This is a genomic window from Paenibacillus sp. GL_099_B, from assembly GCF_057835695.1.
The window spans coordinates 346,029-576,714 of sequence record NZ_CM174430.1 but is presented as its reverse complement, the minus strand read 5'-3'; the positions used below and the strand labels follow the sequence as shown (position 1 = coordinate 576,714).

Annotated in this window: 213 protein-coding genes, 2 pseudogenes and 3 riboswitches (1 of these 218 running past the window's edge); of the genes and pseudogenes, 68 read left to right on the top strand and 147 right to left on the bottom strand. The window is 47.8% G+C overall.

The annotated features are described in order from the left end of the window. Nucleotides 1-13: 13 nt before the first annotated feature. The 12 genes and pseudogenes from AC3ITG_RS02775 to AC3ITG_RS02720 all read right to left on the bottom strand — a co-directional run bounded on the left by AC3ITG_RS02775 (nt 14) and on the right by AC3ITG_RS02720 (nt 11,986). Nucleotides 14-1,546 carry a PucR family transcriptional regulator gene (locus AC3ITG_RS02775; RefSeq protein ID WP_489252726.1) on the bottom strand — a complete coding sequence of 511 codons (1,533 nt, stop codon included), beginning with the start codon at nt 1,544-1,546 and terminating at the stop codon, nt 14-16. Between the two features lie 397 nt (nt 1,547-1,943). After that, nucleotides 1,944-2,576, bottom strand: coding sequence for an aspartate/glutamate racemase family protein (locus AC3ITG_RS02770; protein WP_489252725.1), 633 nt, complete (start codon nt 2,574-2,576; stop codon nt 1,944-1,946). Between the two features lie 228 nt (nt 2,577-2,804). Next, a complete protein-coding gene (locus tag AC3ITG_RS02765; RefSeq protein ID WP_489252724.1) occupies nt 2,805-3,755 on the bottom strand; it encodes an aminopeptidase in 951 nt (316 codons plus the stop codon). Nucleotides 3,756-3,774: 19 nt separating this feature from the next. Next, nucleotides 3,775-4,446 carry an AroM family protein gene (locus AC3ITG_RS02760; RefSeq protein ID WP_413374921.1) on the bottom strand — a complete coding sequence of 224 codons (672 nt, stop codon included), beginning with the start codon at nt 4,444-4,446 and terminating at the stop codon, nt 3,775-3,777. A gap of 97 nt (nt 4,447-4,543) precedes the next feature. Further along, complete coding sequence (locus tag AC3ITG_RS02755; RefSeq protein ID WP_413374919.1) at nt 4,544-5,494, bottom strand: DUF1177 domain-containing protein; 951 nt, start codon at nt 5,492-5,494, stop codon at nt 4,544-4,546. Between the two features lie 240 nt (nt 5,495-5,734). Next, complete coding sequence (locus AC3ITG_RS02750; RefSeq protein ID WP_489252723.1) at nt 5,735-7,186, bottom strand: alpha/beta fold hydrolase; 1,452 nt, start codon at nt 7,184-7,186, stop codon at nt 5,735-5,737. Then, nucleotides 7,187-7,432 (bottom strand): annotated as a pseudogene (locus tag AC3ITG_RS02745) (SDR family oxidoreductase); the annotation flags it as partial. Between the two features lie 10 nt (nt 7,433-7,442). Continuing rightward, nucleotides 7,443-7,742 carry an SDR family oxidoreductase gene (locus tag AC3ITG_RS02740; protein ID WP_489252722.1) on the bottom strand — a complete coding sequence of 100 codons (300 nt, stop codon included), beginning with the start codon at nt 7,740-7,742 and terminating at the stop codon, nt 7,443-7,445. 78 nt (nt 7,743-7,820) lie between these two features. Further along, entirely contained in the window at nt 7,821-8,441 is a 621-nt protein-coding gene (locus AC3ITG_RS02735; RefSeq protein ID WP_489252721.1) for a TetR/AcrR family transcriptional regulator, read from the bottom strand. Nucleotides 8,442-8,847: 406 nt separating this feature from the next. Further along, a complete protein-coding gene (locus AC3ITG_RS02730; protein WP_489252720.1) occupies nt 8,848-10,146 on the bottom strand; it encodes an ABC transporter substrate-binding protein in 1,299 nt (432 codons plus the stop codon). 121 nt (nt 10,147-10,267) lie between these two features. Further along, the gene (locus tag AC3ITG_RS02725; RefSeq protein WP_379445105.1) at nt 10,268-11,104 is read right to left on the bottom strand and encodes a carbohydrate ABC transporter permease; all 837 of its coding nucleotides are present in this window, start codon (nt 11,102-11,104) and stop codon (nt 10,268-10,270) included. Next, entirely contained in the window at nt 11,105-11,986 is an 882-nt protein-coding gene (locus AC3ITG_RS02720) for a carbohydrate ABC transporter permease (RefSeq protein WP_489252719.1), read from the bottom strand. Nucleotides 11,987-12,129: 143 nt separating this feature from the next. On the opposite strand from AC3ITG_RS02720, the gene AC3ITG_RS02715 reads away from it, so the two are divergent. Continuing rightward, nucleotides 12,130-13,956, top strand: a complete 1,827-nt coding sequence (locus tag AC3ITG_RS02715) for a histidine kinase (protein ID WP_489252718.1) — start codon at nt 12,130-12,132, stop codon at nt 13,954-13,956. A 5-nt stretch (nt 13,957-13,961) separates the two neighbouring features. Further along, the gene (locus AC3ITG_RS02710) at nt 13,962-15,593 is read left to right on the top strand and encodes a response regulator transcription factor (protein WP_489252717.1); all 1,632 of its coding nucleotides are present in this window, start codon (nt 13,962-13,964) and stop codon (nt 15,591-15,593) included. A gap of 165 nt (nt 15,594-15,758) precedes the next feature. On the opposite strand, the gene AC3ITG_RS02705 is transcribed toward AC3ITG_RS02710, so the two are convergent. Beyond that, complete coding sequence (locus AC3ITG_RS02705) at nt 15,759-16,754, bottom strand: arsenic resistance protein (protein WP_489252716.1); 996 nt, start codon at nt 16,752-16,754, stop codon at nt 15,759-15,761. Nucleotides 16,755-17,420: 666 nt separating this feature from the next. On the opposite strand from AC3ITG_RS02705, the gene AC3ITG_RS02700 reads away from it, so the two are divergent. Continuing rightward, entirely contained in the window at nt 17,421-18,179 is a 759-nt protein-coding gene (locus AC3ITG_RS02700) for a tryptophan-rich sensory protein (RefSeq protein WP_489252715.1), read from the top strand. Nucleotides 18,180-18,279: 100 nt separating this feature from the next. On the opposite strand, the gene AC3ITG_RS02695 is transcribed toward AC3ITG_RS02700, so the two are convergent. From AC3ITG_RS02695 to AC3ITG_RS02680, 4 genes are all read right to left on the bottom strand, one after another. Next, nucleotides 18,280-18,654 carry a RidA family protein gene (locus AC3ITG_RS02695; RefSeq protein ID WP_076290583.1) on the bottom strand — a complete coding sequence of 125 codons (375 nt, stop codon included), beginning with the start codon at nt 18,652-18,654 and terminating at the stop codon, nt 18,280-18,282. 147 nt (nt 18,655-18,801) lie between these two features. Continuing rightward, nucleotides 18,802-19,482: an oxidoreductase gene (locus tag AC3ITG_RS02690; protein ID WP_489252714.1), complete on the bottom strand. Its 681-nt coding sequence runs from the start codon at nt 19,480-19,482 to the stop codon at nt 18,802-18,804. A 20-nt stretch (nt 19,483-19,502) separates the two neighbouring features. Continuing rightward, entirely contained in the window at nt 19,503-20,660 is a 1,158-nt protein-coding gene (locus tag AC3ITG_RS02685) for an MFS transporter (RefSeq protein WP_489254398.1), read from the bottom strand. A gap of 208 nt (nt 20,661-20,868) precedes the next feature. Beyond that, nucleotides 20,869-22,284 carry a sensor histidine kinase gene (locus tag AC3ITG_RS02680; protein ID WP_489252713.1) on the bottom strand — a complete coding sequence of 472 codons (1,416 nt, stop codon included), beginning with the start codon at nt 22,282-22,284 and terminating at the stop codon, nt 20,869-20,871. Nucleotides 22,285-22,516: 232 nt separating this feature from the next. Here AC3ITG_RS02680 and AC3ITG_RS02675 point away from each other — a divergent pair, with 232 nt between their 5' ends. Continuing rightward, nucleotides 22,517-23,170 carry a phosphatase PAP2 family protein gene (locus AC3ITG_RS02675; protein WP_413374899.1) on the top strand — a complete coding sequence of 218 codons (654 nt, stop codon included), beginning with the start codon at nt 22,517-22,519 and terminating at the stop codon, nt 23,168-23,170. On the opposite strand, the gene AC3ITG_RS02670 is transcribed toward AC3ITG_RS02675, so the two are convergent. The 9 genes from AC3ITG_RS02670 to AC3ITG_RS02630 form a co-directional block, all read right to left on the bottom strand. Further along, complete coding sequence (locus AC3ITG_RS02670; RefSeq protein ID WP_489252712.1) at nt 23,163-24,686, bottom strand: HD-GYP domain-containing protein; 1,524 nt, start codon at nt 24,684-24,686, stop codon at nt 23,163-23,165. The genes AC3ITG_RS02675 and AC3ITG_RS02670 overlap by 8 nt on opposite strands. A 243-nt stretch (nt 24,687-24,929) precedes the next feature. Beyond that, nucleotides 24,930-25,910: an anti-sigma factor domain-containing protein gene (locus AC3ITG_RS02665; RefSeq protein ID WP_489252711.1), complete on the bottom strand. Its 981-nt coding sequence runs from the start codon at nt 25,908-25,910 to the stop codon at nt 24,930-24,932. After that, complete coding sequence (locus tag AC3ITG_RS02660; RefSeq protein WP_413374893.1) at nt 25,907-26,503, bottom strand: RNA polymerase sigma factor; 597 nt, start codon at nt 26,501-26,503, stop codon at nt 25,907-25,909. Before AC3ITG_RS02660 ends, AC3ITG_RS02665 begins: the two co-directional genes overlap by 4 nt. A 575-nt stretch (nt 26,504-27,078) precedes the next feature. Continuing rightward, nucleotides 27,079-27,207: a sporulation protein YjcZ gene (locus AC3ITG_RS02655; protein ID WP_113055317.1), complete on the bottom strand. Its 129-nt coding sequence runs from the start codon at nt 27,205-27,207 to the stop codon at nt 27,079-27,081. Between the two features lie 355 nt (nt 27,208-27,562). After that, nucleotides 27,563-27,670 carry a sporulation protein YjcZ gene (locus tag AC3ITG_RS02650; protein ID WP_197521564.1) on the bottom strand — a complete coding sequence of 36 codons (108 nt, stop codon included), beginning with the start codon at nt 27,668-27,670 and terminating at the stop codon, nt 27,563-27,565. Between the two features lie 42 nt (nt 27,671-27,712). Beyond that, nucleotides 27,713-27,817 (bottom strand): hypothetical protein, encoded by a 105-nt coding sequence (locus tag AC3ITG_RS02645; RefSeq protein WP_017690880.1) that lies wholly within the window; start codon nt 27,815-27,817, stop codon nt 27,713-27,715. Between the two features lie 102 nt (nt 27,818-27,919). After that, nucleotides 27,920-29,152 (bottom strand): sialidase family protein, encoded by a 1,233-nt coding sequence (locus AC3ITG_RS02640; protein WP_413374890.1) that lies wholly within the window; start codon nt 29,150-29,152, stop codon nt 27,920-27,922. A 25-nt stretch (nt 29,153-29,177) separates the two neighbouring features. Next, the gene (locus AC3ITG_RS02635) at nt 29,178-29,546 is read right to left on the bottom strand and encodes a hypothetical protein (RefSeq protein ID WP_413374888.1); all 369 of its coding nucleotides are present in this window, start codon (nt 29,544-29,546) and stop codon (nt 29,178-29,180) included. A 210-nt stretch (nt 29,547-29,756) separates the two neighbouring features. After that, nucleotides 29,757-30,089 (bottom strand): MTH1187 family thiamine-binding protein, encoded by a 333-nt coding sequence (locus AC3ITG_RS02630; protein WP_413374886.1) that lies wholly within the window; start codon nt 30,087-30,089, stop codon nt 29,757-29,759. 766 nt (nt 30,090-30,855) lie between these two features. Here AC3ITG_RS02630 and AC3ITG_RS02625 point away from each other — a divergent pair. From AC3ITG_RS02625 to AC3ITG_RS02610, 4 genes are all read left to right on the top strand, one after another. Next, nucleotides 30,856-33,174: a ribonucleoside-diphosphate reductase subunit alpha gene (locus AC3ITG_RS02625; RefSeq protein WP_413374884.1), complete on the top strand. Its 2,319-nt coding sequence runs from the start codon at nt 30,856-30,858 to the stop codon at nt 33,172-33,174. A gap of 406 nt (nt 33,175-33,580) precedes the next feature. Beyond that, complete coding sequence (locus tag AC3ITG_RS02620) at nt 33,581-34,612, top strand: ribonucleotide-diphosphate reductase subunit beta (protein WP_024632189.1); 1,032 nt, start codon at nt 33,581-33,583, stop codon at nt 34,610-34,612. A 191-nt stretch (nt 34,613-34,803) separates the two neighbouring features. Then, nucleotides 34,804-35,778, top strand: coding sequence for an SMI1/KNR4 family protein (locus tag AC3ITG_RS02615; RefSeq protein ID WP_489252710.1), 975 nt, complete (start codon nt 34,804-34,806; stop codon nt 35,776-35,778). A gap of 17 nt (nt 35,779-35,795) precedes the next feature. Next, nucleotides 35,796-36,833 carry a phosphotransferase family protein gene (locus AC3ITG_RS02610; RefSeq protein ID WP_489252709.1) on the top strand — a complete coding sequence of 346 codons (1,038 nt, stop codon included), beginning with the start codon at nt 35,796-35,798 and terminating at the stop codon, nt 36,831-36,833. 94 nt (nt 36,834-36,927) lie between these two features. Here the strand turns inward: AC3ITG_RS02610 and AC3ITG_RS02605 are convergent, their stop codons facing one another. Further along, complete coding sequence (locus tag AC3ITG_RS02605) at nt 36,928-38,739, bottom strand: S9 family peptidase (RefSeq protein ID WP_413374878.1); 1,812 nt, start codon at nt 38,737-38,739, stop codon at nt 36,928-36,930. Nucleotides 38,740-38,870: 131 nt separating this feature from the next. Beyond that, on the bottom strand, nt 38,871-39,290 hold the full coding sequence (gene fosB, locus AC3ITG_RS02600; RefSeq protein WP_413374876.1) for a metallothiol transferase FosB: 420 nt from the start codon (nt 39,288-39,290) through the stop codon (nt 38,871-38,873). A gap of 167 nt (nt 39,291-39,457) precedes the next feature. Here fosB and AC3ITG_RS02595 point away from each other — a divergent pair, with 167 nt between their 5' ends. The 4 genes from AC3ITG_RS02595 to AC3ITG_RS02580 all read left to right on the top strand — a co-directional run bounded on the left by AC3ITG_RS02595 (nt 39,458) and on the right by AC3ITG_RS02580 (nt 45,274). After that, complete coding sequence (locus tag AC3ITG_RS02595; RefSeq protein ID WP_489252708.1) at nt 39,458-40,357, top strand: glucose 1-dehydrogenase; 900 nt, start codon at nt 39,458-39,460, stop codon at nt 40,355-40,357. A gap of 203 nt (nt 40,358-40,560) precedes the next feature. Further along, nucleotides 40,561-42,171 carry a gamma-glutamyltransferase family protein gene (locus AC3ITG_RS02590; RefSeq protein ID WP_489252707.1) on the top strand — a complete coding sequence of 537 codons (1,611 nt, stop codon included), beginning with the start codon at nt 40,561-40,563 and terminating at the stop codon, nt 42,169-42,171. 415 nt (nt 42,172-42,586) lie between these two features. Continuing rightward, the gene (locus AC3ITG_RS02585; protein ID WP_489252706.1) at nt 42,587-43,594 is read left to right on the top strand and encodes a BMP family lipoprotein; all 1,008 of its coding nucleotides are present in this window, start codon (nt 42,587-42,589) and stop codon (nt 43,592-43,594) included. A 27-nt stretch (nt 43,595-43,621) separates the two neighbouring features. After that, nucleotides 43,622-45,274, top strand: coding sequence for a methyl-accepting chemotaxis protein (locus tag AC3ITG_RS02580; RefSeq protein ID WP_489252705.1), 1,653 nt, complete (start codon nt 43,622-43,624; stop codon nt 45,272-45,274). A gap of 366 nt (nt 45,275-45,640) precedes the next feature. Here the strand turns inward: AC3ITG_RS02580 and AC3ITG_RS02575 are convergent. The 4 genes from AC3ITG_RS02575 to AC3ITG_RS02560 all read right to left on the bottom strand — a co-directional run bounded on the left by AC3ITG_RS02575 (nt 45,641) and on the right by AC3ITG_RS02560 (nt 50,375). Then, nucleotides 45,641-46,968, bottom strand: a protein-coding gene (locus AC3ITG_RS02575) for an IS3 family transposase (RefSeq protein WP_489252704.1) whose coding sequence is annotated in 2 segments (ribosomal slippage) — nt 45,641-46,599 and nt 46,599-46,968 — 1,329 coding nt in all. Because the reading frame shifts where the segments join, the coding sequence is not laid out codon by codon here. Nucleotides 46,969-47,248: 280 nt separating this feature from the next. Beyond that, entirely contained in the window at nt 47,249-48,919 is a 1,671-nt protein-coding gene (locus tag AC3ITG_RS02570) for an NAD(P)H-hydrate dehydratase (RefSeq protein WP_489252703.1), read from the bottom strand. Nucleotides 48,920-49,060: 141 nt separating this feature from the next. Then, nucleotides 49,061-49,693 carry an NAD(P)-dependent oxidoreductase gene (locus AC3ITG_RS02565; RefSeq protein WP_489252702.1) on the bottom strand — a complete coding sequence of 211 codons (633 nt, stop codon included), beginning with the start codon at nt 49,691-49,693 and terminating at the stop codon, nt 49,061-49,063. A 268-nt stretch (nt 49,694-49,961) separates the two neighbouring features. Beyond that, a complete protein-coding gene (locus AC3ITG_RS02560; protein ID WP_489252701.1) occupies nt 49,962-50,375 on the bottom strand; it encodes a GNAT family N-acetyltransferase in 414 nt (137 codons plus the stop codon). Nucleotides 50,376-50,591: 216 nt separating this feature from the next. Between AC3ITG_RS02560 and AC3ITG_RS02555 the strand changes: the two genes are divergently transcribed. After that, nucleotides 50,592-51,512, top strand: a complete 921-nt coding sequence (locus AC3ITG_RS02555) for a hypothetical protein (protein WP_489252700.1) — start codon at nt 50,592-50,594, stop codon at nt 51,510-51,512. Between the two features lie 147 nt (nt 51,513-51,659). Here the strand turns inward: AC3ITG_RS02555 and AC3ITG_RS02550 are convergent, their stop codons facing one another. The 6 genes from AC3ITG_RS02550 to AC3ITG_RS02525 all read right to left on the bottom strand — a co-directional run bounded on the left by AC3ITG_RS02550 (nt 51,660) and on the right by AC3ITG_RS02525 (nt 58,696). After that, nucleotides 51,660-51,899: a YezD family protein gene (locus AC3ITG_RS02550; RefSeq protein WP_062322628.1), complete on the bottom strand. Its 240-nt coding sequence runs from the start codon at nt 51,897-51,899 to the stop codon at nt 51,660-51,662. Nucleotides 51,900-52,124: 225 nt separating this feature from the next. Then, nucleotides 52,125-53,000: a sulfate ABC transporter permease subunit CysW gene (gene cysW, locus AC3ITG_RS02545; protein ID WP_489252699.1), complete on the bottom strand. Its 876-nt coding sequence runs from the start codon at nt 52,998-53,000 to the stop codon at nt 52,125-52,127. Between the two features lie 40 nt (nt 53,001-53,040). Continuing rightward, a complete protein-coding gene (cysT, locus tag AC3ITG_RS02540; RefSeq protein WP_090999441.1) occupies nt 53,041-53,877 on the bottom strand; it encodes a sulfate ABC transporter permease subunit CysT in 837 nt (278 codons plus the stop codon). A gap of 82 nt (nt 53,878-53,959) precedes the next feature. After that, nucleotides 53,960-55,039, bottom strand: coding sequence for a sulfate ABC transporter substrate-binding protein (locus AC3ITG_RS02535; RefSeq protein WP_113055121.1), 1,080 nt, complete (start codon nt 55,037-55,039; stop codon nt 53,960-53,962). A gap of 478 nt (nt 55,040-55,517) precedes the next feature. Then, nucleotides 55,518-57,392: a rhamnogalacturonan lyase gene (locus tag AC3ITG_RS02530; protein WP_489252698.1), complete on the bottom strand. Its 1,875-nt coding sequence runs from the start codon at nt 57,390-57,392 to the stop codon at nt 55,518-55,520. Between the two features lie 248 nt (nt 57,393-57,640). After that, complete coding sequence (locus AC3ITG_RS02525) at nt 57,641-58,696, bottom strand: lactonase family protein (protein WP_489252697.1); 1,056 nt, start codon at nt 58,694-58,696, stop codon at nt 57,641-57,643. 325 nt (nt 58,697-59,021) lie between these two features. Between AC3ITG_RS02525 and AC3ITG_RS02520 the strand changes: the two genes are divergently transcribed. Continuing rightward, entirely contained in the window at nt 59,022-59,705 is a 684-nt protein-coding gene (locus AC3ITG_RS02520; RefSeq protein ID WP_413374846.1) for an S-layer homology domain-containing protein, read from the top strand. Between the two features lie 102 nt (nt 59,706-59,807). On the opposite strand, the gene AC3ITG_RS02515 is transcribed toward AC3ITG_RS02520, so the two are convergent. Both AC3ITG_RS02515 and AC3ITG_RS02510 read right to left on the bottom strand, forming a co-directional pair. Continuing rightward, a complete protein-coding gene (locus AC3ITG_RS02515) occupies nt 59,808-60,434 on the bottom strand; it encodes a nitroreductase family protein (RefSeq protein WP_413374844.1) in 627 nt (208 codons plus the stop codon). 248 nt (nt 60,435-60,682) lie between these two features. After that, nucleotides 60,683-61,147, bottom strand: a complete 465-nt coding sequence (locus AC3ITG_RS02510) for an Rrf2 family transcriptional regulator (RefSeq protein WP_413374842.1) — start codon at nt 61,145-61,147, stop codon at nt 60,683-60,685. A 435-nt stretch (nt 61,148-61,582) separates the two neighbouring features. Here AC3ITG_RS02510 and AC3ITG_RS02505 point away from each other — a divergent pair, with 435 nt between their 5' ends. From AC3ITG_RS02505 to AC3ITG_RS02495, 3 genes and pseudogenes are all read left to right on the top strand, one after another. Further along, on the top strand, nt 61,583-62,308 hold the full coding sequence (locus AC3ITG_RS02505) for an MBL fold metallo-hydrolase (RefSeq protein WP_413379412.1): 726 nt from the start codon (nt 61,583-61,585) through the stop codon (nt 62,306-62,308). Beyond that, a pseudogene (locus tag AC3ITG_RS02500) lies at nt 62,305-62,433 on the top strand (TetR family transcriptional regulator); the annotation flags it as partial. The gene AC3ITG_RS02505 and the pseudogene AC3ITG_RS02500, both read left to right, overlap by 4 nt. A 51-nt stretch (nt 62,434-62,484) precedes the next feature. Then, nucleotides 62,485-62,874, top strand: coding sequence for a TetR-like C-terminal domain-containing protein (locus AC3ITG_RS02495; RefSeq protein WP_489254397.1), 390 nt, complete (start codon nt 62,485-62,487; stop codon nt 62,872-62,874). Nucleotides 62,875-62,971: 97 nt separating this feature from the next. Here the strand turns inward: AC3ITG_RS02495 and AC3ITG_RS02490 are convergent, their stop codons facing one another. Further along, nucleotides 62,972-64,102 (bottom strand): hypothetical protein, encoded by a 1,131-nt coding sequence (locus AC3ITG_RS02490; RefSeq protein ID WP_489252696.1) that lies wholly within the window; start codon nt 64,100-64,102, stop codon nt 62,972-62,974. A gap of 65 nt (nt 64,103-64,167) precedes the next feature. After that, entirely contained in the window at nt 64,168-64,401 is a 234-nt protein-coding gene (locus AC3ITG_RS02485; protein WP_489252695.1) for a hypothetical protein, read from the bottom strand. A gap of 217 nt (nt 64,402-64,618) precedes the next feature. Between AC3ITG_RS02485 and AC3ITG_RS02480 the strand changes: the two genes are divergently transcribed. Continuing rightward, complete coding sequence (locus AC3ITG_RS02480) at nt 64,619-65,104, top strand: CcdC family protein (RefSeq protein ID WP_175382111.1); 486 nt, start codon at nt 64,619-64,621, stop codon at nt 65,102-65,104. A 102-nt stretch (nt 65,105-65,206) separates the two neighbouring features. On the opposite strand, the gene AC3ITG_RS02475 is transcribed toward AC3ITG_RS02480, so the two are convergent. Both AC3ITG_RS02475 and map read right to left on the bottom strand, forming a co-directional pair. Then, nucleotides 65,207-66,220: an NADP-dependent oxidoreductase gene (locus AC3ITG_RS02475; RefSeq protein ID WP_413374836.1), complete on the bottom strand. Its 1,014-nt coding sequence runs from the start codon at nt 66,218-66,220 to the stop codon at nt 65,207-65,209. Between the two features lie 174 nt (nt 66,221-66,394). Continuing rightward, nucleotides 66,395-67,141, bottom strand: coding sequence for a type I methionyl aminopeptidase (gene map / locus AC3ITG_RS02470; RefSeq protein WP_489252694.1), 747 nt, complete (start codon nt 67,139-67,141; stop codon nt 66,395-66,397). Between the two features lie 209 nt (nt 67,142-67,350). Here map and AC3ITG_RS02465 point away from each other — a divergent pair, with 209 nt between their 5' ends. After that, a complete protein-coding gene (locus AC3ITG_RS02465) occupies nt 67,351-67,527 on the top strand; it encodes a hypothetical protein (protein ID WP_173405241.1) in 177 nt (58 codons plus the stop codon). Nucleotides 67,528-67,653: 126 nt separating this feature from the next. Here AC3ITG_RS02465 and AC3ITG_RS02460 read toward each other — a convergent pair whose 3' ends face one another. Both AC3ITG_RS02460 and AC3ITG_RS02455 read right to left on the bottom strand, forming a co-directional pair. Next, a complete protein-coding gene (locus AC3ITG_RS02460; protein ID WP_489252693.1) occupies nt 67,654-68,475 on the bottom strand; it encodes a serine/threonine protein kinase in 822 nt (273 codons plus the stop codon). Nucleotides 68,476-68,609: 134 nt separating this feature from the next. Then, on the bottom strand, nt 68,610-69,263 hold the full coding sequence (locus tag AC3ITG_RS02455; protein ID WP_489252692.1) for a MerR family transcriptional regulator: 654 nt from the start codon (nt 69,261-69,263) through the stop codon (nt 68,610-68,612). A 501-nt stretch (nt 69,264-69,764) separates the two neighbouring features. Between AC3ITG_RS02455 and AC3ITG_RS02450 the strand changes: the two genes are divergently transcribed. After that, a complete protein-coding gene (locus AC3ITG_RS02450) occupies nt 69,765-70,718 on the top strand; it encodes an L-lactate dehydrogenase (RefSeq protein WP_413374828.1) in 954 nt (317 codons plus the stop codon). A 137-nt stretch (nt 70,719-70,855) separates the two neighbouring features. Here AC3ITG_RS02450 and AC3ITG_RS02445 read toward each other — a convergent pair whose 3' ends face one another. After that, nucleotides 70,856-73,564, bottom strand: coding sequence for a PAS domain S-box protein (locus AC3ITG_RS02445; RefSeq protein WP_489252691.1), 2,709 nt, complete (start codon nt 73,562-73,564; stop codon nt 70,856-70,858). A gap of 413 nt (nt 73,565-73,977) precedes the next feature. Between AC3ITG_RS02445 and AC3ITG_RS02440 the strand changes: the two genes are divergently transcribed. Beyond that, complete coding sequence (locus AC3ITG_RS02440) at nt 73,978-74,538, top strand: DapH/DapD/GlmU-related protein (protein ID WP_413374824.1); 561 nt, start codon at nt 73,978-73,980, stop codon at nt 74,536-74,538. Between the two features lie 92 nt (nt 74,539-74,630). On the opposite strand, the gene AC3ITG_RS02435 is transcribed toward AC3ITG_RS02440, so the two are convergent. The 5 genes from AC3ITG_RS02435 to AC3ITG_RS02415 all read right to left on the bottom strand — a co-directional run bounded on the left by AC3ITG_RS02435 (nt 74,631) and on the right by AC3ITG_RS02415 (nt 79,301). Further along, entirely contained in the window at nt 74,631-75,365 is a 735-nt protein-coding gene (locus AC3ITG_RS02435) for an ABC transporter permease (protein WP_489252690.1), read from the bottom strand. A 1-nt stretch (nt 75,366) separates the two neighbouring features. Further along, nucleotides 75,367-76,083 carry an ABC transporter permease gene (locus tag AC3ITG_RS02430; protein WP_489252689.1) on the bottom strand — a complete coding sequence of 239 codons (717 nt, stop codon included), beginning with the start codon at nt 76,081-76,083 and terminating at the stop codon, nt 75,367-75,369. After that, nucleotides 76,080-76,994: an ABC transporter ATP-binding protein gene (locus tag AC3ITG_RS02425; protein WP_489252688.1), complete on the bottom strand. Its 915-nt coding sequence runs from the start codon at nt 76,992-76,994 to the stop codon at nt 76,080-76,082. The genes AC3ITG_RS02430 and AC3ITG_RS02425 overlap by 4 nt, the downstream gene beginning before the upstream one ends. Nucleotides 76,995-77,055: 61 nt before the next feature. Then, a complete protein-coding gene (locus AC3ITG_RS02420) occupies nt 77,056-78,621 on the bottom strand; it encodes a HAMP domain-containing sensor histidine kinase (RefSeq protein WP_489252687.1) in 1,566 nt (521 codons plus the stop codon). Then, nucleotides 78,618-79,301 (bottom strand): response regulator transcription factor, encoded by a 684-nt coding sequence (locus tag AC3ITG_RS02415; protein WP_063566209.1) that lies wholly within the window; start codon nt 79,299-79,301, stop codon nt 78,618-78,620. Before AC3ITG_RS02415 ends, AC3ITG_RS02420 begins: the two co-directional genes overlap by 4 nt. 279 nt (nt 79,302-79,580) lie before the next feature. Between AC3ITG_RS02415 and AC3ITG_RS02410 the strand changes: the two genes are divergently transcribed. Next, the gene (locus AC3ITG_RS02410; protein WP_413374812.1) at nt 79,581-81,335 is read left to right on the top strand and encodes an alpha-glycosidase; all 1,755 of its coding nucleotides are present in this window, start codon (nt 79,581-79,583) and stop codon (nt 81,333-81,335) included. 148 nt (nt 81,336-81,483) lie between these two features. Here AC3ITG_RS02410 and AC3ITG_RS02405 read toward each other — a convergent pair whose 3' ends face one another. The 33 genes from AC3ITG_RS02405 to serS form a co-directional block, all read right to left on the bottom strand. After that, on the bottom strand, nt 81,484-81,996 hold the full coding sequence (locus AC3ITG_RS02405) for a PadR family transcriptional regulator (RefSeq protein ID WP_063566211.1): 513 nt from the start codon (nt 81,994-81,996) through the stop codon (nt 81,484-81,486). Between the two features lie 118 nt (nt 81,997-82,114). Further along, complete coding sequence (locus AC3ITG_RS02400) at nt 82,115-83,332, bottom strand: YhgE/Pip domain-containing protein (RefSeq protein WP_489252686.1); 1,218 nt, start codon at nt 83,330-83,332, stop codon at nt 82,115-82,117. A 256-nt stretch (nt 83,333-83,588) separates the two neighbouring features. Further along, nucleotides 83,589-84,533: an L-serine ammonia-lyase, iron-sulfur-dependent, subunit alpha gene (gene sdaAA / locus AC3ITG_RS02395; RefSeq protein ID WP_489252685.1), complete on the bottom strand. Its 945-nt coding sequence runs from the start codon at nt 84,531-84,533 to the stop codon at nt 83,589-83,591. Beyond that, nucleotides 84,523-85,212 carry an L-serine ammonia-lyase, iron-sulfur-dependent subunit beta gene (gene sdaAB, locus AC3ITG_RS02390; protein ID WP_076290630.1) on the bottom strand — a complete coding sequence of 230 codons (690 nt, stop codon included), beginning with the start codon at nt 85,210-85,212 and terminating at the stop codon, nt 84,523-84,525. The genes sdaAA and sdaAB overlap by 11 nt, the downstream gene beginning before the upstream one ends. A 111-nt stretch (nt 85,213-85,323) precedes the next feature. Further along, a riboswitch (glycine riboswitch) is annotated at nt 85,324-85,465 on the bottom strand. A 4-nt stretch (nt 85,466-85,469) separates the two neighbouring features. After that, nucleotides 85,470-85,593, bottom strand: a riboswitch (glycine riboswitch). 337 nt (nt 85,594-85,930) lie between these two features. Then, entirely contained in the window at nt 85,931-87,028 is a 1,098-nt protein-coding gene (locus AC3ITG_RS02385; protein WP_489252684.1) for an MFS transporter, read from the bottom strand. A 29-nt stretch (nt 87,029-87,057) separates the two neighbouring features. Beyond that, nucleotides 87,058-88,149 (bottom strand): phosphotransferase enzyme family protein, encoded by a 1,092-nt coding sequence (locus tag AC3ITG_RS02380; protein WP_489252683.1) that lies wholly within the window; start codon nt 88,147-88,149, stop codon nt 87,058-87,060. 227 nt (nt 88,150-88,376) lie between these two features. Then, complete coding sequence (gene pstB, locus AC3ITG_RS02375) at nt 88,377-89,132, bottom strand: phosphate ABC transporter ATP-binding protein PstB (RefSeq protein ID WP_163759080.1); 756 nt, start codon at nt 89,130-89,132, stop codon at nt 88,377-88,379. A 12-nt stretch (nt 89,133-89,144) separates the two neighbouring features. Further along, nucleotides 89,145-90,032, bottom strand: coding sequence for a phosphate ABC transporter permease PstA (pstA, locus tag AC3ITG_RS02370; protein WP_024632234.1), 888 nt, complete (start codon nt 90,030-90,032; stop codon nt 89,145-89,147). Between the two features lie 2 nt (nt 90,033-90,034). Next, a complete protein-coding gene (gene pstC / locus AC3ITG_RS02365; protein ID WP_099858708.1) occupies nt 90,035-90,943 on the bottom strand; it encodes a phosphate ABC transporter permease subunit PstC in 909 nt (302 codons plus the stop codon). Nucleotides 90,944-91,085: 142 nt separating this feature from the next. After that, complete coding sequence (locus tag AC3ITG_RS02360; protein ID WP_489252682.1) at nt 91,086-92,009, bottom strand: phosphate ABC transporter substrate-binding protein PstS family protein; 924 nt, start codon at nt 92,007-92,009, stop codon at nt 91,086-91,088. A 752-nt stretch (nt 92,010-92,761) separates the two neighbouring features. After that, complete coding sequence (locus AC3ITG_RS02355; RefSeq protein ID WP_489252681.1) at nt 92,762-94,054, bottom strand: arsenic transporter; 1,293 nt, start codon at nt 94,052-94,054, stop codon at nt 92,762-92,764. 189 nt (nt 94,055-94,243) lie between these two features. After that, nucleotides 94,244-96,340, bottom strand: a complete 2,097-nt coding sequence (locus tag AC3ITG_RS02350; protein ID WP_489252680.1) for a methyl-accepting chemotaxis protein — start codon at nt 96,338-96,340, stop codon at nt 94,244-94,246. Nucleotides 96,341-96,575: 235 nt separating this feature from the next. Continuing rightward, the gene (locus tag AC3ITG_RS02345; RefSeq protein WP_489252679.1) at nt 96,576-97,619 is read right to left on the bottom strand and encodes an EAL domain-containing protein; all 1,044 of its coding nucleotides are present in this window, start codon (nt 97,617-97,619) and stop codon (nt 96,576-96,578) included. A gap of 213 nt (nt 97,620-97,832) precedes the next feature. Beyond that, nucleotides 97,833-100,091: a bifunctional 2',3'-cyclic-nucleotide 2'-phosphodiesterase/3'-nucleotidase gene (locus AC3ITG_RS02340; RefSeq protein WP_489252678.1), complete on the bottom strand. Its 2,259-nt coding sequence runs from the start codon at nt 100,089-100,091 to the stop codon at nt 97,833-97,835. Nucleotides 100,092-100,569: 478 nt separating this feature from the next. Beyond that, nucleotides 100,570-100,986 carry a pyridoxamine 5'-phosphate oxidase family protein gene (locus tag AC3ITG_RS02335; RefSeq protein WP_413029185.1) on the bottom strand — a complete coding sequence of 139 codons (417 nt, stop codon included), beginning with the start codon at nt 100,984-100,986 and terminating at the stop codon, nt 100,570-100,572. Nucleotides 100,987-101,532: 546 nt separating this feature from the next. Continuing rightward, the gene (locus AC3ITG_RS02330; RefSeq protein ID WP_063566224.1) at nt 101,533-101,991 is read right to left on the bottom strand and encodes an NUDIX domain-containing protein; all 459 of its coding nucleotides are present in this window, start codon (nt 101,989-101,991) and stop codon (nt 101,533-101,535) included. Nucleotides 101,992-102,054: 63 nt separating this feature from the next. Then, a complete protein-coding gene (locus AC3ITG_RS02325) occupies nt 102,055-102,822 on the bottom strand; it encodes a LamB/YcsF family protein (RefSeq protein ID WP_489252677.1) in 768 nt (255 codons plus the stop codon). Continuing rightward, nucleotides 102,819-103,847 carry a 5-oxoprolinase subunit C family protein gene (locus AC3ITG_RS02320; protein WP_489252676.1) on the bottom strand — a complete coding sequence of 343 codons (1,029 nt, stop codon included), beginning with the start codon at nt 103,845-103,847 and terminating at the stop codon, nt 102,819-102,821. Before AC3ITG_RS02320 ends, AC3ITG_RS02325 begins: the two co-directional genes overlap by 4 nt. Beyond that, nucleotides 103,844-104,554, bottom strand: a complete 711-nt coding sequence (pxpB, locus tag AC3ITG_RS02315) for a 5-oxoprolinase subunit PxpB (protein WP_489252675.1) — start codon at nt 104,552-104,554, stop codon at nt 103,844-103,846. Before pxpB ends, AC3ITG_RS02320 begins: the two co-directional genes overlap by 4 nt. Nucleotides 104,555-104,593: 39 nt before the next feature. After that, complete coding sequence (locus AC3ITG_RS02310; protein ID WP_489252674.1) at nt 104,594-105,415, bottom strand: DUF2785 domain-containing protein; 822 nt, start codon at nt 105,413-105,415, stop codon at nt 104,594-104,596. Beyond that, nucleotides 105,412-106,002, bottom strand: coding sequence for a histidine phosphatase family protein (locus AC3ITG_RS02305; RefSeq protein WP_489252673.1), 591 nt, complete (start codon nt 106,000-106,002; stop codon nt 105,412-105,414). The genes AC3ITG_RS02310 and AC3ITG_RS02305 overlap by 4 nt, the downstream gene beginning before the upstream one ends. After that, nucleotides 105,999-106,589, bottom strand: a complete 591-nt coding sequence (locus AC3ITG_RS02300; protein ID WP_053779860.1) for a DUF1572 family protein — start codon at nt 106,587-106,589, stop codon at nt 105,999-106,001. Before AC3ITG_RS02300 ends, AC3ITG_RS02305 begins: the two co-directional genes overlap by 4 nt. Before the next feature lie 33 nt (nt 106,590-106,622). Beyond that, nucleotides 106,623-106,952 (bottom strand): DUF952 domain-containing protein, encoded by a 330-nt coding sequence (locus AC3ITG_RS02295; protein WP_063566229.1) that lies wholly within the window; start codon nt 106,950-106,952, stop codon nt 106,623-106,625. 51 nt (nt 106,953-107,003) lie between these two features. Further along, on the bottom strand, nt 107,004-107,204 hold the full coding sequence (locus tag AC3ITG_RS02290; protein ID WP_489252672.1) for a GNAT family N-acetyltransferase: 201 nt from the start codon (nt 107,202-107,204) through the stop codon (nt 107,004-107,006). Beyond that, nucleotides 107,188-107,562 carry a GNAT family N-acetyltransferase gene (locus AC3ITG_RS02285; RefSeq protein WP_489252671.1) on the bottom strand — a complete coding sequence of 125 codons (375 nt, stop codon included), beginning with the start codon at nt 107,560-107,562 and terminating at the stop codon, nt 107,188-107,190. Before AC3ITG_RS02285 ends, AC3ITG_RS02290 begins: the two co-directional genes overlap by 17 nt. Nucleotides 107,563-107,578: 16 nt before the next feature. Further along, entirely contained in the window at nt 107,579-107,983 is a 405-nt protein-coding gene (locus AC3ITG_RS02280) for a ribosomal maturation YjgA family protein (RefSeq protein WP_413374778.1), read from the bottom strand. A gap of 3 nt (nt 107,984-107,986) precedes the next feature. Continuing rightward, nucleotides 107,987-108,538, bottom strand: a complete 552-nt coding sequence (locus tag AC3ITG_RS02275) for a GrpB family protein (protein ID WP_489252670.1) — start codon at nt 108,536-108,538, stop codon at nt 107,987-107,989. A gap of 210 nt (nt 108,539-108,748) precedes the next feature. Continuing rightward, nucleotides 108,749-109,855, bottom strand: coding sequence for an Ig-like domain-containing protein (locus AC3ITG_RS02270; protein ID WP_489252669.1), 1,107 nt, complete (start codon nt 109,853-109,855; stop codon nt 108,749-108,751). Nucleotides 109,856-110,185: 330 nt separating this feature from the next. Further along, nucleotides 110,186-111,292 (bottom strand): undecaprenyldiphospho-muramoylpentapeptide beta-N-acetylglucosaminyltransferase, encoded by a 1,107-nt coding sequence (murG, locus tag AC3ITG_RS02265; protein ID WP_489252668.1) that lies wholly within the window; start codon nt 111,290-111,292, stop codon nt 110,186-110,188. After that, nucleotides 111,241-112,266: a polysaccharide biosynthesis protein gene (locus AC3ITG_RS02260; RefSeq protein WP_489252667.1), complete on the bottom strand. Its 1,026-nt coding sequence runs from the start codon at nt 112,264-112,266 to the stop codon at nt 111,241-111,243. Before AC3ITG_RS02260 ends, murG begins: the two co-directional genes overlap by 52 nt. 169 nt (nt 112,267-112,435) lie before the next feature. Then, nucleotides 112,436-113,821, bottom strand: a complete 1,386-nt coding sequence (locus AC3ITG_RS02255; protein WP_489252666.1) for a sensor histidine kinase — start codon at nt 113,819-113,821, stop codon at nt 112,436-112,438. Continuing rightward, nucleotides 113,814-114,461: a response regulator transcription factor gene (locus AC3ITG_RS02250; RefSeq protein WP_489252665.1), complete on the bottom strand. Its 648-nt coding sequence runs from the start codon at nt 114,459-114,461 to the stop codon at nt 113,814-113,816. Before AC3ITG_RS02250 ends, AC3ITG_RS02255 begins: the two co-directional genes overlap by 8 nt. Before the next feature lie 218 nt (nt 114,462-114,679). Beyond that, complete coding sequence (gene serS / locus AC3ITG_RS02245; RefSeq protein ID WP_413029201.1) at nt 114,680-115,978, bottom strand: serine--tRNA ligase; 1,299 nt, start codon at nt 115,976-115,978, stop codon at nt 114,680-114,682. A 381-nt stretch (nt 115,979-116,359) separates the two neighbouring features. On the opposite strand from serS, the gene AC3ITG_RS02240 reads away from it, so the two are divergent. Further along, nucleotides 116,360-117,595, top strand: a complete 1,236-nt coding sequence (locus AC3ITG_RS02240; RefSeq protein WP_489252664.1) for an MFS transporter — start codon at nt 116,360-116,362, stop codon at nt 117,593-117,595. Between the two features lie 181 nt (nt 117,596-117,776). Here the strand turns inward: AC3ITG_RS02240 and AC3ITG_RS02235 are convergent, their stop codons facing one another. Further along, nucleotides 117,777-118,265, bottom strand: coding sequence for a DUF2798 domain-containing protein (locus AC3ITG_RS02235; protein WP_489252663.1), 489 nt, complete (start codon nt 118,263-118,265; stop codon nt 117,777-117,779). 187 nt (nt 118,266-118,452) lie between these two features. On the opposite strand from AC3ITG_RS02235, the gene AC3ITG_RS02230 reads away from it, so the two are divergent. The 7 genes from AC3ITG_RS02230 to AC3ITG_RS02200 all read left to right on the top strand — a co-directional run bounded on the left by AC3ITG_RS02230 (nt 118,453) and on the right by AC3ITG_RS02200 (nt 124,244). Continuing rightward, nucleotides 118,453-118,839, top strand: a complete 387-nt coding sequence (locus AC3ITG_RS02230; protein WP_064642680.1) for a VOC family protein — start codon at nt 118,453-118,455, stop codon at nt 118,837-118,839. Between the two features lie 16 nt (nt 118,840-118,855). Then, the gene (locus AC3ITG_RS02225; RefSeq protein ID WP_489252662.1) at nt 118,856-119,611 is read left to right on the top strand and encodes an NAD-dependent epimerase/dehydratase family protein; all 756 of its coding nucleotides are present in this window, start codon (nt 118,856-118,858) and stop codon (nt 119,609-119,611) included. Between the two features lie 145 nt (nt 119,612-119,756). Next, a riboswitch (TPP riboswitch) is annotated at nt 119,757-119,869 on the top strand. Nucleotides 119,870-120,090: 221 nt separating this feature from the next. Next, nucleotides 120,091-121,131, top strand: coding sequence for an ABC transporter substrate-binding protein (locus AC3ITG_RS02220; RefSeq protein ID WP_408893693.1), 1,041 nt, complete (start codon nt 120,091-120,093; stop codon nt 121,129-121,131). Between the two features lie 219 nt (nt 121,132-121,350). Continuing rightward, the gene (locus AC3ITG_RS02215; protein WP_024632265.1) at nt 121,351-121,641 is read left to right on the top strand and encodes a thiamine-binding protein; all 291 of its coding nucleotides are present in this window, start codon (nt 121,351-121,353) and stop codon (nt 121,639-121,641) included. After that, nucleotides 121,641-122,405, top strand: coding sequence for an ABC transporter permease (locus AC3ITG_RS02210; protein ID WP_489252661.1), 765 nt, complete (start codon nt 121,641-121,643; stop codon nt 122,403-122,405). Before AC3ITG_RS02215 ends, AC3ITG_RS02210 begins: the two co-directional genes overlap by 1 nt. Before the next feature lie 37 nt (nt 122,406-122,442). Then, nucleotides 122,443-123,342: an ABC transporter ATP-binding protein gene (locus AC3ITG_RS02205; protein WP_413374753.1), complete on the top strand. Its 900-nt coding sequence runs from the start codon at nt 122,443-122,445 to the stop codon at nt 123,340-123,342. Nucleotides 123,343-123,437: 95 nt separating this feature from the next. Then, nucleotides 123,438-124,244 carry a TatD family hydrolase gene (locus tag AC3ITG_RS02200; protein WP_489252660.1) on the top strand — a complete coding sequence of 269 codons (807 nt, stop codon included), beginning with the start codon at nt 123,438-123,440 and terminating at the stop codon, nt 124,242-124,244. A gap of 74 nt (nt 124,245-124,318) precedes the next feature. Here the strand turns inward: AC3ITG_RS02200 and nfsA are convergent, their stop codons facing one another. From nfsA to AC3ITG_RS02155, 9 genes are all read right to left on the bottom strand, one after another. Beyond that, nucleotides 124,319-125,062 (bottom strand): oxygen-insensitive NADPH nitroreductase, encoded by a 744-nt coding sequence (nfsA, locus tag AC3ITG_RS02195; RefSeq protein WP_489252659.1) that lies wholly within the window; start codon nt 125,060-125,062, stop codon nt 124,319-124,321. After that, nucleotides 125,046-125,654, bottom strand: coding sequence for a TetR family transcriptional regulator (locus tag AC3ITG_RS02190; RefSeq protein ID WP_053779827.1), 609 nt, complete (start codon nt 125,652-125,654; stop codon nt 125,046-125,048). The genes nfsA and AC3ITG_RS02190 overlap by 17 nt, the downstream gene beginning before the upstream one ends. Before the next feature lie 227 nt (nt 125,655-125,881). Then, the gene (locus tag AC3ITG_RS02185; RefSeq protein ID WP_489252658.1) at nt 125,882-127,042 is read right to left on the bottom strand and encodes a YhgE/Pip domain-containing protein; all 1,161 of its coding nucleotides are present in this window, start codon (nt 127,040-127,042) and stop codon (nt 125,882-125,884) included. A 335-nt stretch (nt 127,043-127,377) separates the two neighbouring features. Further along, nucleotides 127,378-129,906, bottom strand: a complete 2,529-nt coding sequence (locus tag AC3ITG_RS02180; protein WP_489252657.1) for a heavy metal translocating P-type ATPase — start codon at nt 129,904-129,906, stop codon at nt 127,378-127,380. Nucleotides 129,907-130,067: 161 nt separating this feature from the next. Beyond that, nucleotides 130,068-130,268: a copper ion binding protein gene (locus tag AC3ITG_RS02175; RefSeq protein ID WP_053779829.1), complete on the bottom strand. Its 201-nt coding sequence runs from the start codon at nt 130,266-130,268 to the stop codon at nt 130,068-130,070. Nucleotides 130,269-130,316: 48 nt separating this feature from the next. After that, nucleotides 130,317-130,718 carry a metal-sensitive transcriptional regulator gene (locus AC3ITG_RS02170; RefSeq protein ID WP_413374742.1) on the bottom strand — a complete coding sequence of 134 codons (402 nt, stop codon included), beginning with the start codon at nt 130,716-130,718 and terminating at the stop codon, nt 130,317-130,319. Between the two features lie 157 nt (nt 130,719-130,875). Beyond that, nucleotides 130,876-131,358, bottom strand: a complete 483-nt coding sequence (locus AC3ITG_RS02165; protein ID WP_489252656.1) for a GNAT family N-acetyltransferase — start codon at nt 131,356-131,358, stop codon at nt 130,876-130,878. A gap of 148 nt (nt 131,359-131,506) precedes the next feature. Then, the gene (locus AC3ITG_RS02160) at nt 131,507-131,689 is read right to left on the bottom strand and encodes a hypothetical protein (protein WP_063566250.1); all 183 of its coding nucleotides are present in this window, start codon (nt 131,687-131,689) and stop codon (nt 131,507-131,509) included. A gap of 124 nt (nt 131,690-131,813) precedes the next feature. Beyond that, nucleotides 131,814-132,704 (bottom strand): DMT family transporter, encoded by an 891-nt coding sequence (locus tag AC3ITG_RS02155; RefSeq protein WP_413374737.1) that lies wholly within the window; start codon nt 132,702-132,704, stop codon nt 131,814-131,816. A gap of 210 nt (nt 132,705-132,914) precedes the next feature. On the opposite strand from AC3ITG_RS02155, the gene AC3ITG_RS02150 reads away from it, so the two are divergent. Further along, entirely contained in the window at nt 132,915-133,802 is an 888-nt protein-coding gene (locus tag AC3ITG_RS02150; RefSeq protein WP_489252655.1) for a LysR family transcriptional regulator, read from the top strand. A gap of 181 nt (nt 133,803-133,983) precedes the next feature. Here the strand turns inward: AC3ITG_RS02150 and AC3ITG_RS02145 are convergent, their stop codons facing one another. From AC3ITG_RS02145 to AC3ITG_RS02120, 6 genes are all read right to left on the bottom strand, one after another. Further along, on the bottom strand, nt 133,984-134,742 hold the full coding sequence (locus AC3ITG_RS02145) for a nucleoside phosphorylase (protein WP_413374733.1): 759 nt from the start codon (nt 134,740-134,742) through the stop codon (nt 133,984-133,986). A gap of 1 nt (nt 134,743) precedes the next feature. Then, nucleotides 134,744-135,415 carry a sulfite oxidase-like oxidoreductase gene (locus AC3ITG_RS02140; RefSeq protein WP_053779836.1) on the bottom strand — a complete coding sequence of 224 codons (672 nt, stop codon included), beginning with the start codon at nt 135,413-135,415 and terminating at the stop codon, nt 134,744-134,746. A 46-nt stretch (nt 135,416-135,461) separates the two neighbouring features. Beyond that, complete coding sequence (locus AC3ITG_RS02135; protein ID WP_024632282.1) at nt 135,462-136,385, bottom strand: ABC transporter permease; 924 nt, start codon at nt 136,383-136,385, stop codon at nt 135,462-135,464. Continuing rightward, entirely contained in the window at nt 136,369-137,436 is a 1,068-nt protein-coding gene (locus tag AC3ITG_RS02130) for an ABC transporter permease (protein ID WP_063566254.1), read from the bottom strand. The genes AC3ITG_RS02135 and AC3ITG_RS02130 overlap by 17 nt, the downstream gene beginning before the upstream one ends. Beyond that, a complete protein-coding gene (locus AC3ITG_RS02125) occupies nt 137,433-138,932 on the bottom strand; it encodes an ABC transporter ATP-binding protein (protein WP_413374730.1) in 1,500 nt (499 codons plus the stop codon). Before AC3ITG_RS02125 ends, AC3ITG_RS02130 begins: the two co-directional genes overlap by 4 nt. Nucleotides 138,933-139,043: 111 nt before the next feature. Further along, nucleotides 139,044-140,075: a BMP family lipoprotein gene (locus AC3ITG_RS02120; protein ID WP_413374728.1), complete on the bottom strand. Its 1,032-nt coding sequence runs from the start codon at nt 140,073-140,075 to the stop codon at nt 139,044-139,046. Nucleotides 140,076-140,352: 277 nt separating this feature from the next. On the opposite strand from AC3ITG_RS02120, the gene AC3ITG_RS02115 reads away from it, so the two are divergent. From AC3ITG_RS02115 to AC3ITG_RS02105, 3 genes are all read left to right on the top strand, one after another. Beyond that, nucleotides 140,353-141,795 (top strand): hypothetical protein, encoded by a 1,443-nt coding sequence (locus AC3ITG_RS02115; protein ID WP_489252654.1) that lies wholly within the window; start codon nt 140,353-140,355, stop codon nt 141,793-141,795. A gap of 239 nt (nt 141,796-142,034) precedes the next feature. Next, nucleotides 142,035-142,667, top strand: coding sequence for a DUF5317 domain-containing protein (locus AC3ITG_RS02110; protein WP_076290672.1), 633 nt, complete (start codon nt 142,035-142,037; stop codon nt 142,665-142,667). A 254-nt stretch (nt 142,668-142,921) separates the two neighbouring features. Next, entirely contained in the window at nt 142,922-144,754 is a 1,833-nt protein-coding gene (locus AC3ITG_RS02105) for a bifunctional diguanylate cyclase/phosphohydrolase (RefSeq protein ID WP_489252653.1), read from the top strand. A 128-nt stretch (nt 144,755-144,882) separates the two neighbouring features. Here AC3ITG_RS02105 and AC3ITG_RS02100 read toward each other — a convergent pair whose 3' ends face one another. After that, nucleotides 144,883-145,050: a hypothetical protein gene (locus AC3ITG_RS02100; RefSeq protein ID WP_162842449.1), complete on the bottom strand. Its 168-nt coding sequence runs from the start codon at nt 145,048-145,050 to the stop codon at nt 144,883-144,885. 302 nt (nt 145,051-145,352) lie between these two features. Here AC3ITG_RS02100 and AC3ITG_RS02095 point away from each other — a divergent pair, with 302 nt between their 5' ends. From AC3ITG_RS02095 to AC3ITG_RS02080, 4 genes are all read left to right on the top strand, one after another. Continuing rightward, a complete protein-coding gene (locus tag AC3ITG_RS02095) occupies nt 145,353-146,183 on the top strand; it encodes a sensor histidine kinase (RefSeq protein ID WP_076290674.1) in 831 nt (276 codons plus the stop codon). A gap of 1 nt (nt 146,184) precedes the next feature. Then, nucleotides 146,185-146,841: a response regulator gene (locus AC3ITG_RS02090; RefSeq protein WP_090904095.1), complete on the top strand. Its 657-nt coding sequence runs from the start codon at nt 146,185-146,187 to the stop codon at nt 146,839-146,841. Nucleotides 146,842-147,000: 159 nt separating this feature from the next. Continuing rightward, on the top strand, nt 147,001-148,716 hold the full coding sequence (locus tag AC3ITG_RS02085; RefSeq protein WP_489252652.1) for a copper resistance CopC/CopD family protein: 1,716 nt from the start codon (nt 147,001-147,003) through the stop codon (nt 148,714-148,716). Nucleotides 148,717-148,991: 275 nt separating this feature from the next. Beyond that, nucleotides 148,992-149,759 carry a YcnI family copper-binding membrane protein gene (locus AC3ITG_RS02080; RefSeq protein ID WP_489252651.1) on the top strand — a complete coding sequence of 256 codons (768 nt, stop codon included), beginning with the start codon at nt 148,992-148,994 and terminating at the stop codon, nt 149,757-149,759. 179 nt (nt 149,760-149,938) lie between these two features. On the opposite strand, the gene AC3ITG_RS02075 is transcribed toward AC3ITG_RS02080, so the two are convergent. The 5 genes from AC3ITG_RS02075 to AC3ITG_RS02055 form a co-directional block, all read right to left on the bottom strand. Continuing rightward, nucleotides 149,939-150,211, bottom strand: a complete 273-nt coding sequence (locus AC3ITG_RS02075) for a hypothetical protein (RefSeq protein ID WP_489252650.1) — start codon at nt 150,209-150,211, stop codon at nt 149,939-149,941. Nucleotides 150,212-150,264: 53 nt separating this feature from the next. Then, nucleotides 150,265-151,515 (bottom strand): Tle-like phospholipase domain-containing protein, encoded by a 1,251-nt coding sequence (locus tag AC3ITG_RS02070; RefSeq protein WP_489254396.1) that lies wholly within the window; start codon nt 151,513-151,515, stop codon nt 150,265-150,267. An 82-nt stretch (nt 151,516-151,597) separates the two neighbouring features. Beyond that, nucleotides 151,598-151,879, bottom strand: a complete 282-nt coding sequence (locus AC3ITG_RS02065) for a hypothetical protein (protein ID WP_076290678.1) — start codon at nt 151,877-151,879, stop codon at nt 151,598-151,600. After that, nucleotides 151,866-151,988 carry a hypothetical protein gene (locus tag AC3ITG_RS02060; RefSeq protein WP_315794296.1) on the bottom strand — a complete coding sequence of 41 codons (123 nt, stop codon included), beginning with the start codon at nt 151,986-151,988 and terminating at the stop codon, nt 151,866-151,868. The genes AC3ITG_RS02065 and AC3ITG_RS02060 overlap by 14 nt, the downstream gene beginning before the upstream one ends. Nucleotides 151,989-152,229: 241 nt before the next feature. After that, nucleotides 152,230-153,486, bottom strand: a complete 1,257-nt coding sequence (locus tag AC3ITG_RS02055; protein WP_489252649.1) for a DUF445 domain-containing protein — start codon at nt 153,484-153,486, stop codon at nt 152,230-152,232. Nucleotides 153,487-153,822: 336 nt separating this feature from the next. Here AC3ITG_RS02055 and AC3ITG_RS02050 point away from each other — a divergent pair, with 336 nt between their 5' ends. Then, a complete protein-coding gene (locus AC3ITG_RS02050; RefSeq protein WP_489252648.1) occupies nt 153,823-154,650 on the top strand; it encodes an aldo/keto reductase in 828 nt (275 codons plus the stop codon). Between the two features lie 96 nt (nt 154,651-154,746). Here AC3ITG_RS02050 and AC3ITG_RS02045 read toward each other — a convergent pair whose 3' ends face one another. Then, on the bottom strand, nt 154,747-155,205 hold the full coding sequence (locus AC3ITG_RS02045; protein WP_413374686.1) for a cupin domain-containing protein: 459 nt from the start codon (nt 155,203-155,205) through the stop codon (nt 154,747-154,749). A 258-nt stretch (nt 155,206-155,463) separates the two neighbouring features. Here AC3ITG_RS02045 and AC3ITG_RS02040 point away from each other — a divergent pair, with 258 nt between their 5' ends. Then, complete coding sequence (locus AC3ITG_RS02040; RefSeq protein WP_489252647.1) at nt 155,464-156,315, top strand: helix-turn-helix transcriptional regulator; 852 nt, start codon at nt 155,464-155,466, stop codon at nt 156,313-156,315. A gap of 103 nt (nt 156,316-156,418) precedes the next feature. Here AC3ITG_RS02040 and AC3ITG_RS02035 read toward each other — a convergent pair whose 3' ends face one another. After that, the gene (locus tag AC3ITG_RS02035) at nt 156,419-158,032 is read right to left on the bottom strand and encodes a glycoside hydrolase family 28 protein (RefSeq protein ID WP_489252646.1); all 1,614 of its coding nucleotides are present in this window, start codon (nt 158,030-158,032) and stop codon (nt 156,419-156,421) included. Nucleotides 158,033-158,494: 462 nt separating this feature from the next. On the opposite strand from AC3ITG_RS02035, the gene AC3ITG_RS02030 reads away from it, so the two are divergent. The 4 genes from AC3ITG_RS02030 (at nt 158,495) to AC3ITG_RS02015 (ending at nt 161,618) form a co-directional block, all read left to right on the top strand. Beyond that, nucleotides 158,495-159,223, top strand: coding sequence for an amino acid ABC transporter ATP-binding protein (locus AC3ITG_RS02030; RefSeq protein WP_413374680.1), 729 nt, complete (start codon nt 158,495-158,497; stop codon nt 159,221-159,223). Nucleotides 159,224-159,255: 32 nt separating this feature from the next. Continuing rightward, nucleotides 159,256-160,089 (top strand): ABC transporter substrate-binding protein, encoded by an 834-nt coding sequence (locus tag AC3ITG_RS02025; protein ID WP_489252645.1) that lies wholly within the window; start codon nt 159,256-159,258, stop codon nt 160,087-160,089. A 102-nt stretch (nt 160,090-160,191) separates the two neighbouring features. Then, a complete protein-coding gene (locus AC3ITG_RS02020; protein ID WP_413374676.1) occupies nt 160,192-160,914 on the top strand; it encodes an amino acid ABC transporter permease in 723 nt (240 codons plus the stop codon). A gap of 53 nt (nt 160,915-160,967) precedes the next feature. Then, nucleotides 160,968-161,618, top strand: coding sequence for an amino acid ABC transporter permease (locus AC3ITG_RS02015; protein ID WP_489252644.1), 651 nt, complete (start codon nt 160,968-160,970; stop codon nt 161,616-161,618). A 113-nt stretch (nt 161,619-161,731) separates the two neighbouring features. Here AC3ITG_RS02015 and AC3ITG_RS02010 read toward each other — a convergent pair whose 3' ends face one another. The 8 genes from AC3ITG_RS02010 to AC3ITG_RS01975 all read right to left on the bottom strand — a co-directional run bounded on the left by AC3ITG_RS02010 (nt 161,732) and on the right by AC3ITG_RS01975 (nt 170,229). After that, nucleotides 161,732-163,069: an FAD-dependent oxidoreductase gene (locus AC3ITG_RS02010; protein WP_489254395.1), complete on the bottom strand. Its 1,338-nt coding sequence runs from the start codon at nt 163,067-163,069 to the stop codon at nt 161,732-161,734. Between the two features lie 48 nt (nt 163,070-163,117). Then, on the bottom strand, nt 163,118-163,972 hold the full coding sequence (locus AC3ITG_RS02005; RefSeq protein ID WP_076290688.1) for a carbohydrate ABC transporter permease: 855 nt from the start codon (nt 163,970-163,972) through the stop codon (nt 163,118-163,120). Then, on the bottom strand, nt 163,956-164,870 hold the full coding sequence (locus AC3ITG_RS02000) for a carbohydrate ABC transporter permease (protein WP_489252643.1): 915 nt from the start codon (nt 164,868-164,870) through the stop codon (nt 163,956-163,958). Before AC3ITG_RS02000 ends, AC3ITG_RS02005 begins: the two co-directional genes overlap by 17 nt. Nucleotides 164,871-165,074: 204 nt before the next feature. Next, on the bottom strand, nt 165,075-165,788 hold the full coding sequence (locus tag AC3ITG_RS01995) for a hypothetical protein (protein ID WP_489252642.1): 714 nt from the start codon (nt 165,786-165,788) through the stop codon (nt 165,075-165,077). A 27-nt stretch (nt 165,789-165,815) separates the two neighbouring features. Continuing rightward, entirely contained in the window at nt 165,816-167,111 is a 1,296-nt protein-coding gene (locus AC3ITG_RS01990; RefSeq protein ID WP_489252641.1) for an ABC transporter substrate-binding protein, read from the bottom strand. Between the two features lie 103 nt (nt 167,112-167,214). Further along, nucleotides 167,215-167,982 carry a response regulator transcription factor gene (locus tag AC3ITG_RS01985; protein ID WP_489252640.1) on the bottom strand — a complete coding sequence of 256 codons (768 nt, stop codon included), beginning with the start codon at nt 167,980-167,982 and terminating at the stop codon, nt 167,215-167,217. Between the two features lie 4 nt (nt 167,983-167,986). Beyond that, nucleotides 167,987-169,810: a cache domain-containing sensor histidine kinase gene (locus AC3ITG_RS01980; protein WP_489252639.1), complete on the bottom strand. Its 1,824-nt coding sequence runs from the start codon at nt 169,808-169,810 to the stop codon at nt 167,987-167,989. Between the two features lie 230 nt (nt 169,811-170,040). Further along, a complete protein-coding gene (locus tag AC3ITG_RS01975; RefSeq protein WP_064642743.1) occupies nt 170,041-170,229 on the bottom strand; it encodes an aspartyl-phosphate phosphatase Spo0E family protein in 189 nt (62 codons plus the stop codon). A gap of 394 nt (nt 170,230-170,623) precedes the next feature. On the opposite strand from AC3ITG_RS01975, the gene AC3ITG_RS01970 reads away from it, so the two are divergent. The 3 genes from AC3ITG_RS01970 (at nt 170,624) to AC3ITG_RS01960 (ending at nt 172,842) form a co-directional block, all read left to right on the top strand. Next, nucleotides 170,624-171,412 (top strand): nuclear transport factor 2 family protein, encoded by a 789-nt coding sequence (locus AC3ITG_RS01970; protein WP_489252638.1) that lies wholly within the window; start codon nt 170,624-170,626, stop codon nt 171,410-171,412. 223 nt (nt 171,413-171,635) lie between these two features. Beyond that, nucleotides 171,636-171,995 (top strand): PadR family transcriptional regulator, encoded by a 360-nt coding sequence (locus tag AC3ITG_RS01965; RefSeq protein WP_489252637.1) that lies wholly within the window; start codon nt 171,636-171,638, stop codon nt 171,993-171,995. Then, the gene (locus AC3ITG_RS01960) at nt 171,961-172,842 is read left to right on the top strand and encodes a permease prefix domain 1-containing protein (RefSeq protein ID WP_489252636.1); all 882 of its coding nucleotides are present in this window, start codon (nt 171,961-171,963) and stop codon (nt 172,840-172,842) included. Before AC3ITG_RS01965 ends, AC3ITG_RS01960 begins: the two co-directional genes overlap by 35 nt. A gap of 206 nt (nt 172,843-173,048) precedes the next feature. Here AC3ITG_RS01960 and AC3ITG_RS01955 read toward each other — a convergent pair whose 3' ends face one another. The 4 genes from AC3ITG_RS01955 to AC3ITG_RS01940 all read right to left on the bottom strand — a co-directional run bounded on the left by AC3ITG_RS01955 (nt 173,049) and on the right by AC3ITG_RS01940 (nt 178,079). After that, nucleotides 173,049-173,231, bottom strand: coding sequence for an aspartyl-phosphate phosphatase Spo0E family protein (locus AC3ITG_RS01955; protein WP_489252635.1), 183 nt, complete (start codon nt 173,229-173,231; stop codon nt 173,049-173,051). A gap of 404 nt (nt 173,232-173,635) precedes the next feature. Further along, entirely contained in the window at nt 173,636-174,985 is a 1,350-nt protein-coding gene (locus tag AC3ITG_RS01950) for a transcriptional regulator (protein WP_489252634.1), read from the bottom strand. A 54-nt stretch (nt 174,986-175,039) separates the two neighbouring features. After that, nucleotides 175,040-176,419: a helix-turn-helix domain-containing protein gene (locus tag AC3ITG_RS01945; protein WP_489252633.1), complete on the bottom strand. Its 1,380-nt coding sequence runs from the start codon at nt 176,417-176,419 to the stop codon at nt 175,040-175,042. 265 nt (nt 176,420-176,684) lie between these two features. Then, nucleotides 176,685-178,079, bottom strand: coding sequence for a hypothetical protein (locus tag AC3ITG_RS01940; RefSeq protein ID WP_489252632.1), 1,395 nt, complete (start codon nt 178,077-178,079; stop codon nt 176,685-176,687). Nucleotides 178,080-178,348: 269 nt separating this feature from the next. Here AC3ITG_RS01940 and AC3ITG_RS01935 point away from each other — a divergent pair, with 269 nt between their 5' ends. Then, entirely contained in the window at nt 178,349-179,473 is a 1,125-nt protein-coding gene (locus AC3ITG_RS01935; RefSeq protein WP_489252631.1) for an LLM class flavin-dependent oxidoreductase, read from the top strand. A gap of 97 nt (nt 179,474-179,570) precedes the next feature. Here AC3ITG_RS01935 and AC3ITG_RS01930 read toward each other — a convergent pair whose 3' ends face one another. Next, the gene (locus tag AC3ITG_RS01930) at nt 179,571-180,152 is read right to left on the bottom strand and encodes a TetR/AcrR family transcriptional regulator (RefSeq protein ID WP_489254394.1); all 582 of its coding nucleotides are present in this window, start codon (nt 180,150-180,152) and stop codon (nt 179,571-179,573) included. Between the two features lie 259 nt (nt 180,153-180,411). On the opposite strand from AC3ITG_RS01930, the gene AC3ITG_RS01925 reads away from it, so the two are divergent. Next, nucleotides 180,412-181,617, top strand: a complete 1,206-nt coding sequence (locus AC3ITG_RS01925) for an MFS transporter (protein WP_489252630.1) — start codon at nt 180,412-180,414, stop codon at nt 181,615-181,617. A 70-nt stretch (nt 181,618-181,687) separates the two neighbouring features. Here AC3ITG_RS01925 and AC3ITG_RS01920 read toward each other — a convergent pair whose 3' ends face one another. Continuing rightward, the gene (locus AC3ITG_RS01920) at nt 181,688-182,731 is read right to left on the bottom strand and encodes an oxidoreductase (RefSeq protein ID WP_489252629.1); all 1,044 of its coding nucleotides are present in this window, start codon (nt 182,729-182,731) and stop codon (nt 181,688-181,690) included. A 183-nt stretch (nt 182,732-182,914) separates the two neighbouring features. On the opposite strand from AC3ITG_RS01920, the gene AC3ITG_RS01915 reads away from it, so the two are divergent. After that, nucleotides 182,915-183,778, top strand: coding sequence for a LysR family transcriptional regulator (locus tag AC3ITG_RS01915; protein ID WP_489252628.1), 864 nt, complete (start codon nt 182,915-182,917; stop codon nt 183,776-183,778). Nucleotides 183,779-183,987: 209 nt separating this feature from the next. Here the strand turns inward: AC3ITG_RS01915 and AC3ITG_RS01910 are convergent, their stop codons facing one another. The 3 genes from AC3ITG_RS01910 to AC3ITG_RS01900 form a co-directional block, all read right to left on the bottom strand. Further along, complete coding sequence (locus tag AC3ITG_RS01910) at nt 183,988-185,094, bottom strand: Glu/Leu/Phe/Val family dehydrogenase (RefSeq protein WP_489252627.1); 1,107 nt, start codon at nt 185,092-185,094, stop codon at nt 183,988-183,990. A 196-nt stretch (nt 185,095-185,290) separates the two neighbouring features. Beyond that, nucleotides 185,291-185,920, bottom strand: coding sequence for a sporulation-specific diadenylate cyclase CdaS (cdaS, locus tag AC3ITG_RS01905; RefSeq protein ID WP_099858713.1), 630 nt, complete (start codon nt 185,918-185,920; stop codon nt 185,291-185,293). A gap of 145 nt (nt 185,921-186,065) precedes the next feature. Further along, nucleotides 186,066-187,577: a DUF6359 domain-containing protein gene (locus tag AC3ITG_RS01900; protein WP_489254393.1), complete on the bottom strand. Its 1,512-nt coding sequence runs from the start codon at nt 187,575-187,577 to the stop codon at nt 186,066-186,068. 217 nt (nt 187,578-187,794) lie between these two features. Between AC3ITG_RS01900 and AC3ITG_RS01895 the strand changes: the two genes are divergently transcribed. From AC3ITG_RS01895 to AC3ITG_RS01885, 3 genes are all read left to right on the top strand, one after another. Continuing rightward, a complete protein-coding gene (locus AC3ITG_RS01895; protein WP_489252626.1) occupies nt 187,795-188,088 on the top strand; it encodes a hypothetical protein in 294 nt (97 codons plus the stop codon). A gap of 153 nt (nt 188,089-188,241) precedes the next feature. After that, the gene (locus AC3ITG_RS01890; protein ID WP_162842450.1) at nt 188,242-188,397 is read left to right on the top strand and encodes a hypothetical protein; all 156 of its coding nucleotides are present in this window, start codon (nt 188,242-188,244) and stop codon (nt 188,395-188,397) included. A 314-nt stretch (nt 188,398-188,711) separates the two neighbouring features. Next, nucleotides 188,712-189,254 (top strand): GNAT family N-acetyltransferase, encoded by a 543-nt coding sequence (locus tag AC3ITG_RS01885; RefSeq protein WP_413374647.1) that lies wholly within the window; start codon nt 188,712-188,714, stop codon nt 189,252-189,254. 33 nt (nt 189,255-189,287) lie between these two features. Here AC3ITG_RS01885 and AC3ITG_RS01880 read toward each other — a convergent pair whose 3' ends face one another. After that, nucleotides 189,288-190,358 (bottom strand): serine hydrolase domain-containing protein, encoded by a 1,071-nt coding sequence (locus tag AC3ITG_RS01880; RefSeq protein WP_489252625.1) that lies wholly within the window; start codon nt 190,356-190,358, stop codon nt 189,288-189,290. Nucleotides 190,359-190,639: 281 nt separating this feature from the next. Then, a complete protein-coding gene (locus tag AC3ITG_RS01875; protein WP_413374637.1) occupies nt 190,640-191,416 on the bottom strand; it encodes a Crp/Fnr family transcriptional regulator in 777 nt (258 codons plus the stop codon). Between the two features lie 384 nt (nt 191,417-191,800). Between AC3ITG_RS01875 and AC3ITG_RS01870 the strand changes: the two genes are divergently transcribed. The 8 genes from AC3ITG_RS01870 to chrA all read left to right on the top strand — a co-directional run bounded on the left by AC3ITG_RS01870 (nt 191,801) and on the right by chrA (nt 198,970). After that, complete coding sequence (locus AC3ITG_RS01870) at nt 191,801-192,232, top strand: GAF domain-containing protein (protein WP_489252624.1); 432 nt, start codon at nt 191,801-191,803, stop codon at nt 192,230-192,232. Nucleotides 192,233-192,448: 216 nt separating this feature from the next. Further along, nucleotides 192,449-194,059 carry a helix-turn-helix domain-containing protein gene (locus AC3ITG_RS01865; RefSeq protein WP_489252623.1) on the top strand — a complete coding sequence of 537 codons (1,611 nt, stop codon included), beginning with the start codon at nt 192,449-192,451 and terminating at the stop codon, nt 194,057-194,059. Between the two features lie 117 nt (nt 194,060-194,176). After that, complete coding sequence (locus AC3ITG_RS01860; RefSeq protein ID WP_489252622.1) at nt 194,177-195,175, top strand: ABC transporter substrate-binding protein; 999 nt, start codon at nt 194,177-194,179, stop codon at nt 195,173-195,175. Nucleotides 195,176-195,296: 121 nt separating this feature from the next. Continuing rightward, nucleotides 195,297-195,947, top strand: coding sequence for a response regulator (locus AC3ITG_RS01855; protein WP_053780067.1), 651 nt, complete (start codon nt 195,297-195,299; stop codon nt 195,945-195,947). Further along, nucleotides 195,940-197,052, top strand: a complete 1,113-nt coding sequence (locus tag AC3ITG_RS01850) for a PAS domain-containing sensor histidine kinase (protein WP_489252621.1) — start codon at nt 195,940-195,942, stop codon at nt 197,050-197,052. The genes AC3ITG_RS01855 and AC3ITG_RS01850 overlap by 8 nt, the downstream gene beginning before the upstream one ends. 274 nt (nt 197,053-197,326) lie before the next feature. Then, on the top strand, nt 197,327-197,821 hold the full coding sequence (gene chrS / locus AC3ITG_RS01845) for a chromate efflux transcriptional regulator ChrS (protein WP_063566298.1): 495 nt from the start codon (nt 197,327-197,329) through the stop codon (nt 197,819-197,821). Nucleotides 197,822-197,833: 12 nt separating this feature from the next. Continuing rightward, nucleotides 197,834-198,421, top strand: a complete 588-nt coding sequence (gene chrB / locus AC3ITG_RS01840) for a chromate efflux transporter ChrB (protein ID WP_489252620.1) — start codon at nt 197,834-197,836, stop codon at nt 198,419-198,421. A gap of 3 nt (nt 198,422-198,424) precedes the next feature. After that, the gene (chrA, locus tag AC3ITG_RS01835; RefSeq protein WP_053780063.1) at nt 198,425-198,970 is read left to right on the top strand and encodes a chromate efflux transporter ChrA; all 546 of its coding nucleotides are present in this window, start codon (nt 198,425-198,427) and stop codon (nt 198,968-198,970) included. Between the two features lie 202 nt (nt 198,971-199,172). On the opposite strand, the gene AC3ITG_RS01830 is transcribed toward chrA, so the two are convergent. After that, nucleotides 199,173-201,548 carry an Ig-like domain-containing protein gene (locus AC3ITG_RS01830; RefSeq protein WP_489252619.1) on the bottom strand — a complete coding sequence of 792 codons (2,376 nt, stop codon included), beginning with the start codon at nt 201,546-201,548 and terminating at the stop codon, nt 199,173-199,175. Between the two features lie 207 nt (nt 201,549-201,755). Between AC3ITG_RS01830 and AC3ITG_RS01825 the strand changes: the two genes are divergently transcribed. After that, a complete protein-coding gene (locus tag AC3ITG_RS01825; RefSeq protein ID WP_489252618.1) occupies nt 201,756-202,376 on the top strand; it encodes a class I SAM-dependent methyltransferase in 621 nt (206 codons plus the stop codon). A 147-nt stretch (nt 202,377-202,523) separates the two neighbouring features. Here AC3ITG_RS01825 and AC3ITG_RS01820 read toward each other — a convergent pair whose 3' ends face one another. The 3 genes from AC3ITG_RS01820 to AC3ITG_RS01810 all read right to left on the bottom strand — a co-directional run bounded on the left by AC3ITG_RS01820 (nt 202,524) and on the right by AC3ITG_RS01810 (nt 207,685). Continuing rightward, a complete protein-coding gene (locus AC3ITG_RS01820; protein WP_489252617.1) occupies nt 202,524-203,666 on the bottom strand; it encodes a glycoside hydrolase family 88 protein in 1,143 nt (380 codons plus the stop codon). Nucleotides 203,667-203,749: 83 nt separating this feature from the next. Continuing rightward, nucleotides 203,750-205,642 (bottom strand): glycosyl hydrolase, encoded by a 1,893-nt coding sequence (locus AC3ITG_RS01815; protein ID WP_489252616.1) that lies wholly within the window; start codon nt 205,640-205,642, stop codon nt 203,750-203,752. 114 nt (nt 205,643-205,756) lie between these two features. Continuing rightward, nucleotides 205,757-207,685 (bottom strand): heparinase II/III domain-containing protein, encoded by a 1,929-nt coding sequence (locus AC3ITG_RS01810; RefSeq protein ID WP_489252615.1) that lies wholly within the window; start codon nt 207,683-207,685, stop codon nt 205,757-205,759. Nucleotides 207,686-207,923: 238 nt separating this feature from the next. Here AC3ITG_RS01810 and AC3ITG_RS01805 point away from each other — a divergent pair, with 238 nt between their 5' ends. Beyond that, entirely contained in the window at nt 207,924-208,340 is a 417-nt protein-coding gene (locus AC3ITG_RS01805) for a hypothetical protein (RefSeq protein WP_413374615.1), read from the top strand. 109 nt (nt 208,341-208,449) lie between these two features. Here the strand turns inward: AC3ITG_RS01805 and AC3ITG_RS01800 are convergent, their stop codons facing one another. The 6 genes from AC3ITG_RS01800 to AC3ITG_RS01775 form a co-directional block, all read right to left on the bottom strand. Then, a complete protein-coding gene (locus tag AC3ITG_RS01800) occupies nt 208,450-208,737 on the bottom strand; it encodes a KGG domain-containing protein (RefSeq protein ID WP_413374613.1) in 288 nt (95 codons plus the stop codon). 176 nt (nt 208,738-208,913) lie between these two features. Beyond that, entirely contained in the window at nt 208,914-209,570 is a 657-nt protein-coding gene (locus AC3ITG_RS01795) for an SGNH/GDSL hydrolase family protein (RefSeq protein WP_489252614.1), read from the bottom strand. 229 nt (nt 209,571-209,799) lie between these two features. Next, the gene (locus tag AC3ITG_RS01790; RefSeq protein WP_489252613.1) at nt 209,800-210,603 is read right to left on the bottom strand and encodes an NAD-dependent epimerase/dehydratase family protein; all 804 of its coding nucleotides are present in this window, start codon (nt 210,601-210,603) and stop codon (nt 209,800-209,802) included. A 92-nt stretch (nt 210,604-210,695) separates the two neighbouring features. Beyond that, complete coding sequence (locus AC3ITG_RS01785) at nt 210,696-211,025, bottom strand: AzlD domain-containing protein (protein ID WP_489252612.1); 330 nt, start codon at nt 211,023-211,025, stop codon at nt 210,696-210,698. Further along, nucleotides 211,016-211,690: an AzlC family ABC transporter permease gene (locus AC3ITG_RS01780; protein ID WP_063568035.1), complete on the bottom strand. Its 675-nt coding sequence runs from the start codon at nt 211,688-211,690 to the stop codon at nt 211,016-211,018. The genes AC3ITG_RS01785 and AC3ITG_RS01780 overlap by 10 nt, the downstream gene beginning before the upstream one ends. A gap of 284 nt (nt 211,691-211,974) precedes the next feature. Beyond that, nucleotides 211,975-213,948 (bottom strand): methyl-accepting chemotaxis protein, encoded by a 1,974-nt coding sequence (locus tag AC3ITG_RS01775; protein ID WP_489252611.1) that lies wholly within the window; start codon nt 213,946-213,948, stop codon nt 211,975-211,977. Nucleotides 213,949-214,257: 309 nt separating this feature from the next. On the opposite strand from AC3ITG_RS01775, the gene AC3ITG_RS01770 reads away from it, so the two are divergent. Continuing rightward, the gene (locus AC3ITG_RS01770) at nt 214,258-215,613 is read left to right on the top strand and encodes a serine hydrolase domain-containing protein (RefSeq protein WP_489252610.1); all 1,356 of its coding nucleotides are present in this window, start codon (nt 214,258-214,260) and stop codon (nt 215,611-215,613) included. A gap of 119 nt (nt 215,614-215,732) precedes the next feature. Here the strand turns inward: AC3ITG_RS01770 and nagZ are convergent, their stop codons facing one another. The 7 genes from nagZ to AC3ITG_RS01735 all read right to left on the bottom strand — a co-directional run bounded on the left by nagZ (nt 215,733) and on the right by AC3ITG_RS01735 (nt 223,996). Beyond that, nucleotides 215,733-217,418 (bottom strand): beta-N-acetylhexosaminidase, encoded by a 1,686-nt coding sequence (gene nagZ / locus AC3ITG_RS01765; protein ID WP_489252609.1) that lies wholly within the window; start codon nt 217,416-217,418, stop codon nt 215,733-215,735. 69 nt (nt 217,419-217,487) lie between these two features. Further along, nucleotides 217,488-218,654: an exo-beta-N-acetylmuramidase NamZ family protein gene (locus AC3ITG_RS01760; RefSeq protein WP_489252608.1), complete on the bottom strand. Its 1,167-nt coding sequence runs from the start codon at nt 218,652-218,654 to the stop codon at nt 217,488-217,490. Continuing rightward, nucleotides 218,654-219,364, bottom strand: coding sequence for a hypothetical protein (locus AC3ITG_RS01755; protein WP_064642815.1), 711 nt, complete (start codon nt 219,362-219,364; stop codon nt 218,654-218,656). Before AC3ITG_RS01755 ends, AC3ITG_RS01760 begins: the two co-directional genes overlap by 1 nt. Before the next feature lie 46 nt (nt 219,365-219,410). Beyond that, a complete protein-coding gene (locus AC3ITG_RS01750; RefSeq protein ID WP_489252607.1) occupies nt 219,411-220,520 on the bottom strand; it encodes an ABC transporter ATP-binding protein in 1,110 nt (369 codons plus the stop codon). Nucleotides 220,521-220,569: 49 nt separating this feature from the next. Beyond that, nucleotides 220,570-221,403 carry a carbohydrate ABC transporter permease gene (locus tag AC3ITG_RS01745; RefSeq protein WP_062322342.1) on the bottom strand — a complete coding sequence of 278 codons (834 nt, stop codon included), beginning with the start codon at nt 221,401-221,403 and terminating at the stop codon, nt 220,570-220,572. Nucleotides 221,404-221,664: 261 nt separating this feature from the next. Then, the gene (locus AC3ITG_RS01740; RefSeq protein ID WP_489252606.1) at nt 221,665-222,588 is read right to left on the bottom strand and encodes a carbohydrate ABC transporter permease; all 924 of its coding nucleotides are present in this window, start codon (nt 222,586-222,588) and stop codon (nt 221,665-221,667) included. A 55-nt stretch (nt 222,589-222,643) separates the two neighbouring features. After that, nucleotides 222,644-223,996, bottom strand: a complete 1,353-nt coding sequence (locus AC3ITG_RS01735; RefSeq protein ID WP_489252605.1) for an ABC transporter substrate-binding protein — start codon at nt 223,994-223,996, stop codon at nt 222,644-222,646. 361 nt (nt 223,997-224,357) lie between these two features. Here AC3ITG_RS01735 and AC3ITG_RS01730 point away from each other — a divergent pair, with 361 nt between their 5' ends. Both AC3ITG_RS01730 and murQ read left to right on the top strand, forming a co-directional pair. Continuing rightward, nucleotides 224,358-225,320: an N-acetylglucosamine kinase gene (locus tag AC3ITG_RS01730; protein ID WP_489252604.1), complete on the top strand. Its 963-nt coding sequence runs from the start codon at nt 224,358-224,360 to the stop codon at nt 225,318-225,320. Between the two features lie 22 nt (nt 225,321-225,342). After that, a complete protein-coding gene (gene murQ / locus AC3ITG_RS01725; RefSeq protein ID WP_489252603.1) occupies nt 225,343-226,248 on the top strand; it encodes an N-acetylmuramic acid 6-phosphate etherase in 906 nt (301 codons plus the stop codon). A 145-nt stretch (nt 226,249-226,393) separates the two neighbouring features. Here the strand turns inward: murQ and AC3ITG_RS01720 are convergent, their stop codons facing one another. Continuing rightward, nucleotides 226,394-227,233 carry a MurR/RpiR family transcriptional regulator gene (locus AC3ITG_RS01720; protein WP_064642976.1) on the bottom strand — a complete coding sequence of 280 codons (840 nt, stop codon included), beginning with the start codon at nt 227,231-227,233 and terminating at the stop codon, nt 226,394-226,396. Between the two features lie 124 nt (nt 227,234-227,357). Then, complete coding sequence (locus AC3ITG_RS01715) at nt 227,358-228,587, bottom strand: anhydro-N-acetylmuramic acid kinase (RefSeq protein ID WP_489252602.1); 1,230 nt, start codon at nt 228,585-228,587, stop codon at nt 227,358-227,360. 296 nt (nt 228,588-228,883) lie between these two features. Here AC3ITG_RS01715 and AC3ITG_RS01710 point away from each other — a divergent pair, with 296 nt between their 5' ends. Both AC3ITG_RS01710 and AC3ITG_RS01705 read left to right on the top strand, forming a co-directional pair. Beyond that, nucleotides 228,884-229,708 carry a hypothetical protein gene (locus tag AC3ITG_RS01710; protein WP_489252601.1) on the top strand — a complete coding sequence of 275 codons (825 nt, stop codon included), beginning with the start codon at nt 228,884-228,886 and terminating at the stop codon, nt 229,706-229,708. 24 nt (nt 229,709-229,732) lie between these two features. Beyond that, nucleotides 229,733-230,686: the 5' portion of an N-acetylmuramoyl-L-alanine amidase family protein gene (locus tag AC3ITG_RS01705; RefSeq protein ID WP_489252600.1), read on the top strand. Its footprint extends 468 nt past the window's final position; only the first 954 of its 1,422 coding nucleotides appear in the window; its start codon is at nt 229,733-229,735; the stop codon falls past the right edge of the window.

Here is a 230,686-nt window from a genome sequence, read left to right as displayed (position 1 = left end):
CGATTGGCAGGACCTACACCTCTTGTTTATCCTGTTTCATGTAGTAGTACACAAGACACAGATGACAGACAAATTGTTCACGCGGGTGATTCAGGTCGAAGCCTGTAATGTCCCGTATTCGCTCCAGTCGGTATTTCACGGAATTCCGGTGAATATAGAGGCGGTTCGCTGTCTCGATCAGGCTCCCCCGACTCTCCAGATAATAAAAAAACGTTCGCAGCAAATCACCGCTGTGTTCATCATCATAAGCACGCAATTTCCCCAGCTTCCGCTCAAACAATGCCGCAAAACCTGGATCATTCGCCGTTTCGCTCAACAAATGATATACCTCTACATCCTCAAACCGGGTTGTACGCCCACCCGACAAACGGGAGGATACCAGCAGTGCATTTCTGGCCTCGCCATAGCTTTGATGCATATTCCAAAGTGGAACCTGAGTGCCTACGCCTGTCCTGAATTGTCCAAGTTTGTTGGCCGGATCTTCGAGCCATAACCCAATGGTATCAGACCAGGATTGAACGTCATCCATCCATACCGCATCCCGGGACTCCGGTGTTGGCAAAAAGAGCACCGCCCTGTTTGTCCGAAACTCAATATGAGGCGCTACCCTCCGTTTTCTTGCCTCCTGACCAAGCAATTCGGTCAATAGGTCTTCATCTGGAGCAGTCTCCCCTTCCATCACGGCTACTTCCCATAAATGCTCCGGATTCATGCCAAGCTTGCGACCTCTCGATTCGACTTCATGTGGCAAAAGAAGAGGCGGTGTCAGCAGCTCGTCAATGAAATTGCCCCGAAGACGCAATTCGGTATCTTCCGCCACCTTGTTTCTCATCAATTCCAGGGATAATACTAATCTGGCTTGCTCAATGCCGACTTGTTCCATTTCATCCAGGGAGTCCTTGTCCACCAGCAGTCGGGCAACCTTCCGCCGATCCAGATTTATCTCCCATACGAGTGGGTCCACAGCTTCTTTCCAGTCATAATCCGGCGGTGAAGACACAATCATCTGACCAGCATTGTCGATAACACCCACAGGTGCCTGAAGTAGCTCGGCCACATTGTCCCCCACCGCCTGAATTCCACTGTTTTCAAGTACCATTGTCATCAGTGTCCGATATACTTCCTCTGACCTGCGGAGAAGTGCGGCCTGTCGATCCAGCACCAATTCCATAACAGGCTGCGTAATATCCATGTAGGGTATTTCCGGAGGAATTTCAATGATGGGCAGACCACAGTCATTACTGGCTTCAACGGCTTCTTTAGGGATTTCTTTGAGAAAACGCGCAGGCTTGATAGCCAAAGCAGCCGCCCCCGCTTCATTAAGCGTATAGATTAGTTCTCCGAGCAAGCCGGGATTATCGCGAATCGAATAGGCTGTCGTCAGCATAAGCATGCCTTCTCGCAACCATCCTTGCAGATCGGGCACCTCCATAATATCCACGAACCGCACAACCCGATCCAATCCTTGGTGTCCACTAATGACTTTGGCCTTGCTGAGTATAGGAATATTCAACAGTTCTTTCAATGTTATACCTGTCGTTTTCAAGCCTATCGACCACCCTGAGCCAGATTTGAAAATCATTCTTGCATACTGTATCTAATTTTTTTGGATAGTTTACCAGACTATCTGATCAAAAAAAACGGGAATTTCTGTGATATCCGTATATTATATATTGATTTCATAAATTATATTAATATTAATGCGTTGTTAGTTGTAGTTAAAAACACAGAAAATAAATTAATCACTTTATCGCTTCATATTAGAAAACAGGACAATTTATCCCCATACTCCTTGCACTCCTGCGCCATGCTATTCCAAGAGCCCCGATAACACCTTATCCAACACAAATAACGCCGATGCAGTTATACACATTGCATCGGCGTCAAAATCAAATTAACCCAAATATAGAATCATCCAATATCCACATCCGGAGTTCCATAGATCAGACATTCAACGCAGACACAGCTGCCCCTAATGAATAGATCGGGTCAAGCGCCCGGATATGCAGTTCTTTTTCCACTTCCAAGGCGAAACCCATCGTTGCAAAACCAGTACACGCAAGAACGATGGACTCGGCGCCCTCCGCCTTCAGTCTTCTGGCGGCTTTCATAGCCGCGATTCGCCCCTGTGCCGTGTTGAGATCCAACGTGGTTACCACACCTTCGGGACCCTCCATCCCGATATAGGCATCACCTAGTATTCCTCTGATCAGGAGAGGCACTTCCTCTAGGATGGTCAATACACCTACACGCGCCGCTGATGTGAGCGCAAGATGTGCAGCACATGATCCAGCGCCATAGACTGGGATGTGAACAGCGGCACGCATTTCCGCAAGAGCCGGATCGGCTGCACAACTGATACCGATAGAGGTACAGCCTTCCTGTTCCAGTTTTCGTGCCAGATCCACAATTTTGGGAATCGATTCAAGCTCTGTGGCCTGATCATATACCCCCAGCGGTTGATCGGGAATGCAGCGACTCCGAACCTGAATGCCATAACGTCCTTCAATCAATGCCCCGTGTCTGTGGATATCTTCTTCATGATGAAGCGTAATCACTCTGATAAGACCCAACATCGGCATTCCTCCCCAGGCTGTGGATATCTTGTGCATATGTTACCCACAAACTGTTGATAGTTACCCCCAGTTATGTGGATATCTCTTTATATATTGTGAATATGTTGTGTATTTGTCGCTAAAACTACCGCGTAATTTACGCATTGGTCCCCACTGTGGATATGTTGTGCATACGCTCTCATTCACTTTTTTTGATCCACAAGGTTATCCCTTGAATATTCTGCTCTATTATTGATCGAGCAGTTCTCCCTGACGCATAATCAACACATCATCAATGTACACATCCGGCTTCTGCACAACGGCATCAATATGAACACCTGCTGCAACTGTGCCACCAAAGGTATTATTACTTCCAAAAGCAACATGAATCGTACCGTAGACTTTCTCGTCCTCCAGGACAACACCTGTAATTCGAGCCTTGTCATTGGTGCCAATGCCGAATTCGCCAAGAATTCGACCATCACCTTCGCCCAGCATAGATAACAGCTTATCTCCTTCAGCGCCAGTTGCCGTAACAAGGCGGCCCTCTCTAACCGTCAATAGAACAGGCTCACTGATCGCACCTATTCCTGCAATTGAGCCATCCACCAGGATTTCCCCCTCTCCAATACCTTCAACGGGGGCGATGTAAGCTTCACCGGAAGGCAAATTGCCGGACTCACCCGGATTGAGGTAAATCCCTGTGCTTGGCACACCATTGCGCCCCTGAATTGAGAACGACAGCTGGTATCCATCTTTCTCGATGCGGACACTTCTCCCTGCACTCAGCATGGCTGTAACCTTATCTGTCAAAGCCTTCACTTTGGGATATTCTGCGGTAATGGCACCGTTCATGAACATATCATCCGTCATGCCCGGCATCGTGGCTACCCGGGTTCCAGCAGCTGCGGCCTGTTTACGAGCCTGCGTATGGGTTAGTGAATAACGGGTTACGCATACCGCGACATCTGCACGCTTCATCGCTTCGGAAATCGGTGCAGGCGGCTCTTCACCGGATTTGCTCCGTTCCTTCATCACCATAAGCACCGCATCTGCTCCCAATGCCTTGCCTGCCTCATATATGGATTCGGCCAGTTCTCTCTTGGCATCATCCGCTATGACAGCCAGTGTCTCACCACTGCGAAGCCCAAGGCATTCCACCAAAACATTTTTACTGACATCAATTCGTTGCTGATTCATTTGTTCGTCTCCTCCTGTGTCAGACCATTTCCGCTACTAGCTTACCCATTAGAGCATTCGACAAAATGACAGGGATTCCTGCGCTGGCATTGGCAACCCATTGACGGTGGCGCTCATCATACCCCATGCAATCCAGTAAAATGAGTTCAACACGCCCCTTTAATGATTCCGTCGCCTGCCGGAACTCAGCCTCGCCGGATGTATAGGGAGAAGCAGCGGCAAACGCGGGCTGAACCAGGGAGGAAAACTTCAAATCAAGCTGTCCCGCTTGCTCTGGCAATGGTCCGATAAGCCCCAGACGGCGGCCATCGGCCATCGCCTGTACGGCTGGAGGAATAATGCGATCAGGCTCAATGAGGTGCACCTTGGCTGAACGCAGACCCGGAAATGAACCTGTGCACAGCAGCAGAATATTAGGGACACCCATGGCTTCGAGTTCACGAATCTTTTGATTCAGCATCGGTCTGATTTTTTCACGGGATACGATAGCCGCACTGCCATCCTGCAGACGGGAAGTCAACACATATTCACCTGGTTCCGGGGCCAGCGCAGCGATCTGAGTTGCTGAAAGTCCGTCCAGCACCCCGACTTGAATGAGTTCCGCCCGCCCCTCCAGGTACCTTTCTATGACAGGCGCAACATCGGTTCGCGGAGCTTGTCCAATCGTAATCATGCCAAGCTGCTTGATCATCTTATAGCCTCCTACATATCAGATCGACTGTAGATGCCACGTATGTCCACAGCAGTGTTTCCACCTGCCGTTTCAACCGTGACCTTCTCGAATAAAACTATGCAGAAGGAGTTGCCTGCATCCCCGGGGTCTGAAGCACCTTCATTGATCCATACAGACGAGTAATCAGGTTATATTCCTCCACATTGTAGAAAGAACAAGTGCCATTCGTGAATTCCTTGGCTGTCTCCACGACCAAACGAACTGCGCTTGCAATATCAACCTCATGGCTCGCTCCTGTGCCGCATCCCGGAACTGCGGATTGAGCAGTTACAGCTACGCCTACAACAGGTGCATGTGTAGCCACAGCTGGCTGTAGAATGGAATTGATATGGTATAAGTCATTGCCATACGGCGTAATATCCTGCGTCGTAATCGGGAAAGTCACAGGCAGCTGCCCTGTGGTCATCTCCATGATTCGGAGCAAATCATCGCTCACCCGTAAAATATATCCCTCTTTCACCGTTGGCGAAATGGCGATGCCTTTATGGTTAATCACCCGATTTCCTTTGGTTGTATCGATGGACAAGATAGCTTCCATCTCAGGCAGAACCTCATGTTCGTTCATCTGCAAAATGTCGACCGGCGAGTCCATAAAATCAACCGGTTCATGCGGAAGAGTCGGGGCATCCGGACAGATATGCGTAGTCACAATGACATCACCTTTGAGCGAATCACCCTTGGTCTGCATATCGGCGAGTTTCAGTCCTGCTGCGACAGCAGCTACGGCGCCGTCGGCATCCGAGACGAGTCCGATGCGTGTTGGACGGGCACCAATTCCACCCAATCGTCCGACAATCCCCATGGTCGGGGCCTGTCCTCCCGACAACTTGCCGTCCGTACCAGGGATGATGATTTTAACAAAATCCGTACTTCCCTTTTCCCCTTGTACGGTCAGCACTTCAACGGAAACCTGTGGATATTGAACAAATAGTTGCTTTACACTTTCACCATTTACATAAGCGCTGTCCAGCGCGTCCAGTGCCAATAACGTTTTTTGAAGTGGCATCGTACACATCCTCCTCTTAGCTGTTGATCTTGAAATCAAGTCTATCGCAGTTCAGAAGAGGGTCACAATGTATTGCCTTGCCAAAATGAGCATCGTTTTATTGTGCGACAAGTATAAATGGCAGTGAAAATAACGCTTTCATTCAGTTTATCTAACTGCATGTGTAATATAATTTAACATTTTATTATCGAGCGACCTTAGTATTCTGTAATTTTGGGAATGCACACTTCGTTTCTTCGCTTACCTTCTCTTCATTTGCCATTTCACAAGCAGTGAGGCTGTTTCCTCCGCCTGAAATAGGGGGAAATGGTGCCCATAGGGAAGTTCCACATGTTGAACGGATGAATGGATATTTTCGGGGCGCGAGTATCCCTTATCGTTTGTCCCCCAAACCATGAGTGTGCGCTGCGCATCTGCACTTGTCTGCGACACTTTATCGTTTGAATGAGACTGTATCCAGTGGAGCAAATCAGCATTCGCTCCTGCGATGCGGGGAGACTTCAAACCAGAAGAGGCTCTTCTTGTATAGCCTTCAAGCAGGGTTGGATTGATATCCGAAGCATCTGCTCTTTTTAACTGTCCAGCCACTTGCTGTGGAGTCATCCAAGATAACAGTCCTTGCAGCATTCTTCTCGGGAACCTTGATATCAGGCGCTGCATTCCGTCCGTCGAAGCTCTCCATACGGGTTGCAGCATGGCAAGCTGGATATTTTCACGTCCACTCTCCTGTATGACCACCGCGGCTATTGCTGCCCCAACGGAATGTCCTACCAGTTTGACCGGACCTTGTACCTCATCCAGTACACTGCGTACCGCCTCGACCTGCCCTTTGAAGGCCTCCCCTCTTGCCTTGTTCCGATGAACCGGAGAACGCCCAAATCCGGCAAGATCCACAAGCCATATCGGGTTTCCCGTCATACTCCATAACGCATCTCCCAGCGGGATCATATCGTCAGCACTGCTCATCAAACCATGAGCAATCACCCATGGCTCCCCCTGACCCTCATGGACCAGCACCGCAAGAGTGCCCTTACGTGTCCGAGTCCAACCTTGAGGCAAATCCTCCTGTGAAGGATAGCTGAAACGATAATCCAAATCGGCTGTCACGTAAGGCAATAGCTCGCTAACTTCAGGCAACTTTTGTCCCATTCGGTGAAATAACCGCTCCGTTTGCTGCACTTCAAACTCCTGTTTGGTAATAAACGCGATTGATTCGGGCGGTATTCCGCTGATCTTTGTGCCACCAGCCTTCATGGCTGCATGGATCATGGGCAGAGGCACTGACCATCGGGGTGCTGATACATCCAACTCTGCGGCCAGCAACAGAATCAGTTCCTTCATATCCGGACTGTCCGCTTTTCTGGACAACAAGGGATATGTGCCGCCAGACGGATTGCTGTCCTGAGTCAGAAAAACGAGGGTCTTGGCAACCACATCATTGGATACGAGGGGCAGCCAGTGCTGTCGACCACCAGGAATCACCGGCATTCTGCGCCTTCTCATCGCCTGTATCATCATGCCAATTCCGCCCGTTTGTTCGGTCGCACCTGTGGGATATGGACCCACGATTGTACTCGGGTTTACAACAGATAAGACATACGAGTGCTGTTCAGCGTGCTGTCGAATATATCGGTCCGCTTCGAATTTCATATGTTCATAAGCACTTTCCGAATGGAACACTTTGCTAATCAATCACTTTTGCCTGCTCGACTTATCCCCAACATCTTCATTGGTTGAAGATACGGAGGGAGAATCTTCCCTTCCGTACGGACTCATAAAACCAACTACGTGGATAAGATGCCTCAACCCGTGTGTTCGTCGGATTTCTTCGGCCAGTTCGGCAATGCCTCTTGCTCCATTCATAAAGATCTGTTCTGCCACCTTCGGTTGCAATGTGACATCCATCGTTCCACCTGCATGAATTATGATATTGGCCTGAAGAGCACGTTCACGATTTAGCTTTGGTTAGACCGAGGCCAGGAGCTGACAGATCCCCCTGAATACAGGTTATTCGGCTGAAATCCGTTACTCCGTATGCATTCAGAACCATCCTCGCTTTGGATTCAGAGCGTACAAGCAGTAATAACTGCGCCTCACTGTCCCCAAGTTGTTTTACTGCCTCCTTGCCTATAAATCCTGTACTGCCCGTCATCAAAATAGTGGTTGATTCAGTCGCCATGTTGTTCTTAGCTGGATTGGGGTCAATCTTAAGTTCTGCGTTTAATAATGATGAAGTATGTACACTCATTTCTAATCTCTCTCCCTTTTTAGCGCCATTTATTTTAGTACTATATAGTACTAGTTATATTCAAAAAAAGAGCTTCGTTTACCGAAGCATCTGACAAAATGTACGTGCTGATTGTTCAATAATCCCTATATCACGCGCAGTCTCCGCGAGTACAAGTGAACCCTCGAATGCAGCGATAAATAATGCAGCCGCGGGTCCCGGCTCAATCCCTCTACGAAATTCGCCACGATCCACCCCTTGCTGCAACAGCTTTTCCATCATCGGCTGCAGCTCACGGAAGAAACGGGCTATGCTTTCTTTCACTTCGGGTGCGCTGGCTGGTGTCTGCATATACAATGTAATAAACGGACAACTTCCTTTATAATCGCGCCCTTCCATGCCTGCGGACAGTAACGCCATGAACGAATAGATCCGTTCTGTGACCTCTCGTTCACGCTGACTGAGCAGTAGGTAGAGCTCCGATTCATACTGGGCAATCCAGTATTGCACTACGGCCTGGAGCAATTCCTCCTTGTTTTTGAAATGGTAATAGATATTCGATTTGGATACCCCGCTTGCCCGCACGACCTCATCCATGCTGACATAGCTGTAACCCTGACGCAAAAATAACTGAGCAGCCACTTCGACTGCCTTGGTCCGATTAACCGGATTGGAACTTTTGGATTTCACAGAACCCGAGATCGATTTTTGATTTGTCATATATAGAACTATAAAGTACTAATTAAACAAACACAAGTTCTCTTGTTAACAAAAGGTGCTCTTTGCCCAAAATTCCTTGGACTTGTCCACATTTAGAACGTTGTACACACAGGATATCCACATATAGTATTAACTCTGTGTTAAATATGTCATTGGGCATCTAAATATGATGGGGTTATCCACATTTCAAGAGCAGGTTCGCATGCTATTCATCCGATCTGCGATAGCGGAGTCCCAAAACTAAAAAATAGGCCAACCAGAATTGTATTCTGGTTGGCCTATTTGAATTGACTACTCATCCAAATCATGTGCGAATGGCTCCATTAGCCTGTGGATACTAGTATGTGGATAACCATTCAAGGTTGGGACAGCACTATTTTACTTACGGATAGCTAATCCGAGTTGGTTATTTTTTCAGGCTATCCCAGTTTTGCTGCAAGGCGTCAAGCAGGGCTTTTTTGTCCGATTTACCTGCCACATATGCCTGAATCGTGCTACCGAATTCTTGTGGAACACCCTCAGGGAAACGGTTGAAGTTCCAGCTTAATGTTTTGTTCTCTTGGCTGTACTTCATAATATCGGTTGCGAGGTCACCCAGATCCTCTTCGGATGCCTGAATGGAACTGAACGCCGGGATAAACTTGAATTCTTTGGTCATATACTGTTTCCCGATGTCGGATGTCACGAGCCATTCCAGAAACTCTTTCGCTTCCGGTTTCACTTGCGAATTCTTGTTCACAACCCAGTAGTTCGGTACGCCAACAAACAATTTGTCGTTCGGTTCATTCGTAATTGGCATCGGCAGAATGCCGAGATTCAGATTAGGATCGATGCCATCAATTTGTACCTGCGTCCAGTTCCCTTGCTGCATCATCGCTGCTTCTCCAGTGGCAAACAGGGTTACCTGTGTGTTGTAGTCGGTTGTGAGCGGGTTTTTGTTGCTGTATTTCAGCGTCAAGTCGAGCAAGTTCATCCAGTCCGTGAACACCTGATTGCCAGGGATTTTCTCCGTACTTTCGTTAAGACCTTGAATAAATTTCACCGGATCTGCCTGATTCGCAAATGCCACGTTTACGTTATGATTGCCGAGTACCCACCATTCCTGATATCCATTGGAGAACGGGGTAATTCCTGCGGCTTGAAGCTTCTGTGCAGCCTGATCCAATTGTTCCAGTGTGGTTGGAATTTCAGTGATGCCTGCTTTTTGGAAGAGGTCTTTGTTATAAATGAAGCCATAGCCTTCCAGTGCCAGCGGCTGTCCATACAGTTTGCCGTCTTTGGTCATCGGCTCTTTGGCAACATCAAGCACATCTTTTACCCATGCTTCACCTGACAGATCTTCCAGGTATTCGAGCCATGTATCCAGTTCACGATAACCACCAACGTTGAATATATCCGGTTGTTCGCCAGCAGCGAACTTGGCTTTCAATGCAGCGCCGTAGTCACTACCGCCACCAACGGTCTGAATGTCCAACTTGATGCCTGGATGGGAAGACTCATATTCCGCTTTGAGACGGTTAAGCGCTTCCGCAATTTCGACTTTGAATTGAAAGATTTTAATGGTTTTGTCTCCGGCAGCGGCACCCCCGCCCTCTTGGGCGTCTGTTTTGACAGGACTTCCACTCTTATCTCCGTTGCCACAACCCGCAAGCATTACGGAAAAAGCAATTAGCATAAGCAACGTCAACTTGGTCATTCTTTTCATACATACACTCTCCCTATAGTAGTTTCAGTATAACAGCTTCCTTGCATTCATCATTCAGGCCACCGAGGAGCAACAGCGACCGAAAGCGCACATGATCCCGGAACCGCACCACCCCTCGAACTTACCCTTTAACTGATCCAGCGGTAATCCCCTGAATGATGTATTTCTGCATCAGCAGGAAGAAGATGATAATGGGCATGATGCCAAGCACCAGTGCAGGCAGGGCAAGATCCCATTGCTTCGTATATTGTCCGAAGAGCGCAAAGGTCGCAATCGGAATTGTACGCAAATTGGAGCTTTGCAGAATCAGGGATGGCAACAGATAGTCATTCCAGATCCAGAGTGTATTCAGGATGATGACGGTAACATACATCGGCTTCATGAGCGGGAATACAATCCGGAAGAACACGCCGTAGGCGGAGCTTCCATCCACCCGAGCTGCCTCTTCAATTTCGAGCGGAACCGATTTGACGAATCCGTGGAACAGGAAGATGGACATCGGTGCGCCAAAACCAAGATAACAGATGATGAGTCCAAAGAGACTGTCGATCAGTCCAAGATTACTGGTTACGGTAACGAGTGGAATCATGATAGACTGAAACGGAATCACCATAGCGGCAATAAACATGCCGAACAAAATCCGGTTGAAGCGGGTATCGCTGCGTACCATTCGGTAGGCGGCCATGGAGCTGATCAACACGAGCAGCAGATTGCTGACCACGGTGACGATGAGCGAGTTCATCAGCGCTGACGGGAATTTAATTTTATCCCAGGCGTTCGCATAGTTGCCCCATTGGAACACCTCCGGCCATGCGGCCGAATTGGTAAGCAGGTCACCGAATGTTTTGACTGAATTGACAAACAGGAAGTAAAACGGAACCAGGAACAATAATCCAATGAGCACCATAACAATCTCGGTTACAATGGTACTGAAGCGGTAATTTTTTGACGTTTCCATCTATGCCTCCACCTCCTTGCTCTTCGTCACACGCACCTGAATCATGGTGATAATGGCAACGATTACGAAGAACACAAGTGCTTTGGCTGTACCGATGCCGTACCGATTATTCACAAAAGCTTCATTGTAAATATTCAGAGCTACTGATTCTGTTGATCCAAACGGTCCGCCTTTGGTCAGGGACAGATTGAGATCGAACATTTTGAATGACCAGGAGATTGCAAGGAACAGACAGATTGTGACTCCCGGCATAATGAGCGGGAAAATAATGCTGCGCAGTACCTGCCAGCGGCTGGCACCATCAATTTCGGCAGCTTCCAGCAGATCGGGTGATACGTTGGTCAAGGATGAGATGTAGATAACCATCAGATATCCTGCGGTCTGCCAGACAAATACAATGACGATACCCCAGAAGGCGGTCGGCTCGTCTCCCAACCAAGGGAGGTTGAAGAAGGACCATCCGGTTACGTCGCCTACTGCTGAAAACCCTTTCACAAATATGAACTGCCAGATAAAGCCGAGCAACAATCCACCGATCACGTTAGGCATAAAAAAGATCGTGCGCAGAAAATTTCTCGTCTTGAGCGGTTTGGTCAGGAAATACGCCAGGAAAAAACCGATAACATTGGTCAAAATTACACCAACCACGGTGAAGCGCACCGTAAACCAAAACGCAGATAGAAACTTGGGATCATTCGCAAAAATTTGCTTGAAATTGTCGAACCCTACCCAATGAATGTTCGCCGACACCCCGTTCCAGTCGCTAAAGGAATACACCATGCCAAGCAGGAAAGGGACCACGATAATGAGAATAAAAAAGACGATGGAGGGACCCACGAACACAAGCTGCTGTAACAGCTGTGAAGATTTGCGATGCTTCATATCGTTCTCCCCTTCTATAGATGGATGAAATTGGTCTCTTGTTCTATTAAACCCCAATCTCGCACTGGGAAACACCGACCCTGGTGAACAGTTGGGTGTAAAATATTGTCCTTTCTTAACCTGCGACCAGAAGGGGTGTCACGATGTCAAAATACTACAGTATTCGCACCAAGCTAATCGCTTTTATGCTTATTGCCACAACGATTCCGCTACTGGCATCCATCAGCATGACGTTTATCCAGACGAAGACCGCCCTGCGCGAACAGGCCGTCGCAGAGAATAAACGCCTGATCTTTCAGGCGTCTACCAATCTCAACAATTACGTGGATAACGTGGCAAGAGCTTCGCTTGCTGTGTACAATGATCCGAATTTCCTGCGGAATCTGGCGAAAATCCCCGGCGACTATCGCGCAGTTGCTGAGGTATACACCACCCTGCAGACGATACGCTCGGCTGTGCCCGATGTATTCCAGCTGTATCTGCACTCCTTTGCTGCCAATCAATCGACATTAATTGCGAACCCTTTCCCGAAGCGGGAAGAGCGCAAACAGGCCTACTCCGACTCGCTTCATGGAAAATCGAACGCTAAAAGCCCGGATATCTGGGTCGAATCGGCGCACCTTAGCCATTCCTACGGCTTTAAGGCAGCGTCAGCGGATGATCCTCCAAGAACAGTGATTACCCTTCACCGTGTGATCAAGGATGTACCTTCGACAGAACGATTGGGCGTGCTCGCCATTGATTTGAATATGGATACCATTGCCGAAATATGCAGCAGACTGTATGATCCGGCAAAGGAACAGATCTATGTCATCGACAATCACAACCAGATCATTTTCGAAGGAAAGTCGGAAGTCAGCGGAACGGATGCATTAAGACAGGAAGCAGCGACTGAGCTGAATTCAGCACGTTCCGGTGCAGGGACAGTACAGACCGCTTCAGGGCATTTCGAACAAGATCATTCGATGTATGTGTACCAGCAATTAGGCAGCCAATTTGCAGACTGGACCATTGTTAAACAGATTCCGAATGAAACGCTGTACGCGAGTGCCACCTCTTTAACATGGAATAATGCCATGATCGCTATTGCTGCGCTGTTATTAGTCATTGTGGCAACCCTGTTCATCTCGATCCGGATCACCGGACCGCTCAAGCAATTAATGCGTTATATGAACCAGATTCAGGCGGGACGCCTGCATGTGGATATCCGATTAACGAGTCGGGATGAGATCGGTGTGCTGGCCCGTCATTTCCGGGATATGATGGATACGGTGAACAATTTGATTTTGCGGGAATATCGCCTTGAAATTGCGAATAAAACGAATCAGCTTAAAGCGCTGCAAGCCCAGATTCATCCACATTTTCTGTATAATACATTGCAATCTATTGGTACACTGGCGCTTCAACAGCAAGGACAACGGGTGTATGTGCTGCTCTCTTCCCTATCCAAAATGCTGCGCTACAGTATGCGTGACCAGACCCGGGTCACTTTGCACGAAGAAGCCGAGCATGCACGGCTGTATCTGGAACTGCAAAAAGAGCGGTTCGGTGACCGCTTAGAGGTTGATCTGGATTTTGCGGAAGATACCTTGCGCGCCGAAATGCCGAGAATGACCTTGCAGCCTTTAATTGAGAATTACTTCAAGCATGGGGCCGATGTTCAGCCTGGCAAAGGCAGGATACGCATATCCAGTCATCGAACGCCTGACGATTGGATTCAGATTCGGCTGGAAAATAACGGACCGTGCATTCCAGAAGAAAAGTTGTCCGAAATTCAGCGTTGGTTAAGTCCGGCATCCATATCTTCCGATTCCTCTCAGGAACCGGACGAGACCGAGTCGATTGGATTGCGTAACGTGATGCGCAGGCTCCAACTGAACTCACCTCCGGGATACAATGCGACGCTTACGATCGGTAATCTGGAACCGAATGGCGTGCAGATCATAGTCAAAATATACGCGGGAGAGTGAACAACATGAAAGCCTTGATTGTCGATGATGAAAAACACGTCCGCGATGCGATTAAGCTGCTTGGTCAATGGGAAGCCGCAGGAATCGATACTTTGTATGAAGCGGCAGATGGTCACGAAGCGGTCGCTGCCATTACGGCTCATCAACCGCAAATTGTACTCAGCGATATGCGAATGCCTGGCAAGGATGGTATGGCTCTGCTTGAATGGATATCTGTTCATGCCCCGCATAGCAAGGTACTGGTAATCAGCGGATATGATGATTTTGAACTGGTCAGACATGCGATTCGCTATGGAGGTACGGACTACCTGCTCAAACCAGTTGAAGCAGACGAACTGAATTCATCCTTATTTAGAGCAGTCGACGCCTGGAAAGAAGACGATGCTGTTCGTGTGCAGTCCACGAGACAATCCATGGTGGTGAATCAGATGCGTCCGCATTATCATGACAGACTGCTCACAGAGCTTGTCGTTGGACGCGGAAGTAACAATACCCAATTCCAGCGGCTGCGGGATGAATTAAATCTGCCCAAGCAGATCGACAGTTGCAGTGTGGCAGTCACCAGCCTTTCGCATCTGGATGCGCAATGTTTGGCAAAATATCGCAGTCAGCCTGACCTTCTCGTATTCTCCGTGTTGAATATCTGTGCGGAAATGTTATCCCCACCTGCCGAAGGTGTCGTGTTCCGCCAGCTTGATCAACCGGATGAAGTCGTTCTCCTGTACTGGGGTCAGTGCTCGACACTCCAAACCATTCTGGAAAAAGTGAACGATGGTCTGGAGCAGACCATCCAACGCCGTCTTCATTTTGGTATATCCAGCTGTGAGTTTTATCCTACCGGAACCTCGGGAGCATATCAGGAAGCTAGTTTGCGGTTGTGGCGACGTAATGCCTTGCAAACGAAGCAGTGTATTCACGATGCAATGGAGTCCTCCAACGGAAACAAGGGGCTGCGGTTATCTACCTTTGAGGAGTCCTTACGACTCGCGTCTATGAGCGGGCGCGCTTCCAGCGTGTCCAATGCCGTTGCAGAATGGATTGATCCCATTACCCGGCTCGATGTCGTAACAGCGGAGCAGATACAGCAATGGATGGATGAAATGGAATGGATGATTGGTCGTTGGCTCGACGATGCCGCCGGCGCCCCACCGAAGGAGGAAGATGAAGCGATAGAGGAACAATCCATTCCATTCGCCGAATTACCTTTGGATTGTGACGGACTGTTATCGCTGCCCTTGCTCCGCTCCCTGCTGGAACAGCGGCTGCTCGCAGCCGGAAAGGCCCTCACCGCACATCATCATGCAACACCGGACCCAATGAGTGAGATTGCACGTTATATGGATGCTCATTATCAAGAAGACCTGTCTCTACAGCAGATTGCTGCACGGTTCTACCTGAGTCGCGAATATATATCTCGCAAATTCAAACAGCAGTTCGGATTGAACTGGTCGGAGTATTTGGGCAAACTGCGAATCAATAACGCCAAGCTGCTGTTACAGAACCCTTCACTACGAATTGCAAAAATCTCGGAAATGGTCGGCTATCAGGACGAGAAGTATTTCAGTAAAGTGTTCAAAAAAATGGAGGGCATCACACCGGGGGAGTACCGCAAAACGTTATCTGACGGAAATGCTTAATTGAGCCGCCGGATCTGTGGAAATTCGTCTACTAGAACGTGCTCGATTCGTTAAACGATAAAAGGGGCATCCCGTCATGTTCATGACTCTGGGAATTGCCCCTTTCCTTTTTACATATATGGATGCATCTTAATGGATACACCCTGATCTTCTTTTCTAAAGGAATCAGCGATCCCGCAGTATGACGGAAGGAACAATACGAATATAGATTAACTCTCCCGCCAGCTCGACGATCGTCTGGGTTACAATCACTGCGGCAGCAATTGTGGCCCACTCTTGCGGCAATGCAAGTGCCAATGGCAGAACGACAAGTGAATTTCGGGTCCCTGCACTGAAAATAACGGCCCTGCCTGCGCCAGTGTCCAATCGGAATAGAGCCACTAAGATTCGTGATATGAAGGGCATAACAATTAGAAAAATAATATAGATGGGCAGAACATCCACAATCACAGCAAAATCATTGTAGACCTTCCCGATTTGCGATGCGACAACCACAATCAAGGCCAAAGCCATCATGGGTACAGGCAGCCAGGCGGTTGCATTCATCACCCGTTCTCCTCCGGCTTTGCCTTTGGTCACAACTTGCGTAAGAATAGCCAACAGCAACGGAATAACGATCAGGAACAGAAAAGCCTCCACGAAAGGCCCCACCTGCATGACCTGTGCCGCTACCTTCCCTATGAACAGCCACAAATATACCGGTAATAAGACCATTTGTATAACAAACAGGATTGGAGTTGCAGCCAGCATCAGTTTCTCATTGCCCCGACCCAGCTGTGTAAAAACAATGACGTAATCAATGCAGGGGGTTAGCAGTACCAGATAAACGCCGATGAGCACGGCAGGAGGTTGCGGAAACGCCAGGGTTAACAACCATACGACCACAGGTACAACGATAAAATTAGCAACCAGCAAAGCTCCAATAAATCGCAGGTTGGACAAGGATTCTTTTAGCTGTAAAAAAGGAATCTGTGCAAACATGCTATATAACAAAATGGCAAGCACAGGTGAAACCGTATAATGCAGCGCTGACCCCCATTCAGGGGTGCCCAGCCCGATCGCTGCTCCCACGAACAGGGCAACGACATAAAACCACGTTTGTTGCTTCTCCATCGTTTCTCTCGTAAACAACCTTCTTCCTCTCCCTCTGAGAATTAGCATTTTATCACAATATCAAAATGATAATTGTACGTTTGTAGTGAGTTGTAGTGAATTGAAGTATATGTTATTGTCATATTAGAAAGCAGTTCTGGGTAATATGAAAATATCCGCAATGCGCTAACATTGCGGATATCCAGACAAAAGACCGATGGGTGACCACGGCGCGAATTTCAAATGCATGAAAAACCACCGAATTAAGGGGCCAACCTATCGTCGGTGGTTTTTCTTGTTCTTACGTGTCTTCTTAACGCTGAATAAAGTTCTCAGGCCAGTACAAATACTGACGATCTTTAATAAAGCGTCCAGAATCTTCACGATCAAATCAAGGGACACGGCTCCACCTCCTTTCGGAGCAGCTTCGCCGTGTCTTCCCACCGATTACATTTGTCCTAAATTTGAGTATAGCAGAACGTTGTGAACGAATATAGATAAACTTACCACCCGAATTAATAAGAAGTAAGTCCATGGCATTAAACATATTTCTGCTTCAATCAGCGTACATTGAGACGTAGCACAGCGAATAAGAGAGCGGCAAACCGCAGGATAGCAGACAACGATCCTGTGAATTTTTTTGCGGCTTCTTATTAGAATGCGAAAGAACTGGGTATATTCATTGTATACTGACCCGTGGTTCATTCATTTTTGTAAAACCAAGGAGGAAACACAATGTCACGTAACAATCCGTACAAGTGGTTAAACGCGATTGGATTCATCGCTGTTACCGTAGTAAACTACCTTTCCAACGCGCTGCCTATCGGAGGCAGGACCAACAAGGAAGTATCGGATATGTACCCTGTATTGCTCACCCCTTCAGGTTATGCTTTCTCCATATGGGGACTGATCTATCTGCTGCTCGCTGGCTTTGTTATTTATCAATTCGTTCCATCTTCGTGGAAAAGGGACTCCATTACCCGCCTCGGTTACTGGTTTCTAGCAAGCTGTGCCTTTAATGTAGCGTGGATCTTTGCTTTTCAAAATCTCAAAATCGGTCTCGCCTTAGTCGTCATCGTTCTGCTTCTGTTGTCCCTGATCATGTTATATGTAAAAACGCGTGCAATCACCCTTCCCACAACTGCCGAAATCTGGCTTGTGAAGCTGCCGTTCAGCATATATCTTGGATGGGTTAGCGTAGCAACCATAATCAATGCGGCTGTATTATTATATAAAATCGGATGGGATGGCTTTGGACTCAGTGAACCTACCTGGACCATCATCATGTTAATTGTAGGCCTGGTGCTGGCTATACTGGTGAGCTTCCCTTATCGGGATAGTGTATACCCACTTGTCTTTACATGGGCATACATTGCCATCGCACTCAAACAAAAAGACGTTACCTCCGTATATTATACGGCAATTATCATTGCGATCGTGCTAGCCATTTATGCGGTATGGCTGTTCTTCGCCCGTAATCAGGATCGGGATTAACCCGGCACTGTTCATATAAATTCAAAAAGCCGATTTAGGTCATCTGACCAGAAATCGGCTTTTTATGTAACTTTCCTTGCTTGGCAAATATCAGTCTCCCCTATTTGAGGGCAATGACCTCGATCTCCACAAGTGCATCCTTCGGCAGACGAGCGACTTCAACCGCGCTGCGTGCTGGATAAGGCTGTTCGAAGAACGTGCTATACACTTCATTCACCGGAACAAAATCATTCATGTCTTTCAGGAAAACAGTCGTTTTCACGATTTTGTCCATACTCGTGCCTGCTGCTTCAAGAATGGCCTTTACATTGCTCAGGGACAAACGAGTCTGCTCCTGTACATCAGCTCCGAACTCTCCTGTTTGCGGGTTTAGGCCAAGCTGACCGGAAGTATAGATGAAATCGCCTGCTTCAACAGCTTGGCTGTATGGACCAATGGCGCCTGGCGCCTGATCGGTAGAGATTGGTTTTTTCATGATGAGTTCTCCTTCATGTTCGCTGTCCTGCCGCCGCGAGGAGACAAGCCTCGAACTCATTTTTGAAGCTTATTATACCACGATCCCGCCCAGGCAAGAAACGTCTATCCTTAGCTCTCATTCCGATATGGGCAAACCATGGATATCTCAGGACTCATCCAATCCCAACACATGAATAACGTCATTGGAATACACGTGATTTCCCTTGGTTTGAACAAGTGCAATGTTCATCATGGCCCGAGCTATGGTTGAAGCCTGGATTGCCCGGTATTTATCCACTCTGCCTTTCATCCAGCGATCCAGAAACGTCATGACATGAGCTGCCAATTGCTCACCCAACCGTTTTTCTTTGCGATCTCCAAGGATTAACGACGGACGGAATATATGCAGTGAACGGAAACCGATAGCCGATAACGCCTCTTCCATCTCTCCCTTGGTCCGACTATAAAATACACGTGACCCGGCATCGGCTCCCATGGAAGAAATGACGAGCATCTGGGATACACCATGCTCCTTGGCAAGTATGGCGGCTTTTACGGGGTAGTGAAGGTCCACTTGGCGGAAATTTTCCTGACTGCCAGCTTTTTTAATTGTTGTACCCAAACAACAATATAAGTCATCAACATCGCGAAACAGATCTGTTTGCTCTTCAAGTTGTTCCCAGTCCACGACATGCTGCTCCAGCTTTGCATGTTCCAATTCGAGCGGTCGTCTAACCAATATACGAATCCGGCCATAAGCCGGATTCTGAAGCAAGCTCCTTACCAGCAGTTCACCCACAAGCCCGGTGGCTCCAATCACTAGGGCTTGCCGTTCGTGATTCTCCAAGTACATCCCTCCACATATCTCTATTTCAGAAGCACACGACGTCCAAGCGTAAACGTAAGAACCAGCATCGCTGCACCAACACCCACTTGGAAGCCATAGGCGGAAACCCAATTCATCGCGTCCGGCCAGGTTTCCATTCTCTCATACAACCAGCCACCAATCAGCGGTCCAAGAAACGAGGTCACTCCGGTCAGAGCCGAATACACGGCGACAAACATCGGTCTTTCGCTTTTTGGTGTATCTCCGATTGTGAAGTTAAAAGCAAGCTGGTTGAATCCACCCACACCAATACCGAGAAAAATATGGGATAAAAAAAGCGCTATCAAAACAGGCATAAACGACATCAATCCCCATGACAGACAGGAGAGTGCGATGATCGGTAATGTCCAAAATAATAAGGTTTTGTTGCTGAATCTCGCGTTCAGATTGCCCCAGATATAGAATCCGGCCATCATAACGAGCGTCTGCACCACGGTAATTATGGATACCGTCTGATAATTAATGTTAAGCAGGTCAAGCATCACGTAGGAAAATAGCGGAACGATCAACGTCTGGATCAGTAACCAGGCCGCGAGGAACAGTGCAGCCCTCAGAAAGGAAGGATCCTGAAACGGCTTCTTGAACATCCCCCAAAAAACCTTTTCAGTTGAACGTTCAAACGGCACATCTGGATAAAAGCAATAAATTACCGTATTAGCTATGGCGCAGATCCACACAGGAATAAACAGAATTAAGAAACCCATCTCCCCGGGGAAACGATCCAAAACGATGCCTCCAGCAAATAAGCATACGCTTCCAAGTGCGTTCAGAATCGTATTACGAATTCCGAAATAACGCCCTCTCACCTTGGCAGGCACGATATCTCCAATTAAAGATGTCCAGATCATACCACCAATCGTATTGGCTATGAATGCAACCGTATACACACCAATATAAATGCCTACCCACCACTCCTTGGGAAACAGGAACGGTATCAGTCCCGTCGAACTCCACAGGATGCGATGTATCCCCACAAACAATACAAGCATGCGTTTGCGGCTGCGAATGCGCTGCATCCAGTAAGCCGCTCCAATCTGGGCGATATTGACAAACGTCGTAATGGCGAGCACAAAGCCAATATGTCTTGACCCGGCCCCGAGGTACAGCAGAAATCCGGTTAAAAATGGGCCTCCCAGCAACGTCTGCAAAATAATTGCCGGTACACCCTCCCATGTTGCAATGGATAAATTCGTGCGTTGTGTCGAACCCTTGCGCCGTGTTTTGCCTGCAAACGGAGGAGGGTTAACGTTGACCGTCTTCTGTATGGGGATACACTCCTTAGACCGGGTTTCAAGTGCCGGTCGATGCTAGTTGTCACCCCAAATTCTACTCACAGCGTGATGGTTGTCAACTCATTTTTTCACGGTTCAACGGGAGATAGAGATAGAAGGTACTTCCCTTGCCCTCAGCGCTTTTAAGTTCGATCGATCCGTCCAGTAATCTTGCCAAATCCCGACTGATTGACAGGCCGAGTCCTGTTCCCCCAAATTTGCGGCTAATAGACCCGTCAGCCTGTTGAAATGCTTCAAAAATGGATTGATGTTTATCTTCAGCAATGCCAATTCCCGTATCTTGTACCGAGAAAACAATCCATTGACTTAGAATGCCTGACTTCTTCATTTGTTTGGTGCTCACGGTCAGTGTAACCTTCCCCTGATGCGTAAACTTGATGGCATTGGACATGAGATTCCGCAAAATCTGTTGGACTCGTTGGGGATCAGACCATAGGGTCTCTGGTAGCCCTGGCTTCTTGTCCAGCTTCAGTTCTACTCCCTTTTTCTCGGCAACCAGCTGGAAATGAGTCATGGCATCTTCCGTGAGTTGTGCAACACTGATATCCTCCAAGACGATATCCAGTCTGCCCGCTTCCACTTTGGACAGATCGAGAATGTCATTGATTAACGTTAGCAACTCCTGACCAGAATGCTCAATCATTGTGGCAAAATGTACGATATCCTCCTGCTCCATCGTATCTCCGTTCTCGCTGATCATCTGGGCAAAGTTAATGACACTGTTCAGCGGTGTTCGCAGTTCATGCGACATATTCGCTAGAAATTCCGATTTGTACTGTGAAGCAATCATCAGCTGCTTGGCACGATCCTCCAGCACAATCTGAGCCTTCTGCAATTCTTCTTTTTGCACAGACAATAAACGATTGGTACTCTGGATGAGCAAAATCCGATTTTGTTCATTCTGGAAATCTCGTAAAATAAAAGCAAAAATAAGACTAAGTACAATACCAACAGGAAGGGTATACGGCATAATATGCGAGAAAAAATATGTAGCCGGGATAACACCAAAAATAGCAATGTTTAAACTATTGACCACATTTACAATCAATATGACGATGATACCTTTAACAATTAGCCTGTAGTCACTGCGTCTCATCCATATATTCAACCCTGCACACACCACGCCCAGGATCGACATATTAATTAGTGCAGCCACCGTAGCCTCATGGATACCGAAAGTTAACCTGGTCAGTCCAATTCCAACCCCCACGATAATAACGCTATAAGGTTGTCTATACGTCAAAACGGCAACAATTAAAGGAACAAAACGAAGATCGAAGACAACTTCATCATTAAGCTGGAATCCAAATACCGTGCTGAACCAGCCTGCAAAAATAAGTACAAACAATGAACAGATCTGTTTTACTCGTGATGAAGCTCGTATTACGATGTATTTATAGAACACACTAGCAAGGTAAGCAATGGTAATGAGCATCCCCATATTTAATACGAACATTTTTGAAAATTGCATTCACTCACTCCTGTTGTCGTGTATTCATTGACAGAAAACCTTTAGTCCGTATGCATCTCTATCATATCATGCCCGTTCAATCTTCGACATTTCTTCGTCGTCAAAAAAATGCACAAAAATACACAAATCAGGATTCAATTTGTGCGCTGAACGTAGTAGAATATATTGTTGTTCGATTTTAATTGCTGTGATCCAGTTCCTTGCGAACTTGGATGAAAGGAGAAACGGTGTTGTGCACGTGTTAAAAAGCAAATCCTACTGGCTGTCGTTAAGCTTGATGCTTTCCTTGGCTGTCATGGGGATGTTCTATGATATTCTGAATAGTCCGGAACGCGGTTTCTCTGTGCTTGATTCCCCGTTGGACCGGATCATCCCTTATGTACCATCCATGTCCATACCCTATCTGGGTTGGTATCCGTTTGTCTTCGGTGTGTTGGCTTATTTATGCGCCAAGGATCGGCTCACTTATTATCGCGTCCTGTTATCCATGAACATCTGTGTCTGGATCTGTTACCTGATCTATTTTAATTTTCAGACCATGGTGCCGCGTCCCGAGTTAACAGGTACAGGTCTCGGTGCTTCTCTTCTTGGATGGCTCTACGGCCAGGACCGCCCATATAATTGTTTTCCAAGTATTCATGCCCTTCATTCTTATCTGGTTATGCGTGCTGTTCTCTCCGTTCAGAGCATTCGCAAACAGGTTAAGGTGTTTGTTGCTGCCGGGGCAGCACTGATTATATTATCCACCTTAATGATCAAACAACATGTAATCTATGACGCCCTGGGTGCGGTCGTACTCGGTGAATGCGTTTTCACAATTATCACTGGGCTCTCACTGCACCGTCGTCGCAGAAAAGAATCGAAGTGGACAGAGGGAATCAGCTGACCCCTCGCTCCGACGATTTCTGGAGATGCTGTTGCCGTCTCCACTCATCAATAAACAAGCTTGCAAAATAGGGATCCCACTGGGTCCCTTTTCCTTCTTCCAAAATAGATAGCGCTTTCTCATGGCTCATCCCATTCCGGTATGGACGATCAGACGTCATGGCATCAAAGGCATCAGCCACGGCAATGATACGGCCAAACAGCGGAATCTCTTGGCCTGCTATGCCATCAGGATATCCTTTGCCATCATATCTTTCATGATGAGACCTTACACCTGGCAGGAAGTCTGCCATGGCATCAATCGGTTCAATCTGTAGCAAAATGCTCTCTCCAAGAACGGGATGTGTGCGAATGATGTCGAATTCCTCATCGGTGAGTTTTCCATCTTTCAATAACACTTCGTCGGGTATGCCGATTTTCCCAATATCATGTAGCAGCGCTGATTTGTATAACAGATCTGCTTGTTCTTCATTCATGCCACTCAGCTTGCCGATCATAATTGAATACTCTGCCACCCGCATGGAATGACCGGCCGTATATTTGTCCCGTGCGTCCAATGCAGCCGCCAGGGTGGAAAAATAACTTTGCAGCAACTGCCGATTGCGTTCCTGTCTCATCTCAAGCCGGTTGATCATCATATTGAATCCGGAGATGAGCGCAGAAAATTCATCCGCGTACAGATCAGGGGTTCTTCTGCCAAGGTCTCCCTCTTGAATTCGGTTCATCTCCTCAGTCAGCTCCGCAACCGGACCGCGAACATCCCGAATCAGCAGCCAGCTTCCCACAAGGGCGAAGCCCCCGCCCAGCACAACGATAAGAACTGCCCACAGAATATACTCTTTCGCAAACTCGCTATCCATATACTGAAGACGGATCGATGTAGCCAGGAAGAACAGAAATAATGGAAATAAACCGATCAGCGCCGTACTCAACTGAAATTTACGCTGAATGGACACCAGGACACGTCCTCCGAGAGATGGTTCCATACCATGCTGTTCTTTGCCTCTGCGGCGAACTTCCAGCAGCAACGGTCTCACGGTCCGAACCGTCAAAAAATATTCAATCAGGGCATGCATCACGGCGATCAATAAGGCACACGCCGCTGCAACTGCGACATATCCATACGGAAATTCCAGCCATCCTGTAGAAATCATCCATATCGTCAATCCGGCAGCAGGCAGGGAAAATCCAAGCATATGCGGACCCAAAATACGATAGATCGTTTGTCCCGGAAAACGGTGAATGCTCTCATACATCTTTGTCAATTCGGCCTTTTCATGATGCTCGGCGGCAAAGAACTGCCGGATGGGGCCAAGTTGTGCCCATAACGTAATCAGTTCAGCAACAAGCATGAACAATAGTGAAATCAACACAATGATAATGAGTCGTACAAATTGAATATTCGGTATTTGTAAGGTAGACACCATAACTACTGTACCTACCACAAAAACAGCTCCCATTGAACCGATAAGATAATTTCGCATCAGACGAAAGATAAATGAACGGTATACTTCCACCCTAACCCCTCACTCTCTAGCTGTAAACCAGTTCTCCCCATTGATGATGACAGAGGGAGATTAAGGGTACAGCCTCCTATTTGTTATCGGTTACTCGGACTGAAAAAATTAATTCATTTCACGGATGGGAAACCTCCATCCTGGAATTAACTATGAATCGTTCATCTAACTTATATGTACGCGTACAACCATACAAAAAAGACTGCTCCCCGTAGGAAACAGCCTGATATAGCAAGACATTTCTTATCCTTTAATTTTGGCAGCCAGAATCATTGTACCACGCGGCTCATCACCCATCGCATCCGGTTCAAGTGTGATCGCGACCGTGTCGTAGTCGTTGGCAGAGTCTAACGTATAGTATACCGCTCCCGTTCCATTATGACTTAGGAAGGTCCCCGCATTCTGAGGTGTATCGCCCTTGATCAGCCAAACCTGGAACGCCTCATTCCCTTCCAGCGTAGGCAAGTTCTCCGCCTGTACAACTAGGTGAGTTCCTTTGCTGTCAATGACGATGGTAGCTAGGCCTTGGGCCACAATGTCCTGTGTCGCAGGACTAAGCTTGACGGCTTCGCCTGTCTGCATTCCCTGTGCAGGCTGCAGGGATGAAGCAAGCTGCTCTTGCAGCTGAGCATTCTGTGCCTGCGTCTGAGCAAGCTGCTCTTGCACCGTCGATGAGCCCTCAGCTTGCTGCTTCAGCGAATCGACCTGGCCTTGCAGCTGCCCGGCATAGATGCCAAGCACGAGCGCCGCTGCCGCGAGGGCTGCGCTCGCTATGCGCCAGGCGCGGCTGCTGCGCGCACGCGCGCGTCCTTGAGGCTGCCACGGCTGTGCCTGCGCAGCCTCCTCCACCCGGGCTGCAGGCACCGCCGTCTCCGGCGGCAAGCCTTGCCCGGGCTGCGCCGCTTGATGCTGCGGCGCAAGATCCTCCTGAAGCACCACGGGTGCTTCAGGCTCCGCAGGAGCAGCCGCCGGCTTCGTTCCGGCGCTCTCCTGCGCGTGTCCGAGCACGTTGCCCAGCACACGTGCTCGCATGCCAGGCGGCGGTGCAACAGGTTCCGCCGCGAGTGGCAGGAAGCCTGTTACTTCCTGCAATTCCCTCACCTCCTGGCGACAAGACTCGCAATTGGCTAAATGCGCTTCAAATGCTGCCACTTCCGCCGCTTCAAGTCCTCCCAGCACATACACCGGTGCCAGATCAGACCATTCCTCATGTCGTTCTATCATGGATGTATGCCCTCCCTTCCCGCATCCGGATGCATTTCAGCATCGGCGAGCAGCTTCTGAAGCTGTCGCATCGCAAGCCTGACACGGCTCTTTACCGTACCCAGCGGAATCCCGAATCTGCTGGATACCTCCTGTTGCGTTAAGCCTGCATAATAGATCGATTCAATGACCTGTTGCTGGTCACCATTCAACTGGGACAAGGCCTCCTTAATTCGGACACCTTCCCATTTGCGCTCTATTTCTTCTTCTGTATTTGTATGTTCATCGGCATATGCCGCCAGTGTTTCGTTTTCCATTGAGGTCGTAGCTGCGCTTTTGGATTTTCGCCTCAGCATGTCCACTGCAATGTTGCGCGTAATGGCGAACATCCACGTGGTCAGCTTCCCCTGTGAGGCCTCATATCGTTCAGCATTGTTCCAGACCCGCAGGAATAATTCCTGGACAGTCTCTTCTGCTGTCATTGGATCACCAACGATCCGATAAGCAAAAGAATACACCGCCCGCTCGTAGCGGTCATATAAAAGCTCCAGTGCGGAAGCATCTCGCTCTGCAATCTGCCGCATTAACCTGCTGTCCTCTATTGATTCAGTCATGCGAGGGCCCCTTTCCGTGTCATCCCTCTTATTATAACCTACGCATAATCATTTGAAGAGGATTACCTTATTGAAGAAAAAATCTGAAATGTTTTCAAAATTGTTTTCAAAAAAAGCTTCAACCTTCCTTTTTATTGCAAAAAATTACAGCCTGTGGTATACTATAAGAGTTGGTATTTAAACAACCTCATATGATTTTCTGTCTTCTTTAAACCCCGGAATATTTTCTTCATGCTGCGACCGCAGCTAATATGCACACTAACCTATGAAGATTGAAGAACCTGAATCACAATAACCCGGTAGTACAGAGTTTCACAAGATGTTCCCATTCACACTGGCGCGGTCATCGGAGCCGCAAGGACAAAAGAGAGGTAGGGCTTTTGTTGTTTTGGATGTCACTTATTCTTGAGAAGATTGAAAACATACACAAAGCACCCGGAATTGGGTTCCGGGTGCTTTTCCATGTCCACTTTTAATAAAAAATGTCCAGACAGCTAAAAGGCGCCGATACAATCTCGGCGCCTTTCATCGGAGTTGTATGGATCAACTCCTTTATACAGTTGCTGTTGCACGATTTAGATAAACATCGTTTTGGAGATAATAACCAGCAGGATGAACAGTACGAGAATCGTACCCATGGATCCCCAGCTTCCCCCGCCGTGTCCATAAGATGTTCCACAACCTTGATGATAACCATGCAGCATTGGAGCATGATTGGCATGATTGGCATGATGTGCGTATCCGTAGCCATACCCCGTTGGCATTGTACAACCATATCCGTACCCATGCATTTCATGACCTGTGTACTGGTATCCTTGCATATGCTCATACCCTCCCATATGTCCGTATACGTGTCCCTGTCCGTTCGGTGAATTCGGTTTTACTTCGCTCATTGTTCATTCCTCCTTAACATTTGCCTACACCCCTAAGCTATGTATTTTGCCTACCTCTGGACCGGGCTATGGCCCTACTTTGACAAAATAGGCGTTTTCACTATTCATATGGGCTTGTCCTCAACCTAAAAAAAACCCCACCGGTTAACCGGCGGAGTCCAACATATTATACCCAGAAAGATTTAGTGATGATAACGAGAAGAATGAACAGAACCAAGATGGCACCAGTTGATGTCCAGCCGCCGTATCCTGCGCCTCCAAGTACTTCGCTCATGGAGATTCCTCCTTTACCAATGGTTTAGGTGTTAAGGGTCTGTTAGATGAGGAATGCTTTAGAAATGATAACCAACAAAATGAAGAGAACCAAAATGGCACCAGTCGATGTCCATGCGCCGCCGTATCCACCTACAACTCCACTCATGCAAAACCCTCCTTTTATTTGAGGTACAGTTCACTATATGCAAAAATCACTCGCGAGACCGGGCTTCCGTTAAAAATGGGCAAGGTTACAGTTGAGGTATGACTATGAACCAAAATATACATCCAGTTTCCCTGTTGGCTGTGTTGTCGCCATCCATACGGCGGCCAGGTTATCAGGCGACTGCGTATAGGCTGTGATGTAGTCACCAATGAGTACTGTCGGTACAGGGGAATTACCATTCGGATTGAAAGATGTCGTTGTGAGCCGCCGATTTGTAAATGTTGCACCACCATCAAAAGACTCGGCTACATATACATCCAGTAAAAATCCATTAATCTGATTTGAATAATAGATGACTCGAATTGCACCCGTAAATGGTGATACGGTGATCGAAGGAAAGAAATTCTGTGAACCTGCTGGGGCTCCCGTGATGCTTACCGGTTCGCTCCAAAGCAACCCATCTGGAGACTGGCACATGAACACGTCTGTATATCCATTCCGGGCATCATTCCAGACTGCATAGACTGTACCACTGTAGATACTGTTGGAAATATCTGCAGCCAAGTTCAGATTTGTTTGAACACGAAACGCATAATCGATTACAGGTAAGGGCGAAGGTGCCGGGACTACCGAAGCAATCAGGGTAGACTGATTACTCACTGGAGGCTGAAATGTCGCACCACCGTCGTAGGATATCCTTAGTAATGCATAAGGGCTGTCCGGACCTGTGGTAATATACCCGGCATAGACCTCACCCGTAAATCCAATAGCGATTGTCGCACGATCATGAAACCCTCTAGGACTGGAAATTCGGCTTGGCGTTTGCCAGGTCGCAGCCTGATCCAGGGATCTTTGAAAAAAGATCGATGATGCCGCCGTTGCCAGTGGTGTGTATCCAACATAGGCATTGCCGCGATACGGGCTACCCGGTGTACGATCACACGCTATATAAGGTTCATCATTGTGAACAATGAGACCATATCCCTTGTTTACAAACACCGGGGGAGCCCATGTGAGACCGTCATCCATTGAAGTATAGCTAATAATTGTCCCGTCATTATCCCCATTAAAAATATGAACCGTTACAATAAACGTACTGGGGAATGTGTAATCAATGGTAGGGGCTTCCGCTCCGGCGTATCCCGCAGGTTGTAGTAATGTAGTCGTTGACCAAGTTTGTCCCCCATCAATGGAGCGGTAGAACCCAATCAGTGTCGGCCCAGTACTTGTATCGACTGCTACAACACACATAATGTTAGGCAATAATTCATTGACCGCAATTGACGGTTCGAATTGGTTGCCCCCCAATGCCCCTGTAATATTTACAACTGGCATTTCTCTCACCTCCGTCATATTTGGGTTATGGAATATTCGTAAAGCGGTCCACCCACACCATTTCCGATTGCAGCACACGCTGCATGACATTACCCACGGAATCTAGACTGTAAGCCTGAATAACCGCGCTTGTAGCACTAAAATAATCGCTCTGGACCTCAAAATAATCTGCTGTGTTCAGCGTATACAACAATGTTTTGGACGCCTGGGGAGGTAGCTGGAACAGATCGTGACCAATCGGAATTCTGGCAGTCTGGGAAGTATCCCAGCGAAATACCTGAAGCTCAATATTGGCTGGAATATTGAGAGAATCATTTAAACAGGTAACAATTAATTGTGTGGCACGATCACTCCCCGTTGGAGAGTTAAAGAGGAGACCTGTAGTATAGGGCATTGTAATCCCTCCCTTCCTCATACAACTGCCGACAAAGGTTGTCAGTTTAATATAAAATATGTGATTTCAAGTTAAAAGGCACGGCAAAACTCAGGAATGCTCTGAAGAATCCGCCCTTATTGAACCTAAGGAAATGCAAAAAAATGTAAGCCCCAGATACAGGGCTTACAGTAATATGTAGAACTATTTTCTATTCTCTGCTGACTGCCGTTAATTTGGCCGTGCCTGACGGGAACGGGATGCCAGTTTGTCCTGAACAGATTGCAGCTTCTGCACACTGGAGGCATCCGGTTTGTCACGACGATCGTCGATCTTGACGGAGGTGGAGACACGCTGAGCTCCTGATAGAAACGGTGCTTCATGTAGAGCCGCAATTGCTGTAAATACTTCATTGAGCGGACCTTCGATAATGGTACTCATGGAGGTCAACTGATATGTAATGCCCCGCTGGTTTTCCAATACCTTCTGCATGTCCGCCACATAACTGCTCAAGCTGGTCGTCCCGGTGCCAATTGGAATTACGGTCACCTCTGCTATTGCCATTTTGCTCCGCCTCCCTTGGGCCCCGCAAGTTACCGGTGCCGCTCATTTTTAGTCGATTTTTACCTGTTTTTATTCTACCAGTTGAAGGAGCCACAATTCAAACTGACGTGATGACGTCATCTGATTTGACCAAAAATTTTTTTTGATAAATCTTCAAATCTTCCAGCCCTTTTCCTTTGCGGATTTCTAGCTTAAATGGTATACTCGGAATTACGTTTTACTGTATTGGCCCACTTTACAAACACAATATGTTGGGTTAGAGTATGTTGACAGCTACAAAATGTAGTAACACTAGATTTCTCCGCTTCTATTAGTCACCTTCTGCATTCTCGCGAAAAACAGGATGAAATCACCTCCAAAGGCACGTCCCTGTAGGTGTAAATCGCTTTCTCGAAACAGAGTTGACACGGAGGTTAACGGGGCTGTTTGGACTGCACCCGGTATCCTCAAACTACAGGCGCGTCTGCAATAGACAAAAGCTTACATAAGCACCCTTTTCTGTCGTTATTCCAAACCTTTAAGACAGGAAGGAAGCCAGAGCATCCATGGGCATTTTCAGCCGCGAGGCGGGGAGAATGCTTTTTATATGAGCATGTTCTGTGTTGTGCTGCTTTGTGCTCCTCCGTTGAGCGATTTAAGACGTGACCTGTACCGCCATTTCAGTCCGCAACCTATATCTTTTTTCTCACCGTTAGAAGACACTCAATTCTTTATATAAAGAATTTCTCCAATTTATCTCTTAAACATGCGAAAGCGAGGAATATTCATGCCACAAGTTGTGACCAAGCCGAACAACCGCCAGCTTGCCTTTGATGATATGCGCATCTCGGTATATGCCGACCGTACTCTGGCAGGACTGGACATGCTGGATAAGGAACGTCTGGTACGTGGAGTAAACAGCAAGCTCCGTCGTGATGAAGTTACCGGGGACGAAATCAGCAGTGCTTTTATGATGAGCGCACTGGAACTGGTAACCAAAGAGGAGCCTAACTGGAAATTTGCAGCGGCGCGCTCCCTGCTCACTTCCCTGTACAAAAAAGCGGCTACCAACCGCAGATACAAGTCTTACCCGGACGAACCTTATGGTGCATTCCATCCTCTTCTTGTAGACCTCATAAAAAAAGGCATCTATCGGGAAGAATTGCTGGAATGTTACACCAAAGAACAGATCGACGAACTTGCTGAGTGCATTGACTACCGCAACGATCTGCTCTTCGATTACATCGGCTTGCTTACACTGGCAGAACGTTACCTCGCTCACGATTTTGATGGAAAAGTAATGGAATTGCCACAAGAGCGTTATATGGTTATCGCAATGTTCTTAATGCATCAGGAGCCTGCTGAGAATCGTATGAATCTCGTCAAAGAAGCTTACTGGGCGATGAGCAACATGTACATGACGGCAGCTACACCTACGATGTCCAATGCAGGTAAAAAAGTAGCCGGACAACTCTCCAGCTGCTTCATTGATACCGTGGACGACTCACTCGAAGGCATCTTCGATTCCAACACGGATGTAGCGCGTCTGAGCAAAATGGGCGGTGGCATCGGCGTTTACCTGGGCAAAGTCAGAGCACGAGGTTCGGATATCCGTGGTCACCAAAATACAAGTTCCGGTGTAATCCCTTGGATTCGCCAGCTGAATAACACAGCGGTCAGCGTAGACCAGCTCGGTACACGTAAGGGTGCCATTGCGGTATACCTGGACGTCTTCCACAAAGACATTCTGGCCTTCCTCGACCTGAAGCTGAACAACGGCGACGAGCGGATGCGTGCGCATGACGTATTCCACGGCATCTGTCTGCCTGACCTGTTCATGGAACGGGTATCCAGCCGCGGCGAATGGAGTCTGTTCTGCCCACATGAAACAAAGAAAGTGATGGGCTGGAAAGACGAGAACGGTCGTGCACTCGGACTGGAAGATTTCTACGATGAGTCCTTTGGTGAAGGTGCATTTCGTGATAAATACGAAGAAGCAGTCAACCATCCGCTGTTGTCCCGCATCACGGTTCAGGCGATTGATATCATGAAGCGTGTACTGAAATCCCAACTGGAGACAGGTACGCCATACATGTTCTACCGGGATACGGTTAACCGCTCGAATCCGAATCGTGCACACGGTATGGTATACTCCTCCAACCTGTGTACCGAAATTATGCAGAACCAGTCTGCCACGGTTATCGAAAAGGAAGAACTTGTAACCAAGGATGGACAAACTCGCATCGTGATCTCCAAAGTGCCTGGCGACTTTGTTGTCTGCAACCTGAACTCCATTCACTTGGCACGTGCCGTGCCTCACAATGTACTGGAGCGTCTGGTACCGATTCAGGTGCGCATGCTGGACAACGTTATCGATATTAACAACATTGAAGTGCTGCAAGCCCAATATACCAACAGCCAATATCGCGCAGTCGGTCTGGGAACGTTTGGACTTCACCACCTGCTTGCCCTCGAAGGCATTCATTGGGAGTCCGATGAAGCGGTAACGTATAACGATAATCTGTACGAAAAAATTAACTACCTGCTCGTGAAAGCCAGCATGGAGCTGTCCAAGGAAAAAGGACATTATCCGAAATTCAAAGGTTCCGATTGGGAAAGTGGTCACTACTTCGACCAACGCGAGTACACGTCAGGTGAGCGCGCAGGCGAGTTCGTAACGACAGAACAGTGGAAAGAACTGCAAGCCGAAGTACAGCAAAACGGTGTACGTAATGCCTGGTTGTTCGCCATTGCGCCTAACGGTTCCACGTCGATCATTGCTGGCTCAACAGCTAGTATTGATCCGCTCTATGAGCTGTTATCTTATGAAGAGAAAACAACTTACAAAATTGCCAACCCGGCTCCGGATCTGTCCGAAAAAACAAGCCCTTATTACCAAACGGCGTTCATGGTAGATCAACATGCTTCCATTAATATGGCGGCTGCCCGTCAGCGCCACGTCGATCAGGGACAAAGCTTCAACTTTTACGTTCGACCGGATATCAAAGCAACAGAATTCCTGGAATTGCATCTGCACGCCTGGAGAGCCGGCATGAAATCAACCTATTATGTTCGTAGCCGGGCATTAACGATTGAAGAATCTTGATTTTTTTGCACAAGCTACGTTTTTATCATTGATCAAGATGATTAACTAGATCCACGATGACCACCAGGGCATCCTGTTTTGATTGCAAAATGGCGTTGCTCTGGTTCTTTTTTGCCTAAAATACGATCACAACATCATCAGATGTTGATATAGATGCCACATTACAGCCCCTAATATATATTTTGAAATAATATTACACGATAACGGAGAGGACAGAAAAAAGCTGGAGAAGCGGAGCTAAAAGCTTTCTGAAAGAAAGCTGCATCGGAAGCATACGCTTCGCCTTTATCACCGGATTTCTCCCATTTAGAAAAGGAGTTAAAGAAATCTGGGGATAACAGCGATCGGAAGCTTGTTCTGTCATCGTAGTTATATAGTGTAAATTCATTCAAGGAGTGAACGGATTATGCAATTGCAGAAAATTTTCAATACCGAAGCACCCAACCAGTCTACCCGTATCATTGAAGGTGAATGCTCAGGCATTCTGAACTGGAACGATATTCGTATGCCTCATATGTACAAACTGTACAAAGTACTGCTGCTCAACCACTGGATCGCGGATGAAATCCCAATGTCCAAGGATGCTTCCCAATTTGCCCAATTGGACCCGGAAGAACAACGTACATTCAAAGTCAACATCTCCCTGCTCGCTGTATTGGACTCCATGCAAACGATGTTTGTAGGTGACGTGAAACGTTATTTCACGGATTCCTCACTGGAAGCGATCTCGGCAATCATCGGACAACAGGAAGTTGTACACAACCAATCGTACTCTTACGTCCTGTCCTCCATCGTATCCGATCGGGAGCAAAAGGAAATTTTTGAATACTGGAAACATGATCCGGTGCTGCTTGACCGTAACCGGTTCATCGCCGACATCTACCAAACTTTCCGGGATAACCCGTCTCCACAGACGTTCTTCCAGGCGATGGTAGCCGATCTGGTACTTGAAGGTATCTTCTTCTATAGTACATTTGCCTTCTTCTACAATCTGGCCCGTGACCAGAAGATGATGGCAACTAGCCAAATGATCTCTTATATTCAGCGCGACGAGAACCAACACTGCTACTTCTTCGCTGAAGTGTACAAACAGTTGCTGGTAGACTTCCCTGAACTGAACACACCAGAGAACATGGACTATGTGTACAAAACGATCAACCGTGCCGTTGAACTCGAAACCAACTGGGCACACTACACTCTTAGCAACGTACGCGGGATTGACCTGAACGAGTTGGAAGATTATATCAAGTACATCGCTAACAAACGTTTGCGCCTGATGGGTATGGAAAAAGCATACGAAGGCGTGGATGTGAACTGCATGCCTTGGATCAAACCTTTCTCCGACGAAGCACTGAATGCTACGAAAACAGACTTCTTCGAAGCCAAATCGCGTAACTACGGCAAAGTCGGCGACGATAACGGATTTGACGATCTGTAATTTGATTGATCCAGTGACCGCAATCTAATCAAATACACAACACTCCCCTTGTTGGAATGTCTTGATGGCTTTCTGCTTGTGGGAGTGTTTTTTCTATACGACTGGATAGGATACAATACCCATCCATCCTGAGAGCTTGTAAGATATAATGGAAAAAGGTTCACATTCCCCTATTGAAATGAGGCATAGTGATGGAAAGAGAACTGCTGGAACAACTAAATAAATGGCATGAACAGGACCAGTTCGATCTCATTATTGAACGTATTCAACATATCCCTGAATCGGAGCGGGATTATGAGTTAATTGGACAACTTTCCAGAGCGTATAACAATGAAGGACATTACCGTGAGGCTGTCCAACAGTTACTATCCGTCAATGGGCAGGGAGTAAGTGACCCTCTCTGGCAGTACCGGTTGGGTTACGCTTATTATCATATGGCAATGTATGAGCAGGCACTCAAAGCTTTTGAGATGGCAAACGAGCTCTTGCCCCATGACGAATCGACCATCGAATTTCTCGAATGGACACGGCCCAAAGCTGAAAAAATGCAACAGGATCGACATCGTCATCAAGAGATATTGTTGGAATTGGAGCACAGCGGCAGGCTAAACCACCTCAGAGCCGCCTCCGGGTCCTACGATCCGGTTTCATTCTGGGAACAGAGTGAATATGCATTAGAAAGTTATGTATCTACACCTTTTGACGAAGAGTTGATCCAAACCATTGAACAGGAGCTAGGCTACAAATTACCGGCCTCCTATATCCAGTTAATGAACACACAGAACGGCGGAATCCCTGCACACACCGTTTTCCCAACCAAAGAAGCCACTTCATGGGCCGAAGACCATATCGCCATTACGGGGATTATGGGCATTGCGCGGGACAAGTCCAATACACTGGGTGGAGAATTTGGAAGTCGTTTCATGATCGAAGATTGGGGATACCCTGATCTCGGTGTTGTGATCTGTGATTGTCCATCTGCCGGACACGATGTGGTGATGCTGGATTATCGATTCTGTGGCCCTGAAGGCGAACCTGCTGTGGTTCATGTGGATCAGGAAAACGATTATGAGATTACATATCTGGCGCCTAATTTTGAAGCTTTTATTCGCGGATTGGTTGATGCCGATACGTTTGATCTGTCTGACGAAGAGGATGAAGACTGAGATCGCAGGAGGGGCTTATGACAACCCGTATATATTTTGGCTCCAATAAACTTGGTGATATTGAGCAAGCATCCTTGCAAAAGGCGCTTCATGATTTCAATCTGGGAACACTTATGGATTATAAGCGAACCGATGAAGGTGTGATGGGTCAGACACTTCTTATTCGCTCTTCAGAGGGAGAATATATTCTGAAAGGCAACCCATTATATGCGGGACAACTTCAGGAAGAGCAGTTTTTCGTAGAACAGCTGAGAACTCACACCAACATTCCTGTACCTGATCCATATTTATTATATGAAGATACCGACATATTGGGCTGGAGCTATGCCATCATGCCCCGATTACCTGGAATGCACCTGCATGATCCGTCATTACAGGCTTCACTTTCACAGGAGGATCAGGAGAAGATCGCTACAATGCTTGCCCACTCCTTAGCAGAACTGCACCGTTGGAAGGTCCCTGACGCGGGAGAGTATGATCCTGTAGCAAAACAGATCGTTCCCTTTGCGGGCAAATATCTGGACTGGCTGTACGGGACAATCCATCACTGGCTGCAGGATGCTGCAAAGTACTCCGTGATAACAGACGAAGATATACAGTGGGTGGACGAGCAGTTAAAAAACGCTGAATCTGCATTTCACTCCATGCCTATTCCCGGATTTGTGATGGGAGATTTTAAGGTTGAGAACTTTGTGATTCAGAGGAATGGTGATAGCCTTGCTGCGGACTGGCAGATTACTGGTCTGTTTGATTTTACAACGGCCTATTTCGGAGATGGCACAGCAGACCTAACCAAAATGACAGCCATGTATATACGCGAAGGCCAACCTGAGCTTGTCAAACGATTCCTTCACGATTACCGAGATGTTGTCTGCGCAGCAGATACGGAGCGATACCAGCACTTTGCCACACGTCTTAGGGTGCATCTGCTCTATCAGCGCATTTTGTTATGGGGTGAATGCAAAGCAACAGGCCGAGTGACCTGGGCAGCGGATATGCCTTTTGCACATTGGGCGGAGCAGTACATGGATTCGGTTATTGCTTTGCTGGATTAACACACCAAAAAACCGCCAGAAAGATGAGCCACACTCACTCCTGGCGGTTTTCTCAAACCATCATATATTTAAAGCGGTGATACAACCATATGAATTACGGTTGTGCGACCGGCACTTCCTGATGTTTCTGCAAAAATTCCAGCATCCGCCGATAAACAAGAATCTCATTCGTTTTTCTGGAGAAGCCATGGCCTTCATCATCCAGAACGATATACTCCACGTCTACCCCTTTCCCCTGCAACGCGGCCACGATCTGATCGGATTCCGCCTTCACGACCCTTGGATCATTGGCCCCTTGAATGACCAGCATCGGGTTCACCATCTGGTCCAGATACGTAATAGGTGAATCCTTCGTTAAGCGTTCGCGGTCACGGACCGGATCACCCAGCCAGTTGTCCATCATCGGTTTCCAATCTTCCGGCACAGATTCCAGGAATGTGAACAGGTTACTTGGTCCAAAAATATCGACCGCAGCGCGGAATAATTCCGGGTGACGTCCTGCCAGCAGCAGGGTCATATACCCGCCGTAACTGCCCCCTACCACAAACAGGCGATCCGGTGATGAGATGCCCTCGTCAAACAGCCAGTTTATACCCGCAACACAGTCCAGCCTTGGGCCCTCGCCCCAATCCCTTTCGACCATTTTGCCAAACTCGGCGCCATATCCAGTGCTTCCCCGGAAGTTCGGAGCAAAAATATGATAACCCTGAGCCAGCATCATTTGGAACATCGGACGGAAGAATTTTGCTTCCGATGCCTGTGGCCCGCCATGCGGCCAAAATACCGTGTAACCATTAGCCTGTTCCGGCTTCGCTTTGAAAAAAAGCGCTTCGATCTCCAGTCCGTCGTAGGAGTTATATCGAATGACATCCGGGTAGACGAGATCGCTCGGATCAAGCCCTGTTACCCGATTGTCAGTCAGCGGTTCCCAGGACTCACTACCTGCCATCAACCGATAGATATTATGCGGCTGGATAGCTCCACGCCCCGAAATATACACGTTGCCAGCCTTGGTAACCGTCACATGTTCTACGGTGTCCAGTGGCATGGCCACACGCCGAGGCTGCTCGGAACCTTTGTCCAGCGCGTACATCCGATTCTCGGGACCCGTAAACGTCCAGAAGTATAACGTCTCTGAATCCTTATGCCAGCGGATGATATCCACGTCTTCTCCCTCCACTTTGCACAAAAGACGAAATTCCTGAGTATCCAGCCGGTATTCGGCCACATAGGTGTACGGTTCATTATCATTTGTAATCATCAGAAGCCGATTATTGTCTGCAAATAGGACATACGAGACCTGACTCTGCCGCTCTGAGACCGGAATAATGGATTCTGACTCACCGTTCCGGTACACGTATGCTGTCTGGTAGGTATTGGAGTATACATTCAGGATTACGTAGGATTGTTCATCCGAACTCACAGCAACCAGATTGCTTGTGACCTCTTCCCCCTGATGCAGAAGCTCATCCTCTCCCGTTTCCAGGTTAATCCGGCGTGAATTGAGATAGTTCGGGTTATCCCTACTTGTCATATAATAAAGACGCTGCCCATCGTCGGACAGATGGGAGAAATAACAACGATCATTGGGCTCTGCTGGAACAACAGGAAATGGGACCCCACCTTCCGGTTTAAGTGCATACAGATGATAATTCTCATCTCCGTCCCGATCAAACGCCGTGAGAATATGACGTCCTTCTGGGTCTGGTTTGATAAACTGGCTGCTCTGATTCAAATACGTCAAAGGATATGGGTAGCCACCCGGCAGATCCATCGCCCAGATATTGGGCTGTCCGTTCAGATTGCTGTCAAAAAACAAACGTTTCTCGTCGGCTGATACGGCAAAATGGGAAATCCGATACGTCTGGAAATACTGTTCTACATCCGGTTTGGGAAACTGAATCATGACAAACCTCCTTGAGTATGAACTAAGTATCAAACAGTGGTAAATTAAGGGTGTATTTGTCCATATTATATGTACATCCATTGTTTGCACAATAGATATGTCATATTTTTTTTCCATTTTAGCTCATTCGGTTACGTATAAAAGGTCATATGAGGTTTGTCTTCCCGGTAATAATCCAGCCTTTGCTTCATATTTCCGGTATGCAGTTCGAACAGATGACCATCGGGATCGGTAAAATAAACGGATAACGCATCCTTCGGGTCACGTGGTCTTCCGGGAAGAATGTCAGCCCCAGCTGCTCGCAGCTGCTGCACAGACTCGTCGAAGTCCTCTTCTTTTACGGTAAATGCAATATGTGTATACGTTCGTTCCGTATAGTTGCGAATGACGTCTTCCTGATTTAAAGCGATCCACAGACCGGCAAGTTCGAAATACGCCAGCTTCCGGCCTTTCACCTGAATACGGGCACCGAGAGCCTGCTCATAAAAGGTAATGGACCGTTCCAGATTAGATACGGAAAAGCACAGATGATTAATTCCCTGAATATTCATTTGGCTCCTGACACCTCCACATTTAATGAACTGTTGCAATAGCTACATCCTTATTATGGTATATTTTGCGTTAAAAACAAATGCCCTTCTTCCTCCTGCCGCACCTTCTTCTGGGCGAATGCATAGATTAGGCGTATGAACGAACGTGCGAGGAGGATGTAAAACGAATGAATCCTGTCTATCCTTTTTACGGTGAGAAAACGGTGTGCAAGCAACAAAAGCTGGCTTTCCCACCCCAGCATCAGGACCAGCAGCCAGGTCTGGAAACCCTGATGGTACCTGAACCGATCAGCGAAGATCCTGCTTATATTGGCAGCTGCAAGCTGGAAGGCAAGGTTGCGATTATTACCGGTGGTGACAGTGGAATCGGAAGAGCGGCAGCTATTGCTTTTGGCAAGGAAGGTGCAGATATCACCATCGCTTATCTATATGAACGGACCGACGCCGAAAGGACACGTGAACGCATTGAAGAGCTGGGACAACGGTGTCTGTTAATCGAGATTGATCTGCGGTTAAAGAAAAACTGCGAGGCTGTCATCCGTACGACCATGGAAACCTTCGGAAAGATCGACGTCCTAGTCAACAATCATGGCGTGCAGTACGTACAGCCAAGCATTGTCGATATTACGGAAGAACAGCTGTACCATACGTTCCAGACGAATGTGTTTTCCTATTTCTTTCTTATTCAGGCGGCTCTCCCACATCTGTGCAAAGGAGCATCCATCATCAATACGGCTTCCATTACGGCCTATAAAGGGGAAGTGCAACTGATCGATTACTCATCCAGCAAAGGGGCTGTGGTCTCTCTGACTCGTGTACTTGCCAAATCACTCGCTGCTCAGGGCATTCGGGTCAACTGCGTCGCGCCCGGACCGATCTGGACACCGCTCATTCCTTCCAGCTTCTCCGCTGAAGACGTGCAGGTATTTGGAACCGAGACGCCGATGGGCCGGGCAGGCCAACCTTATGAACTTGCGGCTGCCTACGTCTATCTCGCTTCCCGCGACTCCTCCTATGTCACTGGTGAGTGCATTCATGTCAATGGCGGCGATATGGTAACGACCTAGTCATCTGGAGAACACCTCAAATCTTTGAAAAAATACAATAGCACTGATATGAATGCAACTGTATCATCGCTATTCACGGGCTATGTCAGGTTGGATTTCGGTTTGGCAGCAGGAGATCAGGTTACCTGTTCCGAAGAGGGTTAGGAGTAATTGATCCGGCGAGCCGGAACCTGACATCTTGCGACAAGGAGCTGAACAACCTGATGAACTACGATCCACTCTACCAACCGTATCCGTCTTACCGTGTGCCCGTTTATGCCAAACAAGGCATGGTCGCCACTTCACAGCCTTTGGCCGCACAAGCCGGTCTGGATGTGTTAAAAAAGGGCGGCAACGCCATTGATGCCGCTATCGCCACCGCTGCTGCGCTCACCGTGCTGGAGCCAACGTCCAATGGTATTGGGGGCGATGCCTTTGCCCTCGTCTGGACCGAGGGCAAACTGCATGGCCTGAATGCCAGCGGGCCTGCGCCTCAGAGTATATCGATTGAGGCGCTCAAAGCGGCGGGCTATTCGGAGATGCCGAAGCTTGGGGTCATCCCGGTGACGGTGCCTGGCGCACCGGCGGGTTGGGCTGAGCTGAGCCTCCGATTCGGACGGCTCACGCTGGCGGAAGCGCTGGAACCGGCTGTCCGCTACGCGGAAGAAGGTTACCCGCTTGCGCCGGGGCTGGCCCGCCATTGGGCACGGGCAGCCGATATCTACGCACGCCAAGGCGATGCGGAAGCCGGGCGTGCGTGGTTTGAGATATTTGCCCCAGGCGGGCGTGTCCCGGCCGTGGGCGAGATGTGGCGTTCGCCGGATCATGCGGCAACACTGCGACGGATTGGCGAGAGTGGAGCGCGAGACTTCTATGAAGGCGAACTCGCGGAATGTATTCATTCTTTTATGGCAGAACACGGGGGTTACCTGACCAAAGAAGATCTGGCTGCATTCCAGCCTGAATGGGTTGATCCAATCTCGGTCTCCTATCGCGGATATGATGTGTGGGAGATCCCACCGAACGGTCAGGGGCTGATTGCTCTGGCAGCGCTCAATCTGTTGAAGGGCTTTGATTTTGAAGAAAAGGAATCCGTCCTGGCATACCACAGGCAGTTGGAGGCCATGAAGCTGGCGTTTGCCGATGGAGAAAAATACATTACCGAGGAACGCAAGATGGGCGTAACGGTGCAGGAATTATTATCCGAAGCGTATGCAGACGAACGGCGCAAGCTCATTGGTGATGTGGCACTTCCGCCTGAAGCGGGCGACCCAAGGGCAAGCGGAACGGTGTATCTTGCAACGGCAGATGGTGAGGGCAACATGGTTTCCTTCATTCAGAGCAATTATATGGGCTTCGGCTCCGGGCTGGTTGTGCCAGGCACAGGCATTGCCCTGCAAAACCGGGGGCATAATTTCTCGCTTGATCCCGATCACGCCAACGCATTGGAGCCAGGCAAACGGACATTTCATACAATCATTCCGGGCTTCCTCACACGTGGTGATGAAGCGGTCGGACCATTCGGGGTCATGGGCGGTTTCATGCAACCCCAGGGTCATGTGCAGGTCGTTATGAATACGGTGGACTTCCACCTCAATCCACAGGCTGCGCTCGATTCTCCGCGCTGGCAGTGGACCAAAGGCAAAACGATTCTGGTTGAGCCTGGATTCCCTCAACATATTGCACAAGCACTTGCCCGCAAAGGGCATGATATACAGGTCGCCCTCGATCCGTCGATGTTTGGACGCGGCCAGATCATCTGGCGCAACCCGGACAACGGTGTATTGTGCGGCGGCACGGAAAGCCGGGCAGATGGCTCGGTAGCAGCGTGGTAATACGTTGCAAGTGCAGCTGAATGAGAGCGGGAACGTAACGCTCAGGAATATTGCACATGCTGCGGGAACCGGGAAAACCGTTCATATATATGAATTTTTTGATTCATGATATGTAGTCATTCATCATTCGTTTGGTTTGAGGAAAGGGCAAAGAAGAGATCTAATCGGTCTCTTCTTTGCCCTTTTTTTGTCTTTTTTCCCGTTGACCAGCACGACGCACAGGTTCCGTCGAGAATCTCGCCTCTTCCAGTGTAAATTCCATGTATACTTCATGGGTTTCATCGGAATTCCATTGGGGTTTCGTAAATTTTCATCCTTACCCATTACGGAGACTCTGCTCCCATCCGATATACATAGAGAGGAATTGCTCACCTCACACGTCACCTCCATCTTATAGAAAAGAGGGCATACGCACATGAAAACACAATGGAAAATCAAATTCGGGTTCACCATGATGATGGTTCTGGTTGTTCTGGTCCTGGGAGCATGTTCGGCAACCGATAAGGTGTCCCCGGCAGACCAGCGAACCAAAGTCGGAATCGTTCTTACGGATGTCGGCTTGGGTGATCATTCTTTCAGTGACGCATCTTTTGAGGGATTGGTACAGGCAAGAAACGAGAACAGTATTGTTTTTGATTACAAGGAACCGGGAAAGGATTTGACATCCGAGGCAGCTTTCGAGCAATTTGCGAAGGATAAAGTTGATCTGATTATTGGTCTAAGCGACACGATAAAAACCGATCTGGAGAAGGTTGCTCAGAAGTATCCCGATCAGCACTTTCTCATCATTGACGGGCATTCCGATCTCCCCAATGTGACCTCCATGTCCTTCAAAGCAGAAGAAGGCAGCTATCTTGCAGGTATCATTGCTGGCTTTGCAACAACCGAAGACCATGTAGGCTTCTTGGGTGGAATGGATATTCCGGTGCTTCACGATTTCCAGCAAGGTTTTGAGCAAGGTGTACAGGCAGCCAATCCGGATGCCACAGTCCATGTCGTGTACGCCGGGGATTTCGGCAAACCTGATCTTGGAGGAAAGCTTGCGGCACAGATGATTCAGGAACAACGTGTTGACGTCATTTACGTTGCTGCCGGACTTACAGGCATAGGCTCACTTTCGGAGATTCAGCGATTGGGTAAATACGCCATTGGCGTGGACCAGGATCAGTTCTTTTTAGCAGAAAAAGCAGTACTCACTTCCATGCTCAAAAATGTAGATGTCTCTCTTCATAACGCCATTAATACGTTCAATCAGAACCAACATTCATTTCCCGAAAAAGAAATGTTTTATGGTCTGGCAGAAAACGGCGTAGGTTTAACCGCCCTACATAACATCACACTCACGGACGAACAACAGCAAACGTTCGAAGATTTGAAAGCACAGATCGCTTCCGGCAAAACCAAAATTACCCTAGATCAATAAACCAATTGCTAATATGGAGGCACGCTTATGAAATTGCAGGGAAAGCTGATAATGAATGCCATCGTATCGTTACTGTTATGCCTTTTGCTTGTAGCCTATATCATTATTCAATTGCTGAGCATGAATGCCAAAAACCAAAATTTGGTGCCTGCCATGCTGAAGGTCACTGAGCTGAACGCTAACCAGATACAGACCGAGCAGGCGCTCGATGTGTACTCGTTCTCCATGACAGCTGGCAATCAGGATAATGTAACCCGCTTGCTGAATGAAGGTAAAACCATGGTAAAGCAGCTCACAGAAGGCTTGCTGGAAACGGATGAACAGCTTCGCCTGATCCAATCGATCCAAACCAAATTAACGGCTCTGGACACGGGCGCCACCGAAGCCATCACAGCCATGAACAGTTCGGACGCCAAACGTTTCAGCTCACGGGTCAAAGGCATACAAAATGATATCTATATGCTGGATGAGGTGACCCGGGATCGATATGACCAATATACGGTAGACCTTGAACAAGACATTCAACGGACCTGGCAGATTGCTCTCGCCGGAGCCATCATCCTGCTTGTCGCTGTGCTGATGTTTAACATGTACACTTCACGAAAATTGGCGAGACGCATACGCACATTGAAGGAAGCGGCAGGACAAATTGCGAACGGCGATCTTACACAGCAGCTTCCAGAGACACGAGGCAAAGATGAACTGGATGACTTAAACCGCTCCTTCCGCCTTATGACGGGAAACATACGCAGTATCATTCAATCCATTGGTGCCGCAGGAAACCGTGTTGATGGGATGGCGCAGGATATTGATCGCGGCAATGATACCGTGCAGGCCATTGTGCAGCAAGTATCCCGAACGACCGAAGAACTGTCGATTGGCAGTCAGAAAATTGCTGAGGATCTAAGTGGCACGGTCATGGTCGTGGACAAGATGCAGCATATGTTTGAAAGCAATCTTCAGGCGACTTCAGAATCGGCCATTTATGGTAACGAAGTTTTGAGTTCCGTGCAAGAGGGACACATTGCCGTACAGGAACAGCTTCGACTGGCTGAAGTAAACCGGATTGCCATGTCTGAGGTAGAAAAGACTGTCCAGGAATTGGAGGAGAGCGCCTCCCGGATCGCAACCATGACTGCCTATGTATCAGGCATCGCTACGCAGACAACCCTTCTGTCTCTGAACGCCTCCATCGAAGCGGCACGTGCAGGTGAAGCTGGACGCGGCTTTGCTGTCGTCGCGGGGGAAGTGAAGAAACTGGCCGAGCAATCCGAGCAATCGGTGCAGCATATCTTTGCGGCTGTCGGCGAAATCACAACGGCTATGGGCAAAGTGAAAAACTCTGTGACACAGAGCATTCAGCTCTTTGCAGAGCAGGAGCAGGCCACTGGAAAAACCGGCGAATCCTTCTCCGGAATTCGTCACAGTGTAGAGCGAATCAGCACAAGCATTAACCAGCTTACGGAAGACATGCAGCAGTCCAGTGAACTTAGCGCACAGGTTCAGCAGGCGATTGAAAATATAAGTGCCATCACGGAACAATCTGCTGCAAGCAGTGAGGAAATTACAGCTTCAACGGCAGAGCAACAACGTTCGTTCGCCGAAGCAAGCACTAAGGTGAAAACCCTGAGGGATATCAGTGCAGAGATGCATCAGGAGCTTTTACGGTTCCGGTTGTAGTGGGGTCACAATAAAGAGATGCTCTACCGCAAGTCGGAAGCGACTTCTTTCTCTGGGGTCAACACACTTGCGAATCTAACGAATTGATCATGCCTTAATAGGAGGATTCGTGACAAATGCAAAGTTTAACGAACTTCAGTCTTCAGTCACGTTATTCCGGTTATTCCGGTTAGTCCTGCCACAATTCAGGGGCAAGAGCTGCCGATCGAGGGAATAACGTCGCTGGGATTGGTTAAACCGCGAAACTGTGGAAATTGCAGCTAATAGCATGTGTTTGATTCGTTAAAAGTTAATACCACTAAAAAGGGATGTCCTCGTCATGTTTATGACTAAAATGTACCCCTTGTAAAGGACAATTTAAAAAGGTTAGGCAACTTCAAGCTGCTGTCTGTATCGTGCAGGCGGCAGCTTGTTTAAGTTCCATTGACCTCGATAATGATTGTAATAAATCATGTAGCTTTTCACTTCTTGCTTGACCTCTTCCAAGGTCATACACGTTTTAAAGTTCGTTTCATCTTTAAAATGCCCAAAAAATGATTCTTGTGGAGCGTTATCCCAACAGTTTCCTCGACGCGACATGGATTGTCCCAGCCCCATATTCTTCACAATCTTTTGGAACTTTGGGTTCGTATAGTGAAATCCTTGATCTGAATGAATCAACGCATCTGAGGTGAGGTGACGATGCTTTTTGAGTTGATTCAACGTCTCAATCGCAATGTCCAAACCGAGTGAAGCAGAGACTTCATAAGCTAAAATCTCATTCGTTTCAGCATCTTTAATGGTCGATAAGTAGGCTCGCTTATTTTTCCCATAAGTTAAATACGTGATGTCCGTTAATAGTACCTTGCCTGCAATCCCTTGCTTAAAAGCTCGATTTAACGTGTTAGGACAGGTTCGATGCTCTTGGGTCGCTTTGGCCATACGACGTGCGGGATTAGCTTTTCGAATCGGACAAACGATGTTGTACTTTTGCATGACACGACGAATTCGCTTGAGATTGTATATGACTCCATATTGGTGCTCCAGCGTCATTTTGATTTGACGGGCGCCTTTCTTTCTTCCACGGTAATGGTAGGCTTTCAGAACGATCGCTTTCACTTTCTGATCGTCTTGTTCCTGATTTTGACGATGTAACCTGGCATCTTCGCTACAATATTGGTAATAGCCCGAACGTGAAACTCCAGCAATTTCACAAAGAACATGCACCTTGCGTTGGAAAGGGTATGTATGCATCATCTGTTGAATCAGTTCGAATTTTTGCCGCGTACTTAGTTGGATTTCTTTTTTCTCATCTGCCTTTCGAGTTGATCGAGCTTTTTTAAGAATTCATTCTCCGCTTCAAGCCATTTCATTTTCGCTTCCAAACGGGCATATTTTTCTTCAAGACTTAATTCACGGGTCAGAGAACGGCCTGAAGCGTGTATTCTACCGTCTGTTAATCCAGCAGGTCCTTGTTCTTGAAAAGCCGCACGCCATCGATTGGAAGCCTTTCGAATTCGGGTTGCACCCAAGACGTCAATGGGAAAGCCTGCTTCCTGAAAAATCTCACGGGGAAGCGTACCTTGACTGTATTCTTGAATAAATCGTTCTTTGAACGCATCCGTGTACGTAATAGCTTTAGCGCTGACATTTTTCACATAGGGATTTCTTCTTAACTGATCTTGCTCTTGAGTTGTAAAGCATTTCTTTGACATCCGCTTGACCACCGCTCGTTTTTTATTCATTGTACACAAAAAGACCCTACAAGATGACCTTTTTTAAAGTGTCCATCTTATAGGGTACATTTTAGACTATGGGACATCCCTTTCTTTATATTATGAGTGGTTTATATCTTTGTGCTGTGTGCAGAGGCATTCAGCACATGAAGGACATGTACTCTCTAACTGCACCTATAACACGAGCTCAAAGCGGTGTAAATGCAAGCTTATGAAGTAACGAATGTACCAAGAGCGCGGCGCCAATCGTCCCCATGATTTATAGTGCATCAATGATATCCCCTGCGAGCAGGGATGCCGGATCACCGCGCAGCAACGCGGCTCTCTCTGCTGCCTGGCCGTGTAGAAACACACCAAAGGTGGCAGCCTGCTCCGCGCTAAGCCCTTGGGCGAGTAGACCGGCGATGATGCCGGTCAACACATCTCCCACACCGCCGGTCGCCATGCCGGCGTGCCCGGTTGTGTTTATATACGCCTCGCCGGATGGCGTTGCGATGACCGTTCGTACTCCCTTGAGCACCAGGGTCACGCCCTGCTCGCGGGCGTACCGTGCAGCGTGTCCGATTCGGTCACGCTGCACTTCGGGGGTCGGCATGCCCAGCAGTCGGCCCATCTCTCCAGGGTGCGGCGTCAGGATAGTCGCCGCACTTCGTTTGCCCCAGTCGCGAGGCCCTGTTGGGCCAGCGTCTGCCAGCATGTTGAGGGCGTCCGCGTCGATGACGAGCGGGCGATCCGAATGTTGCCACAGACGGCGCAGCCAGTCAGTGTCGCCTTTGAAGCGGCCGAGGCCCGGGCCGGTCGCGAGCACGTCGCGGCTTTCCGCGAGACGCAGTACGGCGTCCGCGGAAGCCGCGTTCCACTCGCCGCTGTCGCCATCTGCGGCGGCAGCGAGCATGAGCTCGGGCACGGTGCCGATGACATGCGGCAGCAGTGCCGCGGGCAGCGCCCATGTGGCGAGCCCGCAGCCAGCGCGCAGCGCGGCTTTGGCCGAGAGCAGGCCTGCGCCGCTCATCGGCAGACTGCCTGCGGCCAGCAGTACGTGGCCGTAAGTGCCCTTGTGGCCGTCCGGTGCCCGGAGTCGGCCCGTGTCCACGCGCAGCGCACTGCGCAGCACCTCTTCCGTCAGCAGACGGACCGAGGGGCCATGCTCCGGCGCAAGCCGCGCGGGAATGCCGATGGAGCGCACCACGATGCGCCCCGCGGCAGATGCGCCCGGGTACTGCACCAGTCCGCGTTTAAGCAGTGCGAGACATACGGTCACCCGGGCCTGAATGCAGGGCTCATATACCTCCCCGGTGTCGGCATTCAGCCCGCTTGGCACATCGGCGGACACGACCGGCTTGCCGCTGTCGTTCGCCGCCTCAATCAGCGCCGCGTATGCTCCACGCGGCGCCCCCCTCGAGCCGGTGCCCAATAGCGCATCCACGATGCCTGTGCACCGGCTGAAGTCCACGGCTTCGTGCCCGTGGACCAGAGCAGGGATGCCGAGCTGCGCGGCGACATCCCGCTGCACTGCGGCTTCGCCCCGCAGTGACTCAGGCGCATCGGCGTAAACCAAAGTCACGCCGAGCCCCGCTTCAACCAAGTGGCGCGCCGCAACCAGCCCATCGCCGCCATTATTGCCCTTGCCGATCAGCATGTACCACTGCTGATCGCCGGGTTGCTCCATCACGAGCGCCGGATCGGCGATGATGTCGCCACCATGAGCAGGCCGATCCCCGGGCCCGGTGTGCGCCCGCTTCCCATTTACATTGTTCAAGCAGCCATGCTGCTCCGAACGGCGGTCAACATCGTCTTCCCTGCACAGCCGAATAACTTCCTCGGCGATGGCTCTGCCTGCGTTCTCCATCAGACTGGCAGCAGGAATGCCAAGCTTGTGAATCGTATGCTCATCCACAGCTCTCATCTGTTCAGCGGTTACGATAAACAATGTTCATCCCTCCCCGGTGAAATCTTCGAAAATCTGCATCTTCGAATACTTCTACATCTCGCGATGTGCTCTTTATTTTCCCCAAGCTACTTCGCTTCATTATTCTCTAATCTGTTTTCCCCGTCCCTTTACCTAAAACCCTTAATAACCTACCGTAAACCGGGATTGAGTAAACTGCGGATCATCCAGCTCATCCACCAAAGCCGCTGCAAAATCGCCAACGGAAATCGAACTCTCACCCAGATCATCGGTGATCACACGATTCATACCAACCCGGAACAGGCCTGTCCGTCTTCCTGTTGTGATCGTAGCCGCAGGACTCATGTAGGTCCAGTTAATATCCGATGCTTCAATCAGGTTATACGCATCTACATGAGCCTTCGCCAGTGGTTTGACTTCCTCAGGGAATCCTGGTGTATCCATCAGCATTTCTCCAGAATCCGTAAGCAAGCTTCCTGCTCCTCCAACCACAAGCAACCGTCCTGCTTTCGCACGGCGAACACCCTCGATTAGTGAACGTGTAACTTCCAACATCTCTTCCTCCGCACCAAACTTCGGTCCATAGGCACTCACAACGGCTTCCTGTCCTGCTGTAAAATCGGCAACCTGATCCGGGTTAAGCAAATCACCCTGTACCACACGCAAACGCTCATGCTCCATCTCAACCTTCGAAGGCTCACGAACAATTGCCGTTACCTCATGTCCGCGGTCCATTAACTCCCACAGTATCGTCTTTCCAATCGCTCCGGTTGCTCCAAAAATGGCAACTTTCATATCAAATCCCTCTTTTCAGTAGATATCATCTTGTCAACTTACCGTTATTTTAATACTTAATCCCATTGTTATATACCTTAAACGGCTCACGCCATCTTAAACCGTCTGTGCTCACTTGTAAACCATCGCCAACAAATCTCTTCTATCCCTTAATCCAAACGAAAAAAGCCGCTTTATGCGGCTCAACATCAATTCCCTCATATTAAAATGAGGTTCTGGATAATTCCTTCTCTTCACTTTTCGACAACCTGCTGCTTTATGTCGATTCCTATTCCCCTTGTCTCCACCACATGCCTTCCGATTTCGGACTGGTGTAGGTGAAGCCAAATTGAGTGTACAGACGATCGGCAGGAACATCTGCCAGCAGGCTAACCAAGCCACGAGCAGGCACATGTTCGCGCAAATAATTCATGATCTCGTTCATAATCAATTTGCCATATCCTCTTCCCTGCTGGTCCGGGCGCACGGCGATATCCACCACCTGAAAGAAACAACCACCGTCCCCGATGACCCGACCCATGCCTATAATTTCATTTTCTTCACGCAGACATACGGCAAAAAGACTATTGGGCAGCCCAATCTCCGCGCCCTCCTTGCTCATCGCACTGAGACCTGCGCTTTTCCGTAACGCAAGGTATTCTGCTGTTGAGGGCGGTGTATGTTCAATGTTGATCTGGTCCATAGATCATGCTCCCTTCCTATTAAACCTATGATTAAGTGCAAAATAAAAAATTCATGGAAATTACATCTTCTTTGCTTGGGTGCCCTGGTCCTTCTTATGACAGTAAATTCCTACTGTTCCTGCTTGAATTCACGCAATTCCTGTGTAATAGTGAGAGAAAGCTTATGTGAACCGTGTTTCATGCTACGCTACAGTTTTTGCAAAGGAGGAACCATTGTGCTTCAACGCTGGATGCTTGCTCTATTTTCATATCCAGGCTTCGTGGGGTTACTACTCGGAATGATCGCTGTGCTGCTTGGACTCTACGTATGGTCTGCAACTGAGGTCAGACGAAGCCGTGACAGGCGAATGCACGCGATACGAGATACATTATACATAAGTACAACCCTATTGGGACAACTCACAGCCAATGAACAACGAAATGTTGCTATAACGGAACATGAGCACCATGAATTATTAACGGCCATGCTGTCCTGCAGAGCCGCAGTGCATCTGTCTCCACAGCTTCAGGATCAGATCCGCAGCTGTATTATCGATGTTGATCCCGCTCGACTGGCATTGATGCACAGGGCTCTGGAACGAGAGAGTGCAGCATTGTCCGATGAATTGAATCGATCCGTACATCCTGACCATTGGGGAAGAGCGATCTGGAATGTCATCCGTCCAGCTGCCGAGCCCACCGCTGTCGCGGCTGTACTGTACCTAATCGCTGATTTTGTGTTTCGTCAACAAGGTCTGTTGTATCCTTTCTGGCATTCCTGGTTCAATGCTTTGCCATGGATACGCTTCGTTTCCTTGATCATCACGGTGTTCTATGGTTATCTGCTCTGGTCCAGCCCAAGACAGGGTTCATCGGGCACAGTAACCAAAGCACTTGTTACTCTAATTGCCATGTGCTCGCTGCTTCATCTGATCGGACTTGCTGCTGCTCCCTACGCATTGGGATTGCAACTCATCCTGTTCATCTCTGGCTTCAGCCTGACAGGAACGCCTTCTCGCAGTGATCGCCCGTACGCGGGACACACCGATTCGGATAAGGAATTGAATAGCAGTACAGAAGCACATGAGGATGAGAACCTGGATATGGAGCTAAACCTCTATAAACCACGCACATCTGGAGCCATTTCCGAAAAGTGAACCTCTCTGTTAACTTGGTTTGCCTGCATCATCAGACTCAGTTCATTCAAACCCAAAAAAGAGAAGCCCGGAAAATCGCGGCTTCTCTTTTTTGGGTTTCTACTATTTTTTGCATTATGCCTAATTCGATCCTGGATTACATGATGCCTATCCCTTCGCACTTGCATTCGATGAGCGCAGTGAACGGGGTGAGCTGCTTCGTGCAGTGCTGCCGGATTTGGAGGCGCTGCCGGAGGGTGTATTTTCAAAACGCTTGCGTTCGGTCCGCTCCATCTGCACAATCTGGCCTTCATGTACAACGATGTGTAACGAGCCAAACTCCATGTCGTTCAGTTGTCCGGCAATTCGATCCATCCATACCTCATCCACTTTTAACGGCTTAGCCATAGAGCCGCCTCCTCTTCTCGGGCTACTGCCCGCTATAGTCCTCAAGTGCGCTGTCATCCAACCCGACTTATAATTCATTCTTATCCAACCTATATACTTGGTTTATACATTAGCAGGGCTTCCAGTAGCTGTCAATCCGAATTTTCATGAAGTTTAAACAAAATCCATTTTCATCGGAACCCTCTTCATAACCAAGATGATCGGCATGGATACAGGAGTGTTACATCACTTTTCGGGAATCGTTTTATGACCCAACCAGCTCTTGAGCAGCAACGTTGCCAGAGCCAAAATCAGCAACAAGGAGGCGACGGCAAACGAAGCGGAGAATTGATATTCGTTATACAGGATCTCGACATGCAGCGGCAAGGTGTTGGTCTCCCCGCGAATATGTCCCGATACAACAGACACGGCCCCAAACTCGCCCATCGCCCGCGCATTACACAGAATAATGCCATACAACAGCCCCCACTTGATGTTGGGAAGTGTCACGTTCCAGAAGATCCGCCACCCGGAGGCGCCAAGCGTAACCGCCGCTTCTTCTTCCCTCGTGCCTTGATCCTCCATCAGCGGAATCAGTTCTCTGGCAACGAAGGGAAACGTAATGAACAATGTTGCGATGACAATGCCGGGCAGGGCAAAAATAATTTTGATATCATGCTCGGCCAGCCACGGTCCAAACCATCCATTCGAACCAAAGATGAGGACAAAGATCAACCCGCCTACCACAGGCGAGATCGAAAAAGGAAGATCGATCAGGGTGATCATGAGTCCTTTGCCCCTGAATTGGAACTTGGTAATGACCCACGCAGCCGCCACACCGAATATCGTATTGAGCGGTACGGTGATCCCGGCAACCAGCAGCGTAAGTTTCAATGCCGACATTGCGTCCGGCTCGGTAAGCGCGGCGATGTAGACACCCCAGCCTTGCTTTAACGCCTCCATCAACACGATCACCAGCGGCAAGATGAGCAGCCAGATCAGCACCAGACTTGCCAAGCCGATCAACAACCATTTAACCCACGGTGCTTCCGTGGTTGCACGGTTTGGCCCCGGCCCGGTTCGCACACGGGAAGCAGGCGTCAATGGAACGGAACCCGCCATATTCTGTACCTCCTTTTGGTTTAGGTTGGTTCACTGCTCACTAAGCTCTGCCTGCCTTACGGCTCCAGCGTTGAAGTGAATTAATGATCAAGAGCAGGACAAAAGAGACCAACAGCAGCAGCAAGGCTACCGCCGTAGCTCCCGCATAATCGAACTGTTCCAGCTTCGCCATGATCAGCAGGGGCGCAATCTCCGTTTTCATCGGCATATTGCCTGAGATAAACACCACTGAGCCATATTCGCCAATGCCTCGGGCAAAGGCTAACGCAAAACCTGTCAGCAGCGGCGGAATCAGATCCGGAAGCAGGATCTTCCGGAATATCCGCCATCTTCCCGCTCCCAGCGTAGCCGCAGCTTCCTCCACCTCAGTCTCCAGTTCCTGCAATACCGGCTGCACCGTACGCACCACAAACGGAATCCCAATAAACATCAGCGCGAGAGTAATACCCGCCTGTGAATAGGCCAGCTTGATGCCCAGAGGTTCCACAAACTGCCCAATCCAGCCATTTCCGGCATACAGCGCCGTTAAGGCAACCCCCGCCACTGCTGTCGGCAAGGCAAAAGGCAGATCAATGACTGCATCAAACAGCCGTTTTCCAGGGAACTCATACCGGACAAGTACCCAAGCCAGGAGCAGCCCGAGAACCAGATCGATCAGGGCCGCTGCACCAGCAGTCAGAAAACTCACCCGGAAAGAAGCCAGTACCCGAGGATTCGTCGCCACCTCAATCAGTGTGGACCAGGTCAGCCCCGTGGAGTTAAACAAGAGCGCTGCGAGTGGAATAAGTACAACTAGGCTCAGGTAAAGCACACTGTAACCCATCGTTAATCCGAATCCCGGCAGTGTGCGACTCCGGGCCACCATCACTTTGCTCATGCACGTTCATCCTCTCTGCCTTCAGTCGGTCGGACTGGTTGGCCGCTTACATGGTCACGCAACATCATCGACGTCAGATGCATTAGCTGCCCGGAACATAAATCTGGTCAAAGATACCGCCATCATTAAAATGCTTGGCCTGGGTATCGCGCCATGTGCCAAATACATCGTTCAATGTGAACAGCTCAAGCTGCGGGAACTGATCCTTGAACTTTTCCTTTACGCTGTCCAGGGTTGGACGGTAATAGTTCTCGGCAGCAATGGTTTGCCCCTCTTCGCTGTACAAATATTTCAGATAGGCGTCAGCCACTTCGCGGCTGCCCTTTTTGTCTGCATTTTTATCTACAATCGCTACAGGTGGTTCAGCCAAAATACTGACAGAAGGCACAACAATATCGAATTTGTCCGGTCCCAGCTCTTTAACTGACAAGAAAGCCTCATTCTCCCATGCAAGCAGTACATCACCGATACCACGCTCTACAAACGTAGTCGTTGCTCCACGTGCTCCAGAGTCAAGGACAGGCGCATGTTTGAACAACTCTGCAACGAATGCTTTGGCCTTCTCCTCATCATTGTTGTTATGTTTGAGCGCATACCCCCATGCCGCCAGATAGTTCCAACGTGCCCCACCGGAAGTTTTCGGATTCGGGGTAATGACCTGGGTATCTCCCTTGATGAGATCATCCCAGTCCTTGATGCCTTTCGGATTGCCTTTGCGTACCAAAAATACAATTGTTGATGTATACGGGGAGCTATTATGCTCGTATTTATCCTGCCAGCCCGCATTGATCAGACCTTTATCTTCAATAGCATCGATATCGTATCCCAATGCCAGAGTAACCACATCCGCGTCCAGCCCATCAATGACGGAACGACTTTGTTTACCTGACCCGCCATGAGACTGCTTAACCGTTACTTCCTGACCTTTCTCTTTCAGCCAATACGCCGCAAACGCCTTGTTATATTGCTCATAGAGTTCACGCGTCGGATCATAGGATACATTCAGCAGCTCGATCGCTTTTGCTCCTTCTTTGCCGCCTTCCGTTCCCCCCGATGTTCCTGCCGCATTCGTGCCACCGCTTTCCGATCCGCATGCCGCCAGTACCCCTGTTAACACCAATGCCAGACCAACCAGAATACCCTTATGAATTCTCTTTTTCATAGATAACACTCCCCCCGAATGGATCTGCAAGATTACCTCAACAGGCTGAACAGCATGGAACGCACCGAAAAAAACAAAAAACGGAGGAACCCCCGCGCACTTCTCCCTCATAAAGTCATGCCGACCCAAAGGCCGTGTATGCTTCATCCAGAAATGATGCGCTGCGGTGTTCCTCCGTTTTTACGGTGAGAACGTTATTCTGTTCACGTTACGATCTCTCATGTGACTGTAAATGACTGCTTCCGCAAATAGAGCATAGTCATTTTTATTATTCCTACCTGTTTAGTGAGTTATATACGTATCATAAGGGCAGTACATATGACTGTCAAACGTTTTTTCCGATTTCTACCGAATATCTGTGTAATTGGCAGAAAAAGAAGAACAACAGACCAAAGTCCGTTGTTCCCTTGTCAGCGTGTATGTTTTATTCGCTGAAACATCATCCCGGGGGTTGGCATGAGTTCATGCCTTTTCCCTCTTATTTGCCAGCGTACCGGATATTCGGTACGGGAGGTGTACTCATGCCATCTCCCAAATAAAAGCCCGTGTGTGGCGGTTGGTTATAGGCTACATTTTGCCAAGCTACGCCAAGACGGTATACCGGATCATGCATCAGGGTGTAGATCCTTTTGTCCGTAACGGCTGTTGTCGTGTAGATGCGCAGCGCAGAGCTATCATTGGTCCGCCATACCACTTCTTCTCTCCAGTCTCCGAACAGGTCAGCCTGCAGATTCGGTGTGGACTTCGTTCCATTATTGGAAGAAACACCGGATGCCGTCAACAGATTAACCGTTTTGCTATTGGCGTAGTCCCATTTATCAATCCGATTGCTGTCCAGCAATTCGCGGAGCAGATCACCGTCCCACCAGATACCAAAATTCGTGGAGGAAGGCAGGGTTGTCCCAATTTTCTGTCCTTTGGCTGTATACAAACCACCATCTGCCCACACTTCGGCACCCTTATAACGTGGATCAATATCGGCTGCCATGCCGCGTCCAATATCTTTTGTCGTAGGTATGCCCCAGATCAACTGACCTGTACGCGCATCGCGGAATTCCACTCCGGCATTGGACGCTGTCTCATGCACCTGGAATACTTCCAGTCCTGCACGATCCGGGTCCAGATCACTGAGATGCATTGCATCTCCATGATGAAGTCCTGTCGTATAGAGTCCTTTGCCGTTATCATCTACCGCCATCGCGCCATAGACGATCTCATCTTTGCCATCGCCATCCACGTCCGCCACGCTCAGATTATGATTACCTTGTCCAGCATAACCGGAATTACCTGATGTATTGGAATCAAAAGTCCATTGTTTCGTCAATTGTCCATCCCGCCAGTTGTACGCTACCAGCACGGTTCGGGTGTAGTATCCACGCGCCATGACCAGACTTGGCCGCTCTCCATCCAAATACGCAATCGCAGCAAGGAATCGATCGACCCGGTTGCCATAATTGTCTCCCCAATCGGACACATTACCGCGCGCCGGTTCGTAGTTCACCGTGGAAAGTGCTTTGCCTGTCTGTCCATTGAAGATCGTAAGGAACTCCGGTCCTGACAGAACGTATCCGCTGGAATTACGATAATCCTTGCTGGCATCCCCTATGACTACTCCCGTGCCGTCCTTGGTACCATCAGCCGTTTTCATCGCCACTTCAGCCTTGCCGTCTCCGTCCAGATCGTACACCATGAACTGGGTGTAATGAGCACCCGCACGGATATTTTCACCCAGACTAATTCGCCATAGGCGCGTTCCATTCAATTTGTAGGCATCGATAAATACTTCACCCGTGTAGCCGCTTTGGGAATTATCCTTGGAGTTGGACGGGTCCCACTTAACAATCAGTTCATACTCTCCGTCCCCGTCCACATCTCCTGCACTCGCATCATTGGCACTGTACGTGTAGGCTACACCATCCGGTGTTGTGCCTCCTGCGGGTACACTGAGAGGTACAGACAAATAATTATTGCCCCATACGCTCGCTGCCGCCGAAGCAGCCTGTTCGGTTCCACTGACTACGGCTCGAACCGTATATTTGGAACTGCTTGTCCCGCTTGCATCCTGGAGGTTGGTGCTGTTTGTTATGGGCGATGCGTTTACCTTGGTTCCATCCCGATAGACATTAAACGATACATTCGACCCTTCCGTACCCAGAAGCCGCCAACTGACAAACACACCTGTGCCTGTCTTCACTGCAACTACACCTCGGTCCAGAAACTCCATCTGACGGGCACCTGCAGCATGAGTGACTGGCGTGTATCCAAGACCGAGCGAAGTAACCAGTAACGCAGAACTCAGCAGGGATACCCCTGCGGTCCGCAATGTACGCTTCCATAACGATCGTTTTCCCATAAAGCCATTGCCTCCCCAATCGAATTGGTAAGCCCGATGCCCTTAGTACCGCCATCTCATATAAATGTAAGCGCTTTAATATATTCATCTTAAATTAAACATATAATTCCATCTATAGGTCTAACTTAGTGATTTTATGTATGGAAAAAAGGGAAAAAGCCGAAAGATGAATCTTTCGACTTGGATGCTTCTTTCTCGCACGCTCGATCGGAATCTGAACGTAACAAAGAATGTTGTGTCATCCCACCTTATACTACCGGGGCAATACACACTGGGCGGGGTATCTCCAATTTGAATCCGTTGTGTGTCAGACGTCCATCTTCACCATTGATCTGAAAAGCAACGAGGTTGTTGCTGTCCTGATTGGCCACCAGTAGAATGCCTCCGGAAAGCAAGTTGAAGTTGCGCGGAGTCTGACCAATAGTGGAAGTCCATTCTATCGCTTCCAGCTCACCGGACTCTTGGTCAATGTGATACAGCACAATGCTGTCGTCCCCACGGTTGGAAGCATAGAGGAAACGACCACACGGGGACACACGGATGTCCGCTGCCGTACCTTCTCCAGAATGTCCTTCAGGCAGTGTGGTGATATGCTGCAACGTAGTGAACTCACCTCTACGCTGATCATACATGAACGCCGTAACGGTGTTACTCAATTCATTAATCACATAGGCCCATTTTGAGTTTGGGTGGAAGACGAGATGTCTCGGTCCGGAGCCTGGATTCTGATTCGTCTCACGATGCGTTACCAGGCGGCCTTCTTCCTGACGATACACAATAATCTGATCCAGACCCAGATCACAGACAACGGCATACTGACCCGAAGGGTCTGGTTGAATGGAATGGGCGTGCGGCCCTTCTTGACGGTCATCATTCTGCCCTCTTCCTGTATGCTCAATCAGCGCACTCATCTCTTCAAGCGTGCCTTGATCCCCTACCGGGAATACGTTCACACTGCCACTGCTGTAGTTCGAAGTCAGCACCCACTTGCCGTCCTCCGTGACAGACACATAACAAGGCGAAGCGCCCTTCGTTAACTTGCGATCCATCAAGTGCAACTCACCCGTTGCGGCATCCCTGCGATAGACCAGCACCTCTCCCTCATCTGTCTCACTTACCACGTACAGACCATTCCCATCCGCAGATAAAGCCAGATAGGATGGATTATCCACCCCATCCATATGATTTACAATCCGCAACTCGCCTGTATCCTTGTTCAACGCACATAGAAAAATTCCCGGCTGTTCTGCTGATGCATAAGTACCTGTATAGAAAAAAGCTTCATTCGTTGCTGTCGGTTCCATCGTCTCATTCTCTCCTTATTGATTCAAATGATTAACCTTACACTCTAATTACATGCAATTATAAGAAGTTGTAACCCGAATAGTTGATTCCACTGTTATGTACTTACCCAAATCACAGACTTTTGCTTCAGTGGTTATCTTTTCTCACCATAATACAAAGTATAAGGCCTTACAATAGTCCATTCACTTTGTACATATTCCAACGGAATTTCTTGTAGAAAAACAATGGAAAATCACAGCAACCTTTTGAGGAATAGGGTCGTCTATAGGGACAAATAACTTTTATACAAAGGGATACTTCCTGGAAAAGTGAGGCGAATCTGATATGAAAAAAAATATATTGGCTACATTAACAGCCGGAGCTTTACTTACCCTTTCTCTGAGCGCTGGTCCGATTCACGCCGCTCAAGCGGAATTCACTGATATTCAAGGTATTGCGGGGGCAGACAAGATTGAATCCCTACATCAGGATGGATTAATCAAAGGCGTGAGTGATAGCTTGTTCAAACCGGAACAGGAACTAAACACGGCTCAGGGTATCCAGCTCATTGCAGATGGTCTCCATCTGAATTTGGACACGATTCGTTTTATCAAACAACCCCTGCCAAGTGACTACTTCTCCAACGTAAAAGATGGCGTATGGTACAGTGATGCTTTTATCCGTGCCCAGTTCAATGGTATTAAGATGTCCAACGATATCGATCCTTCCAAGGCGTTGACACGTGAACAGTATACCCTTTTCTTGATGCAGGGCATTGAAGCCAAAGGCGGACTGCCTATGATTAACATCAAGCCTGTAGATATCATGGATGAAAAAGAGCTTACTCCTGAATTTCAAGGTGCGGTTCAACGCTCCCTTGTCTTGAAGATTAATACGCTCGATGCAGAAGGCAACTTCAATCCGAAGGAAACCATTACCCGCGCCGAAGCTGCGGTTATGATGTATAACGCAATTGAGTATCTGGAAGATTTCAATGCACCGAAAATCCCGGAAACACCAGAGAAATAATGCCCCTCTTCAATTAAATACCAAATAGCCGCATGTTCCCTCTAGAGGGGACATGCGGCTATTTACGTTACATCTATAGTGATAACTGATTCAAAATCAGTCTTAGAAAGAACCTTTAACAACAACTTCGGACAGCGGGAAACGACCTGCCGGACGAGCTGGAACTGCAGCTTTACCTACAGTGATCAACAACGTTGGCAAATAACGCGCAGGGATGTTGAATGTTTCGATCAATTGTTGCGGGTTGTAACCACCCATTGGGCAAGTATCATATCCCAGGGAACGTGCAGCAAGCATAATGTTCTGTGAAGCAAAAGATGCATTGCGGATCGCTTCATCGCGGGCGATTTGCGGATTTTTGTAAGCACCATTGATCTGCCCAACCAATGCGTCACGAACTTCAGCTGGGATTGCACCTGCTTCAACAGCCTGATCATAAATCACGGCGTTGCGGTTCGCTTCCAGATCCCCGAGTACAGCAATCGTAACAGAGCTGTCTGTGATTTGACTTTGGCCATAAGCGATTGGCAGCAACTTGGCTTTGTCTGCTTCGGATTCGATCACGAGGAATTTCCAGTGCTGCAGGTTCCATGAAGACGGTGCTTCGGAAGCGGCAGTCAGGATAGCGTTCAGATCTGCTTCAGGCATAACAAAACCATTTTCGTACTTTTTGACAGCGTGACGTTCGTTAATCACGCGAAGTGTTTCATTGTTTTCAATGCTGGACATGCGTTCCACTCCCCAAGTTCTTTTCTATTTTTTTACATTCGCAAGGCCAAACTCTACCGAGTACTCACCTTCCGAAAATAACATCAGCGCAGACGATCGCTTCCATCTGTGTTCACGTTATGCCCGGAATCGCCTGAAACATCAATGGATCCTACAACCGGAGCAAACGCCCTTATATAGCCTGTCCACCATGCCTGACAGCAGCAGTCCAAGGCCAGATCATGAAGATCTATTAACGATCAAATCTGTCATGATCTATCCTTCATGGACAAGGGTTCCATAGACAAGGAACATTCTTCCCCATTACCGATACGATGCTTCACATCCTCAATGGATATACGGTCAAAATAAGCGCTTAATGCTTCTTCGCCTCCATCGTAGATGCTTCCCATCACATCCTGCATATTGGAAGAAACAACGCACGTTGAACCGGATTCTCCCGAACACCAGCTGGGACCAAGAGATCCACCTGCTACCAGTCTGTACAGTTCTCCAAGCTTGATTTCCTCACTCTTACGGCTGAGCAGATATCCACCGTGGGCACCTTCTTTGGTTGTCAGGAATCCATGCTTCCGCAGTACACTAAGCACCTTGCGTACTCTGGCTGGATGCGTACCAACACTTTGAGACAAGTCTTCACTATTAGCCATACACTCATCCTTCATCGACAGAAAGACCAGACAGTGCACAGCAATGGTAAATTCACTGTTCATTACTTACTCCCTTCCCGGCATATCGTTAACCGATGAAAATTCAATCCAAGGTAAGTATAACTGTTATTATAGGAATAACAGTTATGTTTGTCAACATTCTCAACTTGGGGGTTAGAAAACCTGATTCCCCTTGTCATACCAGTATATCCAGGCCCTCATAGGCTAAGTAAAAAGGTTGAGTTCCATCCGTGTTTTAAGGGAACAGAACAAAAAAAGTGAGCCAATCGCTTCGCGAAAGGCTCCAATAAGATAGACATATGAAAGGGCTTACGAGATTATTATAATCGGTTATTCCTATTTTGAAAACGCTTTTTTTGTAAAGTATTTTTGGAGCTTAAAATATCCTATTTTTTTAGCATATCAACAGGGGGTATTGCAAAAACTAATGATATTAGTTATATTACTAATAATATTAGTTTTAAGGAGGATTCAATGATGCGAATTACACGTGAGCATGATGTTGTCCAAGTTTCATTCCTTCCACGCCTCTTCCCCGTGAACGTATATCTTGTTGAAGAAGAAGATGGGTTTACTCTTATTGATGCCGGAATGCCATTCAGTCTCAAGGGGATTCTGGCTACTGCACAATCCCTAGGCAAACCGATTACCAAAATCATTCTGACTCACGCCCATGGCGACCATGTTGGTGCACTGGATGGTCTTAAGGACGCGTTGCCTAAAGCCGAAGTCTGCATCTCCAGAAGGGATGCCCCGCTACTGGCCGGAGACGCTTCCCTGCTTCCCGGCGAGCCACAGACTCCGGTACGTGGCAGTGTACCCAAAGCGATCCGCACCCGGCCGGACCGCTTGCTCGATGACGGCGACCGGATCGGATCCCTGGTCGCCATTGCTACCCCAGGCCATACGCCGGGCCATATGGCCTTCATGGATACGCGTAGCCGCGTGCTCATCGCTGGCGACGCGTATCAGCTGCACGGCGGCCTCGCCGTATCCGGCCGCCTACGCCCGCTCTTTCCGTTCCCCGCGCTGGCGACGTGGAACCGTGAACTTGCTCTTGCCAGCGCCAAGCGCCTGGCTGAGCTGGAGCCGTCCGTGCTTGCTGTAGGGCACGGACGAATGCTGCGTCAGCCCGGCGCGGCCATGCGCGCAGCTACGGCAGACGCGGAGCAGCGGCTGCGCCCTGCCGGGGGGCACCTGTGAGCCCCCGCCAAGGGCTGGATCGCGGCGCTCTGTTAAGCGCCGCCGCCCAGCTTGCCGACAGCGACGGATTCCATTCGCTAACACTGGCCGCTCTGGCCCAGCGGCTGGATGTTCGCTCCCCGTCGCTTTATAACCACATCAACGGTCTTCCCGGGCTTCGCCAGGAATTGGCGTTGATGTCCGCACAGCAGCTCAGGCTTGCATTAACTGAGGCTTCTGTCGGCCGTTCAGGTGACGAAGCCATTCAGGAGGTCGCTGCCGCATATATCGGCTTCGTCCGCAAGCACCCAGGGCTATACGAAGCCTTCTTCCATGCCCCAGACCGTCAGGAACCTCAACTCGTTGTCGAGAGTACAGCTGCCCTGGATCTGCTGCTCCGCCTGTTGCAGCCTTATCCGCTAAGTGAAGCGGAAGCACTCCATGCCGTTCGCGGTTTACGCAGTCTTTGCCACGGCTTTGCCTCCATGGGTGAGAAGGGGGGCTTCGGCATGAACTTTGACCCGGATGAGAGCCTGCAACTGTCCGTGACCGCTTTCCTGAATGGGTTGCAACATCTTCATTCATAAAGCCTGATATATCTCGATGCAAAATGGAAGAGGGCTGCAGATCATCTGCAGCCCTCTTATGTATCCTACCGCCCCGCTACCGAAGGAACGGTTTTTTCTATTGCCAGGGTGCTTGCCCTGTCTGGACTTCCTGCAAAATCTTCTTCATCACGGGTACGTATACTTTCCAGTAAAACCGATCCGGAACGCCCTTTTGATCCGGTGTGAGCCTCGTTTTTACCACATCCCATCCCTTGATACGGCGCCAGAACGAATAATGCTCCAGCTCTCCGAAGGATCCTGCCATATAATACGTCCGATTGTAGCCCTCATGCCGGATAAGAGCAGCGAATTCCGCCGGAATACCTGCGTTCATCAGTTTTTGCTGACCATTCTCCGTCAGGTCCGTCTTATACCAAGCCAGTACAGTAGCTTGTTGTTCGGGCACAATGATGTCGAACCATTCGCTGTAATGGATGTTCTCGGTAATTCCACTCCATTTCCCACCTTCCTGTGTAAAGGCGAGTTTTATGTCACCGGTCTTTACATCCCGGCCTTGCTTCAGTACAATCACCCGTCCATCCTCATGAATCAGTACAATACCTGCTCCATGATAGGGCCACTCCTTTTTCTCCCTACGCTCATAGTTCATTCGCACCCTCTGTGGTACTTCATCCAAGCTCTGCAGATCCGATACCGATCTCCCCTGCCATCCGCTGCTTTTCATGCCCAAAATCGGATATAATTGCTCTCTTGTCATGTTCGAAACAGCATTCGACAAGGCGCTAAACTCAGTGACAATCGTTACGCCTTTGGTTGCCGCTTCACGAATTTTGTGCGCATCATATATCGTAAGACCCTCATAGGCTTTGCCTTGTATACGTTCATTCGGATCTGTAGATGATATATGATGATTCGCCGTCAGATAGATCAGGTCCGTGTCTGTCACCTCATCCGGCAATGTCCGCTCAATCCGGGAGATCCCGTTCTGTATATCATACCCGTAGTAGTCTTCTTCATACTTATAATGTTCCCCTGTCTGTTGGACAATCTTCTGCTGATTCAGAATCCATACCAGTCCCTTATGCCCCACATAGGACAAGTCCGGTTTACTTTTGTCGACAATCATGATGTTAAGCGGTGTCGGTGCCTGTGATTGCCACAAAATCCAGGGGATAACCAGAATCACTGATACCACGGTCAGACAAGCCAATGTCCATACCGTGAGTGGCCTGTGATTTCTATTCATGAAGCGTATTCCTCCTTGCTCTGTTCCAAGGTATTACTATGATCGGTATATTACCCCTTTCCGTTCTAAATGTCCTTCTTCCCGTATCCCACCACCTGCAACAGTCCGTGAATAAAGAATACAACATCCACAACTTGTAACCACATTCCCCAGATCAGCAGAATGATCGTCCCAATCTCCAGAACCGGTCCCATCAATTCAACCAGGATGGAATAAGGAATCGATACCATCCCCATCCACCCATAGACCGGATTTCGATCATGGACAAGTTGGGCGTACATCCGTACATGATCGTTCATTTCCTGATTTCCCCTTACTCGAATAAACCGCCTCACACTGGGTACAATAATACAAATTTTTCAAATGGACCCTCTATATACAATCCGGGTAAATGATACACTAAGCATTCTATCGGCTTTCTTCGTTTGTGATATAATAGAAACAGAAAATTCCGGTAATTCGCATCATGTTCCGGATGTCCGGATAACATATTATTCCAGAAAGAGGGAGTTTTACGTGGCTCAAATCAGTCCGTCTTACCTTCAGATCGGTGCAACTCTGGGTATGCTCGTCATGGCCCTACTTGCCATTTTTATTCGAATGAAAGCCAGCCACCGTCCGGTAACCATTCGCAAAATACTTATTCCCCCGTTGGGAATGAGTACGGGTTTTCTCATGTTTGTAGTACCCGAGACACATGTTCCGCTTCTATGGGCACTTATCGCGCTGTTGGTGGGCTGGTTTATATTCTCGTATCCCCTCATTCGCAGTACCCGTTTTGAACGAGTTAACGAAGAAATTTTTGCCACACGTTCACGAAGCTTCGCTTTCATTCTGCTCGGACTGCTGGCTATACGTCTAATCCTGCATGAAGTCATTCAGCGTTATGTGAGTATTCCTCAAACGGGTGGATTGTTCTTCCTTCTGGCCTTCGGCATGATCGTACGCTGGCGGGTATATATGTACAAGCACTATAAGGAAGTTGTTGCTGCAGAATCTTAGCATCATCGCAACATCCTAACAACTAAAAAGACACGTTCTGTGCACTTCACCGTGCGGAACGTGTCTTTTCCTGTTCTGGCATATGTTCAAGGGATTCTATATCTATTCAGGGTCCGCAACCTTTACAAGCTGTTTGCCCAGGTTATCTCCAGAGAAAAGGCCCATAAATGCTTCCGGCGTCTGGTCAAAACCTTCCACAATGTTTTCTTCAAACTGTATGTGGCCTTCCTTGATCCATTTCGCCAATTTAGCTCGGCCTTCCTTAAAGGATTTGGCATAGTCACCCACCAGGAAACCTTTCATCAACGCTGTATTGGTTAACAGTAACGTCTGCGGGCGCATGCCGATATCCGGTTTCTCCAGATTATATGACGAAATCTGCCCACAGAGCGGAATACGTGCATTCCGATTAATATGACGCAGTACCGCATCGGAGATTTCACCGCCAACATTGTCGAAATAAACGTCTACGCCAGCCGGGCAAGCCCGTTCAATGGCAGCAGACATATCCTCTTCATGCTTATAGTTTAACACCACGTCGAATCCCAGTTTTTCTTTCAGATAAGCACATTTTTCGTCAGAACCTGCAATCCCGATTACACGTGCACCTACAATCTTGGCGATCTGCCCCGCAATCATGCCTACCGCTCCTGCTGCTCCCGACACCACTACCGTTTCGCCGTCCTTCGGCTTACCGATGTCTTCCATGCCAAAATAAGCGGTCAAACCGGTCATGCCAAGCGCACCCAGGTAAGCCGTAATTGGAGCCTCTTCTGTATCAATCAGGGAAATGTCTCCCGTATTTACGGCTGCATACTGCTGCCAGCCCCACATTCCGGATACTAAATCCCCTTTGCGCAGATTGGGTTCCGAAGAATCCACCACCTGCCCAATCGTTCCTCCCTTGATCACTTCATTCAACGCATAGGGGGGAGCATAGGATTTTGTATCTTTCATGCGGCCCCGCATGTATGGGTCTACAGACAAATATAGCGTACGTACCAGGACTTGTCCTGCTTCCGGTTCAGGAAGCGGTGCATCAATGAATTTAAAGTCTTCTCTGGATGGAGCACCTTCGGGACGAGACGCAAGTACGATCTGTTTATTTTCAGACACCAAAATGACCTCCTTCTTGCCAGTGGACCAGGGTTAACCCTCTGTCAGCTGATATCATTCACCACCGGCTCTATGTGTATCGCCTCTAAATAGTTTAAACCGAAACAGGCGGATCACAAACGTGGGCCGCCTTGAAATATGCAAATATCATCACATTGGAGACATCGGGAGCCATTATTGAGCAGTCAGAATGACAGGACCATCTGCTGTAATGGCAATCGTATGCTCATATTGGGCAGACAGACTTCCATCCTGAGTACGTGCTGTCCAACCATCCGAGTCCAGCTTGCTACGGTAGGTACCAATGTTCAGCATCGGCTCAATCGTAATAACCATACCTTCTTTAAGACGTGGACCACGGTGTGGTGGGCCGTAGTGAGGCACCTGTGGTTCCTCATGCATCTTCTCGCCGATTCCATGACCGATAAATTCACGGACAACAGATAGACCTTCACCTTCCGCATACGTCTGAATCGCATTGGAGATATCACCGATCCGGTTCCCGATCACAGCCAGTTCAATCCCTTTGTAGAGGGATGTTTTGGTGACGTCCAGCAGATGTTGTGCTTCTGGAGTCACCTGACCTACCGCATACGACCACGCGGAATCGGCCAGCCAGCCGTCCAGATTCACGACCATATCAATCGTAACGATGTCGCCATCCTGCAGTACATATTTCCCCGGAAATCCATGACAGATCACATCATTAACCGACGCACATGTCGCAAATTGGTACCCGTTGTACCCTTTTTGTTCCGGTGTAGCGCCATTTTTCTTCATAAAAGCTTCTGCGAACTGATCAATTTCCTGTGTCGTGATCCCTGGACGGATCATTCCGGCTATTTCTCTATGGCATGCGGCAAGAATTTCTCCGGCCTTCTTCATAAGTTCTATTTGTTCTTTAGTCTTCAACGTAATCATTACAACTACTCCTGTCCGTTAAAATCTCATCCTGTCTTCTATTGTAACGCGAAATGCTCAAAATAAAAAATTCCGTGTAATCCTCAACATCCTATTATACGCCTAGCCCCTGTCTAATGAATACAATCCCCCTTAAAAAAATCCGAAACCCGTCCAATCGAAGCCCCGTATATGCTTAAAACGGCTGAAGTCGAAAGGAGGAAAACCTCATGCTCAGGAAAATGTTAGGCAAACTTTTGGATTCCAAATCTTCTTCGCACCGTAAACGGTATAGCAGTTCCTCTGGCAAACGCAACTACAGACGATATTCATCTTCAGATGCAAAACACCGGGATAGCCGCCATGGCTCCGGTTACTATAAAAGCAGAAAATATAGCTCCAGCTAAGCTGGTACTACTATTTCCAAACAGAAATGTTCGTACCAGCTAGACTGACGCTAAATCATGATATATGTATTGAAAGGGGTGTTCTGCCAGCCGTCCTCACGGTTAGCAAAACACCCCTTATTTTCTTCATCGCAATTTCATCAGCACACGGTCAATATCCGCCTGTAATTCCAGCCCATTGCCTTCATAGCCTGGACGAAGTCCAAGCAGCCGTTCCAACATGTGGCGAACCTCCGGCGTAAGCTTGAGTTCGTCCTGCCAGCTGGCCGGTTTGCGGCCCTTCTCTGGCTCGTAAGCGGAATACAGCATGAACAAAAGAAAATGACCGAGATCCTGCAAATCCTGGTCCGGTGCAGCCAGTTCATCTTCAGGCTCGGGCAATTCACGCATCCGCCGTTTTAGCTCAGGCAACAACGGCTCCCCCATGCGCCGCGCCAGGCCAAAATCAATCAAATGCACCTGCCCGTCACGTAAAATGACATTTGGAATACGGACATCCCCATGAATATATCCCTGCTCATGAACATGCACAATGGGAGCTAGCAGTTGTTTTACCAGCTCCAGACAATCCTGTTCCGTATATTTGCGGCCTTGCTCGAATATGGACTGTTCCAGTGTCTCCCCAAGGATATACTCGGTGACAATGTAACTGCGCGCCCGGTATGTGAACACATCCAGCAACTTAGGGATGGCCGGATGATCCATCCGATTCATCACATCCGCCTCCCTGTCCAGCAACCGTACAGCGAGTCTACCCTTGCTGGGTTTGGATTCTTTTAACGCTACATCCTTGCCAGTCTGTTCATCGTTACACAGGTATGTCAGTCCATAACTTCCCATACCAAGCAAGTCATATATCGTATAACGCCCGGCGATCTTCGTACCTTTCCTCCGGGGACGATCAGTCCATAGGCCGAGTAGTCTTTGCCAGCTTCGTCGCAGCTCCACAGGTCCTCCCACGCCAGCTATCTGATCTCCTGTTTTCCGTTTAAGCAGAGCAGATCAGCAGCCAGTCTTGTTGTTGTATGGGCTCATTATACCAAGCTACCTGTGCAAAATCACGACGAGCATAGGCCGGGTTCTCAGGCTTCTTTGTGCTTTTTGGGCAGCAGCCCGAACAACATTCGAAGCGATGTTCCTTTGGGTTTGCGTTTTCTTCCCTGGAAGCTGCGCAGATTGGTGACCAGTTCACGGTCACGCTCCTCTTCCAGCTTCTCATTCATCCACAGGCGCTGCTTCTCCATCTGCTCCTGGAGAGCAAGATGGGTATCCGCCAGATGTTGCAGGGTTAACTCCAGTTCGTCCACCCGATGCTGCAGCAGCTGGACCTGATCATCCTGCTGTCCGACAGCACCGTAAGTCACTTCACTCACCAGTTGTCCCAGACCTTCATAAGATCTCAATGCTCCAGTTAGTTCAGGTTCCTCAGGAAATATTGCGGGCATCACTGTTGCCGCACATTCCGTCTCTGAGGCATTCTCCATTACCATCACAGGCACGTCTGGAGTCAGTACGGTCACCACAGCATCTGCAAGTGGCAGATTATGTTCCCTAAGTTCTGTCATCAGGCGTTCGATGCACTCGATATCGTCCGACTTGAACAATCTGGATTTGTTGGCGGAACGCTCGAATCGATACCCTTGTTCCTCAAGCGCTGCCGCATATTTACGAAGAGTACTGGCACCAATGCCCAGGCTCTTGGCCGTTTCCGTCGTTGCTCCTGCTTCTTCAATCATTATTATTCCCTCCCGGAATGAAGTCTTTTTGAATACAAGGTAGTGGCTTCAGCGTTCCCTTTTGGAACTGTCATCGGATCGGGTCAACCTGTCTCATGGATCAAGTAGGCATTTTTCATTTGCTTGTCGGTATGTATTCGTCAGTCTCTTTGCAGATCCCTTTGACGCTTTTCTTCTGTTTCTGCGGATTCATAAGAACTTTTGTCAGTTGCCTCATTCGTAAAAATAACCCTTCATCCGACAATGAGCATGAATGCTGTCATGTCGAAATTCGTTGGTGCAAACGCCGTCACTTTTTATGAAGACGAATTATTCATGTCAATTTTATTAACTCCGTCACTCCAATACGCTCCCGCGACAGAGGAAATCATTGCTGCACAGCTTTTCCATGTGTTATCTTATGTAACGTAGAAGCAGTTGTTCGCATAAAATAAAGGACTATACTTAACATAAGTCTCATTATGAACGGATAAATCAAATGTAAATGGGGGCTGAACGGCAGTGTTAGGCAAATCAGGTAAAGTAGCGGTGATCGGGGCGGGACTTGTCGGTTCAAGTTGTGCGTATTCCATGATTAATCAATCGATATGCAGAGAAATTATGATGGTTGACCGGACGTATGACCGTGCGGTTGCACAGGCGCTGGATTTTTCCCATTGCATGGACTTCACACATAACCGCACGAAGGTATACGCTGGCACTTATGCAGATTGCAGCAGCATGGACGTCATTGTCCTGACTGCCGGAGCGAATCCGAAGCCAGGGCAGACTCGTCTGGATATTCTGGAAGAAGCGGAGTCCATCGCCAAAGATATCGTTGTTCCCATCATGAATAGCGGATTCCGGGGAATTTTTGTCGTCGCGGCCAATCCGGTTGACATAGTAACTTATATGGTATGGAAGCTGTCCGGCCTTCCACGTGAACGAGTCATCGGTACAGGTACGTCTATTGATTCCTCCCGGCTCAAAACGCTGTTGTCAGAGGTCTTCTCCATTGATCCACGCAGCGTGCACGGATATGCTCTCGGGGAGCATGGGGAATCCCAGTTCGTCGCATGGTCGCATGTCACCATCGGAGGCAAACCGATTATGCACATTATGGAGCAGCACAAGGAACGCTTCAAACATCTGGACCTGGAAGATATCGCCCGCAAAACGAAAGACGCCGGTTGGGAAATCTTCACTCGTAAAGGTTCCACCCAATTCGGAATCGGTAACGCACTCGCACATATAACCCGTTCGATTCTCAACGATGAACACAAGATCATTGCTGTCTCCGCGATCCTTGATGGTGAGTATGGACAGAGCAACGTCTGTGCAGGTGTTCCAGCCATTATTGGTGGGGATGGGATTCAGGAGATTATCGAATTAAATCTGGATGCATCTGAACGTGAGAAATTTGAGCGTTCCTGTGAAGTTTTGTCAGGCAACATCAATCGTCTTACCCTGGTTTGACCAGTTCAGCCACTCAAGGATGGTCCATAACAAAATAGGCAGAAACACAAAAACGCCAATAACCTCCTGATACAGAAGTGTCATTGGCGTTTTTGTGTTTGTTTGTTTGTTTTTATCCACCTTGGGAGTACGAGTCTTCAGCTTGGTGCAAGCTGCGGTTCATCTGCTGGCCCCCATTGCTGCAATACCCGCTTTAATTCACTCAGCATGATTGGTTTGCTGATGAAGTCACGCATCCCAATCTCCAAACAAGCTTCCTTGTCTTCACGTTTGGCATTTCCGGTTACCGCGATAATAGCTGGAATACGCTCCTGCGGAATTAATCGGTGTACAAGGTCTGTCGCTTTGAGTCCATCCATAACAGGCATCTGAAGATCCATCAGGACAATATCATAGGCATTTTGCGAAATGGCTTCGATCGCTTCAACGCCATTGGTGCATACATCTGCTTGATAACCAAGCTTCTCGAGGTACTCCGATAAAATCTTCCGGTTTACCGGGTGATCCTCGGCAACGAGAATACGCATCGCCACCTTATCCCCCTGTCGTGTTCGATCATGGCTGAATTGACGTGCAGATTGCTCTGCAGTCGCATCTACACTTGTGGCAGGCACAGCGAAGCGGAAAGTTGATCCCTTTCCATCTTCACTCTCCACACTGATACTGCCACCCATAATCTCCACGAGTCGCTTCGAGATGACTAATCCAAGACCTGTCCCGCCATATTTGCGGTTAATCACAGGATGAAGTTGAGAGAACGACTGGAATAACTGATCCAGCTTATCCTCTGGAATGCCGATTCCCGTATCCTTCACCGCAAAGTCCAGCACACTCGATTCCGGTCTATTACCGCGAATAATATCCACCGTGACATCAATGCTCCCCTGATCCGTAAACTTCAAGGCATTGCTCACCAGATTGACGAGAATTTGCCGAATACGCATCGCATCACCCACCATAAACTCAGGAATGTCGGGATTGAGACGATATCGGATCTTCAATTGCTTCTCTTCCGCTTTAGGGGAGAAAAGCTCCGCAACCTGTTCCAACATGATTCGCAGCGAGAACGGTTCGTAGGCCAGAGCCATTTTTCCGGATTCCAATTTACTGAAATCAAGGATGTCATTCAGGATATTCAATAGTGCATCGCCGCTCTCACGGATGATCTCGGCATATTCTCGCTGTTCCTCCGATAAATCGGTGCCAATCAGCAATTCAGTCATGCCTACGATTCCATTCATTGGTGTGCGAATTTCATGACTGACCATCGACAGGAATTCCGACTTGGCCTGTGCCGCGAGTTCAGCGGTTTCCTTGGCGCGCACAATTTCGCGATCACCAGTCACATCATTGAACACGATAACGGCGCCACGAATCTGACCCTCATCGATAATCGGTGTAACCTGGTATTCCACCAGAAAGCTGGTTCCGTCTTTGCGCCAGAACACATCCTCCTTCACTGTACGACGCTGCCCGTCCATCACCGTCATATGAATGGGGCATTCTTTTTTTGGAAAATAGCTGCCATCTGCACGTGAATGATGAATGATGGGATGCGAGTTTTTGCCGACAAACTCTTCCGCTTCGTAGCCGAACATGGAAGCAGCAGCCGGATTCATAAACCTGGTGATGCCATCTGCGTCCAATCCATAGATGCCATCTGTAACAGAGTTAAGAATCAGGGCATGCTGTTTGCTGAGCTCCTGGATCTGCTCTGTATAATCCTTACGCTCCGTAATATCAGACAGGATCCCATACACACCCACGAGTTCCTGGTCCACAATGATTGGAACGTTAATGATAGACACATCAACCTTCCTGCCACCGGAATTCACGATCCGAGTTTCATAATGTTGGGGTTTCCCCTGCTTCACCAGTTCGAAGTATGCCTGCCCGCCGTGCACTTCACTTTTATCCAGATGCAAAAGAAAGGACTGCCCGATCAATTTGCTCCGAGGCACATCCAGCATTTTGACCAGATTGCGGTTCACTGCAGTATATTTACCTTCGAGATTCAGCGAATACACCGCTGCCGGATTATGTTCGAACAGAGACTTGTACCTTTGACGACTCTCTCTAAGACGTCTTTCTGCATTTTTATGCTGGGTTATATCCCGGCTGACGCTTACAATCTGAGTATTCTTGCCCTCTTCTCCGGCTACAGGCTTCGCCAGCGTTTCCATCCAGATGTAGTGCCCCTTCTTATGAAGAACTCGCATCTTGCAACCATCCCCACTCGACGACATCTCCAGAAGTTCAGGGTAATCCCCAGGATAACAGTAATCCTTCAGGAACTTCCCTGTCACCTCTTCCGGACGATATCCCAGCAACGAATAGACGGAAGGAGAAACATAAAGCAGCTTGCCGTCCATCGAACTTGTGGTGATTAGATCCTGGGCATGATCCGCCAACATCTGATATTTCTCCTGCGTTTCATGCAATTTACGTTCCACTTCTACGATCTCGGTTACATCCCTGGCAATTCCGTATATCCCCACGATCTCTTCTTGTTCCGTTATGGGTACATAGGTAATCTCAGCCTGTTTCAGAGAACCGTCTCTATGATAAAATGTGATCGACTTACTGACTGAATGTCCAGCCAGCACCTCACGAATGTATTCTTTACGTGACTCCTCGCTCTCGGGAGGGCAAATCCTATCTCGATTCAAACTACGGAGTTCTTCAAATGTATACCCTGAAATCCTCTCAATCGAGGGATTGGCATCAATATAATTTCCATGGATGTCCATCACATATATGGCATCTGGGTGATTAAAAAACAATGATTGGTAAGAACTTCCCTCAGAAATAATGCGCTTCAGGGTTTCCGTTTTATTAATATCCAAGGCTTACCCCTCTTTTCTTAGCCTATATCTTCATCTAACAACCAAAAAATATAATTTTCAGAGAAATGGGCCTACCCTCGAATAACCATGTAAGCCTTCCTAGAAACAGCTTTTTTTATTTTACTAGATTCCAATCTCATTTTGCTTACAATCTCGTATTAAAATTGTAATATCGTTATATAAAAAAGTTAAATTTTAAACTATATAAATTAAACCATTAATGAAATTGTATACCGACCAATTCGATTTGAAATTCCATGGTTGGATGTTAATTACAATAAAATAGATACAATTTGTATCACATAAGCTATAATCGATACAAAAAGGACGTGCGTGTCTGTACGGTTGATAATGGACCTATCATATTCTGATTTCTCAACGGGACGTCGCTAATTATGGAGAGGATGGATATCATGCTACCTATCAGGGTTAAGTATGCTTATCACAAAGTACGGGGGCTTACTTTATTCGGAAAAATTCAATCTTCCTTTGGATTATTGCCTCGAATAAGAGGCAAAGTGTATCTGAATAAATTTGGTGATCTCCGAGTGGGAAAACGACTCAATATTATAGGCAAACCCTGGGGGACGCAACTAACGGTTGTAAAAGGGGCCAGATTGACCATTGGGGATGACGTCATGATTAACGCAGGTGTGGGGATAGCAGCCAACATCGAGATCACCATTGGTAATAATGTCATGATTGGACCAAGAACCAGTATATTCGATAGCGCCTATCACCGAATTGACTCGCTTGATGATGGAAGCAACATGACCAAAAAAATCACCATTCAAGATAATGTCTGGATCGGTACCGGAGTGTTAGTCCTCCCGGGAGTAACCATTGGAAAAAATTCAGTTGTCGCTGCGGGGAGCACTGTCACCAAAGATGTACCTGACAATACATTGGTTGCTGGAACACCTGCAAAAGTAATTCGGGAACTTACCATTCATGATGGCTGGGTGAGAAAATAAATAAATCCCGCTCGACCACCATACGTAAATCTCAGAGTATGGTGGTTGAACGAGATCTTTATTCAATGTTGATCAGCCTTGATAAAGGTTGATTAAATTTCTTTTTTTCTAAAATATAACACTCCGATTAAAATGAAGAGAACTGCACTGCCCCCGACTACTGCAAGCATCGTCCCAAGTGGAACATTATAAGCTCCGAATCCCCCACCTTCAAACGGGGTCATCAGAATCATCGGTTGCGCCCAAGGGTAATACGGGCCAAATGTAGACGAGTTCACGATCAGAAGGTTTGGTACGGTCAACGCAAAATTCAATGCCAGCGGTGCGGCAAAGCTGCTCCATACCAAGGAAACGAACATTTGGAGAGCAGCGAGCGGCACACAAGCGAATAGTCCCAACAGCAGCTTACCTGCAAGGAATCCCCATGGGATGGGATCCGTCATGCCCTGGATCATACCTGCCAGCAGGATGGACCCTAACAACAGTAATTGTGTGCCTGCCAGAAGCAGAATCACGATGGTCAGTTTGCCTGCATATACGCCGTTCCGAGTAAGCGGCAGCACCAGCATTTGCTTCCAGCCTCCCCCCGCATGCTCGAAACGACAGACGAAAGACGTAAATACGCCGGTCAGGATGGGCAGCAATAACAAACCGTGCAGAAAGACCATTGAACCCATAAGCACATTCCATTGACCTGATGGTGTGGATAGCAGCCCAATCAGCAGTGCGATTAACGGACTCAGCAGAATCAGAAGCCAGACAGGCGATTTGCCCATTTTGAGTCGTTCGGAGGACAGGATTCGGAAATAGGTTGTTGCAAAACTCATCTTAGGCCACATCCTTCCGGCTAAAGTGCACCATACCCAGCAACATGATTAGGAGCCCCGCCCCTACACCCAAACCGACATACACAAATGGTTTCGGGCTGATCCAAGCCATCTGTGCCCAAGCAAGCGGAAAGTATGGTGAGATACTGAGTGCGAACATCCCCATTACTGCGAGTACAATCCCAAGAGTGACGGGAAGAGCCTGATTTTTATTTACCATCGTAAGCCATAGCTCCAGCGATAACACCGGAAGTGCGCCAGCCAGTGGCAGTAAACCCAGCTTGATTGCATGCGTCCAGGGAATCTCACCAGCGTCGAACCCAAGCAGCAGTCCCAGACCAATAGTTCCCGCTGTTAATAACAAGCAGGAGATAATGAGCAGCAAACAAGCGAGCAGGAATTTAGACAGATACACCGCAGGTCTCGTGATCGGCATCGCCAGCAATTGCTTCCACGATCCCTGTTCATGTTCAACATTTGCGATCATCGAGCTAAGAATCGTCGCCCCCAGCATCAAGGCAAGCGGTACAAAAACAACCACATTGTCGAGCAAACCCTCCCACAGATGATTCCCATACTGTTCTTTCAGATAATCCAAACGAAGCCCGAAGTTCAAAGCCTGCATGGCAGTCAGTCCAATGGGTGCCAGAAAAACGAGAAACCAGATGCCTTTGCCACGAATTTTGAGCCAGTCGGACGATAACGCACGGCCCGTCATACCGTTGCCCCCTCACTGATAACCCGCATGAACAAGTCTTCCAGGGATTGACGGTGCTCTTCCACACGATAGACCGCATGGTCCTGCTCAACCAATCGACGGACCAGCAATGCAATCGCGCTATTATCCATATACGGGAACGTGAGCGCCGCTCCTTCACGTTGACCGAATTGTCCCTGCTCTCGTGCCAGCTTCATCGCTTCTTCCGGTTCGGAAACGGTCAGTCGAATGGAGCTGCCCGTCTGGCTATGCAGATTGGCGATCGTATCCTGAAGGACCATTTTCCCCTCGCGGATAATGCCAACCCGGCTCGCCATCTGTTCCACTTCACTCAGCAAATGGCTGGACACCAGCACGGTGATACCGTGTTCCAGCGGCATACGTTTAATTAGCTCCCGGATCTCCTGGATGCCCGCTGGATCAAGACCGTTCGTCGGCTCGTCCAAAATCAGCAGCTCCGGCTGACCCAGCAAGGCACTTGCAATCCCCAGACGCTGTTTCATTCCAAGCGAGTAACCTTTTACGGAACGTTTGGCATCCCGGGTCAGATCCACGATGGAAAGCACTTCGGCAATCCTCGATTTGGGTACATTTAATATCCGGCGCAAGGTTTCCAGATTCTCCACCGCGTTCAGATGACCATAGTATGAAGGATACTCAACCAATGACCCTACTCGTCGCAGAATGTCCATGCGATCCTTGCGGATATCCTTATCAAATATACGGATGACACCTTTGGTTGGCTTGATTAAGCCAAGAAGCATACGAATGGTTGTTGTTTTGCCAGCGCCGTTGGGACCAAGGAAGCCATAAATGTCTCCCTTTTTAATATGCAGATCAAGTTCACGGACCGCCGCACGGTCCCGGTATGTTTTCCATAAGTTAGCGGTTTGAATAATGTTATCAGTCACTGTTTAATCACCTCGGATATCATCGTAACCTTCCAAGGTTAAAGCTGAAGTCGGCTGAAGTTTAAGTTTTGTTTAAAAAAAGGTAGGGCCTTGATTTCCCAGCTCCCTCGCCACTATAGAGGCACACCCGCAATCCATTCTCAGAGCTGTCTACCCTCTTCCGCAGCCCCATCTCACGAATCAGCAGATCCACGATGGATAACCCCAGACCTGTTCCCTTGGTATCCGAATCTTCCTGCAATCCTAGGCCCCTATCCTGAATAACAAGAGCCTTCTCCCCATGGATCTGTTCTGTCGATATGCCAATATATTTTCCACTCGCTGCATGACGGATGACATTCTGAAACAGGTTATCGAGAACACGACGTAATCCCTGCTCATCCACCTGCCAGAACAACGGTTCTTCCGGCAGATCGATATCAATCTCAAACTGCTCTTTCTCCCACACGGGATACCAGGCCGCTGCCGTTTCTCTGACGATTCGCAGGACGTCCTTCTGTTCCAGCTTCAATGTATATTTTCCGCTGGTGAGCAGGTTGTACGATAACATGTTATCGATCAATCCACTCAAATCATCCATCTTGGCTTCCATACGACGCAATGAAGTATCCGCACCCGTGCTTAGTGGTTCTTTGTGAAGGGAATGCATATGTCCACGGATGACGGTCAGCGGTGTACGCAGATCATGCGACAATCCCGCGACAAGACGTTTGCGAAGCTGCTCTTCCTCCCGCTCCCGGTGACGGCTGTCTGTCAACTGATGCACCATTTCGTTGAACGATTCCTCCAGATGTCCAATCTCGTCCGATCTGCGAATCTCCACAGGAAGGGGAATGCCTTCCTTACCCGGAGTGATCATCGCCGTCTGGAGCCGGATGAGCCGCTTGCGAATTCGCGCAAAGAACAGGATCGACATGATGATAAATAACAGGAAGATGATCATCATCAATCCACCCAAATACAAAAGTTCCATAGGCCAGTTGTTCTGTGGCTTTTGCAAAAGATACCTTGGAACCTCAATCACCATAAACCCTTGTCCCTTGTCTTCACTATCTCCACCCACAAAAGAAACAACCGTTAGCGGATCACGATAGGAGGCTTCCTTCATAAATTCCAGGGAGCTGTTTGCATTCCATATCGAAGGAATCCGGGTCTCTGTATTCGGATGATCCAACGTCCATTTCAATGTCGTCATTGTTGTTCCATCCACGGTGGACTCCGATACATCAACGTCCTCTCCAGCGAGAATAAATGCCGTTTCACCGTTTTGGTCCACACGGTACATCGAAGATTTAGGATATTTACGGTGCAGCTGTTCCATACGTTGATTGATTTTTTCAGATGTCGCCCCATCCAGCTTCTCGGATTCCCGGGTCCACAGGTTGCTAATTTTCGTGCTATCGCCATAAGGTGCCGTATTGTCTTTATTTGTATTGTTCACCACCACCACATAGATAATGGATGTAATGGGGAGAACGACCGGCACAAACAAAACCGCTGCCAAGATCAGGAGAATATATCGGGACATCAAGGTCCGTCCAAAACGCATTTTCCGTTTGCCTGGAAGACTACGTTTCACTCCCCTATTCCTATCGGATGGATCACGCATCGTCGCTTTTCTTCTCATGGCTTCTTCACACGATACCCAACACCACGAACGGTTTGAATGATGGTTGGGTTCGCCGGATCACGCTCCAGCTTCTCGCGCAGATGCCGGATATGTACCATTAATGTCTTGTCCCCGTCCAGATAAGGCTCGTTCCAAACGGCTTCGTAGATCTGTTCCTTGGTTCGAATCATGCCCATATGCCTGAGCAGGTAGGCGAAGATATGAAACTGTTTGCCCGATAAAATAATTTCTTCCTCTGTCTCCTCATTCACGATCCGGTGATCCTTCTCGTAGATGGACAAGTGGTCCAGTTTTACCACGGTATCGGCCGAGATCGCTGTCCCTGCCTTCCGAAGCTGGACTTCAATCCGTGCGGCAAGTTCATCGGGATGGAATGGCTTGGTTACATAATCATCGGCAAAATCAAGCCCATGCAGCTTGTCGTCAATGGACGTTCTAGCCGAGAGCATGACAATGGGCACTTCAGGATGTTCCTTTTTGAGTCGCTGTCCTACCGTAAATCCATCCAGTCCCGGCAGCATGACATCCAGAATAACCAACGAGCAGCCCCCGGCAGCTTCAGCCGCACCTTCACCACTTCCGAGCCATACCACCTCATATCCACGCTCCTCCAAGTCGGCCCTAACCCATGTAGCAATTTCCGTATCGTCTTCAATGTATAACAGTTTCGTTTTCATGCGCGTATTCGTTTCCTTTCTATACCCTTTGGGTTAATTATATATTTGAAACATAATGAAGTATCTTGTTTATATAAAATGTACGAATGATGATCACACGACCATGGATATCCTTTTATTTTAAATTATACCTTAATCATCCGCTTCGCATAATTCATGCAGGGATTGAGAGGTTGATTCAACAACATAAGCATGTGGCATTCATCCCGAGATTGATTTGCATCGAATGCGGCTACTTGCTCACATACTACGTGTGTATACGACGGGAGGAACTTCATTATGCTGCTGGAAGCCATCTATCATCAACCAAAACGGAACTGGGCCTACGCCTACGATAAGGATACCATTCGTCTGCGTTTGCGTGCCAAAAAGAATGATCTCACCGAGGTACATGCCCTGACTGGGGACAAATACGCCTGGGATCGCACCAAAGAGCTGGTTCCTTTAACCAAATATACATCCGATTCCATGTTCGATTATTATGAGGGACAAGTAAAGCCTCCGTATCATCGACTGAAGTATTCCTTCCTGCTGAAAAGTGGCACAGAACAGATCTGGATGACCGAAACGGATTTCCAAACGCATGAACCCGACGATCCTGGTCACATGTTCCAGTTTCCGTATATCCACCCCGGAGCTGTATTTACACCGCCTGCGTGGGTGAAGGATGCGATCTTCTATCAGATCTTCCCTGAACGATTCGCAAATGGCAACCCGGACCTCGATCCAGAAAAAGTGGAACCCTGGGGTGGTGAGCCGACCCCGTTTAACTTCTTCGGCGGTGATCTCCAGGGCGTCATCGACCATCTGGATTACTTTGAAGAGTTGGGCATTAACGCCATTTATTTCACACCCATCTTCGAGGCAACGACCAATCACAAATACGATACCGAAGATTATCTACGAGTAGATCGGCATTTTGGTGATGCAGATACGGTCAAACGGCTTGTTGAACTGTGCCATGCACGCGGAATCCGGGTACTACTCGATGCGGTGTTCAATCATTCCGGGAAGACGTTTGCTCCATTTGTCGATGTGCAGAAGAACGGGGAGAAGTCCAAATACAAGGACTGGTTCCATGTACATGAATTCCCGCTGGACGTGAAGGATGGCATTCCTACGTATGAAACCTTTGGATTCGAAGCCCATATGCCGAAGCTGAACACGGAAAATCCTGAGGTGAAGGCGTATTTGCTGGAGGTGGCGGAATACTGGATTAAGGAAGTCGGCACCGACGGCTGGCGGCTGGATGTCGCGGATGAAGTGGATAATGCATTCTGGCGCGACTTCCGCCGAGTGGTCAAGGCTGCGAATCCGGATGCCTATATCTTGGGTGAGGTATGGAATGAGTCCTCCTCCTGGCTGCAAGGCGATCAGTTCGATGCCTCGATGAACTATCCATTTACGGAAGCCGTAAATCGCTTTTTTGTAAAAGATGTCATGCACGCCGCACAGTTCGCGAACTCGATCGGTCGACAGCTGTCCCGCTATCCGCTGCAAGCCAGCGAAGTGGCATTTAATCTGCTGGACAGCCACGATACACCACGGCTGCTCACCTTATGTGAGGGCGACCAGCGGAAGATGAAACTGGCCGCGCTGTTCCAATTCACTTATATGGGTACCCCGTGTATCTATTACGGGGACGAGATTGGGCTGGACGGCGATCATGATCCCGGTTGTCGGAAATGTATGGAGTGGGATGAGACGAAGCAGGATCGCGAGCTGTTCACCTTTTATCAGAAGCTGATAGCACTGCGCCATGCCCATCCTGCCCTGCGTGCAGAAGGCAGCATTCGATTCCTGCAGGCCCGTGAAGGCGGAAGCCAGCTTGTGATGGAACGACAGGATGAGGAGGAGCGTATTCTGGTCCTCTTTAATCGTTCGGAAGAAACAGCTATCGTCGAGTTGGAAGCAGGTGCCGGGGAGTGGACGGAGTTATTTGGGGAGAATTATCGTACAGCCAAGGAAGAGGGAATCCTGGCCGTTGAGCTGCCCGCATATGGATATGCTGTACTAAGTACAGATATCGCGTAGCTTTTTAATATTGTTGTGTCTTTACAATTCCAACGCACTACAAGCAACGCCGAATAAGCGCTCACAGGCCTGTTACTGATCTGTAGAGCGCTTTTCTGCGTTATGGATGGATCTTCAATTGATTTAGGGACATGGATACTATTGAAAGCTACTGTGGCGCGGTCAGCTGTTCCTTGAGCAATCGGATGGTAGCCTCATATTGCACAAGCCCCACTTGCATACATAAACGCTGTGCAGGTGAGATCTGTTCGCCGAATTGCTTCATCTGGCGCTGCAGCTCGGCATACAGCAATTCTTTACGATTCAGCTCCGACCGGACCCACCCTGCTACGGTATCTTCATCCGCCAGTTCTCCGAAATACAGACGCATCAGAAAATCAGAACGGAACACCTCGGCTTCCAGGGGACTCATCAAATAGGTATTGAACTCCGCAGACCCTTCCGGTGTTAATGTATACACATTTTTGTCAGGTTTCCCTTCTTGTCTAACGGATTCTTTGGTCAATAACCCTGACTTTTCCATCTTCGCAAGTGTGGGATAAATGGTGCCAAAGCTGGCATCGAAGAAAAATGAAAAATATTGTTCAAAGTACTGCTTGATCTCATATCCGGAACATGGCTGATTGTGCAGTATTCCGAGGATGACATGCTGCGTGTTCATCGGTGTACCGCTCCTTTCCAATTGCTCTTAACGTATCACATCCTCCCTTATACGTTCAACATCATCAGACGTCCACGGATCGGCTTATCCGGCAAAAGGGGGCTTATCGTTATCCATGTTATCCACGATCAGGTGAAGGCAGGTTTCCAGTCAGAGCGACAGGTGTCGCAGCAGACTTGGACTCCAAAGGTATGCCGGATTGTGCAGGACCTGAACGTTTGACCCACGTGCACACAGCTCCCAGAAGCAACGTCGCCGCTCCAATTACCACCAGAAGCAGAACATCATGACTAATCCCATCGCCGCCAAGCACCAGATTCATCATGCCTTCCACCGCGTAGGTTGCTGGCAGATAATGACCGATCTGTTGATAGAAGTCAGGCATGACATCGCGCGGAATGGTTGCGCCCGATGACAACATCAGCAGAGGCAACAATGCACTGTTTAACCATGCTCCAGCATTTCCAAGCAGCAACAAGCTCAATTGCGCCACGAATAGAAAAGATAGAGTAATCAACAACTGAAATAGCCATAACATCCACCATCCATCTGCTGATGATACTCCCATAACATGCATCATCCCCGCTCCAACAAGCGATACGATTAATGCAGCACCAACATTGATGATATTGCGTGCCCAAAAGCGTTCCCATTTCCCTGCCTTGTTACTTAGTTCACCAGAAACCTTTTGCAGATTCATGCCAAGCAGCATTGCACCTGTAAACGTAGCTGTCACAATCAACATTGGTACCATGGAAAAAGCAAAGTTATGAACTGGATTCAGCCGTTCCACTTCTGCCTCCACCCGGGAAGATAACCCCGCTGCCATCGCATTCGCCTGATCGTCAGCCATACCTGATTGATTCAGCACTCCCCGAATGCTGTTTTGCTGTACTTCACGGTTCAACGTCGCTGTAACTTGTGCGGATACGGTCTGCATCACACTTTTTACGGTAGCCACGTTGGATTCATTCATTACATACTTCACTGCCACCGGGCTCGACAAATCTCCCGCCTGCTGCATGAAACCGGATGGAATCTCGATAATCATATATACATCCCGGTCCGTTAACATCTGTCTGGCTTCTTCCATTGATTCAGATGGTTTGATCACGAAATGAAGCCCCTCTGCAAGAGACTTTGCCACCGGCTCCGCCGCAGCCCCATCTTCATTTACGATGGTTACTGCAAGCTGATTCATCCGTGCATTTACCTGATCATATCCACTAAGCCAAATGGTATTAAAAAAAACCTGGAACAATACGGCTGTAATTAACCCGACTACTGTAGCTCCATTTTTCAAAAACAGAAGACTCGTTTGAAAAACACTTTTCATGTTATCCATCTCCTTAATTTGTATAACTTATTCTCGGTCCTATATATCTTGTTGATATATAACAATACATAATATATCTAATCGATATATAAACGTCAATACCTTTTTATTTTTCTTGTTGGAACAACAAAAAAGCCGATACGCTTCTTCTTCAGGAAGAATTCGTATCGGCTTTTTTATAATAATGGGAGCAGATCATTACCGTTAATGATCCAAGTTCCACGAATTAAATTCAGTTCTTGTTCGTTCATGGATGTTATGCCTTGGCTTCTGGTTCATTTTCAGCAGGAGACTCAGCTTCAATCTCAGGCTCCGCACGCTTCGCCTTTGGTTTAGCAAGCTTCTCCATCATTTTCCGTCCTGTCGGTGTTTGGGCAAGCCCACCTTGGGCCGTTTCACGGTGCCTGCTCGGCATCGCACTGCCCACTTCCAGCATGACATCAATGACTTCGTCAGAAGGAATGGCACTTCGTACCCCGGCCAGCGCCATGTCGGCCGCAGCCAAAGCGGTTACGGCACCCAGTCCGTTACGGACGATGCACGGAATTTCCACGAGGCCTGCGACAGGATCGCAGATAAGGCCCAATGTGTTTTTTAACGCGAGACCTACCGCATGAACCACTTGCTCCGGCGTTCCTCCACGCAGCTCCACCATAGCTCCAGCGGCCATGCCGATGGCAGAACCCACTTCAGCCTGACAGCCGCCCTCGGCACCGGAGATAAATGAATTGTTGGCAATGACGTAACCGATCGCTCCCGCACAGAACAGACCGTTCACCAGATGCTCGTCACTCCAGCCAAAACGCTCCTGGGAGCTGATAAACACACCCGGAATGATGCCGCAAGAACCGGCTGTCGGTGTCGCTACGATCCGGCCCATGGAGGCATTCACTTCCGATACACAAAGGGCATACGCCATGGCCAGTGCAGAAGCATCTCCAGAACAAGTCTCACCTTTACGAATGTACTCAGCCATTTTTTTGCCGTCTCCGCCAGTCAAGCCGCTGCGTGATGTTGTATCTTCTGTTAGCCCTTTGTGTACAGCTTCCTTCATCACCTGATAGTAATCCGACATCTGCCGCACAACATCCACTTCCGAGATATTCGTCTCCTGAACCTGCTCTTCGATCATCAGCTCGGCAATGGTCTTGGACTCTGCTGTACAGATGGTATTCAGTTCATGTAGATGTTTAAACCGCATCAGGCTCGACCCCTCTCTTCAAATCAATCACGCGAATGTCCAGCATATGATCCAGCGACCGCAGACGGTTCAACATCTCAGGATTCGGCACACCATCCATCTCCATCGCTGTCAGTGCTTCACCATCCCGGGCTTTCCGATCCACTTGCATGTACCCGATGTTCACCCCGGACGAACTGATGGTGGAGGTTACCGAAGCGAGCACCCCTGCTTTGTCCGAATGGCGAAGTACAAGTGTGGGGAACTCTCCGCTGATCTGTACACGAAAATCATTCAATGCATGCACCGATACACTACCACCGCCGATGGAAGCACCGATTAGTGAACATTGACGGTCTCCGTGCCATAGTTCAATCTTGACCGTATTCGGATGAGGAGCAGGCAGGCCGCTTGTGAAAAACTCTACCTCCATACCCGCTTCCTCTGCATATTGTTCTGCATCCGGTATACGTGGGTCATCAGTCACATAATCAAGCAGGCCACCGATCAACGCAAGATCCGTACCATGCCCCTGATACGTATCAGCAAACGAGCCGTATAGAGTTAATCGAGCGCGTTCAGGCGTGCATCCCAGCCACTGACGGGCAATTCGCCCCAATCTTGCCGCTCCAGCCGTATGTGAACTTGATGGACCTGTCATGGACGGACCAATAATTGAAAAAACATCTTTAAAACGCATCGCAAACCCTCCATTTATAATCGTCATTTTCATCCAGACGTACACCCATAATGTTCCTTTATTACTGAATGATGACATGAGAAAAGGACAGAAGAAGGCCCTAGGCCCTCTCTCTGTCCTCGATACCTGAGAGTTTCATGATAAGCAGCGCGGCGAATCGATGCATTCCTGTATTCACAGGTGATGTCACCCTGCACACCGTGCTGCTTGACCATATACCCCTTGGGTGGCGCAGTTCGCGCACTCTCCAGAGTTGCGTCCAACGATGGTACATTTACCTGAGAGATTAACCGCTGCGCCGGGTGCGTAGCAGCTTGCTCCTTCGGTGCCCGACAGCTGCCATTTTACTCGACAAGCTCAGGTCTCTCCCGCTCGCTATCATTCGCTGTATGGAACCATTCTGATTTTGTACCAGAACGATAATTGAAGTTTTTAATACTTTCTCATTAAGATTAATCGACCGGAAGATCAGTGTCAACAAACTTAACGATTTCTTTGCGAATATTTGCTTTTTACCATTTTATACACAAGATAAACTAACGAATTGTAAACTTTCATCACATGAATGTGTTAATGCGTTTCATCTCGAAAGCGTATACATTGTTCATTTTCTATTAGCCAATATCTGTGTTTAATACTATCTATGTTATGTTCCACAGAACGGTTCGGGTATTCAGGCAACCATTATTCTGTACTAGAATTGTTGTGTTTCTGCTTGTCACCCCACCATCGCCTTAGGCTTCGCCGGTTCATCGTAATACCTGCTTCGGGAAGGAAGCATACTCGTCACCAATCCCAACGCAGCCAGCAGCATAACCCCAGATACAACTGTATATACCATACGAAGTGACAACTGCTCTGCCACTACCCCTGCAATCAAAATGGAAGCCACCTGCAGCAGACTTAACACAAGTCCAAGTACACTACTCATTCGCCCCATCAGATCGACAGGGATATTATTTTGATAAAAGTTAACCAGGCCCGTATTCGCCAGTGCCGAGCACAGACCGAGCAGAATAAAGGCAACCGCCGCCAGCTCAAACGAGAATGAACGGGAGAAAAGAAAATAATCCAGCGACATGCCGACTACCAGAATAATCTGGAACAGGGCATATATACCGACCACGTAGCCCGACTTCCGGCTAAAGCTCAGTACAGCTCTCCAATCCTGGGCAACCATCTGAGGGGTCAGTCTGCTGCCTGTCCCTATATTCTGTTCTCCAATGCCCAGTTTGGGAAGAAACATTAGAATCAACGCAGAAGCAACAAAGGAAACCGCATTGGCATAAATGGCTGCCGCCGGAGATAGATAAATCAGCATCACTCCTGCAACTGCTGGGCCGGTAATAAATGCCCCTGAGCTGATCAGGGCTTGTAGGGAATTGAAGCGCTTGCGCCGTTCAGCAGGTACCAACCGGGTAATGTATACCTGAGAGGAAGGGACAAATATAGATGAAGACATGCTGATCAAAAACATCACTGCGTACATCATCCATAGGCTGGACATCAGTGGGAGCGCCGCCACCAACAATGCCCGTAGCATATCAGCACCAATCATCAGCTGTCGCTGATCATAACGATCAATCAGGCTGCCTGACCAAAACTTAGTGCACACCGAAGCAATCGGCGAGATAATCCACAACCCTGCGACTGCCGCTGGAGACTGTGTCATATTCAATACCATCAGGTTAATCGCCACAATATATATGAAATCACCCAGATTGGATATGCCCACTCCGCTAAGTAGCAATCCGGCATGCTTCCAGCCACCAGACTGCCCCTTCGATGCAACTCTCTTTGCACGAATGTTCTTCATAGCGCTACCCACCCACTAGAAATCACAAATTATAACTCATAGAAAATACTCTCGTTCTGTACATATGGTCTACAAAATTTGCTGCATATAAGAGGCATTCGCTCTTTCATCCATTCGTACCTGGACTCATTCTCCATCTGAAATGCAAAATAGCCGAACGTAAAAATCAGCATGAATCCTTCCATTAACCGAATATCACGCTTCGTCAGTGGTCCTGTCTGCTCCGTATATCCCGATAGGAAGACATCCCGTTCCTCCCGATTGAAAATCGTAGCCGCACCTCCGGCATCAAAGAGATAGTAGCCATACCCGTATAAACAAAAATCAATCATAGATATGCCCTGATCCGTCACTAGCAGATTGCCGCGGGTAATATCTCCGTGTATTACTCCCCATGTCTCGGCATTCTGCGGATACGTTTCGAGTTGCCCGTTAATGTTCTCAAACGTCTCACGAATCAGATCGAAATCTTCAGGAGTAAAGATGCCACGTCTAACGCCTTCCTCCAATTGCTCCAACATGACCAGATTCTCTTTGATCGAGCCATAGGCTGGTCTTACTCCCGTTTGCTCTAAGGCAGGGCTATCGTTATATATATCTGAGATGATCGCCTTATCAGCGTGCTGTTCACGGTCATTCGTCTGCTGCCCGCTTTCAGACTTCAGTGAACCCACCTGTGGCTCAGGAGCTCCCGTTGGTCGTCGTCCATATTGGTGCAACGTCTGCAACTGTACGCCCAAATCATGAATCTGCGCTGTTGTCAGACGTTCTCCCTGCTTAATATCCCTGCCCTCAATCCATTCCAGAACAGTACAACAGATCTCTTCTCCTGCTTCGTCCAACCAGACGGTGACCCACTCATCCGATGTATTTCGCACAGGTATCTGCACTCGCAATGGGCTGGTAGCCCGTAATTCATAAAGTAGATTCATCTCTGCTTCAAGTGCAGGTCGTGTATGCTGGATGCCCGTCATGCTTGCAAAAGCGGCTTTATGTATACGCAATAGGTATTTCTGTCCGGTTGATTCATCAACCACCTGATACGTTAGATTTTCATTATGTCGGATAAAGGAAATTGCAGGCTTTTCTATGGAATAATGCGAGATAATTTCATTTGCCATGGTGTCATGGGAAATCTTATGGGTAGTTATGATCTACATCTCCTTCTCTTATCAAATTAAAGGTAGCGTTTACAAATATCGTAGCATGATTGTTTTTACTTTGGCAAACTATTCCAAATACGTGCTTATGTAAAAAAGCATAACCCCCGAACTGCATCGCCCGGGTGCTATGCTTCCTTCTATCTCTATAAATCTATCTAGATCTCATACTCCATCCAATATAACAATTAACCGAAACGTCCCATAATATATTCTTGTGTCAGACGATTGTCCGGGTTGGTGAAAATATGCTCCGTATCTCCGTGTTCAATCATGCTTCCCAGATAAAAATAAGCTGTATAATCCGAGATGCGTGCCGCCTGCTGCATATTATGGGTAACAATTACGATCCGAAGATCCTTCTTGAGCTCCGAGATCAACTCCTCCACCTTACCCGTTGATACCGGGTCAAGCGCGGATGCCGGCTCATCGAGCAGCAAAATCTGCGGATCAACCGACAACGCGCGGGCGATACAGAGCCGCTGCTGTTGTCCACCCGAAAGGGCCAGGGCAGATTCATTCAGTCTGTCCTTCACTTCGTCCCAGAGCGCAGCGCGGCGCAGGCTTTTTTCCACAATTTCATCCAGTGCCTTCTTGCTCTTGATACCGCGGTAGCGGGGGCCAAACGCGATATTATTGTAAATGGACTTGTGAAAAGGATTCGGCTTCTGCCAAACCATGCCGATCTTCTGGCGAAGCTTGATTACATCTGTGCCCGGCTCATTCAGATCATTGCCATCCATCCAGATATGTCCCTCCGTGCGGGAACCGGCAATCTCGTCGTTCATTCGGTTGAGCGACCGCAGGAATGTGGATTTACCACAGCCGGATGGTCCAATGAGTGCCGTTACACTGGCTTCGGGAAAAGTCAGGCTGATCTGCTTAACTGCCTGAAAATGCCCATAATATATGCTTAACTGTTCCGTACCAAAAGGTATGGCCATATTGGTTCCTCCTTATTTCGAAGCTGTCATGCGGCGGTAAACCACCCGACCGATCCAGCGTGCACTCAGATTGAACGCCAGCACAAGAAGTACAAGCACGGCTGAAGCCCCAGCTGCTACTTCTTTGGAATCTGGGCCAATACCTTCACTGTTTACTTTCCAGATGTGTACGGCCAGCGTCTCTGCCGGACGCAATGGATTGATCGGCGACCTTGGACTCGTTGGATTCCAGTCCGTGAAGTCCAGCGGTGGACTACTCATACCCGCTGTAAACATCAGGGCTGCTGCTTCACCGAAGATACGGCCCGATGCCAGGATCGTACCCGTGATCAAGCTTGGCAATGCCACAGGCAGCAGAATGGAGGTAATAATTTTCCATTTGGACAACCCGAGTGCAAGACCCGCTTCCTTCTGCTCTTTCGGAACGGCCCGGAACGCTTGCTCCGTTGTCCGCACCATAAGCGGAAGATTGAATATAGCCAAGGCCATGGCACCCGATAATAAGGAGAATCCAAGACCAAATGTATTAACAATTAACAAGAGTCCGAACAAACCAATAACGATAGATGGGAACGAGGATAACACTTCGACAACGAGTCGAATAAAACTTGTGATCCGGCCCGGCTTGGCGTACTCAGCCATATAAATACCGCCGCCCCATCCGAGCGGAATCGTAATAATCAAAGTCAGAACAAGCAGGAATATCGAGTTGAATAATTGCGGTCCAATCCCGCCTCCACCTTTGAGCAACTGTGGTGCACTGGTCAGAAAGTGCCAGTTAATCTGCCCAATCCCACGTACCAGAATGAAGCCAAGCAAACCGAGCAAGAGAACAACAATGAACAGGGCCAGAACAACGATAATGGATGTGGCAACTTTATCTACCGTTTTAGCCTTCATTTTCATACCCGGTTCCTCCTTTCAAGCAGGCGAACCAGAATGACGAAGACAAAGGTCATCACCAGCAGGACAAGCGCCATACTCCACAGTGCATTATTATGAACAGATCCCATCGTGGTGTTACCCATACTCAGGGTGATTACACTCGTTAACGTTGAAGCCGATTCGAGCAATGATGTCGGTACATGCGGTGCATTCCCGATGACCATCTGTACGGCAAGAGCTTCACCAAATGCGCGAGCCATACCAAGTACAATCCCTGTCAGCAAAGCTGGAAGAACTGTCGGGATAATGACACGGTAGATCGTTTGCCAACGAGTTGCCCCCAGTGCGTAGGATGATTCACGCAGACCTTTCGGCAGTGCAGACAGTGCATCTGCCATAATGCTTGTTACGGTAGGCAAAATCATAACAGACAGAACCAAACATCCGGCTGCAATCCCGACGCCGGCTCCGCCAAACATACTGCGCAATAAAGGAACGATAACACTGAGACCGATAAACCCGTACACAACGGAAGGAATACCGGACAGCAGCTCAATCGCAGGTTGCAATATCTTTTTACCTTTACCTGGTACAATCTCGGTCATGAAGAGCGCTGCACACAAGCTAAGCGGACTTGCAATCAGAGCTGCAAGCAATGTTGTTATGAATGAACCGGTAATGAACGGCAACGCTCCGTAGGCAGCGGGTTCCCCCGTTGGGTTCCACGTTTTTCCGGATAAAAATTCGCGTAAACTTACGCCATTCTGGAAAAAGGTCGACAAGCCTTTGGACGCTACAAAATAAACGATGGAAAACATGACAACGATCAGGAAAACGACACAAATCGACGTATAGATCCGTCCCGTCCACTCTTCCCAATAATGCTTCTCTCTCAAGGGCCGGCGCGGTTTCAACTTGTTGTTCATTACCGTTCCCCCTTCGGTCTGTTCCATAACAACCATCCTTCTATAGTAGAATTCATGCAAAATATGGGATTATTCCAGAGCAAACCGCGCAAAGAGGCAGGACCTGGGTCCGCCTCTCTCGCTGTATGCGCAAGTTCAAAGATTATTGAGTCACCGTGCCTGCTGCGTCGCGTTTTACTTTCATGCCGGATACTGGGATGTAACCAAGCTCCGTCACGTCGTTTTGTTGAATTTCGTCACTCAGGATGTAGTCGAGGAATGCTTTTGTTGCTGCATCCGGGTCACCTTTGGTGTACATGTGCTCGTAAGCCCATACCGGATAAGTTCCTGCTTCTACGTTCTCAACTGTTGCTTCTACACCTTCGTATTTCAAAACTTGCAGGCTGTCATCCAGGTAGGACAGAGCCAGGTAACCAATTGCGCCCGGCGTTTCAGCTACGAGCTTTTTAACTGTACCGGAGGAATCTTCCTGAATAGAACCTTGGATATCTTCCACTTTTGTTCCCAGTGCAAAGTTCTCGAATGTTGCACGAGTACCGGAGCTGCTAGGACGGTTTACGATAACGATGGCTTGATCTTTACCGCCAACGTCTTTCCAGTTCGTGATTTTACCAGAGAAAATTTCGATCAGTTGTTGCTTCGTCAAATCTTGCACACCTGCATCTTTGTTGCTTACTGGAGCGATTGCTACAACAGCCACTTGGTGGTCTTTCAGTTCGCTTACTTTTGCTGCGTCATCGATTTTCTCTTCTGCAAACACGTCAGAGTTACCGATTGTAGCTTGTCCTTCGGATACTTGCGTCAGACCTGTACCACTACCTCCGCCTTGTACTTGTACCATCACGTTCTTATATTCATCAACTGCCATAAATTTTTGTCCAGCTTGCTCTACCAGAGGTTGCAGTGCTGTTGATCCAACAGCCAGAATGTTACCGCTAAGTTCAGTAGCAGTTTCTCCTGTGGAACCATTGCTTCCCTCTGTACCAGCGTCATTTTTCGATCCGCATGCTGCGAGCACCAGTACGAACGTTAAGGTCATCAAAATGAACGGCAACTTTTTAAACATGTTTTGTTTTCCTCCCCCAAATTAGTGACGGCGATTTGCTTTTATTTTTGTTCACCATCAACTCTTTATTCATTGTAGTTTCGTTATGTCATCTCAAAATCAATGTTTTGTAAACGCAATGTTAAAAATGTTTACTGTGGATTGAAATGAATTTGAGAAAAGCTGCGCTGAATTGGCAGCTCCGGGAACGGACGTTGTTTCAATCCGTATTGTGTCCAGATTTTTATCACATAATGAATAAGTCGCTAATACTTTTGGTTGCCGTTCCGGTTACGGATCGTTCTTCCGATCGCTGTTGTCTCCAAACTTCCTTGATCAACAATTTTAAATGTTAAAGTTTGGAGACAAAGGCGAACGCTTCGCTTCTTCAGAATCGATTCCGTCCCCTCCACTACGTTACGTATTTTATCTACCCATCAAGAACAAATGATAATTTTGATCTTTTCTTATAGGTAAAATCCTTACACAGAATAAGCTTCGCGTTTACACAATCGTTCCGTTCCCTGCGCTGTGTCAGCGCTGGTGTGGTCACAGGCATTTTAATCCTCAGCCTGGGGGAAGATAAAACAAGAAGGCCAGCACTATAGAAGGCTGGCTTTTGTGTACATGCTTTAATGTAGAAAGAGAATTTGTTTCTTCTATAGAAGAAATAAAAAAACTGCCTCATAGCCAGTGGTAGCACCAGCGTATGAGAGCAGCTTTTTACAATAAGTTGGATCATATGATGATTGTTAATGTTAAATGCGATTTTACTAATCCAGAATCCACAGCCACAACGCTAAACTGGCCAAGGTGATTAATAGTGTGGGAATGGTTAAGATTATGCCTGCCTTGAAATAATATCCCCATGTAATCTTTACACCTTTGCGGGACAGCACATGCAGCCACAGTAATGTGGCAAGTGAACCGATCGGCGTCATTTTGGGACCCAGGTCGGAACCAATCACATTGGCATAGATCAGCGCCTCACGCACAATGCCTTCGGTGTGTGCACCCTGAATCGCCAATGCGTTAATTAACACGGTGGGCAGATTGTTCATTACAGATGATAATACCGCTGCGATTACGCCCATCCCCAATGAAGCAACCAACAGACCATGGTCTGCGATGGCATCTAGCCAACGGCTTAGGTGATCGGTTAATCCGGCATTACGCAATCCATACACCACGATATACATGCCCACCGAGAACACGACAATGGACCATGGGGCTTCTTTGATCACGCGTTTCATGTCCACAGCTTCGCTCTTTCTTGCCAATATGGCGAACAAAAGTGCTACGGCACCCACGATAACCGATACTGGAATCGGCAAAAACTCACTGGAAGCATAGGCTACGAGCAGCAGCACCAGCATGAACCAGGCGATGCGGAACATCCGCGGATCACGAATGGCTTCCCGTGGATCTCGTGCGGCGGAGATATCGTAGCGAAGCGGGATGCTTTTGCGATAAAACAAGAACAGCATCCCAGTACTCGCCACGATGGAAAAGAGATTAGGCACAATCATCCGCACCGCATATTCCACAAATGTAATACCGAAATAATCCGCAGATACGATATTCACCAGGTTGCTGACGACCAGCGGCAACGACGTTGTATCCGCGATAAATCCACTAGCCATAACAAAGGCAAGTACCATTCGCTCATCGAACTTCAATGCACGTACCATCGCGAGCACAATCGGGGTGAGGATTAGCGCTGCACCATCATTGGCGAAGAGCGCCGACACCGCCGCGCCGAGCAAAATGGAATAGATAAAGAGCCTACGTCCATTTCCTCCTGCCAACCTTGCCATATGAAGAGCGGCCCATTCGAAGAAACCTGTCTCATCGAGTATTAATGAAATCATGATAATGCCGACAAAAGCGAGCGTTGCATTCCATACAATGGATGCCACATCAGATGCATCGTTCAGACTGACGACACCACACATCAATGCTAGCAGAGCCCCACCCACGGCGGACCAACCAATACCTAATCCGCGTGGTTGCCAGATAACCAATGTGATGGTCAGGACAAAAATCAGAATTGCTACATATGTCATAAAGCCTCCTGCACCGCTGTATTCATCATGTTTTGGAGCATGATATGAGAATGGCCTGCCAGATATGATTACACTGCAATTATTGCGGATAAACCAGACGCTATAGTTATACAGGGCTGCAGGAGAAATGTCTATCTTTATTTCCTTCTAATTTCTATAGAAACTGAGATAAAAGATATCGCCTAATGGTCAGGACTTGTCTCCATCCTTCGGCGTGTCCTCCACCATTTTGAACATACCCAACAATCCTTGTAGTTGCTCCGCCATACTGTTCAGATGTGCTGAAGACGAAGCGATCTCCTCCACAGATGCCAGCTGTTCCTGTGAAGATGCCGAGACGGATTCCGTATTCGCAGCAGATTCTTGGGTCACAATCGAAATATCGTTCATTGCTTTGGCAACGTGGGAAGCACCACTCTCCAATTGCTTCGTTGTTTCGGACAAGTCATCCAGCGTATGAACAGCATCCTCTACAGCCTCCCGAATCTGTGCAAAGGATTGTCCGGACGTATTCACGGCCTGAATTCCGTCTCCAACCCGAGTCTGAGCTGCATTCATAGCGTTCAGGGCAGCATCCATATCCTGACGGATATTATGAACGAGTTCACCGATCTGCGCAGCCGAGCTTCCCGATTCCTCTGCAAGCTTCCGCACCTCTCCCGCTACGACTGCGAAGCCACGACCAGCATCACCCGCTCTTGCCGCTTCAATGGAAGCATTCAGAGCCAGCAGATTAGTCTGTTTCGAGATGGTAGCAATCACATCTACCATACTGCCAATTTCAACGGACCGTGCATTCAGGGACTGAACCACTGTCGCCAGCTGTTCAACCGTTTCCTGAATACTGTTCATCTGCTCTACTGCTTGACCCGCAGCCTCATTACCTGAATAAGCCGCTCCAGATGTATGCCGCATATTCGTTGTAATGGATTGCACGCGTTCAGACATCATGCGAACATCTTCCGCCATTTGGCTCATTTGTCCTGATCCATCCGTTACACTCTTCACTTGCTGCTCGGCACCTTCGGCAAGTTCCTGAATTGCCATCGTCGAATGTTCAATAGCTTTGGTTGTTTGATCTGCACTGGCGGACAATTCCTGCGAGGAGGCAGATACCTGCTCTGCCGTTTCCTGCACACCCAGTATCATCATGCGCAGGTTGTCGACCATCCGTTCAAAATACTTCGCAAGGTCGCCGACTTCATCTTTTCGTCCTGTTTCCATTTTCACGGTTAGATCACCTTTACTCACTGCTCTAGCAGATTCCTGCAGACGTTTGATTGGACGCAGCATCGAACGTGTAAACCAGATAATAAATATCAGCGTTAAGAAGGTTGCCGTCAGAATGACCAACAGGGTTGCCATCCGAATGTCTTTACTTGCATTTAATACTTCACTTTTGAACATTGTACCGCCAATCTTCCACCCGGTTTCCTCATTAGTAGAGAAAATCATGGTCTTTGGATCATCATTATAGATATAGCTGAATTCGCCTTCCTTGCTCTCGAACATTGGATCCAGGGTAGTCGTCTGCTCCTGTGTACCAGCTTCCACGGCTGGGGATACGACATAATTTTTGTCTGCATCCAAGATGACGACATACCCTTCCTTGCCTACTTTAATGGAGGCCTGCTCACGCAGTTCGGTCAGATCCAGGGAAAGACCTACTACACCCGATTGATCATCAAGCGTTTTGGATACAAAGACAACTGCAATGCCATCCGTATTCTTCGACACAGGTGACACTACTGGAGTACCTGGTTTCTCCATCGCGAGCTTGTACCATTCTCGTTCCCGTGGATCATAAGCGGACCCTTGTGAACTTCCCGCAGATTCTTTACCGCGGACCATGACTCCCTCTTTGGTTCCCACAAAGATATTTAAAGCATCCGGATGCAGTCCAAGATACTGTTTTAATTTCGTCTCAAGCTCAGGGCTTTCATCTTGTCCTTTAATCATGTCAGTCACAATCAAACTGGCAAAATAATTGATATCATGGATCTTCGCATCCACATGTGTTCCAATAATTGAATTCGTTGTGTCTACACTTTGTTTGGCACTATCCATTAGTTGGTCTTCCACCGTATGATCAGCGATAATCAGCGTAACAATCCCAATGGTTAGACTCGGCAAGAGCAGAACCGCCAGGAAGGATACCAATAATTTGTTTCTTATGCTCCAGACGAAGCCTTTTTTCTTTTTGTTTTTCTTTTTCGGTTTATTATCTTTTGGCTTGGCTGGCTTGGTTGCTGCCTTTTCTTGCTCATTTCCCCGAATGTGACCCATCTTGCTTCTCCCCCTCCAAATATAAATCTGCCCTTTTTCTTTTTATGTAGGACCACTCCAACCTGATTAAATAAGGTTTCACATATAGACACCCATCTAATCTAAATCTAAAGGCCTATCCTATATATCGGCTGGAGGAGTGTATTTATTTGAATGAAAATATTTACACGGCATATCAAACAAGCCACTCCGATCATGCGAAGTGACTTGTTGGTACATCCATATTTTATTGCATTCACGCAGAGGTTTTTCCGTAGGGACCTTGTGGCGGATATGCGGTTGGCTTACCAAAATAATACCCTTGTGCCAAATCAATACCCACGGATCGACAGAATTCAAATTCCTCGATTCGTTCAATGCCTTCGGCAAGTACTCGCCCGCCAAATCGACGTGACATCTCAACAATCTCGATAATTTGCTGCTGTTTGTTCAAATCATGATCACAATGATCAATGAGACTTCGATCTATTTTGACAAAATCCGGTTCCAGCCAGTTCATGACTTCGATCGTCGAGAATCCGGCCCCCACATCATCCAAGGCAACCGACATTCCATGAGAACGATACACCTCAAAAATATGCTGCAAAATGGACATATGCTGAATTTGTTCCGTTTCCACCACTTCAAACACAAAATCCTTAGGGTCTAGCGAAAGGCGTTCAATCGTCTCAAATGTGTGCGTCAGGCAATATTCGGGGTTATAGATGGAGGAAGGCAGGAAATTCACGAAACGTTTGACACCATGCGGTAAAAGAACGGCACTCGTCTCAATGGCAGCAATACGTGCTGTCCGATCTAGAAAAGAATGCAATCCGGTATCCCGTGCAACTTCAAATAATTCATACGCACTGAAAGGTCTACCCTGTTCAGTAGGACGAAGTAAAAATTCAAATCCGATAATCTGCTCCGATGCATCTACGATCGGCTGCATATGACTGCTGAACTGATGCTCCAGGATAATAGAAACCAGATCAGCATGTTTGAGTCGAGCTTCCTGCATGGAGAGACTAATCCAGCTATCAGCATCTGCCTGGCCATACAGTGGAGTGACCTGGACCGTCAATTTATCCAGGAGGGTCGATTCAATCTTGAGAATATCCTCAATACAACGCTGTACAGATTCAAGATTCAAAAAATGCATCCAGATGAGCTCATCCGAATGTTCGACATGCCTTCCCTGCGTTTGCAGTGTTTCCAACAAAGCGGGGGAGATAGGACGCATATACAGGGTACCTTGATCCTCTATAGGATGGATTGGACTGCAGCCACTGCAATTCATGTAGAACCCCCTTGCCAGTTTGTGAATCTATCTCATTAATGTTTACTGGTATATACCCAAAGTTTGTAAATATTATAGCATGGGTCTTCAAATTTTTCTCTACTGTTTTGATGACTTCAACGATGACAGTTACTGATACATTAACGTATCAGCATAACATGAAAAAGACCGACAGTCTGATGACTGTCGGTCTTCATTTACCGCTAATTAATCTTAAGAAGCGGGAATTACGATTTTCTGCCCAACTTTAAGATTGTGCACATTTGTAATTTTATTTACGGAAACCAGCTTGCGCCAGTCCACACCATATTTCAAGCCAATGCGGTAGAGGTTATCTCCTTTTTTCACTACATGTACCACTTTGCCGCCTGCTGGTTTCTCAGGTTGTGGCTTGGTTGTAGGTTTAGTTGGAGTTGGGTCTGGTTTCGTAGGCGTTGGAGCAGGCTCCGTACCTGTTTCTGGAGTCGTTGTTGCTTCTCCTGTCAATTTCAAGCCATACTCAGCAAAACCGTCTTTGTTTGTCCCAATGAAGGACATCGCCGGGTTCGCTTCAACCAATGCTTTGGCATCTGGGGAAGACGCGAACACCACTTCTAGATCGTTAAGTGCAGCTGCTGTTACACCTGCAGAAGGCTTAATTGGCGCAAGCGACCAGTTGCCATCTGCTGCCGGGTTAATCGTTTTGTTCTCACGGATGTAATCAATGATCACTTGACGGTTCTCATCCGGTGCAGCCAAGACGATACGTTTACCGTCTGGGTTAGCCAGTTTGGACGAAGAAGCACGATAGTTATTCGTTGCCACGATGAATTTTTGTGCTGGATCAACCGGTTTACCATTGAAGCTCAGGTCTTTAATCCGGTTAGCTGATGCATTTACAATCGTTGCTTTGCCATCGTATTTCGCTGGTTGAGTTACATCAATTTGGTACGTAACACCATCGATAACGTCGAAGTTATACGTTGGGAAGTCCATATTGACCAATTGTTGCTGTCCACCTTTTGCCGGATCGATCTGGTTAAATTGGCCAGCAGACCATTCCAACCATTCTTTCAGCTCAGCGCCATTAACCAACACAGCATGTACCGTATTTGGATACACGTACAAGTCAGCTACGTTTTTAATCGCAATGGTGCCTTTAGGGATATTCGTGTAGTACGAAGCACCTGAACGTCCGCCTGCTTTGAACGGAGCTCCTGCAGACAATACAGGGATATCTTCGTATTCTGTTCCTTGCATATGTTTTTCGACATACCATTTCTGTGCATTGGTTACGATCTGGATGGATGGATCATCCTGAACCAGTGCAAAGAAGCTGTTGATTGGAGCTGTCGTTTCGCCGACTGGGCCACGCACATACTCAAGCGTACCTTCATGTTCGTCATGAACAGCGTCAACGATCTCTTGATCAGCATCTACCAGAGCTTTTTTGTTAGCTGTGTCATAGATAGGGCGTGCCTCCACTTTGGAGTCTGCCACTTTCCACTTACCGTCTACCAGTTCCAGATCCAGATCGATAATTCCAAGGTGGTCACCCCAGAAGCCTGGTTCAACGGAAGGAACACCATTGATTGTACCTTTTTCAAGGTCTACACCTTTTTTACCGGCAAAATCAGCGCTCGGGAATACTTTATGGGCATGTCCGAACAGAATGGCATTAATGCCTTCAACCTGGCTCAGATACAATACCGAGTTTTCCATCAGATCCGTTTGCGGAATATCTTCAAAACCGGAGTGAGGAATAGCTACAATAATGTCGGCACCTTCAGCCTTCATTTTAGGAATGAATTTTTTCGCAGTAGCGATAATGTCTTTGGCAATGACTTTGCCTTCCAGATTAGCGCTGTCCCACTGCATTACTTGTGGTGGTACAAATCCGATGACACCCACCTTGATCGTGTGCTCTTTGCCACTCTCGTCGGTAACTTTTTTGTCTAAAATTTTATACGGGGTAAAGTAGTTCTTGTCATTCGTCTCATCGTCGTCACCGTCATCTACATAAACGTTGGCATTGATGTAAGGGAAATTCGCACCTTCCAGCGTCATGTCGAGGAAGTCCAAACCATAGTTAAACTCATGGTTACCGATGTTTCCTGCATCATAATCGAGCAGGTTCATCGCTTTATATACAGGGTGAGTCTCACCCTTTTTGAGTGGATCAATCTTCGCTACATAATCCCCGAGCGGGTTACCCTGGATCAGGTCACCGTTGTCGAACAGCAAGCTGTTCTTCGCTTCGTCACGGGCTTTTTTGATCAGCGTAGCTGTCTTCGCCAGACCATACTGGTCTGTCTCTTTGTCGGAATAGTAGTCATAGTTAATCAGGTTGTCGTGAATGTCCGTTGTTTCCATGATCCGCAATTTAACCTTGGTAGCGTCCGCAGCCGATACAGGTACCGGAAATACCGCAAGCACGTTTAATGCAACCAAAGCGGCAGTCAGGCTTGATAATACTTTTTTACTCTTTCTCAAAATAACCCCTCCCGGTTATGTACATTGAATCATGCATTAGTGAGCAAACGAATAAGCGCAGAAATGCGAAAGATCTCATGGGTTGTGCGTACTGATTTTCCGATCGTATGGTTCAGAATCTCAGGTTAGTTTATCTCACATGAACATCTATTCATATCTGTGCGTATCGTTTACATTCCAAATCATAACGCAATGTTCAGCCATTGAAAAGCATTATTTTTTACGTTATCCGCACATACCTGCCCCAGTTTACAATAACATGCGTGATTTCGACATATTTTTCATTTTTTTGGATGAAAATAGTTTACTCACGCTGTTAAAAACGTATATTACATGTGTCTTACATCTATATCCATATTAGCTGAATCGACCCATATCAAAAAACCGTGAAGCCTTCTGGCGTTCACGGTTAGCTATAACTTTTCCAAATAGTTGGCATGGCCTCCCACTCAGAAAAGGTGATTTTCAATATGCGAAATTACTGCTCCCACACCTGATGCTCATGATCTTTGCCGGTGTATTCAATCCGATTTGGGGTAATGTCCAGAATGACATAATTGGGATCGTTCGGGCCGTCAAACCAAGCTTTTAGTTCATCATTCCATACCTGTTCTCGCAAACCTTCATTTTTTGTCACTTCGCACGTTCCTTCAATCTCGACCACTTCCTTGGAGCCACCCGATTCATAACCTAGCAACAGGCTGACGTTCGGATTATTCTCCAGCTCCTCTACCTTGTGCGTACGGCGGTTTGTCGCCAGATGAATGTTCATTCCATCGTTGAAAAGCGCCATATAGCGAGATTTCGGTTTACCATTCTCCACCGTGGAGAAACTGCAAAAAGGGTTGTTTTCCAATGCTTTTACAATGTTTTGTTCCAATTCAGTCTGGTTCATGGGACATGCTCCTTTCGATTTGGGGGATATTTGAAGAGCCTTGTAGGCGGCCGTTACGGGTACGGATCGTTCTTTCGATCGCTGTTGTCTCGCAATGATCCTGATCTTTTCCTCGTATAAGTTGGACTAAAGACGATTTACACTGACACTACGAAGACAGAACAACCTTCCAATCGCTGTTATCCCCAGATTTTTTTGATTCCCTTTTCTCAAGGGAAAATCCGGTGATAAAGGCGAACGCTTTGCTTTTTCAGGTTTCTTCTGTCCTCTCCGTTATCGTGTAAATGTTTAATTCAACGGATATATAAATGAAAATCTAGGATGCAAGCGAACGCTTCGCTTCTTCAGAATCGATTTCGTCCCCTTCACTACTTCCATTGTTCTTCAACATTAGGGTAGATAAGCTAAAATCTCAAAGATAAGCATACTTGATTGCCTATCTCTGATCTCTTCGCTTATATCACATTGTTGTATATAAGCCTGTACTTATAGTGTACCCACCTCATCTATGGTGAATCCATGAACCCGTTCGTAAACGTGACAGTTTTAATTCAAATCTCCAAGATAAATGCGTGATGAATTCTTATTCTGGAGCAACTCACCAATTGTTTTCGGATATAGGCGAACCTTGGACAGCTCTTCAAGCGAAATCCATTCTACGGCTACCTGATGGTCGTCTGGATTAGAGCCTTCGAAGATTGTTGCTTTCGGATCAATCAATCTGCATTCAAAATAAAATTCAACCTGGTGGACATCGGCATCCCACTCGGCAAATTCATGGTTTTTTCCGATATACTCCCGGATATGCAGCAATTCTCCCACGTCCACCGCCTGTCCAATCTCCTCCAGACATTCACGGGCAACGGCATCCTTGAGTTCTTCGCCTTTCTCCTGTCCTCCGCCGGGGAAAACATAAGCGTCACCATATTGATCCTCCAACCGGATCACCAGCAAACGTCCATCCTGTACAATGACGGCCTTTGCCGAATTACGTATCGGTTTCATGCTCTAATCTCACTCCTTACAAACTCGTATAGTTCGACCTCTGGCCCTCGGTTACCTTAGCAATCATCTAGTAACTCCAGGTGCAGAAAGGTTAATTCCATCAGATTCAAGCAACGTACGTATCTCTTGAGCAAATGCAAGGGCATGAGCTCCGTCGCCGTGGATGCAAATTGTCTCTGCCTTTATGGATACAGGTGTACCTTCCGTCGACACAACGATTCCCTCTTTCACCATGCGCAGCACTTGAGCAAGAGCTTGTTCCGTCTTCTGAATGACAGCCCCCGGATGACTGCGTGGGGTCAATCTCCCATTCGGTCCGTAGGTTCGATCTGCAAAAACTTCACTGACACTGCGCAGTCCAATGCGATCCGCTGCCTGTATCATTGCACTTCCGGCCAGGCCATAGAGATACAATTCCGGTTGTACTTTATAGATCGCCTCGGCGATTCCCTCAGCGAGCCGATCATCTTCAGCAGCCATGTTATACAAGGCTCCATGAGGTTTTACATGATGCATACGCCCCCCGTATGAACGGACAAAAGCATCCAGTGCACCCATTTGATACACAACCATGTCATAGGCTTCCCGTGGTGTAATGTCCATACGTCTTCTGCCAAAACCCTGCAAATCCGGCAGGCCGGGATGGGCGCCGATGGCAACCTGATGCTTTAATGCTTGCTGCACGGTTTGTCGCATCGTTGCCGGGTCACCCGCATGAAATCCACAAGCGATGTTGGCTGAAGTGATCAGCGGCAGAATTGCCTCATCCGACGCCATCCGGTACACCCCGTAACTTTCGCCAAGGTCACAGTTGATATCCACCGTGTTCATTGATGGTCCCCCATTCCTGCCAATCTCCTACGAATCAACTGATCGGTTAGCCGCCACTCCAACTCCTGCTCCATGAATAGTTGCTGTGCTTCTTCATATGTAATCCGTTCAAAAGCAACCCGTGCCCCCGGCCTAGCCTGTGCCAGTATCGGCAAATCTACTCGGGCCACCTGTGCGATCACAGGATAACCCCCAATGGTCTGATGATCGGCCATCAATATGATGGGCTGACCATCCGCTGGCACCTGAACTGTGCCATAGATGACGGCTTCAGACAGCCGATCCATCGGTTGACCGAGTTCCAGCTTTGCACCTTCCAATCGATACCCCATCCGATCCGATTGGGGAGAGATCACATATCGTTCTTTATGGAATCGTACCAGGCTATTTTCATTAAACGCTGCACTGTCTTTGCCCGGCATGACACGAATAACAGGTTCAGCATGGTAGGCGGGCCATTCCCTGCTGGACAAATACCAGGCAGGTGCATGCATCCGCCCGTTGTTCTTTTCGGCTTCTACACTTAATCCACGCAACGCCGCTTGCGCTTCACGAGAAGCTTCCCCCGCAGACAACCTGTTGCCCACCTTCAAGGCACGTCCTTCAAACCCACCAAAACCTGTCTTAAGATCCGTGCTGCGACTGCCCATGATCTCAGGTACTGCGATTCCACCAGCAATCGCCATATAAGACCGCAAGCCGGAACGGCATCGCCCAAATCTCAGCACTTTTCCAGCAAGCAACACGACCGGACGCCATAGTGGAACAGGCAGACCATCCACAGTTGCTGTTAGATCCGCACCACATAAAGAGATCAGCCGATTTTCATGGAAACGAAGTTCCGGTCCCGTCATCGTCATCTCCAGCACAGCCGCATCACGGGAATTCCCAACCAGTGCATTGGCTGCTCTGGCTGCAAAGGTATCCATAACCCCGCCCGGATGAATTCCATACCGGCGAAATCCTGTCCTTCCTTCGTCCTGAACGGTGGATAACAAACCTGGGCGAATGACTTCAATACTCATCGTTCGCCCTCCTTTTGTTTCAGATACTCCTGCAGTGATATCGATGCAAAACGAACTCGATCCCCTGCTGCCAGCAGGATTGGTGGATTTTCCATCGGACGAAATAGCGCCAGCGGTGTGCGGCCGATGCACTGCCATCCCCCGGGGGTCGTTACCGGGTAAACTCCCGTTTGTTTGCCACCAATACCCACCGTTCCCGCTTCAACCCGAAGCCGAGGTGTAGATCGTCTGGGCGTAGCGATCTTCTCCGTTAATCCGCCCAAATAAGGAAAACCCGGCGCGAATCCGATCATGTGAACCAGGTAATCTCCGGATGTGTGAATAGCTATGACCTCATCTGGCGTAAGCCCATGCTCAGTAGCGACGTAATCCAGGTCAGGACCCAGTTCACCACCATAACATACAGGAATAATGATCGTTCTGGGTTGATCCAGCGTCACCTCTTCCATCTTGTTCAACTCATGAAGCAGCATCCCGCATACCTCGTGGTACGGGGAGATCAATGGATTATAGAACAGCGTGACTGATGCAAACGAAGGTAGCCACTCCATGATGCCCGGTAGTTGGCTCTTCTCCAGCAAAGCACATACCGACATCACCCTCCGGTGTACCGCTTCGGATATGGTGTCCCCACAACGGATCATAACCCCTGTTTCGCCCAGAGGAGACAGCACATCCTCAGTCCATAAATACGGCATTTCAGTCATGCTATCACCCTCCTTGTCCACAAGTTTATAATCCCTTGATCATTTTTTCTCCAAAGCCTGCAAAATAAGTGAACGAACAGCGGGAAAAGGCTCTGCGTCTTCTGTCCGTATGGCAAGATAAAGCGTCTGCAGAAAGACGCGCACATTCAATCTCATCTGGCTGATCTCCAGATGAGATTTCCCCTCCTTCTTATCGTTTGGATTCAGTGAATCGATCCAAGACGAAATATCGTTTTGCTCCAGCAGATTGCGACGAAGGATGGTGACCACTGCATGAGCAATCCTCTGATCCTCATCATGGATGTAGACTACACTTGATTCGGTAATTTTCACAGTGAGCGCATGCAAAAGCTCCCGCAAGGCTGCCCGCTCCATATAAGGCGACTGTGCAAGATCTTCAACCGCATCTGCCGCGTGTGCCGGGGCGTGCGCCCAGCCCTTATCATCGGTATAGCCACGAACATCTTTTTCACGCTCCAGATACGTAGTCAACCGATGATGAATAACCTCTATATCTTCCTTTTTCAGAAAAGGCCGCTGACGATCTACACTCAGAATTGGAGGCAGGAGCAGCACAGAGAAGGTTCGGGTAAACACACTGTCCGTACCTTGTTCTCCAATTCCATGAAAAAGGTGCTGATCATCCAGCGCCATCTGTAACAACTGACTAAGCTGTTCTTCCGTGAATACGCCCTGTCCAATCCAGGTCGCAAACGTAACGTAGATCAATTCATCCCGCAGAACCGGATCTGGACTGCCAATATGCTGCATCATATGCAGAGCCAGTTCGTAAGGATGTTCTACTTCATGGGTGGATAGATTAGCCGACTGAATATGCTGCAATTGCTGTCCATCTATCACAACTCCTTGGAGGAATCCAGATGTACGCTACAGTTGTATAGCTCACATTGCCAGGACTCCGTTTCCCAAGAAATCCGGGTAATCGACGTGTTGGACAGCTTTGCGCTCACATCAAGTTCAGGCACCAGACCTCGCAGTGTATTACGGAGAATAGCGCCATGGCTGACAACGATCACTCTTCCATTGGGATGCTGTCGTACAATATCTTCTATCGCGGCACTGCCCCGAATCGTACCTGCATCCGCAAGCTCCCGGCCCAAATCGAGATCACTCCAATCCGCTCCCCATTGAGCTACACGTTCAGCTTCGGTCGTACCCTCCACCTGCCCACCGCCCATTTCACGCAACCTAGGATCCAAATGAATCTCCTGTATTCCCAAACGATCTCCAATGATGCGAGCCGTCTCACTTGCACGCTCCAGGTCACTTGCATAGATGGCATCCCACGTTTCCTCACTCAGTCTTGCAGCAAGCAATAGCGCCTGTTCTCTTCCTTCCTGATCCAGCGGATTATCCGTCTGTCCCTGCGAACGTTTTTCCTTATTCCACGCCGTGCTTCCATGGCGAATCAATGCGATCTGTGTCATTGCTGTTCCTCACCTTTACCTTTTTCTATGCGCAATTCATCATCTGTAAAATGTTTTCGTGCCTTCGGCTTGGCAAATTTGCCACCATTATATTGGTCCGAACCATTTCTCGGAATGGAAAGACTGTTCCAAGAGGTTTCTTTGAGCATTTTGGCTGCATAGATAATCTGCCCCACATGATAGGGGTAATGCGCCAATTGCCGGATAATTGCTTCCATGACGGTATGTCCTTCATTGCGAATATATATAATATGAGACAGTTGCTCCGGTGTAAAAGAACGAATGGCTCCAAGTAGACAGTTCCAGCCTTCCTCCCATTTCGCGAGCAGCTCTTCCCGGGTCGAAATATCATTCACAAATTCCGCATCACGTTCACGCCATGGCTTTTCTCCATCGGTTGTCAGTACATCCGTCCAACGGGACAGCATATTGCCCCATAGATGCTTCACAATAACTGCAATGCTGTTGGCATCTTCATTCCAGGATTGAAATAGTTGCTCGGATTCCAGTTGCTCCATAGCCTTTTCCCCAAGCTGTTTGTAATATAAAAATTGCTTCTCGGCTGTATCCAGAAATACCTGATTCATATCCACACGTTCACAACCCTTCGCAAAATGTGTTTATTCAGGAAAAGAAAACGTCCCGTCCTCATTCGGTTCAAAGGAAATGACTTTCCGTACAGCATCCAAATTAAGTTCACCATAGATATGTGGAAATAGTTCATTCAACTCATACAGGTCCTCATACACCAGTTCCGGCTTTAAGGCCCTCTCATCAATGCCAATCAATAACAAATCCGTACGCCCTTGATAAAATTGAGCCGCTACCCATGGAATCTGTTCTTTAGTGGAACAATGAATGAAACCGTCCGTCTCCAGGCTATCCGGTGCATACACGCTCTGCTTGGATACCTGCTCCCATACCGCTTGGGAAATAATACTGTAGATCATTGTTCCGCCTCCTTCAATTTCTTCTATGTATCCTGTACGTCATTGGAAGTATTATAGATCATCCCGGATACGGGAGTACAATTTTTGATCTGTAAACACACCTTTGATCTTCAATTGTTTACGCAGCAAACCTTCATACGACATGCCCAGCTTCTCCATCACTCGTGCAGATCCGATGTTGCCTGCATTGCATTTCCCCTCCAGCCGATTGCAGTCCAGTTCCTGAAAACAGTATTCAACAATCGGCTGCATGGCTTCTGCTGCGAGGCCTTTGCCCCAACAACCTGCTAGCAATCGCGTACCCCAGTTCAGCACTTTGCATGGATTCATTCAGATGAAAAATGCCACCTCGCCCGATCAGCTTCCCTGTTCCCTTCAGAATAAAGGCCCATATATAGACCGTCTTCTTCTCATAATTGTCCAACACTCTTTGAATATAATGAACAGAGTCGTCCAACGTCTCATGGCAGTTCCACAGGCTTTGCTGACTCACTTTCGGATCGGAGGCAAACACAAAATAATCATCGAGGTCGTTGAGCGTAAGACGTCTAAGTACCAACCGCTCTGTCTCAAACTCGGGTGATTCCGCAAAAAGCTTATCTACATTCACGTAAGCCCACTCCCCATCATCTAGCCTTCTTATTTCTCAGGAAATATCGATCAATCCCATACACACACAGAATGCCGACAGCATACCTCAGCAGATCCATTACCAGAAATCCACGTCCCAAAATAAGCGCACCCAGCACCGTTGAACGCACTTCGTTCAGCCAAGGGGTCTGAATCATTTGCGAACATTCAACGGCCCAGCTAAAAATCAGGCTCACGATCAGCGCCAACTCTTTGCTGCGATTAATCCAAACCATGCGTACCCCAAAATAAATCATCGCTGCCCACAAGGCATCACCGAAATGTTCACGTACAAAATCCGGTAAAAGTTCACCAAAGTGTCTGGACGACAGTCCTGCCGCCATGGTTATGATCACTGCGATGAAATAAATCAGCCTCTCTTTGAAAAATGCCTTCATCATGGATCAAATGCCGTCATCAAGCACTTGTAGAATAAATTCCGTTTTGGCAGCGGTATACGCTTCTCTGTCGTCCTTATTCTCATCAGCAAGTTTAGCTTTCAAAGCCGCATAAACCTCTACCAGATCCGGCCGCTGTCTCAGCACATCCCGGAACTGGATTTGGCGATCCCAACGTTCCTCGCCTGGGCGCATCAGATGAAGATGTACAGCCCTCTTACCATCCTTCACTCTGACCCAGAAACGTCTATATTCCCGACCATCCAGTTCAGGCGGAACGTAGTTCCAGCCTACCGGATTCAGCTGATCGGCAATCAAGTCCATGTCCTCCCATGACTGCACCTCTCCCATCAAATCAATAATGGGCTTTGCGGGCAATCCCGGGATGGACGTGCTTCCGATATGTTCAAATTTATGAATATTGAGCTGCTGTAACAAGTCTCTAAGCTGGAGAATTTCATCCTGAGCCTGTAGGCCCCACATAGGGTTGGCTTCAACAATCTCTACCAATTCTGTCGCCCACGCAGGCCAATTTTCCGGTTGCAGATGATCTGTCATTCGGATGCTCCCTCCTTTGCAGGACTGAATTTCAATCGGTATTGTTCCAGGTACTTCGAATGGGCTCGTTTCTTCGTGTCCTCAATTGAAGAATTCAGTTTTCATCACATCCAATTTTTTATACTTAAAAGGGGCGTATGTCTACGCCCCATCTGTTTCTGTTCACGATGATGAAATGACCTCAATTGATATGCTTCATTCGTTGAAACTTTATTTTACCGTTACCGGTATGGTAACTTTTTTGTTGCCCCACTTGGCGGTAATGGATGTTTTGCCTTTACCTACGGCCACAATCTTGCCGCCCGTTACTGTGGCTACACTTGGTTTGGTGCTGCTCCATACAGCACTGCTCGTTACAATCGTGGTTTTGCCTGTATCATACTGCGCCATCACACTCAGTGTTGTACTTGCCTGTGGCGATAAGACGAGTGTTTTCTGGCCTGTGATCAGCTTTTTGAGCAAAGGAACAACGGTAACCTCTGCCTTTATTGTCTGATTTTGATAAGTCCCTGTCAAGGTGGCTTGTCCTTCGGTAAGTGTTTTGACTGTACCATTTTTTACGATGGCTACATTATTGTTGGAAGAGGTCCACGTTACCTGTTTCGAAAGATTAATTGTTTTCCCATTGGCATATGTACCGATTACCTTCAACGCTTTCGATTTCTTAATATTTAGCTGCATGACAGCAGGAGTTACTTCGACTTTGGTAATCTCGTCCGTGATCGCTACGGGAACTTTAACCGTCTCTGAGCCATATTTGCCTTGTAACAGCACTCTGCCAGGCGTGATTCCTTTGATTTTACCACTCTCCAGCACAGCGGAAGCACTCGATACCGTCCATACGATCTCGGATGTGACGTCTTCTTCCTTGCCGTTTGCACGCACAATGCTTACTTTAGGCAGAGTACTTTCACTACCTTTGACAAAATTATAGGAACTTGGCGAAGCTTTGATACTTTTAATTTTATCCTGAACCTTAACCAGCAATTGCGCTTTGGCACCATCTACCTGTGCATATATCGTTGCTTCTCCCGCTGCCACAGCCTTCACTTTGCCTTTTATAATGGTGGCAACAGCTTCGTTACTCGTGGACCATGTGACGCCACCCGTAACATCCTGCTTGTTATCAAACCCTTCAATAACTGCCATCACTTGAAGCGTAGTTGTCTGGGTCACACTCATCTGTTGCGGACTACTGTTGGTAATCTCGATGGATGTCACGTCACCCGTGGCTGCTAAGGCAAGCGAAGGAGCCAGTACTGCCAATACTAAAATAAAGGCCAGGGTGCCTCGTATTGCTAATTTCATTCCATTCATTGCAATCTTCATCTCCTGTAATCCAATATTTTACTTCTATTATATTATATCGGAAACTCATTACATAAAAGTGAATCATGTTGGAGCAGAATCGCGGATAAGAGGAACATTCGACATTTGTTACTTGCTACAGCCCTCCCCTGTATTCCGAAATAAGTAGAGGCATTCTTCAAGTCATTAGGACGTGACTGAAAAATGCCTCTTTATTTTAGAAGAAGAACGGAATTGTAATAGACTGCAATCCTAGTTTAATCCAATAAACGTTTTGAGATAATCAGGATAGATACGATGAGCAAAAAGAACATGACCAGCAGCAGTTCGGGAAATCTTTTATTCATGTTCAGCTCTTTCTACCGAAGAAACCGTTGTATGAATAAGCTGCAGAACCTTGTCAACGGCGTTGTCCGTTCCACTCGCCTTCATATGGCCCACCATATGATCTCTCTCCTTATATACAAGGTCAATATCTCGCAGGAATGTCTGAGAAGACAGCTCTTCTTCCTGGAGAACTCTTGCATAACCTCGCTCCTGAAAATACTTCGCGTTCAGCGTCTGTCCAACAAGAGATCCGCCGTTGGCATGGGGAATCAGGAGCATTGGCTTGCGCAGCAACAGCCACTCATGTATCGCATTGGAGCCAGCACGTGACACAACTATATCCGCCATAGCCATTAGATCCGCAAGTTCTTCATGCGCGTATTCAAATGCCTTGTAGCCTGCAAAATGTGGGAAGGATGAGTTCAATTTACCTGTACCACATATATGAATGATTTGATACCGCTTGAGCAGCTCTGGCAGTGTTTCAAGTACCATTTGATTAAGCTTTTCCGAACCCTGACTGCCACCCATAATTAACAGAATAGGTCTGTCGGAGACAAATCGGCAAAAATGAATCCCCCGTGCTCGGCTGCCAAGCTTCAACTCCTCCCGAATTACAGGACCCACGTACATCGTCTTGTCTGACGCCTTAGAGGAAGCGAATGTCGCTGTATCCATAAACGTAGTACACATCATTTGGGCGTATCGCCGTGACAGCCTGTTGGCCAGTCCCGGATGAAGATCCGGCTCCAGAATCAGCACCGGAACCCGATTCCACCCGGCACCCACTACAGCAGGAACAGCCACGAATCCCCCTAACGAAAAGCATACATGTGGTTTAATTCGTAAAATGAGCAGATAAGCCTGCAGCACTCCAAGTATAATTTTGAACACATCGGAAATATTCGCCCACGCCCAATATCTTCTCAGCTTTCCTGTTGCAACCGCATGATAATGAACAGCCGGGATTTTGCCGATTAATTGGCGCTCGATGCCATGCTTGGAACCGATATAATGAATTTCCCATTGCTCCTGAAGCAATCTGGAGATCAGAATGAGATTGGCTGTCACATGACCGGCGGAGCCGCCTCCTGTAAATATGATCCTCCGCTTGAACACAGAAATCCCCCTCTCCACAGCATATCGCGAACCTCTGCCTTGCTCATGATGACATCTTCCGAATGATATCCTCTGCCAGGAAGAACAGATGTCTCACAACCCTCTTTATCCGTTAATTTGGGAGAAGAGGAGGCGGTGACAACAAAGTAGGACTTCTCCTCTTCCACTTCACTAACGTTTTCCCAATCTGAAATCAGCGTTTCATAAAGCCGTTCTCCCGGACGGGCACCGATGAATTGTATCGGAACATGCATTTGCCCAGCATCCTCTGCCAAAACCTGTGCGATATCCGTTATTTTGCAGGAGGGCATTCGAGGCACAATAATCTCGCCGCCCTCGCATTGCTCCATGGCCGACAGGAGAATTTCCACGGCGTCTCCAAGGGGAAGAAAAAAACGTGTCATTCTGGAATCGGTAACGCTGAGTGGTTGCTTCAACTCAAGCTGGCGTTTGAATAACGGTACTACGCTACCCGTGGATCCAAGAACATTCCCGCTTCGTACACAAGCAAAGCTTGTAGCGGAACGGCTGTCAGCTAATAAGATCAATTTTTCCCCGATGGCTTTGGTCATCCCGTACATGCTGGAAGGATTCGCTGCTTTGTCCGTAGAGACATATACTACCTTCCGCACGCCGTTCTCGATTGCAGCATCAATCACGTTCTGCGTTCCGATTATATTGGTTTTGACCGCACAATCCGGTTGGTCCTCGCAGACCGGAACATGTTTAAGCGCCGCAAGATGAAAGACATAATCTACATCCTTGCAGGCACCTGCAAGCTCCCATCGATCTCTGATATCCCCCAGTACAAACTTCACTCTCGGGTCAGAGATGGCTTGTCTCATTTGAGCCTGAAGCGATTCATTTCGTGAGAAAATACGAACCTCTTTCGGCTCCTGAACGAGTAATTGTTTGACCAACTCTTCTCCCCATGAGCCTGTGCCTCCCGTTATTAAAAAGGTTTTATTGAACATCGGATATCCCTCCATGAATTAAGTTCTGATTTGGTGATAGGCCTATCCTAAGGCAATTGTGTTACATCAGTATGACAGGGGAACAATCGGCTTTTCCCCAACGTGAACAAGCTCTAATTCAGGTTGCTTCTCACACAAAAAAACCACCATTTGCATGGCGGCTCCTTAGTTAACGTTGTATTAAAGGTAAAGAAAAATAAAACATAACTTCTCCATCGGCTGCTCTAAGGCCATAGTCGGCATGGTGATTCTCCAGAATCGTCCGGGCAATAGACAAGCCTAGTCCCGTCCCGCTAAACTTTTTGCTGCGCGAACTATCCATTACATAGAAGGGCTCCCATACCTGATCCCACTGTTCATGCTCTTCCTTATCCGTTTCATTGGCGATACCGAAATGTGCCGCTTCCCCTTTCAGTTCAAGTGTAATGGTTATTCGGTCACCGCTTGTATATTTCACCGCGTTGGTCATCCAATTGTGCAGAACAGACTCCAGCTTCCGTCGATCAGCCAGCACCCAGGTCTCGGCAGTCCAATGATCCCCCACTTCCACATGCAAGCCATGCTGCTGAAATACGGTTTCATAGGTATGAAGGGTCTCCGTGAGCAATTGACGAAGATCAACGGGTTCAAAATCGTATACTTCGGCCTGCAGACGGGATAACTTCAACAGACGGTCAATTAAACCAGCCAGCTCTTCGCTCTGTTGCTGGATTACTCCAGCATAGGTTCCGTCATCCAGGCCATCCTGAATACCAGAGGCATAGACTCGAATCAGGGAGAGCGGAGTTTTCAATTCATGCGAGATATCCGAGATGAACGTTCGCAGGTTAGCGTTTTTTATTTCCAGAGAATGTTGCGCCTGCTGCAATTTGTCGCTCATCACATTGATACTGCGCCCTAAAGACTCAATCTCATCACCTGTCTTTATATCCACCTTTGTAAACGATAAATTGGAAATGGCTTCAGCCGTTTCGCTTAGCTTTGCGAGCGGTTTAACGATCCGGGCGGTATATAGCACTGAAAGCAGGATAAGCAATAGCAGCATACCGAGCCATATGTACGCGTTGAACTGATTAATAATTCGAATCGTCTCCGATGAATGGGAGATGGATTCGCCGACAGCAAACACGGAATCCCCCACCTTCACAAAGTTCACGAGAAAGCTTGATTTCAGCTTGGTCTGATCATAGAATTTATTAACCCGGGCACCCTCACGCAGCGCAGAGATACTCTCTTCTGTCAGCCAAAATTTACTAAGGGCAATTCCCTTGCGGTTATATTGAAATAACAATTGATCGTTAATATCATTCACACTATCCTTCAACGATGCATAAGCGATAGCGACCTCGTATTGCGTTTCAAGGCTCTCAATCCGTGATATTGGAACGCCATGTTCTGAAGCAGAGATTTCAGTCGTTAACTCGGCCAACTTCTGCTTTTTCTGATACAAAAAATAGCTAGGCAGGAAAAACGTATTGACGATAAAGGATAAGAAGAAGACAACACACAATGCACTGATAATGCGCACGAGCAGTTTACGGGTCAGTTTACTCATCTTGATCCTCTAGGCAATAACCCATTCCCCGGTACGTTTTGATCGAATCTTCTCCAATTTTCTCACGCAGTCTGCGGATATGTGTGTCTACAGTACGCTCCTCGCCGAAGTAATCGAAACCCCACACTTGATCCAGCAGAATTTTACGGGTCACAATCTGCCCCTTATTCATTCCCAGAACCTTCATTAATTCGAATTCCTTATGGGTAGCCCCTACATCCACTCCACAACGATAGATCTTCTGGCCTTCCAGATCCACGGTCAGTTCTCCCACAATAATCTTGGAGGAAAGTTGCAGCAGCTTCTTTACACGCAATAGCAGGATACGCGAGTCAAACGGCTTGCGCAGATAATCATCCGCCCCGGCCTTCAAGGCAACAAACTCATCATCCGATTCCCCTTTGGCTGTCAGCAGCAGTACCTTCGCCCGACTCGTACGCTTGATTTCCCGACATACCTCGACACCGCTGTGTCCTGGCATCATCCAATCCAAAACCGCCAAATCGATTTGATTATTATAGAAGAGATTCAGGGCTGCTTCCCCATCCTCGGCTAAAAACACTTGAAAGCCCTCTTTAACGAAATAGGCTTTTAATATTTGCAGCATCAGCGGCTCATCATCCGCGAGTAGCAGGTTCATATCTGCGCCTCCTTTCCAAACTGGATTCTACTATACAATCTGTACGTTACAGCTGTGTGACATACCCATCTGGTTTGGCCATTTCCCACATCCCTATACTGCGGCCTCCGTAACATAAAAGCGCTGAACACTCTTCACTGGTCCCAACATCACAGGCAAAACAAAAATGAACCCCCACAGGGGTTCATTTTTCACTTCTCAACGCAGCTTGTAATCCTTTATATCTCTTCATCTTCATGCGGCAAAACCAAATATTCAGCACCGCCCATATAGGGCTGAAGTGCGGCTGGAATACGAATGCTTCCATCCGCCTGCTGATGATTCTCCAGCAATGGGATCAGTATGCGTGGCGAAGCCACAGCCGTATTGTTCAACGTATGGCAGTATGCAAGCTTACCTTGGGCATCGCGACAACGAATATTCGAACGCCGAGCTTGGAAGTCATGCAGATTCGACGACGAATGTGTCTCCCCGTACGCATTGCGGCTTGGCATCCAAGTCTCAATATCGTACTGTTTGTACGTTTTCTGCGACATATCCCCTGTACACACAGCTACCACACGATAAGGCAGTTCCAGCAATTGCAGTAATTCTTCGGCGTGTCCCGTAATTTCCTGCAGCATTCGCTCCGATTCTTTGGCATCCGGTGCACAGATAATGACTTGTTCCACTTTGGCAAATTGATGCACCCGGTACAATCCGCGTACATCCCGCCCGCCTGAGCCAACCTCACTGCGGAAACATGTCGATGTGGCAGCTAGCTTGATTGGCTCCTGTACATCCACAATCTCATCCGCATAATACGAAACCAGCGGCACTTCCGATGTTCCCACCAGCCACTTGTTCTCGCCTTGCAATTCATAGACCTGATCTCGTCCTGTGGGGAAGAACCCCGTGTTCAAGAGCGTATTCTCCCTCACCATCAGAGGAACTTCCATTGGCATAAATCCATGCTTCAGCAGCAGATCAAGCGCAAGTTGCTGTACAGCCCGGTGCAGGAGCAGCCCTGCTCCTTTGAGCACATAGCTTCGTGTTCCGCCGATTTTCACCCCACGTGGAATGTCGATTAGATCATGCCGTTCACCAAGATCCACGTGATCCTTGGCCTCATAATCGAATACCGGCAGCTCACCCACACGTCTCAGCTCCACATTATCCTCATCCGATGCACCCATTGGCGTGTCCGGCGATACAACATTGGGTACCAACCATTGCAGCCTTGTCACTTCCTCTTGCACAACGGCAAGCTTGGCTTCAACTTGCTCTAACTGACCATTCAGCTGTTTCACCTGTTCCCTTAAACCCTCGGCTTGTTCACGCTCACCGGCTTGCATCAGTCTGCCGATATCCGCAGATAACGAATTACGTACTCTACGCCCTTCTTCCGTTTCCAGTAAAAGAGCTCTGCGCTCCTCGTCCCGTTCCAACAATTCACGAATACTGATATCCATTCTCTTGCCGACTGCTGCAGCTTGCACCTCTTCTGCATGCTCCCGAATCCACTTCATTTCCAACATGGTCACCGTCTCCTTTGGCTGTAAAAATACAAAGAGCGCCCTCATCCCTTGGGACGAGGAGCGCTCTGCTCGCGGTGCCACCCAACTTGCCAAACCAGAATATTCTGGTTCAGCCTCTTGGTCCGCGATAACGGGCGGTTCCGGTTAACTTGGGGAATGGTTCGCTCCCCTGGCGAAAACGCCTCCGAGTTGGATGCTCTTCAACGGCATGGTCCGATCTGTAATTGTTGTTTTTCAGTATATACGAACTTTAGTCTCCATTGCAAGTTATCCGTGCACACCCTTACATGTCCTGTTATGATAGAGATTGTTTGTTTTTAGGAAATGCTCCTGAATGGCAGACTTACTACATAACATAATATCTAGAAGGAGTTTTTCTTCATGAAAAAATTGCTTTGGATTGGATGCTTGTCCTATTTCCTCATAGGACTTGCCCACGTGGTTCTCGGCTCCATCCTGCCCGTTGCCCTTGAACATTATGGCAAGGATTATAGTCAGGGAGGCACACTAATATTTGCCCAATTTGCCGGGTTCCTGGGTGGTGTACTGTTATCTCCGTGGTTGAATAAACGCTTTGGTAAGCGAGGGGGCCTATTAATTGCCGCAGCTCTGCTCTGCATTGCAGAGTTATCCTATATGCTGCTGCCTCCTTGGGGCTGGATGTTCGTCATTGCACCTGCAGCTGGATTCGGATTCGGCATGATCGAAGCTGTCATCGGTACAATCATCATTGCTGCAATTAAAGATAATACGGCGGTTGCCATGAGCCGACTTGAAGTGTTATTTGGTATCGGCGCCATGGTCATGCCGCTCATTGCCAGCGGTCTGATTTCTGCCGGGTACTGGCGCATGTCGTTCCTCGTGGTTGCCGTCTGTGCAGCGATGACTTTTATCTTCTGGGCCAAAAGTTCATTCGGTGAGCTGGACAACGAGCTGAGTCGACGCAGCTCAGACCAGACTCCTGTACACACTCACGCTGCTGAATCACCAAATGGAACGAATCCTGAAGACATTAAACCAACTCGTTCAACTTATCACGTCCGTAATTTGGCTCTTCTGTCTTTATTTGTTTTATTTTTCTTTCTCTATGTCGGCACTGAAATGAGCCTTGCCAACTTCATGCCAGCCATTCTGATTGAGAAAATGAACATGAAGGAAGCAGGTGCTGCACTTAGTGTCACCTGCTTCTGGATCGCCATGTCTGTTGGACGACTTTTTGCCGGATATATTGCGGAGAAATTCCAATATCGCGTCTACGTTCTGTACAGTTGCCTTGCAGCAGTTGTACTGCTGATGATCTTTCCTTTTACCAACCAGATCTGGTCGGCATTTCTGATCATTCTGTTACTCGGGCTTGCACTATCGGGCGTGTTCTCCATTGCCCTCGTCTTCGCCAGCAAAATGCTGCCTGGAACAGAAGAATCAACGCCCAGCATCCTGATTGCATCAGGTGGTGTTGGCGGTGCCATTCTGCCTTTGGTTACAGGCTGGAGTTTGGACCATCTGGAAGTGAACCAGTCGGCCTGGATGCTTGCCATTTTTGCAGTCGGTCTGCTCATTATCAGCATGATCGCCTATCAATGGCAGCGCAGACATACTGTGAGTTCAGCATCGTAACATCTACCGAACAAAAGATAAATTAAATTCAATTAATCATAGCGGTAAAAAGTTAGGCTTCGTAGCGTGAATGCTACGAGGCCTTTTTGATTTAAAAATGAACAATTACTTCTTTATCTTAGAGCAGTGGACGATTGCCCAGGAAATACTTTCAGCTGCTCTAAATCGGTACTAACGTTATTTAGGTTGAAGGGACTACATTCCCTTTATCCTTAATGAATTTACCGAATACATATCGAACGAGTGGTCCCAGAATAATAATTTGGTAAGGAAGCGCCAGGCTGAAATTACGAGCAATCGTATGAAGATACGTACTAAGTATGGATGCTCCATTCAACTGATTCGCAAGATAAGCGGAAATCATTCCGTACAAGGACATAATCAGAACCATCCCAATGACCATGAAAAATGACATAGCGAGCACGCCCAAAATTTTATTGGATTTGTCAAAAGGTAAGGAAAATGCAATTTTTCTCGCTACAGGTCCAACAATGAAGGACTCCACCAGGAACGCAATGATAAAACACAATATGAATTGAAGCAGTATATCTAGCGCGGACATCTTGCTCAATAACCCATTGTGCCATAAATTGAAAGTCATCATGACGACGACCATCCCTGTGCACATCATCATTCCAAAAATAATCTGTTCTTTCTTCGTTGTTGGCAAATCTCTCATCCTCTCTGTTTACCTTCGTAATTATAGAGATAATGAACCCCTCCTCATAAGTGAACATTCTGTGAACAATTATAATTTTTCCAAATTAAAATCTTATTTGACAACCTCGTGGTACAGCCCTATCATATCCCTTAAAATGGTAGAAAATATTCGCTACATATTAAGGAGGATTTTGATTATGAGTTTTCAAAAGCGCATTGACCACGTCGGCATTGCCGTTCGTGATCTGGAGACCACGCTGCGTTTCTATACGGAGATTGTTGGTCTTGAATTGAAAGACCGGGTAACCCATACCAACGGTGTCATTCAGCTCGCCTTTCTTGGCTTCAACGGAAGCGATGAGACCGAGATTGAGTTGATTCAGGGATACAGCGACAAGCTGCCTTCCGAAGGTACGGTGCACCATTTTGCCATCCATGTCGATGACCTTGAGTCTGAGTACAACCGCATTAAGGCAACTGAGGCCGAGTTTATTGATGGAGAGATGATTACACTGCCTAACGGTTACCGTTATTTCTTCATCTATGGACCTGAAAAGGAATGGATTGAGTTCTTCCAGCGCTAAGAATTGGAGCTGATTTATGAACATTTTAATTACCGGCGCAGCCGGAAAAATTGGACGTGACTTGTCCCAACACTTGTCAGAAGCATTTCACCTGCGACTTACGGATTTGAATATCGACAGACTGCATACGTATCAAGGGACAAGCCATGAGATTATGACACTGGATGTGACAGATCCTGAAGCCTGTCAGCACGCTTGCGAAGGCATGGATGTGGTTGTACATCTGGCGGGAGATCCTTCCCCGCATGCCGGATTCTATGAATCGTTGTTGGACATCAATATTAAGGGTACATTTAATGTATTCCGTGCAGCAAAGGACCAAGGTGTACGAAGAGTCATTCTGGCAAGCAGTGCACAGACGATCGAGGGGTATCCCATTGATGCTCAAGTCTATCCGGACATGCCGACACGCCCACGGAATTTGTACGGAGTTAGCAAATGTTTTGGTGAATCGCTCGCTTCCTATTTTGCGTATACCGAAGGTTTACAAAGTGTAGCAGTACGTATAGGTGCATATGATGATTTTCAACCAGATGGACCCGCACTGGAGGCAAGGGATATGAGCGCGTATATTAGTCCGGCTGACTTGTGTGATTTGATGTTCAAAGCAATTACAGCTACAGATCTGGAGCCCTTCACCATACTGCATGGGATCTCGAATAATCGGTTTAAACGATTGAATCTCGAAGCGACTCAGAAACAGGTAGGATATGACCCGAAATCCGATGCTTTTGCACTCAGTCAGATTTCCTTATATGATTCGCCACGATAATTATTGAAAATCACACATCTAGAGAGGTCGTTATACACATGTATAATGGCCTCTTTGATTCATTCATACGTCCCCCTATCCAGTTCCTGACTGGACATGCATGGGCCTCTGGCCTATAATTACACCTAGTAATGCCCGTAACTTCATAGTTTCCCAGGGGAGTCGGAATAGGCCGGCTGAGAGTGTATCCCACCAAGATACTGACCCTTAGACCTGATCTGGATCATGCCAGCGTAGGAATCGGAGTATATCGAATTGGCCCAGCCTCTTTGCTGAGTGCCACATCTCTAACGCCTGCACGCGTCCCGGATTAACGGGGCGCTTTTTTAATGTTCTTTTATATAGCCAGAGAGCTAAAAAAAGTGACGTCATCCGGATCATAGCTAGTATAAATCTGCTGATTTATGCAAGAAGCTTGGATATGAAGCCAAGGAGTACCCCGCGCCACTGGCCGGACAACATGAAGGAGAGAAATGAAGATGAGATGGCGTAAAATGATGGGCCTAATGCTCTTGTGCGTACTACTAGTGGCTGTGGCCGCATGTGGCGGCAAAGAAGCTGCACCTTCAGGAGAAAATGGCAGCAGCAACACCGAAAACAGCAATGAAGGTGACAACGCAGCCCTCAAAGACATTAAAGTGGTGCTGGACTGGACACCAAATACGAATCATACCGGCCTGTATGCGGCCGTAGATCAAGGTTTTTACAAAGCCGAAGGCTTAAATGTCGAGATTGTACAGCCAGGTGCCGGAGGCGCGGATACGATGGTAGCTTCGAACGAAGTGCCTTTTGGCGTAAGTTATCAGGAGAGTGTAACCCAGGCCCGCACACAGGGCGTACCGCTCGTGTCCATCGCTGCAGTCATTCAGCATAACACGTCCGGATTTGCCGCTCCGGCGGATCGGAACATCAAATCTCCCAAAGATTTTGAAGGCAAAACCTATGGTGGCTGGGGCTCCCCGGTAGAAGAAGCTGTGATGCAGTCCATTATGGAAGGCGAAGGCGCCGATGTATCCAAAGTAAAAAATATTAGCATGGGCGATGCAGACTTCTTCACCGCTGTGAAACGCGATATCGACTTTGCCTGGATTTTCTACGCATGGACGGGCATTGAAGCCGAACTGCGCGGCGAACCGATCGACATGCTATATGTGAAGGATTATTCCGAAGCATTGGACTACTACACACCTGTACTTGTTACCAATGAAAAGACGATTCAGAACGATCCCGAGCTGGTTAAAGCGTTCTTGAAAGCGACTTCCGAAGGATATCAATACGCGATTGAACATCCCGAAGACGCTGCCAACATTCTGATCAAGGCCGTACCGGATCTGGATAAGGATCTTGTACTCGCAAGCCAAAAGTGGCTGAGTCCAAAATATCAGGATGACGCACCGCGCTGGGGTGAGCAAAAGCAGGAAGTATGGCAGAACTACACGGATTGGATGTTTAGCAAAAAGCTGCTCGATGAGCAGGTAGATGTATCCAAAGCATATACAAACGAATTTCTACCCCAATAAAAATTGTTTGAGTTTAACTTTTTTTTACACCAGAACGAAGAGTGCAGAACCCATCTGAAGAAGCGAAGCGCTCACCTTTATCCCCGGATTTCCTCCGTTAAAATTCGTTAAAGAAATCCGGGGATAACAGTGATCGGAAGAGGGTACTGCAATCGAAGTGGTAAAGTGTAAAGCTGGTTTAAATCATGCAATTTAACTCGAAAGGAAAAGTGATCTTTCATGGCAAGCACACTACTTAGCATTCAAGTCATTCCCAAAACGCCAAATGGCGAAAATTCCTATCCTTATGTTGATCGTGCGATTGAAGTTATTCAGCAGTCCGGCTTGAAATATCAGGTTAATCCTCTGGATACCACGATGGAGGGAGAACTGGAGGAACTGCTGGAGGTTGTCCGCAAAATGCACGAAGTTCTCGTGGAAGCCGGCAGTCCGAGCATCATCTCACAGATCAAGATCGCCCATAGCCCAAGCGGCTTCAGCATGGACACCCTAACGGAGAAATATCGCTAATGCATGCCTATTGGAAAAGCGTATGGCCGCCCTTTGTGGCGGTTATTCTCTTTATAGCGATATGGCAGGGAGCCGTCTCCCTGTTCCATATTGAGAAATGGATGCTGCCTGCGCCTTCGGACATCGCCCATGAAGCAGCGTCCCAGGCCGAGCGACTTGGCATGCATGCATGGGCAACAATCCAGCTGACATTGATAGGGTTTGCAGCAGGTACGCTCGTGGGATTACTGATTGCGATGGTGCTGCATTTGATTCCATTTTTGAAATCTGCACTCTATCCATTACTTATTCTTAGTCAAAATATACCGACCATTGCGCTTGCTCCACTCTTGCTGATCTGGTTCGGATTTGGGCTGCTGCCCAAACTGATTACCATCATCCTGGTCTGCTTCTTCCCGGTAGCTGTAGCTGCCATGGACGGATTGACCCGCACCGATGCGGCGATGATGAACTATATGCGCATGGCTGGTGCAAAACGCGGCCAAATTTTCTGGAAGCTCGAACTTCCTCATGCATTGCCTTCGGTGTTCTCGGGGATTAAAATTGCCGCTACGTACAGCGTCATGGGTGCGATTATCGCCGAATGGATCGGTGCAGATAAGGGCATCGGCTATTATATGATGCTGCAAAAATCAGCCTATCGGACGGATCGTCTTTTCGTGGCAATCATGATTATTGTGGCACTGAGTTTGCTGCTCTTCCTGCTCATTGCGCTACTGGAGAAGCTGCTCGTACGCTGGCGTCCACAAAAGCGATTACTTTGAAATATGCACCATATAAAGGTTAGGAAGTGATGACAAGATGACACCCGAACACAACGAGCGGGTAGCTGCTGCGCCGGATGAAGGTGCAACCACTCCAACGAGTAGCGGAAGTCCTGAGTATGGAGCCGCGACCTTACCTGCACATCATTCATCGCCAGCGTTGGAAGTATTAAACGTGAATGCTTCGTTCCGAGAGCGACGCAGCACATTGCCCGTTCTGGATGGCCTGTCCCTGACCGTGGAACAAGGAGAATTCGTAGCCATCGTCGGTCCTTCCGGCTGTGGCAAAAGCACCCTGTTTCACATCATCGGCGGTCTGCTGAAACCTCAGGAGGGCCAAATCCTGATGAATGGTCAGGATGTCACCGGACAACGCGGCAAGATTAGCTATATGCCGCAGCAGCCTGCCCTCTTCCCATGGCGTACCATTGAGGACAATGTGCTGCTTGCAGGTGAAGTGTCTGCGGATGCACCACCCCGAGCAGAGGCGCTTGCAGATGCCCGGAAGTGGCTGAGCAGTGTCGGACTGGCTGGGTTCGAACAAGCCTATCCGCATATGTTATCGGGCGGCATGCAGCAGCGGGTTGCCTTTCTGCGCGCCCTGCTCAGTCCGCAGGAGCTGATGCTGCTAGACGAACCTTTTAGTGCGCTGGATGCACTGACCCGCAGCGACATGCAGCGCTGGCTGCTCGATATCTGGGAACAGAACCGCCGCTCGGTGCTGTTCATTACGCATAATATCGAGGAAGCATTATTACTTGCTGACCGTATCTATGTCCTATCAAATCGACCTGCAGCTGTACTTCACGAGGTCGATGTTCCCTTTGATCGTCCACGTCGCGAAGCGATCACGGAGGAATCTGCTTTTCTTGAACGGAAACGGCAGATTTCCCAGTGGATGAGAGAAGAACAGCAGAAAACCCGCCTATCTAAATAGTGCGGGTTTTTGAGTTGTTTTTTCCCTAAAATGGGTGATCCAAGACAAACTACCCTGCGTATCATTGGTAAAAGACAAAAAGGAGGGGTCCATCCATGCAATCAACCGCTTTTGCACCCTTGGTCGATGCCCATCTTCACCTGGACAAATATACACCTGAAGAACAACGTGAGATGCTGCATTCCTTCCCATCCCAGCAGGTTGAGGCTGTCATCGCCGTTTCCATGAATCTAGCTTCTGCCCAGACCAACTTGGAACTAGCTTCACAATACCCTCGTACCGTATATCCAGCCTTTGGGTTCCATCCCGAGCAGCCCCTGCCTTCCCTGGCAGAGCAGAATCTGTTCTTCGAATGGATCGAAAAGCATATGGGACAAGCCACAGCGATTGGGGAAGTTGGATTGCCCTATTACAACCGACAGGAAGCCGAACAGGCAGGACAGTACTTTGATCAGAGCGGCTATATCGATCTGTTGGAGCGATTTATCCAGCTAGCGAAACGGCACGGTAAACCGATTGTTCTGCACGCTGTATACGAGGATGCCGATATCGCCTGTGACCTGCTGGAGCAATATCATCATCGCCGGGCTCACTTTCACTGGTTCAAAGGTTCCAAGCGGACCATCCAGCGAATGGCTGACAACGGATACTTCGTCTCATTTACACCTGATATCATATACGAAGAGGAAATTCGCGAATTAGCTCGCCAGTATCCTTCCGAGCAGGTTATGGCAGAGACCGATGGACCTTGGCCTTTCGAGGGACCTTTTCAGGGAAGAATGACGCATCCAGCCATGACCAGACAGGTCATTCAAGCGTGGAGTGAAGTGACCGGTATGGGAACGGAGCGGGCTGCGCGTCTCTTTTATCAGAATACGAAACGCTTCTACGGCCTTCCTTAGACGTATTCGTATGATAAAGCACCAAAAAAAGAAGTCAGTTGGCATCTGCCAAACTGACTTCTTTTGTATTTACCTTAACGTTTCAAGAATCCTTTGCCTTCGAGGAATGGCTTCATCTGTAGACGTACCGGCTCTGTGAGACGTTTCGCCATCATTTCGGACCACGGTGTAGAGCGTTCCCCTTGGGTGCGCTCCTTCATGTATGCAGCAGTCGTTTCGTCATAGCTCTCGACGCCTTTGAGGGTCTGCTCGGCGTTATAGCGGCCATGGTGTAAGACCGCATCCAGCGGTAGACGCGGACGAATACCCGTCTCCTGATCAGCAACACCAATGCACATACCATATACTGGATAGACGCCGTCAGGCAAGCCCAATACTTCGCTCACTTCCTCAATGCGGTTGCGCAGCCCGCCAATATATACAATTCCGAAACCCAGTGACTCTGCTGCAAGTGCAGCATTTTGCGATGCGAGTGCAACATCGATTGTCGCCACCATAAAGTTTTCAGTGGAGTCCTCATAGGATTCTTTTTCAGGCAAATGACGCTTGGCAGCATCACTCAGGCGATAAAGGTCAGCACACCATACGAGAAACACAGGGCATTCATTGACGTAAGACTGATTGCCTGCCAATTCAGCCAATTTGGCCTTCTGCTCCTGTTCGGTAACAGCAATTATAGTATAGGCCTGCACACTACTTGAAGAGGAAGCCATCTGCCCGGCCGCCACGATTGCTGCCAGCTGCTCCTCACTTACCGGGTCTGGCTTGAATTTCCGCACAGAGCGGTGCTGCATCATCAATTCAATGGTTTCGTTCATTGCTATTCACTCCCAATCCTCGTAGTACAAATTCAATGGTCTGCTCGGCCAGCTCATCTGTGTTCATGTCCTGATAGTCAAAGCTGAATCGTGAGTTCTTGGCCCGTTTGTGCGCCAAAGCCACACCCATGACCTGAAGCATCGCATAAGATACGGACTCGATCTGAAACACGCCCTGCTCCTTGCCTTCTTGCAGCAGTTCCCTCACTTTGGTCCAGACGGGGTCCAGAAAACGAAACACGGTATCTGTGCGATGGGTACGCAGTGTAATTTCAAGCTGCACAATATCGCTCATCTCCCGGTCCGTCATCGTGAATTTTACGACTTCACCTATGATTCGTCGGATACCCTCCACAGGGGAGGACATGGACTCTTCAGCCAACTCATTCATCATATGATCAGGAAAAAAGTGCTCAAATAATGCTTCAAACACCTTTTCTTTTCCGCCAAAATGATACGAGACCAGCGATACATTCGCACCCGCCTCATCACAGATTTGACGAACACTTGTCCCGTCATACCCCTGCTGTGCAAAAAGCTTCTTGGCTGCAAGCAAAATCCTCGTTTTTATATCCAATTCCGGTTCCGTCATTCCGTCCGCTCCTCTTGTCCGTTCTATTCATTTGCTCCAGCTCACCGGGCTGCAGCGAGACTACTCTATCGTTTCATTATGAAAGTTTGTGCATCAAAGCGCAAGGTGTGCCGCCTGTGGTCCTGCAAAGCTAGCTACCTCAACCTACTATTAAACCAAGCACCCCGGTGAAAATCACCGGGGTGCTTGATCATATCCTATGAAGAACAACCATTACGTCTGCAATATTAGCTGTTCATTTGAGCCGGACTTGGTGCCCCAGCTGGCATGCGTTGTTTTTTCAACGACGTCACCACCAGGGAGAGGGCTACAGCAACCAGCAATACAATGGCAATTGAGCCAGCAGCGGATTGAACTCCAGGTCCACCCAGTTGAGCGCTCAGAACACCTTGAACGGCATATGTGGCAGGCAGATACTGACCAATACCACTGTAGAAACTGTTCAGCAATTCACGTGGCACCATTGCACCGGAAGATACCAGTTGCAGCGACAGTGAAATGATGTTGAACAAGCTTCCCGCTGGTCCAAAGCAGATCAGGAAGAACTGGGAGAAGAACATGAATGTGCAGAGGAACAACGCCTGGAACAACCAGAATGCGATAAATCCTTGCTCGATCTGTCCGCCCAGCGACACAATCAGTGATGATCCCAGCAGGGAAACCACAAGAGCAGACCCCAGATTAATGACTACTCTGGCACCGAACAATGTCCAGCGGGAGTGAGTAGCCGACAGCATTCCCATCGCTGTCTGCAGGTTCATACCCATAATCATGGCTCCCACATAAGAAGCGAGTACCATCATCATCGGCACCATCTGGTTGTTCATTCCGTTAACCGGATTAATGGAAGTAGTTGGACCTTCAACGCGGGTAGTCAGGTTGGCAGCAGCTTCAGCTGCCTGATCTGCAGGCGCTCCGGAAGCCGTCAACACAGCTTGCACACCTTGAGCGGTTGCTTGCTTGTTAATCGTGTTCGTCACGCTTTGCGATACGCCTTGCATCATGCTTTTGATCGTAACCGGGTTCGCCTCGTTAATAGTGTACTTGATTTCGGCAGTGGAACCGGCTGTCTGAATCAGCTCGTTAAACCCTGCAGGAATATTCAGTACCATATGAATCTTGCGATGGTTTAACTGGTCAAGTGCTTCAGTAGCACTCAGATTAGTTACGGTATGAAAAGGAAGCGTCTCAGCCATACGATCTGCGATCCCCTTGGACTGCTCTCCATCCTCATTGACAACGGCAACCGTCAATTCATTCATCCGGTCATTCACTCCGGAATATGCTGTCATCCAGATCACGCTGAAGATCACTTGGAACATAAGTGCCGTCACGATCCCCACAATTACTGGCGGTTTTTTCAACAATATACGTAAAGCCTGCAACATAAATGATGTCCTCCATTACTAATTAGTTCGAATTTGATGTAAACGATTGTTTAAATCAAACGATCGTTTTAAATTTTAAGTCTATATATCTATATTGTCAATCTATTTCTGAAAGGTTCAGAAAGATAAAGATGTGTTTCGCAAACAATGAATTCCATTTCATAAGAGGACATCACTCCACATGCTCACCTCTGTTAACAAGGAAAGGACAATTCCCTTAACATATCTCAGACATCTTCCCTTAACAAAAAAAAAGCATGGTCCGCCGTAGCGGACCGCACCCTATGCTTACTCTTGAGCATAATGAAAAGTTGAACCACGTCCATTAATGTTCATCAGTCATTGCTTTTTAGTTTCATTCGTTGCAGACGCAGCGAATTCAGTACAACCGACACAGAGCTGAACGCCATGGCCGCTCCTGCCAACCAAGGAGCGAGGAAGCCCACTGCTGCAATTGGAATACCAATCACGTTATAACCAAGTGCCCAGAACAGGTTCTGCTTGATATTGCCCATGGTGCGCCGGCTCATCTCGATCGCATCTGCAATACTGTTCAGATCGCCGCGCATTAGCGTAATATCCGCTGCTTCCATCGCTACATCGGTTCCGGTTCCAATGGCCATACCAATATCGGCTGTAGCAAGGGCCGGAGCATCGTTGATTCCATCCCCAACCATCGCTACCTTAATGCCACTCTCCTGAAGCTTTTTCACTTCTGCGGCTTTACCCTCTGGCAATACCTCAGCCAGAACTTTATTGATTCCGGCTTGCTCCGCTACAGCACGAGCTGTCCGCTCATTGTCTCCCGTAATCATGATGACATCGATCCCCATAGCATGTAGCCGCTGAATGGCTTCCCGTGAAGTTTCCTTGATGGTGTCAGCCACGGCAACAACCCCAGCCCATTGTCCGTCTACCGCGACCAGCATCGCTGTGCGCCCTTGTTCTTCAAGGTTGTTCATCTGTTGCATGGTTTCCTCGGAGACATTCACCTTCGCATCCGTAAGCAGTCGGCGTGTCCCGACCAGGATCTCTTGTCCCTGAACCCGAGCTCGCACTCCATATCCCGGTATGTTCTCGAATTGCTCTGATTGGGTTAGCTCCAGACCTTTACCTCGGATTCCTTCTACAATGGCCTCAGCCAAAGGATGCTCCGAACTCTGCTCTGCTGCTCCCACCCGTTGCAGCAGCTCTGCTTCCGTCCATTCTGGAGCCGTCACCACATCCGTAAGCACGGGCTTGCCTTGGGTGACTGTACCTGTTTTGTCCAGTACAACGGTTTGGATCTGCTGTGCCGATTCCAGATGTTCGCCGCCTTTGAACAACACACCATACTCCGCCGCACGTCCTGATCCAGCCATAATGGACGTTGGGGTTGCGAGTCCAAGCGCACAAGGACAGGCAATGACAAGTACAGCAATCGCCTTCTCCAGCGAACCGGCAAAGTCACCGGGACTGGCGAAAAAATACCAGATCAGGAACGTGACTGCTGCGATGCCTACAACAATCGGAACAAAGATGCCTGAGATCACATCGGCAATCCGCTGAATAGGGGCCTTGGAACCCTGCGCTTGTTCAACCACTTTAATAATCTGCGATAACGCCGTGTCCGAACCCACGCGGGTCGCACGCAGTCTTAATACTCCATTTTTGTTCAGCGTAGCGCCTGTAACGGCGTCCCCCGGTTTTTTATCCACTGGCAAGCTCTCTCCGCTTAACATGGATTCGTCGACAGAAGATTGCCCCTCCTCCACGACGCCATCCACAGGAATGCTGTCTCCGGGTTTGACCAGAACGAGATCACCTACCGCGACATACGCAGACGGTACAATAACCTCCTGTCCATCACGAATCACTCTGGCTTCACGCGGAGCCAGTTCGATGAGGCTTTTGATTGCCTGAGACGAGCGCCCTTTGGCTACAGCTTCGAACCATTTTCCCAATAGGATCAACGTAATCAGGATTGCACTCGTCTCATAATAAAGCTCCACGGTTGGCATGGCTGCTGTAGCCATTCCCGTCCCACCATGATCCATCATGGTCGAAGCTGCATTGCCACTGGTCAGGGTCAGATACAGACTGTAGAAGAAAGCCGCACTTGTACCCAAAGCAACCAGTACATCCATATTGGCACTGCCATTACGGAGCGCTTTATAGGCACCTACATAGAATTGCCATCCAATCACAAACTGTACTGGCGTTGCCAACACCAGTTGGAACCACGGGTTCATGAACAGGTCCGGTACCCAGATCCACGAGGTGAATGAGAAGTGACCCACCATGGCCCAAAGCAGCGGCAAAGATAACAGGGCGGAGATCATCCACTTCCACTTTTTGCGCTGTAATTCACGCTCACGCACCGATTGGGTATCTTCCTGTGTCTGCTGCAATTCCGCACCATAACCGAGCTGCTTGATCTTCGCCGTAATATCGGTTGCCTTCAATACTCCTGCTGCAAATTCTACATGTCCCGTTTCCAGCGCCAGGTTCACGTTTGCACGGGATACACCCGGCAACCGGGAAAGACCCTTTTCGATTCGAGCAGAGCAAGCAGCACAGGTCATGCCTGTAATGTCCAGATCCACGGATTCCGTTACTGTACCATAGCCAAGGGCCTCCACCTTATCCCGCAAAGCATTGATGTTCGTTGTCTTCGGATCATAGGATACCGTTGCTTGTTCGATAGCGAGGTTAACATTCGCCTGATTGACACCTTCCATTCGGGACAAACCCTTCTCAATCCGGGTAGAGCAGGCAGCACAGGTCATGCCTGTAATTTGCAGTGTTGTCTGCAATCCCGCTGCTTCCGGTGAAGGTACGGGTTCTGATGCTGTTGCGTTGTCCGTTGTTGATGACTTATCCATGTTGTTAGCTCCTTTCTCTATGAAATATTCCTACACATTCAATACCCCCAAGGGGTATATAAAAGACAGAAAATCAGGCTTAAACAATGAACTCATTTAATGGAAAAGATCTGTTGAATTCCTTTCCATGCAAAGGGAAGTTCAGTTTAAGCCTGCGATGATTAGACTACGTCATATCCTTGATCTTCGATGGCTGCCTTGATCTGATCCACATTGACTTTTTGCTCGTCATATTCAACTGCGACAGTTCCTGCTGCCAGATCAACCTGACCATTCGCTCCCGCATTCTTCACAGCTTCTTCAACCGATTTCACACAGTGATTGCAAGACATTCCTGTAACGTTCAACGTAATATTAGACATGGGTAGTTCCTCCTTAGATATATAAATGATGAGTTCATTCAAAAATAATTACTTCATTAACTTTCTTACCGTTACCAACAATTCATCCACAACCTCATGCTCTCCGGCCTGAATGCGCTCAACGATACAGCTCTTCATATGACCTTCCAGTAACAGCTTGCCTACTGAATTAAGAGCAGACTGAGCCGCCGCGATCTGCGTCAGCACATCATCACAATAGGTGTCCTTCTCGATCAATCCCTTGATCCCGCGAATCTGTCCTTCAACACGGTTCAAGCGAGAAATCAGGTTGCCCTTCATCTGCTGGGAATGATGGCTCTTGCGCACATGCTTCCCGTCACTGCCTGCCGTATGACATGAATTGGCTTGCTGATCATCTGTCTGTGAGACTTCGTTCACCTCTGTTACGGATGACTCCAAAGGTTCCTTGGGATGGCTCTGATGTTCCATCGCGAACACCCCTTTTCTTTCGTTCTGTTATAAGAGTAACATACCCCATGGGGGTATGCAAGACCATTTTATTATTTTTCTCAACATGGATGTTTTCCATGCTTCCCACGACTGCGCTAACGTGCCAGACATCCCCATTAGTCTTCGTACAGGCGCACTATAGTATGTATTCCATTCTACTGCTGCGCACAGCCAAACCCAGTTGCTCATAGAAAGCTTGAGCACCGTTATTAAATATAGACACGGTCAGTTCAACGCTGTCGACTTGAATTTCTCTGCCAAGTTCGATTAACTCCTGCATCAATTGTTTGCCTGTCCCATGTCCACGATGCATGCTGCCAACGATGATCTCATCGATATATAACATCTTTCGATCCTTCAACAAATCCACATTTTGAATAACATTCAACTGTGCGCTCGTATATCCAACAATCTCACCCTGATCCAGCAATTCCGCAACATAGAGGTAACGATGATCCGTTTCCAGTAGTTGTTCATATTCCTTATGACTCATTCTCGTCTGCAACTCTCTGTATATGTCTGGCCTAGCCTCTACATGCAATTGATGAAGTTCATCCATTAATGCAGATACTCCCGTGTAATCTCCGATGACAGCCCGTCTAATGTTAATCTCACTCATCTTCACATTCTCCTCTCACAAACGTTTCCCATGATTATACAATAAGACATCAGGAAGATGATGCTTCGAAACATGCTTAACCATTCTGATATAAAAAAGCAGATACCTTAACGGTACCCGCTTCTTTTCAAGCTATACTTGGTTCCTTTTATTCTTTGGATGATTTACCTTCATCAAATGCTACAGGTGACGGCTTGGCAGACCATTCGTCCGCTTGCGGCTCAATATCCACACCGCTCAAAATTTTCTTTTTCTCCATCAAGGAATCCCCGTCTTCATCCAGTTTGTTGCGAATTGCCGCCTCATCCTGAGGTTGATTGTTCTGTGTCATGCTAGAGTCCTCCTCTTCGTAATCATGGTGATGTTCCTGTATATAACTTACCCATTTTTTGCATTGTCATTCTGAATGTATACAAGGTTCATCAACCACTTGAAGAAAGTTCGCCATAATAACTTTATATTTTCGCCACTTTACTGCCCTTCACTTTAACATTCACAAGCAGGATGCTGGCAATAATCATAACCAGACCTGCGATCAGATTGACCGTCACCGACTCTCCGAGGAACAGCACACTGCATAAAAGGGCAATCAGCGGAATCAGGAACGTGAACGATCCTACTTTGCTGGCTTCGCCGGAGCTGACCAGTTTGAAGAACGCGAGCCAGCCCATCGCAATGACAAACACCGAAATAAACAGCGTATCCAGTATAAAAGGAAGCACCCACTGCACATCAGCCCAGCTCTCTGTGACCGTACCTGTCAACGTCAGAACAACTCCGCCGATCAAAATCGGAATGGCTGTCATCCAGATTCCATCGACCTTCATTGAAGTTCGCTTCATATATACGGTCCCGATTGCCCAGCTAATTGCACTGAACAGCCCAAGCATAACCCCTTCAGGGGATACTTTGCCTGTCATGCCACCAATACTGATCGTAGCCACTCCTGCAAAACCGATCACCAATCCGGCAATCTTCAGTCCATACATGGACTCGCCCAGCCACAGCCATGCCCCAATTCCGAGCAGCACAGGCTGCAGGAACACGATGGATGAAAATAATCCTGCCGGCACTTCCGTCAGCCCCACGGTCTGAAAGCCGTAGAAGAAGATGATATTAAGCACCGCAGATATGGCATAAATATGCCAGGTTTGCTTCAGCCTCAGCGTTTTGTAGCGGGGAAAAGCATACAACCCCAGCACCAAGCCCCCAATTAACAGGCGCATGCCTGCGAATATAAGCGGCGGTGTAAAATTTAATGCGTATTTGGTCAGGGGCCAGTTTACTCCCCACATGAGTACCAGAAAAGCCAGGACCCAGCCTGCTTTTGCACGTGATAAAGCCATATGTTTATTCTCCTATCCGGCACACATCTACAGGCGCAGTTTAATCAATCATGTACATTATCCTGCGCTCTTTCTGTGCCTGCAAACCATTTGGAATTCGATCCAGACCCGTTTTACATCCATTCTTTGATCGTTCCGTGTCTCCATGATACAATAGTGATCGAAATAATTGAAATGCATGTTAATCATAAGGAGCATACCATATTTGTTATGAACAACTCACAGTTGCAGTTATTCGTGAAAATTGCAGAGACAGGAAGTTTCACCCGTGCAGGTCAGGAACTGAATATGACGCAGCCCGCAGTCAGTAGGGCCATCTCTTCGCTGGAGAATGAACTGGATGTCACTCTAATCATACGAGATCGTAGGAACGGCATCGTGCTTACGGATGTGGGACAGCGAATTTTGGTCATTTTCCGCCGAATTTTACAGCAATTTGATAAGGTACAGCAGGTCGTTGCCGCCGAAAAAGGGTTGGAGATTGGTACGATTCGTATTGGCTCTTTCCCCATGTCATCTGCCCATCTGTTGCCGAAAATCATCCGCTCCATTCGGGATCGCTACCCTCAGATTCAGTTTGAGCTGCACGAGGGGAATATCCTTGAAATTCAGGAGTGGCTAAGCTCACGGGCTATTGATGTGGCTCTCATTATTGCAACAGACAAAGAGCCAATAGATATGGCTTATGAGACACTTCCGCTCTATAGCGAGGAGATGCTCGCGGTGTTTCGGGACGATGAACCTTTTGCGAATCAGGAAATTCTGCCCGTACAAATGCTGGACAAACACCCCATGATTATCTGCAAAGGCGGCTACGAGGTACCGATTGTTGATCTGTTCAATCGAGCAGATGCAGAATTACATTTCGGGTTTGTGGTGTATAACGTAAACACTTGCCTTAGCATGATTGAGCAGGGACTCGGAACCGCCATGCTGCCTGCAATCTCTCTATCCTGGCTGCCTCCGGGTGTCAAAGCACTCCACACAGAGCCGAAAGCCTACCGCAATATTGAGATTGCCGTTCCTTCACTTGTCGATGCTTCTCCCGCATCCCGGTTATTTATTGAGACGGCGCAGCAATTGTTTGGACAACGCTAACGAATCGATTATACCTTCCAATGTAGCGCAGTCGCTCCTATCGCAAACTCAAAAGGGCGTCCCCAAAGTCATGTTCATGACCTTATGGGACGCCCCTTTATATAGTCCACCTCAGATGGACATCATTCACCTGTTTTGCTTTTTATCCGCAGCACCATAAAATGCCCTGATGATCTCAGCTTTACGCCTGGTCCTGGCGAGCGAGTGCAGCCAGTGCGCGCAGTGCCGCTTCGATCTCACGCTCAACTGCATCAGCTACCGCATTTGTGTGCGGATCATACTCGGCAGCCAGGTCGCTGTCTGCGAAACCGTCGATAGCGACAATAGCTCCGGCACGAGCGCCGCGCAGTGTGCTGACGATGTAAAGCGCGGCAATTTCCATCTCAGCAGCAAGAGCACCCGCCTGCTTGTACTTGCGGTGAGGAATCTCTTCGACCCCTGTGAAGAAAGCATCCAGCGTAACGGTAATGCCTACGCCAACTTTACCCGCACTTGAAGCATCCGCTCCACTTGCATGCTCATCAGTCGCCTCGATTAACGCTTGCGTAACGCCAAGGTCCGCTACCGCAGGGAAACCATCCGGTACCAGCTGACGTGTCAGCCCGTCCGTACGAACAGCGGCCGTGCTGACGATTACACTGCCCGCTGGGTAATCCGCGGTATACGAGCCCGCTGTACCTACACGAATCAGGGTCGTTACCCCTGCCCGGATCAGTTCTTCGAAGCAGACGGCAGCTCCGGGTGAACCTACGCCATGGCTGACTACGGCCATTTGTACACCTTCATACAATCCTACAAACGTGCGATACTCCCGGCTGAACGCCAGTTCTCTCGCCTGCTCCAGCTTGCGGGAAATCTTCTCCGCACGTGCCGGATCACCACAGACAATGGCATATGCAGGCATATCTTCGGAATGAATCTGCAAAATAGGCATCAACATCTTAATCAAACTCCTTCTTCGTCCATTCGTCTTCCGGAATCGGAATATCTTCACCAGAGAAGCGTTGCTCCTTGAATGGATCGGCAAAATGATGGAAACCATTGACTTCCCAGAAGCCATTGCGATCTTCTTTCATGAATTCCAGACCTCGTATCCACTTCGCGCTCTTCCAGAAGTAAAGTTGTGGAACAACCAAGCGCAATGGATAACCGTGCTTCGGTGTGAGCGGCTCACCGTTAAATTTAAAAGCAAGCAATACATCGTCATGCATCAATTCTTCGAGCGGAACATTCGTCTCGTAATCATGATCCGCGTGGATCATGACGTATTTCGCTTCCGGTTTGACGCCCAGAAGCTTAATGAAATCCGAGAACCTGATACCTTCCCATGGTGTATCAAACTTCGACCAGCGAGTTACGCAATGAATGTCACTCACCGTGTTCACTTGAGGCATCGCCTGAAGCTCGGCGAAGGAGAACACCTTCTCCTCTTCAACCTCACCGAATACCTTCAAATCCCAGGTGGAAAGGTCGTATTCTGGCACTTCACCTTCATGCAGAATCGGGAATTTCTCGGTCAGTACCTGCCCCGGCGGCAGTCGGTCTCCGTGCTCAGCACCCGCTTTGGGTGCCGGGCTTTTTGTTTTTTTCAGACGTTCAGCCTTATTATGCAAGCGTGATTCCTCCTTCTTTATATGCTTCAAGCATAACATTCAGGATTTAACGCGAGCTTCCGCCCGCTTTTAGTGCGTCTTGTGCATAAGTACGGTCCTTGAAGAAGAACATCGCCACCAGTGTCACAATATACGGCAGCATCATGGTAAAGTGAGTTGGCAGCGCAAAGCCCTGCAATCGGATACTAAGTGCTTCCATGAACCCGAACAGAACACTGGACCCCATAACGCCAAGTGGATTCGCTTGACCCAACATGGTTGCTACCAATGCGATGAAGCCACGGCCTGCGGTCATCCCCTCGGTAAACATCGTAACCTGACCGAGCGATAGCTGTGCACCCGCCAGAGCGCATAATACGCCGCACATCAGAACTGCACCATATTGAATGCCGCGCACCTTGATGCCGATACTTTGTGCTGCAACTGGATTCTCGCCAACCGAACGAAGACGGAAACCGGAGACACTTTTGAACAGATAAAATTGCAAGGCAATTACGATAATAATCCCAAGATATACGAGCGGGCTATGCCCTGAGATGACATCGCCTACCCACGGAATGTCCTTAATAAGAGGGATGTCCCATTTGGGGAGTCCCACCATATCCTTGTCGTAGTAAGCACCTTTTACATCAAAAATCGCACGCAGCGCAAAAGTCGTCAGTCCTGTCGCCAGAAAATTAAGCGAGATCCCGACCACAATGGCGTTGGCCTTCAGATTAATACTGATAAAGGCAAATAGCGCAGAGAACAACATGACGATTACAATCGAGAATATAACGGCCAACAGTACATTGCCGAACAGATAGTTACCCACAATAGCGGAGAAAGCACCGATCAATACGAGTCCTTCCAGACCCACGTTGAACAGACCGACACGAGAGCATAAAGCCCCACCGAGCGCTGCAAGCAGGATCGGCGTCATAATCCGCAGAGTAGAGCCAAACATGGCTGCATCAAACAGTTGTTGCATTGGACTTCTTCTCCTTTCTCCGCTTCAGGAATGAATATCCGATCTGAGCCGATACAAATAACGTCAATACCGCTTGGATGACACTGCCGACTTCCAGCGGCACATCCGTATTCCGTTCCATCCCCATGGCACCTGTCTGCAACGCTGCAAGCAGGATTGCCGCCACAGCTGTTCCTAGCGGATGCGAGCGGGCGAGCAATGTCGCCATAATGCCGCTCCATGCATAACTTGCCGATGACAACGACCCATCAAGGAAACGGTACTGTGTGCCCAACACTTCCCCTGCACCTGCAAGGCCTGCAAGTCCACCACTGATGATCATGGAAAGCATCATCATGCGAATGCGGCGCACGCCACCATACGTTGCAAACGAAGGATTGCTACCCAACATGCGGATCTCATAACCGGTTACCGTCTTGTGTGTGAACCAATAGATGAGAATGGCCGCTACGATGGCAATGATGAATCCAGCATGCAAACCCATGCCCTGGAACAGCTTCGGCAGCCAGACACTCTGATCAATCATTGGCGTCTGGGCCATCGCCGCCGATCCGGTGCGGTCTTTAAACGGATAGGATACCATGTATCCTCCAAAATAAATCGCAATATAGTTGAGCAACAGCGTCGTGATCAACAGATTCATGCCAAAGCGGGCATCCAGCCAACCTGCAAACAGCGACCAGACTCCACCGGCGATGATCCCCGCCACAATGGCTGCAATACAGACAAACCAGCCTGGACCCGGCAGGTAGAGCGCCGTCAGCGCTGCACTAAGTCCGCCAAGAACCATCTGTCCTTCTGCACCCATGTTAAAAAATCCGGCGCGGAACGCCAGTGCTACGCCCAGCCCCGCAAGAATAATTGGCGTCGAACGTGCCAGTGTGTTAGTGAAGAAGTAGAAGTTGCCGAAGGCCCCTTTCCACATCTCCGCATACGTATCCACCACGGACCCGCCAACGATCAGAATGGCTACAGCACCTGCCAGCAAACCGATGAATACGGCAAGCAGCGGCTGTATGAGTCCGCGAAGTGTTTCTTTTACCCGATTCATATCCGCTCTTTCCCTCCTGCCATCAACAAGCTGATCTGTTCTTCTGTTGCTTCATCTGCCTTCAGTTCCCCGGCAATTCCGCCTTCATACATGACAATGATCCGATCAGATAATTGCAAAATCTCGGACAATTCGGAGGAAACGAGTAGAATACCCGCACCCTCATTCCGTTTGCGCAGCAATTCAGCGTGGATGGTCTCCATCGCTCCGATGTCTACACCCCGCGTAGGTTCAGCCGCAATCAGAAACGGCGTATCCTGGGCAAATTCACGCGCTGCAATCAGCTTCTGCAAGTTTCCTCCGGAAAGGAACTGTGCCTTCGTTTCCGCAGAACCCGTTTTGATGCTGAACTGCTTGATCCAGTTCTCCACCATCGTCCGTGCTGCCTTCGCTTTAATGATACCGCGTGATTGAAGCCGGTGATGATGACCCATCAGTCCATTTTCACGAACGCTCGCATCCTTCGCCGCTCCCCACATATAGCGGTCTTCCGGGATATGGGCAAGTCCATGCTCCCGAATGCGCCGCACTGGCCAATTGGTTGTATCCTGCCCTGACAGCAGGACGCGGCCGCTATCTGCCTTGTGCAGACCCGCAATGATCTGGATCAGTTCAGATTGGCCGTTTCCGGAAATACCCGCGATTCCAACGACCTCGCCTTTCCGAACTTGCAAATGGATATTCTTGAGTGCAGAACGACCCTCTGCCCCTGTCAGATTTACCGCTTCCACCTGAAGCACAGCTTCTCCCGGAACGGATGGCTGCTTGTCCATGCGAACCAGCTCACGACCTACCATCAGGCGGGACAGTTCCTCTACATTCGTGTCTTTTGCTTCCAATGTACCTGTCACCTGACCATCACGAAGAACCGTGATCCGGTCTGCTACATCCATGACTTCCTGCAGCTTGTGCGTGATCAATACAAAGGTTTTGCCCAACTTGGCAAGGGATTTCATATTCGCGAGCAGTTCTTTCACTTCCAGCGGTGTCAGTACCGCTGATGGTTCATCCAATATAATGATATCTGCGCCCTGATGCAGCACCTTGAGAATTTCAACACGCTGCTGCATGCCCAAAGGGCATTCAAATACTTTTTTCCACGGATCAACTGGCATGCCATACGTTCTGCCCAACTCATTCACCTGGGCCGCTGCCTGTTTGCGGTCAAATACTCCTGCCGCAGACGGTTCACGCCCGATCACGATGTTCTCGGCAACCGTAAAGGAAGGAAACAGCATGAAATGCTGATGCACCATGCCGATACCGCTTGCCATGGCCTGAGACGGGGTAGCGAAGCTTACCTCGCGTCCACGAACTTTGATTGTGCCTGATGTCGGTTGCTCCATTCCATACAACATGCGCATCAGGGTTGTCTTACCAGCTCCGTTCTCACCCACGAGGGCATGAATCTCTCCTTCTCGCAAATTAAAACGGATGTCCCGATTAGCGGTGAAGCCGCCGTATTTCTTCGTAATCTGCTCCATCTCCAACAGCATATCTCGCGTTCTCTCCTCTCGGTCTCGGGCATTAAATAGCAGCAAAACCGGCTGCCTGATCGGGCAGCCGGCTGATCAACTCAATTACTCAATCCTATGGAACAAAGAATACTACTGTTGCAATGGATCTTTCACAACGATTTTGCCGGATACGATATCATCCTTGATTGCTTTAACCTTGTCGATAACCTCTTGTCCAACAAAAGCATTCAATGGAGTTTCGCTATCACGTGTTACGTAAGTCAGTCCTACGCCATCTTCTTTCAAGCCATAGTTCACTGCGCCCGCCTTGAAGTTTCCTTCCACGAAATCCTTCACCGTCTGGTAAGAAACTGTGTCGGTCGACTTTAATTGAGACAATACGATATGTTCCGGATCCTCCACGGTACGGTCCGTATCCTGACCGGCGGTATAGAAGCCTTTTTCTTTCGCTGCTTCGAACACGCCCAGATCCCCTACAGCAGATGCTGCAGCAATGAAGTCAGCGCCTTTGCCGAATTGTACCAACGCAAGCTCTTTTGCTTTGGCCGGGTCGTTAAATCCACCAACGTAGTTCACGAGGAATTCCGCATTCGGGTTAACCGATTCCAGACCGGCTTTGAAGCCTTCTGTATATTTCTTGATCAATGGAACGTCCATCGCGGCAATCATACCGACTTTGTCTGTTTTCGTAGACAGTCCGGCAGCTGCACCAAGCAGATACGCTCCTTCATATTCATGGAAACCAACGCTACGAACGTTAGGCAGATCAACCGTTGTGTCTACAATGGCAAAGGACTTGTCCGGATTTTCGGCAGCCACTTTTTTCAGTGCATCTTCTGCCTGGAAGGTTGCTGTAATAATCAGATCATAGTTCTCAGCAACTGCAGCACGCAGATTTTGCTCAAATGCAGCCGGGTCAGTCGATTCAATCGTTTTGGTATCTACCTTGAATTCCTCGCCTGCTTTTTTGAAACCTTCATCCATCTGTACGAAGAACGGGTTTACCCCGATTTTTTCAGGAAGTACAAGCGCCATGCGCAGTGATTTTTCACTGTCGCCACCTTGGGCCGATTGTTCGTCTTTGGAACCAGAATTTCCACAAGCCGCCAGCAATATAGCCAACATGATGATCGATAAGACGAACGATAAACCTCTTTTCATTTTGAAAATTCCCCTTTTCACTATTCTTTTTTTATAATCCTAGCGGATACTGTCGATCCTTGTCAATAAATCTTTGAGCGTATACACTAAATGGAATATAATAGTTGATTTACCTTCCACAGAGCCTCCGAAGCCCCTCTATACCAAGGTTTTTTCCGTTGACATCCAGAGCTGCTCCATGCTAAAGTCAATCCAATTATTATATTCAGATAGGATTTGTCAGAATTATAACGCAATCTTATTTATTTTCCAACCCTATTTTGAGGAGGCTATTCATTTGAAAAAAATCACCCAGATCACACTGGCCGCTCTGCTCGCCGCTCCAGTTACACTCGGCAGCCTCAGCTTGCCCGCTTCGGTATCCGCAGCATCCGCCACTCCCGCCGGACAAACGACCTCACAGGCTGTTAAAGGACCGGTAGCACAAGCTCCTTCAGTCTATACCGAGAGTGCAGCCGATTACGCCCAATTCCTGCAAGCCAAATACAATATCCAATTGCCGAAACAGTTAACGAAGGGTGACTTCATCAAGGCGATTGCTACCATTCTTGAAGCCGATCAAGCTGCTCCTGCTACAGATGACGCAAGTGACAGTGAAGTTAAGGCCCCAGCCTTTACTGATCTGAACTCGAATGATTCTGCGTATAAAGCTGCCGTTTCCTTATATAACAACGGTATCCTATCCGGTACGGAAGTGCGTGCCAATGACAAACTGAGCACTTATGCCGCTGTCTTCATCGCAGTCAAAGCAGCCGGATTCAAAGAGCTGGCCTATACATATCCTGAAGACAAAACAGCAAAGGCCCTTGCGAAACTGGGCATTAGCCCAAGCCTCGTTCAGGGACAAGCCGCACAGGAACTGGCCGCTGCCATCGATACAGGTCTGATCCCGCAAAGTCTGTATCCCGCTCTCCGTAAGGGTGGCGAAGCGAGTTCCGATTTTGCCAACATTTTGCTTGGACGGGTATTGACCAGTCTGGGTAAATATAAAAATGAAATTGGCCGTTCCGGCGACGCTGACATTTACTCCAAATTGTACGCTGCCTATCGCACTGCTGATTTAATAGAAGCTCCGGAACTTCGGACCATTGTGGATCAAGCTCTACGGAATGATCTCGTCACAGGTTACAATCTTAAGGATAGTCGCTTTGATTCCAACTTCATCGATGAACTGACTTTAACTTACGGTCATGATGATATTAAACATGCGGTGCAGTTAATTGGACTGTTGCGCAGCGAAGGCATCGATGCCGACGTACAGTTCCAGCCGAAGACATCTGCCTTCATTTATTTGAAGGAATGGGGAGAGCCCAAAGAAACACCGGATTACAAAGTAACCCAGATCGAGAATGGCAACTACATCGCCTACGCCAAAGAATATGACATTCAGTTCGAGTTCAATAACACAGCGGACAAAGCCCGCTTCAACGACATTATATTGAAGTATGCCAAAAAGAATAGCGATGACACCTCTGCCTTGATCCATGCTTCCTGGTGGCAGCCGCTGTATTATTCGCCGACTGCTCTGGCGGAATATCCGGTCATTGCCAACAATAAAGTTTCACTTGGCAACTATTACGCACAATCCTTCTCCCTTAAGGAAAATTCCAAGGCGATTCAGGAAGGATTCCGCAAGCTGGCCCCTGATGCCGACATTTCCAGTTACACCTTCTGGGTTGACCACCCGTTCTTCAATTATCTCAACGGGGAATCGGAATAAACTGAACATATGCTATGTGCAATAAACCTCGCAATTTGACATAATATAAAGCCGTCTTTACCGAACTTTACAATGGATTCGACCCATTGGTTCGTAGAGACGGTTTTTTGTTTATCTTTTTACAAATTTCTTCTCAAAAAAATATATTCCATTGCAGGATTTACCAGTAAAAGGTCGAATAACATAGGTACACAAACACGCAATCACGTTTACACATATCTGTAAGACAGGAGTTAATCATGGTATACGACGGCATTCTGCTTGGCTTGATCGTTGGACTGTTCCGGGGAGGATTTCGGTATGGTCTCCACCAGTTTGCAGCACTCAAGCTGCGAGGCGGATGGATTTTTCCGCTATTGCTGCTGGCCCAGTTCTTCATCTTTTTCTTGCAGGAAAGGCTTGATTGGGTTGCATCTATCAACGGGTACCTGTTTGCTGCCGTTTATGTCACAGGTTTAGCATTTTTGTGGCTTAATCGACATTACAAAGGTTTTACGTTGATCTGGATCGGTGTATTTCTCAATTTCATCGTCATGGCGGTGAACGGTGGGCGTATGCCAGTTTCTGTGGAAGCCTCTGCTGTTCTTGGTCCCTATTATGTGGATATGCTGCGCGAAGGTGGAGCGGTATCGAAGCACTATATGATGGATGCTTCCACACATCTTTCATTCCTAGGTGATATCATCCCACTGTCCAGCCCTTATCCACGGACTCAAGTGATCAGCATTGGTGATGTGGTCATGAACATTGGCATATTCCTGTTTATTCAGTACATGATGGTGAATCGAACCGGAGAAGCTTTGCAGCCAGTGAATTCCATCAGGCCTGAAGAGATTCGGACAGACTCCAAGGAAGGGAGGTCTTTTCCATGAAAAAATTCGAAGGCATTAAATATTCCCGTCTCGTCATCAACGCAATCATCGTAGCTTCTGTCGTTGTTGCTTTGACTTCGGGATACAAGCTGGGTGGCTAGTACATATACTTCGCCAACCAAGACAAACAGGCTGCCAGCGGCCTGTTTTTTCTTTCTGGATTTTTGGGAGGTAACTTGTTATGTTATACATCAATATAGTACAAGCCGATATATTCACATCAAGAGCAGACTAAACCAAGCAGGAGAATTTTTATGAACTTTATTCGTAACCTTATCCATAAAGCAGATCGGAGCAGCATGTATGTCGTCTTGCTTAGCTGCACCGGCATCGGTATTTTTCTGTATATGAACAAGTGGTCTTATCTCCATCTATCCTCTGACGAATGGGTAATGGTATACACGATGCTCGGTGCGGCGCTGATTTTGGATTATTTCACGTTTCAAATTCCGCCCAAAGGCAATCAGCAATCCATGGACTCTTCCGTGTACCTCGCCTGTATCTTCATGTTTGGTGGTGCATTCAGTCTGTCTGTACTGCTGCCGGTTTCCCTCATTCTGTTAATCAAGGATCGCAAACTCACCTGGTGGAAACATATCGTCAATTTCAGCATTTATAGCCTTATGATTGCTGGAGCGGCTTATGTATTTACTTGGACTGGAGGAATTCCGGGAGCACTGGATGGATATAACTTGCTGCCCTATTTTGCGGCACTTGCAGCCTACTTCATCATCAATACAATCACGCTTGGCCTGTTTTTTCATTTCTCAACAAAGGATGCATTACAGCAGATGAAGCGTGTGTTTGTTACCGAATCGCTGCTGGTCTATTTATGTACATTGATTTTGGCGCTCGTGCTGACCATTCTCGTTGTGCATAACGGCGTTCTCGGCCTGCTGCTCTACCTCAGTCTTAGCATTTTGCTATCGCATGCGTTCAAACAGCTGTTTGTGATGTATCAAAGTATTGAGGAAAAGGCCAATACGGATCAACGCACAGGTTTATTTAACCACAGCCATTTTGAAAGTATGCTGGAAACCGAGCTTGGTAACGCCCGTTCTCAGGGAACCCCGCTTTCACTGGGTCTCATCGATATTGATGATTTCAAAAAGTATAACGACCGCTTCGGTCATCTCCAGGGTGACAGCCTGCTGGCTCTTCTCGGAGATTTCCTCAGTCGGAAGACAGAAGGCACTCCCGTTACCGCCTTTCGTTACGGCGGAGAAGAGTTCACCTTACTCATGCCAGGTATGGACCTGGACGAGGCTTATGCGTTCATGAACAAGCTGCGCAAGCAGCTGAACGACACACCTTTTGAAGGGGTTGAAGTGTTTCCGCACGGTTGTCTCTCCTTCTCCGCAGGTGTTGCTCGTTATGAGATCGATATGTACAACAAGTCACAACTTGTGGATCAGGCGGATAAAGCACTGTATTATGCCAAAAAACAGGGCAAAAACAATGTGCATCGCCACGGCAGTAATGATGGCATGGAGCAAGAGATTGATCTGGTGCAGGATGTGCGCGACATTGAGCAGCAGCTCAACTTGTTCAGATATAAGGATATGGATACATTCAAACATTCCAAACGCGTATATAAGTATGCTCTCGATATAAGTGAGTTGCTGGAACTCGAAAATGTGGAGAAGCGGAGTTTTGTACTGGGCGCTCTAATTCATGACATCGGAAAGCTCGAAATTCCGTGGTCTATCCTGAATAAGAAAGAAAAACTTACTGCTGAAGAATGGGAAACGATCAAGGGGCATGTCACCTGGGGCAAAAAAATGGCCATGACGAACGAGCGTTTTGCCGATCTCATTCCCTATATCGAATTGCATCATGAACGATATGACGGGGCTGGCTACCCTTATGGTCTAAAAGGTAGTGAGATTCCACGGTTGTGCCGGATGCTCACGGTGATTGATTCCTTTGACGCAATGACGACAGAGCGACCTTATCAGGAAACGAAAAATGTGGATGAAGCAATCAAGGAACTACAGATGTGCTCTGGTTCTCAGTTCGATCCCGAGCTAGCCGAACTGTTCATCCGATATATTCAGAAACGAACGGTGCAGCAACAACTTGTGTAATACCCGCAGAATTCTCCCTTACAAAGCCAAAAGCGCTACCCCCGGCATAATCGGGGATAGCGCCATTTTCATGTTCATCATGGAATGAATCATGCACCAGACTATTTCATTCTTGTGCAGATTCTGCTTTATCGAGTGGTATTCATCTCATGTGAAGTCTGATGCAGCTCTTTAATCATCTGCTGCAAAAACATGTTATCCTGACGACTGATTCCGTGCTGATTGTCTTGAAGAAGCATTTGATGAATGTTCTTCTTAAGCAACTCGCTGCGACGTTCCAATACCTCTTGATTCATGTTGTTGCGTTCACTCCTTAACATCTTTTGTAATGAATTTGTGTTCTATATAAGTATAGAGGACCTTCTCCTATAGGGAAAATGGATACAGCCCCGCTCATCTCTACTCATCAAGGCTCACCCTGCGTGACATAATTTCACCCCATGTTGTTCTTAGATATCCTTCTAAATGCTCCCTTATCCACCCGAGGTTCCCCCGAAGAAAGCCAGACTAGGGTCTGAAGCAAGCATGCGTTATAATGGTGCCAACCCTTGAAACAGATACATATAAATGGACCTTATCTCAAAGGAGTTCTGTATTCATGTCATACAAACAGATTAAATGGATGATTCTGTTGGTCCCCACATTCACGGTGGGACTCTGGGAATACATCCGTCATCAATTCCTGATGCCCTACCTTTCCATGGATGCGGGTAACTGGCTTACCCCCCTTATCCTTTACCTCATAAGTGTCACCTTGCTAAGTCGCTTATTTAAAATGCTGGAAAGTGCCAGGGCTGCTCTGGAGCAGGAGCGTGCTTCCAAAGTGGCACTCGAAGCTCGGGACCAACTGGCCCGTGAGCTTCACGATGGCATCTCGCAGTCTCTTTTTCTCCTGTCGGTAAAAACAGACAAGGCCGAGCGCAGTATGGCTGGAAGCGGCCACGAGAATGAAATTCGGGAAATACGCAAAACCGTACATGAGGTCAACGCTTACGTACGGCAGGCCATCGCCCAGCTCCGCTACGTGCCTGGACAAGTGGCAGTACCGGAAGGAACCTCCCTGCTGTCACAGGTGGAATTACTTATAGAGGAGACGGTTCCTTCGGCGCGTCTGGAATGGAATCTGGAGAGCACCTTCTTCTCTCCAAAGGAGCAGGTAGAGCTGCTCGCCTGCATTCGGGAAGCACTGCTTAACGTACGTAAACATGCCCGGGCTACAGATATTCGAGTGATAGCAGAAGGGACTCCTTTTGTCTGGTCGATCTTCGTTCAGGATAACGGTGTTGGTGTGAGCGGGGATCCACTGCATCTGAAGGATCGGTACGGCTTGAGAATTACGAAGGAACGTGCAGTTCAGATGGGCTGGTCTTTCGCCCTTGATTCAAGGCCAGGTTACACACGAATAACCATTGGGAAGGGGCATGCTTAATATGGAACTTGTACGGGTATTGGTTGTCGATGATCACGCGCATGCGCGTGAGGCGATCTGCAGTATTTTATCCGAGGACAGCCTATTTGAAGTTATTGGTACCGCTTCGACTGGGCTGGAAGCACTGGAGCTTACCGGGCAATGGATGCCCGATCTTATTTTGATGGACGTGCAGATGCCGGATATGGATGGGCTGGAGGCCACCCGCCAGATCAAACTGCGCTTTCCTTATGTCATTATCGTCATGGTCACTGTATCGGATGATGTCACGTACCTGTTCGAAGCACTGAAGCAGGGAGCTCAAGGATATTTGCTCAAAAATCTGGCTCCTTCCACCTGGCTTGAATACCTTCGCGCCATCGTCAGTGATGATGCACCCCTGAGCAAGGAACTTGCCTATCGAATCCTTCAGGAGTTCCCTGCACCTCGCACGGAAGATGTACCCGATAATCCCCTGACTACGCGGGAGCTAGAGATCCTGCAATGGGTATCTGCGGGTTATACCAATCGTGAGATTGCCGACCAACTCGGCATTTCGGATCAAACGGTGAAAAATCATCTGAAGAATATTTTACAGAAACTGCATCTCGAAAATCGTGTGCAATTAACCCGCTATGCATTGGAAAGCGGACTGGCAGGGCGTAAGCTGCGCAAATAGCGATGCATTCATGTTTTTGTCACAATTCTATGGATCATTTCGTTTTTTTATAGCCCAATGTAGTCATACGGTGTTATTTTGGACAAAGTTATAATGGTATAGATTGTGCTCGGATAACAAAGAATGACTTACAATTCTAGACCTAAGGGTGATGATTTTTTGATTTTGAGTAGGTTCACCACGAAATTGGGCAAACGGCACTGGGCATTGATGGGCGCCCTGATGTTATTATTTTGCCTTGTTATGCCACAATGGGCATCGGCCCATGCTTATATCGTGCAGGCCTCACCAGGTGAAAATGAACTGGTTGCGACTGCACCTGAACGCCTGACTCTCGAGTTCAACGAGTCTTTGCAGACGGCCTTTTTTGATATTAAAATCACCGGACCTGACGGAACACAAGCAGATGACGGCAATGTGCATGTCGATGAGGATCGTCCTCATATTCTGGAGACCGGACTGCGGACCGGACTTGGAAACGGAACCTACGCCGTGAATTGGAAGGCTGTATCTGCGGATGGCCACCCCATTCAGGGAGCCTATGTGTTTCATATTGGGGAACCATCTGGCGCTCCTGCCGGTCTCGCGGATTTAACCTCAGGTTCAGGCCAGGTTGGCGGACCGTTAAAATGGATTTTGTCGCTGACCGACTGGATTCAATATCTGGGGTTGTCTGTGATTCTGGGCACACTTGCTTTCCTGTTGTTTCGAATTGCGCCTGCTTCCATGGCGAGAGAACCACTGGAAGTGCCAAGAAGCTATAGGTTGTTATGGATCAGTTATGGCGCCGCTTCTGTTGCCGCTCTGATCAGCCTGCCTCTGAACACATTGTATGAATCAGGCGTTTCCATCGGGGAGTTCAGCTGGGCACTGATGGGCAGTGCACTTAAATTGACGTCATTTGGCCAGATCTGGATGGTACAGATACTCATTGTGATGTTGCTGGCGGTTACCATCCTCTCCGGATATGACCGGGATCGCTCGCTGCGTATCCGGATCTGGTCATCATACGGATCACTGATTCTCGTTCTTGGCTGGTTGTTCACTCATGCGATGACAGGACATCCAGCTGCAGCGGAACAACGCACACTCGCCATTGCAATGGACTTCGTTCATCTGATCGGAGCCGCTTTCTGGATCGGCGCTCTAACTGCCATGGCTGCGTGTCTGCCTCCGCTCGCGGATAAACTGCCTTCCACGGTGCGAGGTGAGGTCTACTGGACGGCGATCCGACGATTTACAGCTTGGGGTATTGGTGCTGTTGCTGCTCTCGTCGCTACGGGGATATACAGCAGCCTGATCATTTTGCCTGCACCTATACTTACGTCCCTGTTCACAACGGCTTATGGTATCGTGCTTATCGCTAAAGTTGTCTTGCTTGTTGTAATGCTTGTATTGGCTGGGCGTCATGCCAGAATGGCACGTGCAAGCAGTGACAACCGACTCGCTGGTAGCCTCAAGGCCGAACTGATTGCCGGAGCCGTCGTTCTTGCGCTGGCTGCCGTGCTGACACACTTGTCTCCCGGACAACCGGCAGCCGCAGGACCTTATAAAGAAGTGCAGACTATGGATGACGGGACTACAATTACGCTTCAGGTAAGTCCCAATCGTACCGGAGAGAATCAGTTCAAGATCGACGTGAAGAAACCGGACGGCACTACAGTTAACGATCTGGAACAGATCACATTGTCACTAACCCACCTGGATATGGATATGGGCATTTACGAGATCACGATTCCGAAAAATGATACTGGCGTATACGAAGCAGAAGAATATATCTCCATGCCAGGACGCTGGAACATCAAGGTGCATCTGCTAACCCGTTCCCTGGATTCGCTGGATACTGAATTTGAGATCGACACCGCTAATCCGTAGATATAACCGATTCAGATTTGAAACGCGACTCAATCTAAAATCAGTGCCTCAACAAGCTGCAATTGTAGTGAAGGGGACGAAATCGATTCTGGAGAAGTGCAACGTTCGCCTTTATTCCCGGATTTCCACTTATAAAGTGGATCAAAAAAATCTGGGAATAACAGCGATTGAAAGAACGATTCGTAACCGGAACGGTGACTTTGCAGCAAGTCAGGCACTTATTTTAGAAAATGGGCCGAAACATAAATGATAAGAATTGAGAGGGGTAAATTATTTTGAAGAAAACATCATGGACTTCCAAACTGACATCCAGCCTTACTGCTGGAGCTGCTACACTGATGCTGTTTGCTGGATTCGCCAGCGCTCATGTTACCGTTAACCCAACCGTGGCACAGACAGGTGCATGGCAGACCTATAGCATCAAGATTCCATCCGAAAAAGAGTTGCCTACCACCAAAGTCACGCTGAAAGTACCGCAAGGCGTTGCATTCAAGCAATACCAACCACTGGCAGGCTGGAAAATCACTACCGAAAAAAATGATTCCAATGAAGTAACGTCAATCACTTGGGAAGTGGACGGAGATAACGAAGGAATTCTGGCTGGTCAATTCCAGCAGTTCAACTTCGTAGCACAGAATCCGGATGCCGAAACAGAAGTAGCCTGGGATGCGTTCCAGTATTATAGCGATGGCAGCATCGTGGAATGGACAGGCGGACCAAGTGACAGCAACCCGCACAGTATCACGGCAATCAGCCAAGATCCTGCTGCTGCAGGTAATGCTGCTGCAGGCGGAGGTCATGATAGTGCAGGCACAGCCGGCAATGCGGGTCATGATGATGAAGCAACGGGTGACGATACGAAGGCAAACGACGATACCACACTGGGTGACGCGTTGAACGACACCGTTACTGGTGAGCCAAACAACACGGATTCAGACCCAGGCACATTGAAGCTGCAACAGGCAACACTGATCGTATCCATTCTGGCGTTGATCCTATCCTTCCTGGGTATCGCTCTGGCAACACGCCGCAAAAAACGTTAAAAACTAACATGCAGTCTTGTATGTAGACAAAAAAGAAAGGGGCCTTGGGCGAACGGGATCTATCCCGATGTGCCGAGGCTCCTTTTTGTTATGTGTATGCATACGCTAACTTCGATTTGAAATTTCAAACTCATGATTAATTTCACTGGTGAAGAGCAGCACCCCTTACGACTCTTCCCCTATCGTTCCTGATCCGTTTGGACCATAATCTCAATATATTGCAGCAAGCTCTTCTTCTGTAGTTCAATCGACTGTATCCGTCCAGACAGACCTGCGAAGAACGCTTCAATCTGCTGCCTTGTGTAATCGGCCGATTGTCCTTTCCAGTCGTCGAGACGATTGTATAAGCTTCTCGCCTCCTGCTCATCTGCCTGGAGACGGGCAAGCAGCTGAGTCAATTCTTTTTCAGCAATCCGAAGATCATTCAGCTCTACCAGCAATTGTCCGCTCACTCGTGATCCCTCCTCTATGTAAGTGCCGATCGCCAGGCCCTCCACGTAAAATTCTAGTTAAAACTGACCTGACTCTCATCTGCTTGTCGAAATGCTTCCGCCTTCTCTTCGATAAAATTCAAGAATTGACTCGTATGCTTCATATGCCATGTGCTCAATTCGTTAATAGACGCATCCAGATGAGTGACGATAGGTTCAAGTCTGCGACTGCGGCTGGAATGCAAGTATTGAGCCATCCGGCTCCGTACTATGTTCAACTCTGCATTACACTGTTGTGCATTTTGCTTCCACCGGGCAGCGACACTTTTAAGTTCCTCGGGCGTTACCTGAATCAGGCCAGACACTCCTGCTGCCGCGGCCATACCTCTTGCAAGACTGCCCGCTTGCCCACCCAAGTTCCGCATGAATGCTGCGAGATCAGACAGGACATTGGACGGCTGACGCGGGGAATAACCGATGTGCTCGCCTGTAACCGGATCGTAAAGATCGTTGGAAACATAGCCATTCTCGAACTCATACTGCTTCAGACTGTGGTACTCCTCGCCACCAAAGGTGTTACTGATTTTATCCCACATGCCCATGTCATCATTCATATCCTCATAGTTCGAATTGATGTAATACATGGAACCTACGTGACGATCGTATCCACCAAAAAAGCCGCTGGTCACAAAATCTCCGGGATGCCCATAGTTAATGATTTGGCTATCAAACCCACCCTCTTCAGCCTTTCGCTTCGCCTCTGGTGTGAGACTGGAGATCACAGAAGGCGCGCTGAAGGTCACTGCGGAGAGTCCCGTGTATGCGGCCGCATATTGGGCATTTCCCCCTCCAAGTGAATGCCCTGTCAGCGAGAAATCCAGATCCTTGTATTTTTTCTGCATATCATTGGCGTAGTCTTCCGCCTCATACATCTGGTTTGGTCCCAGACTGAACGTTTTATCCAGCTTTTTATCCAGTTCTCCCACAGCATTCTCGACTGTAGTGATCCCCGTAACATCTCTTACCTTCTGAATGCCATTTGCCAACCAATCCGGTGTAAAATCCGTACTTTGTTCGATCTTTCGACCAAGCTCAGGCAAACCGATTTGAGCGTCTGCATAATAATCGGGGGCGCTGCGATCCAACGAAGCACTTCCCTCCGTGCCACGATAAGCGATAACCGCCTGTTTGGTCTCCGGATTGTAGAAGGTCACCGCATCAAAACCGGATTTTTTGTTTCCATGCGTGTCCTCAAGAACTTGCCATCCAGGAAGATTCTCAAACTCCATACCTGATTTCAGATTCTCATATGCTAATTCAGACATCTTGTTGTATGTCTCATCATCAATTTTTGGTGAATTACTCACAACCTCTGCACCTCCAAGAAAATCAATCCTGAATTATGATTTATTTGTTAAACGGATCATATCCCTTAGCTATAATCGCTTCCTTAATTGCCGGACTCATGCCAAAATTTTTGATCTTTTTATCCTCATAGTCGTACGAGATTGTAAACTCTTGCTCTTCATGTTCAACCACATGTCCTTCCATAGCAATAGAATCAAGCGCCATCTCGGGTAACAACTCTTTATTTGTGATGACTACATTTAGTTCATATTTATTTTTCAGATATTTTACGGCTTCTGCTTCCGCTTCTTTAAAATAGGCCTGTTTTTCACTTTCCTTCATGTTCTGACACCCTCCCAAAATAAAAGTGGATAGTATGATCAAAAAAAACATACATGCGAATCGCCGCTTCAATCTCATTATCAATCACCTTTTCTTTTTCATTAATCATTAAAATATATTCCTGTATCCACTCTATTCTCCTGTTAACTGCATCATAGTACAAAATCAACATGATCACATCGGCTGTTGGCATCGTTTTTATGTAACTTTGTTCCTAAATGATTCCATTAGAGCATTCGGGTGTACATTACCCAATTCAACTGTTTTTGCATCAGTTGTCTATTCATAATTTCCCCAGACGAAAAAGAGCCTGCTCCAGAGAGCGGCCCTAATCTTGCCATTTCAATGATTTACTCCAGTACCATCCGCAGGGCGGTCAGTGCAATCCCGATTATAAATCCGGTAACGGCCCCGTTAATACGAATCCACTGTAGATCCTGTCCTACCTTATCCTCAATCAAGGAGATCAGTGAGGCATTGTCCATTTTGTCGACATTTTCGCGCACGAGGTTGCCGATTTTGGAATGGTTTTTCTCCAGCAGCGTCGTTACGCCTTCCACAATCTTCGCATTCAACCCTGCCAATAAAGCATCGTCTGACCGCAAATCAGACAATACCCGCTCAATCGCAGGCAAAGCAAACGTATCCACATACTGACCATCTTCCATCGCAGTGAGCGCCTTATCCCTCAATTCAATGAGTTTGTTCAGCACGGTTTCCTCTGCGTTCCATCCATCCAGCATGTTGTTTTTCCAGCCGTTGACTCCATCCTGCACACTTTCACTCATTGCCAGCCGGATAGCCTGGGTTCGCAACAGATCGAGCACTTTGTAACGAAGAGCGCTGCCCTCCCGCTTCATGTCCTCCACCCGGTCAAACAGATACCCTTGCAAAATGCTGCCCAGACGCTCCTCGTTCAGATAACCCATGAACGCATTCATCGCAAATTGCATTAATCCGTTCATCTGGATGCCACTGATCGCCTTTAAGCCGCTTTCACCCAAAAACATGATCGTCTCCGGCTTCACCAGCCATTCCTCTGCCTGCTTCAGACCGTAGTCCAGTGCTTTGGCATCATATCCACGCTCACTCATCTGGGTCGAAGCCCGTTCCAGAATTGGACCAAGGTCGAAGGCTCCTGCCTGGGATTTGATCTCTCCCGCAACCAATGGAGCAATCTGCTCCAACGGCAGGCCTGCAAGGATCCGTTTGCAGAGCGTATCGATCATGGTCTTGACTCCATCGTTGTGAAGTTCCCTTGTCATGGTATCCAGAACGATTTCTGCCGCCTTGAAACCCGCAATTTTCTCGGTGATGCTATCCTTGTTCAGCAAGTTATTTTCCACCGCGGAAACAAGGCCTTCAGTCAATTTGTCCCGATTTTTAGGCAGCAATGCCGTATGGGGAATCGGAATACCCAGTGGGTGACGGAACAACGCTGTTACGGCGAACCAGTCCGCAAGTCCACCTACCAACCCCGCTTCAAATGACCCTACCAGCAGTTTGCCTACAACACCGCCCTGAAACGGCAATGATGCGGCAAATCCCGCTCCCATAACCACGAGAGACCAGGCTGCTGCTTTTTTGGTTTGTTTAGGTTTAGCCATGGTATTCTTACTCCTTTATCGTTAATCACACGGGTTCAATGACACCCAACTTTCCCGTGCTCCTCTGTTCTTCATGTGATCCCTTCCATAGGAAAGCTTCTGTTTCCATATTTCGTATACTTCATCTTATCACCCGTACGCGTCAAAACCAAACCTCTGGCTGGCGAAAAAGGATAAAAGAGGGGTTTTTCCTATCGAAATGGTCGTATTCTTTTCCATTACCAAAAAGGTTTTAGTATAATCAATACAGACGGCCATCCATTTACGATTGGCCGGCGGTCAGCAGGGTAATTACATCATGGAATAATGAATGAATCAGAGGAGGAATTTCGGACCATGAAACACGTGCAGGACACAACGACACTTTATAACGGAGTCAAAATGCCTTGGCTGGGTTTTGGTGTATTCAAAGTTAAAGATGGAGAAGAAGTGGTTGAAGCCGTCAAAACGGCCATTCAGGCAGGTTATCGCAGTATCGATACAGCGAAAGCGTATAACAACGAAACCGGTGTAGCTCAGGGTATTCGTGAATCCGGAATCGCCCGTGAGGATCTGTTCATTACCACCAAAGTGTGGAACGGGGACCAAGGTTACGAATCCACACTGGCGGCTTTTGAAGCAAGTATGGAACGACTCGAACTGGAATATCTGGATCTCTATCTAATCCACTGGCCTGTTAAAGGCAAGTACAAGGATACATGGAGAGCGCTGGAGAAGCTGCATAAGGAAGGACGTATTCGCGCCATTGGGGTGAGTAACTTCCAAATCCACCATCTGGAGGACTTGATGACCGATGCCACCATTAAACCTGCTGTGAATCAGGTGGAACTGCACCCCCTGTTGATCCAAACGGAGCTTCGGGAGTATTGCAGCAAACATCAGATCCAGATTGAAGCCTGGTCTCCACTGGGTCAGGGACATCTGCTGGAGCATCCGCTTCTTAAGGACATCGCTGCCAAATACAGCAAGTCACCTGCACAGGTCATTCTGCGTTGGGATCTGCAAAATGGCATTGTGACCATACCTAAATCCGTTACACCACAGCGCATACGCGATAATGCGGACCTGTTTGATTTTGAGTTGACCACGGAAGAAATCGAGCGCATTAGTCAATTGAACGAGAATAAGCGCTTTGGTTCCGATCCGGACAACTTTAACTTTTAAACTCAACATACAATCAAGCTAGAAAACATCAAAAAAATCCCGATCCGGATGCATACGCACCTGGATCGGGATTTTGCTTGTTCATTTATGGTTATATTAGCCTTTGGAAACCAGTTTGAAATCATCAAAATGGAAACCTGGCGCTACAACACACGTTACCAGTACAGGCTCATCACCCAGTGGACGTGCCGTTTGCCATACTCCGGCTGGAACGAGTACCTGCGGCGATTGCCCCGCAGCGATATCCATACCCAACACGAGTACTTCTTCATTTTCGGGGTTTTCCCCGTTGCCGCCCAATTTCAATTCAACTGGACTGCCGCTATGCCACAACCAGAGCTCATCGGACAAAACGGTATGCCATTCCGAGACTTCATGGGAGTGCAGCAGGAAGTACGTCGAACTTGCCGAGAATCGAGGGCCTGAGTATGTATCCGGCAGTACGGATTGTGGAATTTGATACGATGCCTTCCATTCTTCCTTATACCAACCGCCTTCAACGTGTGGCTGCATATCCAATGCAGCAACGAGTGGCGATAATTCATGTGTCGTCATATTCTGTTTCCTTCCTTCCAAATCGAATTGGAGACACCCCTATCCAGAGGTTAGCCTCACTCCCCCTACTGTAAAACATGAATAGACTTTTGTCACCTTTACAACATATATAAGCTTCCCGAAAATCATTCCACCCGCATTCTATTCATTTCGTCTGGTCGGACCCACATCCAAATGATAGCGTTTACAACAAACTGGATTTTCCGTTATGATATGGATATTAACCGTAAATCAGCTGGCGCAGAGGGGAGACGTGTTATGAGTGTTATAGAGGATCGGATTGGACCCAAATATCGAATTGGCGAGAGTTCATTCACCATTGAACACATGAGCAGACACGACGGGAACGCCATGCCACAGCCTCACGCGCACCCTTTTTACGAACTGTATTATCTGCTTGAAGGAGAACGCGTCTATTCCATGAATGGTCAGCTTCTTACCGCCCGCAAAGGTGATTTGATCCTGATCAATCCCCATGATGTACATACGACTTCCAAAGGAAGCATTCCCGGCTTTGAACGAATTCTGATCGGATTCTCGCCTTCCTTTGCCACCGGGATGGAGCTCGGAATATGTGGTCTGCTTCCCTTCGATCGTTCAAGGCTGCTGCACTTCCCTGATGCGGAACAACCCGAGATCGAACGAATGCTATGGCAGATGCTGCAAGAATGCAGGGAGCGCCGACCTCATTATGAAACCGTGGTGAGAAGCCTGCTCGCCCAGATTCTAATTTACATCTACCGGGTTGAAGAGAATACTCGGCAATCCTCTCCGGTCCCGCATCATCCAATGCAAGATAAGATCAGTGAGATCGTCACTTACGTGAACAATCATTATACCGAGCCCCTCACATTAGAAGAGGCCGCAGCGCGATTTTATATCAGTCCATCTTATTTGAGCCGGATGTTCAGCCGTTTTACCGGATTTCGCTTCAGCGAATATTTGCGTGTTACACGGGTTCGGGAAGCACAGAGACGTTTACTCTCCACTCAGGAACGGGTGCAAATGATTGCGGAGAAGGTAGGATTTGAGCATACAGCCCATTTTAATAAAACGTTTAAACAGGTGACCGGGACGACGCCGCTTCGCTATCGCAAAGAACATCGATAGATCATTAAAGCGACTGGCGAAGCCGGAATTCTGTCATGCGACAACCTATCATGACACCGCGCGCCAGGAGATGCCCGCGGTGATATGCTAAGCCGAACCCTTTTTACCTTCGGATAATTACACCACTTCTTACTTCAGGACCAACGGAGATTTGGCGCCCCTCTGTATCTGCATCACTTTCCCGGCATACGATTCCTGCCGATTCATGTCCTGTCACCATCAGAAGCCGACCGTCCGCGCCTACACCCTCAATCGCTTCCAGCTCCGCACCCTTACACTGATGCAAATGAATTAACGATCCTTCGGTAATATGTGCTTTCATTTCGGCGATTCGCAGGTGCTTCGCATGAGCGCATTGCACCCCGTTACGAGCCGTCACCGTATATCCCTGAATGACCAGACCATCCAGAGGCATTTCCGGCAGTCCACTCACCAATAACGCGGTTTCTGCCCCTGCGCAGACCACATCCGATATCCGAATATCCCGGAACACCGGAGTCTCCTCACTGACCTCCTGAGTCAAGTCGCTACCACGAGCGGAACCCTCCTGATTGGCATAGAAAAAGGAAAACGAGATAGCTTCCATTATGATATCTTTCATATAAATGTGCTCCACCTGAATATCCTCAACGACCCCGCCGCGCCCACGCGCGCTTTTGAAGCGAAGCCCAATATCCGTTCCAATAAACGTACAGTCCGAGACCCGGACATGCCGCACGCCACCGGACATTTCACTGCCAATGACAAAACCGCCATGACCGTGATACACGGTGCAATTACGGATCGTAATATATTCCGAGGACAGACCGAGTTCACGACCTTCTGCATCCTTGCCGGATTTCAGGCAGATCGCATCATCACCAACATCGAATACACTCTGCTCCACAACGACATGACGGCAGGATTCGATGTCCAGCCCATCACCATTCTGGGAAAACCATGGATTCCGTACACTCACGTTACGAATCGTGACATGCTCGGATGCCCATGGGTGCAGATTCCATGCAGGCGAGTTCTGGAACGTCGAACCGTCCAAAAGCACTCGTTTACATTGACGCAAGCTGACCATGTTAGGACGCAAAAAGTCTCTGACTTCGTCATAAGCAGCCACATCACGCACTTGCTCCAGATGCAGACGATTCGCAATCGCACCGCCTTCAAGGGCAGAAGTCGATGGCCACCAAATGGCTTCGTCTCCGCCAGCATGCTCCACCACACCGCCCGAAGAAACCAGTCGATTCCACTGCGAGGCGGTCATCTTGGATCGTTTCACCGGACGCCATGCCTCTCCACCGCCATCCCAAATCCCCTCACCCGTGATCGCAATATCCTCCAGCTGCTCACCATCAATGGGCGACTGACACCGCACTGCCTGCCAACCTTCAAAGCTGGACGCAATCAGAGGATATTGATCAAAATTACGGCTGAACGTAACCAGAGCACCCGCCTGAACATGAAGCTCAATTCGACTGCGGAGAACAATCGGCCCCGTTAACCAAACACCCGCTGGAATGACAATTCGGCCACCTCCCGCTTCTGCACAAGCTGCTATAGCCAGCCGGAACATCTCGGTATTATCCGTCAAGCCATCCCCTACCGCTCCATAATCCGTAAACTGAAAATCCCTTGCAGGGATGACAGGTAAACTCACTTCATAAGCCTTTATATCCGATTCAATACCTTCTCCTGTACCAAGTGGGGAGTAATATGTATTCATCGTTCATAACATCCTCTCTCTACCTATAATTGGATCGGACTGTCTTTAATATTGCATTACTTACTGGCAAGCGCATTCTTGCTCCATCATATCAATGCCATAGGGCGTAAGGTTGAGCTTTTTTGCCACATGCGATTAAGAATTTGATGTTATTTGTTTTTATGATCAGAGACATAAAGTAAACATCCCTTCCAGTATACTCTATACATCTATTCCAATGGTTGTAAAACAACTAGGAGAATCGATTCATTTTTCTGTCAGGATTCGTCACAAAGAGTCTAATAATGTGACAAATATATAACACAATTACTGGCTATAGCCCTATGGAACCCATTACTTATGTCATGTTTTATTACAAACCAATTGCCTTTAGCAGGATGAGTATGTATGATTAAATAACTAGTTTCAATTTATTCCTTAATATTCCTTTTCAAACAGACGTAGCAGAAAGGATGGGGTCTCTTGATTGAATTTAGGGGTGTCCAGAAACATTTTGGTCATTTTCATGTCCTCAAAGATATTCATCTTCACATTGAAGAAGGAGAGGTCGTTGTGATTATCGGCCCTTCCGGCTCAGGCAAAAGTACATTGCTCCGCTGCATCAACCGCTTGGAGTCGATTACCGAAGGTGAACTTGTCGTCAGTGGTGTCCCTTTACATCAGAAAAAGGTGGACATCAACCTCTTCCGTCGTGACATCGGCATGGTATTTCAACACTTCAATCTCTACCCTCACAAAAAAGTCATTGATAACATTACCCTTGCACCCATGAAGGTGCGTAAACAGCCCAAAGCACAGGCAGCCTCTACGGCGATGAAGTATTTGACCCGGGTTGGCATTGCCGACAAGGCAGACAGTTATCCTTCCCAGTTGTCCGGTGGACAACAGCAGCGTGTAGCCATTGCAAGAGGTCTTGCCATGGAACCCAAAATCATGCTTTTTGACGAACCCACCTCTGCACTGGACCCCGAAATGATCGGGGAAGTTCTGGATGTCATGCGGTCTCTTGCCCATAACGGGATGACAATGGTCGTCGTTACACATGAGATGGGATTTGCCCGCGAGGTCGCAGACCGAGTCATCTTTATGGATGAAGGCCGAATTGTGGAAGAAGCCTCCGCCGCTGAATTTTTCGACAACCCGAGAGAAGAACGGGCCAAGCAATTCCTGAGTCGTCTGATTCACCACTGAGAATAATCCATTTTGAAAGGGGTCTTTACCAAATGAAAAATGTATTAAAGTGGCCGTCGTTTATGCTTGTCTTGATTCTATCCCTTGTCTTGTCCGGTTGTAGCAATGGAGAGGAAAGTAGCAACAGCGGTGGTTCTGGTGGGAGTACCGAAGCCAAAGGCACGATTGAACAGATTAAAGAGCGTGGCAAGCTCATTGCCGGCGTGAAATACGACACCAAATTGTTCGGTTTGAAAGACCCCGCAAGTGGCGAAGTTGAAGGATTTGATATTGATATCGCCAAAGCACTCGCCAAACAGATTCTTGGAGACGAAACGAAGGTAGAACTGAAGGAAGTAACATCCAAAACGCGCATTCCGATGCTGCAAAACGGCGACATTGACCTCATCATCGCAACGATGACGATTACGGACGAACGCAAGGAACAAGTGGATTTCAGTGATGTCTATTTTGAAGCCGGGCAGTCTCTGCTTGTGAAAAACGACAGCGCAATTACCGGTCTCGAAAGTCTCAGCGGCGTGAAGGTACTTGCCGTCAAAGGCTCGACTTCTGCGCAAAACATTCGCGAAAAAGCCCCGGACGCCGAGGTGCTGGAATTCGATAACTATCAGGATGCCTTCACAGCCCTCAAAGCGGGTAAAGGCGAAGCTCTGACGACCGATAACATCATCCTGATCGGCATGCAGCAGACGGATAACAACTACAAGCTGGTTGGTGGAAATTTCACGAGTGAACCTTACGGCATAGCAATTCGCAAAGGCGACACAGCCTTCGTCGAAGAAGTAAACAGCCTGCTCAAAAACCTGAAGGACAGTGGTGAATATGATACGTTGCATGAAAAATGGCTGGGCAGCAAGCCAGAGTAACCCCGATTAATGATGGTTAAGCGGCGACTTCGCCTGTGATATGCAATGCATGAGCAGACGCAATCGCCGCTTCTACATCTGGAGAACGGAGGCTTCGCCTACATGGGCAAATTGGACTTCAGCGTACTGATCAAACATTCGGATCGATTTCTGGAAGGGTTCCTCAATACCATTCAGGTGAGCATCATGGCCTTGATTGGCAGCTTTATTCTTGGTGCAATTATGGCTATCTTTCGGATATCCCCCATCAAACCGCTCAACTGGATCGGCACAGCCTTTGTGGAGTTTATCCGTAACATCCCGCTGCTGCTTGTCGTGTTTTTCTTCTATCTCGGATTGCCGGCACTCGGCATTTCACTGGATGGATTCATCTCGGGTACACTCGGTCTGACCATCTATACGGCTGCTTTCATTGCCGAAGCGATCCGGGCGGGTATTCAGACGGTCCCTCGCGGGCAGTTAGAGGCTGCGAGATCTTCCGGTCTATCCTACGTACAGGCCATGAACCTGATCATACTGCCACAGGCGATCAAGATTGTATTGCCGTCCATTGGCAACCAGTTTATTAATCTGGTCAAAAACTCATCCATCCTTGCGGTCGTGGCTGGCATGGATCTGATGTATTTTGCCGATCTGATCAACTCGGATACGTTCCTACCGCTGAGCGTTTACACCATTGTTGCGCTGTTCTATCTGGTGTTGACCTTGCCGCTCAGCTTTCTGGTTCACTATATGGAGCGCCGTTTCGGACAAAGTGATGCTGACGCCAGCCGTGTTAAAGGCAAACCAAAAAAGAACAAACCAACCGGTCAGGTCACCATGTAAAAAAGACATCCATTCTAAACCTTGTCTTACTCACAGAAGGAGGCCGATGATCCATGGACTTTAGCGGGGCCTACGCCTGGCCCAACCTTCGTTTCCTGCTGCACGGATTCCTGATTACCCTGCAAGTGGCAGGGTTGTCGATTGTATTCAGCTTTGTTCTCGGCACCGTGCTCGGTACCGTTCGATACACCCGAATTCCGGTCCTGTCACAGATTGTTTCCGTCATCGTGGATACGATCCGCAATCTGCCGCTGCTGCTGATCATTTTCTTCATTCATATCGTACTTCCCCAGCTCGGGATCAAAATGTCCGTCTTCTGGTCTACGGTTGTTGGACTAAGTCTGTTCGAAGGCGCCATGATCGCAGAGATTGTCCGCAGTGGACTCAAATCGATCGAGCGCGGTCAGGTGGAAGCCGCCCGTTCCTCCGGCCTAAGCTATATGCAGACACTTGGCGGCATCATCATGCCTCAAGCTTTGCGGCGCATGTCGCCACCGATGGTGAGTCAGTTCATCTCTTTGCTGAAGGATACTTCACTAGCGATCATCATCTCCCTGCCGGAGCTGATGCACAATGTGCAGATCCTCGGGGGTCAAAGCTTCGATTACGTCATCCCTGCCCTGCTGCTCGCAGCCGTATTGTACTTCGTCATCAACTACACGTTGTCCATTGTGGCACGGCGGCTTGAAGCACGAATGACTTGATGATCGGATGATTGATGCTTCCATTACAACCCAAAGACTCCAGCTCCACTTCAACAGTGGTTTTGGAGTCTTCTTTGGATTTCATAATAGTCTGCTCGCACAGGAATCATTCCTCAAATCGCTGCTCCGTTACGGCGTAGTTCCTTTTGCAGCACCTCTACTGGCAGCTCCAACGGATCAAGCTTCATCTGAACAGCTAAAGCAGCGGCTGTTCCCGCCGCCTGCCCCGTAGCCATGCAGCTTGGAGTCAGCCTTGTCGTTGCGTGAGCCTCATGTGTGGTGGAGATACATCGACCTGCAGCCAGCAGATTGCGAATATTGCGGGAAATCAGAGAGCGGTACGGAATATCGTATGCTCCGTCTCCTTCTATAAAAGCCGCTACGACGCCTTGACCGGAGGGATCATGAATATCAATCGGATAGCCACTTCTGGCGATTACATCGTCAAACTTTTTCCCTGCAACCACATCGTCCTTGGTCAATGCATAGTGTCCGATGATTCGCCTGGATTCACGGATACCGATCTGCGGTGCTACCGCTGAGATCGAAGCCCGCTCGAATCCAGGCACGTCACGCTGCAGAAACTCAGCGATCATCAGCACCTGTTTCCTGCCTTCCTGTTCAGCAGAGGTCAGATCCTCTGCATCTGTAGCATCCAACCCCTGCACCCGGGTGCAGTTAATCAATACTTCATCTTCAGCCGGTCCGGTAAAAAACAATACCTGATCACGATTAATCGGTACACCTGCTTTTTTCCATTGGGAATAGAAGCCGCTCACCCCGGTTAACGGGATACTATCCAGTTCGGAGAAAGGGGTTTTGGCATAGAAATCCTCCGGGTGCTCCTGCATGTATTGTTTTACTCGTCCAAGGTCCACACCACGCATCCGGAATTTCATGGTCATCGGCTGTGACTGGTGATCGCCATCTCGCCCCTTTGCAACAGAGGCGCCCGCAAGATAAGCCGCATCCGCATCACCGCTGGCATCCACAAATACGTTCGCTCTTAGCTCCATTCGGCCAGACTTGTTCGTCAGACGTACCGCCTCTACCCGATCATTCACCATAACCACTTCATCCACGAAGCTGTGCAATAACAATCGCACACCTGCTTCCTGCAGCATCTCCGCCGCAACCACTTGATAGATCGCCGGATGGTAAGGCGTAACGGTGTGCACAAATCCAACTGTATCCCGAAGATGCCCCGGAGAGCCGCCGCGCGCCTGTAGTCGGTCAACGATTTCTTGGGCGATACCCTGAATCACCTGTTCACCACTCTCCGTATGGAAGGTCATCCAGGGGTAGACCATGGCGGCAGTCGACATTCCACCAACAAACCCGTATCGCTCCACCAGCACTGCTCGAACACCTTGTCGTCCAGCTGCGATGGCTGCCACTATTCCCGCCGGACCCCCTCCCACAACAACCACATCCGCTTCTTCCTTTTTCATACTTATCCGTTCACTCAAGCTATCACTCCTTCCGTTCTATTGCATGGACTACTCTTTCAGTCCTGTCATGGCAACTCCCTCAATGAAGCGCCGTTGTGCCAGGAAAAAGACAATCAGCAGCGGCAGGGTCGCCATGACGGTGGCACTCATCAGATATTGCCAGGCTGTGCCCACTTCATCCGTGAACAAGGATAATCCAAGCGGCAGCGTCATCAGTTCTCGCGAGTTAATGAAAATCAACGGATCGAAAAACTCATTCCAGATCGTCACAAAAGTAAAGATCGTCAGCGTAGCCATACCGGGCTTGGCAATCGGGAGCATAATTCGCGCATAGATCCGGAAGCGGTTGCAGCCGTCAATCATCGCCGCTTCTTCCAGCTCGGTGGGTACCGTAATGAAGAACTGCCGCATCACAAAGATACCAAACACGCCGCCCGCCCCAAAGATCGGCAGTAAAATCAGCGGAAGATGTGTATCAATCCACCCCAGCTGCCGCATGAACAGAAACATGGGAATAGCCGTCACCTCATGGGGAATCATCATCGCACTCAGCAGGATGAGAAATACCACATTACGTCCCTTGAACGGAATTTTGGCAAATGCGTACCCGGCGAGAGATGCAAAGAACACCGTACCCAGCACAACCACAGCAGCAATATATACACTGTTAAAATAAAAACGATGAAACGGAATTAATCGAAAAACATCGATGTAGTTCTGAAATCGGAAGGTATCCGGTATCCACTGTGGTGGATAGGTAAATATGCTCTGAGGTTCCTTGAATGACGTCGATATCATCCAGATAAATGGAACAAGCATGATCAGCGAGATCAGTGTCAGCAGCAAATACGTCCCCAGGGCACTGCCTGTCTTGCGAATCGAAGGATTAGGCATCGCCTTCATTGAATACCCACCTCTTTCGAAGCTGCCATTGCAGCAGCGTCAGAATTAGCACGATAAAGAAAAGCACATAGGCAAGCGAAGAGGCGTAGCCGAACTGAAATAATTTGAATGCTTTTTCCCAGATATAATAGACCAATACCTTTGTGCTGTTGCTTGGCCCTCCCTGTGTCATTACGTAGATCTGTCCAAACACCTTGAGCGAGCCAATCACTGTCATTACCATGGTTAAAAACACCGTTGGTGTAATCATGGGTAACGTGACGTGAAAGAAAGTCCCCCTTCTGCCCGCGCCGTCCAGTGTTGCCGCTTCGTAAAGTGAACGCGGCACCTGCTGAATGGCTGCAATGAACAGCACCATATTCAGACCCACATTTTTCAGTACACTCGTCACAATAACCGCTGGCATCGCCAGATTCTGATTGTAGAGCCAGGCCGGACCCTTGATGCCTATCATTAACAGAAGCTGATTGATCAGTCCCGACTCTGTGGCATACATCAGCTTCCATACGATGGACCATACAATCAGCGAGGTCATGACCGGAACAAAGATGGCTGTTCGAAAAATCCCGATGCCGCGCAAACTTCTGGATAGCAGCAACGCGAGCAGCAGCGCGAGCACAATATTAAGCGGCACAAGCCCCGCAGTGAAATAGACCGTATTGGCAAGCACCTTCCAGAACATGGCGTCTGTCATCACATTCCGGTAATTCTCCAGTCCAATAAAATGATGATCCCCCAGCAGCGGCCAGTCGGTCAGGCTCATGTAAAGAGCCAAACCCATGGGAAACAGCAGCAGCAGGGTAAACCCGAGCACCATTGGCGATACAAACAGCCATCCCGCGATCTGGGCCTCTCTGGCGAGCGGACCTCTTCCTGTACGCTTGCGTGAATGGGTCACAGTCAGGCCCTCCCCTTTATCAAATTTCTTCCCTTGAAACGAATATTTACACTTGCCACTCCAATGACAGAACAACCTTCCGATCGCTGTTATCCCCAGATTTTTTTAATTCAATTTTACAAAGGGGAAAATCCGGGGATAAAGGCGAACACTCCGTTTCTTCAGGTTATTTCTGTCCTCTACGTTCTCTTGTAAATGTTTAGTTCAACTTATATAGTCTGAACGGTTCAGATTGTCCACCGCATTACGGAAGGCGTTAACAGCCCTTCGCAGCTGCTCCTCCGCTCTGCCTGTTACGACCGCTCCAAGCATGATCGCCTTGACCCCGGTATCGTGCAGCACCCGAACATCGTCAGGCACCAGCTTACGCTGAGAAGGAACCAATACCGGAATTTGCGCCTGCAAAACCAGACGGCGATATTTGAGCACGTCCGCAAAGCTTAGCGGTGTACCATATTCATTCCCAGGCACAATGGATGCCTCCAGGGCGGTGAAACCGTAATGAGCCGCCGACGCTACGAGGGAAGGTTCATATTCGTCATTGATTGCAAACGTGGGGTCCAGCCCTAGGTCATCCAGCATGAAGGACGGCAAGTGATGTGCATAGATGGAATAGAAGTCAAAACCCAGCCCGGAGAGGCGCTCCACGTCCTCCCTCCGTGCTCCATCTATACTACCGGATGGTACGACCCCAAGCGGGCCGCCAAACTCGTTACGGATCGCCTGAAAAACTTCGGCATAGTTGTCCAGTGGACCAAAATGATTCCCGCTGGCGCGATGACCGACATTATAATGCACCTTCAGTGCATCAGCGCCCTCTTCAATTGCTGCCCGGGCCAAAGATAGATCGTTCTCGGGTAAGCTGACCACAAGTGACAGGGATTTCCGATCAAGCAATTCCTTGAATTTGCCCATCATGCTCACCTCCTGTTTCTATAAGATTATTTATTGTTGCAGCACGCTTTGGACCTCTTCCTGCATTTGCTTCAGATTATCCTCGGGTGTCGCTGAACGGGCGAACAGTCGGTCAAATCCCTGCAACACCGCATTGTCGATATCCTGCCAACGGATATGACCTGGAATCAAGCGCGCTTTTGGCATTTCATTAATCACCGCCTGCACAATATGCTCCTTGCTCGGATTATTCGGCTGATTAATGAACGCATCGGAGTTCAGCACAGAGGTACGCGGAGGCACAAAATAGGTGGCCGTCGCCTGAATGCCCTGCTCGCTGGCAAAATACTTCAATAGCTTCTTGGTTTCCTCCGGATGTTTGCTGTCATTGAACATGGCATATCCAGCCTGCCCCAGCATCGGTACGCTGCCCTGTGAACCGGAAGGCATGGGAGCGATACTCCACTCAAAATCCGTAATTTCTCTTGCTTTGGAAACATAGCTGTAGTTATCGAAGAACATGCCCACATTGCCAGCATCGAAACTGACCTGCTCGCCTGCTTTTGGATGCGATTCATCGGTAAACATCATGCGCTCCAGCAGTTCAAAGGTCTGTACGCCATAAGCATCGTTCCAGGTGAACTTCGTCATACCTTCGTCGAATGGACCGCTGCCATTGGACCAGGAATACGAGGAGAGCACAGCCCAGGTCTTCCAGTCGCGAAAAAAGTTAGCGCCATAGATCCGGTTGGTCGCCTCCTTGCTGGTGATCGCCTTAGCGGACTTCTCGAACTGTTCCCATGTCCATTGCCCTTGGCTGGCAAGTGTATTCGGGTCGGTCAGGCCTGCTTTGTCGAACAGCGTTTTATTGTAGAACATGACCACCGGAGGTGTGGAAAAAGGAAGCCCCAGCAGCTGATCTCCATCACGGAACAAATCCAATGTACTTGGTATATAATCATCCAGCTTGAACTGGGCATCGTCCTTGAACTCGGATACATCGGCCAGGATGTGATTGGATTTGAATTGCGGAACCATCCGCTCCGATACCCATGCGATATCCGGGAGAGAACCGCCAGCGGCAAGCACCGAAATTTTTTGCTGATATTCCGCGAAAGGTACGGATTCCATCGTCACCTTGATGCCTGGATTTTCCTGCGTGAAGCCATCGATCAGCTTGTTGTATACATCCATATGTGCCTGATTGCCCCACATCATGAACTTCAGCTCAACCTCTCCATTCTCCCCGGCTGCATTCTCAGGATTACTGCCGGAATTGGAGCTTGTGCATCCGATTGAAGCAATCATCATAAGTAAGAGTATCAATATCAGTCCTGCTTTTTTCATGAAAATCCCCCTTATGGACTTAGTGGTATACATGTGCAACCAAAGTATAACGAAGGCATCGGCCACTCATAAATCACGTCAATTACAGAAATGGTATGGTATTTCAAGAAATACTGAATCGGTCACGATATTCCCCTGCTGTCCAGCCCACCTGCTGCTTGAATACCAGCATGAAGTGCTTGGGACTCTGATGCCCGGATAACCTTGCAACATCATAGATTTTGAGCCCCGTGTTAATCAGCAGCCACTTGGCCCGTTCCATACGAGCCTCAGCGATGTATTCGGAGTAATTGGTTCCTGTTTCGTTCTTGAACAGCTGGCTTAGATAGGTGGGGTTCAGATTAACCAGAGCTGCTATGGTCTGAAGTCGCAGATCCCCATCGGGGTGCTGCTTGATGTGCTCCTTCACATCTCGGATAATCTTCCGTGTGTCTCCGCCAGAGTGCTCTGCTTTCCCAGATGGCTCAGTGACTGGAAGGGTTGAAATGCCGTACCTGCGATCCAGCAGCAATTGAATTTTTTGGATGCATAATGCCAGTTCATGACGTTCAATCGGCTTCAGCAGATAGTTCAACACCCCGTACTCCATCGCTCTGCGTGCATATTCAAACTCCCCGTACCCGCTAATGATGATCATCAGCAGTTCAGGGTACATATCTCTTGCTTTGGATACCAGTGTCAACCCGTCCATTTCACGCATGCGAATATCTGTGATTAACACATCCGGTACTTCACATCTCAGAAAATCCAGTGCCTCGGCTCCGCTCGAAGCTTCACCTGTTACCTGGAACTGAGGGGACGCCTGTACAATCAGCTCTCTCAGCCCCTGACGGATGACCGTCTCATCCTCCACAAGCAATACTTTATACATCGCTTCATTCCCCTTTTGGTTGAAGTTGAATGGATATCGTGACCGCCAGGCCCTGCCCGGGACTGCCATCGACGCTCAGGCTACCACCTTCTCCATACATGAGACGGAGCCTTTGAGAGATATTGTTAAGTCCCAGCCTGTCCCCGGCATGGCAGCGCAATGCCTCACCGGAAGGCTGCCGAGCAATGGATTCATTTAATTCATCAATCTCCGCCTGAGCCATGCCTTTGCCATTGTCACGCACAATAATCAGCAGCTCATCATTAAATTTCAATGCAGATACCCAGATCACTCCGCCATTGTCCTGCCCTTCAATGCCATGGTAGACAGCATTCTCCACCAGCGGTTGTAATACCAGCTTCGGAATCAGACACTCTGTAACAGCTTCATCAATGTCATAGATTACCTCCAGCTTGCCGTCATAACGTACCTGTTGAATGCGTACATAGGATTGTACAAAAGCCAATTCTTCCTGAAGCGGAACCCTCCGGTCCACCTTATCAATCGTATAACGCAGCAGCTTGCCAAGTGCCGTCACCATATCAGACACCTCAGCGTGCTTCTGGCGGACCGCCATCATGTTGATGGACTCCAATGTGTTGTATATAAAATGGGGATTGATCTGGCTCTGCAATGCTGACAACTCCGCCTCTCGCTCTTGAATGCCTAGCAGAAATACCTCGTTGAACAGTCGATTGATCTCTTCCATCATTCGGTTAAAGCCCCGGCTAATCTGTCCGAACTCATCATTGCTGAAGTGCGCTACCCGCTGGCTAAAGTCTCCCTGCTCCACCCGGATCATATTGTGCTTCAGTCGAATCAGCGGCCTCGTTATGCGATAGGATAAGAGAACTGCGAGAACTGCTACGGCTGCCATACATAACACAGCGAATCCAAACGTAAACGTGAGCATCTCGCCCGACTCCTTCTGAATAACGGCAATAGGCGTAAGGCTGATCACCGAAAGTCCTGAATAGCTGGAATGGTGCTGTACGTAGAGATAGGGCTTCCCATCAAGGACAACCTTCTGGTTGCCTGCGTAGCCTTGAAGCTGTCCATGCTTTAACAGTTGGTCGTATGCGGATAGACCTCCGGCAGAGGTCCGTTCGAACAAGAGATGCTGCTTGCTGTCGACAATCATCAGGCTCGCATTTTGCTCAAAATTCAGATTGGACAAGAGTTGACCGAAGGCTTCCATCCGGATGTCGATCAGAATGTAGCCCAGTCGCTGGAGTGTACCCGGATCACGAATCTCACGGGCAACTGATATATACGGCTCTTCATGACTGCCCGTGTAATAGCTGGGTTCGTGCGGAGGAAGCAGACGCCATTCCCCTTCCGAGCCGTTAAGCTCTGCAAACCAGTGATCCTGCCTGCTGTCCCATACCTGATTCACTGCCAGCGAATCCAGATTGGAGAACAGGATGCCGCTGTTGCTGATCAGATGGATGCCACGAATTTCCGGTCGGTCGTATGCTTGACCAGACGTGTAGAGCTTCATTTTCAGATAATCATCGGATCTTGCCCATGTACCCGATCCCATCGGAGCATTGTATTTGCCCAGAATACCGAGCACCATCTGATCATAGAGCGGCAAGAGCGACAACCGCTCGAAGTCCTTGAGCAGCCGATTCAGGTTAGTATTAATCTGGCGAACAATATCAATGGTGAACTGCTCCGTCTTGCGATCAATCGTCTGCGAGAAATGCAGGTAATTCACTACTCCCTGCAAGCTTAGCGGCAGCAAGGTCAACGCCAGGAACAACAGGAGCAGCTTGGTGCGCAGATTCATATTTCTTCCGAAATAACCCTGTACCTTGTCCATCATTTCCGTTCATCCCTCCCTCTCCCGATCATTGTATGAGCCCCCTTCACAGATCAATCTGGATATATAACTGGGGTTCATCATATCCAGTTTTAATGATCGTTGGCTATCCTGCCAACCATGGGATTGGTATGGAATTTCAAGATTGAATTATGGGTTTCGGGGAAACGCAAAAAAGCCGACTGTATCGCTACAGTCGACTACTCTTCTATTGCACAAAAAAACCGATTGCATTATGCAATCGGCTGTCTTTTCATAAAGTGTTTTTTATATTTGAAGCGATTATATTCATTAATTAACTCGTCCAATACCATCGATTGTTGAAGGACTTTGTAGTCTTGCATGCCATGATATTCCGCCAAACGACTTAACTCATGCCTGTTCTGTTCGATTTGGTCTCTAATCTGCTTCGGTTCTCTCACAGCATGCACCCCCTCTTTTTAAAACATTTTAGGATACATTGCCAAAAAATTCATATTTTATTCCTTTGCAAAATAGAATGTTTGCTTACATTACTTTTCAAAGAATTGACGTCTTTTTCAAATCAGAGTTTATTTCAATTTTATCTTTAATCTTTCTAGAGAGATTTTCAAAATAAATTAAAGATAAACATTTTTTTCCTAATAATTAGAATTAAAATATTATGCAAAAAAAAATAAAATATAGAAAAGGAGGTGTTATTTATCCATTATTTCCAAAAGAGAGGTGAGCGCGAAAAGATCGAAAATAAATATCATTTAAATTGAGATACCATAAATTGAGATTGGTATGAAAAATTAAGCGATTCTATTAAATATCGAGGGGAGACGTTAATCAATGAAAGCAAAATTTTTAGTACCTTTATTATCTTTATCAATTATTGGGGGAGCCGCTTTCTTCTCTAATACATCAACCATTCATGCAACAGAAGACCCACAGGGAGCTGCAAAACTGGTTGTACAAGAGTTTTTTGATGCTATGTCGGAGGAAAAATTCGCAGAAGCTACAGAATTAGTAGTAGATTTAAGATACCCGAGTAAAGAAAAACAAATTGCAAAATATGAGCACTATAACTCAGTAAGTGACTTTGAATCAATGAAAATTGTTGATGCGAGCTTAAAGGATGAGGCAAATGTTGTAGTTACTTTTGAAGGTAATGTTTCAGGAATTGATTCCAAAAATGAGATCTACGTTAAAGAAATAGATGAAGAATGGAAATTGATTCTTGGTGATGATGATCCTGCTACTATTGCTGCACTAAATGCTCCGGAATTCACTACCCAAGCTATGGTAGATTACTATTCCTTCACAGGGTTTAACTATGGTAGAGCTCACTACACTATTAATTCCTTTTCTACATTAGGTAATGCCGTTAATCTAATAGGTTGGCAATATGCAGGGACACAATACCATGCCGATGTAACTTATCAAGTGGCTCAAGATTCATTCCTTGGATGGAAGACTCTTGGAAAATCCGAGCCCGTATACGGCAACTATACATCTGCTGCTGGTGATAGATTCTCTATTTCTTTAACAGGTGTACCCGCCGGTAGCGATTATCACATTCGTATAGTTAATTGGGCTCCAGTCCCTGTTGATGGCGCAGGGAATGTTTACACCAACTAGCAAAAGTTAATTTAGACACCGCCGGAATTGATGTGACCCATAACCCTTACATTCGCGTAAAGGTTGTGGGTCACTTGTTATCAAAAAAAGCTAAAGTTAAATACTAAAATATTGATCCCTCCAGATTTAGATCAAATTTCAAATACTTATCTTATGGTCTTGATTTATTTTCAATTTTCTGTTAATTTTACTACATAGAATTACATAGTAGGTGGTGTATAAATTGAAGAATGAAATGATTAAAGGATACATCGATGGTATTATACTATCCATCTTGAGCCAAAGAGATGCATATGGTTATGAGATATCCCAGTATATAAATGAAATAACCTATGGAGAGTTCCAACTTAAAGAAGGGACTCTGTATCCTGCATTAAAAAGGTTAGAGGCTAATAATTATATTGAAGGATATTGGGGGGAACAAAATGGTGGCCCAAGACGAAGGTACTACCGAATCATAGAAGAGGGACAGAATAAACTTAAAGCCATTAAATCTTCGTGGATAAAAAACACACATATTATAAATATTTTTTTGGGAGGTACAACTAGTGGATATTCAATCTTATTTAAATCAAGTATTTAGAAATTCCTTTTTATCCAAAAAAGAACGAACGGATTTGACAGAAGAAATGGCTGCACATTTAAATTCATCAAAAGAACGTTATATTAATGAAGGCTGTTCCTCTGATCAAGCGACCAAAAAAGCCTTAGAGTCCTTTGGCAATCCAATAAGTATAAGGGAGAAGTTGACTAAAGAAACTTTCGGCTTATCAAGCAGTGTTATTTTGGGGTTAATCTGCATCAGTGGATTTTTGTTTGTAAGTTCTTTAATTTTAGGAATAATTGCAAACTATTATGGTTTTCACAATAGAGTGATTGAACTTTCTCCCATGTTATTTATTACAATTTGTGCAATATGTGGTGCTTTACTGCTTACTCGTAGAAATATAGATAGATTTTGCCTGGTATCAGTTCCCCTTTTATTTGGATTAGGCTATTTACAGGCATACTTAGGACTCTTTAAAAATATGATAGGCGGGATAGAATCATTTAATCTTTTTGAGAATCTTTTTTTTAGTGGCGCATATGACTTTTCAGGGCGTAGCAGTTTCATGCTTATTGGAGGTTTTATAATAACACTGCAAACCATTGCAATATTTATTCTGAGCAAAAATATTTACATTTCGGTTATGCCTTTCTTATTTTCTGTAATGTATACACTCTCTCACATGTTAGTTATTGGAATGTATTACCTGTTCTTCTCTAATGGATTTTTTTCACAGGTAACAAATGGATACAACGTTTTTGTTGCCGGTAATATTCAACGTCTCACTGATATCGGCATAAAGTTAGGAATGTGTATTGTATTATTCCTTATTTTAAACACTATTAAGAAAATCATAGCTAAAAGAACAATGAAGACTGTTTAATAATGTAAGTTTCAGATATACTCTTAGCGCGCCTAACTATAACCTTTCTTCTCATAATGAGCAGCGGATCTCATAATACGCCATTGCATCAGGAGTTAATTGAAAGAGGCAGCGAAACCATATTTAGTTTATGGTTTCGCAGTTCTAAAAGAGCTGCATTTATTAAGGATAAACCTTTCTAAATAATGTTTATTGGAAATGCGTCTTTAATGCTGTTCTTTCTTCATATTAATTGTTGACGTATATCGGTTAAACTCATTTATCAATTCATCCAAAATCCTGGACTGCTGTAGAACTCTATCATCATGCATGCCATGTCTCTCCACCAAACGGCGTAGCTCTTGTCTACTTTGCTCTATTTGGTCTCTCAGGATTCTAGGCTCTCTCACAGCATGCACCCCTTTTTAAAACAATTTAGAATACATCTTGAATCCATTTTTTTCGTTTAAACCCTTAGTACTGACAAAAACATATGATATTTTGCATAATTTTGTAGAAATAATTGTTTGGAAAAGGATTTTATTTCCATTTTTTGACTTGATTATTGAACACAAAAATAGCCTACCGCAAAAACAGTTGGCTATTTGAATATTTATCATAATTTATGCAATATTGATCGATTGTAATATCTGTTGATATTTATCGTTTATTTCTTCATTAATAAGCAAGCTGTCTGTACTCCTTTGGGGATTTACACATTTTATTAAATCATATGGAAGAGCGTATCGTAGTTGTTGACTTCATGTAACCACTCCACAATAATTCCTTATTTCATTTCTAAAGCTACAGATACTTACAAACTCGCATTTGGGTGAAGCAAGCTGATTAATGTTTTGTATTGGTTCTCTAATTCTTTAGATAAATGACTCTTAAACTCTCCATAAAGATTAATACACTTTAATGTTGCCGCATCATCCTTAACAAAAATGGATAGTTCTAAACTTATAAGAAGCGACTTTGCACCAGATTCGTGTTTATGTCTTTTAAAATAATAAACTGCAATCTCGTAAAATAATACAACTCGTCGATAATACCAACTCTGTTCTGTGTATCCCCCTCTTAAATAAGCATCACTGAATTGGGTCGAAATTTCCTTTTCAAACTTGATCAACAAATCATCCACATCATATTGATGTCTGTTAGCAGATTGAAAAATTTTGACCAAAGCAGGAAGGATTTCAGCTTCATCTTTCTCGATACAAGTAATGTACTCAGGTATAATCTCTCTTACGCCCATCATTACTTGATACAAATATTTATTAACTTTAGCCCAATCTTTAATTTTTCGATCAATAAGATTATTATCGTCTCCGAAATCCACTATAATTCCCTCATATAAATCAGTAAATCGAAAAGCTTCTTTATAATTTTCGGAGTAATCATGGTAATTCGCAATTAGCAAGTTAGAATAAGCTTTATATACATATAGTGGATACTGTGTTTTACTAGTAAACTTTTTAGTTTGTCTCATGGCCACATCCGCCTGCTTTTCTAATAAGCAAGCTAAGTCTCTCATTCTATCCCATTCATGTAACCCCCAGTATGCATTCGCTAGATCCTTAATTGCATCCAGCTGATAGTCCTCATCTAATCGTTCTATGAATGGTTCTAATTTGGAAATGAGTAGTCTATTCACTTTCTGGTCATGGCCAATATTAATAAGAAAAATACGGTACTGACACAGTGCTAACCTTTCCGAATGCTGATATTTCTCACCTTCCGCTACGCATTCATATAAAATAAACGCTGCCTCGTTCATTTTATTAGAATATAGATTCTCTGCCATTTCAAACAGTTCTGAAATATAGGATCGATCATCTGTAACCTGATAAATCACCTTTTTAATACAGCCTAGCTTGTTAAGTTCAGCACAGCGATACAGGAACGGCTCCAAACGCCTCCAATGAGGAGCAGCTTCCACAAAACACTCCACACTGTACATTTCATAGAAGTGCCCCTTCTCCAATCCCATCGCAGAAGTAATCTGATCCAGTTGATTCATGGCAAGAGGCCTGCTCCCTTTTATAATGGCACTTAATGTGCCAACATTAACTCCACAGGTATTAGAAAATTGTTGAAGTTTGTACCCTTTCTCCTTGATATAATCCTCTATATGCGAGCGTATCGTAGGTGCAAGTTTCATTCTTCTCACTCCCAACATCATTCACATACTTTCATATGAACTTGTATTTCAAAATCATACTCGTAATTTCTGAAAACTTATTTCCTCTATTAATTGAAAATATACTTTCTGTTGCTCCAAATCGGCATGATCTCTATACTCCCCATACAAATCTATACACTTTATAGTCAAATAATCATCTTGGCTTGAAGATGAAAGCCTCAGAGTATAGAGTAAAGTATTTATTCCAGACTGAAAGTTTCGTTGGCTAAGTCTATACTTGGCAAATTCATAGTTAAACAAAAGAAATCTGTGATTACCAATTTGAGGATTATCCTCATCCTTTAGATGGAAATCAATTTGGAACTGTTGGATTTGAGCTTCAAATTTCTCCAATGCAAAATCGATATTAAGTGAATGTTCGTTGGCCACCTGAACAATATTTATGAAGGCAGTTAGGATTTCTTTAGGATTATCCTCAAGGTATTGAAGGTATGAATGAATAACTTCGTGATTCCCAGACATCAGGTTAATTGATAATCGATTCCCTTGAGCCCATCTTCGGAATCTTTCTATTATTTCTATTTCTTCCTTCGTTGGATTAGGAATATCAATTACTTTTTCATAAACCTCTGTGTACTTTAATGCTAGTTCGTACTCCTTTCGGGCCTCAAAAACACTTGCTTTTAACAAATTGGCATAAGCTTTATAAGTAAATATAGGATAAAAAGCAGCTCTTTGACCCTTATTTCTCCTAAGTGATTCGACCTTTAATTGGAAATCACTTTTCCTTTCCAGTTCTTCTGACAAAGAATATACTTTTCCCCATATATTCAGAGCATTATATACATTGGCTAATTCTTTTATAGCATCCAGTTGTATTTCTTCATTTAGTTTCTCTACATAAGGTTCTAATCGAATCGCCGCATTCAAATTATTGAATTTGTTTAACGTCTTGTTAATTAGGAAAATTCGGTACTGGCATAATGCCAACCGCTCAGAGTGCTGGTATTTCTCACATTCGGAAACACATTCATATAGAATAAGTGCCGCTTGTTCAAACTCTTTCCTGTAGAAATCCTCAGCTACCTTAAACAATTCGTCAATGTACGATCGATCATCAGTAACCTGTATAACCACCTTCTTTATACAATTCAACTTGTTCAACTCAGCACAATTATACAGGAACGGTTCTAGCCGTCTCCAATGAGGTGCAGCTTCCACAAAACATTCCACGATGTACATTTCGTAAAAGTATCCTTGTTCAAGCCTCATTCCAGACGTAATCTGATCTAATTGGTTCATGGATATAGGCCTGTTCCCTTTGATTATGGCACTTAGCGTGCCAACATTGACGCCAGTGACTTCAGAGAACTGTTGTAGTTTATATTTATGCTCCTTCATGTGGTTCTCAATATATGTGCGTATCGTAGGTGCAAGTTTCAATTCTTCCACCCCCAATTATCCAAATTCCCTTATGATTCATTCAATTATAATAAATGTAATTTTAATCCTGTATTTAACAATGGTCAATCATTAGATACATAAAAACGAGCGTTCTATTTCCATATTTCAGGAAACAGAACGCTCGTTAACAAGAAAGCCAATTTACTACATTACATATCAAAACCCCTAATATCCGCCTGTCCCGTGACTAAAAAAAGCATTTATCGTCGTAGAATCAATACCTCCAGTAAAACCAGAGAATAAAAGGAATGAACTAAAAAGCATTAATACTAACATTGCTTTTTTTATCATATCGACCATAGACCTCCTTGATAAGACAATTATAATTTATTTTTACTGATTCCGTCGCTTGCATTCTGTACTCTTCAAATAAACCCACACAATATATTATTGTAGAATCATCTTTGATTTTATTAGCAGATGCTAAACATGTTAACAAACTTCTAAATCCTTCTTCATATCGTTCCTTAAACAACTGATAAAACGCTAATTCCGCCCAAAATTTAGTATATCTATCATCTTTAATTTGAGCAATATAGCTACTTTCATGATTACGATCCTCAAACAACATATGAATATATAAATCGAATCTTCTAAGAGCGTGGTCTACATTCAGATTGTATGAATTTGCAGCTTCCATGATCTTAACTAACCCAAGAAGAGTTTCATTTTCGTTCTCTTCAATAATATCTAAATAAGTATTTAGTGCCTCGTAATCACCTAACATCAATTTATAGAGATAGGTATTAATTTCAGCCCAATTTTGAAATCGTTTAATAAATATAAGATCCTCCGAAGTAGGTTTTTCAATTTCAAAATTCGCATAAAGAGCTGTCTGACTCAATGCCTTTTCATAATCTTTACGCTCACCCCATACATTAGACATCAATAAATATGCGTATGATTTATAGGTGAATAAAGGATGTTTGGAAGTCCTCTGTTGTTCCAAACCCTTTTTCTTTTTTTTATATTGTTCTAAAAATTCAACTCGTTGCTCTAGTTCACTGGCTAATTGAAATACCTTATCCCAATGGCACAATCCACTATATGTATTAGCCAATTCTCTTATCGCATCCAGTTGCCGCTCTTCATCCAGCCTATTAATATATGGCTCGAAGTGCACGGCTGCCCTGAGATTTTCATGCTGATCCTGACCGAGAGATAGTGTGAAAATACGATACTGGCACAACGCGAGACGTTCCGAGTGTTGGTACTTTTCACACTCCGCAACGCATTCATATAACATGCGGGCCGCTTTCTTTTGGCCTCGCTCAAGCATGCCTTCTGCCATCTCGAACAATTCGGAAATATAGGATCGATCATCCGTCACTTGCTGGATCACCCTCTGAATACATTCGAGCTTGTCCAGCTCGGCGCAACGTTGCAGAAAAGGCTCCAGTCTTCTCCAATGTGGTGCAGACTCCACAAAACACTCAGCGCCGTAAATTTCGTAGAAATGACCTTCTTCCAGCTTCATGCCTTTGGTAATCAGATCCAGTTGAGCCATGGCGATTGGCCGCGTCCCTTTGATGATCGCACTTAACGTTCCAGCGTTCACACCCGATATATCGGCAAAGTATTGCAGGGTATAGCCCTGTTTCCTGATGTAGTCCTCAATAAAGGAGCGTATCGTAGTTGTAGGTTCCATGTCTCCCACCTCCACAATGAAAATCCATAAATTTGAATTTATATGATATGTACAATTTTAATCCTAAATTTTACAGCGGTCAATAAAAATCGTGGCAATTTTCTGCCCTTATGCCCAAGGTTGAGCGGCTTTAATCCGCCTTATAGAAAAAATCCATTAGAAGAATGCATGGCAACATGGTAAAGTTAGTTTTAGCTCGAATATCCTACTATTTCCATAGGATTAGACAACCTAGGTGCTTTTCCAATCCAATCCAAGGGGATGGTTAGATGAAATTTGCCTTATTTAGTCTCATGATGAATCTTCCAAATGCCGTAACTGGTGAATCACTAACAACACAACAGAAGTTCCACAATATTTTGGAACAAGCCAAGCTGGCCGAACGGCTGGGATTCGATGCATACGGGATCGGCGAGCGGCATGGCGCACCTTTTCTGTCTTCCTCACCTCCCGTCGTGCTGACCGCCGTTGCTGCTGCGACTTCACGTATCCGGTTGCTAACAACAGTAACTGTTCTTAGTATACTTGATCCAGTACGGGTTGCCGAGGATTATGCCACGCTGGATCAATTATCGGGCGGACGGTTGGAGATGATCATCGGGAAAGGCAATGATCCTCGGCACTATCCCCTGTTTGGCATTAGCGAAGAGGAACAATGGGATTCACTCGGTGAACGCTACGAACTGCTGAAACGGCTGTGGACTGAAGAGAATGTAACCTGGCAGGGAACGTATCGCCCTCCCCTTCAAGAGGTTACCACTCAGCCGAGACCGCTCCAGCAATCCATTCCGATCTGGCATGGCAGCGCATCGAGCACCCGCTCTACCGAGCTTGCAGCGAAGTATGGCGAACCGATATTTAGCTCAAATTCCTTCCATCCGCAGGCAAAATACAAAGCGTTAATTGACCATTACCTAGAGCGTCTCGATTATTATGGCCATGATGCGAACCGAGCGATGGTTGGCTCCGGGGCAGGCAGCCTGTACCTCGCGAATACACGCGAAGAAGCGATCCGGCGTTATACGCCTTATTATGAGGCATTTCATGCTACGGCCGCTGCGCAGCACAACCAGTCGCCTTTTAAGGACCTGGAGGATAACATTGCGCATGGTCCTGTACTGATTGGTAGTCCAGAGCAGGTCATTGAGAAGATCCTCAATTACCATGCCGCCTATGGACATCAGGTACTGAGTATCAGCGTTGATGGACTCAGCCATGCGGAGCAGTTGGAGCAGGTAGAACGCTTTGCCCAGGATGTAGCGCCAGTGTTACGACGCGAAATCCCCAGTTTCATATGGAACGAGCCCCCGATCTTGAACCAGTCTCTTCCCTCTTCCACTTCGCCTTCTCCCGATTCATGGCCCCCAGCCATCTCACCGATCTTCCAGGTATAGTTCTCAGTTCTCCATACATTCCCCATTCATCCACAAGCCTTTTGCATCCAGGGTGATTCTTAAGAATCGCCCTATCCCTCCCTCAAGATGTCTTTCTCTATGATCCAGATTTAATACCTTCAAACAAGGAGATCAACGAACGCTGCACGAATTCAGTATCTAACGGTTCGCCAGTCACCAACATGCGATAGAACATCGCTCCATAGACGAGGTCTATGCACAGTCCGATGTCACAATCCTTTTTCAACTGTCCCCGTTCTACACCTTTTTCAAAAATTCCCCACGCTTCGCGCCGACGAGGCTGAATGTATCTGGTTCGGTATTCTTCTGCAAGCCCTGGATCAGACTGTCCCTCTCCGACAATCTGTGTGATCACTTTTCCTTCCCGGCTGCTCAAAAAATCAACCAGATTGCTCGCATGAATGCGCACATCCTCAAATACCGATCCTGTATCCGGTACAGGCAATCTTGCCTTTGCCGCAGACATGTACCCATCCATAATGACAGCACCTTTATTAGGCCACCATTTATATATCGTTGCTTTGCTCACCTTAGCACGTTCAGCAATTTTTTCGATCGTAATCGCTCCGAAGCCGTGTTCCAGTAATAATTCATAGGAAGCTGCAAGAATCGCATTCTGGGTTTCCACATTGCGGGGACGCCCTCTTTTGGCTGTCATCATAAGCCCTCCTTGGTGTAACAAATGTATCTGTAATTCATAAAAACTGTACGTTCATTATACTAAAACACCGACACATTAAACAATTTCGTTCTTACCTTACTTCGACATACAAAAAATTCCCACGCCTATTTACAATACTAAACGTTTAGTTTATTATATGTTTGTGATTAGTAAACGTACCGTTTAGTAATTGACAATTTCAATACAAGTTTACATTAATAAAAAATAGTTTGTGAACATGTGGAGGGTGATACTCATGGATATGCAACCTGATGTGAAGTCAAATTCAGTTCCCAGTTGGTTGATTTTACTTTTGGCTGCGGCGTGCGGACTGATTGCGGCAAACCTGTATTATGCTCAGACAGTTATAGGACCAATCAGCGTTACAACAGGGCTTTCCTCTGCTGCTGCTGGACTGATTGTGACGTTAACACAGATCGGTTATGTTATTGGCTTGCTGTTTATCGTTCCGCTCAGTGACATTCTGGAGAATAAGCGGCTGGTAACTTTTTTCCTCCTCATTCTGGTCGTTGCATTGATTGCTGCTGCCTTCTCTCCCAATGCCGTATTATTTCTGACTGCTTCCCTCGTCATCGGTATCAGTTCAGTCGTTGCGCAAATTCTGGTTCCCTACGCCACCTACCTCACTTCTGAGGAGCAACGCGGACGGGTTGTCGGCAATGTGATGAGTGGTCTGCTGCTGGGCATCATGCTAGCTCGGCCTGTCGCAAGTTTTATTACAAGCCTGCTCGGCTGGCAAGCGGTCTTTGTCTTCTCGGCAATCGTTATCGTATTACTTACATTGCTCCTGTCACGCGCACTTCCTGCACGTCAGCCACAACCTGCGATGAAATACGGACAATTAATTCTGTCATTGGGCTCCCTGCTCAAAACATTTCCCATGCTCCGCCGCCGAGCTCTCTATCAGGCCAGTCTGTTTGGCGCCTTCAGCTTGTTCTGGACTACAGTTCCCTTGCAGCTCGCCAATGAGTATGGCATGTCCCAGCAGGGAATTGCCTGGTTTGCACTGGCTGGTGTTGGGGGTGCCATCGCAGCACCTATTGCCGGAAGATGGGCGGATAAAGGTTTAACCCGCATATTAACCGGACTCGCTATGGTCATCGCGGCTGCGTCTTTTGGGCTCGCCTATCTCTTCCAGGGCCAATCTACCGCTACCCTTATTTTGCTTGTGGTCGTTGCCATCACACTGGATATGGCGGTTTCGGGTAATCTGGTGCTGGGACAGCGCATCATTTATTCGTTGAGCGAAGCAAGAGGACGCGTAAACGGGATATTTATGTCGATCTTTTTTGTAGGGGGCGCAATTGGGTCATCTCTTGGCAGCTGGTCCTACGCGCATGGAGGTTGGAGTCTCACCACATTGATTGGTCTGTTGATGCCGCTGCTGGCACTCGTATACTACTTAACGGAAAAGAAAGTCACCGTCGTCAGTAACCCGTAACCATCCTTCCATACGTAAACAAAGGGCAGAGTGATCTTTAGGATCAGCTTCTGCCCTTTTCTTTCTACATTCACACCAACACAGTCAGATGTGCATTGGCATCATACTCGATCAACTGCTGCCCCGTACGCAATTTTTGCACCAGATCAGGATTGGCGATAAACGGTCTGCCGAACGCTGCCAAATCAATGCTCCGATTTTGCACAGCCTGCTCTGCTATTTTTGCCTCAAGATCACCTACGCCAATGATGATACCTTCCCACTGCTGGCGAATCGCCTCATGGAAATTTTGTTCCCTAGTCCAGACTGTGGTGTATCGATCTGTTGAAGGATGTAAGATTGTAATGCCTGTCTCGCGGAACAGATTCAGATAGGCGTTCAGCACTCCGGCCTTGTCTGACCAGACATAGGAAGGGTCATCATCTTTTTTCTCAGAAAATCGTACCGATATGCGATCCACACTAATTTCTTTTTGAACTGCAATAATGATCTCCTTCAGAAAACGCAATCGCCCCTGGATATCGCCTCCGTATTCGTCTGTTCTGTGGTTCGTCTTCTCATTAACAAACTGGTCGATCAGATAACCATGTGCTGCATGAAGCTCAATTCCGTCGAATCCAGCCAGTACCGCATTGCGGGCAGCCGTTTGAAAATGTTGAATGGTATCCCGGATATCTCGCACACTCATAGCTTGAGGTATCTGATATGGCTTATGCAATTTGTGAACTTTTCCTTGAGCCGGAATCTCCGAAGGTGCCAGTGGCGGATTACCGATCAGATCGGAGTGAGACAGTCTGCCCACATGCCACAGCTGAGCGATGATGGTCCCTCCGTGTTTATGGACGGCATTCGTTACTTTCTTCCATGAGTCGGTCTGTTCAACCGTATATAATCCGGGGATACCATAGGTTCCTTTGCCTGCCAACGAGGGATTAATACCCTCTGTAATGATCAACCCTACGCCATCCCGGGCACGTCGCTCGTAATACGCCACCATCTCTTCCGTCGCAGTCCCATCCTGATCATTGGCAAACCCTCGGGTAAGAGGTGCCATCACCAACCTGTTTCTCAAATGCCACTCGTTGATCGTCACCGGGCTCAGTAATGTAGACATATTTTTCACCACAACTCCTTCTCTATTATCTGCGTTTTGCATGATTCCATTGCTCTGTAAACGCTGTTGATAACGATATTGTAAGCCGGCATATATATATCGTAAAATGATTGAAATATATAGATGTATCTCTCATAGAGATACCTAACACTTCATTTCATTACAACTCAGGAGGCCAGAGCCATGGAACTCTCGGATATCGATATTATTCTCGCGGTGGCACGGTCCGGCAAAATCTCACAGGCTGCCAAAGAATTGAATTACGCACAATCCAACGTCACCACACGCATCAAAAAACTGGAACAGGAATATCAGGTGCAGTTGTTCAACCGTTTTCCCAAAGGGGTGGTGCTGACTTCCAAAGGAGAACAGTTTGTCCAGTATGCAACACGCATCCGTGACCTGTTAAACGATCTGGAGCAGGATATGACTGATCCCGGTGAGCCTTCAGGCACGTTAAAAATCGGGATTGTGGAGACGGCAGCATCCAGCCGATTCATGGAGATTCTCAATGAATACCAAGTGACCTATCCCGAGGTCTCCATCTCACTTGTTAATGCCACTTCACCTAAAGTGCTGCGCAAGAAAATACAGGAGTATGAGATTGATGGTGCCTTTATTAGTGGTGCGTGTGTGAAAGAGGGTCTGAAGGTGGAATATGAAATGCAAGACACGGTGCATATCATCTCCAAACGGATGGACGTTCCACCCGAAAGCCTGTGTCAGGTTTCGTGGGTCGTTTTCCCAAAAGGCTGCCCATACCGTGAAATTACGGAGGAATATTTGCAGGAAGAAGGTTTGTCTGCTCGCAATATGATTGAAGTCAGCACGATGGATAACATGCTTAGCTGTGTGGAGTCGGGGATTGCTTTTACCATTATGCCTTGCAGCGTTATTCACAAGAAACCGGATGAGTTCTCTGTATATGATCTGGCCGAACGATTCACACATACCACAACGACCTTTGTCCGGGGTGAAGATCGCTACGTAAGCAGCGCGCTGGATCGATTTGTGAAGCTGTTGAATCAGAAGTGTATTACATTTTGAAATAACATTTCGTTCCTCTCAGGTTATAAGATTATTTTAATATTAGCCGAGCCATATGATGAACGCCTCACAAAAAAACTCTTTAAACTCAAAGAGAAGGCAGGCATCCATTACACTGCACCTCCTCTCTAACAAATGGGGTGCAGTTCACCATGTGGATGTCTGCCTTTAGCTGTATTACATTTTATTGTAATTTGAATCCTTAAAATTTACCCGCGCAGTCTGCGGGAACTCAGCGCATGATGACCATTTTGCAGGAACGTGCTGCGTGTATTCTTCATCAGTTCAATGCGACGTTCAGCCAGACGATCCGCAGCAATATACGTTGCGATGCCTTCGGTCCGCGACGTGTCGAAGATTTTCTCCAAATTATTGTAGATCTCCCCAACCTTGCTCCACGCACGATCTGCGTTATAGCCATTCAACTCATCCGCAATATTAATTACGCCACCTGCATTGATCACATAGTCTGGTGCGTATACGATTCCCATCTCATGCAGCTTGTCACCATGACGCGGCTCCAGCAGCTGGTTGTTGGCACAGCCTGCCACAACCTTGGCCTTGAGCTGTTTCAACGTATCGTCATTAATTGTACCGCCCAATGCACATGGAGAATAAATATCACAATCCACTCCAGTAATTTCGGCAGGGTCTACCGCCTTTGCACCGAATTGATCCACAGCCTGCTTCACGGAATCTTTATGGATATCGGTAACAATTAGATGCGCACCTTCTTCATACAAATATTTGCACAGACGTATTGCCACGTTGCCCACGCCCTGTACAGCCACGGTTTTCCCTTCCAGCAGATCCGTGCCGAATGCTTGCTTCGCTGCGGCCTTTATGCCCCGATATACACCCCAGGCTGTTGCCGGGGAGGGATTACCGGAGGAGCCGTAACTTGGCGATATGCCTGTGACATAGTCGGTTTCCTGATAGATCAGATTCATATCTTCTTCTGTTGTTCCCACATCCTCTGCGGTGACATAACGTCCGTTCAGTCCCTGAATGTATCGGCCAAAGGCCCGGAACATCGCTTCATTTTTGTCACGGCGCGGATCTCCGATAATTACGGCTTTGCCTCCGCCCAGATTCAGTCCGGATACAGCATGTTTATATGTCATTCCACGCGCAAGGCGCAAGGCATCTTCAATGGCCGCTTCCTCAGAAGCATAGGTCCACATCCGTGTGCCTCCCAACGCAGGACCGAGTGTTGTATCGTGAATAGCAATAATTGCTTTTAAACCAGAGGCTCTATCCTGGCACAGTACCAGTTCCTCATAATCGTGATGTTCCATTGCATCAAACCAGCTCATGTGTTAACCGTCTCCTCCAACCATTTTTGCGATCAATTCGCCTTCTTCAGTTCGTCTTCCACCCTCTATTGTACCCATGATTAACAAGTTTGTGCAAAGTCACATCACGTTGTAACAAAAAGACCTTTCTCTCTTCACAGGGAAAAAGGTTCATTTACTCCAGCATGGAATCGGTTAAAAATCTAGCGACCAGTAATCATGGCAAGGTTTCAACCACGTTGATGGGATGCAGATCCCCTCCCACGGCGAATGAAGCTTGACCGGTCTCTTCCGAGACAACCAGCACAACCGCATCCGTCAGCTCACTCAATCCGAGAGCAGCCCTATGCCGTGTGCCAATTTTTCGTTCATGTGCAATGGCCTGTGACAAAGGCAATACATTGCCCGCGGATACAATCTGATTGCCCCGAATCAGCACCGCCCCATCATGCAGAGGTGCACCCGGTATAAACAGCGATTCCAGCAACGCATGCGTGACTCTGGCATCGACTGCAACCCCTGAGTGGATAATTGGTTCAAGCGGAACTTCCCGTTCAATTACAATGAGCGCACCATATCTGCGATCCGACAAATGCTGTACACTGGCAGTCAGTTCGGCAAATTTCTCCGTGAAGGGAGACAGATAACAATCCAGATAAAAGGAAGACGCCAGCACCTCGATCTGCTTGATCTCGGCCCGAATCTCCGCAAATTGGCCCAGCAGACACACACTGTCATGATCAAAGGTGGATAACGTCTGGTTCATTCGATCTGCCACACGATGGAGGTCCCCTTTGAGTTTCTGCCTCATGGTCGAGCTGTCGCAGTCTGCTTGCCGATTCATCATGTTCTTCCTCCTCACCTTGGCATCTCACTCATCATTCATAATTACCCATACGTTTCCCTCTGCTCCGGGCATTTATGCAAAATAAAGCCTGTCCGCAATTGTGGCGAACAGGCCGATTTTCCGTATATTTTCCTTACTGCTTATCTTACTGCGCTTTGCCGTACGATCCTGCCTTAAACGTTGTAGGATCGTACCATTTGTAGCCTGCAGCCGGTGTAGCCCATGGTTCGGTTTGCGGCTCAGTGGAAGAAGCCGGAGCTTCAATAGCAAGCAGACTTGTCGGCGTATCCAATGTCAGTCCAGCGACCTGAGACAGACTTGTGTAGCTTTCTTTCACTGCAAGCCATTTCACGGTATTCACGAGGAATACACCGTCATTCACTTCTTTGAAGCCATCATACGTTGTTTTGGCAGCGCCTGTTTCTTCACGTAGATATTTGGGAGTGGCATCCTCAACAGGTGAGGAGTCACCGATAAATGCTGCTTTTCCTGCCCCGATCTTGGCGATCGCTGCGTAGGCTCCTTCAGCTCGTCCGCCGCCATTGTATACGCCCTGATCTACCGCGTTGCCCCATTTGGAAACCCCACTAGGTACATACACCAGACCTTTGGCTTTGTTCGGGTCAATAATGGCAAGCGTGGAACCTGCATGCATAGCTACTGCGCTAACACCAGTTGTAATGCCGAACGACTGCGAAGGTGCGACGATATCCGTTGCATTAACATCTCCCAGTGCATTGTAGCGGAAACGAATACCGAAGTTGGATGCCAACCAGTCGGAACTGGTCACGCCTTGCATGGCTGGAGATTCAGCTTCTGCTGACGACATGCCTTTGGCTGGATTCAAGAATGCACCACGGCGATAGCCGTTGAATACTTCGGAGGAATCCCAGCGGTTTTTGTTCCTGTCTGCGTTGTAGTGGTCGGCAATGAAGAAGACACTGCCACCATTCTGTACATATTGCAGCAGCGCAGCTTGCTCTGTCGCTTTGAAAGGCACGTTCGCTTCGCCGATAACGAAGACATCATAATCTTTCAATTTATTAAAGGTGATGGCTTGCTCACCGAAGGTATACGGGATGCTGCGATCCAGCTGATCCACGGTAAAGCCCGCGTTTCGCAAACCATTCGCAAAGTCCGAAAATGCCCCATCAATAATCCAGTCCGCAGCCCCGGCTGTCTGAGCATGCGTGTTGTCGAACAATACTTTCTTCCCTGTACCATCCGGCAGCGTTGTGCCTGGATCAGGATCAGGATTGGTTGTTCCAGAGGAGAGTGCGATTGAGGTAGGATTCTTAACTCCGGCAAAACTGTTATATGCGCCAAGTGTTCCGGTTATTATAACCTTCTGCCCCACAAGATTCGGGTTGGTAGCCAGTCCATATTGCGAGCGGTACGACGCTGGAATCTGCACGTCGAGCAGTTTCGCGTTAGTCTTCTCTGTCGCTGAATCTGCAATCAGGAAGTTAAAATCATTGGCGTAAGGAGATGTAAACTTGGCTGTAAGCGAACCGGTGGCATGTCCAACAATATATCCTTCCACCGTTGCCGTTGCTCCGCCACTCTGGGCAGCGATGGCCTGCGATACCGTAATAGGTGCTGCAGCGGCCTGTACCGGACCTTGTGAACCAGGTTGAAGCAATGCCGTCGCCATCATGATGAAGATCAGGAATGCCCCGATCCAATGCTGCCATATCGCTTTCTTCATACTTGCCTTCTCCTCCTCGTAATTACCTGATAATGGGTTATCCACCTTTAATTTAATCGTTCATATGCTGAATTCCTCTTTCTTTTTGTAAAATGTTTGAAAAAACTTTTGGAAATTCCACCAATTGCCCATACTGGTTAACAAAAGTAACCCAAAGGAGACCTGTATGATGAAGTTTCTTTTTCTTCTGCTCCTGCTAATTGTTCCACTGATTATGGTTTTTGTTACACTTCGCTCCCGGATGGTGACCCGTGTTTTCCATGTACTTGCCTTGCTTTGCTTCTATAGTGCGGCCACTGTCATTGCAGGTGATGTGTACGCTACGAATGCCCATATGACAACGTTCACCACAGAAATTCACCATTTCCTGTTGAATGGATGGTTTCTTTATCCGTCTGCATACCTGGGTGTGTACGTTCCCTATGTGCTGTGGATGAGCCTTTTTTCGAAAAAAAGTTGAGTACATTCGAGCCTTGGCATTGCATTTTGACATCGTTCATTGCATAATGATAATATAACTGTGATAATGATTATCATTCTTGAGCTTGTCTCAAGTCTTCTGCCTACTGTACATGACTTAACGATTTTATAGATAAAGGGGAACGAACATCGAATGAATACAACTCTGCAAAAGGCTGATCTGCAGCTTGACGATTATTTGGATCTTCTGAACCTGGCAACCAACCTGGGTGACACCAAATGGCAAAAGGAAATTATCCGCAAGCTGGCTTATACTTATCCCGCAGTTGAATGTAAACAACCACAATAGCATGCTTATACTTACATAGCTCGTAACCCATTCTTTACACGAATCGGTTATTGGGCTATTTTTGTTTTACTATATAATTGAACTAAACATTTACACGAGAAACGGAGAGAACAGAAATAACCTGAAGAAGCGGAGCTAAAGCTTTCTGAAAGAAAGCTGCATCGGAAGCATACGCTTCGCCTTTATCCCCGGATTTTCTCCTTTAAAAAGGGAATCAAAAAAATCTGGGGATAACAGCGATCGGAAGGTTGTTCTGTCATCGGAGTGGCAAGTGTAAATATTCTTTAGTTCAATTTATATAGGAGGGAATAGCTATGCAATTGGAAACCGAACGACTCATCATCCGGGATATTCTGGAGACAGACTGGGAAAGTATACATAGCTACACATCCATGACAGAAGTTACTCAGCATACGGCATGGGGACCGAATACGGAAGAAGATACGCGAGCTTATGTGGAATTTGTGCTGAATTCACAGCAAACACAACCACGAGAGGGCTTCGAACTGGCGATATGCTTGAAAAAGGAGGGCATCCTGATCGGTGGTGTTGGCCTTCACATAGAAAAGACGAATGCTGAGATCGGTTATGTGCTCAATCCCGTTTATCAGGGAAAAGGGTATGCTGCCGAAGCAGCCCGAGCCATGCTTGGCTTTGGCTTCAATACACTTGGTGTACACCGTATTTATGCGAAATGCCGCCCGAACAACAAGGCTTCAGAGAACGTTATGCAGAAGATTGGTATGCAGCGTGAAGGTCTGATGCGAGAGCATTGGTTTTACAAAGGGGAATATCATGATTCGTGTCTATATTCGATTCTTGCAAAGGAATTCATTAACCATAAGAAAACCACCTAATGATTAGGTGGCTAATACTTCTATAGATTCCCGTTACTTCAATGACGCTTCTCTCTGCATGATTTCTTCCAATATTTTTATACCTGTAGAGTCTATCATCGTTCCTTGAGAAGGCTCTTTTTTAGTAATCATTTTTATGAATTGAGCAAAATAATAATCCATACGAGAATTCGAGAAAAAAGAATAATTGGATAGCAATACAACTCCTACACGGAATTCCTTATTGAAAGCTAGATAACTATTAAAACCAGCTGAACCCCCGTTATGCCAGAGGATACCTTTATCTAGAAGATTATCCTCACCCCACCCAAAATAACGGTTTGAATTTCCTATCCATATAGGGAGATGACTTTTTTGTAGTGTAGAGGCTATCGGATTATCATCATTTAGATTGGCTTGGACAAATAAACTCAAATCGCTAACAGATGACTTAATACCCCCAGCTCCTTCATGTATAGAAAGATCCCAATGAGGGACTCTTTTCCCAGTTGAAGCATGTCCATTCAAAAACCTGCCATTCTGTTCTGAATCAAGCATAACGGCTGTCTCATTCATCTTTAATGGACTCGTTATATATTTTTTTAACAGTTCGTCATACGTACTTCCTGACACCTTACATAGTATGTATCCCAGTAAACCTACACCGATATTGGAATATCCAAACGAACCTATCCTATCCGTGTAATCAGCATTAGATAAAAAAGTAGTTAAATCTTGCTCGGTATACATTGAATAAGGATTCGATCTTTTTTTAGCCAAATTGTGGTTGGTTGCCAATATAGGTAATCCAGAGGTATGAGTAGCAAGGCTTCTCAAGGTAATCTTATTCAAATAATCGTTTTCAACGTTTTGCACGAACTTACCAACACTGTCATCCGAGGAAAGTAATTTTTCTTTTTCCATTTCTAATAAAATTATGGATGTAAAAACTTTGGTTATGGAGCCGATCTCAAACAACTTATGCTCAGGAGGGATCATACTTTTCTTTTTATTATTATCAAATGAATAGTATTCAACATCTCCCTCCCTAACAATCCCGATAACAAGCTGTAAATGTTTCTTATCTTTTGTGTAATCTGAAACAAAACTTTGTAAATCCATCATGGTAGAATTTACTCCTTTTTTATGATTCTTTTATTATTCGAATGTTGAAATTACGTTGATCAACCTGTTTCGGGCAAACCAATCTATGTATTCGTTTCCAATTTTTGATTTCCTGCCCCGTTAACTGAACCCTCTAAACTTTTCGATTCATTACCACTGCTTCAAGCGGCTCATATCACACCAAAAAGCTGACCCCGAGTAAATCGGACATCAGCTTTTTTGATTTCTCCGTAACGACCCCATTCGCCATCGAAGGTACAACCCTATTCAACTTGCTTTCATTACAATCGGCACAGCTCTACCGGGCAGCTTGGAAATGTAGGACATCCGCACATGCAGCGCAAGGCTGCCAGGTCACGAATCATCAGCTTTCCATCCAGGGTGTCCAGCGTCCCCTGTTCTTTCCAGGCTCCCAACATACGCGTTACACTCTCCCGCGTGGCACCAATCATTTCCGATAACTCGGTATGATTCAGCTTCATGTCGAGCACGATGCCATCCGGCGTAATTCTGCCATACGAGTTGCTGGCGCGAATGAGCGTCGATGCGAGTGCACCTGCCTTGCCATAGAGCAAGAGGTCACGGAAACGCGACTGGGTGATACGCTGGGCGAGCGCCATCCATTGCAGGAATTTCAAGGCAAGATCACCGTGTTTGCTGAGCACACTTTCCAAGTCGCTGAGCGAGATGATCCCTAGCTCCCCTTTTTCCGCCATCTCTGCACTGTAGCTATGGGATAACCCGCCGATGCCGCCAAACTCTCCAATCAGATCCCCGGTTTGCTGAATCGATAAAATGATTTCTTTCCCATCCTCAGTCGACTTGGTCAGCTTCACTCTTCCCGAGCGAATGTAGTACAGGTATCCGGCTTCATCGCCTTCCAGAAAGAGACTGTACCCCGACTTTACCCGTTTAGGCTGCATCTTCGCCTCGATCAAGCCCCATTGCTCAGCTGTCACGAACGAAAGGATTCCACCTGTCTCCCGTGTCATCTTGCTCGCCTCCGTCTGTTCTTGTTGTGTCGCCTGGGTTGTTCTTTCTTTAAATACCGTACCCATTACCATCGTCCCCCTCGGTGTTTCCTTATGTATCCATCATACCGCGAATATAGCGTGGGGGTTATCGGGGGATTACCTGAACCTCACGGGGAAACTCCCTGAATTTGCTGTGAGATAAATCACACTTATGAGGTACCTTTACGACTCCGTAATCAAAAAAAGCCTTGCCGTTCCTGGCCTGAATGCCTGTCCATACACAGGATCAGCAAATTGCAGAACGGAAATAGGGGTTTTCCCTGAATTACAATACGGTAAAAAGGGGCTACAATAGAAGCAGCAGCGAAATACCCTTATTTTAAGATGTTCCCTGACCACAGGTTAACGATATTGAGATTGATTACACCGTAACGTACGGTATGATTCCAAAAAAGGAAGTGTCCTCTCATGCATGATGAACTGCCATCTGGCATTCAGGAGATGATCGACGGCCTGCGCCTGAGTACCTCCAGCGATTTTTGCGGACTGGCCTGTCTGTCCGGCACGATGCTGCGCTGGAAGTATACATCCGGCGCCAGCAACGAACGTGTGAAGCGCATGGAGATGCGTCCCGGACAAGATCTGGTTGGCACAGCACTTCGAACTGGACGCACCGCTCTATCTGATGCACAATCCACCGGGGAGCATACACCCGGCCGTTGCCCGTTAATGCTTGCGGAGCGGTTGGTATGTGCCATAGCAGTGCCTGTGTTCCAGCAAGGAAGTGTTCCTGGCGCCGTGTTGCTCCTTGGCAGCAGATTATCCTGCACGTTCTCACCGGAGATGGTCCATCAGACCGAACAGGTCGCTATACAGCTGCAGCCAAAAGTGTACGGATAAAGACAGATGTCTGTAATACGCTAAGAAGTCTTGTTATTTCCTAATGGGAGTAACAAGACTTCTTTTGATTATGGTTTATTCTTAGTTGGACAAGCGTTAATTAGTCACCTTGCCATCACTCCTCTGTGAACATCGACGGCTCTCTCACAGATTGATATAATCGAGTCCATACATCGATATGTTCAAGATAGAACATACGGCTAGGAGGCTACAGATATGCTTGTACTGACAAATGCCAGTGTGATTCCTTGGAAAGCTGCACAGCAAACCGGATTTATTTCCATAGAATCTCCTTCCCTGGTGACTTGTACAGCCACGGTGAACTTCCAATATGGGCAAGTACATGGCGTTTTACATAAAGGCCAGACCCTTTTCCTGTATCCCCCATGCTCCCTGGAGCTCATACATACTCCTGCTTCTGCCTTCACGGTATATCATATCGGCTTTCTGGAATACGGATTAACGAAAGAGTCCCATGAGAAGCGTGTCTATGAACTTACATCAGAGAACTTGCCTGCACATGGATCAAAGACTGGAGCCAGTTCACAAGGGCTACGGATTCTTGCCATTATTCAGGAACTTTCCGACAAACGTTCAGGCAGCATCATGACTGAAGAAGCCCGATCCCATTTTCTACTGAGTGAGCTGCTTGAGTTGTTCAGGCTGGCGGTTAAACCTGCCACAGAAATGGTGGACAGTGTAATTCGGGATGCTCTTTACTATATTAATCATCACTACGGCGATCATCTCACCCGGGAAGACATTGCCCGCATGGCCGGATTTAACGCAAGCTATTTCTCTAGATTTTTTCAAAAACAGGTGGGGCGCAGCTTCCAGGCTCATCTGACCCGAGTTCGGATGGATAAGGCAAAGCAATACCTCCTATCCACACAGGCCACATTGAATGAAATTGCCTTGCTGGTAGGCTATGCTGACGGTTTATATTTAAGCCGCAAGTTTAAGCAGTTCACCGGGATCAGCCCAAGTGAGTATCGATTGCAGCCACGTGCGAGACGGATTGCAACGGTTCAGTATACAGGAGACCTGCTTGCCCTCGGCGTTCAACCCGTTGCGGCCTCCTTTCTTCCCTGGGCCCTGTCTCCATTGATCCAGGATGAGCTGCATGACGTAATTGATCTGGATGAACATGGCGTGGAAGAATTACTGCGCGCTGAACCGATTGATTTGATCATCGCACCAGATTATCTGTACTACTTGCCGCACAAGCTTGAACAACTTGAACGTATATCCCAGGTCATTGTGCTCCCTTGGAATCAACTAGATCGACTGGAGACTGTTCGTCTGATTGGCCGAATTGTAGGGCGAGAACAGGCAGCCGAAGATTGGATCGAACATTACACAACACGGGCCAGGACCGAATCTGATCGACTAAAGGATTTTATTAAGCCTGGAGAAACGGTTGGTCTGTATGAGCTGTGGGAAGACGGCACCATTTGTATCTGGAATGCAACCGCCAGAGCAGCCTATAACGTATATTATGGACTTCATCTTACTCCCCACCCCAACATCCTCCGTGATGTTTTGGAACCTGACAATCATCAATACATTGAAGAAGACCAATTGGCAGAATATGCAGCAGATCATATGTTTCTTGTTCTTCCGGCACATGAAGGTGGCCTGTATCACGATTCACCAGATAAACTTAGAGAGCGCCCGGGCTGGCGCAAGGTTATGAATAACGGAAATCGTCGCATTTACCCTCTTCAGCTGGAACAATTCTGGTGTAATGATGCCTTATCTCTGGAGAAGCAACTTGAACTTATGGTAGACATCCTGATTCGGGAGAATAGCGTTAAGGCGAGGTAACATTTGTCCATACTCAATTGGTCACATTTTGAGATAGACGATACTTGTGCACAAAAGCTACGATACATAGGAGGTTTTATTGAGAAAGATAATCATTATTGATTGGGGAGAAGCAGAATGACAGGGGTTAGATCAAAATGGTGGGCCGGGCTCATAATCCTTTTACTTGTGATAGGAATTATTGGTTGCTCAGGTCAAGCGGAAGAAACGACAGAAAATAATGCCTCCGCACCTGCCGTAACAGAAGAACAACCAGCGACAAGCGAAGCAGAAACACAGGTTATATCGACGGTTAACGGAGACGTTGAAATTCCCGTGAATCCTCAGCGTATCGTTACGCAAGGTTACCTTGCTGATTTTCTGGCACTTGGCATCAAGCCTGTAGGCGCGCCAGATTATGAGCTGGAAAGCCCATATGTGCTTGATCTCGTTGAGGGCGTGGCAGACATTGGCCGGATTGACGGCGGATCAGTAGAGAAAATTTTGGCACTTCAGCCTGACCTGATCGTTACTGTAGGTGGAGATGAGAAACTGAATGAGCAATATCGTAAAATCGCGCCGACACTCATCATCCCTTACGGAACATACGACAATGTCCATGAGGAAATCACCGCTTTTGGTGAAATCATTAACAAACAGAAGGCAGCCAACGATTGGTTATCCCAATTCGAAGTAAAAGTGAAGGCAGCCAAAGAGTCTATTCAAGGACTGGTCAAGGAAGGTACAACCTTCTCCAACTTCAGTCTGTTCGGCAAAGAATGGTACATCAACGGGGATGGTGTCAATCGCGGTGGACAGGCCATCTATCAACAGCTCGGACTGAAAGCACCAGATATTGTACAGAAAGAGCTCATTGATCAGGATAAAGATACCGTAGCGATATCCGAGGAAAAGCTTGCAGATTACGCAGGTGACTATATCTTCCTGGATTTGTCCAACGGAGGTTCACTGGATGAGGGTTCAGCAGTTTGGTCATCCCTGGATGCCGTGAAGAACAATCGCGTGTTCAAACTTGACGGAGAACGCTTCTGGCCCTATGATCCACTTGCCGTGGAAGTACAGGTTCAGGAAATAGCAGACATGATTAAGGAGCGTTTCGGTAAAACAGAGAATTAAAGTTTAATTCCTCTTGTCCGATATACAGAGAAAAGAAGCTATTCAGAGATTCCCCTCTGAATGGCTTTCTTTTTTGGTATGATAAAGAAAGAACTGTGGAACCGGATCGGAGGAAAATGATGTGATTCAATTATTAGTTGTCGACGACCATGTAGTCGTACGCTCCGGGCTGATCGCCCTGCTCGACGGAAAGAATGATATACATATTGTTGGAGACGCGGCCGATGGTGATGAAGCTATTGCCAAGGCACAAGAACTGAAGCCGGATGTGGTCTTAATGGATTTCAGCATGCCGCCAGGCAAAGACGGTCTGACAGCTACCGCTGAATTAAAGAAATTGATGCCGGATGTCTCCATTTTGATCCTGACCATGCATGACGATGAAGAATATCTGTTCCGCGCCATCCACGCGGGAGCATCCGGATATATTCTCAAGAGCGCGCCGCATGAAGAATTGCTCGCCGCTATTCGTTCCGTAGCAGAGGGTAGCGCCTATCTGTACCCAAGTGCGACCAAGCGGCTGATGAGTGAATACCTGGACAAAGCGAAGCAGGAGAACGCCGGTCCGTATGACACGTTATCCGAGCGGGAGAAAGAGATTTTGTCTTGGATTGCCAAGGGTTACGCCAACAAGGAAATCGCTGAACATCTGGTGATCAGTGTCAAAACGGTCGAATCCCACAAAAGCAATCTGATGGAGAAGCTTGGCCTTCGAACCAGACCGGAACTGGTGAAGTTTGCGATGAAAAAGGGGTTGCTGAACTTTGAGTAGCACACGCAAAAACAGACTTAGCGGATTTGCCGACCAACCTGTGCGTCAGTTATTGGAGGAAATCGACAGTCACATTACAGATACTGAATTCCGCAGCAGACTGAAAGGTTCCCTGCATCAACTCAGTGATCTGAAGTTTGCCCTGGATGAGTCGTCCATTGTAGCCCTCACTGACCGCAAAGGAAAAATCCAGTATGTAAACGATAAGTTTTGCGAAATCTCACAATATGATCGTGAAGAATTGATCGGCCAGGATCATCGGATCATTAATTCAGGCTATCACGGCAAGAACTTTATGAAGAACCTGTGGGAAACCATCTCTTCCGGACGAGTGTGGAACGGAGAGATTCGTAACCGTGCCAGAGATGGCAGCCATTATTGGGTGAATACAACGATTGTGCCTTTTCTCGATAACGATGGTGAGCCCTATCAGTATTTGGCCGTTCGTAGTGAGGTAACCAAGTTAAAGCAGGTCGAAGCCGAGTTACAGACGATGATGACCCAGGTCATGAATATACAGGAAGAGGAACGACGTCGCATCTCTCGTGAGCTGCATGACGGCATTGGACAGAGTCTCTTCTCCCTCGTCATTCAGATGGATCGTCTGTTGGCTGATCAGCCCCAATCTGGCGTGGAAGCACTGCGAAAACAAGTTACGGGCATTATGGAGGATGTACGCGGCATGGCATGGGAGCTGAGACCCTCCGTACTGGATGACCTTGGTGTCGTTCCGGCCATTCGTACGTATATCGAGAACTATACCCGGCACTACGGGATTGAAGTGGAACTGGAATGTAATCTGCGAAAACGACTGGAGATGAACCGGGAGATCGCCATGTACCGCATTATTCAGGAGGCGTTAACCAATGTAGCCAAGTACGCCGATGTGTCAGAAGCTCATGTGACGGTGGTAGATTCGGAAGAGGCAACCGTTGTGAAAATCGAGGACCGAGGCGCGGGGTTCAACGGTACGACGGCTGGGAACGGCGTTGGTCTTTTTAGCATGGAGGAGCGAGCCCGTGGAGCCGGAGGTACACTAGTAGTATCTTCGGAGCCTGGGGAAGGAACTGTAGTTACCCTTTGTCTACCCAAAACTGTTCATTAACTCGATACAACCTGTACTTAGTATAGAAGGCTGTTTACGGATGTGCTCCGTGAACAGTCTCTTTTCCGATTCATGTGCCTCTCGGTCTCTTCATCATCTCCAATTGGTAAAAATGACAAAATGAAAGCTCTGAGTCAGATAAATTCAACATTTACAATAAATATATTGACTCCAATTACGATTCGTCATTAAAATATGAATGCTGCATACAAATTGTACGTAGATCCTATCATAATTTTTTATTCTATATAGTTAAAAAAAAGGATGGTCAATCATGTCAGAGAAACGCTCCTCCAAAGGGGGAGAAATCCCGCAAATGCACAATCTGGATGCAATCGATCGTAAAATCATTGCCGCCCTTCACCAAAATAGCCGGATATCCTACACCGATCTGGGTGCACAGATCGGTTTGTCCCGTGTGGCTGTTCAGGCCCGCATTAATGCTTTATCCGAAAAGGGAATCATTGAACGCTTCACCGTGGTTATCAATCCAGGCAAAGTCGGACTTCAGGTCTCTGCCTTTTTCAATGTCGATGTAGAACCGCTATTCCTGGATGAAGTGGCCGCGAAACTGGACGAAGAACCCGCAGTAACCAGCCTCTATCATATGACAGGTCCGAGTACCCTGCACATGCATGGTATTTTTGCAGATATGGAAGAGATGGAGCAGTTCCTGCTGGAGAAACTCTACAAGATGCCGGGCATCGTCAAGGTAGAATCACAGCTGTTGTTAAAACGATATAAAAGCCGAATGGGCATGAGACTCTAGGAGGAAATCAGCATGAGTTGGAAAGATTACAACGGTCTCGTCATTGGGATGGTACGAACCGGAATTTTGGGATATGGCGGCGGCCCCTCGGTTATTCCGCTGATCCGTTATGAAGCCGTTACCCGCTATAAGTGGGTGAGCGATGATGAGTTTGGCGAGATTTTGGCCATTGCCAACGCTCTGCCTGGTCCCATTGCGACCAAGATGGCCGCGTATCTCGGGTATAAAACGAAGGGCGTGCTGGGTGCTATTGTGTCCGTCCTGGCCCACATTTTGCCGACGAGCATCGCCATCATTGCGCTGCTTGGTTCCATGTACGCGCTGCGCGAATCGAAAATCGTAGCGGGCATGGTTGCAGCTGTTCGCCCGGTCATTTTTGTCATGCTTGGCATGATGGCTTACGAATTCGCGAAGAAAGCATGGAAGGGACTCGGTACAACCTTTGCCGTCCTGTTCGGTGTCCTTGCATTTGTACTGTTGCAGCTGCTGGATATTCACCCCGGTATTGTGATTGCCGTCTTCCTCGGATATGGCGTCTTCCATCTGGATGTGGTCAAGCGTTTCAAATCCAAGGGCAATTCCGACAAGGGGGTGTCCTAAGCGATGCTTCAGACATGGTGGGAGTTGTTTTGGGGATTTTTTGTAGCCAATATATTGGGATACGGGGGCGGCCCCGCCTCCATTCCGTTAATGCAGGAAGAAGTGGTCAACCACTACAAGTGGATGACCACGGAACAATTCGGTGATGTACTTGCCATCGGTAATGCACTTCCCGGTCCGATCGCGACCAAAATTGCCGCCTTTGTCGGTTATCAGGTGGCTGGCTGGTTTGGTGCATTCATCGCCAGTTTTGCCACAGTTGTACCTTCTGCTGTCGCGTTAATTCTGCTGCTTCGTTTACTGAACAAGCATCGCACTTCACCAAAGGTGAAAGGGATGACGTTGCTCGTACAACCGGTTATTGCTGTACTTATGATCTTACTTACATGGGAATTCGGTCAGGTATCCACCAATTCCATCGGCATTTGGCAGACATTGATCATTGCAGGGATCTCGCTTTGGGTCATGACCAAGACCAAGCTGCATCCAGCCATCCTCATCGTCATTGCTTTTGCATACGGTGCGCTGGTTCTGTCTCATACGATGTAATTCATTCATTATTCAGATTCGAGGAACGTTCTGGAACAACGTTGATGTACGTCCAATGTGGATGTATGCACAAGTGCCGGGGCGTTTCTTTTTTGTATTGTTAGTTCTCTTGTATTTTCCCCATAAAAAAACGGTGATGCCAGCATTTAAGCTGTCATCACCGCATATAGAATTGCTTGTTTTACCTTCGTACTTGAAAATATTATTTCGCTTCAACGACTACACTTACTTTGGTTTTCACACCTGCATAAGTTACAGTAATGGTTGCTTTACCCTTGCCATTGGCCTGGATGATGCCATCCTTCACCGATGCTGTCGCAATACGGGAAGATTTCCAAAGTGCCGGCTTGGATACGTTCGCTTCGCTGCCATCGGCATACGTTGCTGTAGCAACCAGAGTTGCCTTGTCACCAGGCTTCATGGTCAGGGTTACTTTATCGGTTTGCAAATATTTCAGTGTATCTACATCGACTGCAATGGTTACCGTCTTGCTGCCGTACTTCGCTGTAATTTTTGCTTTACCTGAACCTGTCGCTTTTACTTTACCTTTGGTTACCTGAGCTACTTTGTAGCTGTTGGTTTTCCATTCCGCTTTGTCCGTGACATCACGCTCACTGCCATCGCTCAGATAAGCAGTAACGGTAAGGTCAGCGGAATCACCTGTTTTCAGGGAAAGAGCCGGTTGGGATGCTTCAATGCGTGAGATAACGTCCACTTCAACCTGAATGGTCACTTTGTTGGAACCATATTCAGCCGTGATATTGGCTTTACCGCTGCTGTTGGCAGTGATAACCCCTTTTTTCACATCGGCTACGCGGGAGTTGCTTGATTTCCATGTTGCATCGGATGAAACATCCTTGGTCAAACCATCTTCATCCGTAGCTGTGAGTACGATTTGCTGTGTTTCCTTGGAGGACAACACCACAAAGTTTAAATCTGCTTCCAGCCCACTAGCCATGCCTACTTCAACAGGCAGAGTTAACGTTTTACCTTCAATTTTGGCTGTGATGGTTACTTTACCTGTTGCAATACCCGTCACGACACCTTTGCTGTCCACTTCAGCGAGTTTCTCACTGCTGCTGCTCCAATCCGCATCTTCGGACACGTCTTTGGATGTATCACCGTATACAGCCAATACTTTCACAGACAATGTACCACCAACGGCTACAGAAGCTTTTTTCTTGTCCATTTCATACTTGTCTGGAACGTCTACATTCACTGTGAATTTAACGGTTTTGCCGCCGTATGCCGCAGTGATGGTCGCTGTTCCTGATTTATAAGCAATCAGCTCGCCGCCAGATACATATACAACATCCGCATTGCTGGATGTCCAAGTTGCTTTGGAAGTTACGTTTTCTGTACTTGCATCAATATATTCTGCATTGGCTACCAGTTTCTTGGTTTTGTTATCACCTGTAACGCTCATAGCCAGTTTATCTTCGACACCAGCAATATCCAGATATCTTGCCGTATCAACGTCAACCGTGATTTCCACTGTTTTGCCGCTATACGTTGCTTTGATTGTCGTAGAACCCGCGCCAATCGCTGTAACTTGTCCCTTGAATACCGTCGCTACCTTCTCGTTGCTGGATGTCCATGTCGCTTGATCCGTTACATTCACATCAGCGCTATTCGGGTAAGAGGCAGTCAATACTACATTTGCCGTTTTATTGGACTCGCTCAAACGGAAGAAAATGCTCTGTTTCTCCACACTCAGTTTGCTTGTCAGATCAACATCCACATCTACTGATACGGATTTCGTTCCGTATTTGGCTGTAATCTTAGCAGAACCTGCCGAGTATCCTGTGATTTCACCTTTTAATACATCTGCTACTTTTTCATTACTTGACGTCCACTCTGCAAGATCTGTTACATCTTTGGTTGTGCCATCTGGATAGGTAGCTGTCAATTTTACAGTTTCACTTTTGTTCAACAGCAGATTGACCTGCTTTTTGTCCATATCCACACGTTTAACAACCTCAACGTTAACATCCACAGTCACACTTTGACTGCCGACTTTACCTGTGATGACAGCTGTACCGGCGCTTTGTCCAGTAACTTTACCATTCACAACCGTTGCCACTTTCTCGTCATCGGATGACCACTCAGCAACTTTGGATGCATCTGCATTCGTCGTATTATCACTGTAAGTTGCCGTCAAAATAATGTCTTTGCTATCCCCTGTGCGCAAGTCCAACGACTGCACGTTTTTGGAAAGGGCTTTGACCTTTTTGGTTACATTCACCTGAACCGTTTGACTTTGAGACAGATACGAAGTTGTAATGGTTGCCGTACCTTCCTTTTTGGCAGTAATGGCACCATTATATACAGTCGCTATCGAAGTATCACTGCTACTCCAGGAAGAACTGATTGTTACGTTAGCCGATGTATTATCGGTATATACTCCTGTCACCGTAACCGAACTGGAATCACCCACTTCGAGCGACAGCTCATTTTTGGAAACTACAATTTTGGACAGTTCTTTATCTGCCGCAGCGGCCAAGCCTACGTTGGAAATACTCAGCACCAATACCAGCATCATCACCATGTACTTGGTCAATCTTGGCTTTAACATCATTTCCCCCCGATTCTTATCATTTTGTTCCTTAGGTTTAATGTCGGCAAGTTCTTTCCAGATGTTTAGACTTTCAGGGAATTTTCAGGAAAATTAGTGGGAATTCATTCAGTGATTCCTCCAAAATTCAATGATTCATACCCTCAAATATTACGCATAACCTATGTATAGTCACTATTTTGAATTCATTTATATGATCGGGGGAGAAACATGAGTCAGCCTTTTGACTACAAAGGATACTGGGAACAAACGTATAGCTCAGGTGAGACATCCGGAAGGGGTTCGTATGGCGTATTGGCTGAATTCAAGGCAGAGGTGGTAAATGGACTGATTCAGCGTGAGGGTATTTCCAGCGTCATTGAATTTGGATGCGGGGATGGCAATCAACTGCAATATATGAACTATACTACGTATCTAGGTGTCGATGTAGCCGCCTCGTCGGTGCGTCTATGCGCCTCCAAGTTTGCTAACGATACCTCCAAGAGTTTCATGTTATATACACCCGGTCTATGGATTAATCGCGGTTTCCTGCAAGCTGATCTCACCGTCTGTCTGGATGTGCTCTATCATATTACGGATGAAACGGATTTTCGCAATACTCTCTACGACATTCTGCACTCTACGTCAGGGTGGGTTGTGTTGTACACTCGTTTGAAAGAAAACGGTAATCCAGGGGTTAGCACCATTCAGGACCGAAATATTTTTGACTATCTGTTCGACTATCCCGAATTCAAAGTACATGAAATTATTCCTCAGCGATATCCCGATCAGTCCTCGGCCGACTTTGTCATCTTAAGACGCACACCCGAAATCGAAAATAAATCGGACTGATACCGAGGGTGTGCTCCGCCTCCAAGCAGGAATGCCCTTTCCCACTAGGAGGCAGGCACACTCGAACGGCTGTAAGGTGGGTCGCATACTCATGCCCCTCACTCATACTCGCCGCTTGAAGTGTGACATTCCCTGATTCTCGTTTCTCTAAAATAAACCCGGACGGCCACGCAGCTTCGCCAGCGCCTCCATATAGAAATAATCGCCGTATATAATCGGCACATTCAAGCCACGACCCTCTGGATAATGTACAGTGCCCTGCATGATCAGACCTTCTTCCGCTGCTGTCTCACCGGAGCTGTAGCTCTCATGCAGCCCGCGGAGGATACGCTCTGCCGCGACTGCATATTCCTCGCCGCGCGGCGACAGCTTCGCCAGCTCCAACAGGCCGCTTGCGGCAATCGCCGAAGCGGACGAGTCCCACGCCACCTGATGCTCGGCAGGTGCGCGGAAATCCCACACCGGCACGATCTCTTCGCCAAGCATGGCGAGGAAGAAATCGGCCGCCCGCTCCGCTGTCTCCAGATAGCGGGCTTCGCCCGTATACCGGAAAGACAGCGCAAACCCGTGCAAGGCCCAGGCGGTACCCCGCGCCCAGGCGGAACCTGGAGCATGGCCCTGCCCGCCATGCTCCTGCAGCTTCTGCCCCGTGAGTGGGTCGAACTCCACCACGTGGCAGATGGACCCGTCAGCGCGGACGAATTCGCGCGCCACGGTGTCCGCATGTGCTTCCGCCAGCCAGCGGAAGCGAGGGTCGCCGCTCTGCTCGGATGCCCAGTAGAGCAGCGGCAGGTTCATCATGCTGTCAATGATGGCTACGCCGCGCGTATCCATGGTTGACGAGCTGAAGTTCCAGGCGCGGATGAATTCACCGCGCACGTTGAAGCGGGCAGTGAGCAGATTGGCGGCCAGCATTCCCCGCCGCCGTCCGTCAGCGCTGCCTGTCTGGCGGTAGTTGGCTACGCCACTAAGCAGCCAGATGAACCCAAGATCGTGATCCACCGATTCAGGATCACGCAGACAACCTTCCAATTGCCGCTCACAACTTTCGGCAATGCGGGATAACGGAGCGACTGCTTCGTTTTCCGGCGACTCGCCATAGACAAGCCATAACAGCCCTGGCCAGAAGCCGGCGGTCCACCATTCGGGATCATTCCGGTCATACATTCCCTTCGGGGCGGTGTGCGGAAATGTATCCTTGATGCGATGCGCATTGCGAATGATTTTGGCCGCTCCCTGCCGCCATGCTTCTTCAACCCAAGTTACCGATGTTGATGTATTCACGAGCATTGCCTCCTCTTTTCAGATCCTTTTCGTATCCATTTCCTTGCGCTCACGTTACGTCTCTTCATATATTATTTAGTGGCCTCGCCTCATTTGCCCAGACGAACCGTAAACGTAATCTTCTGACTGCCGCTCACTATCATTCGAGCTTCCTTTAACACACCATTGCGAGAAGCCACCATATGGTCTTGAAGGTGAATTTCTGCTCCTTCATCAAGCACGGTTGATTCCACGTAGGCCCCACAGAACTCACTGCGAACATGATCACCGGAGACTGTGATGACAGCCTGCTCCTCACCGTCGCTGAACATCAGCGGAATGACCGCTCCGGCAGCTTCAATCTCTCCCTCGAACTCATATGTGACCGTTAACAAACCCGGTTGCTGCGTATAGACCGTCCGAAGCGCCTCTAATCCGACCAGTGGGCCGACCCAGTCTACTGTGAATGTGTTGGTTTCCTGCGCCTGATCCTTTATTACGTTGAAAACGACAGCTCCCCCGCCATCGGAAGGGTTGATCCCTGCATCCCGATCATATTCGAAACCGGAAGGAATACCTGCGGACAGGCTATACCACTGTCCATCCGGTGTTCGCCAGGCTGGACAATAACTGATCGCCTTCGTTTCCCCCTCCGAAAATTCGGTGAATCCAGACTCGGCATGTCCAGCAGCAGCGGGACCAATGAGTCCCGGAAGCCCCTGCTGATGAATCCGCACCAATCCGGGCACCGTATATGGATCATTCAGAGCCGTATGTAATACGATTTGCTGGCCCGGTACTGAAGCCGTGATCGTCTCGAACCAGCCATCCATTTGAAGGACTCGACTACCAATCTCGGACGGAATAGGCAATTCAGCCACTTCATCCCCGGGATCGCACAGGTACGCATTGGCTAGTGCCGCAACCGTCCACAGGTTATAACACGTATGGTTGGTATATATCTCGTATCCGTGGCGAACTTCCGGAGCATAGCGATTCCGAACGATATTCAAGCGGCCGTCCTCCCTTTTCCACCGATCCACGGCTTCAAAACACAGATTGGCTGCACGCGCAAATACGCCTGCCATAATGGGATCACCGATCTGCTTCGCAGCTGAGGCATGACTGGAGAACACGTACGCAGCCGCAGCTTCATTCCATTGATGCTGTGAGCTGCGTCCTCGCGGAGGGATCTCGCCCAGCGGTGATAACGTCAGAAGCGAAGTGAACGCCCCGCGCCGGATGGACTCATCCAGTGAAGACGCACAGCTCTCGTCATATCCGGCATCCAGCATGACACCCAGGTGGTAGCGGGTAGCAATATCATACGCGAGTGGACTATTTGGCCGATCGAGCGGACCATCCTGATACAGGCCCAGCCCTGTGAAACGCGGCAGATGGTATCTCTTCAGGTACTGATCCATCCATTCGATCCCTTCACTCGCCAACTGCTCGCGGTAGCGAAGATATTCACCCGAGATCATGATGGCATTCCAGTTAATCATCCGGTTCGGATTATTCATTTTGGACATTGTAAATACATACGTTTCTTCCGGTTGAATCTGTTTCAGCCCCGCTGCCCATTGAGTCGCTTGTTCAGGCATCAGCGGCTGGAGCAGCACGTAGGCTCTTAGCATAAGTATGGGAAAGAAGTCGGCATGATTGTCCGGAACCTCGCCACGAACAACCAGTGAGATACTGTGGGTCAGAGCTGCCGAAGCTGAAGAGAGCAGATCAGTTCTCCCCTCTTTTACCAGGACCGCAGCTGCAAACGCATAAGCGGGGGTGGAATAATAGCGTTCGCGGCCAGAGAAGGGGTCCACAACGGCACCGTTCTCCTGCTGATATACTGAGTAGGCACGTACAATGTCTTCGATAAGTGCTATTTTACGCGATCGATCCCATCCGCTAGGTTCTGCAAGATTGGCCTGCTCTGCATCTGTTCGGAATCTTTCCAGTTCGCTTTTCCATGGATATGCTGAATCCGATGTATACGCTAACAAAACAAATCACCCTCATTTCCGATCCCAACTTCCATATGGGATTGAATTGGTTCGAGTCGTTTTCAGGTTCCCCGTACATTAATCCGTATTCGACTTTACTTCTGATTTTTGTCCTTACTTTGCATGTATGAAGAATTTCAATCTGCACCATGTCTCTTTTACGGAGTGGTTCCGGGGATCCTCCTCTTCATTTGCCGTTTGCCGCAAGGATAATGCCGCCCGATAAAATTTTAGGGGCAGGTGATCGTGATCCACTGTCTCTAGCTCTTCCACTTGTGCATCCCAGAGGTCAGCATCATAATGCATCGTCACTACAGCCTTGTTCCCTTCCCACTGGACCAATGCTTCTTGTATGACAGGATTAATTCGACTAATAAAATACTCAACGACTGGCGGCTTTTCAATCAGGTGCTCTTCTCTACACGTTTTAGAAGGTTGCTTCCACTGATAATAATCTTCAAGGAAAAGCTCCGCTTCGGAGGCTTCCGGCAGACAGTTCCAACTCAAATGCCTGGTATACCTCGCCAGTGTCGGAGCATCTGGGTAAGCCGACGTCAAATCAAATGCAGCCTCTATCCCCTGCGGAGATAATCGCTTGATGTGCAGTACTTTCGCCTCTGCTTGCCGTCCGGAATGCTGACCCGCTCCTTCGATAACCGGAACGCTATGCCCCTGAGAGCCAATTTGAAAAATGCTTTCCCGCCCAGGTGCGAAATAGGCCTGAGTATACTCGCCTGAACCTGGGTCACAGAGAATGTTTTCGCCTCCGCCATGAAGAATAAAGTGTCCCAGATCATTATGATTATGGGGCTCTGCGTTATGACCGCCCTTTACTGCAAAGGCTGCAGTCATTTCCTTTTGTTCTCCCGTTGCCAGTACTCCTCTGGCTATCCCCCACGACAGGTTCTCCAGATACACTGGGGCTGCCGGCAACTCTGCTTCACTTTCCCTTCTATACACAGCCAGATTACTCCAAAGTATATTACGCAAAGCATGAGCCCATCGGCGGCAGGGGTCCTCTGTCAGAAGCGGAATACGAAGCTCCAAGTTTACTTGAACCTGCTGTCGCTCGGATAAAAGAGAAAGCAGGCCAGGCGGAATGGTCTCCCGCTCGCGACTATCCGAAAAATTGACAAACACCCCGCCTGACAAGTGAACATTTCCGGGGAAAGCAGCGATCGCTCTCGTTTCGGGATTGGACAGCATATCTAGTTTTCCGGCACTGAATATTCTCAGCATCTCTGCAAAATACGTATAAAAACCGAACCCGTAAACCCAGTAACCTATACCTTCAGCACATCCCCCATCCATCCCATACCCCCTTAAAAAAGCATTCATGGAATGAATCGTCTGCTGCACTGCCTTTGCTCTAAGATGCTCATCTTCTAACAGAAGGAGAGCCGCAATCCCACAGCCGCCGCTGCAAACCGCTGACCAGTTGTGGTCCGCGTTCTCCCAACCGTATGTCTGCTGCTCTCGATACAACGGGGTGAAGATCCTGCACTCTATCTCAGCCCGCATCATTCGCAACACACGTGGGTCTAGAACGTCATCTAACATGACGATCATCTCCGAGAGCGTTTGCGCTGTTTCTGCAGCGAACAGATCGATGTGTTGTCTTGCGCCCGCTTCTTTCCCTTCAGGTACATGAGCGGACAGACACCAGGTTTGTTCGTTACAGACACTCCAGATCAGATCCTCCAGCAATTGTAGACGCTCGGCTGATGGCGATGCCGCGGCAAGTAATCCCAGTGCAGCGAGCCTCCCGCGCCGTTCGAAATATGCCAGCTCATATGCTTGGCGTTCACCTGTCTCCCTGAATTGACGATATAGGGAAAAGGATAGTTCAGGCAGGTTCTCCGTATTCGCTTTCTGCTCATATACTCTTAGATCTGACCAGAAGGAAGCATAGTCGGGATCATTCAACATGTCCGCCAGTCTGTCTTTCCAACGACAGATGTACTCCATACCACTACTTGTTCCATGCCTCATGGCCGCAATAATATGATCAGCCGTCCACTTTAATCCAGGGTGAATCGTCATGAGAATTCCTCCCTAATTTTGTAACCGATTTCATTTTAGCCCATAGTCTAGTAAAAATGAAGGGAGTTCGGATTAATGTTGTATAAAAAAATAAATTATGAAAATAAATGAAACTTTTCAGAGGTTTTTCTCGTAAAAGGGTTGTCGGTACTCAACTCATGGCATATGTATTTCATTCCATTATGAGGACAGGTGAATCATACTGAATAATGAATTATTTAATCAGGCTGTAATCGAGTTGCTGCATCGCTCGAACAGCCGCGCGCTTGTCGAAATTGAATCCCATTTTCCGGACAATCGCCTCGTCGGCGGCAAATATCACATGGGGAGTCATACCGTGTATTTATACAAGAAAGAGATTATGGAGCAATGTCGAATGTTATTTGGCTCGCTGGCTCCGCTACAGGCCTATATTTATGTCATTCTGGCTCATGAATTGGGTCACGCCGAGGATGTGGAATTGATGGATCTGTCCAACCTTCTCGATAGTCCACTTACGGCTTCTGAGCAAGCTGGAATTCGGCTGCGTATTGAGGAAAATGCCTGGCGTTATGCAGAGTCCCTGCTATTTGATATGGATCCCGTTTTCTTGCGTACCATCATTGATGAATCGCTGTTCAGTTATCGTCAAGCGATTGAACCACATATTGCCTAACCTGTTTAGTGCACAGCTTTAACAAAACAACAAGGCCAGACTCACCCTTTTCCACAGGTGAGATCTGGCCTTGTTTGCTTGAACTATATTATGCTTCTATATCAATCGATTAGTTTTTCCGATTACGGGACCGCGCTTGTCCGCCCTTGCGTCCTGCTTCTTCACGGCTCATTTTTCCATCTTGATCATCGTTTCCATCATTGTTGCCACGGGCGCTTCCGCCCTCCCGGCCAATCTCTTGATAGAATTCGCGGTCATGGGATTTCGAGGTTGCCTCTCCGCCCTTGCTACCAATCTCTTGGTAGAACTCCTGATCATGATTCTTGGAGGTTGCTTCTCCACCCTTACGTCCTGCTTCTTCACGGCTCATTTTTCCGTTTTGGTTATTTTGTGCCATTTTGAATTCACTCCTTATCGGGTATTGAGTATAGTGTGCTACGCTTCTTAATTACCCTCTCATTTGGGATTAAAACATATAAATTCTAAATATGTCATTTTCACTTATGTTAATCCTTCGTTATTTTGTTATGTAAAAAAGAGCACAGGATCTGTACAAGACCCTCTGCTCCATTATTATTGAATTTTAAGTGGACTGCCCTGTACAACAGACAACCACTGACGCGCGATAAGCTCATGACCCGCTGCGGTTGGATGCACACCATCCCACAACCAGTAAGCAGCGTCAGCCTGTTCGAGAGCATCGTTGAACGTTTCCTGCAAAGGTACCCAGATCGCCCCAAACTCACTGGCGAGTTCACGAACCAGATTTTGATACTGCCCGATACGCTCCTGCCAAGTGTCCCAAAGCTCCACTGTAGCTCCGGTTTTAAGAATGAACGGCTCCATTAAAATCAGACCGGTATTCGGCATTACTTCCCGTGTTTCCTCCAGCAAATGACGATATGCACGTCCAAGACGATCCGTCACTCCACTAGGTTCGCCATTCATGGTACGCCATGCATCATTAACACCAATTAGAATACTAATCAGATCCGGCTTCAAACTAAAAGTATCCTCGTTCCAGCGTGCATATAGATCGGAAGCGCGGTCCCCACTAATTCCTCTGTTATAGAATGTTGGCTGCTTGGCTGCCAGTTCCACACCTAGTTTGCTTGAGATCAGATACGCATAGCCATGCCCGAGAAAATGATTCGGATCGTCATTGCGCGATCTTCCCCCGTCTGTAATGGAGTCTCCCTGAAAAAGTATAACGGATGAATGTGTACTCATAATCAAAACCGTTCCTTCCTGTATGTAAAATGAAAACCTCAACCCTTCAGTCTCCATTTTATCCCTTTCGGACGCAATAGAAAATAGCGTTTTCAGAACGATAGTTATCAGTTAACTCTCCGCGCTGTACTGCCCACAATGTCACCCGCAGTTCTCTACGTCTATGAGACGTTTCAGGTCTTTAAGATTCCAGGATTTCAGGATTTCAGGATTTCAGGATTTCAGGATTTCAGGATTTCGGGTCCTTCGCGACATATCCTCCGCCCTGGTATTCCGTCTCATCCTGCTTATCCGGCGCTCCCTTACGTTTCGCTTCGTCCCATAACTCTGCCGCATCGTCCTTCGGACGGTACCCAATCTTCTGTTCCAGATATCCAATATCATAATAATTGTCCGTATTCGCTGAAGTTCCATATAGATTAACGTATTTCATGCTCGAATCCGCCTCAATGCAGCACTCGGCAAGCTGTACCATATCTCTGGGAGAGATCCAAATGTGTGCGGAACGCTCAGAGTGTGGATGTGCATCGCCCGAGAAGTTGCCAATTCGAATATTGAATGACGACAGGTCATATTTATCCACGTAATATCGTCCAAGCAGCTCTATATAACATTTGCTGAGCCCATAGAAACTGTCTGGCCGATATGGATCATCCACTTCGATATCCTCTCCTGTTGGATAAAACCCTGTCGCATGATTTGAACTCGCAAAAATAACCCGCTGTACACCGTTCAACCGTGCAGCTTCATACACATGGTAGGCCCCTGTTACGTTGATCGGCAGGACTTTGCCCAGAAAATCTTCTTCATCCTTGGCCCATGCAATATGCAGCACCGTCTGAACACCCTGCATCAGCTCTTTCAGTCGTTCTCCGTCGGTCACATCCATCGCTACAATGCCTGCTTGAGGATCATCATGAAGATCGGCTGCCACGATGTCATACTTGCCCTTTTCCCTCAGCCCCTCCAGCAGACTGCGACCAATGACTCCCGCTGCTCCCGTAATCAATATTCTGTGCTTCGAGTTACTCATGGATTTAGCTCCCTTCGCTCTATTACGATCCTATAGGACATTATTAACCGTTAGAGCGAAGGATTTACCTAATCCAATAAAGACCCCGTATATTAACCCATCAAGTACCGCAAAATCATCATCGCAACAATACCGACAAGTACGGTTCCGAGCAGACTTCGTGTCCAGATTGCTACTGCAATCGTAGGCAGTGCTGCCCACAGGGCTGGATTATGAATAATCGGCACCAATTGGTTGTCCGACATAAACAGTTCCTGACCAATCAGTGCCGCCATGACCGCCACGGGTACATATTCAAGCCAGCGTAACAACCACACCGGAATCTGTATTTTACTGAACAGCATGAGCGGCAATACGCGCGGGATGAACGTTAACAAAGCCGAGCCCATAATAATCCAGAATACATCCCATCTTACTTCCATCGTTCCATCACTACTCCCATCGTTGCCGCAATGACCGCAGCCACAATGACACTCATGCTGCCAAGCGAAGCCATGCTGGCGAAGATTACACAGACAACGGCGATGATCGCCACATTGATGTGTAATTTTTTATTTTTGCGCTGCATCAGTTGAAGCACTACCAGACCAATAAACATTGCTGGCAGGGCAAAATCAAGTCCAAGCCGCTCGGGATTGGTTATCCAGCGTCCAAAGTAAGCCCCCGCCATATTCGCCACAAACCAATTCAGATATGCTGTAATATTCAGACCGTGCATCCAGCGCTCACTCAACGTTTTCCGGCCAATCGCTCGCGTCATCGCTACTCCAAATGACTCGTCGGTAAGCAGCGAGCCGATCCACATATTTTTAAGCGGCGTCAGATGACGAAAGTACGGTGATACAGCTGCACTCAGCAACAGATGGCGAAGATTCACGAAGAATATGGTGAAAATGATAGCAGTCGCTGAACCACTCGAGGCAAGCATGCCTGCGGCAATAAACTGGGCCGATCCAGCGTATACAATCAGACTGAGCAGAGCCGTTTCCGCCAAACTTAGGCCTGCCGTCATTTCAATGACACCCGCTGCAAACCCAATACTTAAATATCCAAGCAGTGTTGGGATACAGTCCTTAACCCCTTGCATAAATGAAGCATCATCCAGCACCTCTTCGGTATTTGCGGGCCCGGATGTCAGTGGTATGGATTTATCCAAATCCGGTTCATCCCCTTTCCATGTCATCCACATCTTGCGGAATACTTTTAATTTAGAAATATACCACAGGATGAGACATTCAGGGAGAGACAGATTCACTTTTACAGAACAGATGAGTTTCGAGTCTTCATAAACCGTTGATTAACGAATAACACCAACGAGAAAAAGACTGAAGGGTCACAACCCCACAGTCTCCTTCGAGAAATGCTATTGAACTATAACTTGAATTTCTCAATCATGCTTTGCAGATCTTCAGCCATACGGGACAATGCCGCAGAAGAAGCTGCAACCTCTTCCATTGTAGCGAGCTGCTCCTGAGCAGCAGCTGAACCATCCTCGGTTCCTGAAGCAATCTGATTGGATAATTCAATGGTGTCGTTCACTTCCTTGGACACATGACTCATGCCTCCATCAATCTGACGGGAAGCTGCCGACACTTCTCCAGCTTGTGCAGCAACCAACTGCACGGCACTACGGATATTTTTGAAGGCCTCTCCCGCCTCCGTAATCATTTGCGTACCTTTAATCATGCCTTCTCCTGTAAGGGCAAAGGTAGACTGTACCGCATTTGTTTTCTCTTGCATCTCACGCATAAGTTCATTAATACGTTCGGCAGCACTGCCCGAATTGTTGGCTAGCGATTTTACTTCATTGGCCACGACAGCAAAGCCTCGACCTTGTTCACCTGCTCTTGAAGCTTCAATGGATGCGTTCAAGGCAAGGATATTGGTCTGTTTGGCGATGTTGGTAATCTCGGCCACAATCTCAACAATCTCTTCATTTTTCGCTCGAAGATCCTGAATGACAGCAGCCATGGCCTCACTCTCATTATTCACCTTCTGAATATGAGCAACCGCCTCTTCCACCGTAACCATACCCGCTTCGGACTTGAAAGATGCTTCTACAGCTATGCGAGCAGTGTCTTCAGCACTCGATGAGATTTCTTTGACCCCTATAGACATTTCACTGACGAGTTGACCCGTTGCAGCAAGACTGGCGTTTTGTTTGTTCGTTCCTGACGCTGCATCCTGCATCAATTCAGCAACCTGTTCAGTTGCTCTGGATGTCTGTTCAGAACTCGCCATAAGCTCCTCAGAAGATGCTGCTAGCTGGCTCGATGTATCATGTACTTCGCCCAGAACGTTACGTAGCGAAGAGGTCATGGTATCGAAGCTTGCACCGAGTTGTCCAAACTCGTCACGGCGCTGTAAACCTACACGAACTGTCAGATCACCCGCGCTTACTTTGGATGCTGCTTGCGTTAGTTGCAACAATGGACGGTGAATACTGCGAATAATGAACACAAGCAGAATAATACCAATGATCAACGAGGTTCCTACCAGAGTGTAGGCACGGATCAGGATCGGTCTTACCGCATCTGCCGCTTCAGAAGGAACCATCTCACCGACAATTTTCCAGCCCGTTTCGGGATTCGTATAGAATACGGCTTCCAACTCTTGTCCATCATACGTGTACTTTACAGTTCCTTGGTCTGTTGTATACATCTCATTAATGTAGCTCTCATTGGACTGCACACCGGATTCGATATTGTAATGGAATAGAAACTTTCCGCCGTTATCCAGCATATACAGTTTTCCCTTTTCACCAATATGTATCTTATCAACGGATTCTTTCAAATGATTGAGACTTACATTGGCTCCAATTACCCCTTTACCATCGGCCAGCTTGGCAGCGGCGGTGACAACCCATTCACCCGTGGTTACCGACTGGAACGTGTCCGAGATAATTGGTTCATCCTGTGACATGCCCATCGTATACCAGCTGCGTTCCCGTGGATCATAGATCTGCTGTCCGGGATCAGGGGATTTCATCCAGCTGCCATCTTCAGCACCTGCTGTTATTACACCCAATTCTTTGTGAGCCTTGGACATACGATCCATTTGTCTCTGAACAGCTGGCGATTTATTGATAATATCTGTTGAAGTAATACCCGCTGCAAATTGTGCTGCGTTATCCTTCTCCATATCCAGCATTTGAGTAATCTGCAGACTGAGCATTTCCGTTTTAGCCTGTGCAGAATGAATGATTTCTTCCTTGACCTGGTCTGCTGCTTTTAAATAAGACAACCATCCCACGCTAATGCTCGGTACAATCAGGAACAAGAGCAACGAAGCGATCAGACGTTTCTTAACCGTTAATGTAAACCAATTGCGAATCCTTTTCTTCATTTAAATATCCCCCATCATCATCTTCACCCCTTTTTTATCGGACAAACGTAGTAAAAATATTATGTATGGATACTAAAATGAATCGAAATTACATTATTTTTGTTAGGATAATAGAAAATGATGCTCATTCCCCGTTTTGACCCCCTCTTCGAGATCGTTTACAATATCTCATAAGCTGGTTATCCATGAAACGATTGGAAGGAGAGGATTCGAATCTTACGCAAGTCACATGTGCAACAACCTGTTACCAGATTATATTCATCTATGTTCCGTATTCTGTTAGCTCTCATCCTTTGTGCAGGCCCTATCATGGGACAAGCCAGTTTCAAGGCATCCGCAGCACAAGAGACGCAAACAGTTCACATTGAAGTGAATGGTCAAGAGCAATCGTGGAAAAGTGCCCCCCTTGTATTCAAAGGTACAACGTATGTTCCAATGCGAGATGTTGTTACCTCTGTAAATGGCACCTTGAAGTGGGAAGCTCGTACCAAAACGGCTACGATTACCGTTGGTCGAGACAAGCTCGTTCACCAGGCTGGCAGTGACTTCATTCAAGTTAATCACGTTCGCCTGTCCTCCGGTGTGCAATCCCGCACCATTAACGGCACCCTGATGTTACCTGTCCGTGCACTTGCCAATGCACTCAAGGCAGATATTAAAGTGCAACGTACAGCCTCAGGGCAGATGAGTGTTAATATCGAGACGGACAAAGTAAGCCTATTAAATAGTCAAGTCGCCAGTGTAGACAGCTATTTGCGCGAAATTAATTTTCCCGGCATGGCTCTGATTGCCCGCAATGGAGAAGTCCTTCTTCGCCAAGGCTACGGACTAGCGGATGAACAGACGCTGAATCGTCCGGATCAGAAGACCAGAATTGCCTCTCTGAGCAAATCCTTCACCGCAGCCTCCATTCTCAGCTTGGTGGAAAAAGGAAAGCTCGATGTGCAAGATCCAATATCCAAGTACATCTCAGGTATACCAAAGGGAGATCAGATCACGCTCCATATGCTGTTATCCCAGACTTCAGGTCTTCCATCCGCCTTTGGCCGGGGTGAAGGCACTTCATTGGAAGAAACGGTAGAGGAAATCCGTCACAAAACATTAAAATTCGAACCGGGTAGTGCCTATTTGTACAGTAACAGTGGTTATGTTCTGCTGGCCTATGTTATTGAACAAGTGTCTGGCATGAGTTATGCCGATTATGTACAACAGACCATTCTGAAGCCACTCGGCATGAAGAACTCCGGAGAAGCTTCACGCAAGGTCCATACGACCAGCGGATTTGTTTCGGAGAATAAGCAGTGGGTGACTGCCCCTTATTATGTTTCACAATCAGGTTCAGGGACGATCTACTCCACTGTGGACGATTTGCTGAAGTGGGATCGGGCACTGTACACGGACAAAATTCTGAGCCCGGATACGATTGAACAGATGTATGAACCGTATTCGGATAAAAATTATGGCTACGCCTGGATTCTCAAGGAAAATGATCAGAATCGTACCGTGTTCCATAACGGTAGCGGCGGTGGTTTTGCCACAGCGTTCTCACGCAATTTAACAGATGAAGTTACCATTATTCTGCTCGGCAATCATGCGGGCATGGATATGACTTCGCTTATGGATGAAGTCGAGGCTAAGACAGCTCAGGCACTGAATCTGCAATAATTTTGCAATTATCTATTAGATATAGCAGAAGGGACGGTCCATTATAGGATCGTCCCTTCTGCTATATTGGTCTTCTTATTCCGGATCATACTTTCGCTCGTTCGTCATGTAATGCCTGTCTACTTTATGGATACAGGAAGCTTCCCGGCAAAAGGAATATGCCCCATCAGTGCCCGAGCGGCGCTATCCATGGCAAGCGGTCTGCTCTCGTACGCAGCCACATAGACCTGCACCTCCGGGATCGCAAGCAGGTCATAGGGGCTGCGGAGCGCCACAACAGCAAGCGGCTTGCCCAATTGCTGCAGCCAGCCGATCAACCTGCACTGCGGATCACCAGAGTCACTGCCTGCATTATAAGTCCCCACCACAATCTGGCGAACGTCATCCTCTTCCGCAGCTTGAAGCAGACAGGCAGAACGAATGGCAACTTCCTCTGGCGTGACCGTTACATCGACCACATCCAGACCGCAGTGCGACAAAGCCGAGCCTAGGGTAACCGCCTGAGTCAGCTGTTCGTCGGCAATCGTTGTCACAGATGTAGCAACCGTTATGACCAGTGTACGTTCCGGCTTCAAAGGCAGCATGTTCAGTTGGTCACGCACCAGCGTGATACTGTTCTCACTGATTCGTTGAGCCACCTCTTGGTGTAACGGTTGGTTGCGCTCTTGGCGCTTCGATGAAGCTGGATCAGTTGATGCCTCAGCGGAGAGTGAAGTCGACACCGAACCGTGCACTTCATCATTACCTGTGCCCATTCCCTTCTCCAGCAGGCCTCGTTTGGCCTTGTACTTCAGCAACCGGGTTACAGATTCGTCAATGCGGGCCTCGCTAATTCGCCCGCTCTGCACGGCTGCCAGCAGCGCTTCAAACGCTCCTGCCTGAAGATGAACTGTGTGGCTGATCAACACCAGATCTGCGCCGGCCTCTACCGCCATCACAGCTGCATCGACAGTGCCATAGTTGGCGGCAATCGCGTCCATCTCCATACAATCCGTTACAATCATGCCGTCATACCCTAGCTCCTGACGAAGCAATCCACTTAACACGGCTCGCGATAGTGTCACAGGCAGACGCTCCGGTTCCAGAGCCGGAAAATAAATATGTGCCGACATCATCGCATCGACTCCTGCCGCTATGGCAGCCCGGAACGGAATCAGTTCCACACGCTCTACCCGTTCCCGATCATGGGTGATGACCGGAAGATCCAGATGTGAATCGGTATCCGTATCCCCGTGTCCCGGGAAATGTTTGGCTGTCGCTGAAATGCCAGCATCTTGTACTCCCACAATGCTCCTGGCCCCATACGCTGCCACGGACTGCGGTGACTCCCCAAATGAACGCACACCGATTACCGGATTGGCGGCGTTGTTATTTACATCCAGGACCGGAGCAAAGTTCATGTTAATTCCCATGGATCTCAGCTCCACCCCACTGATATAGGCTGCCTGGTATGCATCCTCGATGGAACCTGCTGCGGCAATCGCCATCTGTCCCGGCATCAGAGCGATCCCTTCGGTAATCCGGGCCACCATACCGCCTTCCTGATCAATGGATATCCAGAGCGGCATATTACCGCTATCGACAGCAATCCGTTGCAGCCCCGACGATAGCCGCTCTACCTGCTCCGGCGACTCGACGTTGCGTGCAAAATAGATTACGCCGCCAATGGGATACTTTCGCAGAAAAGCATGCACATCACCGGCAGCCTCGGTGCCATGAAAGCCGCAAAGCAGCATTTGTCCAATTTTCTCACGCAGGGTCATCTGTTTCAGCTTCAACGGGTATATCTCTTTTGGCCCACTCATTCCACGCCTCCTCCCCATGACAAACATCATCCGTACATTACACGACATTCTATTGATGAATTCCATTCTTTATGGGTATAGCAAAAACGGCTTACGCCGTTCCTTCCATTCCTCTGCCTCTGCATTCCAATCTTCCATCAAGCGTACTAATTCTTCACGGTCATGAATGATATCCCTGACTTTCCTGCCTCCGGTCAACAGATCAATAAAATAACGGGAACCCGGCTGTGGCGGCTCCAACCAGCGAAATTGCTCCGGATAGAGCGATGCCAGTTCATGCAAAAGCACCAGACCTGTATCTACCGCCCGGAATGCCCTGCTGTCTATCACGAAAATCCTCACACCTCCGCACAGCTCACCTGCATGTTTGGAGAAGCTTGGCGACATGTACACCGGATGCACATGCACCCCCTCCATTTTATGTTCCCGAAAGCGTTCCGCCAGTCGTTCACCCTCAATCCAGGGGGCTCCAATCCACTCAAATGGGCGGGTCGTGCCCCTGCCCTCTGATACATTGGTGCCTTCGAACAGGCAAGTACCTGCATATACCCGCACACTGTCCAGCGTGGGCATATTGGGAGAGGGCAGCATCCAAGGAAGCTCACAATCCGTAAACTCCATGGAGCGCCGCCATCCTTCCATTGCTATCACATCCAGTTCGCAGGGCACCTCCATCTCACTGTTCACCAACAGGGCCAGTTCACCAACCGTCAGTCCGGTGCGGACAGGAACACGCCAAGCGCCAACGAGTGATTCATACCCTTCGCTCAGCAGGCCCCCTTCCACCGCATCCCCGCCCAGCGGATTGGGGCGGTCCAGCACCAGCAGGCGTTTGCCTGCTTCGGCACAGGCCTCCATCATGTGGAACAAAGTGGATGCATACGTGTAATAACGAACGCACACATCCTGGATGTCAAACAGCACCGTATCCACCTCAGCCAGCATCGCAGGCGTAGGCTTCTTGTGTTCCCCATAAAGGCTGAACACAGGGATGCCCAGACGTGGGTGCACCGTATCCCCGAATCGGACACCAGCCTGGAGCTCACCATCCAGACCGTGCTCACAAGCATAAAGCGCAGTAAGCTGGGCATCTGCCAACCCGGCACAAACATCCACCGTAGAGACAAAGTCGGCCGTAATACCAGTGGGGTTCGTCATCAGGCCAATACGCGCATCCGTTAACCATGGGTGGGAGAATCCTCCCGACAGAAGATCAACTCCAGTTCTTACACCCATCACACATTCCCCTGGCTTATCCACCCCGTATGTTGGTGGTCATTGCCGCCAGATGTGACAGGTTCCTCTTCAGGTTCAAGCACATTAAGGGCGACCTTATGCTGATAGATGGCAAACATGCCCGCGAACAGCGCTCCGAAGCCAACAACCGTCAGCATTAGCAAAGCCGTCAGACACAGCGCCTGAAAACAGGCTCCCATCGTGTACCCCGGATGACGGAAGAATAGCTTCACACTTTCCCCCATCGCCTGAATGATGCCCATGTTTTTTTGCAGAACAAGCTGCCAGGTATAGAACTGCGACATCAGCGCCATGAGGACGAAGAACGTTTGGAACATGCTCACTGCTGTACCTGTAATCCCGCCCTGTCCGCCGTAATACCACCAGGTTGACCAGAGAATGAAGCCAAGCACGGCGAAAAGCACACCTACTGCCCCTCCCGGGATGAATCCCTTCATCGTTCCGTTCCAGATATCCTTAAGCCCATTGCGGCGTTCCTTGCGTTCCAGCCTGTGATGTACGGCATAACTGACACCGAACAGGATTGGCATATAAATCACGGCCAAAAGCAGCACCGCGATTGGCAGCGGAGCAAACATCAGAATGGGCACCAACACGATAGAGCTGACAACACTGTAAAGGGCTACCGGAATAATATCCCGATATATTTCCGCCCCCGACTTGACCAACACTTCACTCAGCTTACGCATCTCCACACTCCCTTTCTTGCAGTTCCTTCCTCATCCAGCTCGCTTCTTATTCCCGTCCAATCGCCAGTTCCGTCTCTGGGTCAAAAAAGTGCGCCTTACGCAGGTCCAGTACAAAATTTTTGTCCATTCCTACATAAGCATGTGTTTCCGGGTGAACCTTGGCCGTAACGGTACGGGCACCCGAATGGAAATACACCAGATTCTCGGAGCCCAGATGCTCTACAACCTGAACCCGCGCCTGCAGCATATGGTCTGTCGGAATATTCGGAGCGACGTCGTCACCAAAAATATGCTCTGGACGCAGACCCATAATCACCGGTTTACCTTGATAGCTCTGAAGACGAGCGAGTACATCCTCTGGCAGGGTGAATGATGCTCCCTCCACAACAACCTGCGTGCCTTCAATCCGGGCATCAATGAAATTCATCGCTGGGGAACCGATAAATCCGGCAACAAACATATTACGTGGACTCGCATACAATTCTTTCGGTGAAGCCACCTGCTGTATATCTCCATGATTCATGACCACGATGCGCTCGCCAAGTGTCATGGCCTCCACCTGATCATGCGTGACGTATACAATTGTGGCACCGAGCCGCTTATGCAGCTCACCCAATTCCACCCGCATCTGCACCCGCAGCTTTGCATCCAGATTGGAGAGTGGCTCATCGAACAGAAATACCTGCGGATCACGGACGATCGCACGCCCTACCGCCACACGCTGGCGCTGACCGCCAGACAGCTCGCGCGGTTTGCGCTCCAGCATCGCCTCCAGCCCCAGAATGGAGGCAGCATTCTGTACCTGTTCATCAATATAGGATTTTGGCTTCTTGAGATTTTTCAGGCCAAAGGACAGATTTTCACGGATGCTCATGTGCGGATAAAGCGCATAATCCTGAAATACCATCGCGATATCGCGATCCTTCGGATGCAGATCGTTCACGACCCGTTCCCCGATGACAATGTCGCCACTCGTCTGTTTTTCCAGTCCCGCAATCATCCGCAGTGACGTCGTCTTGCCACAGCCCGAAGGACCCACAAAAACCACGAATTCCTTATCTTCTATAACAAAGTCCGAGCCGGCCACAGCCGTGAACGTTCCTTTATGATCGTCTTTGAATTCTTTGCGCACTTGGCGAAACTCCACGCGTGCCATAGGTAGATCCCCCTTTACGTTGTCGCTTGTCCTGAACTAACAGTTCACCTTAACCTTTTACCGCACCGATCGTAATACCCTGTAGGAAATAACGTTGCAGCGAGAAAAACAGAATGATCATCGGCAGTGCACCAATCGTTGCCCCTGCCATCATTGCGCCGAAATCCGTTGATTCGGCAAATACGAACGAAGCCAGCCCCACCTGAACGGTGCGCATCTCGTTGGAATTAGTGATCAGGAATGGCCAGAAAAATTCATTCCACGAAGCTACAAACGTGAAAATCGCCAGCACCGCGATCCCTGGCTTCGCCATCGGCAGGATCACTTTCCAGAAGATGCCGAACTCGCTGCATGCATCAATACGTGCCGCATGAATCAGTGATGTGGGCAGCGTTGACATGAACTGTTTCATCAAGAAAATATTGCCCACACTGACGGCAGCAGGCAGAATAATGGCCGTGTACGTATCCCCCAGATCAAACACATTGACCATCAGAATGTACAAGGGAATGAGCGTCACCTGTGCCGGGATCATCATCGTCCCCAGCAAGGTCCAGAATACGGCCTGACTTCCCGGGAATTTCAGTTTGGCGAACGCATATCCCGCCAGGGAGGCGAAGAACACATTCGTCACGGTCAGAATGACCGAGATGAGCAGCGAGTTGTACAGCCAGCGCCAGGCATCAGTTTTGGCAAAAAAGCGCTCATATGGTGATAACGACAGCTGCTCCGGGATCATCTGCGGTTTGAAGGAAGCCGACATCGCACTATCCTGCACCGAACCGACCAGCATCCAGTACATCGGAATGACCGTCACCAGTGCCCAGACCACCAGCAGAATGGATGCAACGACAAGCAGTGTCTTTTTCTGTGTTGATTTCATGGATTTCATTCACCCCCGGATGCTTAATGCAACATGCTCTAATAGTACGTGTTTAAAAAGACCGGTTTTCAGTACCGAGAAGATGGGATGAAGCTAGAAATGGAGTAGCGGAGCGTAGGGAAAACTACGTGAGCAACCACAATGTTTCCGAAGGAAACATACTTCGTAAGCCCCACACTTATTTCGGCTAAATTCCATATTCGATGCTGATGATGCCACTAGGCATCCTTCGTAATCAAAAGCGGACTTTTTGAACTACCTCTAATACTCAATATCGCTGGAGAAATATTTGAACTGTATGACGGAGATGACAATGATGATAATCGCCAATACGAACGACTGTGCAGAAGCTAATCCGAACTCATAGAACTTGAATGCCGTCTCGTAGATCAGGTAAGCAATTGTTGTTGTCGCAAAGTTCGGTCCACCCTGTGTCATCAGATATACCGAGATGAACACCTGGAAGGACATGATCACACCTGTCACGAGCAGATACAGCGTCGTTGGTTTGAGGAGCGGCCATGTAATCTTGCTGAACTGGGTCCAGCCGCTGGCATGATCAATATCCGCCGCTTCGTACAGCGATTTTGGAATACCGCCCATGGCTGCCAGATACAGAATAATGCCCGCTCCGTGCGATCCAAGCCAGTTCATCAGAATGAGTGAAAAGAGTGCCGTTCCCGATTGGCCCAGCCAGATCACCGGATCAAGGCCTAACAGGCCGAGGAAGCGGTTCAGCAGTCCAGAATCTGTCGGGTCAAAGATCGCCAGCCATACGATGGAGATGGTTACCCCTGATGCTACCGCAGGCAGGTACAATGTTGCTTTGAAGAACGTCTGCCACTTGCTTTTCATCTGGAAGATGAAGTAGGACAGTACAAATGTAATGAGAATATTGACCGGTACCGTACCCACAGTAAAGATGAGAGTATTTTTAATCGACTTCCAGAACGTCTCATCCTTCACCAAACGCTCATAGTTATCCAATCCAACCCACGTCGAATTCATAATGTTGTATTTCTGGAAGCTCATCACGAGAGCCGTCAGAACGGGATACAGTGTGAAAATGAGAAACAGCAGGACAGGCGCCAAAATGAACAAATACGCCCACCCGTAGTCTCGCCAAAACCGGGCAACCCGGGAAGTCCGGGGCAAAGACGGTTTTGGCGCAAGGGCGGTCTGCATGGCGAATCCTCCTCTCCTAATCAGTGTGGTTTTGCGTTATGTTTTATTGTCCGAGTTATTGTCCAAACATCTGCTGGCCTTTGTTCTTGAAGTCTTCTGCGATCTGCTCCGGTGTTTTCTCACCCGAGAACAACGCCTGAATGTTAGGCTTCACAACTTGTTCCTTGAATTGTTTTTGCTGTGATGCTTTCTCGATATCCAGTTCCAGTACAACCGGCATAGCAATATCCTCTGCCATTACTTTCGCAGCATCCAGATTATCCGGTTGACCAAGTTCTTTTCCTTTAAACAAATCTACCTGGGATTGTCTTACGAATGGGAGCGCCAGTTCATTGGCCGAGTTCCCTGCTTTGGCACCACTGAGCGCCTCCATGACCAGGAACGTATTTTTGGCATGCTGTTCGCCTTTGTCCTTCTTTTGTTTGAAGGCTACATATCCTTCGCCGCCCATCGTTGTTGCCGCAGGTTGATCGTCATTATGCGGTACAGGCAGCAGGACAAAATCAATTTTCTCCCCTTGCACCTTGCCATCATCAATATCCTTGTTGCGGTTCTGAATCATCACATCATAATAAGGAATCGCTTTGGAGATGATCGCCGTTTCACCCGCGTAGAACATATCCGTCCGTTTGGCTGGAGCAAGAGCAGCTGTTTCCTTCGGCATATAACCTTGATCCATCAGGTTTTTGATAAAAGAGAGAGTATCCAGAATGCGGCCATCATTCCATTGGAATGTGCCCACTTTGTCGAGAACGTCAATCATGCCGTTGTTTCGGGACAGCATTTCAATGAAATCAAGCGAGGTTCCATCGGTAACCAGTGCATATTGTTTAGCCCCGCCATCCAGCGTTTTGGTCAGCTTGGCTGCGGCAGCGTTGAATTCGGACCAGGTCCAGCCATTTTGCTGAATGGATTTCCAGTCAATGCCCGCTTCCTCCAGAATGCGTTTGTTGCCACCCCATGCCCATTGGAATTGATACAACGGCAGTCCGTACTGTTTCCCTTGGATCTGGCCTAATTCAAGCGTACCTGGCAGATAGTCATCCTTGATCTCAGGTGTCAGGTAGCTGTCCAGCTCAAGTGCCAATCCTGTATTCACATACGTGCCGTCTACACTATGAAAGTAAAGATCCGGCGGGTTGCCCGCGTTCAGAGCGACATCGAATTTTTTGGGCCCTTCCGCCCAGGAGAGCATTTCCGTCTTCACGGTAATGTTCGGGTGTTCTTTATTGAAATCAACGATCAGATCCTTCAGTTCATCTTCATATGTCCCATGTACTGGATAAGTCCATACGGTCACCGTATCTTCCGCATTGGGATCATCTGAAGCAGCGCCCCCGCTATTCCCGCAGGCAGTAACCCAGACCATCATCAACAACATTGCCCATACCAGACCCTTCTTTTTCATCCCTTCATCTCCTTCGCGTGTCGTCTCCCGATAATTGCATTGCCTAACCATGCTACCCCTTTTGAAATCATCCATCCTTAAACGGCTTAACAGACTATTGAGCGTGGCAGTAAGGAAAATGCACCTCCCTTATGGATTAGACCTGAACGTACGCAGGATTAATCTCTTAAATGCAATATTAACGTCAACTTAGTTAACATTAACAGTATTAATTCCTTCCAAAATTGTAGATTGAGTTCATTATATGAGCTATGAAATAAAAATTCAACATTATTTTTTATTATAAAATTTAATTTTACTTTTTCATTTCATGCCTCTATACTATGTAAAAAGAAAACTCAAGCAATCGAGGTGAGCCACTTTGCGAGTATATGTAGGCGTAGATGGAGGCGGTACCAATACTGATGCAGCAATCATTTCTGAGTCTGGCGAAATTCTCGCCCGGCTCAGCGGCGGTCCCACGAATCCTCACAGCGTATCAACTGAACAGGCCCTTTCCGAACTGCAACGAGTGCTGGAACAGCTATTTAATCTAAAAAGTGATTTATCGACAAATTGTGAAGGTATATGCCTCGGCATGTCAGGTGTAGATACGATCCAAGAACGGCAACTTATAGCCGACGCAGTAAATAACTATATGAAGAGTCGTAATCGACAGGGATCAGAAGGCTGTCCGGTCTGGGTTGTATCCGAAGGAGAGATAGCCCTGATGGCCTCTCTCGGACATACTCACGGTGTATTGTGCATCTCTGGAACAGGGTCGATCGTGTACGGATTTACGCTGGAAGGAGAGCGATACCGTGCAGGAGGCTGGGGTCATCTGCTCGGAGATGAGGGGAGCGGCTATCGTATTGGGCAGCGTGCACTCCAAGTGGTTATGCAGAGCTATGACGGTGCTCTTCCTCCAACCCGTTTAACCCCGCTTCTTTTAAAACAACTGAACCTTCGGGATATATCGGAGTTAAAGGCACGGGTGTACCAGACAGATTGGGGCAAAACCGAGACAGCATCCATCGCCCGTCTTGCTATAGAAGCTGCTGAATCTGGGGATGAGGCCGCTCGGGCACTGATTATCGATGAAGCTGCACAATTAGCAGATACCGCCAAGGCGCTGATTGCTCGTCATCCCGAATTTGCATCTACTCAGGTTGTCCTGTCCGGATCACTGTTTCGATACGCTGCACTATTCCGAAATACATTTATCCAGAAGTTATCGGGATATTATGGAGAGTTGGACTTTGTATATCGTGAAGATGCCCCCGCTTCAGCGATTGGTGCAGCACAACTGGCAAGAAAACGCTGTTCCCTGAATGAATCATTTTAAAAGAGAGAAGGAGGCCATACGGATGAATCACATGCTGAACTCACTACTAACGGAACAACCCAATCCACTAACGGATCATATAGATGAATTGCCTTCGGCAGAAATTATGGAGTTAATTAATAAGGAAGATCAACGGATTGCGGAGCTCATTCAGCCCCTGATTCCGGTCATTGCCCAAGCGGCGGACCTGATCTTGGAGGCCTTTCAGTCTGGCGGCAGGCTGTTTTATGTAGGCGCAGGTACCAGTGGACGATTGGGAATACTTGACGCTTCGGAATGCCCGCCTACTTACGGAACCCCTCCCTCCATGGTGCAGGGTATTATTGCAGGGGGATTCCGGGCAGTGAAGGACCCGGTTGAAGGTGCTGAAGATAGCGAGGAATTGGGAGCTACGGACCTTGATGAACATGGATTAGACGAAAACGATGTCGTGGTCGGCATTGCAGCCAGTGGGCGAACCCCATATGTGCTGGGTGCGATGAGACACGCCAAGGAGATCGGAGCTACTGTTATCAGCCTGAGTAACAACGCAGGTACACCGATGACCCTTTTGGCTGATGTGAGCATCGAGGCTGTTGTCGGCCCGGAGGTTGTCATGGGTTCAACACGTATGAAGGCAGGTAGCGCCCAGAAAATGATTCTGAACATGCTCACCACTACCGCCATGATTCGTCTGGGCAAGGTTTACCGTAATTTCATGGTCGATCTGAACCCTTCGAACGAGAAGCTTGTCCATCGGGCCAAACGCATGATCCATCTGGCAACCGGAGCGAACGAAGCGGATATTGAACAGGCTTTTGCCGGTGCAGACGGTCATGTAAAAACGGCAATCGTCATGCTGATGGCAGGCGTGGACGCCGTGGAAGCTCAGCGAAGACTTGATCTGGCTGATGGATTTGTCCGCAGCGCCATTGCAGGGCCTTCCTGAACTGTACACAGGAGGGAGTATTCCTAGAGGTTGAAAGAGCCCGACATTGGTCCGGGCTCTTTTTTTATTTTTTTATAAAAGCGGATATAGTCCGTCAAAAAAATCCCTTCCTGTGTAAACAGAAAGGGATTCATATGGTTCTACTTCACTTATGCTCCAGAATAGCCTGCCGGCTCTTCTCCAAATATTCCACCGACTGGTTGTAGTCGCGGCTGGCAATCGCCAGATACAAAATGTCGATCACGTTCAGCTGTGCAATCCGTGACGAAGTTGCTCCGCTCCGGATATCGCTTTCGGTGGAAGTAATCATCAGGGGCACATCCGCCAAACTGCTGAGCGTATTGCTCCCCCACTTGGTAATGCTAATCGTTGCAGCACCACCTTCACGAGCATGTTTCAGACAGGAGATCACGTTCGAAGTCTCCCCTGAATACGAGATACATACCACCGCATCATCTTCGCGAAGCGTCGTTGCGGACGAAATCTGCATATGCGGATCGGCGAACGAAAAGCTTGTGCGATTGATTCGCATGAACTTGTAGTGTGCATCCAGCGCAATCAGGTTGGAGGCCCCCACCCCGTAGAAAAAGATCCGGTTCGCCCGGTGAAGCACGTCCACTGCCTGTTCCACCAGACGCGGGTCCAAAATATGAACGGTATCCTTCACCGACTGAATATTGTTTGCGGACACATGCTGAATAATGCTCTCCATGGAGTCCTGGGGACGAATCTCCGTATATTGGTATTGCTCACCTGTCTGCAAATCCCCGGCAATCTTCAGCTTCAGCTCCTGAAAACCCGTTACACCCAGTGATTTGCAGAGACGGATAATGGCAGCCGGGCTGCCACCGCTCCGTTCAGACAGCTGTGCCACCGAGGACTGAACCGTCTCTTGGGGATGATCGAGAATGTAAGCTCCGATCTTCCGTTCCGACGGAGTCAAGTCATCCATTAATGCGCGTAAACGTACAAGTCCACCCTTCATGCCTTCCATCCGCTCCTCCTTTCCGTACTGCCTTCATGTACAAGCATTTTATCCTATAATTCCAATAGAGTCTAATTGATTAAACGCCCTTGCATAGCCCAACTCATTCAAAAGCCTTGCTGCACTACAGTGTCAGGTTGCCCGATATTACGGCGTGTTTCGCACCGGTTACTGCCGGGAGCGTGTTGGTTCTGCCCATAAGTGCCTCATGGCCAAGGAGGGCAAATCCAATCGCTTCGCGAGCATCATCTGGTATACCATAGTCCGCTGTTCGCTCCAAACGGATGCCTTCCGGGAGTCTCTGACGGATCATCTCCATTAACGTGGCATTGGAAGTGCCACCACCGCAGGCGAGCATGGCCGATATTTGCATCTTGGGCAGGATAAAATCCTTCACTGCCCGTACGATCGTCTCCGCGGTCAGACAAGTTGCGGTAGCTAGCGTATCCTCCAGGGATAAGGAACGCGCAGTAGCCATCTCCATAAGGCGTGCTGCATATGCCGCACCGTACACTTCACGTCCGGTGCTCTTAGGAGGGAGCCTTTTGAAATAGTTATCGTCCAAACACAGATCCACCAGATCCTGATCGAACTTTCCCTGTGCGGCGATTCTTCCATTCGGATCATAGTGCTGCCGCCCAGCTGTCGCCTGGCGTACGATCGCGTCCATCACCATATTGCCAGGTCCCGTATCAAAAGCCGAAATGCCTTCATTTGAAGACTCTGATGGAAGCACCGTAACGTTGCCAATACCGCCGATATTTTGCACCAGTCGTCCTTCCTCTGGACTGCGGAACATCAACGCATCGGCATAAGGAGTAAGGGGCGCCCCTTCCCCACCAGCCGCCATATCCCGTGCCCGCAAATTGCCGATCACTGGCAGGCCCGTTCGTTCACGTACAACGGCGCATTCGCCAATCTGCAACGTGGACACCACTGGAAGACTCTCTCCTCCTGGCCCTGGAAAAGCCGAGGCTACAGGTGCGTGCCATACGGTCTGTCCGTGCATGCTGATCGCATCCACCTGACCGGACGAGATTCCTGAGGATCGAATAAGCTCTCTGACACTGTGAGCATACCACTCTGATACGCCAAAATGTGCAGCCGTCAGCTCATCCACGCGTGCCGTCTCCGGTGAACATAGTCGAATCAGTACTTCTCTCAATTCATTGGAGTAAGGTACGCAGACGAAGTCAACCAGATCGATCTTTTGCAATGCCCCGCTGTCATCTGTCAGAATACGCACCAATGCCGCATCCGTCCCGTCGAGGGACGTGCCTGACATCAGTCCAATGATGTAATGCTCCCGTTTCAAGCGATATTGCTCCCACATCGGATAGCTGCCTGTATCCATCCATTCACAACCTCCCGCCAGACCCGATGAACACGTCATCCTGCCATAATTTCACCCAGTATATGATATAAAATTTCACAAGTCAAATATTTTATGAAATTTAATTACACTCTTTCAACCATAGCGACTCTTTGTCCGATCTGGAATGCTCACAAGATGCTTCTATAAATAAAAACAGATAAATAACGATCAAAAAAGAAACATTTTTACAATTTTACCGTTTATATAACGAAGGTATATTTTGGAATCGACATGTTGAGGGTTATAAACTGTCACCAGCGGAAGGGGATACCAAGGTGAACAACGCTGTTATTTGGTTTTCAACTGTGCTATTACTGGGGGGATTGACGACTACATCGTCATCCGTTGTTGGTGCCAAACCAGCCGCATCAGAACTAATTTCACATTCTTCCATTAATGCGATTTCTGTAACTCCTTCCATCTATTCAAGCGTCAAACCGTTTAAAAGGAACAACAGTACCAACAAAATCATCTGGAAAGGAGGAAATATTACTTTAACCGCTACTACAGTGAAGTTGGAAGGTAAGCCTACTTTTGAACAAAACGTAATTCAATCCATTGTCGTCACCAAGGGGAGCCAGAAACATACGATTGAAACGAGTGATTTGGAGGACAATTGGCTCGATATCACAAGTGTTGTTGCCTCTAACTCCAATACATGGCTTGCTATACACGCAGAACGTAGCTCAGGAAACACTCTGATGCTGCTTAACCTTCAAACGGGTGAAGTGACGGAATTAAATGACCGATTGAAAAAAGCAGGCAAGAAAAACATAGAAACGATTGCCGACTATAACTGGGCACCCAACGAAGATCAGATAGCCTTCTCTTACGGAGATCCCTCCAAAAGCTCAATAGCCATCTACAATGTTCAGAAAGAGAGCTTTGTATACCTACCAAGGGCAACCAATTATATTAGTACCATTCTGATTTTGTGGCAAAAAAACGGAAAAATACTAGATTACATCAGTGAGTACCCGTCTGATCAAATGATACTTTATAGGTATAGCATAGAGAGTAACAAGGTGAAGCCTGTTAAGAAAATCAGCCGTAATGAGTTTGCCGAATGGTTCAAGCTGGATAAGTATTCCATACAGTAACGATCTAAATAGTAGAGGTGCATAATGAAAAAATCGATTTTACTACTGTTTCTAAGTCTGTTCTTGCTGGTTGTACTCCCTCATCAGGGAAATGCGGCTGCAAGCACTTCGAAAATCTTCTTGGACGGCGAGGAATTAATCCTCCCAAGTGACGTTCAGGTGACCATCGTGAATAAGAATGTTATGATTCCGATTCGTGTTGTTGCCGAAAATTTGAAATTCAAAGTTGATTGGAATCAAAATACACGTAATGTAAAGATCCAGCAAAATGATAAGACGATTTCTTTAACCGTTGATCAAAAGCAAGCCATGGTCGCTGACAAGCAAGTTACCCTGAACACAGCTCCACTCATTTTAAATAACACCATGGTGGTACCCATTCGATTTGTCAGTGAACAAATGGGACTCAACGTGAAATGGAACAACAAGGAGAAGATTGTATACTTAATCAACACCGACACCAGTAAAGAGCCCAATGTTGAGCCCGGCAACGGTTCAGGAAACGGTAACCCAGCATCAATAACACATGTTACCGATATCCAATTTGCCAACAATCAGCTCGTCGTGTCTATGGATGGTGAATCCAAACCAGTGATGACGACTTTGAAGAATCCCGATCGTCTGGTCGTGGATCTGCCCGGAGCAGTGTTTGGTGATCTATCGCAACCTTTGAATCAAAACATGAATGGCAAATTGGATGTGGACGCATACCCCAATGTAACGGAAGTTAGATATTCTCTTTTTAAACAAGACCCTGGTCAAGTTCGAATTGTCGTTGAATTGAATCAGGTGAAGGATGTACAGTACAGCCAGAACATCATTGCTGATAAACTAATTATCGATCTGAATGTTTCGGGAGATAACGTCACACCCGTTCCTGTAACTCCTATAGGCGACTCAGGGCGCAAGGTCGTTGTCATTGACCCAGGCCATGGGGGTAAAGATCCAGGTTCAACCAGCATCACCAACAAACCCGAG

What these genes read in the sequence shown, in the direction of transcription:
- AC3ITG_RS02770 (WP_489252725.1), bottom strand. Translation starts at nt 2,576, where the DNA reads ATGTTGGGTCTTATCAGAGTGATTACGCTTCATCATGAAGAAGATATC.
- AC3ITG_RS02765 (WP_489252724.1), bottom strand. Translation starts at nt 3,755, where the DNA reads ATGAATCAGCAACGAATTGATGTCAGTAAAAATGTTTTGGTGGAATGC.
- AC3ITG_RS02760 (WP_413374921.1), bottom strand. Translation starts at nt 4,446, where the DNA reads ATGATCAAGCAGCTTGGCATGATTACGATTGGACAAGCTCCGCGAACC.
- AC3ITG_RS02755 (WP_413374919.1), bottom strand. Translation starts at nt 5,494, where the DNA reads ATGCCACTTCAAAAAACGTTATTGGCACTGGACGCGCTGGACAGCGCT.
- AC3ITG_RS02740 (WP_489252722.1), bottom strand. Translation starts at nt 7,742, where the DNA reads ATGAGTGTACATACTTCATCATTATTAAACGCAGAACTTAAGATTGAC.
- AC3ITG_RS02735 (WP_489252721.1), bottom strand. Translation starts at nt 8,441, where the DNA reads ATGACAAATCAAAAATCGATCTCGGGTTCTGTGAAATCCAAAAGTTCC.
- AC3ITG_RS02730 (WP_489252720.1), bottom strand. Translation starts at nt 10,146, where the DNA reads ATGAAAAGAATGACCAAGTTGACGTTGCTTATGCTAATTGCTTTTTCC.
- AC3ITG_RS02725 (WP_379445105.1), bottom strand. Translation starts at nt 11,104, where the DNA reads ATGGAAACGTCAAAAAATTACCGCTTCAGTACCATTGTAACCGAGATT.
- AC3ITG_RS02720 (WP_489252719.1), bottom strand. Translation starts at nt 11,986, where the DNA reads ATGAAGCATCGCAAATCTTCACAGCTGTTACAGCAGCTTGTGTTCGTG.
- AC3ITG_RS02715 (WP_489252718.1), top strand. Translation starts at nt 12,130, where the DNA reads ATGTCAAAATACTACAGTATTCGCACCAAGCTAATCGCTTTTATGCTT.
- AC3ITG_RS02710 (WP_489252717.1), top strand. Translation starts at nt 13,962, where the DNA reads ATGAAAGCCTTGATTGTCGATGATGAAAAACACGTCCGCGATGCGATT.
- AC3ITG_RS02705 (WP_489252716.1), bottom strand. Translation starts at nt 16,754, where the DNA reads ATGCTAATTCTCAGAGGGAGAGGAAGAAGGTTGTTTACGAGAGAAACG.
- AC3ITG_RS02700 (WP_489252715.1), top strand. Translation starts at nt 17,421, where the DNA reads ATGTCACGTAACAATCCGTACAAGTGGTTAAACGCGATTGGATTCATC.
- AC3ITG_RS02695 (WP_076290583.1), bottom strand. Translation starts at nt 18,654, where the DNA reads ATGAAAAAACCAATCTCTACCGATCAGGCGCCAGGCGCCATTGGTCCA.
- AC3ITG_RS02680 (WP_489252713.1), bottom strand. Translation starts at nt 22,284, where the DNA reads ATGCAATTTTCAAAAATGTTCGTATTAAATATGGGGATGCTCATTACC.
- AC3ITG_RS02665 (WP_489252711.1), bottom strand. Translation starts at nt 25,910, where the DNA reads ATGATAGAACGACATGAGGAATGGTCTGATCTGGCACCGGTGTATGTG.
- AC3ITG_RS02660 (WP_413374893.1), bottom strand. Translation starts at nt 26,503, where the DNA reads ATGACTGAATCAATAGAGGACAGCAGGTTAATGCGGCAGATTGCAGAG.
- AC3ITG_RS02655 (WP_113055317.1), bottom strand. Translation starts at nt 27,207, where the DNA reads ATGCTGCATGGTTATCATCAAGGTTGTGGAACATCTTATGGACACGGC.
- AC3ITG_RS02650 (WP_197521564.1), bottom strand. Translation starts at nt 27,670, where the DNA reads ATGAGCGAAGTACTTGGAGGCGCAGGATACGGCGGCTGGACATCAACT.
- AC3ITG_RS02645 (WP_017690880.1), bottom strand. Translation starts at nt 27,817, where the DNA reads ATGAGTGGAGTTGTAGGTGGATACGGCGGCGCATGGACATCGACTGGT.
- AC3ITG_RS02640 (WP_413374890.1), bottom strand. Translation starts at nt 29,152, where the DNA reads ATGCCAGTTGTAAATATTACAGGGGCATTGGGGGGCAACCAATTCGAA.
- AC3ITG_RS02635 (WP_413374888.1), bottom strand. Translation starts at nt 29,546, where the DNA reads ATGCCCTATACTACAGGTCTCCTCTTTAACTCTCCAACGGGGAGTGAT.
- AC3ITG_RS02630 (WP_413374886.1), bottom strand. Translation starts at nt 30,089, where the DNA reads ATGGCAATAGCAGAGGTGACCGTAATTCCAATTGGCACCGGGACGACC.
- AC3ITG_RS02625 (WP_413374884.1), top strand. Translation starts at nt 30,856, where the DNA reads ATGCCACAAGTTGTGACCAAGCCGAACAACCGCCAGCTTGCCTTTGAT.
- AC3ITG_RS02620 (WP_024632189.1), top strand. Translation starts at nt 33,581, where the DNA reads ATGCAATTGCAGAAAATTTTCAATACCGAAGCACCCAACCAGTCTACC.
- AC3ITG_RS02615 (WP_489252710.1), top strand. Translation starts at nt 34,804, where the DNA reads ATGGAAAGAGAACTGCTGGAACAACTAAATAAATGGCATGAACAGGAC.
- AC3ITG_RS02610 (WP_489252709.1), top strand. Translation starts at nt 35,796, where the DNA reads ATGACAACCCGTATATATTTTGGCTCCAATAAACTTGGTGATATTGAG.
- AC3ITG_RS02605 (WP_413374878.1), bottom strand. Translation starts at nt 38,739, where the DNA reads ATGATTCAGTTTCCCAAACCGGATGTAGAACAGTATTTCCAGACGTAT.
- fosB (WP_413374876.1), bottom strand. Translation starts at nt 39,290, where the DNA reads ATGAATATTCAGGGAATTAATCATCTGTGCTTTTCCGTATCTAATCTG.
- AC3ITG_RS02595 (WP_489252708.1), top strand. Translation starts at nt 39,458, where the DNA reads ATGAATCCTGTCTATCCTTTTTACGGTGAGAAAACGGTGTGCAAGCAA.
- AC3ITG_RS02590 (WP_489252707.1), top strand. Translation starts at nt 40,561, where the DNA reads ATGAACTACGATCCACTCTACCAACCGTATCCGTCTTACCGTGTGCCC.
- AC3ITG_RS02585 (WP_489252706.1), top strand. Translation starts at nt 42,587, where the DNA reads ATGAAAACACAATGGAAAATCAAATTCGGGTTCACCATGATGATGGTT.
- AC3ITG_RS02580 (WP_489252705.1), top strand. Translation starts at nt 43,622, where the DNA reads ATGAAATTGCAGGGAAAGCTGATAATGAATGCCATCGTATCGTTACTG.
- AC3ITG_RS02565 (WP_489252702.1), bottom strand. Translation starts at nt 49,693, where the DNA reads ATGAAAGTTGCCATTTTTGGAGCAACCGGAGCGATTGGAAAGACGATA.
- AC3ITG_RS02560 (WP_489252701.1), bottom strand. Translation starts at nt 50,375, where the DNA reads ATGGACCAGATCAACATTGAACATACACCGCCCTCAACAGCAGAATAC.
- AC3ITG_RS02550 (WP_062322628.1), bottom strand. Translation starts at nt 51,899, where the DNA reads ATGGCTAAGCCGTTAAAAGTGGATGAGGTATGGATGGATCGAATTGCC.
- cysW (WP_489252699.1), bottom strand. Translation starts at nt 53,000, where the DNA reads ATGGCGGGTTCCGTTCCATTGACGCCTGCTTCCCGTGTGCGAACCGGG.
- cysT (WP_090999441.1), bottom strand. Translation starts at nt 53,877, where the DNA reads ATGAGCAAAGTGATGGTGGCCCGGAGTCGCACACTGCCGGGATTCGGA.
- AC3ITG_RS02535 (WP_113055121.1), bottom strand. Translation starts at nt 55,039, where the DNA reads ATGAAAAAGAGAATTCATAAGGGTATTCTGGTTGGTCTGGCATTGGTG.
- AC3ITG_RS02530 (WP_489252698.1), bottom strand. Translation starts at nt 57,392, where the DNA reads ATGGGAAAACGATCGTTATGGAAGCGTACATTGCGGACCGCAGGGGTA.
- AC3ITG_RS02525 (WP_489252697.1), bottom strand. Translation starts at nt 58,696, where the DNA reads ATGGAACCGACAGCAACGAATGAAGCTTTTTTCTATACAGGTACTTAT.
- AC3ITG_RS02520 (WP_413374846.1), top strand. Translation starts at nt 59,022, where the DNA reads ATGAAAAAAAATATATTGGCTACATTAACAGCCGGAGCTTTACTTACC.
- AC3ITG_RS02515 (WP_413374844.1), bottom strand. Translation starts at nt 60,434, where the DNA reads ATGTCCAGCATTGAAAACAATGAAACACTTCGCGTGATTAACGAACGT.
- AC3ITG_RS02510 (WP_413374842.1), bottom strand. Translation starts at nt 61,147, where the DNA reads ATGAACAGTGAATTTACCATTGCTGTGCACTGTCTGGTCTTTCTGTCG.
- AC3ITG_RS02505 (WP_413379412.1), top strand. Translation starts at nt 61,583, where the DNA reads ATGCGAATTACACGTGAGCATGATGTTGTCCAAGTTTCATTCCTTCCA.
- AC3ITG_RS02495 (WP_489254397.1), top strand. Translation starts at nt 62,485, where the DNA reads ATGTCCGCACAGCAGCTCAGGCTTGCATTAACTGAGGCTTCTGTCGGC.
- AC3ITG_RS02490 (WP_489252696.1), bottom strand. Translation starts at nt 64,102, where the DNA reads ATGAATAGAAATCACAGGCCACTCACGGTATGGACATTGGCTTGTCTG.
- AC3ITG_RS02485 (WP_489252695.1), bottom strand. Translation starts at nt 64,401, where the DNA reads ATGAACGATCATGTACGGATGTACGCCCAACTTGTCCATGATCGAAAT.
- map (WP_489252694.1), bottom strand. Translation starts at nt 67,141, where the DNA reads ATGATTACGTTGAAGACTAAAGAACAAATAGAACTTATGAAGAAGGCC.
- AC3ITG_RS02465 (WP_173405241.1), top strand. Translation starts at nt 67,351, where the DNA reads ATGCTCAGGAAAATGTTAGGCAAACTTTTGGATTCCAAATCTTCTTCG.
- AC3ITG_RS02455 (WP_489252692.1), bottom strand. Translation starts at nt 69,263, where the DNA reads ATGATTGAAGAAGCAGGAGCAACGACGGAAACGGCCAAGAGCCTGGGC.
- AC3ITG_RS02440 (WP_413374824.1), top strand. Translation starts at nt 73,978, where the DNA reads ATGCTACCTATCAGGGTTAAGTATGCTTATCACAAAGTACGGGGGCTT.
- AC3ITG_RS02435 (WP_489252690.1), bottom strand. Translation starts at nt 75,365, where the DNA reads ATGAGTTTTGCAACAACCTATTTCCGAATCCTGTCCTCCGAACGACTC.
- AC3ITG_RS02430 (WP_489252689.1), bottom strand. Translation starts at nt 76,083, where the DNA reads ATGACGGGCCGTGCGTTATCGTCCGACTGGCTCAAAATTCGTGGCAAA.
- AC3ITG_RS02420 (WP_489252687.1), bottom strand. Translation starts at nt 78,621, where the DNA reads ATGAGAAGAAAAGCGACGATGCGTGATCCATCCGATAGGAATAGGGGA.
- AC3ITG_RS02415 (WP_063566209.1), bottom strand. Translation starts at nt 79,301, where the DNA reads ATGAAAACGAAACTGTTATACATTGAAGACGATACGGAAATTGCTACA.
- AC3ITG_RS02410 (WP_413374812.1), top strand. Translation starts at nt 79,581, where the DNA reads ATGCTGCTGGAAGCCATCTATCATCAACCAAAACGGAACTGGGCCTAC.
- AC3ITG_RS02405 (WP_063566211.1), bottom strand. Translation starts at nt 81,996, where the DNA reads ATGAACACGCAGCATGTCATCCTCGGAATACTGCACAATCAGCCATGT.
- AC3ITG_RS02400 (WP_489252686.1), bottom strand. Translation starts at nt 83,332, where the DNA reads ATGAAAAGTGTTTTTCAAACGAGTCTTCTGTTTTTGAAAAATGGAGCT.
- sdaAA (WP_489252685.1), bottom strand. Translation starts at nt 84,533, where the DNA reads ATGCGGTTTAAACATCTACATGAACTGAATACCATCTGTACAGCAGAG.
- sdaAB (WP_076290630.1), bottom strand. Translation starts at nt 85,212, where the DNA reads ATGCGTTTTAAAGATGTTTTTTCAATTATTGGTCCGTCCATGACAGGT.
- AC3ITG_RS02385 (WP_489252684.1), bottom strand. Translation starts at nt 87,028, where the DNA reads ATGAAGAACATTCGTGCAAAGAGAGTTGCATCGAAGGGGCAGTCTGGT.
- AC3ITG_RS02380 (WP_489252683.1), bottom strand. Translation starts at nt 88,149, where the DNA reads ATGGCAAATGAAATTATCTCGCATTATTCCATAGAAAAGCCTGCAATT.
- pstB (WP_163759080.1), bottom strand. Translation starts at nt 89,132, where the DNA reads ATGGCCATACCTTTTGGTACGGAACAGTTAAGCATATATTATGGGCAT.
- pstA (WP_024632234.1), bottom strand. Translation starts at nt 90,032, where the DNA reads ATGAAGGCTAAAACGGTAGATAAAGTTGCCACATCCATTATCGTTGTT.
- pstC (WP_099858708.1), bottom strand. Translation starts at nt 90,943, where the DNA reads ATGAACAACAAGTTGAAACCGCGCCGGCCCTTGAGAGAGAAGCATTAT.
- AC3ITG_RS02360 (WP_489252682.1), bottom strand. Translation starts at nt 92,009, where the DNA reads ATGTTTAAAAAGTTGCCGTTCATTTTGATGACCTTAACGTTCGTACTG.
- AC3ITG_RS02355 (WP_489252681.1), bottom strand. Translation starts at nt 94,054, where the DNA reads ATGACATATGTAGCAATTCTGATTTTTGTCCTGACCATCACATTGGTT.
- AC3ITG_RS02350 (WP_489252680.1), bottom strand. Translation starts at nt 96,340, where the DNA reads ATGGGTCACATTCGGGGAAATGAGCAAGAAAAGGCAGCAACCAAGCCA.
- AC3ITG_RS02345 (WP_489252679.1), bottom strand. Translation starts at nt 97,619, where the DNA reads ATGAATTGCAGTGGCTGCAGTCCAATCCATCCTATAGAGGATCAAGGT.
- AC3ITG_RS02335 (WP_413029185.1), bottom strand. Translation starts at nt 100,986, where the DNA reads ATGAACCAGACTGAATTGGAACAAAACATTGTAAAAGCATTGGAAAAC.
- AC3ITG_RS02330 (WP_063566224.1), bottom strand. Translation starts at nt 101,991, where the DNA reads ATGAAACCGATACGTAATTCGGCAAAGGCCGTCATTGTACAGGATGGA.
- AC3ITG_RS02325 (WP_489252677.1), bottom strand. Translation starts at nt 102,822, where the DNA reads ATGAACACGGTGGATATCAACTGTGACCTTGGCGAAAGTTACGGGGTG.
- AC3ITG_RS02320 (WP_489252676.1), bottom strand. Translation starts at nt 103,847, where the DNA reads ATGAGTATTGAAGTCATTCGCCCAGGTTTGTTATCCACCGTTCAGGAC.
- pxpB (WP_489252675.1), bottom strand. Translation starts at nt 104,554, where the DNA reads ATGACTGAAATGCCGTATTTATGGACTGAGGATGTGCTGTCTCCTCTG.
- AC3ITG_RS02305 (WP_489252673.1), bottom strand. Translation starts at nt 106,002, where the DNA reads ATGACACAGATCGCATTGATTCGCCATGGAAGCACGGCGTGGAATAAG.
- AC3ITG_RS02300 (WP_053779860.1), bottom strand. Translation starts at nt 106,589, where the DNA reads ATGAATCAGGTATTTCTGGATACAGCCGAGAAGCAATTTTTATATTAC.
- AC3ITG_RS02295 (WP_063566229.1), bottom strand. Translation starts at nt 106,952, where the DNA reads ATGATCTACAGTATTATTTCCCAAGCGGTATGGGAGCAGGTATCCAAG.
- AC3ITG_RS02290 (WP_489252672.1), bottom strand. Translation starts at nt 107,204, where the DNA reads ATGCAGCCGATTGTTGAATACTGTTTTCAGGAACTGGACTGCAATCGG.
- AC3ITG_RS02280 (WP_413374778.1), bottom strand. Translation starts at nt 107,983, where the DNA reads ATGATGAAGGCATTTTTCAAAGAGAGGCTGATTTATTTCATCGCAGTG.
- AC3ITG_RS02275 (WP_489252670.1), bottom strand. Translation starts at nt 108,538, where the DNA reads ATGACAGATCATCTGCAACCGGAAAATTGGCCTGCGTGGGCGACAGAA.
- AC3ITG_RS02270 (WP_489252669.1), bottom strand. Translation starts at nt 109,855, where the DNA reads ATGAATGGAATGAAATTAGCAATACGAGGCACCCTGGCCTTTATTTTA.
- AC3ITG_RS02260 (WP_489252667.1), bottom strand. Translation starts at nt 112,266, where the DNA reads ATGTTCAATAAAACCTTTTTAATAACGGGAGGCACAGGCTCATGGGGA.
- AC3ITG_RS02255 (WP_489252666.1), bottom strand. Translation starts at nt 113,821, where the DNA reads ATGAGTAAACTGACCCGTAAACTGCTCGTGCGCATTATCAGTGCATTG.
- AC3ITG_RS02250 (WP_489252665.1), bottom strand. Translation starts at nt 114,461, where the DNA reads ATGAACCTGCTACTCGCGGATGATGAGCCGCTGATGCTGCAAATATTA.
- serS (WP_413029201.1), bottom strand. Translation starts at nt 115,978, where the DNA reads ATGTTGGAAATGAAGTGGATTCGGGAGCATGCAGAAGAGGTGCAAGCT.
- AC3ITG_RS02240 (WP_489252664.1), top strand. Translation starts at nt 116,360, where the DNA reads ATGAAAAAATTGCTTTGGATTGGATGCTTGTCCTATTTCCTCATAGGA.
- AC3ITG_RS02230 (WP_064642680.1), top strand. Translation starts at nt 118,453, where the DNA reads ATGAGTTTTCAAAAGCGCATTGACCACGTCGGCATTGCCGTTCGTGAT.
- AC3ITG_RS02225 (WP_489252662.1), top strand. Translation starts at nt 118,856, where the DNA reads ATGAACATTTTAATTACCGGCGCAGCCGGAAAAATTGGACGTGACTTG.
- AC3ITG_RS02220 (WP_408893693.1), top strand. Translation starts at nt 120,091, where the DNA reads ATGAGATGGCGTAAAATGATGGGCCTAATGCTCTTGTGCGTACTACTA.
- AC3ITG_RS02215 (WP_024632265.1), top strand. Translation starts at nt 121,351, where the DNA reads ATGGCAAGCACACTACTTAGCATTCAAGTCATTCCCAAAACGCCAAAT.
- AC3ITG_RS02210 (WP_489252661.1), top strand. Translation starts at nt 121,641, where the DNA reads ATGCATGCCTATTGGAAAAGCGTATGGCCGCCCTTTGTGGCGGTTATT.
- AC3ITG_RS02205 (WP_413374753.1), top strand. Translation starts at nt 122,443, where the DNA reads ATGACACCCGAACACAACGAGCGGGTAGCTGCTGCGCCGGATGAAGGT.
- AC3ITG_RS02200 (WP_489252660.1), top strand. Translation starts at nt 123,438, where the DNA reads ATGCAATCAACCGCTTTTGCACCCTTGGTCGATGCCCATCTTCACCTG.
- nfsA (WP_489252659.1), bottom strand. Translation starts at nt 125,062, where the DNA reads ATGAACGAAACCATTGAATTGATGATGCAGCACCGCTCTGTGCGGAAA.
- AC3ITG_RS02190 (WP_053779827.1), bottom strand. Translation starts at nt 125,654, where the DNA reads ATGACGGAACCGGAATTGGATATAAAAACGAGGATTTTGCTTGCAGCC.
- AC3ITG_RS02185 (WP_489252658.1), bottom strand. Translation starts at nt 127,042, where the DNA reads ATGTTGCAGGCTTTACGTATATTGTTGAAAAAACCGCCAGTAATTGTG.
- AC3ITG_RS02180 (WP_489252657.1), bottom strand. Translation starts at nt 129,906, where the DNA reads ATGGATAAGTCATCAACAACGGACAACGCAACAGCATCAGAACCCGTA.
- AC3ITG_RS02175 (WP_053779829.1), bottom strand. Translation starts at nt 130,268, where the DNA reads ATGTCTAATATTACGTTGAACGTTACAGGAATGTCTTGCAATCACTGT.
- AC3ITG_RS02170 (WP_413374742.1), bottom strand. Translation starts at nt 130,718, where the DNA reads ATGGAACATCAGAGCCATCCCAAGGAACCTTTGGAGTCATCCGTAACA.
- AC3ITG_RS02165 (WP_489252656.1), bottom strand. Translation starts at nt 131,358, where the DNA reads ATGAGTGAGATTAACATTAGACGGGCTGTCATCGGAGATTACACGGGA.
- AC3ITG_RS02160 (WP_063566250.1), bottom strand. Translation starts at nt 131,689, where the DNA reads ATGACACAGAACAATCAACCTCAGGATGAGGCGGCAATTCGCAACAAA.
- AC3ITG_RS02155 (WP_413374737.1), bottom strand. Translation starts at nt 132,704, where the DNA reads ATGGCTTTATCACGTGCAAAAGCAGGCTGGGTCCTGGCTTTTCTGGTA.
- AC3ITG_RS02150 (WP_489252655.1), top strand. Translation starts at nt 132,915, where the DNA reads ATGAACAACTCACAGTTGCAGTTATTCGTGAAAATTGCAGAGACAGGA.
- AC3ITG_RS02145 (WP_413374733.1), bottom strand. Translation starts at nt 134,742, where the DNA reads ATGTTGATGCCTATTTTGCAGATTCATTCCGAAGATATGCCTGCATAT.
- AC3ITG_RS02135 (WP_024632282.1), bottom strand. Translation starts at nt 136,385, where the DNA reads ATGCAACAACTGTTTGATGCAGCCATGTTTGGCTCTACTCTGCGGATT.
- AC3ITG_RS02130 (WP_063566254.1), bottom strand. Translation starts at nt 137,436, where the DNA reads ATGAATCGGGTAAAAGAAACACTTCGCGGACTCATACAGCCGCTGCTT.
- AC3ITG_RS02125 (WP_413374730.1), bottom strand. Translation starts at nt 138,932, where the DNA reads ATGCTGTTGGAGATGGAGCAGATTACGAAGAAATACGGCGGCTTCACC.
- AC3ITG_RS02120 (WP_413374728.1), bottom strand. Translation starts at nt 140,075, where the DNA reads ATGAAAAGAGGTTTATCGTTCGTCTTATCGATCATCATGTTGGCTATA.
- AC3ITG_RS02110 (WP_076290672.1), top strand. Translation starts at nt 142,035, where the DNA reads ATGGTATACGACGGCATTCTGCTTGGCTTGATCGTTGGACTGTTCCGG.
- AC3ITG_RS02105 (WP_489252653.1), top strand. Translation starts at nt 142,922, where the DNA reads ATGAACTTTATTCGTAACCTTATCCATAAAGCAGATCGGAGCAGCATG.
- AC3ITG_RS02100 (WP_162842449.1), bottom strand. Translation starts at nt 145,050, where the DNA reads ATGAATCAAGAGGTATTGGAACGTCGCAGCGAGTTGCTTAAGAAGAAC.
- AC3ITG_RS02095 (WP_076290674.1), top strand. Translation starts at nt 145,353, where the DNA reads ATGTCATACAAACAGATTAAATGGATGATTCTGTTGGTCCCCACATTC.
- AC3ITG_RS02090 (WP_090904095.1), top strand. Translation starts at nt 146,185, where the DNA reads ATGGAACTTGTACGGGTATTGGTTGTCGATGATCACGCGCATGCGCGT.
- AC3ITG_RS02070 (WP_489254396.1), bottom strand. Translation starts at nt 151,515, where the DNA reads ATGTCTGAATTAGCATATGAGAATCTGAAATCAGGTATGGAGTTTGAG.
- AC3ITG_RS02065 (WP_076290678.1), bottom strand. Translation starts at nt 151,879, where the DNA reads ATGAAGGAAAGTGAAAAACAGGCCTATTTTAAAGAAGCGGAAGCAGAA.
- AC3ITG_RS02060 (WP_315794296.1), bottom strand. Translation starts at nt 151,988, where the DNA reads ATGATTAATGAAAAAGAAAAGGTGATTGATAATGAGATTGAAGCGGCG.
- AC3ITG_RS02055 (WP_489252649.1), bottom strand. Translation starts at nt 153,486, where the DNA reads ATGGCTAAACCTAAACAAACCAAAAAAGCAGCAGCCTGGTCTCTCGTG.
- AC3ITG_RS02050 (WP_489252648.1), top strand. Translation starts at nt 153,823, where the DNA reads ATGAAACACGTGCAGGACACAACGACACTTTATAACGGAGTCAAAATG.
- AC3ITG_RS02045 (WP_413374686.1), bottom strand. Translation starts at nt 155,205, where the DNA reads ATGACGACACATGAATTATCGCCACTCGTTGCTGCATTGGATATGCAG.
- AC3ITG_RS02040 (WP_489252647.1), top strand. Translation starts at nt 155,464, where the DNA reads ATGAGTGTTATAGAGGATCGGATTGGACCCAAATATCGAATTGGCGAG.
- AC3ITG_RS02035 (WP_489252646.1), bottom strand. Translation starts at nt 158,032, where the DNA reads ATGAATACATATTACTCCCCACTTGGTACAGGAGAAGGTATTGAATCG.
- AC3ITG_RS02025 (WP_489252645.1), top strand. Translation starts at nt 159,256, where the DNA reads ATGAAAAATGTATTAAAGTGGCCGTCGTTTATGCTTGTCTTGATTCTA.
- AC3ITG_RS02020 (WP_413374676.1), top strand. Translation starts at nt 160,192, where the DNA reads ATGGGCAAATTGGACTTCAGCGTACTGATCAAACATTCGGATCGATTT.
- AC3ITG_RS02015 (WP_489252644.1), top strand. Translation starts at nt 160,968, where the DNA reads ATGGACTTTAGCGGGGCCTACGCCTGGCCCAACCTTCGTTTCCTGCTG.
- AC3ITG_RS02010 (WP_489254395.1), bottom strand. Translation starts at nt 163,069, where the DNA reads ATGAAAAAGGAAGAAGCGGATGTGGTTGTTGTGGGAGGGGGTCCGGCG.
- AC3ITG_RS02005 (WP_076290688.1), bottom strand. Translation starts at nt 163,972, where the DNA reads ATGAAGGCGATGCCTAATCCTTCGATTCGCAAGACAGGCAGTGCCCTG.
- AC3ITG_RS01995 (WP_489252642.1), bottom strand. Translation starts at nt 165,788, where the DNA reads ATGATGGGCAAATTCAAGGAATTGCTTGATCGGAAATCCCTGTCACTT.
- AC3ITG_RS01990 (WP_489252641.1), bottom strand. Translation starts at nt 167,111, where the DNA reads ATGAAAAAAGCAGGACTGATATTGATACTCTTACTTATGATGATTGCT.
- AC3ITG_RS01985 (WP_489252640.1), bottom strand. Translation starts at nt 167,982, where the DNA reads ATGTATAAAGTATTGCTTGTGGAGGATGAGACGGTCATCCGTCAGGGG.
- AC3ITG_RS01980 (WP_489252639.1), bottom strand. Translation starts at nt 169,810, where the DNA reads ATGATGGACAAGGTACAGGGTTATTTCGGAAGAAATATGAATCTGCGC.
- AC3ITG_RS01970 (WP_489252638.1), top strand. Translation starts at nt 170,624, where the DNA reads ATGAAAGCAAAATTTTTAGTACCTTTATTATCTTTATCAATTATTGGG.
- AC3ITG_RS01950 (WP_489252634.1), bottom strand. Translation starts at nt 174,985, where the DNA reads ATGAAACTTGCACCTACGATACGCTCGCATATAGAGGATTATATCAAG.
- AC3ITG_RS01940 (WP_489252632.1), bottom strand. Translation starts at nt 178,079, where the DNA reads ATGGAACCTACAACTACGATACGCTCCTTTATTGAGGACTACATCAGG.
- AC3ITG_RS01935 (WP_489252631.1), top strand. Translation starts at nt 178,349, where the DNA reads ATGAAATTTGCCTTATTTAGTCTCATGATGAATCTTCCAAATGCCGTA.
- AC3ITG_RS01930 (WP_489254394.1), bottom strand. Translation starts at nt 180,152, where the DNA reads ATGACAGCCAAAAGAGGGCGTCCCCGCAATGTGGAAACCCAGAATGCG.
- AC3ITG_RS01925 (WP_489252630.1), top strand. Translation starts at nt 180,412, where the DNA reads ATGGATATGCAACCTGATGTGAAGTCAAATTCAGTTCCCAGTTGGTTG.
- AC3ITG_RS01920 (WP_489252629.1), bottom strand. Translation starts at nt 182,731, where the DNA reads ATGTCTACATTACTGAGCCCGGTGACGATCAACGAGTGGCATTTGAGA.
- AC3ITG_RS01915 (WP_489252628.1), top strand. Translation starts at nt 182,915, where the DNA reads ATGGAACTCTCGGATATCGATATTATTCTCGCGGTGGCACGGTCCGGC.
- AC3ITG_RS01910 (WP_489252627.1), bottom strand. Translation starts at nt 185,094, where the DNA reads ATGAGCTGGTTTGATGCAATGGAACATCACGATTATGAGGAACTGGTA.
- cdaS (WP_099858713.1), bottom strand. Translation starts at nt 185,920, where the DNA reads ATGATGAATCGGCAAGCAGACTGCGACAGCTCGACCATGAGGCAGAAA.
- AC3ITG_RS01900 (WP_489254393.1), bottom strand. Translation starts at nt 187,577, where the DNA reads ATGATGGCGACGGCATTGCTTCAACCTGGTTCACAAGGTCCGGTACAG.
- AC3ITG_RS01895 (WP_489252626.1), top strand. Translation starts at nt 187,795, where the DNA reads ATGATGAAGTTTCTTTTTCTTCTGCTCCTGCTAATTGTTCCACTGATT.
- AC3ITG_RS01890 (WP_162842450.1), top strand. Translation starts at nt 188,242, where the DNA reads ATGAATACAACTCTGCAAAAGGCTGATCTGCAGCTTGACGATTATTTG.
- AC3ITG_RS01885 (WP_413374647.1), top strand. Translation starts at nt 188,712, where the DNA reads ATGCAATTGGAAACCGAACGACTCATCATCCGGGATATTCTGGAGACA.
- AC3ITG_RS01880 (WP_489252625.1), bottom strand. Translation starts at nt 190,358, where the DNA reads ATGATGGATTTACAAAGTTTTGTTTCAGATTACACAAAAGATAAGAAA.
- AC3ITG_RS01875 (WP_413374637.1), bottom strand. Translation starts at nt 191,416, where the DNA reads ATGGGTACGGTATTTAAAGAAAGAACAACCCAGGCGACACAACAAGAA.
- AC3ITG_RS01870 (WP_489252624.1), top strand. Translation starts at nt 191,801, where the DNA reads ATGCATGATGAACTGCCATCTGGCATTCAGGAGATGATCGACGGCCTG.
- AC3ITG_RS01865 (WP_489252623.1), top strand. Translation starts at nt 192,449, where the DNA reads ATGCTTGTACTGACAAATGCCAGTGTGATTCCTTGGAAAGCTGCACAG.
- AC3ITG_RS01860 (WP_489252622.1), top strand. Translation starts at nt 194,177, where the DNA reads ATGACAGGGGTTAGATCAAAATGGTGGGCCGGGCTCATAATCCTTTTA.
- chrS (WP_063566298.1), top strand. Translation starts at nt 197,327, where the DNA reads ATGTCAGAGAAACGCTCCTCCAAAGGGGGAGAAATCCCGCAAATGCAC.
- chrB (WP_489252620.1), top strand. Translation starts at nt 197,834, where the DNA reads ATGAGTTGGAAAGATTACAACGGTCTCGTCATTGGGATGGTACGAACC.
- chrA (WP_053780063.1), top strand. Translation starts at nt 198,425, where the DNA reads ATGCTTCAGACATGGTGGGAGTTGTTTTGGGGATTTTTTGTAGCCAAT.
- AC3ITG_RS01830 (WP_489252619.1), bottom strand. Translation starts at nt 201,548, where the DNA reads ATGATGTTAAAGCCAAGATTGACCAAGTACATGGTGATGATGCTGGTA.
- AC3ITG_RS01825 (WP_489252618.1), top strand. Translation starts at nt 201,756, where the DNA reads ATGAGTCAGCCTTTTGACTACAAAGGATACTGGGAACAAACGTATAGC.
- AC3ITG_RS01820 (WP_489252617.1), bottom strand. Translation starts at nt 203,666, where the DNA reads ATGCTCGTGAATACATCAACATCGGTAACTTGGGTTGAAGAAGCATGG.
- AC3ITG_RS01810 (WP_489252615.1), bottom strand. Translation starts at nt 207,685, where the DNA reads ATGACGATTCACCCTGGATTAAAGTGGACGGCTGATCATATTATTGCG.
- AC3ITG_RS01800 (WP_413374613.1), bottom strand. Translation starts at nt 208,737, where the DNA reads ATGGCACAAAATAACCAAAACGGAAAAATGAGCCGTGAAGAAGCAGGA.
- AC3ITG_RS01795 (WP_489252614.1), bottom strand. Translation starts at nt 209,570, where the DNA reads ATGAGTACACATTCATCCGTTATACTTTTTCAGGGAGACTCCATTACA.
- AC3ITG_RS01790 (WP_489252613.1), bottom strand. Translation starts at nt 210,603, where the DNA reads ATGAGTAACTCGAAGCACAGAATATTGATTACGGGAGCAGCGGGAGTC.
- AC3ITG_RS01785 (WP_489252612.1), bottom strand. Translation starts at nt 211,025, where the DNA reads ATGGAAGTAAGATGGGATGTATTCTGGATTATTATGGGCTCGGCTTTG.
- AC3ITG_RS01780 (WP_063568035.1), bottom strand. Translation starts at nt 211,690, where the DNA reads ATGCAAGGGGTTAAGGACTGTATCCCAACACTGCTTGGATATTTAAGT.
- AC3ITG_RS01775 (WP_489252611.1), bottom strand. Translation starts at nt 213,948, where the DNA reads ATGAAGAAAAGGATTCGCAATTGGTTTACATTAACGGTTAAGAAACGT.
- AC3ITG_RS01770 (WP_489252610.1), top strand. Translation starts at nt 214,258, where the DNA reads ATGGGACAAGCCAGTTTCAAGGCATCCGCAGCACAAGAGACGCAAACA.
- nagZ (WP_489252609.1), bottom strand. Translation starts at nt 217,418, where the DNA reads ATGAGTGGGCCAAAAGAGATATACCCGTTGAAGCTGAAACAGATGACC.
- AC3ITG_RS01760 (WP_489252608.1), bottom strand. Translation starts at nt 218,654, where the DNA reads ATGGGTGTAAGAACTGGAGTTGATCTTCTGTCGGGAGGATTCTCCCAC.
- AC3ITG_RS01755 (WP_064642815.1), bottom strand. Translation starts at nt 219,364, where the DNA reads ATGCGTAAGCTGAGTGAAGTGTTGGTCAAGTCGGGGGCGGAAATATAT.
- AC3ITG_RS01750 (WP_489252607.1), bottom strand. Translation starts at nt 220,520, where the DNA reads ATGGCACGCGTGGAGTTTCGCCAAGTGCGCAAAGAATTCAAAGACGAT.
- AC3ITG_RS01745 (WP_062322342.1), bottom strand. Translation starts at nt 221,403, where the DNA reads ATGAAATCAACACAGAAAAAGACACTGCTTGTCGTTGCATCCATTCTG.
- AC3ITG_RS01740 (WP_489252606.1), bottom strand. Translation starts at nt 222,588, where the DNA reads ATGCAGACCGCCCTTGCGCCAAAACCGTCTTTGCCCCGGACTTCCCGG.
- AC3ITG_RS01735 (WP_489252605.1), bottom strand. Translation starts at nt 223,996, where the DNA reads ATGAAAAAGAAGGGTCTGGTATGGGCAATGTTGTTGATGATGGTCTGG.
- murQ (WP_489252603.1), top strand. Translation starts at nt 225,343, where the DNA reads ATGAATCACATGCTGAACTCACTACTAACGGAACAACCCAATCCACTA.
- AC3ITG_RS01720 (WP_064642976.1), bottom strand. Translation starts at nt 227,233, where the DNA reads ATGAAGGGTGGACTTGTACGTTTACGCGCATTAATGGATGACTTGACT.
- AC3ITG_RS01715 (WP_489252602.1), bottom strand. Translation starts at nt 228,587, where the DNA reads ATGGATACAGGCAGCTATCCGATGTGGGAGCAATATCGCTTGAAACGG.